The organism is Polynucleobacter paneuropaeus, from assembly GCF_003261235.1.
In the GTDB taxonomy this organism is placed as follows: Bacteria; Pseudomonadota; Gammaproteobacteria; order Burkholderiales; family Burkholderiaceae; genus Polynucleobacter; species Polynucleobacter paneuropaeus.
In genome coordinates this window covers 1,510,061-1,739,169 of the sequence record NZ_CP030085.1, presented here as the reverse complement: position 1 = coordinate 1,739,169, position 229,109 = coordinate 1,510,061, and the positions used below count along the sequence as shown (strand labels likewise).

The following is a 229,109-nucleotide window of genomic DNA, read 5'->3' as shown; positions in this document are numbered from 1 at the left end:
ACCTCGTACCTTCATCAATGCCATTACGGGATATATCGTTGAAGCCTTGGGTTGGTTTAATTTCTTTATGTTGTGTTTTGCTTTAGCGATTCCAGGAATGCTTTTGTTAATAAAGATTGCACCATGGAATCACACCACACAAGTGCATCCTTCGTACGAACCCTAGATCGACCAATCGTAATCTATGATTAGAGGTGCATGATCTGAAAAGCGTTCGCTTTTATACACCGAAGCTTTCTTAGCGCTAGCTGCAATTGCTGGCGTAGCAATTTGATAGTCAATTCGCCACCCAACATTCTTTGCATAGGCTTGCCCGCGCTGGCTCCACCAGGTATAGCACTCATCACTTGTCTTGGGTTCAAGTCGACGATAGATATCAACATAGCCAACCTTGTCGAATAAGTTCGTGAGCCAGGCTCGCTCCTCGGGTAAGAAGCCTGAGTTCTTGAGGTTGCCTTTCCAGTTCTTGAGATCAATTTCTTGATGGGCAATATTGACATCGCCACACAGCACAATTTCACGGCCAGATTTTTTCAGTTTGACCAGATGAGGTAAAAAAGCCTCAAGATAGCGAAACTTGGCTTCCTGTCTTTCTTCTGAGCTCGAGCCGGATGGCATATAGACGGAGATTACAGACAGTTTTTTAAAGCGAGCCTCAACGTAGCGACCTTCAGCATCAAACTCAGCATTACCAAAGCCATAGAGCACATCATCGGGTTGGTGAGGGGTATAAATTCCACACCCGCTGTAACCCTTTTTTTCGGCATGATGAAAGTAGCCTTTAAGTCCAGTGGGATTGAGAATATCTTCCTCTAGATCGTCCCGCTGGGCTTTGAGCTCTTGCATGCAGATGAAGTCTGCCTTTTGAGCAATTGCCCATGGCAGAAAGCCTTTTTTGGCTGCCGAACGAATACCGTTGAGGTTAGCGGAAATGATGCGTAACATGGAGGCCTATGAGCTCAGAAAATTCTAATCAAGATAACTTTATTCGTTTTGCCTTAGAGGCAAAGGTTTTGTCCTTTGGCGAGTTTAAAACTAAAGCAGGACGACTATCTCCTTATTTTTTTAATGCCGGCGGCTTTAATGATGGCAAGAGATTAAGTAGCCTTGGCCGTTACTACGCCCAAGCCTTAAGCAACTCTCAAATTCAATTTGATATGTTGTATGGTCCAGCCTATAAAGGAATCACCTTGGTGGCATCTACAGCAATTGCTCTGGCTGATCAAGGACGCAATGTACCTTACGCATATAACCGTAAGGAAGCCAAAGATCATGGCGAGGGCGGTTCTTTGGTAGGCGCCCCAGTCCAAGGCAAGGTAGTCATTGTGGATGATGTCATTTCAGCAGGAACGTCCGTCCGTGAATCTGTTGATTTGATTCGGTCTGCAGGAGCTGAGCCAGTTGCGGTATTAATTGCCCTAGATCGAATGGAAAAATCAGGGACTGCTACTGAAATAGGAAAGCAGTCTGCGGTGCAGGCTGTTGAGCAAGAGTTTGGTTTGCCAGTAATTGCCATTGCAAACTTGGCAGATCTGATGAGTTTCTTGGCTGCTTCCAGTAATGCTGAGCTCGCCAACTACCTGCCTGCCGTAAAAGCCTATCGTGATCAGTACGGTTTGTAGCGCTTAATTAAGCTCTATTTCGCCTTCAAAGACAGTAGCAGCAGGCCCTGTCATGATGACGGGCTGAGTAATGCCATCCACAATGCCCCTCCAAGAGATTTGGAGATCACCGCCGTGGGTATGGACTTTGACTGGGGAGTCTAATAGGGCGCGACGAATACCTGATACCACTGCTGCGCATGCACCAGTGCCACAGGCCAGTGTTTCTCCGGCACCACGCTCAAATACCCGTAATTTAATTTCATGGCGATTCAGAATCTGCATATAGCCTGCATTCACTCTCTTAGGAAAAGCAGGGTGGATTTCAATCGAAGGCCCCTCAATGCGAACTGGAGCGCTGTCAACATCCAGCACAATTTGTACTGCGTGGGGATTGCCCATAGATAAAACAGCAATCCAATCATCGTGAGCACCCGGATTTTTTCCAATGGGTAGTGCATAGAGCATTTCATGAAACTCTTGCTTACTAGCAATGCCCTCAGGATTAAATGGAACTAGGGCAGGCTCAAAAATAGGGGCGCCCATATTAACCTCTACGTCCCCATTCTCGAGAGCTCTGAGACTAATAACGGTGTGAGCCACTTCAACTTGCAGTGGATTTTTTTTCGAGAGACCCTGCTCATGAACATAACGTACAAAACAGCGGGAGCCATTGCCACATTGCTCTACTTCGCCACCATCTGCATTAAAAATACGATACCTAAAATCCGCATCAGAGCGAGTGGGCTTTTCAATCAATAAAATTTGGTCAGCACCAACTCCGAATTGACGATTAGATAAAGCACGCCATTGATCCTGGGTGATCTTACTCAAGTCTTGATCAATACCATTCACGACAATGAAATCATTACCAGCACCATGCATTTTGGTGAAGCGCAGTTTGCGTGATGGGGTGTTCAAAATACAAAGTCCTTCAACTAAGAGTAGAGGTTTGGTTCGCCTGGCGGCCGATGTTTAAACCGCTTATGAACCCAATAGTACTCTGCCGGCCTTTCTCTCACAAGCTCTTCGATGTAACGATTTAAGCGTGCGGTATCTTTTTCCACATCATCAGATGGGAAGTTAGGTAAGGCCGCGCCGATATGGCAAGTGTAGCCATTGCGATCAGGGTTAAGGGTGGTTGTCATTAGGCAGACTTCAGCACCACTTAATTTCGCTAATCGAGAAACAGAAGTGATCGTATTGGTTGGAATGCCAAAGAAGGGAACAAATACTGAATCCTTGGGACCAAGATCAATATCAGGCGCAATAAAAATGAAATTCCCTGTTTGAATCTCCCGAATGAGATCGCGTAGACGACTTTGTCGCTCAATCGACTTGCCCCCAAAGCGATTACGCCACTCAATCATTTTTTGGTTGAAGAAGGGGTTCTTCATATTTTGGTACAGGCCAGCACCTCTGGGCCAGTCGTGCTTACTCGCTAGAGCCGACAAGGCCATGAAGCCTCCCTCTAAACCAAGAAAGTGAGGGTTAATCAACAGGCGAGGCTTACGATCGCCCAATGTAATTTCAGACTCAATCGAAACGATGTCAGTAATTTGCTTATCACTTCCAAGCCAAATTCGACTGCGCTCCAGCACACTGCGACCAAATAATTTCCAATGCTCGAGAGCCATTGCATCAATTTCAGACTCACTCAAGCTAGGAAAACATAAACGCAAATTGGTTTTCACAACTTTTGCACGCTCATTCGGAATATGCGCTGCGAGCCAGCCGAGACCATAACCAATCCGAATCGTCAGTTGATAAGGTAAGAACGCAAATAAGCGCAAAAGATTGAGCGCTAAAAAATTGAATAAGTTCTGGAGCCAAATCATTGTCGTTAGCGACCTCTGTTATTGGCTTGGAGGCAGCTCTGCACCAGCTGGATGCTTGTAGCGGTTATATGCCCAGATAAACTGTTCTGGTGCTTTAAGGATCGCATGTTCAATAGCCTGATTCATTTCAGTGGCAGCTAGATTTGCATTTTCTGAAAAAGGGGCTAGACGCGTTGCCTGCATTAACCAGCCTTGCCCTAGATTTTTGCGCTTAGCAGTAAACATGATGACTGGAGTCTTGTTGCGATTGGCAAGGCGCGCTGGCAAGGGTGAGGTGTAGGCGGGACGACCAAAGAAAGGTACCCAAACACCATCGCCCCCACTGGGAACTTGATCAGGCAGAATGCCAATGGCTTCGCCTTTACTTAAGGCGCGAGTCATTTGCCTGACGCCATTTAAATTGGTCGGCACAAAATGCATATTGGGATAAGCGCGGCCTTCTTCAACAATACTATTGAGCCAATTCTGTCTTGATGGTCGATATAAGATGGTGGCAGGGAAGTGCTGAGCAAGGACGCGTGGAATGATTTCAAAGCCACCTAGGTGAGGTGTCAACATCACAAGCCCATGTCCTTCGTTAATAGCAGCCTCGACCAACTCCCAATTTTGAATTTCTACTAGGCCAAGCGCTTGTTTGGGATTGCGCCAAATCCATAAACTGTCTGAGAAGAGTTGACCTGATGCCATGACAGCACTCCATAGTCGAGATTGAAGTCGATGGCTTGTAATAACTGCATCGTATTGGGAACGAAAGAGTTCACGATAGCTACTCGATCCGATATAAGCTAAAAGACCCAAACAGGCGCCAATGATTTGCACAATGCATAAGGGCAGCGCAGCAATCAAAACAAGAATGGGCTTTATTAGGAGTTTTTGCACCTATCAATGATATTCAATCATTGGCATAGGACCAAATTTCTCGGTGTTATTGAAATATTTCTTATTTTTGGGATAAAATAAACCCATCGCCGAGTTAAGACAACTTGCAGGGCGATTCACAAAATCTGCTAAAGCGTCGCCGTTGTAGTTCCTGGCACGTCGAGTTGTCCTAATGATCGTGTTAATTTTTAAAGGAATATGCAATGGCTAACGATTACTTCTTTACCTCAGAATCCGTTTCTGAAGGTCACCCCGATAAAGTCTCTGATCAGATCTCTGATGCCATCCTAGATGCCATCCTGACTCAAGATCCAACTGCACGTGTTGCAGCTGAAACACTTTGTAATACTGGATTAGTGGTACTGGCTGGTGAAATCACCACTAACGCCAATGTGGATTACATTCAGGTAGCCCGCAATACCTTGCGTGAAATCGGTTATGACAATACGGCTTATGGCATTGATTACAAAGGCTGTGCAGTCTTGGTAGCCTATGACAAGCAAAGCCCGGATATTGCTCAAGGCGTTGATAAGGCCCATGATGATGGTCTCGATCAAGGCGCTGGTGACCAAGGCTTGATGTTCGGATACGCTTGTGATGAAACTGCCGAGTTAATGCCTTTGCCCATTCATTTATCGCATCGTTTAGTAGAGCGTCAATCTCAATTACGTCGTGACGGCCGTTTGAATTGGTTGCGTCCAGATGCCAAATCCCAAGTGACTCTGCGCTATGTCGATGGCAAACCCGACTCTATTGATACTGTCGTACTTTCTACTCAACATGCTGAAGACATCTCTCTAGAGAAATTGCGTGAAGCCGTGATTGAAGAAATCATTAAACCCGTATTGCCAAAGCACTTAGTAAAAGGTGCCATTAAGTATCTCGTGAATCCCACTGGCCGCTTTGTTATTGGTGGCCCACAGGGCGACTGTGGCTTGACTGGGCGCAAAATTATTGTGGATACCTACGGTGGCGCAGCGCCTCACGGTGGCGGCGCTTTCTCTGGCAAAGATCCCTCTAAGGTTGACCGTTCGGCTGCTTATGCAGGTCGATATGTTGCTAAGAACGTCGTTGCTGCTGGATTGGCTACCAAATGCTTGATTCAGATCTCTTATGCGATTGGTGTGGCTAAGCCTACTTCAGTGATGGTGAGCACCTTTGGAACTGGCAAAATCTCGGATGAGAAGATTGCACAGCTTGTTTCTGAGCACTTTGATTTGCGTCCCAAGGGCATTGTGAAGATGCTCAATCTATTGCGTCCGATCTATCGCAAAACAGCTGCTTACGGCCATTTTGGTCGTGAAGAGCCTGAATTTACTTGGGAGCAATGTGACAAAGCCCCCGCATTAAAGGCTGCAGCAGGTTTATAAGCAGTACTGAGTCAAAAGTGGGGAAATTGATTACAATTTCCCCATACCTTCAAGGAGCGTTGCAAGGATTGCTGTGAACCAGTCAATCCCCAGGCTTGGAGGGTGTAAATTTTGCTATCCCGAATTTACTAATTGCAACCGCGCTCGCTAACCCATAATCCAATGGCTAGCGAGTATCTACTCCAGCATTGGGTTGTATTTAGCTGGAGCATTCATGAATACTGTTTCTGATTTCAATCTACAAGATTTCGTAGCCACTCGTTGCGCTATTGCCGATATCTCTTTATCTGACTTTGGTCGTAAAGAAATTGCGATTGCTGAGACCGAGATGCCTGGACTCATCGCAATTCGTGATGAATTTGCTACCCAACAACCTTTGCGTGGCGCTCGCATTACTGGCTCTTTACATATGACGATTCAAACAGCCGTGCTGATCGAGACTCTCGAAGCACTCGGCGCAGAAGTGCAGTGGGCCTCTTGTAATATTTTCTCGACCCAAGATCATGCTGCTGCAGCGATTGCTGCCAATGGCACTCCGGTCTTTGCAATTAAGGGCGAGACACTTGAGCAATATTGGGATTTCACGCACCGCATCTTTGAGTGGGCTGATGGTGGATTCACCAATATGATTTTGGATGACGGCGGTGATGCTACCTTGCTCTTACATTTGGGCGCACGTGCTGAAAAAGATCAAGCTTGCATTAGTCATCCTACTGGCGAAGAAGAAACTATTCTGTTCGCTGCTATTAAAAAGAAATTGGCCATCGATCCAACCTGGTACTCAACCCGCTTGGAGAAAGTCAAAGGCGTTACAGAAGAAACAACAACAGGCGTACACCGTCTCTATCAAATGTTTGCTAAAGGCGAACTTAAGTTCCCCGCAATCAACGTAAACGACTCAGTAACTAAGAGTAAGTTCGATAATCTTTATGGTTGCCGAGAATCTTTAGTGGACGCGATTAAGCGTGCAACGGATGTGATGATTGCCGGCAAGGTTGCTGTGGTTTGTGGTTATGGCGACGTGGGTAAAGGTTCTGCACAAGCCCTGCGCGCCTTGTCTGCTCAAGTTTGGGTGACTGAGGTAGACCCCATTTGTGCTTTGCAAGCTGCCATGGAAGGTTATCGTGTTGTCACGATGGACTACGCTGCTGATAAAGCAGACATCTTTGTTTCTGCAACAGGCAACTACCATGTCATCACTCATGACCATATGGTCAAGATGAAAGATCAAGCGATCGTTTGTAATATCGGCCACTTCGATAATGAGATCGATGTTGCTGGAATTGAAAAATACCGTTGGGAAGAAATTAAGCCCCAGGTTGATCATGTGATTTTCCCTGCTACTAACGGCATGCCCGAGAAGCGCATCATCATTTTGGCTAAAGGCCGTTTGGTAAATCTGGGTTGCGGTACTGGCCATCCTTCCTATGTCATGAGCTCTTCATTTGCAAATCAAGTCATTGCACAAATTGAGTTATGGAATGCTGTTGGTACAGACAAGTACCCTGTTGGTGTTTATACCTTGCCTAAGCATCTTGATGAGAAGGTGGCACGCCTACAGTTGAAGAAGCTCAATGCACAGTTAACCGAGTTAAGTGATCAGCAAGCTTCTTATATCGGCGTCACTAAGCAAGGGCCTTATAAGCCTGATCACTATCGTTATTAATTAAACCGTTTAATACAAGGTCAAAGCAATGGAACTGAGCGTTGAATTCTTTCCTCCTAAAACACCAGAAGGTGAGAACAAATTACGCCTTGTACGCGAGCGCTTGAGTGAAGTACTCAAGCCCGCGTTTTATTCCGTTACCTTTGGCGCTGGTGGTTCTACGCAATCTGGCACCTTGAAAGTGGTGAGCGAGATTCATGCCGCCGGTGCAATGGTTGCTCCGCACTTATCTTGTGTAGGTAGTTCACGTGAGAGTGTGTGTCAAATGCTTAAGCAGTATCAATCCTTAGGCATTAAGCGCATCGTTGCTCTGCGCGGAGATCTTCCCTCTGGCATGGGCCAATACGGCGAGTTTCATCATGCTAATGAGTTGGTGGAATTTATTCGTTCTGAGACGGGTGACTGGTTTCATATCGATGTCGCCGCTTATCCAGAGACTCATCCTCAAGCGAAATCACCAGCCAGTGACATTGACTTTTTTGTTCAGAAAATGAAGGCAGGCGCGAATTCAGCTGTCACTCAGTATTTTTACAATACCGATGCCTACTTTCGTTTTGTAGATGAAGCTTACGAAATGGGCGTTACTCAGCCAGTGATTGCCGGAATTATGCCGATCACTAACAGTACTCAACTACTGCGTTTTTCTGATGCTTGTGGTGCTGAGATTCCACGCTGGATTCGTTTGCGCTTGCAGTCTTATGGAGATGACGTCGCCTCGATTCGGGCCTTTGGTGAAGAGGTTGTCACTGATCTGTGTGATCAGCTGTTAACAGCTGGTGCTCCTGGCCTACATTTCTATTCCTTAAATCAAGCAGACGCCGTTTTGGCTATTGCCGATAACCTCAGTCTAGGGTCTTAAGCCCGACTCAGTCAGCATGTAGGTCAAGGCTTCGTCATGGGGCTGCGCAGACCACTTGGCACCATCTAGTTTTTGCCACTCAAAGCCAATACCAATGCATATAGGTTGGTGCCCAAGCTTTTTTAGGAGAGCTAAGGTTCTATCAAAATAACCGCCACCATAGCCCAGTCTCCAGTACCGCTTCTTGTTCTCCGACTCCGACCATCCAACACAGGGCAGAAAAATACAGTCAGGCAGTATTTTGGGTCTCTGAAGGTTGCTAGGGGTCGGCTCTGGAACACCATGCTTGCTGGGACTTAAAACGTCACCCTCTTGCCAAAGATAAAAATCTAAATGCTTATCTTCTTTTGCAAAAGGCAGCGCTAGCTGTCGATGGGTTTGGCCTTTAGCCCAGTCTAATAGGGTGGGTCGTAAATCAATTTCATTTTGAATAGGGCAATACAAGGCGATTGTATTAAGGGCTTGGCCTTGATTGATCAAAAATTGATTCAATACCTCAATAAGCCTCTCCTCGGTTTGAGCATAGTCTGGCGATGCCATAAACTCACTGCGTTGCTTGAGCAAGTCTTGGCGAAGAGATTTTGTTGAATTACCGTGCATATCAAGCATTATCGGGTGAAAATTAAGAAATATAGTAAACAAGGTTACATAGTGAGAAAGCCGTTCCAGAATCCCCTATCAATATTGAAAATCCTCTTTGGGTTGCTAATCCTATCAGCAGCTCTGCTGAGCCCCGGTGCTTTTGCAGATAAGCCAAAGAAAGTCAATTTGCCCAAGTCCTATGAAAGCAAGTTAGCCCCAGAAGAAATCACCGACGCTGACCGTACTTTTATCGAGTTACGTGAAGCTGCTAAGAAGAATGATGTATTTAGGTCTCAGCAATTGGCTGCAGCTTTAGCAAATTATCCTTACGACGATTACGTTGCTTACTTTCGAATTAAGCCCCAATTATTTGATAGTGGAGGCGGAGCCCGCGCAGATACCGGTGCAGATACTCAAGTCAACACTTTTTTGAATCAGTATCAAGGGAGTGCGATTGCAGATCGAATGCGTAATGACTGGTTGCTCGTATTGGGCAAACGAAAAGATTGGAGCAATTTTGATGCCGAGTACGCGAAGTTTATTGTCGATGACGACACAACAGTGAAATGTTACGTACTGCAATCACATTTGGCTCAGGGCGAGAATGCAAGCAAGGTTGCCTTTGATGCGCGCAGCATTTTGATCGACCCTCGTTACTTTGGCCAATCTTGCCAAGAATTGGTGCCGCTCTTAGTTCAGGCTGGAGGAATGACTACTAGCGAGGGAAGGGCGATTGGGCGTGCTGCTAATGAAATGGGCTTTGATACGATGTCGCGTCGCTTGGGTGGTGAAGATCCTATTGCTGATGTAGTGAAGATGGCTAAAACAGACCCTGTAAGAGCCTATAAAGATTTTCAGCAAATTGGTAACCGTTACAGTAAAGAAAATCAGGCAGTGGCTTGGGGGGTGATTGGCCAATTTTTGGCTAAGAAACTGGACCCTAATGCCGATGATGCGTATCGACTTCAGCAGTCCTTGGGCTATAACGAACTTCTTTCTACCGAGAGCCAAGAATGGAAAGTGCGTGCCGGCCTTAGAGCGAAGGATTGGCTTTTAGTAAAGCAAGCCATCGAGGGTATGAATCCAACGGTACGTAGTCGCGATCCGGCTTGGACCTATTGGTATGGTCGGGCGCTTAAGGCAGAAGGTCAAGATGCTAAAGCCCGCGAATCCTTTGAGCTAATTCAGGATCAATTTAATTTTTACGGACAACTTGCCCGCGAAGAGTTAGGAAAATCAAATCATGCGCCAGCCCGGACAAAAGTGTCTGAGCAAGAAATTGATGTGATGGCAAATCGTAATGGTTTTATTCGTGCACAACATCTTTATGCAATGAACCTGCGATTTGAGGGCAACCGAGAGTGGAATTGGGAGTTGCGCAATATGTCTGATAAGCAGCTATTGGCAGCTGCTGAGTATGGGAAACGCGTGAATTTATATGATCGCGTTGTGAATACCGCTGATCGAACCAAGCAAGAACATGATTTCACCTTGCGCTACCCAACTCCCTTTAAAGATGATTTAGCACCGATTGCTAAACAGATTGATTTGAATTTGGCTTGGGCATACGGACTCATTCGTCAAGAATCTCGTTTCATTATGAATGCTTCATCGAATGTCGGCGCCTCTGGCCTGATGCAAGTGATGCCAAATACTGCTAAGTATGTTGCCAAGAAGATCGGGATGACTTCATATACCAGCCAACAGCTCCAAGATAGAAATACTAACTTAACGCTTGGTAGCAATTACCTCAATATGGTTCTCAATGATTTGGATGGTTCGTGGGTTCTGGCCTCAGCTGCCTATAATGCCGGGCCCGGCCGCTCCAAGCAGTGGCGTGAGAAATTGGATGGACCGGTTGAGGGCGCCATCTTTGCTGAGACCATTCCTTTTAATGAGACGCGCACCTATGTCAAGAATGTGCTATCTAATTCCAGTTATTACGCATCTGTCATGCAAGGACAGTCACAATCCTTAAAACAGCGTTTGGGCATTATTGCTCCGAAAGCTGCAACGCAAAGCGATTTACCTTAAAGAGATAATCATTCTTATGAAATACGACATCTTACTCATCGGTGGCAATGGATTTGTAGGCCGCGTTTTGGCTGCTAAATTACAAAACGCAGGCTACTCAGTATTGCTGCCCACTCGACACCTGACTGCAGCACGTGAACTTAGAATGTTGCCCAAGATTCATCTGGAGGATGCCGATATTCATGATTTTGATGAGTTGCAAAACTTATGTGGCCGGATTCAGTCTCATGGAGCTGTCATCAATTTGGTTGGTGTTCTGCACGATAAGCCTGCCAAACCCTATGGGAAAGTATTTAAGGCAGCGCATGTCGAACTGCCTAAAAACATTATTACCGCAATGCAATTACATGGTTTGAAACGCTATCTCCACATGAGTGCTTTAGGCGCTGATGAACATGGCCCCTCCATGTATCAGCGTAGCAAAGGTGCTGGCGAGGCTGCAGTGAAAGCTAGCAATCTTGATTGGACAATTTTTAGACCCTCTGTCATTTTTGGCGCAGCTGATCAGTTTATTAATTTATTCTCTAAGCTAACTACATTATTTCCAGCTTTACCTTTGGCCCATTGTGATGCAAAGTTCCAGCCCGTTAGTGTGGATGATGTGACTAGTGCTTTTGTGCAATCCCTCACCATGCCCCAGACAATTCGCCAATCCTATGATTTTGTTGGACCAGATGTATTGACTATGAAAGCCATCGTGGAGTTTGCGATTCATAAAGCAAAGACATCCTGTTTGATTATTCCTGTGCCCAATATAGTGGGATATCTACAAGCGCTCGCATTTGAATATTTACCAGGACCGACTCTGATGTCTCGGGATAATATTGCCTCGATGAGTTTGCCCAACACTTTGCCAGTGAATGGCCAAGACGCCTTAGTCGATGTTTTTGGAATTAGTCGCCATACGCTTGAAGGAATGGGCTAGTTCGTGAAGACCTATGCGGTCGGCGGCGCGATACGCGATACTCTCATGGGTATTCCTGCGCACGATATCGATTATGTAGTTGTAGGCGCTACTGTAGAAGAGATGGTGGCAGAAGGTTTTCGCCCAGTAGGCAAAGACTTCCCCGTTTTTTTGCATCCTGCAACTCAAGCCGAATATGCTTTGGCCAGAACAGAGCGTAAAACAGGTGCTGGCTATAAAGGATTTGTATTTCATGCAGATCCTTCCGTCACCTTAGAGCAGGATCTTGAGCGTCGTGATCTCACTATCAATGCGATGGCGCAGGAGCTCTCAGAAAATGGCGAGTGGGTTGGCCCCATCATTGATCCATTTAATGGACAAGAAGATTTAGCCAAAAAGATTTTGCGCCATGTTTCAGATGCCTTTGCTGAAGACCCTCTGCGTTTGCTTCGGGTTGCTCGCTTTGCAGCACGCTTCCCTGAATTTATCGTAGCGGACGAAACTCTTTTAGCAATCAAGGCGATCGTTCGCTCTGGAGAGCTGGCAGCCCTTTCGTCTGAAAGAATTTGGCAAGAGCTTGCGAGAGGTCTAACGGCGACAAAGCCGATGCGGATGTTTCAGGTCTTGTTGGATGCAGGCGCAGCAAAACTACTGTTACCAAGCGGCTTGAATGCGCAACTCATTGATGAGCAACAGCGAGAGACTCTCAGAAAGTATTTACGTATTACACCTCCAGTTTTAGAGGAGCGCTGTGCAGTAGTGCTCATGAATTTATCTGCTACTGAAATCCGCGCATGGTCAGAAGCAGTCAAGATGCCAAATGAAGTTCGTGACTTCAGTGAAATTTTCAGCGAACTCAAGCGCTTACTTAAACACAGAGGTGAGAAGAAAAGCTCTGCTTCAGAGATTCTGGCTTGGTTTAATCGTGCTGATGTATGGCGCAAACCTGAGCGAGCCATGATGGTCTTAACCCTAGCTAAGCAAATTGGTTTTGAGGTGAACGATTTAATTCAGGCTTTACAAAAGGCGCAAGCTTTAGAGTTGGCGCAATGTATAGCTGATCTAGACTCTGCCGACAGAAACAATGGTGAGAAAATTCGTTTGGTAGTTGAAAAAGCGCGTTTAGCCGCAATTGCTGCAGCGCTATAACTAGAGACGATTCCGACCTCGCAAACCTGGCAGGTCTTGTAGATGTTGGCCTGCAGTGATCCCGCTTAAATTCTTTGAGAATGCGAATACTTTAAATAGCTCGCCCATCTCAGCTTCAGAGAGTAGTTTTTGTAAGGCATTAGAGATAGGTAAAAATGTCTCAGCATCTTTTGGGTTGGCTAATTCGAGAGCAAGTTCACCAATGCCTGCATCAAGAAGATAGGCCGCTTGATTGCTGAGAAATACATCATCTACTTTCTCTGCGAGAGCAATGCGAGCAAGTTGTACCCATTCTACGTGCGTAGTTAAATCACAGAGCCCGGGTAGATGAAATGGATCGGGTATCACGTGATGACGGTGATGAGCAATTAAAGTGCCATCTTGTCTTTGAGCGTGGTAGTACTCTGACTCTGGGAAACCGTAATCCAATGTCAGAAATAATCCAGTGTTTAATTGTTGCGCAACTTCTCGCATCCAGGCTTGAGCTTGGGGGTGTAGCTCAGTGGTATAGCCCTCTGGAAAATTGCCACTGAGTAAGATCTCGGGCAATTCATTTTGGTCAACAGGCTTACCCGTCTTCCATGCAAATTGCGTATTTTCAAAAGTCACTCCCCGCCAATACCAAAAGCCGTTCTCAAAAATAATGACATCACAGGGAATGGCATCGATGACCTCATTAGCAATGATGACCCCATCGTAGTCTTGGGGTAAGGTATCTAACCAGCGACAAGCGGTAGAGCTACCTTGGTCAGTAATCAGATGGCTTAGTCGTAATTGCTGCCTAGATGCCAGGTCCGGAGAGATTTCAATAATTTCGTAAGCATCTAGACTAAAACCGAGCTCATGAAGACGATTTAAAATTGCCTCAGCCAATTTTCCAGTGCCTGCGCCAAACTCTAAGATTTTGCTTACCAAGCCTTTTGACTTGAGGCCTTCTAAAACGGGTAAGAGGGTATTTGCAATAGCAGCCCCGAATAAGGGGCTTAATTCAGGGGCGGTAGTGAAATCACCCCCTGCCCCAAGCTTATGGGCGCCAGCGCTGTAATAACCCATGCCAGGTTCGTATAGGGCCATTTTCATAAAGCGAGAGAAGGGGATCCAGCCGCCTTTGGCGCTGATTTCAGCACTAATTTTGCTACTTAGTAGCTGGCTATGCTCCGCTTCCAGGCTGGTCAAGGTAATATCCATAGCTCGCTAGTCTAAGAGAATTTAATTGCACATGAGTTCTGTGTCCCAATTTACGTCAAATAAAGCCGTTTTAATAACCGGCGCTGCAAAGCGTTTGGGTCGAGAAATCGCTCTAGAGTTTGCTCGTCAGGGCTGGGATATTGCTATTCATTATGGTCGATCTACTGCTGAGGCCAAGCAGACCCTTGCCGACATTGCTGTCCTAGGGGTTAAGGCAAACGGTTTTCAAGCCGACTTGAGTATTGATGCAGAAGTAAAAGGGTTATTTACAGCTGTAGCCAAAGAATTTCCGAACCTAGTCTGCATCATTAATAGCGCCTCAATCTTTGAATACGATAGAGCAAATTCCACTACACCTTTAAATGGTAAAAATTTATTGGCACATATGCAGGTCAACTTGACTGCGCCAATCATGCTTTCGCAAATGTTTTTTGAACATCAGAAACAATATCAGTCACAGGGTGGGTTTATTCCCTCAGTGATCCAGCTACTAGATCAAAAACTGATTAACCCCAATCCAGATTACTTGTCCTATACGCTATCGAAAAGTGCATTGCTCAGCTCGGTAGAAATTTTGGCAGTCGATTTTGCCCCTTTACTTCGCGTAGTTGGACTTGCCCCTGGAATTACACTCCCTTCTGGTGATCAAACGGCAGAAGGATTTGTAAAGGCACATCAAATGACACCGCTCGGCCGCTCTTCTACGGCATTGGATGTGGCTAGAGCAGCTGTATTTTTAGCAGAGTCATCCGCAATTACTGGAACAACACTCTATGTCGATGGCGGGCAGCATTTATTGCCATCAGAGCGAGATGTGATGTTCAAGACACACTAAATTATTTAGGCAAATTAATCCATGCAAGCTATTCTTTCTCATCCAAGTCTGATTGACTGCCGTCGTTTATATCTTCGTGACTATGAGATTTATATCAATATCGGCGTTCATGACTTTGAAAAGAAAGCTGAACAACGTGTAATTCTTAATGTAGATTTATATATTCCACTTGGGCTCAACACTCCAAAGCAAGATCTATTAGGAGAGGTAGTTGACTATGACTTTATCCGTGAAACCATTAAGAATAGGGCCTTACAGGGCCATATCCATTTGCAAGAAACCTTTTGTGATGACATTGTTGCTGCTATGCTGGCGCACCCAAAGGTATTGGCTGTTCGCGTTAGCACTGCTAAGCCAGATGTTTATCCCGACTGCCATTCAGTTGGCGTAGAAGTGTTTCGAATCAAACCAAGCTAACTTTTAAATGCTATGAACGATATTCGTAAAGTCGCCTTCGAAGAAAATAAGCTTGAAAAAAAACTCTGTCGTTTAGTGGGGCAAGCTATTGGTGACTTTGGCATGATTGAGGATGGTGACAAAGTCATGGTTTGTGTATCGGGTGGCAAGGATAGTTTTGCCATGCTGGATATTTTGCTCAAGTTGCGTGAGCGCGCCCCTATTCAGTTTGAGATTGTGGCGGTGAACTTAGATCAGAAACAGCCTAACTTTCCTGCACAGACTTTGCCAAATTACTTGTCTTCTTTAGGGGTATCTTTTCATATTGAAGAGCAAGATACTTACAGTATCGTGAAACGGGTGATCCCAGAAGGTAAAACAACTTGTGGATTATGTTCTCGCTTGCGTCGCGGTATTTTGTATCGTGTAGCTGATGAGTTGGGCGCTACAAAAATTGCACTTGGTCATCATCGTGATGATATTTTGCAAACCTTGCTACTCAATTTATTTCATGCAGGCAAGCTCAAAGGTATGCCACCCAAGCTACGTTCCGACGATGGCAAGCATATTGTGATTCGCCCTTTAGCGTATGTACCAGAGAAGTTATTGGAAGGTTACGCAGCAGATATGAATTTCCCAATTATTCCGTGTGACTTGTGTGGCAGTCAGCCCAATTTACAGCGGCAGGCTATGAAGCAAATGTTGCGCGAATGGGAAAAGCAGCATCCAGGCCGTGTGGAGAATATATTTCGAGCAATGCATCACATCGTGCCATCGCATTTGATGGATGCCGAAGCTTTTGATTTCAAAAACCTGGATATTTCTACGGTCTTATCGGGTATTGCCTCCAGATCGGCTGGAGATAAGGCCATTGATGAGTCTGAGTTAGACGAATTGGCCTGTGGCACCCTGATTCCAGGGACTTATAATCACCTGATATGAATATCGTCATTTTGGCTGCAGGACAGGGTAGGCGGATGAAATCCGCCCTACCCAAGGTTTTGCAAACTCTTGCTGGCAAGCCCCTTTTGCAATATGTGCTGGATACCGCTTTTTCTTTGCAGGGCAAGCAGGCCAAACAAGCCCCTATTGTTGTAGTTGGTCATGGTGCTGCTGAGGTCAAGCGCTTTCTAGCCGAGCATGCCACCTTTAATAAAGTCAGCACTGTTTTACAGGCAGAGCAAAAGGGGACCGGTCACGCACTTTTACAAACTCTGAGTAAATTGGATTCTCAAGAGCCTACTTTAGTTCTTTATGGGGACGTTCCGCTGACGAGTAAGAGAACTCTGAGCATTCTCACTAAGCTAGCTGATGCTGCTCGTGGTCAAGAATCTGCTTTAGCTTTATTGACACAAAACTTGGATGTCCCAACTGGCTATGGCCGCATCTTGAGAGACTCTAATGGCGCCGTCTGTGCCATTGTTGAAGAGAAAGATGCTACGTTTGCACAAAAACAGATTACTGAAATTAATACCGGCATCATGGTATTGCCAACGACCCCACTTAAAAAATGGCTGAAGTCATTAAGTGCCAATAATGCTCAAGGCGAATATTATTTAACTGATGTGATCGCAATGGCAGTTAAAGATGGTGTGCCTATTCGGACGGCGCAAGCTGATCATGAGTTTGAAACCATTGGTGTTAACAGTCGTGAGCAACTGGCTAGCCTAGAGCGGGTATATCAACTGCAATTAGCGCATGACTTAATGGAAGCAGGCGTATCTTTGGCTGATCCTGCGCGCATTGATATTCGTGGCAAGCTCGATTGCGGAAGTGATGTATTCATTGATGTTGGCTGTGTATTTGAAGGCCAGGTTCACTTGGCCGCAGGTGTGAAGATCGGACCTTATTGCGTCGTTCGCGATTGCGACATTGGTAAAGATGTCACGATCCAAGCGTTTAGCCATCTAGATGGTGCCAAAGTCGGCACTAACGCTGTTATTGGGCCTTATGCCCGTTTGCGCCCGGGTGCTGAGCTAGCGAGCGAAGTGCATATCGGCAACTTCGTTGAAGTGAAGAACAGCAAGATTGGAACAAATAGTAAGGCTAATCATTTGTCTTATGTTGGCGATTCTATTGTGGGAGCCCGTGTCAATATTGGCGCCGGAACCATTACTTGCAACTACGACGGGGTCAATAAACATCAAACTATTATTGAGGACGATGTTTTCATTGGTTCCGATACCCAATTGGTTGCTCCGGTTCGAGTGAAACGTGGAGCAACATTGGGCGCTGGTACAACCTTGACCAAGGATGCTCCCGCTAATCAGTTAACGATTTCGCGAGCAAAGCAAATTTCTTTAGAGTGGAAACGACCTACAAAAAAAGTCACTACTAAAGTTGCTACTAAGCAAGCAGTTAAGAAAGTAGCTAAGAAGGCACTGAAGGGTCGAAAGTAATGTGCGGAATCGTGGGTGCCGTATCGAGCAAAAATATTGTAGAAGTATTAATTGAAGGCTTACGTCGTTTAGAGTACCGTGGCTATGATTCTTGCGGGTTTGCTGTCATTAATAGTGCCAACGCTACGCATCCTATCGAGCGCGCAAGAACAACTGCTCGTGTAGCTGAGTTGGCTGAGCAAGGTAAGCAATTTATTGGCACCCTAGGGATTGCACATACACGCTGGGCAACTCATGGCAAGCCCGATACACAAAATGCACATCCCCATATTTCAAATGGATTGATTTCGGTTGTTCATAACGGCATCATCGAGAATTACGAAGCCCTTAGAACAGAGCTGCAGTCTGCCGGCTACGTGTTTAGCTCAGAAACAGATACCGAAGTCATTGCCCATTTAATTCATCAAGCTTATGTAGCTGAAGGCCAAAAAGATCTCGGCTTCGCGGTGAGATCAGTTCTACCCAGATTGCATGGTGCCTATGCAGTCGGCGTCATTGCACAAGATCATCCAGATGTCCTGATAGGAGCTCGCGTGGGCTCACCATTGGTTATTGCTTTGGGTGATGGTGAAAACTTTTTAGCTTCAGACGCGCTTGCCCTAGCCGGCCGCGCTCACTCTATGGTGTATTTAGAAGAAGGCGATGTAGCCGTCATTAAAGCAAGCGCCATTCAGATTTTGGATCAATCAGGAAAAGAGGTAAAGAGAGCCTCTAAGCCTATGCCTGCTCAATCGGAAGCGGTTGATCTGGGCCCATATCAGCATTACATGCAAAAAGAGATTTTTGAGCAACCTCGTGCAATCGGCGATACCCTTGCCAACATAACTCAATTTGGGCCTGAACTTTTTGGAGCGAAGCCAGCGGACTGGAATGCCTTTGATCAGATTCTGATTTTGGCCTGCGGCACGAGTTATTACTCAGCATGCGTTGCGAAGTATTGGTTGGAAGAGATTGCAGGCATTCCCACTCAAGTAGAAATTGCGAGTGAATATCGTTATCGGAAAACCGTATCTCTACCTAATACCCTTGTCATTGTGGTTTCTCAGTCGGGCGAAACAGCCGATACCTTGGCGGCCCTGCGTCATGCTAAGAGCTTGGGTCATCTTTTTACCTTAGCGATTTGCAACGTGGCCTCAAGTGCAATGGTACGAGAGACCGACTGGCATTTTTTAACCAAGGCAGGTACCGAAATTGGTGTTGCCTCCACTAAAGCATTTACGACCCAATTACTCGCGTTGTATATATTGACTCTCTCAATTGCCAAGCGTGCCGGCAAATTAGATCCTGATCAAGAAAAGAAACTCTTAAGAGAGTTACGACATTTGCCCAAAGCACTACATTCTGTTTTGGCCCTCGAGCCCCAAATCATTGCATGGAGCGAAGCCTTTGCTAAATGTGAGAACGCTCTGTTCTTGGGAAGAGGGATGCATTACCCAATCGCCCTAGAGGGCGCTCTCAAGTTAAAAGAAATTTCGTATATTCATGCTGAAGCGTATCCTGCTGGGGAACTTAAACATGGCCCGCTGGCATTGGTGACCGATAAGATGCCAGTTGTCACGATTGCGCCAAAGGATGAATTACTTGAGAAGCTCAAGTCGAATATGCAAGAAGTTAAAGCACGCGGTGGGATGCTCTATGTCTTTGCTGATCATGACACCGATATTGTGAATACTGACGGAATCCATGTGATTCGCTTACCTGAGCACTACGGCAATTTATCCCCTATCCTGCACGTTGTACCTTTGCAGTTGCTGGCGTATCACACTGCCTGCGCACGTGGAACGGATGTCGACAAACCACGCAACCTTGCTAAGAGTGTTACGGTCGAATAAGCTTTTGAGAGCTAATCAAGCTTCACAATATTCAATTGAGTTTCAGTAATATCTGAATAATGTGTTTGGGTTTCTAGGCGTTTGAGCCATTGATTAATATTGTCTAGGCTTGCTTTGGGACCAGTTTGTTCTGGAAATGTTTCATGGAGCAAGATCCACCGATTGACACAGAGTGCTAGAGCAATGTCACCCAGGTTGAATTGCCCTCCTGAGCAAAAGGGTTGTTTGCTGAGAATGGTATCAAGCATGGCAAGGTGAACATTAGTATCTTGGTAACCCTTCTTAATTGCTACGTAATTACGCTCGGCTTCACGCGTTCGAGTTAGACCTAAAAAAGTACCCCGTAAAGGCGGCCACATCGTACTTAATTGCCAATCTAACCACTTATTCGATTGAGATTGCGCGAGGAGACTATTGGGAAAGCGCTGCTTGGTATCGAACTTGCCAGCGAGGTAACGCATGATGCTATTGGATTCCCAGAGCACAACATCACCATCTTCTAAGGTTGGCACTAGACCGTTAGGATTTTTATGTAAATATTCAGGGCTATGGTTGATCCCAAACTCAAGCCCAGCATCAATCCGCTCAAAGTCTTTTCCTGATTTGTAGCCCAACTCAGCAAGGCACCATAAAACTTTTTGAACATTGATTGAGCTTTGTCTACCCCATAAGCGCAACATAAACTTCCTTGGATTCAAAGAGTGCTTTGAGCGAAATCAAGGCCAACAAATTTGCTCTTGGCAAAAATGAGAGGCTCACGCTCCTGATGATTTTGGAGCTGAAGTACCTTAGCAACAATAATATTGTGATCGCCCCCGGCATATACGGAGATGGTCTCGCACTCATAATAGGCAACACAATCCTCAATTTGTGTCAGTCCATTTGCAGTGACACGGTGGGCTACACCATCAAACTGATTTTCCTTGACGGTAGCAAAATGCATTGCTAGTGATTCTTGCTCTCTTGTAAGAACATGAATTAATTGTCGATGCCCAACTTCAAAGAATGGCATTAAGTGTGAATGTTTTTTTAAGCTCCACAAAATTAGTGGCGGCTCGAGAGAGACCGTATTGAAGGAGCTGATGGTGATGCCATGGGCTTGTTGGCTGTCATCTATGCAGGTGATGACCGTGACCCCGGTTGCAAAAGAAGAAAACCCCTTGCGAAGATCTTGCGAGGTAAAGGGGCTCACTTCGCTCCAGCAGTATTTTCTGGATTGATGCTAGTGCCAGGGATAGGAATCAAAACCTCATTTTCTTCAGCTTTTACACACTTGAAGCGATATTCTTTGCCGGCTTTAGATAAGAAGCTAGCGCCTTCATAGAAATCATTCTTACAAGTTTTCATAGCAAAGTTTTCAGTATCTTGTGGAGCTGCGCTGGAGGTAATCAGGCGCATATTGCCCAAGGACATATCTACTGAAGTTGAGTAGCATCCAGTAAGAATGAAGCTTGAAACAGTACTTAAGAGTAGAATTTTTTTCATGGGAATTTCCATCGTCAATAATGCTTGCTAGGATAAACCTTTTAAGCAGTTTGTTTATCGTAAAACGCGATTTTATATAAGGATAGGATATGTTTAAGGCCATTTTAGTAAATAAGGATGATCAGGGTTATCGGGCTGAATTGGCTCAGGTTGATGAATCCAGCCTTCCCGAGGGGGATGTCAGGGTAAAAGTGCTGTATTCCACCCTAAATTACAAAGATGGCCTAGCAATCACTGGCAAAGGCCCAGTAGTTCGTAGTTTTCCGATGGTGCCCGGCATTGATTTTGCTGGCGAGGTATTGGAGAGCAGCAGTCCTGACTTTAAGGTTGGCGACATGGTGCTTCTCAATGGTTGGGGCGTAGGCGAGGGCCATTGGGGTGGTTTGGCACAACAAGCCCAAGTGAAGGCAGATTGGCTTATTCCATTACCAAAGGGCTTAACTGCCAAGCAAGCGCTTGCTATCGGTACTGCTGGCTATACTGCAATGTTGTGTGTCATGGCGCTAGAAAAGCATGGAACTAAACCGAGTGATGGCGAGGTCTTGGTGACGGGCGCAGCCGGTGGTGTTGGGAGTATTGCGATTGCTTTGCTGAGTAAATTGGGTTTTAAGGTGGTGGCGAGTACGGGACGAATGGCAGAAGCAGAGTATTTAAAAAAATTGGGCGCCGCTGAAGTGATTGACCGCGCAAGTTTATCTGCACCAGGCAAGCCGCTTGCCAAAGAGCGTTGGGCTGCGGTTGTTGATAGTGTGGGTAGCCATACTCTTGCGAATGCTTGTGCGCAGACTAAGAGTGATGGCGCCGTAGCAGCCTGCGGTCTTGCGCAAGGAATGGACTTTCCCTCAACGGTTGCACCATTTATTTTGCGTGGTGTCACTTTGTACGGTATCAATAGCGTTACTGTGCCACGTGGTAAACGGATTGCTGCCTATGAGCAACTCAGCAAATTGCTGGATCTGAAAACGCTGGATGAGATCTCACACGAAATTAGTTTGGCAGACTCAATTGAGTATGCACAAAAGCTGATGGCAGGAAATGTGCGTGGACGTTTGATTGTCGACGTTAATCGTTAAAGCGTATTTTATTGAGGTCTACGTTCAGAAAGGTGAGCGTAGACCGCAAGTTTTTCCGCATCAGTCATTACGGACCAGCTTGTAATTTCTGTAAGCGTACGGTAACAACCACGGCAATATCCATTTTGAGGATCAATTTCGCAGAAGTTATTACAAGGCGATGGAACAGTTGTCAAAGCAAGACCAATCAATATGAATACACAAAGCCAAATCAAAGTCGATCAAGAACGCTCCGTTCATTATCCCTTAGCTGATCAACTGCCGCAGAATGGCCAATGCATTGAGCTTGCTAAAGGCGTGTATTGGCTCAGAATGCGACTGCCATTTGCTTTGGATCATATTAACTTGTGGCTTTTGCAAGACGAAATGGATGGTGTTTCTGGTTGGACAATTGTGGATTGTGGCATTGCTAATGAAGAGACTAAGGCGGCATGGGGGCAGATTTTTGCAACCCAGTTGAAAGGCCTGCCAATATTACGCGTGATCGTTACGCACATGCATCCCGATCATATTGGTTTGTCGCAGTGGTTATGCGAGCGTTGGAATGTTCGTTTGTGGATATCAATGACCGATTATTTAACGGCGCAGTGGTTAAGTCACAAAGAGGGTGGGGCTGCGATTGGTAGTAAAGCAGGTAGCGGAGGTTCAGCCGATCATTTTCAGAAACATGGTTTAACTGCTCCTGAGGATCTAGAAAAAATTCGGGGACGGTCAAATTATTTCAGCAATATGGTTCCAGGAGTGCCAAGACAATATCGTCGAATTATTGATGGCGAGCAAATTGCTATTGGGGGACATGATTGGCAAGTCATCATGGGGTTTGGACATGCGCCTGAACACGCCTCTCTTTTTTGTAAAGACTTGGGCGTTTTAATCTCAGGAGATATGTTGTTACCTCGGATCTCTACTAATGTCAGTGTGTATGACGCTGACCCTGATGCAGATCCATTGGGTTTGTATTTAGATTCTTTGGAGCGATTTTTACCATTGCCCGATGACACTTTGGTATTGCCGTCTCATGGCAAACCTTTTCAAGGCATGAAAGCCAGAGTTGCTCAGCTAAAGCTGCATCACGATGAACGTCTGGCAGAAACCATGGCAGCTTGCCAAAAGCCTGTTCATGCGAGAGAGATAGTGCCAGTCTTATTTAGACGAGAACTGGATATTCACCAAATGACTTTTGCTATGGGTGAGGCTATTGCTCATCTGAATTACCTACTGCGTCGAGGAAAGTTGCGTCGCCAGCTTTGCGACGACGGGGTTTTGCGGTTTTCCGTGGTTTAGTCGCCGCCTTAGGCGCAGTGCTCTTTTGGCTGAGATCATTTGCTGAGGCTGAAACAGCATCCCCAAAAGACTTCAAGGCCATCATGGTCGCATGTTGGACTTCAAGTCCCTGAATGGTTGATTTCAAGATATTGAGGTTGAGATTAAGCCAGTTTTCGACGCTCTTTAAGTCCTTGATCCGCTTTTCTAGTTCATCTACATCTAGACCCGGAAAGGCTCCAGAAAAACCGTTGCCAGCCTTGCTGGAATCGGCAGTAAAGGGAAATTGCCCTGGCATCTGACCAGCAGGATTTTGGCCCCACATGGTTTTAAACATTTCAAGGCTTTGATTAAATTCAGGGATAGTTCCGAACATATATGCTCCGATTCAGATAAAAGTGGCTAAAGCCGATAGAATAAGGGATTCTAGAGATTAATCTTGGTTTGGTAACAATGCAATCTAAAGCTCATTTTCCATCTTATACGCGAGGTCAGAGGCTACCTGAGCTATTGAAGCAGCGCATTCTGATTCTGGATGGGGCAATGGGCACCATGATCCAACAGTACAAGTTATCTGAGGCAGATTATCGGGGTCTACCCGGTAATACCCGCTTCGAGAAGCATCCGGGCGACCTCAAGGGAAATAATGAATTGTTGGTCCTCACTCAGCCCCAGATTATTCAGAAGATTCATGAGGAGTATTTAGAGGCCGGCGCCGATATTATTGAGACCAATACTTTTGGCGCAACTTCAGTGGCGCAAGAAGATTACAAAATGCCAGACTTGGCTCGTGAGATGAATGAAGTCTCAGCCAAATTAGCGCGCTTAGCCTGTGACAAATACAGCACAGTAGATAAGCCCCGTTTTGTTGCGGGCGCGATTGGACCTACGCCGAAGACAGCGAGTATTTCTCCAGACGTAAATGATCCAGGCGCTCGTAATGTGAGCTTTGATACCTTACGCGCTTCTTACCGCGAACAGATAGAGGGATTATTTGCTGGTGGCGTGGACTTGTTCTTAGTCGAAACAATTTTTGATACCTTAAATGCAAAAGCAGCCTTGTTTGCTTTAGATGAATTTTTTGAAGAAACCGGCGAGTGTTTGCCAGTCATGATCTCGGGCACGGTAACAGATGCTTCAGGCCGAATTCTTTCAGGACAGACTGTTGAGGCTTTCTGGAATAGCCTGCGCCATATTCAACCTTTGACCTTTGGTTTGAATTGCGCTTTAGGCGCTGCTTTAATGCGACCTTATATTGCAGAGCTTGCAAAAATCTGTAATACCGCAGTCTCTTGCTATCCCAATGCAGGCTTGCCTAACCCGATGAGCGATACCGGCTTTGATGAAACGCCGGACATCACTTCGAGTTTGGTGGATGGCTTTGCTAAAGATGGATTGGTTAACCTTGTAGGCGGATGCTGTGGCACTACCCCCGAACATATTCGGGCAATTGCTCAAGCAGTTTCCAAAAGAAAGCCTAGGGCGTTTTATCGCGAAGCTGTTGAGGTGGATGAATGACGATGAAGCTCTCTGGTCTTGAGGCCTTCAATCTCTCAGCAGACTTACGCTTTGTCAATATTGGCGAGCGTACCAACGTTACAGGTTCAAAAGCTTTTGCCCGCATGATTTTGAATAATCAATTTGATGAGGCTTTAACAGTTGCTCGACAGCAAGTTGAGAACGGTGCTCAGATCATTGATATCAATATGGATGAAGCGATGTTGGATTCTGAGGCGGCGATGACGCGCTTCCTTAATCTCATTGCTTCAGAACCCGATATTGCTCGTGTTCCCATCATGATCGACTCCTCTAAATGGAGTGTAATTGAGGCGGGCTTGAAATGTATTCAGGGTAAGCCAATCGTCAATTCGATTTCTTTAAAAGAAGGCGAGGAGTCTTTTAGAGCGCAAGCCAAATTGATTCGTCGCTATGGCGCTGCAACTGTAGTTATGGCCTTTGATGAACAAGGTCAAGCAGACACCTTTGAACGCAAGACCGAGATCTGCAAACGTTGCTATCAAATTCTGGTGAATGAAGTTGGCTTTCCAGCAGAAGATATTATTTTTGACCCTAATATTTTTGCGATCGCTACGGGTATTGAAGAGCATGATAACTATGCAGTCGATTTCATTAATGCCACATGTTGGATAAAGGAAAATTTACCCGGAGCCAAGATTAGTGGTGGCGTCTCGAATGTGAGTTTCTCATTTAGAGGTAATGAACGTGTTCGTGAGGCGATCCATACCGTCTTCCTGTATCACGCCGTTAAGGCGGGCATGGACATGGGCATTGTGAATGCGGGCCAGCTGGGGGTTTATGAAGACCTCGATCCCGAGTTGAAAGAACGGGTTGAGGACGTAGTCCTCAATCGCTTTAAAGAAAAAGATGGTCAAACGCCAACAGAAAGATTGTTAGCCATCGCCGATGAATTTAAAGGTGGCGGCATAAAGCAGGTTGAGAATCTAGTTTGGCGAGAAGACCCAGTACGGGGTCGTTTAACGCATGCTTTAGTCAATGGCATTACTAGCTTTATTGAAGAAGATACAGAAGAGCTGCGGGCAGAGATTATGGGCGGTGGTGGTAGGCCGATTGAGGTAATCGAAGGCCCCTTAATGGATGGTATGAATGTCGTAGGCGACTTGTTTGGTGCCGGCAAAATGTTCTTACCCCAAGTGGTGAAGAGCGCGCGTGTGATGAAACAAGCAGTTGCTTTGCTGGTTCCCTACATTGAAGAAGAGAAGCGTCAGCATGTTGCTGCAGGTGGCGAAGCTAAAGCCAAGGGCAAAATTGTGATGGCCACTGTCAAGGGTGATGTACATGATATTGGTAAGAATATTGTGACTGTAGTTTTGCAATGTAATAACTTTGAAGTAGCCAATATGGGCGTGATGGTGCCCTGCGCACAAATTTTGCAGAAGGCTAAAGATGAGAATGCAGACATCGTAGGCTTATCAGGCTTAATCACGCCATCTTTAGAAGAGATGACCTATGTCGCTCAAGAGATGCAGCGCGATGCGTATTTCCGGGAGAAGCAGATTCCGCTGATGATTGGCGGGGCCACAACTTCACGCGTACATACTGCGGTCAAGATTGCCCCTCACTATGACGGCCCAGTGGTCTACGTTCCTGATGCATCGCGCTCGGTCTCCGTTGCATCGAGTTTGTTATCAGACGAGAGTGCGAAGAAGTTTATTCAAGATTTACGAGACGACTATGAGCGTATTCGTAAGCAGCACGCGAATCGAAAGGCTACCCCAACAATTTCACTTGAAGCGGCCCGTAAAAATCGTGAGCTGATTGATTGGGCAAACTACACACCTGAGAAGCCCAAATTCATTGGGCGTAGAGTCTTCAAGAACTTTGCTCTTGGTGAGATTGCTAAATATATCGATTGGACCCCATTCTTTCAAACCTGGGACCTAGCGGGTAAATTCCCTGCGATTTTGGATGATGAGGTAGTAGGCGTTGAGGCCCGCAAAGTATTTGAAGATGCCCAAGCCTTATTGAAAAAACTCATTCAGGGTCAGTGGTTACAAGCTGATGCTGTAGTGGCGTTTTATCCAGCCAACACCATTGGTGACGATATTGTTTTGTATGGCGATGAGTCGCGCGAGCATCCTTTGTTTGTTTGGCATAACCTACGTCAACAATCTGAGCGCCCGATTATCGATGGAGTGCGCCGACCCAATCGCTGCCTTGCAGATTACGTAGCTCCTAAAGATTCTGGCGTTGCCGATTATCTTGGGTGCTTTGCTGTCACTACTGGTCACGGCGTTGAAAAGAAAGTAGCTGAATTTCAGGCTAAGCATGATGACTACAGTGCGATTATGTTGAAGGCTTTGGCTGATCGATTAGCTGAAGCTTTTGCAGAGTTAATGCATCACCGGGTACGTACAGATTTATGGGGCTATGCCACCGATGAGATTTTGACTAATGATCAAATGATTGATGAGGAGTATCGCGGTATTCGTCCAGCCCCAGGTTATCCTGCTTGTCCTGCACATGAAGTAAAAGAAGACTTATTACGCGTTTTGGGTTCTGAGGATATTGGAATGAGCTTGACTGAGTCTATGGCTATGAATCCGGCTTCGAGTGTGAGCGGTTTTTATCTTGCCCATCCCGATTCTCGTTACTTCAATGTAGGCAAGATTTCTGAAGATCAGTTGGCCGACCTAGCTAAACGGCGGGGCGAAACAATCGACGATGTTCGCCGTCAATTATCTAGTTCGCTTGATTGAGCCAAGTTCGCTTAAATACCCCACATCACCGGCTCTTCTTTGGCGCTGGATTCTTTTAGGAGCTCTAAAAAAGGATAGGCGCGCTGCCCTAGACGATCTCCTTTTTGTGAACTTTCACTTTCTTTGCGCTCGTCTAGGTCTTTGAGAATAGCGGTTTCTAGGGCAGTGATTAGCCCGGGAAGATGCTCGACGGTAAAGATTCCCCGAGCTTCGAGCGGGCGTCCCAGAATTACAAATATGCGCTCAGTCAAATCGCTGAGCATAATCACGTCGGGGCCTGCTTTAGAACGAAATTGGTAGATCATTCTGATAGCTTACCACCTGATAAACTCACCTTTCTATGTTGCTAACCAATAAAAATCGTCTAGTTGCGATGTTAAGCGCGGCTTTAAATAGCCTGGCCCAAGAACATGGTCAAGCGGAGCCGCCTGCACCACGCCTAGAGCGGCCTAAAGCGGTTGATCATGGTGATGTGGCTTGCAATATTGCATTGCAAATTGCTAAAGCATGGCAAATGAATCCCCGCGAGTTAGCGCAAGCTTTAGTCGAGCGTCTGAAGACACAAGCCGGTTATGGGGCTTTGATTGATTCTTGTGAGATTGCAGGCCCAGGATTTATTAACTTTCGTTTGAGTAATGCGGCTAAGACCACTGTGATTCAAGAGGTGCTGACCGCAGGCGAAGCATTTGGCATAGTGTCGGCAACTGCCAATTCTCCTAAGGCAATGATTGAGTTTGTTTCCGCCAATCCAACCGGTCCTTTACATGTTGGACATGGAAGACAGGCCGCACTAGGTGATGCGCTCGCTAATTTATTGGCAACCCAGGGCATTCGTGTACACCGGGAGTTTTATTACAACGATGCTGGTGTGCAAATCGCTAACCTTGCGTTATCAGTTCAGGCGCGTTTGGATGGTCTCAAGCCGGGCGATCCTCATTGGCCAGAGCAAGCATATAACGGTGAATATATTGCTGATATTGCGCAGGCATTTAAGGGATCGCCAGCGGATGTATCAAGCGCTTTCGCAGTAGATCGCTTGGAGACAATTCGTCAGTTTGCAGTTGCCTATTTGCGCAATGAGCAAGACATCGATCTCAAAATCTTTGGCGTCCAATTTGATTGCTATTACCTAGAATCTTCTTTGTATACCGATGGTAGCGTTACGCAGATTGTGCAAGACTTGAATCAAGTTGGTAAGACCTATGAGTCTGAGGGTGCTCTATGGCTCAATACAACAGTTGATGGAGATGATAAGGATCGGGTAATGCGGAAGTCCGATGGTAGCTTTACTTACTTTGTCCCTGATGTCGCCTATCACACGAGTAAATGGCAACGTGGCTTTGAGAAGGTTATTAATGTCCAGGGCAGCGATCACCACGGCACGATTGCTCGAGTTCGTTCCGGCTTACAAGGCGTGGCACAAAAGCGGGGCTGGACTATTCCTAAAACCTATCCTGACTATGTTTTACACAAGATGGTGACGGTGATGCGTAATGGCGAGGAAGTGAAAATTTCTAAGCGTGCAGGATCTTATGTCACTGTGCGAGATCTGGTTGAGTGGTCTGGTGGTGTAACTGATGAGATGAATGAAGCGGAACGAGCACTTGCTTTGCAGCGCGGCCGGGATGCAGTGCGTTTCTTCTTGATTTCGCGTAAAGCCGATACTGAATTCGTCTTTGATATTGATTTAGCTTTGCAACAAAATGATGAGAACCCTGTTTTTTATGTGCAATATGCGCATGCGCGGATTTGCTCCATCTTGCAGCAGTGGGGTGGTCAGGCTAGCGAACTAATGGCAGCGGATTTAAGCCTGCTAGACAGTAAAGCAGCAGATCATCTTTTAAGGCGTTTAGCTGAATATCCTGAGATGCTAGCAACTGCAGCGACAGAGTTGGCTCCCCACGCCCTTGCTTTTTATCTGAGGGACTTGGCGGGAGATTTTCATACTTTCTATAACGCCGATCGAGTCTTGGTGGATGATCCAGCCTTAAAATTAGCGCGTTTAGCTTTACTTTCTGCTACACGGCAGGTGTTGCAAAATGGCCTCAAATTATTGGGGGTTTCGGCACCCGCTAAGATGTGAGCAAGACTTGAAGTGAAAATGTAAGATGAGGACATGATGAAAAAACCGACCCCATTGCCGCGCTTCACAAATCCAGAGCATCCTGAATATGGCGGAACTCTCATTGGGTTTGTGGTTGGGCTCGCTGTAGGCCTTGGTGTAGCTCTGCTGATTGCGTTTTACTTATCCAAAAATACGCCACAGGAAAGACCTGGTGTGCGGGCTCCCAACTTGCCATTAAATATTAAGTCTGCTCCGAGTGGAGAAGGTCAGGATGCAACTTCCCAAGCCCCGCTAGATTTAAATAAACCATTACAAGGTAAAACGGCCGCACCTACTTCAGATCCGATTGGGGATTTAGTTAGCGGAAAGAAAACAGTAGATCCTACTCCTGCTGCAAAGCCGGATGATATATTTTTCTTGCAAGTCGGTGCATTTAATAAGCAAGCAGATGCTGATGCTCAGAAAGCAAACTTAGCGATTCAGGGAGTGCAATCGCAGCTTAGTGAAATTACAACCGATGGGAATACGGTGTGGCGCGTTCGAGTGGGCCCATTCAATTCGGCCGATGACAGTAAAGCGAGCAGCGATAAGTTAAGCAAAATGGGCATTAAAACCACTCTGATTAAATCAAATAAATCATGACCACACTCACTAAAAGAGCAATCCTTTTTATTTCCTGCCTACTGTTAGCTGGGGTTGTGAACGCTCAGGGTAGTACGCCGAGTGGAAAAATTGAAGAAGGTTTTGAATATCGAGTATTGCCCACAGCTCAGCCAGTGGAAACTAAAGGCAAGGTTGAAGTTATCGAATTCTTTTGGTACGGATGCCCGCACTGTTATGACTTTGAGCCAGATTTAAGCGCATGGGTTAAGAGCCAGCCAAAAGATGTTGCTTTCCGAAGGGTGCCAGTTGCCTTTAGGGATGATTTCTTGCCTCACAGCCAGCTTTACTATGCGCTATTGGCAATGGGTAAAGCGGATGCGCTAAATGACAAAGTGTTCTACGCAATTCATAAAGAAAATAAACGGCTTTTAACTGAAAATGATATTGCGGATTGGGTCGCATCACAGGGGGTGGATCGCAATGCATTTTTAACGACCTACCGTTCATTTGCCGTGATTTCAAAAGCTAGAGCAGCCAACCAATTGGTTATGCAATATCACATTGATGGTGTACCAACGATTGTGATGCAAGGTCGCTACCTTACTTCACCTTCTATTGCTGGCTCTAAAGCGAAGGCGATTGAGGTAATGACTTTCTTGGAAGACAAGATTCGTAAGGACCGCTACAAATGAGATATCTCTTGGTAGGGATAGTATTAAATCTTAACGAAGCGTCTGACGATCCAGAAGTAAATTGGGTAGGGAAGAATTCTTAAAAACTTCAAAAACCCTGAGAATTGCTTTGGGAAGTGAATATCAAACTCCCCTTTTTGAATACCAGACAAGATTTCTTGTGCAGCTTTTTCAGCAGTGATGAGCGCAGGCATTTCAAAATCATTTTGAGCAGTTGCCTCAGTGGCAACAAATCCCGGAGAAATCATATGCACGCTCACTCCCTCAGGAAGCAAGTCGTAATAGAGGGTCTCGCAGAAATTAATGATGCCTGCTTTGCTTGGGCCATAGGCTAGAGCTTTAGGTAAGCCACTGTAGCCAGCCACGCTCCCTACTATTGCGATATGTCCAGCATGGGCTTTGAGCATTGCTGGTAAGACAATCGATACTGCTCTCATTGGACCCAGCAAATTAGCATCAATGGTTTTCTCAGCAGCCTCGAGATCAAATTGATCTGCCCTCAGAGGAATGTATAGGCCTGAGACAAAGAGTAATAAATCAAGACCGCCCCATTGATTCAGAATGGTTTGATAAGCATCTTGCATTTGCTCTGCATGAGTAACATCGAGAGGGAGAACTAATGACTCAGATTGAGAATATTCAGCCGCAATCGTATCGAGCCGCTCAACACGGCGGCTCGATAGCGCGACTCTGGCATATTGTGAAAGTAGGGCTTTAGCGCAGGCTTCACCGATCCCGCTAGAGGCTCCGATGACCCAGACTCTTTTGCCTGAAAACTGCTCAATCCCTTTTTGCTTCATGAATGAAGTCCCTTGCGAGAGCCTGCTCCGATTTGATGACTCAGTGTGAATTGAATGACATCAATATTGCCCTGAGCAAATCCAGCTGCACAGTACATTAAGTAGAAGTTCCATAGGCGAATGAAAGCCTCATCAAATCCAAGACGTCTTACCTCTTGTAGCTTGTTATTGAAACTATCGCGCCAGATACAAAGGGTTTTTGCATAGTCCAAGCCAAATGCGAATTCAGATTCAATTTTCAGGCCTGCTTTTTCAGCATATGATTTAAATACCGATCGGGATGGCAGCATGCCACCTGGGAAAACATATTGTTGAATAAAGTCCGTACTATTTCGATAACGAGCAAAGAGTTCGTCTGCAATCACGATCGTTTGAATACATGCCTTACCGCCTGTCTTGAGGCAATGTGCGATGGTCTGAAAATATTCAGACCAGTAATTTTCGCCAACCGCTTCGAACATTTCAATCGAGGCGATACCATCAAATTGATCTTTGCAGTCACGATAGTCTTGAAGGCGGATTTCAAAAGCATTATTAGAGGCCAGATCTTTCAAGCGCTCTTCTGCAAATCGCTTTTGTTCTGTCGAGAGTGTGAGTCCAGTGACATTCATACCGGCATGAATAGCTTCTTCCATAAAGCCACCCCAGCCACAGCCAATTTCTAAGATCTGACTATTGGGTTTCATATCGATAGATTGGAGGATTTGTCGGATCTTGGCTCTTTGAGCGCTTGCTAAGGTCTGTTTATCGTCATTTGCAAACCATGCACTCGAATAGCTCATGGTTGGATCAAGCCAAAGCGTATAGAAGGCATTTCCTAGATCGTAATGAGCATGTATATTTTTTCGACTACCTGATTTGGTGTTATTTCGAAGAAAATGTTTGATGCGATAAAACAATGAACCATACCAGCTGCCATAAATGAGCTTGTCTAATAAGGTACGATTGCAAACGGCTAAATCCAATACTGCTTTTAAATCTGGAGTATCCCAGTAGCCTTTGATATAGCTCTCAGCAAATCCAATATCACCATGAGATAGTGTTGCTTTGAATACAGACCAATCCAAAATCTGAATTTCAGCATGCAAGGAATCAGTAGGGGACCCAAATTGACGAGTGCTGCCATCAGGCAGGCGCATAACCAAAAAGCCAGTTTGTAGTTTTTCTAATAGCTTCAGTAATGAAGTGGCGGCAAAGCCACCCTGATGAGCCTTAGTATTTTTGCCCTCAGGACGAGAGAAGCTGAGGCGAGAGAGAAGAGATTGACCAGGACGATTCATCTGCTGACTTCAAATTCCGGGGGTTTGGGTTTCGAATGAAAAGGTACACCTTTGAGCCATAATTTCAATGCTTGCCAGTGGATTCTAAAAATGACACCTAAGCTCATTAAAGGATAACGCAAGAATGCTACATAAAGCATTTTTCTACTCAGCTCGCGAGCCTCGCCGCTGATGCTGGTATTAATCAACGGCTGCCCATCCTCATGAAGTTCAATACGGTAGAGGGAGTGTTGCTTACTTTCACTATGGCCGGGAAATAAAAAACGGAAATGGTATTCCCCGCTCACCGAACAGAATGGAGAGACATGAAATACCTTCTGAGACTGCATAGTCTCTCCGGAGCGTAGAGGCTCGCCTGAGTCTTTAAAAAGGAGGTAACAATGTCGCTCGCCAAAAGTATTATTTACCTCCGCTAGAACTGCTTGGACCTGACCATTGGCACGAGTGCATAGCCAAAAGCTGACAGGATTAAAAACATAGCCCAATATTCTGGGGAAGGTTTGTAGCCAGATCTCGCCATCAATATGGGGAATATGGTTTTCTTCAAGAATCTTTTCGATCCATTCCAGGGAGCAATTTCCTCCTAAGCCATGATCTCGATCATGAAAAGAAAATAAGCCAGCTTGGTTATCGCTAACCCCATGTTTGCTTAAGAGTAGTGGCGTTTGTTTTCTGGAGCGCATCGGAATCGATAGCGTAAAAACACCATAAGAAAACGCATTTTGGGCAGGTCTAAAACGACGATGTTGGACCAGTCCAAAATTAATCTTTGCTTGATTCATTTATTGGGCGTCTTGAGTCCGGCGAGATTGCGAAGGCGAGTGAATGCTTTCAAGTAAGTCCTCTGCAACTAACTCACCGGAACGTAGGCCATCTTCATGAAAACCAAAGCCTGTCCAAGCACCACAATACCAAATCCCATTATTTCCTTGAATCAAGGGCAATTGCTTTTGTGCCTGAATCGCTGCCATGTCAAAGACGGGGTGCGAGTATTCAATCTCTGCATGAACTAACTTAGGGTCTGGCTCAGTCAAAGGGTTAAGACTCACAATAATGGGAACAGTTTTTAGTGCATCTGGCAAGGGCTGTAGCCGGTTGATCAAGTAATTCACACTAACGTGTTTCTTGGAAGAAGGTGCTGCACCTGATTTGGCGGTGTAATTCCAGGCTGCCCAACAGCGATGTGTTTTAGGCAAGAAATTTTGGTCGGTATGCAAAAAAGCACGATTCTTTTGATAAGGAATCGCTGCTAAAATATTTTTTGCAGCCTGTTCGATACCATGAATGAGTTGCAAACTCTGGTCACTATGACAGGCCATGACAACTTCATCAAACAGCGTGCTACCAGTTGCACTGATTACTTCTACTGGTGACTCACCATTTTGGCTTGCATTGACTTTAATAATTGCTTCTAGTTTAATCGTTACCTGATGATGTTCGAGTGTAGATACGATACGCTGCACATATTCTCTTGATCCGCCCTGGACTGTAAGCCACTGAGGGCGATTCTGGATTTGCAGCAGTCCATGGTTATGGCAAAAGCGCACCATGGTCTGTATTGGAAACTCTAGCATTTGCTCCACTGAGCAAGACCAGATCGCCCCAATCATGGGAAGAAAATAATTTTCTCTAAAACTTTGACTAAAGCTATTGCGATCTAAAAAATCGGCGATGCGCTCATCAGGCTCTGCATATTCGTGCCCTCCATGAATTTGTTTCTGGGCCAGCTTCGTTGCGAGACGATTAAAGCGCAGGATATCGTATGCCATCGTCCAGAAGGATCTAGAAAATAAGTTTGCTCTTTGTCCGAAAAAAGAGTTGAGATCATTTCCGGCCCACTCAATCTTACGGTCGCCATGATGTTGGTCATCAGGAGAGATTGAAACTGAAAAAGACATTTCAGAATTGGCAATCGGCGCTTTGATTTCTTCAAATAAGCGGAGTAAGCGTGGATAGGTTTTACGATTAAAAACCAAGAAGCCAGTATCAATACCATACTGAATTTTGCCGCTCGGCGTATCTAAGGAAAAATCTACAGTATTGCTGTGGCCACCAATGTGATCGCCACCTTCATAAACCGTAATTTCAAGTTCAGGACATTGTCTTAATGCATAGGCGCAGCCGAGACCAGAAATGCCTGCGCCAATAATGGCAATCCTTTTTTTACTCACTGAAGCTTTTCTCCTAATAACTTCTGGATTTCATCAACGACACTGCTGCTCGTTGGCTTAGTCATACTTCCAAAAGAATCGACGACATTGCCATTGCGATCAATTAGGTATTTATAAAAATTCCATTTTGGCGTCGTGCCAGTTTTGGCAATGAGCATTTTGAATAAGGGGTTGGCAGTAGAGCCACTGACAGAGCTCTTGGCAAACATTGGAAACTTGACGTCGTAGGTATTTTTACAAAAGTCAGCAATCTCTTTATTGCTGCCGGGTTCTTGCTGCCCAAAATCATTAGAAGGGAATCCTAAAACTACAAAACCCTGATCTTTATATTTGGCATAGATCTTTTCTAAGTCATCGTATTGACCAGTAAAGCCACAATAGCTTGCAGTATTCACAACCAACAATACTTTGCCCTGGTATTGGCAAAGATTCTGAGGCGCCTCATCCTGCAGGCGAGGAAAGGTATGGGAAAGTAGGGGGCTACAACTTGCTGGAGCTGCTTTTACAGAGTTCATGCCCAATCCTAGCAAAAAAGGAGCCATACTCAGAAATGCGATTATTTTACTAAATGGGGACATGGTGTGCCTTTAAATAAGGTGTCTAGGTGTGCAAGTCTAAGACATTCTTGGGAATGTCGTTTGACAGTATCAAAAGCCATTAATATTGAGTCATGACTTCGCTTTCATTGCCATCTTTTGAGGACAAAATCTGCTTGCCTGAGCATTTACGCGAGCGGATTGCGCAATTACCAAGACCCCTGGTTTTTACTAATGGAGTTTTCGATATTCTTCATCGCGGTCATGCAAGCTATCTTGCGCAAGCAAAATCTTTAGGCGCTAGCTTGGTAGTGGGAGTTAACTCAGATGTATCAGTAAAAATGTTGGGAAAGGGCGATGATCGGCCCATTAATAATGAGGCAGACCGCTTAGCACTCTTAGCGGCATTAGAGAGTGTAGATCTTGCAGTGATATTTACTGAGAAGACGCCTGTGAAACTCATCGAGCAGATTCGTCCAGATATTTATGTCAAGGGCGGTGATTATGAAATTGATACGCTCGATGAGACAAAATTAGTGAAGACTTGGGGTGGCAAAGCCATTGCAATCCCCTTCGTATATCAGCGCTCTACGACTACCTTATTAGGGCGTATTCGGTCCTAAGACTTTTCAGATTGTATTAGCCAGGACCACAAACCGCGCAATACTAAACCATCAATACATTCAGCGAGACCTAAGTTAGACGTCAACCCTTTTTGAATTGCTTGATGCAAAATTTTGGCACTGCCTCCATCTAAATAAATTCGTTCAATTGGGTGATTCATCTCTTTTGCGATTTGCGCAGCATACTCAATTGCACCGAGTTGAGCAGCATCACAGCCGGCAATGATTGCATCATTCGTATTCAGTCCAAAGCCGGATTGCTCTGCTGAGCGATGAGCTTGAGGTAGTTGAGCAGTATTTGTTTGGAGACTAGATTGCATCAGGTCTAGACCTGGAAGAATCCAGCCGCCATAATGAATGCCGTTAGCACCCAGTAAGTCAATTGTTGTTGCTGTTCCACTATTTACGACCAGAGTATTAGTACTTGAAAGTGCTCGAGCACCAATGAGTCCTGCCCAGCGGTCTGCACCTAGCTTGTTGGGGTCTTGGTAGAGCGTGCGTACTCCATTGAATGGAGTATTGCCCGTAAACTCTTTCCACGTTAGATCACTCCACTGTGGAAAAAGACTTTGCAGATTCTTTGCGGCCTGATTTCCTGCAACACATGCAAAAGCAATTGCATCAGGTTTAGGAAGGGTTTTGGCTATATAGTCAGCAAGCTCTGTCCGATGTTCTGCAGACTCTAATGATTTACTGCTGACTGAACCAGAATATGCCCATAATTTTTTCTGGCGATCAGAGGGGTTTTGAGTAGATTCAACCGCAGCCCATTTCATGCGAGTGTTACCAATATCAAATAATAAATAGAGACTCATTTTGAAGTCCTTAAAGAAACGTCCCCTGCATGAATGCTGATCATTTTTTCTCCAGATGCTAATAAAAGGGCGCCCGAAATATCCACTCCTTTTGCAACACCTTCGATCACTTCTTGGCCTGCACCAGTAATACGGACAGCAGTATTTTGGAATGCATCCCAATCCATCCACAGTTTTTGGTATTGAGCAAAGCCTGTTTGATCGAAGTTAGATAATGTAGCTTCAAGTTCTTCAACTATTTTTAACCAAATCCAATCTGGATCGGGTAGCACTTCTCCAGTAGTAAGTAGTTGGTCTAAAGCGGCTACTTTTTGTTCATGACGCAAAGCTTGATCAAAAGCATTGACGTTTTGTAGATTAATACCAATACCAATAATCATCCAGCTTGGATCACCCAATTTGGTTTGGCCGCCTTCTATCAAAATACCACCCAACTTTCCTTGATTGAGTAGTAAATCATTGGGCCATTTGAGGCGTAACCCCTTTTGATGAAGCTCTTGTTTGGAATGATTGAGTGCCAGCGATATGCCTGAGATGACCGCCAAACCAACCAGTAGGCTCAAGCCAGAAAGATCAGCTGGTTTTCGCTGAAATGGATAGGCCAAAGAAAAGCATAGCGAATCCTGCGGCCTAGCTAACCAAGCTCTTCCTGCTCTGCCTTTGCCAGCAGTTTGCTTTTGGGCCAGGCGTGCAATGGGATCAATTAACTCGCCAGCGCGCCAGCGCGCCATGAGGTCGTCATTGGTGGATTCGGTCTCTGCGACGCGTTCTAGGATGCAATGGCTACTCATCAGGCTATTGTAGAAAGGTCTAGCCTAGAATTGGGGGAATGCATGCTCAAGATCAGAGACCTCGTAAATTTGTTTGGCCAGTTCAGGCCATGCCTATGGCGAGGGTATTGAGCTTTGCTTATGCACTGTTAATCCTTTATATCAGTCTTAATCCCTTCGATTTCGACTTTGAAACCAGCCTAGCCCCCTGGGCTTGGTTAGATGCCCCATTACCTCGATTTATTACTCTATTTGATGTTTTGGTCAATATCTTGGCCTATATTCCTCTTGGCTTTCTGCTGGTTTTCGCCGCATTCCCTCGCTGGCGAAATTTCCTTGCTTTGGGTCTGGCACTTCTGGCTAGTGCTGGTTTGGCTCTCCTTGTGGAGTCTCTCCAAACTTGGCTACCGACCCGCATTCCGAGTCAGATGGATTGGTGGGCAAACATCCTTGGCGGCGTCTTGGGTGGCCTGCTAGCCATCCCTTTGGGTCCAGAATGGCTTTCAGGAAGCGTCATCAGAAGGTGTTTTGATCAATGGTTTGGTCTCAATTGGGTTGCCTGCGCTTTGCTTCTCCTTTTTCCTTGGGCCCAGATTTATCCTCAAAGTTCTTGGTTGGGCACTGGAGTTTGGGGTCAAGCCATTTTTGGTTCCATTGACTGGGGTACCACGGTAGTCAATCATTTTCTACAGGAGACCATGATTACTGCGATCTGCTGGCTAGGGACTGCTTTATTACTCTCCTTAGGAATGCGACCGAAGGCTCCTCAATGGCCCATCCTCAATGGCCTGCTATTTTTGACTGTGCTCATTAAGACACTCTTTACTGCTTTACAGTTTGGCGCTGAGTTCAGCTTACTTTGGTTGACCGATGGCGCTATTTGGGGAATGCTGATTGCTAGTGTGGTTTTGAAATGGGCATTGCAGCTACCTAAAGTTGTCAAAACTTGGCTGGCTTTGGTTAGCTTACTCGGCGGCACTTTGATCATTCATACTCTGCCAGATAATCCTTATTTCATATTGACCCTGCGCCATTGGTACCAAGGACGACTTTTGCACTTCAATGATTTAATGCAGTGGGTCTCTATCGCATGGTTGCCATTAGCATTAATTTGGCTATCGTGGGATAAATTTAGTAATCGTCTTAAATATTGATCGATATAATTTCTTATGAGCTTCACACATCATTTATTTTTCTGCCTTAATGAGCGCAGCAATGGCGATAACTGTTGCGCACAACACAATGCGTTCGCATTGTTTGAGTATGCAAAAAACCGAGTAAAAGAATTGGGCTTGGCTGGACCAGGCAAGATCCGAGTCAATAAGGCCGGATGTTTAGATCGTTGCAATGATGGTCCTGTGATGGTGATCTATCCAGAAGGGGTTTGGTACACCTTCGTTGATACAGAAGATGTTGAAGAGGTCATTCAGTCTCATTTAATTCAAGGACGCGTAGTCGAGCGTTTGCAATTAATTTAAAGAATGTTTATATGAATAGCCGCACCCAAGTAATGACGATTGCCGGTTTAGTTGGCCCAATTCAAATTTCGATTGATTTACCAGATGGGCTAAAAGTTGACCCCACATTTTCTATTAGAGGCTTAGCTTTAGTCGCCCACCCACATCCATTATTGGGCGGCACGATGGATAACAAGGTTGCTCAAACAATGGCGCGCGCCTTCAATCAACTCGGTTACGTTAGCGTTCGCCCAAACTTTAGGGGCGTTGGCGAAACTGCAGGCGTGCACGATGATGGTCGAGGCGAGTTAGAAGATTTATTGCATATTAGTGATTGGATGCGTACCCCATCCTCGTGGTCGAATCTTACTGTCACACAAAGCCAAGCCTGGGTGCAAGCTGTAAACGATTTGCCTTTCGTAGTCTCAGGATTTTCCTTTGGGAGCTTTGTAGGCAGCCATTTAGTCCAGAGACTCATTGACTTGGGGCGGCCGGCCGAGCGTTTAGTGATGGTAGGTAGTGCTGCAGGCAAATGGGAACTGGCTCCGGTACCAGCAGATACGATTTTGATTCATGGTGAGTTGGATGAGACTATTCCCCTAATCGATGTTTTAGACTGGGCGCGCCCACAAGAGCTAATCGTCCAAGTAGTGCCTGGCGCAGATCATTTTTTTCATCGGCGTCTACACTTAATTCGTAACATCATTACAGGCGCTTGGTTAGGCATGCCTGATCACCGGAGTAAATAATGGCTGAAGAAAAATCCCTCATTGAGTACCCATCAATATTTCCGATTAAGGTGATGGGCAAATCATCCCCCGAATACTTGCCCGCAATTATTCACATCGCTAGACAATTTGACCCTATTTTTGATGAGAGCAAGGTTGAGCAACGACCTTCTAAAGACGGTAATTATCTCGGTATCACTTTGCCGATTAATGCAACGAGTCGAGAGCAGCTTGATGAGTTATACAGAACGCTATCAACCCATCCGCTCGTGAGCATGGTGCTCTAAATTCATTACAAATAGCCAAGTCAATTCATGGGAATTCTGGTAAAGCAATTGGGTTTGGTGGACTACGTCCCAACCTATGAGGCGATGCGGAAATTTACTCAGCAGAGAAACTCAGATACTCCAGATGAAATTTGGGTACTTGAGCACCAGCCTGTTTTTACTTTAGGCCTTGCAGGTGACCCCCAAAACTTACATTCACCAAGTGCTGATATTCCCTTAGTAGAAGTCGATCGCGGCGGTGAGATTACCTATCATGGGCCTGGTCAGATCGTGATTTATTTACTGCTAGATCTCAAGCGCCTTAGGATATTTGTGAAAGAGCTGGTCTCGAGAATTGAACAAGCACTCATCGATACCCTTTCTGAATATGGCCTACAAGCTGAGCGGCAGCTAGGTGCCCCGGGTATTTATATTGCTGCGCAAGAGGGGATCCCTAAAGAATGGATGGGTGCGAAGATTGCTGCCTTGGGTCTGAAAGTCTCTAAAAGCCATTCTTATCATGGCCTTGCCTTGAACGTATCGACTGATTTGGCAGCTTTTGCTCGTATCCACCCTTGTGGGTATGCGGGTTTGAAGACAGTAGACATGCAAACCCTAGGGATCAAGGACAATATACAGAATGTGTCTCATAAGTTAGTGGAGAATTTAAAGCGGCACCTACAGCAGTAATTACACCAATGACGATGAATAAAAATGACCCTCAAGTTGAGGAACGCAAAGATCTGAGCTATGACGCTTCTCGCAAGCAAAAGTCGAGCGAGAAGACGGCGCGCATTCCAATCAAGATCGTCCCGCTCGAGGAGATGTTAAAGAAGCCAGATTGGATTCGGGTTAAGGCAGCCTCTGGTAACTCTCGTTTTTCAGAAATCAAAAAGATTTTGCGTGAGAACGAATTAGTCACAGTTTGTGAAGAAGCTAGCTGCCCCAATATTGGTGAGTGCTTCGGTAAAGGCACTGCGACTTTTATGATCATGGGAGATAAGTGCACCCGTCGTTGCCCATTTTGCGATGTCGGTCATGGAAGACCCGATCCCCTTGATCAAAAAGAGCCCCACAATTTAGCTCGAACCATTGCCGCACTCAAGTTAAATTATGTCGTGATCACCAGCGTTGATCGTGATGACTTACGTGATGGTGGTGCGATGCATTATGTCGACTGCATTACTCAAAGTAGAGCCCTCTCTCCTAAAACACGCATTGAGGTCTTAGTGCCAGATTTTCGTGGTCGTTTAGATAAAGCTTTGGATATTTTTTCAGAGCATGTACCCAACGGTTTACCTGATGTGATGAATCACAATCTAGAAACCGTTCCCCGTTTATACAAGCAAGCGCGTCCCGGTGCAGACTACATGCACTCCTTAAAGTTGTTGAAAGACTTTAAAGAGCGCTTTCCTCATATTCCAACCAAGAGCGGCTTAATGGTAGGCCTTGGTGAAACCGATGAAGAGATATTAGAGGTAATGCGCGATATGCGTGAGCACAATATCGATATGCTGACGATTGGTCAGTATCTTGCCCCTTCAGGCCATCATCTTCCAGTGCAGCGATATGTTCATCCCGATGTCTTTAAGCAGTTTGAAGCAGAGGCTTACAAGATGGGCTTCTCCCATGCGGCTGTTGGCGCCATGGTGCGCTCGAGTTACCATGCCGACCAACAAGCGCATGAGGCAGGGATTGTTTAGAGCAAAATTTGCTCAAGCGCTATGCTTGATTGCATTAGCGCTTGGAGTCGTGGCTTGTAGTCCAAGTTTAAATTGGCGCACTGTTCAAGCCCCTGAAGAAGGGTATTCGACTTTATTTCCTGCGAAGCCCGACAAGCTGGAAAGAAATCTTCCCTTTCAGGATCAAGAAATTCATCAAGTGCTACAAGCTGCAAAGATCGATGATGATATTTATTCAGTGAGCAGCATTCATTTAGTTGGTAAGCAAGTGGAGTTCTTGCCAAAGATTTTGGAGCAGCTACAAACTAATGTATTGAGTCGAGCTGGAGTTAATCTTCAGAATGCGTTGACTCAAGAGACCTTCTACCGTAATGCTAATCAGCAGCGCATGGTAGCTAAAAATTATTTTTTAGAGATTTCGGTAAGCGAAAAAAATAATTCAGCACATCAGCTCATGCGGGTGATGTGGGTTGCCAGCACTGTTGAAAATGATGGAGTGTGGATTTATCAACTAACGGTATTAAGAACTCGCGCTAGCAATGAGGATGCAAAAACGATTCTGACTAATGAAACGTTCTCGCCTTTTTTTGAAGAGTTCAAGCTCGATTAAGACTTTTCGAGAGCAGCAACTTTAGCTTCCAGCGCTTCTAATTTCTCGCGGGTTTTTGCAAGTACCTTAGATTGCAATTCAAACTCTTCACGAGTAACCAGGTCCATTTTCTGAAAACCTTGATTCATCATTGCACGTACATTCTTTTCAATCTCTTGCGCTGGTGAGTTCTTGATCGCTTCGCTTACCTTGTTTTGCATATCGCCTGCGATACGCTGAATTTGCTCGAGGATTTCACCGGGTTTTTGCATGATTTAAGGGGTCCAGATTAGTTAATGTTGCTTAAAAAGCACAGAACTCATTTTAGTTTGGATGCGAATTTAAGGTGAAAAACCCTAAAAAGACCCGAAAATTGGCCAAAATGCGGGTTTGCAGGATATTTTATGTACCATTTTGGTGCATATGCATTGATTTGGTGAATTCCAAAGTTTCAGTCTCATGACAAACCTTGATGATTGCACCATGCATTGTGCATTAACCCCTTTTTTATTTACAACCAGTAGGAGGAATTTTATGAAATCTTTACAAAAGAAAGCAATCTCTGCAGTAGCTGTAGGCTTGTTGACTGGCTTGGCGTGTGCGTCGGCATTCGCGGAAGACGCACCAGCAGCTGATGCGCCTGAAGCTAGCCCAGTTACAGCTAACGTAACAGTTGCTAGCAGCTATATCTATCGTGGTATTACTCAGTCAAACAATAAGCCAGCAATTCAAGGTGGTTTTGACTACGCGCATGAGAGTGGCTTCTATGTAGGTAACTGGAACAGCTCTATTAGCTGGATCAGTGATTCATACAATGCAGTTTCAACCCCAGTTAAATCTGCACCATCAACTTCTGCGCCAATCGAAATGGATTTCTACGCTGGTTTCAAGAAGGAGTTGATAGGCGAAGGTTTTGCTAGTGATTTCGGTGTGCTCCAGTACTACTACCCAACTACTGGCCTAGGTGGCATCCAGTCTAAGGCATGGGTAACTGCAAATCCTTCACTGCGTCAAACATCTGGTGTTAATCCAAGCACAACAGAATTGTATGCAGCACAAAACTTTACCTTTGGCGCAGTTACTGGTTTCGGTAAGTTCTCATATGCTGTCAGCAACTTGTTTGGCCTTCAAAACTCCGCAGGCTCTTTCTATCCAGATTTGACTGCTAATTACGATACTGGCATGTATGGCATTACTGTAAATGCGCACGTAGGCTATCAATATGTGCCAAACAATGTTGTTACAACTGTAGCGCTAGCAGGTGCCGGCAATGGCGGAACTTGGAACGCGTCTTACGCAGATTGGAAGTTGGGTTTGACTAAAGACTTTGGCGGCGGCTTATCTGGCAGTGCTTACTACACAGGTACAAGCGCTCAAAAAGTTGGTAGCACATATGTGTACGCAACACCTAACGGCGGCAATGCTGGACGCGGTAACGCTGTAGTTGCACTCACCAAAACTTTCTAATCCATTTTCCTGAACGGAGAAACGTATGAAATTAATCACCGCAATCATCAAGCCTTTCAAGCTTGACGAAGTGCGCGAAGCTCTCTCGGAAGTGGGAGTTTCGGGCATCACCGTTACTGAAGTTAAAGGTTTCGGTCGTCAAAAGGGCCACACTGAGTTGTACCGTGGCGCTGAGTATGTTGTCGACTTTTTGCCTAAGGTAAAGATCGAAGCCGCTGTAGATGACGGCATCTTAGAAAAAGCTATTGAGGCGATTGAGAAGTCCGCCAAAACTGGCAAGATTGGCGACGGCAAGATTTTCGTCTCCCCTGTTGAACACGTCATTCGCATTCGTACCGGTGAAACCGGCGCGTCAGCACTTTAAAGAGAGGTTGAAAATGTTAACTTGGATGAAACGACTTATTGCTGGAAGCGCGATGGCCATGGCTATCGGTGCAACTGGTGTAATGGTAAGCGCGCCAGTATTTGCTGACTCAGCGAAGCCTGCTGTTTCTGCACCTGCTGCCGCTCCAGCTGCTGCGGCTCCTGCCGACACAGTAAACAAAGGCGATACCGCTTGGATGTTGATGTCAACCGCACTCGTGTTGTTGATGACACTTCCTGGTTTGGCTTTGTTCTATGGCGGTCTGACACGTAGCAAAAACGTACTGTCTATTTGTATGCAGTGCTTCATGATCTTCTCTGTGATAACGGTGCTCTGGTCTCTCTACGGGTACAGTTTTGCCTTCACGGAAGGCGGGGCATTCATCGGTGGAACAGATCGACTCTTTTTGGCTGGCTTGACACCAGACTCTATCGCAGCAACCTTCTCTAAGGGTGTTGGCATTCCTGAGTATGTGTTTATGGCTTTCCAAGCAGTGTTCGCGACAATTACTTGCTGCTTGATCATTGGTTCATTCGCTGAGCGCGCTAAGTTCTCTGCAATTTTAGTTTTCATGATCCTCTGGTTCACATTTAGCTATATTCCAATCGCACACATGGTTTGGTTCTGGCCTGGTCCCGATGACATTAAAGATGCTGCATCACTCGAAGCGATTACAGCTCGTGCTGGTTGGTTGTGGCAGAAGGGTATTCTAGACTTCGCTGGTGGTACCGTTGTACACATCAATGCTGCTATCGCTGGTCTAGTTGGCTCCTTCGTAATCGGCAAGCGTTTAGGTTACGGCAAAGAATCAATGAAGCCACATAACCTCGTGTATGTCATGTCTGGCGCTGCACTCTTGTGGTTCGGTTGGTTTGGCTTTAATGCTGGTTCAGCTCTTGAGGCTAACGGTAGTGCTGCATTGGCTTTCGTTAACACCTATTTAGCGACTGCTGCGGCTGTTATCGGCTGGTCATGCGCTGAGTGGATTCTCAAAGGTAAGCCATCGATGTTAGGTGGCGCATCTGGTTGCGTAGCAGGTTTAGTTGCTATTACTCCAGCTGCTGGTTTTGTAGGCCCAATGGGTGCTCTCGCTATCGGTGTTGCTGCAGGTGTAGTTTGCTTGTGGGGTGTTACAGGACTCAAGAAAATCTTGGGCTCTGATGACAGCTTAGATGTATTCGGTGTACACGGCGTTGGGGGTATCTTGGGCGCTTTGTTAACCGGTGTATTTGCTGACCCAGCATTGGGTGGCACAGGTATTTGGGATTACGTTGCTAACGCAACTGCCCCCGACTACTCAATTGCTAGCCAATTGTGGATCCAAGCTCAAGGTGTGATTACTACCTTGATCTGGTCTGGCGTAGTTTCTTTCATTGCCTTTAAGTTGATCGATATGGTTATTGGTCTGCGTGTTAAGGAAGAAGAAGAGCGCGAAGGCTTGGATATTGCTTCCCACGAAGAAACAGCTTACGGTTCTTAATTAGTTCATTACCCCTCAATCAGGCGGCCTAAGACGGCTGCCTGGTTTTTAAGCGCGGAATCCCTGGATTCCGCGTCTTTCTTTTAATAATCTTACAATGATGAAATGGTTCCACATCTCATCACAGCCCTTAGCGGCCCTTTACTCGAACTCGAGTCTAAGGCTCTAGAAGCAACCCCAACGATTGAGCGCTGGTTTAGGCTGGAGTGGCAAGAGCACACACCGCCGTTTTACTGCTCAGTTGATCTCCGAAATTCAGGCTTTAAGCTTGCCCCGGTCGACACCAATCTATTCCCTGGTGGATTTAATAACTTATCGCCTCAGATGTTGCCCCTTGCCGTTCAGGCTGCGATGGCTGCGATTGAGAAGATTTGTCCTGAAGCCAAGAATCTGTTGCTGATTCCAGAGCGTCATACCCGCAATACTTTTTATCTACAAAATATTGCACGCTTATCTTCGATCTTGCGCCAAGCAGGTTTAAACGTTCGCCTAGGTACTCTTTCAGATGAGATTAAGAAACCCACTTGGATTGAATTGCCCGATGGCAATCGTTTATTGATGGAGCCATTAGCGCGCTTAGGTCTGAAGAAGCAACGTCTCGGCCTAAAAGATTTTGATCCTTGCTCTATTTTGCTCAACAATGATTTATCTGCAGGCATTCCTCCTATCTTAGAAAATGTTTACGAGCAGTATTTATTGCCTGGTTTGCACGCAGGTTGGCAGACCCGTCGTAAATCGAATCACTTTGCAGCTTATGAAGAAGTTGCAAAAAAGTTTTCTAAGGTCGTCGACATTGATCCTTGGATGATTAGCCCATTTTTCACAAGCTGCAAGAATGTGAACTTTCATGAGCGTAAAGGTGAAGACGAGCTGCAGGCAGCAGTTGAACAAATTCTGAAAAAGACTGCAAAGAAATATCGCGAGTACGGCATCAAAGAGAAGCCTTATGTCGTAGTGAAGGCCGATGCCGGAACCTATGGCATGGGAGTGATGGTGGTACATGATCCTGCAGAATTGAAGGATCTCAACCGTAAAGATCGTAATAAGATGAGTGTGGTCAAGGAAGGCCTTGAGGTCAGCGATGTATTGGTCCAAGAGGGTGTCTACACCTTTGAAAAAGTCAACGAGGCTGTTGCCGAGCCAGTGGTCTACATGATTGATCGCTATGTGATTGGTGGTTTCTACCGCGTTCACACTGATCGTGGGCCAGATGAAAATCTCAATGCACCAGGCATGCATTTTGTGCCACTGGCTTTTGAGCAAAACTCGATGCCTGATCTTCAGGCCAAGCCGGGTAGTGCAGCCCCTAATCGTTTTTATCTCTATGGCGTAGTTGCTCGCCTTGCCTTGCTAGCCGCATCCTTAGAGTTAGAGCGGACCGATCCTGATGCAGAAGCTGCTTAATATTGATACATTGCATATAGCAAGCCAAAGGTAGATCAATGGATTTTTTATTTATTACAGATCCACTTGAGAGTTTTAAGGTCTCGAAAGACTCGACTCTAGCCATGATGCGTGCTGCTCAATCTGCGGGACATCATTTATGGTTTGCACAAAACCGCAATATTCTTTGGAGAGATGAAACTGTAGTTGCTGATTGCCAAGCATTAGCAATTAAACCTAGTGGAAATTCTTGGTTTGACTTAGGAAAAACAGAGTCACGCACCCTAAAGGATTTTTCTGCAGTGCTAATGCGCACCGATCCTCCATTTGATATTGAGTACCTCAATACCACCTGGCTTTTGTCTGCCGCTGTTCGTCAAGGCGCGAAGGTGTTCAATGATCCAAGCGCCATTCGGGATCATTCAGAAAAGCTATCCATTACTGAATTTCCTGATTTGATCCCCCCTACTTTAGTGACTCGTGAACTCTCAGCGGTAATGGAGTTTCATAAAGAACATCGCGATATCGTGATTAAGCCCTTGGATGGTATGGGTGGTATGGGCGTATTTCGCGTCGGACCCGATGGCCTAAACTTAGCAAGTATTGTTGAGACTCTGGGAGAGGGCGGCTCCAGAACCTTGATGATTCAGCGTTTCCTGCCAGAGATTGTTCAGGGTGATAAGCGGGTCCTTTTAATTGGTGGTGAGGTCGTGCCTTTTGCATTGGCTCGTATTCCGCAAGGTAGCGAGATTCGGGGCAACTTGGCTGCTGGGGGCATGGGAGTTGCAATGCCACTAAGCACTCAAGAATTGGGGATTGCACAAAAATTGGCTCTATTACTTAATCAACGCGGTTTATTTTTAGTAGGATTAGATTTAATCGGTGGATTTTTGACGGAAATTAATGTCACAAGCCCGACTTGTTTTGTTGAAATAACTGAGCAAAGCGGTTTTCATGTAGCTCAGTTTTGGCTAGACGCTTTAGAGAAAGCATTGAAATAAAAATGGCTGGAATTATTATCGTTGCGCATACCCCGGTAGCAAGCGCTATGTATGGATTTGCCGAGCATATTTTTGGCAAATCACCAGATCGAGTTCGCGCAATTGATATTCCGCCTCATGAAGATACCAAGACCAGTTTTGAACGTGTATTACAAGCTGCCAATGAAGTAGATGGTGGTAATGGAGTGCTGGTACTCACGGACGTCATGGGAGCCACACCCGCTAATGTGGCAACTAAATTAGAAATGAGTGGCGCGGTATCCGGGCTACACCCCAGAGTGATTGTTTTAACAGGCTTAAATCTTCCGATGTTGATGCGCTGCATTTCGCATCGGGAAGATGACTTAGAGACCTTAGCGCTTAAAGCACTGCAAGGTGGTCAGAACGGCATCTTGCGCTTGGGCAATAAAGTCACCACAGAAAAAACGCAGGAGCAAACTTAAATGCCAGTTGCTGATATTCAGATTGTGAATAAGTTAGGACTGCATGCCAGGGCTTCTGCCAAGCTCTCTCAATTAGCAGCGGAATTTCCTTGTGAAATATTGCTGTCTCGTAATGGCCGACAAATTAATGCCAAGAGCATTATGGGTGTCATGATGTTGGCCGCCGGAATTGGCAGTACCGTTACGCTTGAAACGATTGGCGATAGGGCGGATGAAGCAATGCAGGCATTAACAGCGCTTATTAATAACCGTTTTGGCGAGGCTGACTAAATATGACATTTGCCTTGCATGGTATTCCGGTATCTAAGGGTATTGCAATTGGCAAGGCCGTATTAATATCGCGCGCAGCATTAGAGGTTAGTCATCATGTGATTGAGCCCGGCAAAGAAGAGGCAGAAGCCCAAAAATTATTAGATGCCTTTGAACAAGTCCGTTTAGAGCTTGAGCAATTACGTAAGGGTTTGCCAAAAGACGCGCCTCAAGAAATGGCTGCGTTCTTAGATGTTCACGGGATGATTTTGACCGATCCTGCACTTGCTGAAAAACCCCTGAAGCTCATTCGGACTGAGCGTTTAAATGCAGCGTGGGCTTTAACGACCGAGTTAAATGATTTGTTAGAGCAGTTTGCTGAAATTGAAGATGCCTATCTTAAAGAGCGAGCCCATGATATTCGTCAGGTAGCGGAGCGTGTTTTAAAGGCCCTCAGTAATCAGCAATCGGATTCTTTACAAGCACCAGATGCTCTACCATCAAGCGAGCTTGGAGTCGATGCCATTATTGTTGCGCACGACATCGCTCCACACGATATGTTACGTTTTAAAGAGCATGCTTTCACAGGCTTTGTCACTGACCTGGGAGGCAAGACCTCTCATACGGCCATTGTTGCGCGCAGTATGGAAATACCCGCGGTGGTTGGTGTGCGTCATGCGAGTGAGATGATCCGCCATGGCGATTGGCTGATTTTGGACGGCGAGCATGGGGTGGTCGTAGTTGCCCCTGACGAACAATTATTGGCTGAGTATCGTGCCCTTCAAGTCAAGGCAATCGAAGAGACTAGCAAACTACAGAATCTGAAGCATTCAAGAACCCGCACAGTGGATGGCGTAGCTATTGAATTATTTGCCAATATTGAACTTCCTGAGGATGCGATACAGGCGGTTGAGTTGGGTGCAGTTGGTGTTGGTTTGTTCCGTTCTGAATTCTTATTTATGGATCGTAATCAAGCGCTACCTGATGAGGATCAACAATACGAAGAGTATCGGCGCGTTATCGACTTGATGCATGGCTTACCTGTCAATATCAGAACGATCGATGTTGGCGCAGACAAAGCCTTGGGAGCGGGTAGTGATTTATCGCAAACAGGGACTTCGCCATTAGGTTTACGAGCTATTCGTTGGTCGCTGACTGAACCAGAGATTTTCTTGACGCAGTTAAGAGCGATTTTGCGTGCATCTGCTCATGGACAGGCGCGGATTATGATTCCCATGCTTGCTCACGCAAAAGAAATTAATGAAACCTTCCGCTTAATCAAAAAAGCCAAACAGCAGTTGCATCAGCGAGGTCAATCGTTTAATCCTAATATCCAGGTTGGGGCCATGATTGAAATTCCTGCAGCCGCTTTGACGCTTCCGCTGTTTATTCACCATTTTGATTTTTTATCAATCGGCACAAATGATTTAATTCAATATACCCTCGCGATTGACCGAGCCGACCATGCAGTAGCGCATTTGTACGATCCTTTGCACCCAGCGATTTTGAGTTTGCTCTACACCATCATTACTCAGGCAAATGCAGCAAAGACGCCGATTGCAATTTGTGGAGAGATGGCTGGCGACCCCACATTGACCAAGCTCTTGTTGGCAATGGGTTTAACTGACTTCTCAATGCACTTCAGTCAACTACTGTTGGTTAAACGAGAAATTCTCAAAGCGAATGTGAGTGAGCTCAAAACCTACCTTCCCGATGTTCTTAAAGCAGTTGAGCCAGAAGCTCAGGCGAGTGCGCTTGAACGCTTATTAGCCTAGTAAAAAGGCTCAGTGGCGCTTGCCACAAATCAAGCATTGGGGATTGCGTATTAATCGAATTTCATCGATTTGAGTAGTCAGCGCATTCCACATCAGCATCCTACCTAGCAATGAGTCGCCAAAGCCGATCAGGAGCTGTAAAGCTTGGGATGCTTGAATGCTCCCAATAATGCCCACCAAGGGGGAAAAGACCCCCATGCTTGCACAATTGGTTTCTTCAAATTGCTCTTCTGGAGAGAAGATACAAGCGTAACAAGGCGAGTTTGGGTTGCGAACATCAAAAACATTTACCTGGCCATCAAAGCGAATCGCTGCGCCTGAAATCAAGGGCAGTCGATGTTGGACACACGCTTCATTGATGAGTTGTCTCGTTAAGTAGTTATCAGTGCAATCTAAGACAATGTTCGCGCTCGGTAAAACTTGATTTAACAGTTCAGTGTTTGCACGTTCTTGGATAGCAATAATCTCAACCGAATTGTTAAGCTGCTCTAGAAAATGTTTTCCAGACAGCGCTTTATTTTGTCCAATAGTTTGATGGGAGTGCATCACTTGCCGCTGAAGATTAGTTAGATCGACTTGATCATCATCAATCAAGGTGAGCTTGCCAACGCCAGCTGCCGAAAGATAAGGCGCTGCGGCACTGCCAAGTCCGCCAGCACCAATAATTACTGCATGTGAAGTTAGTAGTTTCTCTTGGCCAGCAACGTCAATGGCTTCGAGCAATAGATGTCTTGAATAGCGTAAGAGCTGCTCATCATTCATTATGAGTCTCGAACCTTGCTTGCTAATCTATTCGAGCTTGGAAGCAGAGCGCTTGACAGGGCCGCCATTTAAATACGAAACGGCTTGCTCGAGCATAAAGTCATTGGGACTACCTAGTTCAACAGGCTTTTTAGCTTTTGCTTTGTCAGCTTCTTTTTCTTGATCAGTCTTCTTTGCATTTTTTTCTTCAATGCGCTGTAATTCTTCAAGGCGACGCTTCTCACGATCTGCTATCAGTTTTTCTTCAGAGGCTTGTTTATTGCGTAGGTGTTTCTCGCTATCAACCTCGCGAGTGATGAGGACATCGTCTGGATCACCATCTTTGTTTTGATCTACTGCAATATCAGGCTTAATACCAAATGCCTGAATTGATCTACCGTTCGGAGTGTAGTAGTAGGCAGTGGTGATTTTGAGAGCGCTGTCATTGGTGAGGGGGCGGACTGTTTGTACCGAGCCCTTACCAAAAGTTGTCTTGCCAATAATCGTTGCACGTTTGTAATCCTGCAAAGCACCAGCCACAATCTCAGAAGCTGAAGCAGAGTAGGCATTTACCAAAACCACCATGGGGAGTTTCTTAAAGATTTCTGGGACGCCAGCAAGTGGATCGCCAGGCTCGTTCAGGCGATACATCGCAGGAGTGGCATTAAATATTTGTTTAGAGTCTTGCGTTTGCCCTTTAGTCGACACAATCACCGCATCATTTGGCAAGAAGGCTGCAGCAACCCCAACCGCGCCCTGTAATAGGCCGCCACCATTATTGCGAAGATCCAAAATGATCCCTTTTAGCTTGGGATCTTGTGCTGCTAAGTCGGTAAGTTTCTTGGCAAGATCGGGAACAGTCCGCTCTTGAAAGCTGGTGATGCGAACCCAAGCAATGTCATTGTCCAAAATCTTGGCTTTGACCGATTGGACTTTAATTTCTGCGCGAGTAATCGTCACTGGAAAAGTACGCTCTTCACTCTTACGATAAATGGTTAAAGTAATCTTGGTGCCGGGTGTGCCGCGCATTGTGCGAACTGCTTTATCGAGAGACATGCCGCGAACAGGTTTGTCATCTAGGCGCGTAATCAGATCGCCAGCTTGAAGTCCAGCACGCTCTGCGGGGCTACCTTCAATAGGATTCATGACTTTAACTAAGCCATCCTCAGAGGTGATTTCAATTCCAAGGCCAGCAAACTTACCCGTAGTTTGCTCTTGCATTTCTTCAAAATCTTTTTTATCTAAAAATGTGGAATGAGGATCCAAGCTGCTAACCATGCCCTTTACTGCATCTGTCAGTAACTGTTTATCTTCAATTGGTTCAACGTATTCACGTTTGATTTGAGCAAAGACATTCGACAGTGTGCGTAATTCATCCAGTGGCAATGTCGTATTTTGTTGAGCTGTTGCCGACAATTGAATGGTGGCCGTTACTCCTGCAATTAAGCCAATCGCAATGAGGGCAAAGTTTTTAAAAAATTGGCGCATATTTTTCTTCATTAATCTAAATAGTAATGGCGGATAGGCTTGAGGTTGTCATCCAGCTCGTATATCAGGGGGATTCCATTAGGAACATTTACTTCCATAATGGCCTCGTCAGAAAGTTGATCTAAGTATTTGATGAGTGCCCGAATGCTATTGCCGTGTGCCACTAGGACAATGCGCTTGCCTGCTTTAAGGGCTGGCGCGATTGACTCGTTCCATAGGGGTAGCACTCGCTCTACATTGTCTTCAAGACATTCACCCAGCGGCACTTCAGAGGACTGCAGTTTTTCATAGCGTCGATCTTTTTGTGGATTGCGCTCATCATGCGCTTCTAAAAGAGGGGGACGAACGTTATACGATCTTCTCCAAATATGAACTTGCTCGTCACCATATTTCGATGCCGTCTCTGCTTTGTTTAAACCAGTCAAGGCGCCATAGTGACGCTCATTTAAACGCCAACTATGAACTACCGGAATCCACATGAGATCCATGGCATCTTGTACGCCCCATAGGGTTCTGATCGCACGTTTGAGAACAGAGGTGTAGGCAATATCAAATACATAGCCTGCTTTGAGGAGTTTTTCGCCAGCGGTATGCGCTTGTTTTGCCCCATTTGGGGTCAAATCTACGTCGGCCCAGCCGGTGAAGCGATTTTCAAGATTCCAAGCGGATTCGCCGTGACGAATAAGAACAAGTTGTTTCATAGAGCCATTCTATAATCTGGTGATGAACTTTTTCACTCAAATTGACAATTTAGCGCTAATTGCCTTACTGCTGGTTTCAGGCATCGCACTCTTCCTACCCACATTATCTACGCTTATTAGTGGAAAGGGCCTGTCTCCAACCGAGGCGACAATTTGGATCAATCGTCGTAAGGCCTATGTTTTCGACATACGCGCTGAAGATGCCTTTAAAGCAGGCCATTTGCCAGGAGCGAAATTTGCTCCGGCTACTGCCTTGGAGGCCGAGATCGGTAAGCTAAAGCTGGATCGTAAGCATCCTGTAGTCTTGATTTGTGAGAATGGCAATGATTCCCGTAAGGCGGTAGCCGCGGTTAAAACACTGGGATTTGCCGAGGTAGCTGCTTTGGACGGCGGCATCGTAGCTTGGAAGGCAGCCGCTTTGCCCTTGGTAAAGTAGAAAAATATGCCACAGGTAATGATGTATAGCACTCAAGTTTGCCCATACTGTGTGATGGCTGAAAAGCTTTTACAAAAAAAAGGCGTTAGTAATTTAGAGAAGGTCTTGATCGATAAGGACCCAGCCCAGCGCGAAATCATGATGACAAAAACAGGTCGCAGAACAGTTCCGCAAATCTATATTGGCGATACTCATGTCGGCGGATACGACGACCTCGTTGCATTAGATCGTGCTGGACAGTTAGATCTTCTTTTGGCGTAAATATTCAATAGAGAGAATTTTCATGAACGATAAAACGACTTCAACTCAAGACAGCTCGAATGACGACAAAGCACCAGGCTTTCGAATTCAGCGCGTTTATCTCAAAGATCTTTCTTTAGAGCAGCCTAATGCCCCTGAAATTTTATTGATTGCCAAAGAGCCACAGGTGCAAGTGGAGGCCGATGTTTCGGTAACACGTTTGTCTGAAGAGCTATTTGAAGTTTGTGTCATGGCTACCGTGACAGCGCGCATCGACAGCAAAGTGCTATTTTTGATTGAAGCCAATCAAGCTGGTATTTTTGAGTTCACCAATATCCCTCCAGAGCAGATTGATCCAATGTTAGGCATTGCTTGCCCAACCATTTTGTATCCTTATTTGCGTTCCAATATTGCGGACACTATTAGTCGTGCCGGATTCCAGCCAATTCATTTAAACGAAATGAATTTCCATGGAATGTATGAGCATCGCTTGATGCAGGCTCAAAAGGCTGGTGCGGACTCAGAGAATAGCTCCGCTGAAGAAAGCAAAATCATTCTTCCCAACTAAGCAGATTCCATAGGCCAACAGATCATGAAAGTGACGCTGCTTGGAGCTGGAGCATGGGGAACGGCAATGGCTGTTCAGGCTGCCCGATCTCTTGAGCATGACAGAGTCTGTTTATGGTCGCGCTCTTTAGAGCAGATTGAGCACATTCAGAAGCAGGGTGAGAACAGTACCTACTTACCAGGCTTCACACTCCCCAAGGGTCTTCGTCTTGAAGCCAGTTTCTCTGAGGCAATTCATCGACTGGACTCGCAGGATCTATTGGTGATTGCAACACCGATGGCTGGTTTAGCGCAGACACTGGCTCAAGTATTGCAAGTAGCAAAGCATTCTTTAAATATCGTTTGGCTCTGTAAAGGCTTGGAGCCCAGCTCAGCCCTTTTGCCCCATCAAGTAGTCGAGCGAGAAGATCGCTTACATAACAAAGGCATTAAACATGTCTATGGTGTTTTGTCTGGCCCAAGTTTTGCTAAAGAGGTAGCCAATGGAATGCCTTGCGCTTTAACAGTGGCAAGTCAATCAGACGAACTTTGTTCAATTGTGCAAACTGCTTTTCATCACGGCAATATGCGAATCTACGCAAGCGATGATTTGATTGGAGTCGAGTTAGGCGGTGCAATTAAAAATGTACTGGCTATCGTGGCAGGCATTAGTGATGGCTTAAATCTAGGCTTGAATGCGCGTGCAGCAGTTTTGACGCGGGGCTTAGCAGAAATGATGCGTTTAGTAAAAGCCGCTGGCGGGCGTTCTGAAACCTGCATGGGATTGACGGGTGTTGGCGATTTGATCTTGACGGCAACGGGTGATCTCTCACGGAACCGGCAAGTTGGCTTAGCGCTTGCCGCAGGTCAACCATTGCAAAAAATATTGGATGGACTTGGGCATGTGGCCGAAGGTGTTTTATGTGCTGCTGCAGTGAGTAATCTAGCGGCGCGCTTGGGGGTACAAATGCCTATTACCAACGCCATGACTGAGGTTTTATCTGGTCACGTTGGTGCGCAAGAGGCTTTGCAGAAATTAATGGGCCGCGACCCTACAACAGAAGCCTGATTCAGCTAATTTTTTAACTGCCACCTTGCAGGCCATTCTGTCGCCAGGCCTCATAGACAATTATTGCAACTGTATTCGAAAGATTGAGGCTGCGACTACTCTCCTGCATTGCCAAACGCATCCGGTTTTGAGTTGGAATGGAGTCCCTCACTTCGTCAGTAATGCCTTTGGTCTCAGAGCCAAAGACAAAGTAATCATTGGGCTGATATTGACCTGCATGAAATTTCCCTGAACCTTTGGTCGTTAAAGCAAAAACCCGATCCATATTAGGCTGTTCGGTCCTCAAAAAAGCTTGCCAGTTTTGATGTACTTTGACGCTGGCAAACTCGTGATAATCCAAGCCTGCTCTGCGAAGCTTTGCATCTTCCATCGGAAAACCCAGAGGTTCGATTAAATGAAGCGAGGTTCCAGTATTTGCGCACAAGCGGATGATGTTTCCAGTATTGGGCGGGATTTCTGGTTCGAATAAAACAATATTAAACATGCTGTAATCTTTTGATCTTGTATCTTGGGGTTCTCAGTAATACCCAATTCGTAATGCGTGAAGCTCCATTGTCCTTCAGAACGTAAGCAATTTCATTCAATGTTGCCTTACTTGTCATTACATCATCAAAAATCACGACATTACGCCCTTCAATCAGCCTCTGATAGCGAGGATTGACATAAAACATTCCTTTGATCATTTGTGTGCGAGAGCTGCTACCAATTCTTACAAGGTCCTGTGATGCGTGATGTCTTTGTAGTGCAAACGCTAGTTTTTGCATGGTGCTTGGTATTTGTATGCGACGTAAAATTTCCCAGCTTTGATTAAATCCTCTCTCGCATAATTTGGTTTGGCTCAGTGGTACAGGAAGCGCAAAGTCAATCTCAAGATAATTTAATCTAGAAGATAGAATGTCATTCCACACCCTCGCTAAACCATGCGCAACACTAATCCTTTTCGTATACTTCAAATCATGTAGTGCTTTCTGTAAACAGCTGTCGTAGGAAGCAAGACAGTAACTTTCATCAAAGTATGGAGGCTCTGCTCGACATTCATCACAGCACCCTGCCTGCAGTTCGTCTGCAGTTAAGCAAATCCCGCATTGTCTACAACACTCATAATTCCAAAGCGCCTCGTTAGACAGCTTTTTCAAGCAAGCTAGGCAAACCAGATCATCCTGAAAAGACTCGCAAATAATGCAGGCGCTAGGCAATAGTTTTGCTAATGAAAACATGGGCCGCTGAGTATACTGAGCAAATGACCCGACCCTTAAGATGGCTTCAATCCGAAATTGCAAATCGGATGATACAAAAGCTAGAGATCGTTAAGTTAGATGTAAACGAGATGCTAGTGATTCCGGATTTTCCGGGCAAGCATGCCGCTCTTTTGAGCAAACGATTCCCAGGCGTGAAAATGAATAGCGCCTCAGAGTCGACTATGAGCGCATGGGCTTTGCGATGCTTTCAGCTATCACGAAAATTACGCGCAGTAGTGCATGGCGGCAGGGAGTTTTCCTTAGACAGTTATCGCCAGACTGGACGCATCGAACTTCCAAATGATTCAGTAGATTTAGTGTTCAGTGACTTGTTGCTTCAAGACCTTCCTGACCCTAAACATTTTTTACAGGAATGTTGGCGCATCCTTCGAGAAGGAGGGCTTCTCACTTTTGCCTATTTAGGCCCAGATACCGGTAAAGAGTTTATTGGCGTTCCAGAGTTGGAAGGCAGTCTGAAAAAATTAGCGAGCCCATGGGATATGCACGATATGGGCGATGCAGTTCTGTCGGAGGGTTTTTCGGAGCCGGTCATGGACATGGAATATCTCTATTTGGAATACGAATCGGATGCCCTTTTGATCGCAGATTCAATTGCTTTGCAATTAATGAATGAAGACACTCGTATAGAAGGGGTTGTTCAACATTTGCCATCAAAAATGACCCTTGAAGTGGTCTACGGGCATGCCTGGGCAATTGGTAAACATCTCACCAGAGCCAAGGATCAGCTCGCCTATATCGATCCAGGACAAATTCAGCGCAAGACAAGACATGATTCTAATTAAATGTAAGTACTTACTATCATTACAACCCATTAAGAATGCTTTTGTACTCCAAAGGATCAAAATGTCAAAGCGGATTATTCGCCCTATAATTGCGGCTGGATGTATTGGCTAGATACCGCTTTTTGAGCATCCCAAGCGAGATTGTTCAATTTGCTCGGGACAATAAACAGAGAATAAGATGAATTTATTTGGAAAAGTCACTAAGGCTTCGCTAACACTTTTAGCAAGTTTGGGCATAACGCTAGCAAACGCTACTGAAAACATGCCAGGCGGCCCAGCCGTAAATCAAATCAATTTTGCTGCACCAGCAACAAAAATCATGGAACAAATTCATGGTTTGCACATCATGATGCTGATCATTTGTGCGGTGATATTTATCGGCGTATTCGGGGTGATGTTTTATGCCATTCTTAAGCACCGTAAATCACTTGGCCACAAATCAGCTTCCTTCCATGAGAGTACTACTGTTGAAATCATCTGGACTGTTGTCCCGCTGTTAATTGTGATTGGTATGGCTTTGCCTGCAACCAAAACAGTAGTAGCGATGAAAGACACCACCAATTCAGATATCACTATTAAGGTAACTGGCTATCAATGGAAATGGGGCTACGACTACATTAAAGGTGAGGGTGAAGGTATCAACTTCCTATCCACACTATCTACTTCACGCGAAGCAATTAACAATCTCGCTCCAAAATCAAATACCTATTTGATGGAAGTCGACAATGAGATGGTGGTACCGGTTGGTAAAAAGATTCGTCTGATTACGACTGCAAACGACGTTATCCATTCTTGGACCATTCCTGCATTCGGTGTGAAACAAGATGCGATCCCTGGATTTGTGCGAGATACCTGGTTCCGTGCCGACCGGATCGGCACCTTCCGCGGTCAGTGTTCCGAGTTGTGTGGTGCTGAACATGCATTCATGCCGATCGTAGTCAAGGTAGTTTCTCCAGAGGATTACTCAGCGTGGGTTGCTGATAAGCAAAAAGCAATGACTGCTGGTGGCGAAGATCCTGCAAAGGTTTATACCTTGGAAGAGCAAAAAGCCCGCGGTGAAAAAGTCTACGCAGCTAATTGCGCAGCGTGTCATCAGCCCAACGGTAAAGGCGCTGGCGCCTTCCCCGCTCTCGATGGAGACAAAGTTGTTAATGGACCCAAAGCAGCTCAGTTCTACATCCTGCTCAATGGTAAGAATGCGATGCCGAAGTGGGGCGGTGTTTTATCAGATGCTGATATTGCTGCTGTGATTACCTACACTAGAAATGCATGGGGTAACCACACTGGTGAAGTAATCCAGACTCAAGAAATTATTACGGCACACAGTGGCAAGTAATTTATTTACTAATACAGAAAAGACGAAACCGGAGTAAACATGAATACAGTTACTAGCTCTCTAGATCACGCACATGATCATGCGCATGATGATCACACGCCGCATGGCTGGCGTCGTTGGTTGTTCGCTACTAACCATAAAGATATCGGTACGATGTACCTGATTTTCTCTTTCGTCAGCTTGTTGGCTGGCGGAACCATGGCTATGGGTATTCGTTTGGAATTATTCCAGCCAGGTCTGCAATTCTTCCGTCCTGAGTTCTTCAATCAGTTAACTACGATGCACGGATTGGTGATGGTGTTCGGCGCCATCATGCCTGCCTTTGTGGGCTTTGCTAACTGGATGGTGCCTTTGCAAATTGGCGCCTCTGATATGGCCTTCGCGCGGATGAATAACTTTAGTTTCTGGATTCTGCCAGTAGCCGCTACTTTGTTATTGAGCTCCTTTTTAGCGCCTGGTGGTGCTCCTGCTGGTGGTTGGACTATCTATGCTCCTTTGACTTCACAAATGGGTCCTGGTATGGATATGGCGATTTTTGCGCTCCACTTGTTGGGCGCGTCTTCCATCATGGGCTCGATCAACATCATCGTTACGATTCTGAATATGCGCGCTCCTGGCATGACTTTGATGAAGATGCCAATGTTCTGCTGGACTTGGTTGATTACCGCATATTTGTTGATTGCTGTGATGCCTGTGTTGGCCGGCGCAATTACGATGGTGTTAACCGATCGTCACTTCGGTACTTCATTTTTCTCCGCAGTAGGTGGTGGTGATCCTGTTATGTTCCAGCATATTTTCTGGTTCTTTGGTCATCCAGAGGTTTACATCATGATTCTTCCAGCATTCGGAATCATTAGTGAAATCGTTCCCGCTTTCTCCAGAAAAACCTTGTTTGGCTATAGCTCGATGGTTTATGCAACTTCATCGATCGCGATTTTGTCCTTCATCGTTTGGGCACACCACATGTTTGCAACAGGTATGCCAGTCACTGGTCAGCTCTTCTTCATGTATGCCACGATGTTGATCGCTGTTCCAACTGGCGTAAAAATTTTCAACTGGGTTGCAACGATGTGGAAAGGTTCCATGACCTTTGAAACTCCGATGTTGTGGGCAGTTGGCTTTATTTTCGTCTTTACCATGGGCGGCTTTACAGGTCTGATCCTCGCTATGGCGCCAATTGATATTGGTTTACAAGATACCTATTACGTAGTCGCCCACTTCCACTATGTGTTGGTAGCAGGTTCCTTATTTGCAATGTTTGCTGGCTTCTACTACTGGTGTCCAAAGTGGACCGGCATGATGGCTAACGAAACTCGTGGCAAGATTCATTTCTGGTCTTCTATGATCTTCTTTAATATCACCTTCTTCCCAATGCATTTCTTGGGTTTAGCGGGCATGCCACGTCGTTACGCTGACTATCCAACCCAATTTGCTGATTTCAACTTGATCGCTTCTATTGGCGCGCTTGGATTTGGTTTGTCTCAGGTTTACTTCTTATTCTTTGTAGCATTGCCTGCTTATCGTGGCGAAGGCCAAAAAGCGCCAATGAGACCATGGGATGGAGCTAAGGGTTTGGAGTGGACAGTGCCTTCACCAGCACCTCATCATACTTTTGAGACCCCACCAAACGCTGAACAGATTCATGAAGCCGGAACTTACACGTCCTGAAAAACAAACCTCAGCCGCCAATAACAGGCGTTTGGGGTTTGTACTTTTAAGCATTGCAATTGTTTTCTTCATTGGCATTCTGCTTAAGCATAGCCTCTTGAATTAAGTTTCGATCGATTAATGTCCCTATCTCAAAACCTCAACCGTCAAATTCTGCTGAAGCTCTTAATTGCTTCTGTATTGATGTTTGGTTTTGGATATGCCTTAGTGCCTTTGTATAAGGCTTTGTGCCAGGTGACGGGCATTAACGTAGTGACTAGCAAAAATGATTATGGCGTTAGAGCCTATAGCCCCAATAAAGTGGGCAATACTCAGATAGATTATTCCCGCAAGGTCACAGTAGAGTTTGACTCTAATAGTCGTGGTCCATTTAACTTTCATCCAGCGAAAAACTTTTTGGAAGTTCATCCTGGCGAAATGACTGAAATTGTGTATGAGGTCTCCAATAAATTAGACCGACCAGTTCAAGCGCAAGCAATACCCAGTTATGCGCCTAAAAGCGCCACCGAGTTTTTTACGAAGCTAGAGTGTTTCTGTTTTCAGCAGCAGACTTTAGCGGCCTATGAAACACGAAAAATGCCGGTTGTCTTTGTAATTGATGCTGGTTTGCCAGATGATGTTAAGACGATTACTTTGTCCTATACCTTCTTTGAGGTTGGAGTACCTCCTGCAGCGCCTGGAGCGACAACACCGAAATCAAAGGCGCTGATATGAAAAAGAGCAGTTTTTTGAAGTCCATGAAAGCGGTCTTGTGGGCTTTTTTAGGAGTTCGCAAAAAAGCGGGTCTTCAAGACGATGTTGCTTCACTCAGTTTTGTTCACATTATCATTGCAGGTGTATTTGGTGCTTTAGTATTTATGGCTATCCTCCTGTTAATTGTGAGAGCAGTGGTATCCCATTAATAATTTTTTGATTGAATAGAGAGAATCAGATGTCATCCAATTCAACCCCTTATTACTATGTCCCCCCCTTGTCTAGGCATCCAGTCATGGCTGCGATCGGCTTGATTGCGTTTGGTTTTGGCATGGTCGGCTGGGTCAATCACACATCATGGGGTGGATCCATGGCGATTGCTGGCGTTATCTGGGTACTCTATGTTCTCTATCACTGGTTTGGGGATACGATTGCAGAGTCCAACGCGGGTAAAAATGGCGTTAACGTAGACGTCTCTTATCGTTGGTCAATGGCATGGTTCATCTTTTCTGAAATCATGTTCTTTGCCGCTTTCTTTTCTGCACTGTTCTACGCTAGAAACATCGCAATGCCTTGGATGGGTGATGTAGAAAGTAAATTGATTTGGCCAAATTTCTCTGCAGTCTGGCCTAATGATGGTCCTGCTGGTTTGGTTGCTCCTTTTGAAACCATGGGTCCATGGCCGATTCCTACGATCAACACTTTGTTGTTGTTGAGCTCTGGTGTCACAATCACGTTTGCTCACCATGCCTTAGTCAAGAATCACATGAAGCAAGCCATCATTGGTTTGGCTGCCACAGTTGCACTCGGCTTTGTCTTCTTATGCTTTCAAGCATTCGAGTACTACCATGCTTATCATGAGCTCAACCTCAAATTGACCTCAGGTATTTATGGCTCAACCTTTTTCATGTTGACGGGCTTTCATGGTTTCCACGTATTCTTGGGCGGCACGATGCTGGCAATCGTATTACGTCGCTTGATTCGTGGTGACTTTACCGCCGAGCACCATTTTGCGTTTGAAGGTGCCGCTTGGTATTGGCACTTCGTTGACGTCGTATGGCTCGGTTTATATATCTGCGTCTACTGGATGTAATTTCAATAACAATCGGGGCTTAAGAGCCCCGATTTGTTTTGCTGAAGTATTTTTGCTTAGTTTGTGCCGACTCGGATCCCGGTGGGCTGAATGAGACCAAAGTAATACGCAAGCAAAATTCCTAAAAATAGAACTAGCGATAGACCGATGCGGAACATTAAGGAATACACCATTTTTGGGCCAGAGCCTTTGCCCTTCATCATGTAATACAGGGCTGAGCCCAAGCTTCCAACGATCATTAGCAGTACGATGGGAATAATCCACTTCATTTCTACATCCTCAATTGAATATTTTTTCTAGTCTCGTTACCAAACGCATAGTTGCTACTTTAGCAGCCCTAATCACGATCATCATTTGCAGCAGCGCTGGTTTTTGGCAGTTACGCAGAGCCCATGAAAAGATTATGCTCGCTGCCAATTTAGTTACAAAGCAACAAATGCCCATTCTGAATGCAAATGCTCAGAACTGGACTTTGGAAGAGGTCAATCAGCGCCGTATGCGGGCGCAGGGGGCTTTTCTTTCTGAAGAGGTAGTTTGGTTAGATAACCGCCCGCGGCCCGTTAACAAAGACGGCGAAGCAGCTCCAGCAGGCTTTTATGTGATGATGCCGCTCAGATTGGAGAGTGGTCAGATTCTTTGGGTAAACCGAGGTTGGGCTCCCCGCAATGGCTTAGACAGGGTCGCACTGCCAGCCATCAATACGCCCAAAGGTGTTGTATCGATTGAGGGGACTGTTTTTGCCACTCCTGGCAAAGTCTATGAGTTTGGTAATAGCAATCAAGGGCCTGGCAGTAAGCCCCGTATTCAACAAAATCTGGCTCTTGAGCAAGAGGCTAAGAACCACGGCTGGACCCAAAGCCCTTATATATTGCGTGAGGTGCAAACTGGTCAGGCTGATGGCTTGGTTCGAGAATGGGCCCCACTGACAACAGGGGTAGATCGCCATTATGCTTATGCCTTTCAGTGGTTTGCTTTAGCTGCTTGTGCATTTTTGTTTTGGTTAGTTACAGGCCTTAGGCAATATCGAAAGTTATCTGGGAGTATTAGTGAGTAAAGAAGAGTTATTGATTCCTTCAGCACAGTCAGAGGGTGCTGCAATTGATGCACGGACCCGTCGCGGGCGCTTACAGATGTTGTTCTTATTGCTTGCCTGTGCCGCACCAGTGATTGCATCGTATTTGGCGTATTACGTTATTAAGCCTGAAGGTGGCAAAACAAACTTTGGTACTTTAGTGCAGCCAGTACAAGATACTAATCCCGCTTGGTTTGATGTACCGTTGAGTGGGAAGTGGACCTTGTTAATCGCTCGTCCTGCCGCCGAGTGCACAACGCAAAATCCATCCTGCGTTGAGGGCCTATATTTAATGCGACAGTTGCGAGTTGGCGTAGGTCGAGAAGGGGGTCGAGTGCAATTGCTATGGGTAAATACAGATGGCAAATCAATTGATCCTGAGATTGCGAAAGCCTACGATCACGAGGTAGCCGGCTTTAGTGTGGTGAATTTACCAGCCGATCCGAAGTTGCGAGCTCAGTTTAATGATTGGCTCAATGCCCAGGGCGCAGGTCAAGCAATTCAGTTGATTGATCCTAGTGCTCAAAAGATGATGTACTTTCCAGTTAGTAACTCACCAAAAGAATTTAGCAGTATGAAAAAAGATCTAGAGAAGTTACTGCGACTCAATCACAAGGGCGAGAGACTGTAATGCCCAATTTGGCTTTGTTCGCTGAACTTGCAGTCATTGCCCTCATTTTTGCTGGCATTCCTTTGGCTTATCTTTGGAGAAGACCTGGCTATTCTTTTTTTCAAAAACTCAATTGGTTCTTAGTCTTTATGACTTTTGATTTAATTGTTTTTGGTGCCTTCACTCGTTTGAGTGATTCTGGTTTAGGCTGTCCCGACTGGCCAGGGTGCTACGGAAACTCTAATCCCTGGCATGCAATCGGAGATATTCAATTGGCCGAGAACGCCATGCCATCAGGGCCGGTTACTCTGCTCAAAGCCTGGATTGAAATGATTCATCGTTATCTGGCAATGACAGTTGGCACTTTAATTATTGTGCAAGTGATCATAGCTTGGACTAAAGTCAAATCTTTGGGCAAGGAGCCGTTAATTGCTAGCTTAGGATTGTTGGCGCTAGTTTGTATTCAGGGGGCTTTTGGGGCTTGGACTGTAACTTTGAAACTCCAGCCGATCATTGTCAGTACGCATTTAATACTGGCCTTGTGTCTGCTTGCCTGCCTCACGCTTTATGCACAACAAACCTGGTCAATTCCATCTTCAGTGATTGTGTCTTTGAGACAAAAGCCACTCTCAGCATGGCTTGTGAGTCTGGCCCTAGTAGTTTTAGGAATCCAAATCTTTTTGGGCGCGTGGGTGAGTACCAATTACGCAGTACTAGCCTGCCCAGATTTTCCGAGTTGCAACGGAGCATGGTGGCCTGATACCAACTGGCATGAAGGCTTCACACTCTGGAGAGAGTTAGGCAAGAATGCAGCAGGAGATTACATTACTCCTAACGCACTACAAACCATTCATTGGGCGCACCGTCTATTTGCTATTGCAGCGTTTCTTACTCTAGTTACTCTGGGCCTCAGTGCGCGCAGCGTTAGTCGGACAGCACAACCCGATCTGTATCGGCTAGGCGGCTTACTCATTGGTCTTTTACTACTGCAGCTGCTAACAGGGATATCGAATGTGGTCTTTCAGTGGCCTTTATTAGCAGCTCTACTCCATACCGCTGGAGCAGCTGCACTCGTTTATTGTCTCGTCAGAATGAGTAACTGGGCTTCATGGAAAACGGCAATTCAGATTAAGATGCCAAAGCGATTATGAATACTCCACAGTCCAATACTGTCGTGCACTTACCTCGTTGGCGCCAATTTTGGGTACTAACAAAACCACGCGTGACGCAGTTAGCTGTCTTTTGTGCTGTGATTGGAATGTTCTTGGCTACACCTGGTATGGTACCGACCTCAATTTTGATTGGTGGTGTGGTGGGTATCTGGTTACTGGCCGGCGCTGCATTTGCGATGAATTGCTTGATTGAGCAAGCAGTTGATGCCAAGATGAAACGGACTGCTTGGCGCCCATCCGCTACTGGAGAAATTTCTCCCTTTCACATTACAATTTTTTCTATTGTGCTGGGCTCAATCGGGATGTTTATTTTGTGGAACTTCACGAACCCACTAACTATGTGGCTCACTGTGGCCACCTTTGTAGGCTATGCGGTGATCTATACCTGGTTACTCAAGCCAGCTACGCCACAGAACATCGTCATTGGCGGCCTCTCTGGTGCAATGCCACCTGCTTTGGGATGGGCTGCAGTGACCAATTCAGTGCCAGCGGAGGCATGGTTGTTGGTGTTGATTATCTTCGTTTGGACGCCGCCACACTTTTGGGCCTTGGCTCTGTACCGTCGCGACGACTATGTCCAATCAGGATTGCCGATGCTCCCAGTCACACATGGTGAGCGCTTTACATTACTCAATATCCTGTTGTATACCTTGATATTGATTGCAGCCACTCTATTACCTTATATCTATGGGATGAGTGGCTTGGTATATTTAATCTCAGCATTAGTCTTAGGGTTTATTTTCTTGGCTTATGTAGTTGCTTTATTTATTTCTTATAGCGATACCTTAGCGAAGAAAACCTTCCGTTTTTCGATTACTTATTTATCGCTCTTGTTCGCTGCCTTATTAATTGATCATTACTTTATTTAAGATGAAGCGCTTCTCTATCTCCACCCTCGTAATGGCCTTGATGACTCTGGCACTCTTAGCATGTAGTCCTAAGCCTGAGTTTAAGAATATTGACATTACGGGTGCTAGTGGCTTCGGCGGTGATTTTAGTTTGCTCGATGTAGATGGAAAAACCAGAACTCTTACTGATTTCAAAGGCAAAGTCGTCGTGATGTTCTTTGGCTACACCCAATGCCCTGATGTTTGTCCAACTACCTTAACTGAAATGCAGCAAGCCATGACGCTGCTTGGCCCTCAAGCTGATAAGGTGCAGGTATTGTTCGTGACAGTTGATCCAGCGCGCGATACGGCAGCGATCTTAAAACAGTATGTGCCTTCGTTTGATCCCCGCTTTATGGGGCTCCGCCCTGCCGATGAAGCTGCTCTTGAAAAAGTCACGAGAGATTTTAAGATTTACTACAAGAAGGTGCCCGGCTTATCCCCAGGGTCTTACACTATCGATCACACTGCTGGAAGTTATGTCTTTGATCCAGAGGGGCACTTGCGTCTCTACATTAAACATGCGCAAGGCCCCGAGACCTTAGCGCATGATTTGAAAGAACTGCTGAAGTAAGCGGTCGGGTTTAAGCGGCTTGTGCTTGAAGTAGGGCACGCATCTTTTTGAGAGCAGACGTTTCAATCTGTCTCACGCGCTCAGCAGAAATTCCATACTCTGCCGCAAGGTCATGTAGCGTTTTAGTACCATGGCCATCAGCATCCATTGCCAACCAACGAGATTGCACAATATTCCGACTACGCTCATCTAAGGACATCAACGCTTGATCTAATTGCGGACCCTGAAGATGATCAGCATCCACCGCAGCCAGCATGGCGGTGGGTTCTTGGTTTGAATCGGACAGCCACTGAATAGGCGCATAAGCAGCGTCTTCATCGCTATCATCGCCCTCAAGGGTGATATCACCACCGGCGAGTCGCATTTCCATTTCCCTAACATCTTCACCACGTACATCTAGTGCTTTTGCTAGAGCGTCAACTTCACTCGGTCTGAGCGTCGCTAGTGTCGGTTTATTGCTGCGCAAGTTAAAGAACAATTTGCGTTGCGCTTTAGTTGTTGCTACTTTAACTAAGCGCCAATTCTTGAGAATGTACTCATGAATCTCAGCTTTAATCCAATGAATTGCATAAGACACTAAACGTGCACCTTGGCTAGGGTCGTAGCGTTTGACCGCTTTCATGAGACCCACATTACCTTCTTGGATGAGGTCAGCATGTGGAATGCCATAGCCTAAGTATTGGCGAGCAACCGATACAACTAAGCGTAAATGTGAGAGCACCAAGGTTCTCGCTGCATCTACATTTTCAGTACGACGAAACTCTTGTGCAAGATGCAATTCTTCCGCAGCGCTTAACATCGGCACGCGATTAACGTAGGCAATGTAAGCATCTAAAGTGCCAACACCAAGGGAAGGCATCGTAGGAAAGGCCATGGCGCCCCCAGACTGTGATGCCGGCAATACGGCAGACGCAGCGCGAGCAACTGGCTTAAAGGCTTTCTTTTCAACCATTTTGATTTAATTAATTAACTATCTGATTAGGTCTATTTTAGCACTCTTGTCAAGTGAGTGCTAATGTATTTTTAGGCGTGTAAGATACTGATTTAATTAAATAATTCGGCGCAATATTCAGAAGCATTGAAGGGGATTAGATCCCCGATTCCTTCGCCTTTGCCAAGCGCTAAAACTGCAGGTTTGGGGCCGTCTTGAAAGGTGTTGGCAAGAGCGCAAATAACCCCGCCTTTGGCAGTCCCATCGAGTTTGGTAACGATCAGACCAGTGAGTCCCAGCGCTTCGTGGAAGGCCTTTACTTGGTTTAAACCATTCTGGCCCGTATTGCCATCCAAAATCAATAGCGTGTGGTGAGGCGCCCCTGGAAGGACCTTGGCGATGACGCGTTGGACCTTTTTCAGTTCTTCCATCAAATGGTCTTGTGTGGCCAGTCTGCCTGCAGTGTCAATAATCAATATGTCCGTCTTACGAGAAATCGCAGCATGAATAGCATCGTGTGCCACGGCTGCAGCATCGCCACTTTCTTGGGCAATCACATCGACTTGATTGCGTTGCCCCCACTCTAAGAGTTGATTACGTGCGGCGGCACGGAAAGTGTCTCCAGCAGCCAGAAGAATGGACTTTCTTTGTGACTGGAATTGTTTGCAGAGCTTACCAATTGTGGTGGTCTTGCCAGCGCCATTGACACCAACAATGAGCCAGATTTCTGGATGATGACTACTTTGATGTTCAAAGATGGGATTTGGGTGAGCCTCTAATGCTTGTAATAGCCTTGTGAGCTCTTGAATCAATAATGCTTGTAGGGTTTCTGAGTCTTGTACTTTTTCTGATTTAGCAGCTTGACGTAAGCTAGCCATTAATTGCATGCACGTCGGCATACCTACATCACTCTGAATCAGGGAGTCTTCGAGAGTATCAAACCAGGCCTCATCAATCCGGCTTGATTTGAAAAGCGATCCGAGGGTTTTACGTAGGCCAAGCATTATCGATACAATCCAAAACTTGCATCTTATCAATTTAATCTGAGAACAAGGCAAACCCAGATGCGGTACTCTCTTCAACTTCTTTTCTTTGGATTCTGGCTCATCAGCCAACTGGCCTGGGGCGCTTCTGCCCAGTCGACGGAGGACACTCATGAGTATTTGCTGAGCAACGGCCTAAAGTTAATTATTAAAGAAGACCATCGGGCGCCCACCGTAGCGCATATGGTTTGGTACAGAGCAGGTTCTATCGATGAATTTAATGGCAGAACAGGAGTTGCTCACGTCTTGGAGCACATGATGTTTAAGGGTACGGATAAGGTCAAGCCCGGAGAATTTTCTCGTCTCGTTGCTGCAGAAGGGGGTCGTGAAAACGCTTTTACCTCCCGTGACTACACCGCTTTTTTCCAACAGGTTGAAAAATCTAAATTGAGTAAGGTAATGCAACTTGAGGCCGACCGTATGGTCAATTTGAATTTCGATGACGCTGATTTTGCAAAAGAGATTCAGGTGGTGATGGAAGAGCGTCGTTTACGGACGGAAGACAATCCAGACAGCTTATTAAATGAATCTTTAATGGCGACTGCATTCATGAGTTCACCTTATCGTCACCCCATCATAGGTTGGATGAATGACTTAGTGAATATGAAAGCAAGTGATGCACGCCAGTGGTATCAAAATTGGTATGCACCCAATAATGCGACTGTTATTGTTACCGGCGATATCGATCCCGATAAAACTTATCAGCTTGTTGAAAAATATTATGGTGGTATTCGGGCACATGAATTACCAGTTCGTAAGCCACAGCTTGAGCCTGAACAAAAAGGAGTTAAGCAAGTTCATGTCAAAGCTCCGGCCGATAGTGCGCAATTAGTTATGGCGTGGAAGGTTCCGCGCTTACAGCCTGACAACATCAACAATGATGAGCCATACGCCTTAGAGTTATTGGCAGCGGTGCTAGATGGTTATGACAATGCTCGATTGAATCGCACTTTAGTAAAGCAAGCACGTTTGGCAGACAACGTAGATGCTCAATACGACATGATTTCTCGTGGACCTGCTTTGTTTATAGTTGGCGTTGATTTAGCAAAAGGGAAAACCATTGCTCAAGCTGAGGCAGGTATCCGTAAGGTGCTAGCAGAAGTTACGGATAAAGGGGTATTAGATTCAGAGTTAAAGAGAATTCAAACTCGCTTGCTAGCGAATCAAGTCTATAAAAGAGATTCTATCTTTGGCCAGGCTATGGAAATTGGTGGCTTCGAGATGGCAGGATTTTCTTGGAAAGATTTAGATACTGTGCAAGATCGTATGCAACAAATTACGTCAGCTCAAGTGCAAGCTGTAGCTAAGAAATACCTCATTGACTCTACGCTAACCATCGCCATTCTGGATCCCCAGGCCCGTCAATCAGCAAAAGTGGGGGTACAGAAATGAAATATTATTGCCAGTCTCTCGTCTTGGGTGCTGTGATGAGCATCGGTCTGCTTACTAGTGTGCAGGCAGCATTACCGATTCAGCAGTTAGATTCTTATAAAGGCGCTAAAGCCTATTTAGTTCAAACACAATCTTTACCAATGCTCGATATTGAAATCAGTATCGACGCAGGGACTCGTTACGATCCCGCTTCAAAGACTGGCTTGGCGATTATGACGGCCGAATTATTGGATAACGGCATACGATCTGCTGGTCGTAACCTAACAGAAGCTCAGATTGCTGATGAAATCGCTGATCTTGGTGCAGATATCAGTGTGGGGGTGACAGGTGAACGGGCCTTGATTCGAATTCGCTGTTTAAGCAGACCTGATATTCGGGATCGTGCAATACAACTGGCTAGACTGATCTTAAGTTCTCCAACTTACGATTCTGTAATAGTCAATCGCGAGAAACAACGCATTAGTGCAGGTTTACTTGAAGCAGAGACAAAGCCTGATTTTGTTTTAGATCGACGCTTTAGAAAAGCCGTATACGGTGATTACCCCTTGGGAAATGCTGTGACAGTCAAAAGTATCGCTGGCTTGAGCGCATCTGACTTGAAGCAATTTCACCAGCAGTTTTATCGAAGCGATCGTGTGATTGTCAGCATGGTTGGGGATGTGAATAAAAGCGAAGCTCAAGAGATTATGCAAACCCTAGTCAAGGATTTGCCGCAGACAGGATCTTCAATACCGCCGCTCCCAGAATTGGCTCGCTCACCTGTACAGAATCTATCTGAGCGTGAAATTACCATTCCGTTTGATTCTCAGCAAGCACATATTGCGATGGGTATGACTGCTATTTCTCGAAATAATCCAGACTATTTTCCCTTAATCGTGGGGAACTATGCTTTGGGTGGAGGCGGATTTGTTTCCCGCCTAATGAACGAAGTTCGTGAGAAGCGAGGCCTTGCTTATAGTGTTTTTAGTTATTTCGCACCTGGTCAAGAGACCGGTATTTTTCAAGCGGGCCTACAAACCAAAAATGATCAGGCCACTATGGCTCTCGATGTCATGACGGAAACGATTTCTCAATTTATTGCAAAAGGACCCACTCAATCTGAGCTCGATGCAGCTAAAGCGAATTTGATTAATGGATTTCCTCTGCGAATCGATAACAATCGCAAATTACTCGATAACGTCTCATCGATTGCTTGGAATGGCTTACCCCTCAATACTTTAGATACTTGGACAGAGCAGGTGAATGCTGTAACAAGAGAGCAGGTTGAAAGTGCTTTCCAAAAATATCTCGCAATGGACCGCATGAAAATTGTGGTGTTGGGGGCCAAGCAATAAACATGTCTAGGCAACAAACTGAACTCCCAAAAAAGGTTCGTATTATCGGCGGAGTTTGGCGTAGTCGTTTGCTCGATGTGATTGACTTGCCTGATCTCAGGCCAACAACGGATCGTATTCGAGAAACACTTTTTAACTGGCTGGGACAAGATCTTGCAAGATTGCGTTGTCTCGATCTGTTTGCAGGAACAGGTGTTCTAGGATTTGAGGCGGCTTCTCGGGGTGCGGGAAGCGTTCAGCTTGTAGAGAAAAATAAAAAAGCGTATTTGGGTTTAACTCATAACTTTGCTGCCCTCCAATCTTCACCGGTAACTGGAGTAGTTCAGATCGCCCAGCAAGATGGCCTTGAGTTTTTAAAACGCCAATCTGCGAAGTCCTTTGATCTCATCTTTATCGATCCCCCTTTTCAGGATCAGGCTTTATTGAATCAGGCTCTGAGCGAGTCCTCTCGGGTCTGCGATCCATCGTCCGGGGGCTGTATTTATGTAGAATTTCCCTCAAGCCGATCTCTTGATGAAATCAAAAGCCTACTACCGGCTTGGGATTGTGGAAAGTACTTAGAGGCTGGACAGGTAAAAGCCTGTCTATTTGTGGGCAGAAGCGACTAAACTCACTATAGATTCATTAAGCCTTAGGAGAGTAAATGACTGTCGCTGTATATCCAGGAACCTTCGACCCCTTCACTCGTGGTCATGAAGATTTGGTAAGACGTGCCTCAAGTATTTTTTCAGAAGTGATTGTGGGCGTTGCTGATAGTCGAAGCAAGCATCCCTTTTTCACCTTAGATGAGCGTATTGAGATCGCCAAAGAGGTGCTAGGCCATTACACCAATGTCAAAATTGTTGGCTTTACCGGTTTATTAAAAGACTTTGCGCGCGAACATCATGCTCGCGTAATCGTGCGTGGTCTTCGGGCTGTCTCTGACTTTGAATATGAATTTCAGATGGCCGGTATGAATCGCTATTTACTCCCTGATGTGGAAACTCTGTTCTTAACCCCCTCAGATCAATACCAATTTATTTCAGGCACTTTTGTTAGAGAGATTGCCCTGATGGGTGGTGATGTGAGTAAGTTCGTTTTTCCTTCAGTAGAAAAATGGCTGACCCAAAAAACTGCAGCTAATAAATTGAAATAAGCAGAGGCATTCTGAATCATGGCTTTAATGATTACGGACGAATGCATCAATTGTGATGTGTGCGAACCTGAATGTCCTAACGATGCCATTTATATGGGCATTGAAATTTATGAGATCAATCCGAATAAATGTACTGAGTGTGTCGGGCATTTTGATGCACCTCAATGTCGACAGGTATGTCCTGTTGACTGCATCCCACTCCATCCAGACCATGTGGAATCACGAGAGCAGCTACTGGTTAAATACCAGAAGCTGATTGCACCCAAAGCAGACGTGGCCTAATCCTTAGAATGCAAGTTCAGCATTGCTGCTTGAGGGTCGCCCTTCAAAAATAATGGCAAGCAATCTAAACTATTCTGGATACTGGTTTCAATCAATTTTTGTTCGGCCAATAAAGGCTTTCTTAAAACATAATCCGCTACATCTATGGCTCGACCATCGCCAGCGAGATCACGAGGATGGCCAATGCCTATACGGAGTCTCCAGTAGTTAGGGGTGCCTAGATGCGCTTGAATATCTTTGAGCCCATTGTGACCCCCAGTGCCACCCCCCAGCTTGAGCCGAGCGCTGCCAGGCTTTAGATCTAACTCATCTTGAACAACGAGAAGATCTTCGGGGCTAATCTTATGAAAGCGACATAAAGCGCCTACAGCTTGTCCACTCAGATTCATATAGGTATCGGGCTTGAGTAGCCAAAGATCTTCTGATTCCCATCTCGCTTTTGCAGCTTTTCCCTGAAATCGTTTTTCAGTTTCGAAGCGAGTCCCCAATTGTTTTGCCAGTGCATCAACAAACCAAAAGCCAGCATTATGGCGATCGTGTTCATGTTCACTGCCTGGGTTGCCTAGGCCAACGATTAATTTAGTCATAGTGTGAGCATAAAAGCATTTCTGCAAAAAAGAAAACCCGCGGGCAAGCGGGTCTTCTGTAATGCAAGATGTGTTGCTTTAAGGTATTAAGCCTTATCCTTTTCCTTGGGAGCATCTGCAGGAGCAGCGGCACCAGCGGCTGGGGCAGCAGCGGCAGCAGGAGCGGCCTCTTCTGTATCAGCAGCCTTAACAGTTGGGATACGAGCGTTAACCAAAACAGGATTTTCTTGCTCAACATGCAATACCAAGGAAACACCTTTTGGTAGTGCGACATCTTTAGCATGAATAGAGTGACCTACTTCAATATTAGCCAAGTTCACTTCAATGAATTCTGGCAAATCTGCTGGTAAGCAAGAAATTTCCAAATCATTGGCAATGTGGCTAATGATCGCGCCTTGCAATTTCACGGCTGTAGATTCATCAGCATGGGTAAAGTGCAATGGAATGCGCATGTGGATCTTCTCAGTAGCAGAAACGCGCTGAAAGTCGATATGTAAAACCAGAGGCTTAAATGGATGCATCTGGTAATCACGTAGCAAGACTTTTTGTGCTTTGCCACCGATCTCGAGATCGAGAATAGATGAGTGAAATGCTTCCTTACGGAGCGCATGGAAAAGGGCATTGTGATCCAGCTCAATAACTACGGCTGGGTCTTTACTGCCATAAATGATTCCCGGAGTTTTACCGGAGTTGCGCAGGCGGCGGCTCGCACCCGTTCCCTGTACGCTTCTTTCAAAAGCGACTACTTTCATATTTGAACTCCCAAATTAAGGTTAATTTCCGTTCGCGACCAAACAGAAAAGCCTTCGATTATATCGTGGGAATGGGGATTTTGACTATAAAACGACCAAAAAACCTCAAAAAGGGAGGCTAAACCCCATTTTTAGGATTATTCAGCAAATAAGGACATTACGGAATCACCCTTGCTAATGCGAGATAGGGTCTCCGCGAGGATGGGGGCAACGCTTAATTGGCGAATTTTGCCCACTTTTAAGGCTTCTGCGCTCAATGGAATGGTATCGGTCACCACGAGCTCATCGAGCTCAGAGGCAGCAATTCTGGCAACTGCGCCACCGGATAGCACTGCATGGGTACAGTAAGCCGTTACACCCTTAGCACCGCGGTCTTTAAGCGCTTCTGCAGCCTTACATAGGGTGCCACCAGTATCAATAATGTCATCCATAATGACGCAATGACGGCCCTCTACTTCGCCGATTAAGTGCATCACTTCTGACACATTAGCCTTAGGGCGGCGTTTATCGATAATCGCTAAATCTGTACCCAATTGCTTGGCCATCGCGCGGGCGCGGACGACACCGCCAATATCGGGAGAGACAATAATTAATTCTTTTTGGGTCTTTTGGGCTTGCAAGTCAGCAAGCAAAACAGGAGAGGCATAAATGTTATCGACAGGAATATCGAAGAAACCCTGGATTTGGTCTGCGTGAAGATCCATGGTCAAAACGCGCTCGATCCCGGCTACTGACTGCAGCATATTGGCGACGATTCTGGCAGAAATTGCCACCCGTGCCGAGCGTGGTCGACGATCTTGTCTAGCGTAACCGAAGTAAGGGATCACTGCGGTTATACGCCCTGCAGATGCTCGCTTCAGAGCATCAATCATGATCATTAGCTCCATCAAATTATCGTTGGTGGGAGCACAAGTTGATTGTATTACGACAACGTTTTTACCTCGAACGTTCTCTTGAATTTCTACCTGAATTTCGCCATCAGAAAACCGTCCAACAAAGGCTTTTCCCATTGCCAGGTTGAGCTCTTTGGCAACCGCATGCGCCAAAATGGGATTCGCATTACCGGTAAAAAGGGTTAGATGGTCAGCATTCATATGGGGGGATATGGGCTATTAGTTAAGGGTTCAGAATCCAGGGATATCTTTATATTTCTACAGAATTTGGCAGGGGAAGAAGGATTCGAACCTTCGCATGCTGGAATCAAAATCCAGTGCCTTAACCAGCTTGGCGATTCCCCTACAGTTACTCCGAAGAAATCAAATTGTAAGCGGGATTTTTATTTAAGCCCCCAACAATTCGACCCACCCATCCTGATGGAAGATTTTGCAACTTTCTTTCTAGGGCAGCGGGCGTCTGATCTTGGTCTAAGACAGTAAACACGCTACTTCCAGAGCCAGACATCCGCGGCGCCGAGCCCGGCAAATTCGCTTCAATCCAAGCTAAAGCTTGCTTCACTTCAGGACAAATTTGCATCGCTACAGATTCACAGTCATTGCCGAATTGGCTGCTGGTATAGCTTGGTGGCGATACAAATAAGCCATCGATTGTAATCGGAGCGTGGTTTCTGGTCAATTGAGGGTCTTGGAATATACGTGCAGTGGTAATGCTCTGCCCAGGAAAAATCACCAAAAAGCGCTGAGATTTAAGCTCAATTAGCTGAAGTTTTTCACCAATCCCTTCGACAAAAGCATTGTTGCCAAAGAGAAAAAAAGGAACATCAGCACCCAATTGCAATCCAATTTTGCAGAGCGTAGCAAGATCGAGCTTGAGTTGCCAGAGATGATTCAGGCCGATTAAAACAGTTGCGGCATTAGATGAGCCACCGCCTAGTCCAGCACCCATGGGTATCTGTTTATCAAGTGTGATTTCTACGCCCTGTTTAACTTGATAGGTATCTTTAAGAACTTGGGCTGCGCGAACCACCAGATCTTGTTCGGGGGGAACGCTGGGCAAAGGATTAATGCGACGAATAGTATTTTCTGCAATCAATTTCAGTGCAATCGTGTCGCACCAATCAATAAGCTGAAATACCGATTGCAGTAAATGATAGCCATCACTGCGACGACCAATGATGTGTAAAAAGAGATTGAGCTTAGCGGGTGACTGAAGCTCTAAGAAATCACTCATTGGGTTTATCGAAAACAAGACGAATATCAATCGAGCCGATGTTAGAGTTACGACTCAAATTCAGTTTTTCTAAGACATTCGATTTAGACCAGGTGTAGTTCAGGTTCCAGCCATCTTGAATAATTTGACTGACTTGACCACTGCTATTTCGCTCAACACTAGCAGTACTTCCAGGACGCACTTCCCCTCTAAGCCAATTAGATAGGCCTCTAGCAGGTAGTGGGAGGCCTAAAGTATTTTGCACTAGTGTGTCGGCATCTACTGCGGTAACTATTTTTCCGTTACTTTCTAGGCTCGCTTCACCAGGGGTAATAGTGATTTTTGCAATCGATCCACCAACGGGATTACGAATTTCTAAAATATCTTTTTGTGCATCTTGCGTTAAGGTAAAACCGCCAGATCCACCCTGGTTTTGGCTATTAGTAATACCAATAATTTTGACTGCAAATCGGCCATCCCATGACCCTTGTGAAGATGAAGCACTTAAAGACCAATCTGGCTGTAAGCGTTTGATTGTTTCTTTGAGAGTTGCATTATTAGCATCGAGCTTTTGTCCTTCTGCCCAAATTGCTTCAGCTTCCGAGTGACGATTCATGGCCCAGAGGACCTCACCAATATGAGCGGCGATATCGGCTTCAGGTTTCATACCAAACGCTTGCTTGAGCTCTTCTAATGCGAGAGCATTCTTTCCAAGTCGAAAATTGACCCAACCTAAGCTATCTAAAATAAAGGGATCATCCGGAGCCAGGCGATGGGCTTTTGAAATGAGTTTGAACGCCTCATTTAATTGCTGGTTTCGGTCAGCCAAAGAATAACCAAGGGCATTGAGCGTATTGGCATCATTGGGATTTTTAACCAGAATCTGCCGTAATACCTTTTCCATGATTTCGGTATGGCCAGTATTTTCGGCAGCCATTGCATAGGTATACAGAATTCCAGGATTTTTTGGGGCTGGCTTGAGTTCGGAAACAATTTCGTAGAAGGCACGAAGTGCATCAGATTCATTGCTGGCTTTGCTGAGCAATGATTGGATCTGAAGCAAGGTATTTTCACGTTCCGCCAAGGATTCTTGATTTAGCAGTGCGATAGTCGGCTGAACCGCTTCGGACCAGCGTTGATTCAGAATCAATAGGGTAACGAGCACTTCTTTAGGCTTAGTCTGTGCGGGCGCCAAGCTCTGCCAGGTTTGCGCGGCTTGGAGGGCTAAATCTGAAGCCCCTGCATTAATCGCAATTTCCATTGCTCTTTGAGCTAATCGTGGGTCTTGGTAGCGGCGTGCTAACTCTAAATAGGTGTTGTAAGCGAGACCAGCCTCCCCCCGCTGAAGCGCAATTTCAGAGGCCAATATCTCAAATACCGCCTCTCCGTTACCAGCATTCTCGGATTGGGCAAGAGCATTTGAGCCCAGGAAACTCATGGCGCTGAGAAGGCAGACAAGGCAAATAGACTGAAAAGCAGATTTACAGAATAGGTTCATAAGCACATTCTAATCCGCGAATCTACAATCGATTCATGCCAGAACTTCCAGAAGTAGAAGTCACTAGACTCGGAATCCAGCCCTATCTTGAGGGCCGTAAAGTCACGGCAGTCAAAATCATTGATGGTCGTTTGCGTTGGCCTGTCCCAAAACATCTACCCAAAACGCTTCTTGGACAAAAACTACAAGCCATTACTCGTAGAGGTAAATACTTATTATTAGAAATGGATACGGGCTATTTACTGGTTCATCTGGGAATGACGGGAACTTTGCGAGTTTTACCATTGCATGAAAACTTAAAGTTGCATGATCGGGTAACCATCGACTTTGGGAAGTTGAGTTTGCGCTTGCACGATCCCAGAAAATTCGGCGCAGTCCTTTGGCATCCTAAAACCAATGGACCCATTGAAAAATATCCTTTATTGCAAAAACTCGGAGTAGAGCCCTTCTCAGAAGGATTTATTGGAGAGGTGGGAGCGCAACTCCTATTCCAGAAATCTCGTAAACGTACTATTGCAGTAAAGCAATTTTTATTGGCGGGCGAGGCTGTTGTAGGGGTCGGTAATATTTATTGTTCTGAAAGTTTGTTTGAGGCTGGCATTCATCCTGCAAAGGCGACTGGTAAATTGACTCGCCCACAATGCACTCGTCTTGCCGCCGCAGTGAAATTGATTCTAAAAAAAGCAATTGAGGCTGGCGGTAGCTCGCTTAAAGATTTTGTTAACACCGATGGTGACCCTGGTCATTTCATGGTGCAAACTAAAGTGTATGACCGCAAAGGCTTGCCTTGCAAGGTTTGCAAAACTCCAATCAAGCAAATTGTTCAAAGTCAGCGTTCAACGTATTTCTGTTCCCAATGCCAAAAGCGCTAAGAGATAGTCTGCGGTGAGTAAATCGTTTCTTGATCAATTTGCTGAGCGCTTGATTACCTGGCATGAGGCCGAAGGCCGCCATGGCCTGCCTTGGCAGGGTAAGCACGATGCTTATGCAGTGTGGGTTTCTGAAATCATGCTCCAACAAACTCAAGTTACTACCGTGCTGGAACGTTACCCCCGCTTCATGAAGCGCTTCCCTAACGTTAAAAAACTCGCTGCGGCAAATATAGACGAGGTCTTAGCGGAGTGGGCTGGGCTAGGATATTACTCGCGAGCCAGAAATTTACATGCTTGCGCTAAGCAGGTGGTTGAAGATTTTGATGGGCATTTTCCAAAAGATCCTCTTCTGCTAGAGCAGCTCAAAGGCATTGGTAGATCGACTGCTGGCGCCATCGCTGCTTTTGCCTTTGAGGAACGAGCGCCCATCTTAGACGCCAATGTGAAGCGAATTCTGGCGCGCCTATTTGCAATAGAGCAACCTTTGCAAGAAAAGGCGGTAACAGATGAGCTCTGGGCCATAGCAGAGCGTTTGCTGCCAAAGTCTTCGCAGAGCATGCCAACTTACACTCAAGCCTTAATGGATTTTGGAGCGACGTGGTGCACAGCTCGTAGACCGGTGTGCATTGGTGGCCAACAAAAATGCCCGTTTGAAAAAAATTGCCAGGCCAACTTAAGCGATCAGGTTTTACTGCTACCTAAAAAAATCAGTAAGGCAAAGTCACCAGAATTTATCTGCAGTATGGTCTTACTTCGCCAAGGCGATTTCGTCTTACTACAGAAGCGTCCGCCAAAAGCCATCTGGGGAGGTTTATGGTCCTTGCCTGAATCTGATTGGATATCTCGTACCCCAGTCAATCAAAAAATTTCCCAGAATTCTTCTCAGGTAGGAGCGTCCGATCTCTTGAAGACAGTCTTCAGAGGTCAGGATGTGAGACTGTTGGTAAAAAGATGTTCATCCTTAAGTCATCAACAAGAGATTAAACATGTGTTTACACATCGCCGTTTGTGGATGCGGATTTGGGAGGCGAAGCTACAGGAGCAATATTGTTTTAGCGATCCCACTTATCAATGGGTAGATCTGCATAAGCTAGGTCAGTATGGCCTACCGCAGCCAATTAAGCTGCTTTTACAGGGATTGAGTCTAGCTCGCGATGTCGGGACAAAAAGCTAATCTGTAAATCACTCAAGGCTTTTTGATTCTGGAAATGTTTCATGAGACGAGTCACCAAATAGACTGAGCGGTGTTGCCCGCCAGTGCAGCCTATAGCTACCGTAAGGTAACTACGACCGTCAGCAATATAGTGGGGAAGCCATTTTTCAATAAATTGAATAATGTCTTTTTCCATGCTCACCACTTCCGGAATATGCTCTAAGAACTCTTTGACTGCTTGATCATGGCCTGTCAATGGTTTCAGGATTTTGTCGTAGTGAGGATTAGGCAAGCAGCGTACATCGAAAACTAGATCGGCCTCACTTGGCACACCTTTTTTAAATCCAAACGATTGAAAGACGACATTTAGGCCAAGTGATTTATCTTTTACGAGGTCATATATCCATGAGCGTAAGGCATGCGCTGGTATGTTGCTGGTATCAATGCAATGGGCCTGGCTACGCAAGGGCTCCAAAAGCGCACGCTCTCGATCAATTGCCTCAATCAAAGTAGCGGAATCAAAGGCTTTGCTACTGCCTGATAGAGGGTGACGTCGACGGGTTTCCGAGAAGCGTTGCACTAAAGAGTTTGTATCAGCGCTGAGGAAGATCACTCTGAGCTCATGCTGGCTTCGTAAGTTCTCTAAAATTTTGGGGAGTTCGGAGATGGATTCGCCACGTCGAGCATCAATGGCAACAGCCAGTTGTTTGCTTCCTTCCTTTTCCAGATTGCCTACTAAGCTTTCTAATAGTGAAACTGGCAGATTATCAACACAATCAAAACCTGCATCCTCAAAGGCCCGGAGAGCCACTGATTTACCTGAGCCAGAGATTCCGGTGATCAGATTAATTTGCATTAGAGTAAGCGCCCTTGGATTTTTGCGCTATCAGGCTCGGCATTCATTTGCTGGCGTTGTCGCTCAATGAAGTCCTTTAGGGTATCAATACCACGCAATTGCAAGATCGTGTTGCGGACCGCTGCCTCTACTAATACTGCTAAGTTTCTACCGGCAGCCACTTGAATCTTCACTGTCCGAATCGGAATTCCTAAAACATCTAGATGTTGGGCTTCAATGGGTAGGCGTTCAAATTCTCCATCAGTCCGGCGAACGAGTTGGACAATCAGGCGTAACTTGAGTTTGCGGCGGACTGCAGTTTCTCCAAAGATCGTGCGAATATCTAATAAACCTAGACCTCTTACTTCTAGTAAGTCGCGGAGAATCACTGGACAGCGACCTTCAATGTAATCTGGTCCCAGGCGCGCAAAATCCACTGCATCGTCAGCAACCAAGCCATGGCCACGAGAAATCAACTCTAGCCCCAATTCGCTTTTACCAAGACCAGACTCACCAGTGAGCAAAACACCCAAACCTAAAATATCCATGAATACGCCGTGCATCGTAATCTGAGGCGCGCCAATTTTCGACAAATAGGTGCGCAAATGATCAATGACAGATGCTGCTGAGATACTGGTAGTAAAGAGCGGGGTAGATGATCGTTGGCAAAAGAGTTGAAGATCGGGGTCTGCAGTCTTTCCATCCGCAACAATCACGCAGGGTGGAGTCTTGGAAATCAATGAAGCAATTTGTTCTTGTCGCTGTTGTTGATTGAGCACAGCGTGATACTCCACCTCTTGTTCGCCGAAGATTTGAATTCGACTGGGGTGAATGAGATTTAAATGCCCAACTAAGTCAGAGCTTGCAGCTGCTGCTTTTACAGCCTCAGCAGGAAAGGTGCGATCAGCCCCTTCTAATCCACCAATCCAAGAGAGCCTGAGTTCAGCAACGTTATCGTCAAATATTTGCTGAGCTGTAACGCCTTCAAGTAAGAGGGGTTGGGTCATTTGCTACTACCCCAGTTTTGGATGAGTTGACAGATTTTTCCAGAATCAGACTCAGCAGACAAAATCTTGCGAGCATCTGCGTCTGACAAGAGTTGAGCAATTGAAGAAAGAATTTCTAAATGCTCTTGCGTTGCTTTCTCCGGAACCAGTAAGAAAATTAACATCGAAACCGCTTCACCATCAGGTGCGGCAAAGTCAATTGGATTTTTTAGTCTGATAAAAGCGGCAATAGGTTGTTTTAAACCTTTAACCCGGCCGTGGGGAATGGCAACGCCAGCGCCAAGAGCGGTAGAGCCAAGCGCTTCGCGCGCATTGAGAAACTCCACTACCTGATCAGCGCTGATGCCAATTTGATTGGCAAAAAGCTTGCCAGCATCAACAAATACTTCAGCCCTATTTTTAGAGGGGCTATCTAGGGTGATGCAGTCGAGGGCAAAAAGATCATTCAGGGCATTCATATCAAATGATTATAGGTGTCCTGAGGGTAAACACTAGTCTAAATGTTTTTCGTGATGGTGATCTTGGATTTTTTCTTTATGTTTAACGACTTGGCGCTCTAATTTATCAACCACCGCATCCATTGCGTGGTAAAGGTCAGAGTGATGGGCTTGGGCAAAGAGCTCCTTGCCTTTGAGATGAATGGTGATTTCAGCAGTCTGACGCAAATCCTTTTCTTTGGCTTTATCGACAATCAAAAAGGCCGATGCATCAATTACATGATCAAAATGCTTACGAATCTTGGCAAAACCCGCCTCAAGGTGTTCCCGCATTCCTGGTGTGACCTCAACATGACGGCTATTAATCTTCAAATTCATCATCAGCTCCCATTAACAACGCTGTCTACGCATAGCAATAGCAAGGGTGCGTAGCATGCCCCTTGATTTACGGATTTATATCTATGGATTGGAATTCATGAACCTTTAGCGTATCAGTGATTTCACTGAAAACCAAGAGGGAGTTACGATATTTGATCAAAAAAGATCAAAAAAATCGCAAATTACATGCGGAAATTTTCACCTAGATAGACTCTTCGTACAGCATCATTCTCGATAATTTCATCGGGCTTGCCTGCAGCCAGGACCGAGCCTTCACTAATAATGTAGGCGTGGTCACAAATACCCAGAGTTTCGCGGACGTTGTGATCGGTGATTAATACTCCAATCTGGCGATCACGCAAGAAGCGGACAATTCGCTGGATTTCACCAACAGCAATAGGGTCAACGCCGGCAAAGGGTTCATCTAGCAAAATAAATTTAGGTTGGGATGCAAGCGCACGCGCAATTTCTACACGCCGTCTTTCGCCACCCGATAATGAAAGTGCAGGGTTATCACGTAAATGGCTAATTTGAAGTTCGCTTAACAACTCATCAAGCCGATCTTGAATTTCAGCTTTGCTTAGCGGTGTTCCACCCTGTGCTTGCAACTCTAATACCGCTTGAATATTTTCAGCCACATTCAGTTTTCTAAAAACGGAGGCCTCTTGAGGTAAATAGGAGAGACCCATACGAGCACGTTCGTGAATTGGTAGATGGGTGATGTCGGTTCCGTCAAGAATAATTCTGCCATCATCAAGCGGAACCAAGCCAACAATCATATAAAAGGAGGTGGTCTTACCGGCCCCGTTCGGACCTAGTAGCCCAACTACCTCTCCGCATTTCACTTCCAAAGAGACATCTCGGACTACTGTACGAGAGCCGTAGTGTTTTTGTAAATGATGTGCGCTAAGGGTTGCAGCAGAACTTGAATTTGAATCGACAGTCATTTTTCTAAAGTAGCTTTTTGTCTAGGTGAAAGCATTGCTCTTGCTAGTGGCAAATCACTTTCTTTGGCATCCGGTGGCGGGAATACTCGATAGTACTGCTTTACGTCATCGTACTCAATTTTCCAGCCATTGAGTTGGTCGAGCATTTGCATGTTCAGAAGTCGCTTCATACTGGCATCGCCCGTGATGGTGAGTACTTCTGTTTTAGCGTCGTACACTACATTTTTACCATTGGCTTGTATAAATTCATTGGCAGGACCTTCGCGTCGTTGCCTGAAGCTTGCAGTCGTATCTTGGTCACTTTCCATGGTGACAAATTCATAACCCTCTGGGTCAACTTTGATATTTCCTTGCTCGCCAGTAACAAGAATGCTGCCCTTAATCAGCAGAATATTGCCTTGTAGCTCATACGCTTGCTGAACATCATTCACTGACACCTTATCCGCCTCCAAAATCAGTGGTTTCTTTTGGTCAGCTTTTTCTGCGTAAGCTGCTCCCATTACAACCATCATTAGGCTAATCAGGGAAAGGAAGCGAGACGAGGGTATCAGTAGGTGCATCAGTTCTTTTCTTGGCTGTGCTCAATGCGCCCTTTGACTTGTCCCAGCAAGGTCATGCTTTGTTGCACATTATTAAACTTACCGCCTTCGGTAGAGTGCATTATGGAGATGCCTTGCTCCAGAGTAATGGGTCGATTCGTTTCGATAATGTCATCATTAATGAGTACTTTGAAATAAGATGACTGGGCTAGCATGCGAAAGCTTGCTGGAGTAGTAGCTGTAGCCACCTGAGCAGGTTTGAAAATCTCTGCGTTATCGATCAAGTCTAGAATTGTTAAATCACCATCAAGGTGACCCTTATCCGACTTAACGGTTACTGGCGTTTTATCGGCTTGGAATAAACGCATGCGTGGGGTATCGATATCAATCGATGCATCATCATCGTAGTGCGTTACCTTTTTGCCGAGTACCCGATATTTTGTTTGACCTAGCTCATTGAGAGCGGATAGTGCCCCATTCTTAATCGTGTAGTCTGGCTCATGCAGTCGAACACGGGCAATAGCTGGACCTTCGGGCGCACTAGTCTTCTTAACAAGCCAAAAGGTCATCAACACCAATAGCCCCATGATGATCAGAGGCAGTAGACGTAAAAAGAGACGCCATACTCCGACCTTAATTTGTGCTGGATTGAGTTCCATTACTTAACTCAAGGCCTGTCGCAACAATTCCTCATATCGATTTTGTGCTTTGAGGATAAGATCAGAAACTTCGCGTACGGCACCATTGCCACCCTTCATAGAGCATACATAGTGCGCAACATCTTTTAAAGCTTGGTGACCTTGTGCAGGAGAAACTTTGAGCCCTGCTTTTGCCATCATGGCGAGATCAGGCCAGTCATCACCCATGACTGCGCAGTCTTTATGACGCAGATTCATTTTTTTGAGCACTTCATTGAGCGCCTGGACTTTGTTATTGACACCCATATGAACATGGGCGATGCCTAATTCTTCACAACGCGCTAAGACCATCTTTGAGCTACGCCCAGTGATGACAGCAGTAGGTATGTCGCATTGAGACAAATGCTTGATGCCCAAGCCATCCTGAATATCAAACGCCTTGAGTGATTCTTTACCATCCGCCCCAATCCAGACTTGCCCGTTGGTCATAACGCCATCGACATCTAATACAAGGAGCTTTATTTTGCTGGCGCGGTCCCAAGCCTGTGGAAACTGACTTAGAGGATTGGTATTGTGGGTTCCGAATGCAGTTGGCATGAATTAAATTACCTTAGCTGCAAACAGATCATGCAAGTTGAGAGCCCCTAGTAATATGCCATTGGCATCGCTAACAACCAAATGATTGATGCGATGTTTTTCCATCATCTCAATTGCTTCTTCAGCAAGTAGTTCTGGTGGAATCGTGCGCGGCGCACTAGTAATAGCGTCTTTAAGTGCAATACTTGCTAGGTCTACATTCTTTTCTAGGAGGCGTCGTAAATCACCATCCGTCAGTATGCCGATGACTTTTTGGTTCTGATCTATCGTGACAACCATGCCCATGCGCTTGGCAGTCATTTCGAGTAAAGCCGCTTTGAATGAAGCATCAATCTGAATTTTTGGTGTGTCTTCAAAGCTGCGCATGACTTCACTAACGTGTGCCAGGAGCTTGCGACCCAATCTACCGCCTGGATGGGAGCGTAAAAAATCTTCTGCCTGAAAGCCGCGTGCATCTAATAAGGCAACTGCGAGCGCATCACCCATTGCGAGTGATGCGGTAGTACTGGAGGTGGGTGCAAGATTGAGAGGGCAAGCTTCTTTCTCAACACTGGTATCTAAATGAGCATCAGCAAGTTTAGCGAGAGCCGACTCAGGAGCACCAGTGAGCGCAATCAGTTTTGCGCCAGTCCGTTTAACAATAGGAACAATTGTTAACAGCTCTTCAGTCTCACCGGAATTTGATAGGGCCACAAAGACATCATCCCGGGTAACCATACCCAAATCACCATGGCTTGCTTCAGCAGGGTGAACAAAAAAAGCAGGGGATCCAGTAGAAGCAAAAGTAGCGGCAATCTTACGGGCAATATGACCTGATTTGCCGATACCTGAAACTACAATACGACCCTTACAGGCGTGAAGTAATTCAACGGCATGAACCAGGGCATCAGCATTTGCACCCTCTAATCGGTCACGCATATTCTGCAACGCAGCAGCCTCAATAGTGAGGGTGTCGCGAGCAAGCTTTAGGGTTCTTTCACGAGTCTTAGCTATCATGGGGTGAGTATATGCCGTCAGTTCTTCAATTAACTCTCATCTTGTTGGCCTTTGGGGTGGCCGGGGTTCTTATTTTCCGCTATTTTGGCCTACCCCCCATTTTGGGGTATCTGGCGATAGGGGTGCTGATTGGTCCCAACGCCCTGGCCTTAGCCAACGATTCAGCCACAGTGAAGTATTTAGGCGAGTTCGGGGTGGTTTTCTTGATGTTCTCGCTGGGTCTGGAATTTAACCTCCATAGGCTGCGCTCGATGCGCAGGATCGTATTTGGCTTGGGTGCGAGCCAGGTCATTCTGACGATGCTTTTAGCGGTACCAGCAAGCCTATTTATGAATTGGATTTACCCCATTTCTTGGCAGGCAGCGATTGCGCTGGGGGGTGCTTTAGCTATGTCCTCCACAGCGATTGTGACTAAGCTCATTGCCGATCGATCTGAACTTGAGAGTCAGCATGGACGTAATGTGATTGGCATCTTATTGTTCCAAGATTTAGCAGTGGTCTTCCTGCTCATCTTGCTGCCTTCTCTCGGTAAGAATCCAAAAGACCTACTCTTTGCTTTATCGACTGCAGGTATCAAGATTGCGATTGCTTTGGTCCTCATTTTTTATATTGGCCAAACAGTCATGAGTCGTTGGTTCAGATTGGTTGTCAAACTGAGATCACAAGAGTTATTTATGTTGAATCTCTTGTTGATTGTATTGGGAATGGCAGCGTTAACTGAGCACTTTGGTTTGTCATTAGCGCTCGGAGCATTTCTAGCGGGAATGTTAATTTCAGAAACACCATTTAGGCATCAGGTGGAAGAAGATATCAAGCCTTTCCGTGATGTGCTGCTCGGACTATTTTTTATTACGATCGGCATGCTGCTTGATTTCAAGGTCATCCAAGCGCAGTGGGCTCTAGTTTTACTTTTGCTAATTGGACCTTTGATATTTAAGTTTGGTTTGATTGCATTACTCTCTCGTGCTTTTGGTTCAAGCCCCGGCATCTCCATTCGCACGGGATTATGTCTGGCACAAGCAGGTGAGTTTGGTTTTGTGTTGCTCAATCAAATTGATGGCCTGGATTTAATTGATCCAGCCTTAAGTCAAGCTGTTTTAGCAGCTATGTTGCTCTCGATGTTTGGAGCCCCATTCTTAATTCAATATAGTGATCGCATTGCGATGCGCTTCTCTAGCAATGAGTGGCTTTTGCAATCCTTAGCCTTAACTCAGCTTGCAGCCAAGAGCGTCCGCACAACGAACCACGTATTAATTTGTGGTTTTGGTCGTTCCGGACAAAGCTTGGCAAGAATGCTCGATCAGCAAAAAATTCCATATCTTGCTTTAGATATGGACCCCGATCGAGTGAAGGAAGCTGCTGCTGCAGGAGATAACGTCGTTTATGGCGATGCGAGTCGAGAGAACTACCTCACTGCAGCTGGCTTATCTAAAGCCAAAGCGGTAGTGATTACTTATGCCGATACTCCAGCTACGCTCAAAGTTTTGCATCAGGTTGAGCGCCTTCGTCCCGGCATGATTGTCTTGGTGCGCACTAAAGATGATGCAGATTTAGGGAAATTACAAGCCGCTGGGGCCACTGAGGTGGTGCCTGAACTCATTGAGGGCAGCTTGATGATGGCGTCTCATGTGTTGTTGATGATGGGCGTACCTTTGCGCAAGGTGGTTCGACAAATCACGAGTGCCCGCGAGGCGCGTTATAGTTTGTTGAGAGGATATTTCAGGGGCTCAGTAGAAACCGAATCGGAGCCTAATGAATCTTGGCGTTTGCAGTCCATCACCTTGTTGCCAGAGTCTGCCAGCATTGGTAAGACTCTAGAGGAGCTTCATCTCGAGAACGAGGGAGTGAGTGTTCAGGCAGTCAGGCGCAAGGTAGGCGGCATGGATTACATCAAGCTCGAATTAAGCCCAGAGCTTCGCTTGCAGGCCAATGACATCTTGGTCCTCTCAGGGAATCCAGAGGCAACTGATTTAGCCCAAGCTAAATTAATTTAACAAACTACAGTCTCGAAGACTGATTATTTCTTTTTAGCAGGCGGATTTTTGCGCTTCAGTAGTGGCGCTAAATAGTGCCCTGTAAAACTAGCAGTATTTTTAGCAACATCTTCAGGGGTTCCGGTGGCAATAATTTGTCCACCACCAGCACCACCCTTTGGCCCTAAATCGATAATCCAGTCTGCTGTTTTAATGACGTCCAGATTATGCTCAATGATCACAATCGTATTGCCTTGTTTCTTGAGTGTCTGAATGACTGTCAGCAAAAGTTGAATGTCATGGAAATGTAGGCCTGTAGTTGGCTCATCCAAAATATAGAGCGTTCGCCCAGTATCCCGTTTTGATAACTCTAAAGAAAGTTTCACGCGTTGCGCTTCACCACCAGATAGGGTAGTGGCGCTTTGTCCTAACTTGACGTAACCCAAGCCAACATCAAGTAAGGTCTTGAGCTTACGTTTTACTACGGGTACAGCTTCAAAAAAGTCATGCGCCTGCTCGATCGTCATCGAGAGTACTTCATGAATATTTTTTCCTTTGTAACGAATATCTAGGGTTTCTCGGTTATAGCGTTTGCCATGACAAACATCACAAGGGACATAGACATCTGGCAAGAAGTGCATCTCCACCTTCAGAACGCCATCACCCTCGCAGGCATCACAACGACCACCTTTGACGTTGAACGAGAAGCGACCAGCTTCGTAGCCACGTTCACGGGCAGCAGGGACCCCAGCAAAGAGTTCGCGAATTGGCGTAAATAGGCCGGTATAGGTCGCTGGATTGGAGCGCGGTGTTCTGCCAATGGGGGACTGATCAACACTAATGACTTTGTCGAAGTGTTCAAGTCCTTTAATCGAATCATGTGCTGCAGGTTCTGCGGTCGAGCCATACAAGTGTTGTGCCACTGCATGATGCAGAGTGTCATTAATTAGAGTAGATTTCCCTGAGCCTGACACGCCAGTCACACAGGTCAAAAGACTTACTGGAATCTTCGCGTGTACGGACTGTAAATTATTGCCTCGTGCGCCCAAGATTTCGAGGTAGCGATCATCCGGAGGAATGCGTTTTTCTGGAACGGCAATAGCCTCTCTTCCAGAGAGATAGGCGCCAGTGAGTGACTTGGGATCCGCCTCAACTTGAGCGGGCGTGCCTTGTGAAACGATTTCACCGCCATGAACTCCAGCGCCTGGGCCAATATCGATCACGTAATCTGAAGCGCGAATCATATCTTCGTCATGCTCAACAACCAACACGCTATTACCTAAATCGCGTAAGTGTTTGAGAGTACCAATTAAGCGATCGTTATCGCGTTGGTGCAAACCAATCGAGGGTTCATCTAGAACGTACATCACGCCAGTCAGGCCAGAGCCAATCTGTGAGGCAAGTCGAATGCGTTGTGCTTCGCCGCCAGAGAGGGTATCTGCGCTACGCTCTAAGGAAAGGTAATCTAAGCCCACATCATTTAAAAAGCGTAAGCGTGAGCCAATCTCTTTGACAATCTTATCGGCGATTTCTCGCTTAGCACCTTTGAGGGTGAGCTCTTCAAAATATTCTTTCGCTTCTTTTAAAGGTAGAGCGCTGATTTCATAAATCGCGCGGGACTGTTTGCCATCGCCGACTTTAACGAAGCGGGCCTCTTTGCGTAAACGGCTACCATCACACTCCGGGCATGAGCGAACATTCTGATAGCGCGCGAGTTCTTCACGCACTGTCATTGAATCAGTTTCGCGATAACGTCTTTCAAAATTCGCTACGATCCCTTCGAAGGCATGCTCCCGAATACTTGGCTTGCCACGTTCATTGATATATTCAAATGGAATCTTATCTTCGGCGGAGCCCATGAGGATCAGGTCTTGTGCTTTCTTGCTTAACTTTTCAAAAGGCTTTTCAAGATCAAATCCACCATGTTTAGCAAGCGTTTGTAAAAGTTTGAAGTAAAACTGATTGCGACGATCCCAGCCCTTAATTGCACCTGAGGCTAAAGATAATTCAGGGTGCGCAACAATCCGCTTCGGATCAAAAAAAGAGATATGACCAAGGCCATCGCACGATGGGCAAGCACCCATCGGGTTATTAAATGAAAACAGGCGTGGTTCAAGTTCTTGCAAAGAGTAGGAGCAGATTGGGCATGCAAACTTACTCGAGAAGATCATCTCTTTGCCAGTGTCCATATCAACAACCATGGCCTTACCTTCAGCTAAGCGCAGGGCAGTCTCAAAAGATTCTGCGACACGTTGCTGAATATCTGGACGTACTTTGATGCGATCTACTACAACTTCGATCGAGTGCTTATCATTCTTCTTGAGTGCAGGCAGTTGATCTACTTCAAAGATTTCGGCTTTGGCAGTATTTGTTGTGCCACCACCAGATCGAACGCGAAAGCGCACAAATCCTTGAGCTTGCAGATCTTGAAACAAGTCAACAAATTCCCCTTTTCGTTCACTGACTACCGGAGCCAAGATCATTAACTTTGTATCTTCAGGCATCGACAATACGGTGTCGACCATTTGTGAGACGCTTTGGGCTTCTAAGGCAAGATTGTGTTCAGGGCAATGCGGTGTGCCTGCTCTAGCAAATAGCAAGCGCAAGTAATCATGAATTTCTGTAACGGTGCCCACTGTTGAGCGAGGATTGTGGCTAGTCGCTTTTTGTTCAATCGAGATTGCTGGAGAGAGGCCTTCGATAACATCGACATCAGGCTTTTCCATCAGTTGCAGAAATTGACGGGCGTATGCCGAAAGAGATTCGACATAGCGACGTTGACCCTCGGCGTACAAGGTGTCAAAAGCGAGGGAGCTTTTGCCAGAACCCGATAGACCAGTGAGAACCACTAGCTTTTCTCTTGGGATATCCAGATTGATATTTTTAAGGTTGTGCGTGCGTGCGCCGCGGATTTTAATTTCGTTATTCATAATTTTTTTGGTAACTTGTTAATATAGCCTTTTCTTATGAATCCTTCTGAACTTCGCTCTACTTTGGCCTTAGCGGGCATCTATGGTCTTCGGATACTGGGCCTTTTTCTGCTTTTGCCAGTATTTAGTGTCTATGCCCATGGGCTCCCTGGCGGTGAGCGGGCGCTTTGGGTTGGCTTAGCACTCGGAATCTTCAATATTGTTCAGGCTTGCCTTTACATTCCTTTGGGACGCCTCTCCGATCGGATCGGTCGTAAACCCGTCGTTTTCTGGGGCTTGTCTTTATTTATTGCTGGTGCCCTAATCTGTTCTGCACGGGATGATTTACTGTGGATTGCGATTGGGCGGGGAGTGATGGGCGCTGGTGCCATCTCCGCCGCGATCTCAGCTTGGGTTGCCGATTTGACTCGTGAGCAGGTCCGCACACGGGCTATGGCACTAGTAGGGGGTAGTATTGCTTTGTCTTTTGCCCTCTCATTAGTGATTGCCGCACCGCTTTATCGCCTCATTTCTATGCGTGGAATTTTTATTGTTTTGGCTTGCTTGGGGGCGATAGCGATGCTAGTCACTCACTTTATCTTGCCCAACTCAAAACCTGAACCCAAGGTAGAGTCTGCATCTTTGCGAGAAATCTTTTTTCGTCCGGAGTTGATGCGCTTAAATATTGGTGTCTTCGTACTGCATGCAACCCAAGTTGCCATGTTCTTAGTAATACCTCGTCTGTTGGTTGATGCTGGCCTACCGCTTGCCTCGCATTGGAAAATTTACCTACCAGTAGTGCTACTTTCCTTTGTCATCATGGCGCCTATTTTAATTTTGGGAGAAAAGAAACATCGCCTGCGCACTGTCCTGTTAGTCGCGATTGTTTTATTAGTGATTGCTGAAAGTATCTTTACGAGTGCAAGCTCTATTTCAGTAATTGCTACTACTTTGGTGATTTACTTTGTAGGCTTCAATTTATTAGAGGCATTGCAGCCGTCACTCGTTTCGCGTTTTGCCAAAGAAGCCAAGGGGGCTGCATTAGGGATATTCAACACCACCCAATCCATTGGTCTCTTTAGTGGAGCTGTGCTGGGAGGCTATTTAATGGATAGCCTTGGTGCTTTCTCAGTCTTTTTCGCTGGCACAGGCCTCTTAATTTGCTGGCTTATAATTGCTTGGTCAATGCAGGAGTTGCCCGCCAGATCCGCTGACAAGGCATAAGCCGCTGAGACATCACCTAAGCTTCATCATTTTTTAACAGTAGTATTTTTCTTCGGGAGACAACATGGCTTCGGTAAATAAAGTCATCATTGTGGGTAATGTAGGACGTGACCCAGAAACGCGTTATATGCCTAGTGGCGACGCAGTAACCAATATCTCAGTAGCGACTTCAGATCGTTACAAAGACAAGCAAACTGGTGAAATGAAAGAGACCACTGAATGGCATCGTGTTGCATTCTTTGGCAAGCTTGCAGAGATTGCAGGCCAGTATTTGAAAAAAGGTTCACAAGTCTATGTTGAGGGTCGCTTACGCACTCGCAAGTGGACTGATGCGAGTGGTCAAGAAAAATACTCTACAGAGATCGTTTCTGAAACCATGCAAATGTTGGGTGGTAAGCCAGTAGGTGGTAGCGAAGGTGGCGAGAGCTACAGTCGCTCGAAGTCTGCTGAATCATCTGCACCAGCAGCGTCCTCTAATGCTGCTTCCTTAGGCGCAATGGACGACGATATTCCGTTCTAAATTGAATTACTGTCTGGCGTGGCGCGTGTTGTCAGGCCAGACAGCGTTGTAATCCGTACGAAAGGGGTTGATATCTAAACCCCCTCTGCGTGTATATCGGGCATAAACAGATAACTTTTCTGGCTTACATTGCTGCTTGATGTCACAAAAGATTGTTTCTACACAATGCTCATGAAATTCTCCGAGCTGTCTAAAGCCAATTAAGTAGCGCAACAAACCTTCTTCCAAAATAGGTCTTCCCTGATACCGAATTTGTACGCTTGCCCAATCCGGTTGACCTGTAACAGGACAGTTAGATTTCAGTAGATGAGAGACTAAGCATTGCTCAACAGGGCTAAAGGACTCATTAACGCCCAATAGGCTGGGGTCGGCGCCAGCTGCGCAGTCTACTTCAATATCCAGTCGGTCCAATAAGACCCCTCCCATTTCTTCCATGCCTTGTTTAGCAATGGCATCAGTTGGGTTGATCCGAGTAGTAATTTGGCTACCTGCAACTTTAGATAAATCAGCAATGAGACGTTGACGCAACTCGTCCTCATTCTCAAAGCGGCTGTTATTAAGGCTATTGAGATAGAGCTTGAAAGATTTCGACTCAATCATATTGGGCGAGTCTGCAGGGATCTGAAACTCTGCTAAAGCAATTTGTGGTTTACCTTTAGCGTTGAGCCAACTTAATTCGTATGCATTCCAAATATCAATTCCCATGAAAGGGAGTGGGGCATGTTCTTTGATTCCGAGTTTGGCACGATTGACCGAACGTTGAATTGGGAATAATAAGTTTGGATCGTACTGATCTGGGTAGGGCGTGCTTTTGCCGAGCTGTAAAGAATTCATATAACTACGCTTTTGGTCGATTCGAAACACCAGAGACCACATGCCCAGTAGGCGCAACTGTAGCGGCTGATTGGCAATGACCCGTCTGATCATCAAAGAAGAAGTCGGGCTCAAACTCTCTGAGAAATTCACTCTTCGTAAGACCACCTAAAAACATAGCCTCATCAACATCGATGCCCCACGCCATCAGAGTTCGAATCGCACGTTCATGGGCTGGTGCAGAGCGCGCTGTGACTAATGCCGTCCGAATCCGCATACCCTTTTCACTAGTAGAGCGTTGCAAGCGATGCAGTGCTTCGAGAAGAGGTTTGAAGGGGCCGGGTGGTAAGGGGATATCCGCTTTCTTACTTTCGTGATCGACAAAAGCTTCAAGACCTTTTTTCTGGAAGACTTGTTCTGCTTCATCAGAGAAGAGAACGGCATCACCGTCAAATGCAATACGGATTTCATTAGGATGCGACTCAGCAGTTTTACTCGATTCTGGATATACCCGTGCTGCTGGAAAGCCAGCATCAATGGTTGCTCTGACATCATCTTCATTGGCAGAAAGAAAAAGATTAGCCTTTAAAGAACGTAGGTAATGGTATGGAGGTCTGCCCCTGGTAAATACCCCCCGCTCAAGATGTAAGCCATGATGTTCTGCAGAGCGAAAGACCCGCAGGCCACTCACGGGATCATTGCGCGAAAGAATCACCACCTCGACTCTTTGCTCACCTTCTTCATTGAAGGCTAAAAGTTTCTTGACTAGCGGGAATGCCACCCCAGTTTGTGCGGCCTTGGAGAGACGTTCCAGCTGGAGCTTCATATAGGCGCTGTCATCAGTGGATTCGAAGATACGATTTTCTTCCTCAAAGTCAAAGAGGGCGCGCGATGAAATCGCGACGACCAGTTTTCCGGTGAGTGAGAAAGACATCTTATTTTAGAAAGAGACGATAAGCAGGGTTATTAGTTTCATTCCAATGTGGATAGCCTAGCTTTGCCACGAATGCTTGGAATTTCTTCTGCTCATTTTTAGGCACTTGAATACCTACTAAAATACGTCCGTAGTCAGCACCATGATTTCGATAATGGAACAGGCTGATGTTCCAATTGGGCGCCATGCTCGTTAAGAACTTCATCAGCGCACCTGGGCGCTCAGGAAACTCAAAGCGATAGAGCTGTTCATCCTGAGCAAGCGCAGAGTGACCGCCAACCATATGTCGCAAGTGCGATTTAGCAAGCTCATCATGAGTCAAATCGATCGTAGCAAACTTCGCTTTACGGAAGTGTTTGGCGATGGCCTCGCTATCGCCAGCTTTTTGGGTGCCAATACCAACAAAGATATGGGCTTGTCTTTGATCGGCGATACGATAGTTAAATTCAGTCACATTCCGTTTACCTGGTAGCTCACAGAAGCGTTTGAATGAACCACGCTCTTCTGGAATCGTGACTGCAAAGACGGCTTCTTTAAACTCACCGACATCAGCGCGTTCTGCAACAAAGCGTAGACGGCTAAAGTTCATATTGGCACCGCAGGCTACTGCCACTAAAGTTTTCTTCTTGCTGTGGTGTTGTTCAACATATTTCTTGAGGCCTGCGATTGCGAGTGCTCCAGCAGGTTCCAAAATGCTACGGGTATCGGTAAAGACATCATTGATGGCCGCACAGATTTCATCGGTATCGACAGTAATGATTTCATCAACTACTTTTTTACAGATGCGGAAAGTTTCTTTGCCAACGAGTTTGACGGCAGTGCCATCTGAAAAAAGTCCAACGTCTTTCATCTCGATGCGACGATTCGCTTTCAAGGAACGCTTCATAGCATCTGAATCTACTGACTGGACTCCGATGACTTGGGTTTTGGGGCTCACTGCTTTGACGTACTCCCCAATCCCTGCGATGAGTCCACCACCACCGATAGCAACAAAAATTGCATCGATGGGTTTCTCGTGCTGCTGGAAAATCTCCATGGCAATCGTGCCTTGTCCGGCGATGACATCAGGGTCATCAAAGGGATGAACGAAGGTCAAACCCCGTTTTTTTTCTAAGACTTGAGAATAGGTAAAAGCATCGCTGTAGGACTCCCCATGCAAAATGACTTCGACCCAAGAGCCACCGCGGGCTTTGACAGCATCAATTTTGAGACTGGGGGTAGTGACAGGCATCACGATCACCGCTTTGGTCTTCATTTTGGCTGCGGCCAGAGCTACCCCTTGGGCATGATTTCCAGCTGATGCCGCGATCACTCCTCGTTTTAATGCTGCGGGAGATAGGTGCGCCATTTTGTTATACGCACCACGTAATTTGAAGGAGAAAACGGGCTGGTTATCTTCCCGTTTGAGTAAAACTTGGTTGCCCAAGCGCTTGCTCAGTTCAGGCGCTAGCTCAAGCTCAGTCTCCCTGGCTACGTCGTAGACCCGGGCCGCTAATATTTTCTTTAAGTAGTTGGTTGCCATCTGATGAGCGTACCACGGATGGACGCTAAGCCCTTAGTTTTGCTGGGGTTTATAGACTTCTCCAACATCTTTTTGGGTTTCCTGCCAATATCGGGGATGCTCAATTAAAATGCTTCTTTAACGAATATCACACCATGAATGCTCCATTAGCATTAAACCAGTTGTTTGAAGCCGGCGAGGGCTCACCCCGTCTGCGCGAAATTCCTTACAACTACACCTCTTTTTCCGATCGGGAAATTGTCATCCGTATTCTGGGTGAGGGGTCTTGGCAGACCCTCAATGAGCTACGTGGTGTCAGAAAAACCGGCCGTTCCGCACGCATGTTGTTTGAGGTCCTGGGCGATATTTGGGTAGTCCAGCGCAACCCCTTCTTACAGGATGACTTATTAGATAACGCTAATCGTCGCCAAATGCTGATTGATGCCCTTTGGCATCGTCTTGGTGAAGTGAAGAAACGTGCTAGCGGAGAATCTGCCCCACAAGTACAACTCTTATTGAATGCTGCGCATCGTGCCGTTGAAAATTTTGAAAACGGTTTTAAAGACGTGGAGCGGATTCGTAAACAGGCACGAAAAGTACTGGGCCGTTTTACTGCTTCCGATAATATTTGTTTTGATGGGGTTTCCCGTGCAGCTCACGTAACAGATGCTACCGATTGGCGCGTTGAGTTTCCATTGGTGGTTCTAAAGCCTGACTATGAGTCCGAGATTCCCGGTTTAGTCAAAAGTTGTATTGAGCTTGGCTTAACCATTATTCCTCGTGGAGGCGGTACTGGTTACACCGGCGGTGCAATTCCTCTGTATGCATTGTCTGCAGTCATTAATACTGAGAAGCTTGAGCAGATTGATGGCGTTAAGAGCAAACATTTACCCGGTGTTTCAAAAGAAGTGCCAACGATATTTACTGGTGCTGGTGTAGTGACGCGTCGTGTCGCAGATGCTGCAGAACATGCCGGTTTGGTTTTTGCAGTAGATCCCACCTCTGCTGATGCGAGTTGTATCGGCGGCAACATTGCGATGAATGCCGGCGGTAAGAAAGCCGTACTTTGGGGCACAGCCTTAGATAACTTGGCCAGCTGGCGTATGGTTGATCCAGAGGGCAATTGGTTGGATGTAGAACGCTTAGATCATAATCTTGGCAAGATTCATGAAGCAGCACTAGTCCGCTTTCAGTTGACCTGGTCTGATGGCTTGAGTGAGCCTGGAGAACGCATTCTCAAAACTGAAATTATTGAGTCCGAAGGTAAGCGTTTTCGTAAAGAAGGTTTAGGCAAAGATGTGACCGATAAGTTTTTATCGGGATTGCCTGGCGTTCAAAAAGAAGGTTGCGATGGCCTCATTACCAGCGCCACTTGGATCTTGCATCGCATGCCGAAATACATGCGCACCGTTTGCTTAGAGTTTTTTGGTCAAGCGCGTGAAGCGATTCCTAGTATTGTCGAAATCAAAGCCTACTTGGATGGTCTGAGTAAGCAGGGCGGACCGATCTTAGCTGGTCTTGAGCATCTCGATGATCGCTATTTGAAAGCAGTAGGCTATTCCACTAAATCTAAACGCAACAGCTTACCCAAAATGGTTTTGCTGGGCGATATTGCTGGTGACGATGAAGAGGCAGTAGCTGCAGCCACCAGTGAAGTAGTACGAATGGCGAACCTTCGAGTTGGTGAAGGCTTTGTTGCTGTAAGCCCAGAAGCACGCAAGAAGTTCTGGTTAGATCGAGCTCGCACTGCAGCGATCGCTCGTCATACCAATGCCTTCAAGATTAATGAGGACGTAGTCATTCCATTGCCGCGAATGGGGGAGTACACCGACGGTATTGAGCGTATCAATATTGAATTGTCTTTAAAGAATAAATTACAGGTCTTAGATGGTTTAGAGCACTTCTTAAGAAAAAGTGCTCTACCGCTTGGTAAATCAACTGAAGATGATGAAATTCCTAGTGCAGAAATCTTGGGTGATCGTGTCCAGCAAGCCCTTGATCTGATTGCAGGAGTGCGTGCACGCTGGTCAGAGTGGCTCACTAAGATGGATGATTATTTTCCTCAGCTGCAAGACTATAGTTTGCGCGCTTCTTGGAAAGCTGAGGTTCGTGCTGAGCTGAGAATTATGTTTGGCGGTTTGGCTTTTGAGCCCATCTTGAATGAACTAGAAGCCATTCATAAACAGATTTTGCGTAAGCGCGTGTTTGTTGCGCTACATATGCATGCAGGTGATGGCAACGTTCATACCAATTTGCCAGTGAATTCAGATGACTACGAGATGTTGCAAGACGCACATCACGCCGTCGATCGCATCATGAAATTGGCTCGCTCGCTCGATGGCGTCATCTCTGGTGAGCACGGTATTGGTATTACAAAGTTAGAGTATTTAACTGAAGCAGAGTTAAAAGATTTTCGCGCTTATAAAAATCGGGTTGATCCAGAGGGCCGATTCAATAAAGGTAAATTGATGCCTCATGCTGATCTTGGCATGGCGTATACCCCAAGCTTCGGATTGATGGGTCATGAGTCCATCATCATGCAGCAAAGTGATATTGGCGCAATTGCCGATAGCATCAAAGATTGCTTGCGTTGCGGTAAATGTAAGCCAGTTTGTGCAACCCACGTACCACGAGCTAATTTGCTCTACAGCCCTCGTGACAAAATCTTAGCAACTTCTTTGTTAATAGAAGCCTTTTTATATGAAGAGCAAACGCGCCGGGGTGTTTCAATTAAGCATTGGGAGATGTTTGATGATGTCGCAGCCCATTGCACAGTCTGTCATAAGTGCTTGACACCATGTCCAGTCAAAATTGACTTTGGTGATGTGAGTATGAATATGCGTAATTTATTGCGCAAGATGGGGCAGCAGCGTTTTAATCCTGGTACTGCTGCATCAATGCTGTTCTTGAATGCAACAAATCCTGACACGATTAATCTTGTTCGTAAGACTATGATCGGCTGGGGTTACAAAGCTCAAAGATTAGGCAATGATCTATTCCGAAGGCTGGCTCGCAAGCAAACTGCACACCCACCTGCAACGGTAGGTAAGCCGAGCGTTAAAGAGCAGGTGATTTTCTTTGTGAATAAGAAAATGCCAGGCAACTTGCCTAAGAAGACCGCACGTGCGCTCCTAGATATTGAGGATGCCAATTACGTTCCAATCATTCGGGATCCAAAAACCACTTCCGCAGATACTGAAGCTGTCTTTTATTTTCCAGGCTGTGGTTCAGAGCGCTTGTTCTCCCAAGTAGGCTTAGCTACTCAGGCGATGCTTTGGAATGTCGGCGTACAAACTGTCCTGCCACCGGGTTATCTCTGTTGTGGCTATCCTCAACGCGGTAATGGCGACTTTGATAAAGCCGAGAAAATGATTACCGATAATAGGGTACTCTTTCACCGCGTTGCCAATACCCTTAACTATTTAGATATCAAGACTGTCGTAGTGTCTTGTGGCACTTGCTACGATCAATTGGCTGGTTATCAGTTTGAGCAAATCTTCCCTGGTTGCCGCATTATTGATATTCATGAGTATTTGCTCGAGAAGGGCGTGAAACTTTCTGGCGTGACTGGCGTGAAATACATGTATCACGATCCTTGTCATTCACCTATGAAGTTGCAAGACCCCCTCAAGACTGTCAATGAACTGATTGAGCAGGAAGATGGTAAAGCGATCCCTAAAAATGATCGCTGCTGCGGCGAGTCTGGAACACTCGCAATTACTCGTCCAGATATTTCAACGCAAGTCCGCTTCCGCAAAGAAATTGAAATGGAAAAAGGCGCTAATGCCCTTCGGAAAGATGATCCAGCAGTTGATGTGAAGGTGCTGACGAGCTGCCCATCGTGTTTGCAAGGGCTGACCCGCTTTGATGCAGATAGTTCAACTACGGCTGATTACATCGTGGTTGAGATGGCCCAAAAAATCTTGGGCGCGGACTGGATGCAAGAATACGTTGCCAAAGCCAATCAGGGCGGTATTGAAAGGGTCTTGGTTTGATGATTCCTAATCAAATCGTTGCCCACCAGCAATCCAAAGTCTTAGAGTTAGGCTATGAAGATGGCAGAAGCTTTCATCTGCCTTTTGAGTTTCTGAGAGTGTACTCACCCTCCGCAGAAGTTCAAGGACACGGCCCAGGACAAGAAACTTTGCAAACGGGTAAGCGCGACGTAGTGATCATGCAAATTGAGCCTGTTGGCCATTATGCGATTAAGCCTAGCTTTTCTGATGGACATGATTCGGGTTTATTTACTTGGGAATACTTGCTGCATTTAGCAGAGAACCAAAAACAGTTATGGGCTGAGTATTTGCTTAAGCTCAATGCTCATGGAGTTGAGCGCGATGCTGTAATGGGCTCCAGTAAAGATTCCCACTCTTGTGGCAGTCACTAATTTTCTAGAGAGTCTGTATGAGTAAAACCCATTTTGGTTATCAGAGTGTTGAGGAAACAGAAAAGGCTGGAAAGGTAGCTGAGGTATTTCATTCAGTTGCCAACAAATATGATGTTATGAATGATCTCATGTCATTTGGCTTACATCGCCTATGGAAGAAAGTGACGATTGCGCGCGCCCAAGTTCGCCCTGGTCAAAAAGTGTTAGATATCGCTGGCGGCACTGGTGACTTAGCAAAAGCGTTTGCGCAAGCAGCCCAGTGGGGTATCAATGGAGATGCCCAAGTTTGGCTGAGCGATATTAATGCCTCAATGTTGCGCGTTGGTCGAGATCGCTTGCTAGATGATGGCTTGGCCTTACCCTGCGTTCAGTTTGATGCTGAAAAGATTCCCTTTCCACCAAATTATTTTGATGCAGTAACTGTCGCATTTGGTCTACGCAATATGACACATAAGGATGTAGCCCTAACTGAGATGTTGCGTGTCATTAAACCCGGAGGCCGCGTTCTAGTCCTGGAGTTCTCAAAGCCTGATGAGTTCTTGCAACCTATTTATGACGCATATTCTTTTAAAATTCTGCCTTGGTTGGGTCAGAAGATTGCGCAAGATGCAGAAAGTTATCGTTACCTAGCAGAATCTATTCGAATGCATCCAGATGCACAGACTCTCAAAGACATGATGTTGAAAGTGGGCTTTGATGAAGTGGATACCCATCGCATGACAGGGGGTATTGTGGCCCTCCATATCGGCATCAAATATTAAAATGCAATTGCGGTGGTAGTCTACGGATTACTTATTTTATTTAGGGGGTTCAGAATGAATAAGCACTTTTTCAAAGCAGCATTGTTAAGTTGTACTCTGTTATTTGCCGCAGTAGCCGATGCTGATGCAGCGCGTTTAGGTGGCGGTAGAAGCATTGGTCGAGCTCCAAGTGCCCCAATCCAAAGACAAGCTATTCCTCCCCAAAGACCAGTTCAGCAGGCGCAGCCTGCCGCCCCTGCTGCCGCTCCAGCGCAACCAGCAGCTCCAAGTCGCTTTGGTGGAATAGGCGGAATGTTGGGTGGTTTAGCGGCAGGCCTAGGTATCGCTTACCTCTTCTCTCACTTTGGCCTAGGCGAAGGAATGGCCTCAATGTTTTCTGGTTTGCTGATAGCGCTGCTAGTTGGCTTTGCAATCATGTTTGTGATTAGACGGCTATTACCATCGTTCTCGGGTGCTCAAGGCATGCAACGGACTAGCGAGCCTCTTGCTAAACAAGAGCCCGCTTTTCAGCCCGTGAGCAGCTCAGCAAGTGCTGTCACCCCAAGTCTTGAAAAGTTTGAATCCACTATGCCTCCGGGCTTTGAGGAGTACTCTTTTTTAGAGAACGCCAAACAATTCTTTGTCCGCCTTCAAAAAGCTTGGGATCTGGGAGATTTAGTTTCTCTAAAGGAATACACCACTCCTGAGATGTTCATCACTATTGAGCAAGATTTGGCAGGCAGATTCGACGCCTCCAATCAAACTGAAGTAGTTAGCATGCAGGCCAGTTTGCTAGGCATCGAAACCGCTGATGGTAATTATTACTGCAGCGTTCAATTTACCGGCATGATTCGAGAGCAAGTCTCTGCTCCAGCAAGTAACTTCTCGGAAATCTGGAATCTCAGTAAGCCAGTGAATGGCCCCGGAGGTTGGGTACTAGCAGGTATTCAGCAGTTGGTTTAAGCTTAGATACTTTCCTAAGGAAACCCGCATTCGTGCGGGTTTTTTGCACCCATGAATAGCTTGACCTCCTCAACCCATTACCTTGCTGCCGGCGCACTATGTCGCGGGGTGAATCATGTATTAGCCAGTGAACCATGGGCAATGGCAGAGTTGTCACCTCATGTAGGCAAAAGTATTTCCTTAAATTTACCAATGGGGCAGATGGCTGTAGAGATCACCCCACAGGGAAAAATTGCCGCTCTTGATAGTACTGATCAAGCAAGTCTGCTTTTAGAGGTCTCGGCGCAAGCACTTTCTGGTTTGCTTGCAAGCTCTGGCAATTTACGCGATCAAGCTTTCAAAGCAGTGAAGATTAGTGGTGATGCTGATTTGGCTCAATTAATCGGTCGACTAGTTTCTCAGGTGCGCTGGGAGTATGAAGAAGACCTCGCTAAATGGGTTGGTGACGCCCCTGCTAACTTTGCAGTACGACAAGCTAAGACGATGGTGAAGGCTGGTCAAGCTGCTACGAAAGACTTTCTACAGAATGTTGTGGAGTACGTCAGCGAAGAAAGAAAAATACTTCTGAATAAACGGGACTTCATGATTCGTAAGAATGAACTCAATGAGTTACGCGATTCAGTAGATCGAATTGAAAAACGTATTGCGCTACTTGAGCAAAAGACAAAATAATCATGCGCCGAATTAGTCGTCTCTTTTTCATTTTCTTTACCGCTTGGCGTTATGGCTTGTTGCCTTTATTGCGTGACAATCTCAAACCTGGATTGCGCCGTGGTCTATTGTCAATTCTGTGTTGGATTTCTCCGGGCGCTAACTTGCCGAGAGGCGAACGGATTCGCTTAACGCTAGAAGAGCTGGGTCCAATTTTTGTGAAGTTTGGTCAAGTTCTCTCTACGCGTCGAGATCTCTTACCTGAGGATATTGCTAATGAGTTAGCTAAGCTGCAAGATCAGGTGCCACCATTTTCAAATGCTGAGTCACGGAATTTGATTGAAGCGGCATTGGGGGCGCCTATTGAAACGGTCTTTGAAAGTTTTGATGCCACCCCTATAGCCAGTGCCTCAGTGGCTCAGGTGCACTTCGGGGTATTGCGTGGAACGGATAAGCATCCAGAGTGGCAGGGCCGGTCGGTGGCCATCAAGGTACTTCGCCCAGGCATTCTGCCGGTGATTGAGGGTGACTTGGCGTTGATGAGAGACCTGGCCAAAATTATTGAGAAAGCATCAGAAGATGGTCGGCGCTTAAAGCCTCGTGAAGTAGTTGCTGAGTTTGATATTTATTTGCATGATGAACTCGACCTGATGCGCGAGGCTGCTAATGCAAGTCAGTTGCGCCGTTACTTTATTGACTCCAAGAAACTCATGATCCCCGAAATGTATTGGGATCTTTGTCGAACCAACGTGATCGTCATGGAGAGAATGGATGGCATCTCGATTGGTCGTACTGCAGAGTTACGCGCTGCAGGAGTAGATTTTAAGAAGCTTGCAGCAGATGGCGTTGAGATCTTTTTTACTCAAGTGTTTGAGTATGGTTTCTTTCATGCGGACATGCATCCTGGAAACATTTCCATCAGCTTAGAGCCTGAAACTTTTGGTCGCTTTATATCTTTTGACTTCGGCATTGTTGGCACACTAAGTGAAATCGATAAAAATTATTTGGCTCAAAACTTTTTAGCTTTTTTTAATCGTGACTACCGCAGAGTGGCTGAGTTACATATCGAGTCTGGTTGGGTGCCATCGAATACCAGAGTCGAGGAATTGGAGGGGGCAGTACGTTCCGTTTGCGAGCCATACTTTGATCGCCCCTTAAAAGAGATTTCTTTAGGTATTGTGCTGATGCGTCTATTCCAAACTTCTCGACGCTTCAAGGTGGAGATTCAGCCTCAGTTAACACTCTTGCAAAAAACTTTATTAAATGTAGAAGGCTTAGCCCGCGAACTGGACCCTGATTTGGATCTGTGGAAAACAGCTAAGCCAATTTTAGAGAGGTGGGTGGATAAGCAGCTGGGCTGGCGGGGCTTTATTGATGGCCTGAAGACAGAGGCGCCTGCTTGGGCAAAAATTTTGCCAACCCTTCCAAGGTTGATTGCAGATAGTTTGACCCAAAATCAGCAACAAAATCAAAACGCTGAATTGGAGGTTTTGAGGGCAGTTTTATTCGAAGAGCGCCGCACTCACCGTTTAATCGTAGGGGCACTCCTCTTTTCGGGTGGATTTTTAGCTGGGATCGTCTTGATCAGCCTCGGTATTTACTAGGCTCTCGCCCAAAGGGCATCTAACCCGTTAAAATACGAGGTTAGGCAGAAAACATGAAAAAATACTTTATCGCTGGAATTCTCGTTTGGGCCCCGATGGCCGTCACCATTTGGGTGATCACGTGGGGCTTGGGCTTGCTCGACGGTGTTTTTGGCTCCGTCATGAGCGCCATTATTGCGGTTTTTCCAGAGCAGTTCTCATCTGATTTACAGCATTTCCGTAACCTTCCAGGCGTCGGAATCTTAATCGTCGTTCTTGTAATCATCTTCACAGGTTTGTTAGCCATTCATTTTGCTGGACAGTGGTGGATGAGAATTTGGGACAGATTTGTTAATCGGATTCCTATCGTTCGCTCTATTTATTCGAGTGTTCAGCAGGTATCTACGACTTTATTATCTGGTAACGGTAATGCTTTTAGTAAGGCCTTATTGATTCGCTATCCCCATGCCGATTCTTGGGCAATTGCTTTTCAAACAGGATTACCTGCAAAAGAAATTAGTACTAAGTTAGGTGCAGACTATGTAAATGTCTTTTTGCCAACTACCCCCAATCCTACTTCAGGCTTCTTCATGATCGTGCCACGTGAGCAAACGATTGCACTGGATATGAGTGTTGAAGAGGCACTTAAACATATTGTTTCAATGGGATCTGTCCCACCCCATAGTTCTATTGGTAAGACTGCATTAGAGTCTCCAAAACCTCTTTGATTTATAGGAAATTGTTATGTCGATGCGAAGTCACACCTGCGGCCAGGTAAGCGATTCACTGATTGGTAAAGAAGTCACCCTCGCAGGTTGGGTGAACCGTCGTCGTGATCATGGCGGCGTGATTTTTATTGACTTACGCGATCGTGAGGGTTTTGTCCAAATTGTTTGTGATCCTGACCGTCCAGAGATGTTTGCACTTGCTGAGCAAGTACGTAATGAGTTTTGTATTCAGATTACGGGCTTAGTGCGGGCACGTCCTGCTGGTACTGAAAATACCGATTTAGTGAGTGGTAAGGTTGAAATTCTTTGTCATCAATTGGTGATTCTGAATGCATCGGTAACGCCACCATTCCAGTTAGACGATGAGAATTTATCAGAGACGACTCGTTTGACCCATCGTGTTCTCGACTTGCGTCGTCCACAAATGCAAAAGAATCTGCGTTTACGTTACAACGTTGCAATGGAATGCCGTCGTTATTTAGATGCTGCGGGCTTTATTGATATTGAAACGCCGATGCTCACCAAGAGCACTCCTGAGGGCGCTCGCGATTATCTGGTTCCTTCCCGTGTGCATGATGGACAATTTTTTGCTTTGCCACAGTCTCCACAGTTATTTAAGCAATTATTGATGGTGGCCGGCTTTGATCGTTACTATCAAATTACCAAGTGCTTTCGTGATGAAGACTTACGTGCTGATCGTCAGCCTGAATTTACTCAGATTGACTGTGAGACTGCATTCTTAGATGAGATCGAGATTCGTAACTTATTTGAAAACATGATTCGTCATATTTTCAAGACCACCATGAGTGTTGAGTTGCCCAATCCTTTCCCAACTATGCCGTATTCCGAGGGTATGGCGCGCTATGGCTCAGATAAGCCTGACTTGAGGGTTGCAATGGAATTTACCGAGTTGACTGATCTGATGAAAGATGTGGATTTCAAGGTCTTCTCTGGAGCCGCTAATCAAGCGGGTGGTCGAGTAGTAGGCTTGTGTGTTCCTGGTGGCGCAGAGATCAGTCGTAGCGAAATCGATGATTACACGCAATTTGTTTCGATCTATGGCGCAAAAGGCTTGGCTTGGATCAAAGTGAATTCTGTCACTGAAGGACGCAACGGTTTGCAATCTCCAATCGTCAAGAATCTCCACGATGGAGCAATTGACGGTATCCTAAAGCGAACTGGTGCAAAAGATGGCGACATTATTTTCTTTGGTGCCGATAAAGAAAAAGTAGTCAATGATGCAATCGGTAACTTACGCTTACGGATTGGCCATTCTACTTGGGGTAAAGAGCATGGCTTATTCACAGAAGGCTGGAAGCCTTTGTGGGTTGTTGACTTCCCTATGTTTGATTACGATGATGCTGAAGCACGATGGGTTGCTTGTCATCACCCATTCACCAGCCCTAAAGATGAACATATGAAATACCTCGAGACCGATCCAGGCAAATGCTTGGCAAAGGCCTACGACATGGTATTAAATGGTAGCGAAATTGGTGGCGGCTCTGTACGTATTCATCAAGAGGCGGTTCAAAGCCAAGTATTTCGTGCGCTAAAGATTGGTCCAGAAGAGGCGCAAGCTAAATTTGGATTCTTGTTAGATGCCCTACAGTATGGTGCTCCTCCCCATGGCGGTATCGCTTTTGGTTTGGATCGTATCGTCACCATGATGACTGGTGCCGAGTCGATTCGTGATGTAATTGCCTTCCCCAAAACACAACGGGCACAATGTTTGTTGACTCAAGCACCTAGCCCAGTAGATGAGCGTCAATTACGTGAATTACACATCCGTCTTCGCCAAGCAGCACCCACTGTATAAGCTAGCTGAATCTTGAAAATCCCTGTCTCGGTTTTAGTTGTCATTTATAAATCGAATGGGGAAGTTTTATTGATTGAGCGAGCTGATCGAGAAGGCTTCTGGCAATCCGTAACAGGTAGTATTGATTTTATCGGTGAGGATCTAGCTCAAGCTGCTATCCGGGAAGTGTTTGAAGAAACCGGTATCGATGCCAAGACCTTACCTGCAGATGCCTTACAAAACATGCAGCATCAAATTGAATACGAAATTTATCCACAATGGCGCTTTAGATATGAAGCCGGTGTGTTTAAAAATACTGAACATTGGTTCTCATTGAGGGTGCCTGATGAGGTCGCCATTAGACTCTCACCCCGAGAGCATATTGCTTATGAGTGGCTTCCTTTTGCAGCTGCTGCTGCTAAATGTTTTTCCCCAAGTAATGGCCAGGCTATTCTGCAGTTATTTTCTTCAAGGGCACTATGAGACATTTAGCAGGCCCAAAATCAAGTGAGCCTTCCTTAATGATTGCACAGCGAAGTGATTGGCGTGTCATTCGTGATTTACTCCCTTACTTGTTGGAGTACCGCTTAAGAGTATTGCTCGCTTTGCTATGTTTGGTCGCTGCCAAAGTCGCCAATCTCGGTATTCCTGTTTTGATGAAGCGTTTGATTGATACCTTGAATATCAAGGTGGATTCTGGCCAAGCCTTATTAGCCATTCCAGCCGCTCTGATTGTGGCTTACGGTCTTTTGAGAATCTCCGCTTCATTGTTTAACGAATTGCGTGAGGCTTTATTTGCCAAGGTGACGCAAAACGCCGTTCGTAAGGTTGCTCTACAAGTATTTGAGCATCTTCATGCACTCTCCTTGAGCTTTCATTTGGCGCGTCAGACCGGAGGGGTTAGTCGAGATATTGAGCGGGGAACTAGAGGGATTCAGTCCCTAATTCAGTATTCCCTGTACAGCATTTTGCCAACTCTGATTGAATTTATCCTAGTACTAGGTTACTTAGCCTATACCTACGATATTTGGTTTGCACTCATTACGCTTGTAGCGCTAGTTCTCTATATCGCCTTTACCGTAGTTGTTACTGAATGGCGCACCCATTTCCGTCGCACCATGAATGATATGGATTCGAGAGCAAATCAAAAAGCGATTGATTCTTTGTTAAATTTTGAGACGGTGAAGTATTTTGGCAATGAAGCTTTTGAATCGCGTCGCTATGATGAAAATCTAGCGCGTTACCAAGTGGCAGCAGTCAAGTCACAAAAATCCTTAGCTGTACTGAATTTAGGTCAGCAAACCATTATTGCGATCGGTTTGATTTTGATTCTATGGCGCGCTACCTCAGGCGTTATGAATGGCACAATGACTTTGGGTGATTTGGTTTTAGTCAATACCTTGATGATTCAACTCTATATCCCCCTCAATTTTTTAGGTGTGATTTATCGAGAGATCAAGCAGTCCCTGACGGATATGGATCGCATGTTCTCTTTGCTTAATACTGATAAAGAAATTGCTGACTCACCCAATGCTCAGCCCTTAGTTATTCAGAACTATACGATTGGACCCGATATCCACTTTGAGCACGTCTCTTTTCATTACGACGCTAAGCGTGAGATTTTGCGTAATGTGAGTTTTAATATCCCCGCTGGAACAATTACTGCTGTAGTTGGTCAGAGTGGAGCAGGTAAAAGTACTTTAGCTCGTTTGCTATTTCGTTTCTATGATGTGCAGTCCGGCAAGATTTTGATCGATGGGCAAAATATTCAAGATGTGCAGCAGGCAAGCTTGCGCAAGGTTATTGGTATTGTTCCTCAAGACACCGTTTTATTCAACGATACGATTGGTTACAACATTGCTTATGGAAATCCTGGGGCGACCCCGGAGGCAGTTCAAGAAGCGGCACGAGCAGCACAAATCGATGGTTTTATCGAGCGACTACCTGATGGCTATAACACCCAAGTCGGTGAGCGAGGCCTAAAGCTATCTGGCGGAGAGAAACAAAGGGTTGCGATTGCTCGTACTTTATTAAAAAGCCCTGCAATGCTGATATTCGATGAGGCAACTTCAGCCCTAGACTCCAAAACAGAGAGGGCCTTTCAGGAGGAACTACTGAGTCTGGCTAAAAATCGTACCACCCTCATCATTGCCCATCGACTTTCAACGATTGTCCATGCTGACCAGATACTGGTGATGGAGCACGGCCAAATTGTGGAGCGGGGCACTCATATTGAGTTGCTGGCACACCAAGGCCGCTATGCAGAAATGTGGCAAATGCAAGAGCGAGCCACGCTTGATTAGAATACTCTGATGAGTAACCAAAAAAACATTCTCCAAAATGCTTTTGCTGCCGCATTGGCTGTGGCCGATCCTCAGAAAATCGTGCCTGAATACTTGGCAAAGATTTTTGCTAATAGCCCACCACAAAAAAAATGTCTCATCGTTGGAGCAGGTAAAGCTAGTGCTTCAATGGCTAGCGCACTAGAGCGCTTTGCCAAACAATATTGGCCTAATACGGAGCTTGAGGGCATAGTATTAACTCGCTATGGTCATGGATCTCCAACTGAGTACATTGAAATTATTGAAGCAGGCCATCCTGTTCCAGATCAGGCCGGTATGGATGGGGCAAAAGCGATTTTGCATTCAGTTAATCAACTCAATCTAGGAGATGTATTGATTGTGTTGGTATCCGGCGGGGGTTCAAGTTTATTGACCTTGCCACAAGCGGGTATCAGTATGGAAGATATGCGTACGACAACACAAGCTTTGTTGAGATGCGGCGCTCCGATTGAGGAGATGAATATCGTTCGTAAGCATTTGTCAGCAATCTTAGGCGGCAATCTGGCTAGAGCGGGGATACAACGCGGTGCCCGAATTGAAGCGCTATTGATTTCTGATGTGACGGGAGATCAGCCTGCGGATATTGGTAGTGGCCCTTGTGCAGCAGATTATTCCAGCTATCAGGATGCCCTAGCAATCTTGACCAAACATCAACTAGATGAGATATCGATACCTGCGTCCGTTCTCAATCATCTACAAAAAGGTTTGGCTGGGCTCATACCGGAAACTTTAAAAGAGCATGATTTGCAAAATGCTCCAGTCAGAAACCATGTCATCGCAACTGCTTATAAAAGTCTAGAGGCCGCAGCTGACTATGTCCGCTCTGAGGGCTATGAGCCAATCATTCTGGGTGACACTATTACTGGTGAGGCTAAAGAGGTTGGTGCTGATCAGGCGAAACTCGCCAAGGAACTCATTGATAAGCACGATGGTAGCAAACCCCTAGCTCTGATTTCTGGTGGTGAATGTACAGTTACTTTGCCTGCCGGTATTAAAGGTCGAGGCGGTCGCTGTAGCGAGTTTTTGCTCTCTCTGTTTGTGGAAACTGGGCATATTCGTCAATTGGCTGCCTTGGCTGCAGATACGGATGGAATTGACGGTAGCGAAAAAAATGCAGGCGCTTGGTTTACTCCAGAACTACGTGAAGCCAGTAAAAGTAAGGGTATTAACCCAAACGAATTTTTGGGGGTGCACGATTGTTATGGATTTTTTGCAGAATTGGACGCTTTAGTAGAAACTGGACCCACCCTTACTAATGTGAATGATTTCCGTATCATCTTGCTTAATTAATCTTAAAGTCATCACCATGTCGACCAACCCTCAACAGATTCAAATCACTCAGCCAGATGATTGGCATTTGCATATTCGTGATGGTGATGTTATGGCTAGCGTATTGGCTGATACTGCAAGACAATTTGCGCGTGCCGTCATCATGCCAAATTTAAAGCCACCAGTGACTACGGTGGAATTAGCTAAAGCTTATCGATCCAGAATTGAGAGTAAGTTGGTGTCGCTACAGATTAAAAACTTTACGCCTTTAATGACTTTGTATTTGACAGACAACACTAGTGCCGAAGAAGTGCGCAAGGCAAAGGCGGATGGAATTATTGGCTTCAAGTTGTATCCTGCTGGCGCCACTACCAATAGTGATGCTGGTGTAAGTGATATTCATCAGTGTTATGCAGCTTTGGAAGCTATGCAAGCAGTGGGTATGCCGCTCTTAGTTCACGGTGAAGTGACGAATTCTGAAATTGATATCTTTGATCGTGAAGCCGTGTTTATCGATCGTGTGCTGGAGCCTTTGCGCAGAGATTTACCAGAGCTCAAGATTGTCTTTGAACACATCACTACCTTGCAAGCTGCTCACTATGTGCGAGATACAGTTACTAGCGAGAAGCGTCTCATTGGCGCAACCATTACGCCACAACATTTACTGATGAATCGTAATGCTATCTTTTCTGGTGGTATTCGTCCGCACCACTATTGTTTACCAGTACTTAAGCGTGAAGAGCATCGACTTGCTTTATTGGAAGTAGCTACGAGTGGTAATCCACGGTTTTTCTTGGGCACTGATAGTGCACCACACTCCAAGGGGGCAAAAGAGAGTGCTTGCGGCTGTGCAGGTTGCTATAGCGCATTCAATGCAATGGGACTTTACGCCGAGGCTTTTGACAGTGTTGGTAAGCTCGATCGCCTAGAGGGCTTTGCCAGTTTCTTTGGGCCAGATTTTTATTCCTTGCCACGCAATACCCAAAAAATTACTTTAGCAAAACAGGCTCAGAGCATTCCGCAAGAGCTGCCATTTGGTGGTGAGACCATCATTCCGTTGCGAGCTGGCGAGAACGTTGCCTGGTCTCTCATTTCAGCTTAATTCCAAACATTTTTTCCTGACTGCGTTAGACTGCAGGCGCAGAGTCAATTAGGCAATCGCCGCCTCTTTATTGAGGGGGAGGAAAGTCCGGACTCCATAGGGAAGGGTGATGGCTAACGGCCATCCACGGCGACGTGCGGAATAGGGCCACAGAGACGAGCGTATTTAGTTACGGTGAAACGCGGTAACCTCCACCCGGAGCAATCCCAAGTAAGCAGGCGATGAGGCGTCCCGCTGAGTCTGCGGGTAGGGAGCTTGAGCCGTTAGGTAACTGACGGCCTAGAGGAATGATTGCCCCTAGATGCAAGTCTAGGCGACAGAATCCGGCTTATCGATTGGCTCTGCACTTATTCCGAACGGACTTCGATGCTGTAAGTCAGTTCTGCAGTTTTTGAGAGCATTGCTGTAGCAGAGCAATACTTATCGTGAGAGAGTTTGACTGCGCGATCAACCTTGGCTTGGTCCAAGTCTTTTCCGGTAACCGTGAAATGCAAATCAATTTTTGTGAAGACTTTGGGGTCTTCGCTAGCTCTCTCGGCCTTCACCTTCACTTCGCAGCCTGAGACGGCTTGGCGGGCCTTTTGTAGGATTAAAACCACATCAAAGGCAGAGCAGCCACCCGCTCCTGCCAAGAGCAGCTCCATGGGTCGTGGGGCAAGGTTTCTACCACCAGCCTCGGGGGCTCCGTCCATATTTAGGAGGTGCCCACTCCCTGTTTCGGCAGAAAAAGCCATTCCAGTATTGCCCAACCAAGATACTGTGCAATCCATATTAGTGATCCCTAACTTCTAAATTAATCAATATTATCAATGATTTAGACATTATAAGGGGATTATTCATCGGTAGCGAATATGGCAAAAAATTGACTTAGGTCAATTTTCTTGCATTGCACCATAAATTATGGTTAAATACCCATATTGGTGATCAGTCTTATATAAGAGATTGATTTGCCTCCCAGTGTCTCCTCCACCCAAACATCGGTGGATTCCAGCCCAGGACTCGTTCCTGGGCTTTTTTTGGGTTACAATTCAAGGCTTTACTGAATTACCGACTTGTCAGCGGTAATTGTTTTACCGATTGAATTTCTGAATCTGCGAGCCTGCAAACATAAGCAGGGCCAAAGTGGACGTAGTTTGATTGGAGTATTTTTTGACAATAACAATTTGAGAAATCATGAAAACTTTTTCCGCAAAATCCCATGAGGTAACGCGTGAATGGTTCGTGATTGACGCTACGGACAAAGTCCTCGGTCGTGTCGCCAGTGAAGTGGCACACCGTCTACGCGGCAAGCACAAGCCTGAATTCACTCCACACGTTGATACTGGCGACTTTATTGTCGTAATCAACTCATCCAAGCTGCGTGTCACTGGCACCAAGGGCTTGAACAAACTCTATCACCGTCACAGCGGATACCCAGGCGGTATCAGTACGACCAACTTCGACAAGATGCAAGACCGTTTTCCTGGTCGCGCCTTAGAGAAGGCTGTGAAAGGTATGTTGCCAAAAGGCCCACTCGGCTATGCCATGATCAAGAAATTAAAAGTCTATGGCGACGCTAATCATCCGCACACGGCTCAACAGCCCAAAGCGTTAGAGATTTAAGGAACCCAAATGGCTATTAATTACGGAAATTGGAATTACGGTACAGGTCGTCGCAAGAGCTCTGTAGCCCGTGTATTTATTAAATCGGGTAAAGGTGAGATTACTGTTAACGGTAAACCTATCGATGCCTATTTCGCACGCGAGACATCGCGCATGATCGCTCGTCAGCCTTTAGCTCTGACTGCCCACTTAACAACCTTTGATATCAAAGTGAACGTTACTGGTGGCGGTGAGACTGGCCAAGCTGGCGCAGTTCGTCACGGTGTTACTCGTGCTTTGATCGACTATGACAATGCTTTGAAGCCTACCCTGTCTAAAGCAGGTTTGGTAACTCGCGATGCTCGTGAAGTTGAGCGTAAGAAGGTTGGTCTGCACGGCGCGCGTCGTCGTAAGCAGTTCAGCAAGCGCTAATTTCTTTCAGTCGCTATGTTTTGATGAAAGGGTCGCGCAAGCGGCCCTTTTTGTTTCTAAAATAAAGGTAATTGTCAGATTCACGCGGTAAGCTATAGCTTATTGAAATTGGAGAACAGCATGATCAAGGTTGGTATCGTAGGTGGAACTGGATATACCGGAGTGGAATTACTTCGTTTATTGACACAGCATCCTGAAGTCAAAATTCAGGCGATTACTTCGCGTACTGAAGCAGGTATGTCTGTGGCAGATATGTTCCCCTCCTTACGTGGTCGAGTGGATTTGAAATTCACTACGCCTGAGGATGCCAAGCTAACTGAGTGTGATGCTGTATTTTTTGCTACACCGCATGGTGTTGCGATGTCGCAAGCAAAGGAGCTATTAGCAGCAGGCGTCAAGGTTTTGGATTTGGCCGCTGATTTTCGTTTGAAAGATATTGCCGAGTTTCAAAAATGGTATGGCATGGAGCATAGCTGTCCCGATATCTTGGCAGAAGCAGTGTATGGCTTACCAGAAATTAATCGGGATGCAATTCAGAAAGCACGGGTAGTTGGGCTGGCAGGTTGCTATCCAACCTCTGTGCAATTAGGTCTCGCGCCATTGCTTTCTCCAAAAGCAACTGGTGGTAAGCAGCTAATTGATGGTGAACATATTATTTCGGATTCCAAGTCTGGCACTTCAGGTGCGGGACGTAAAGCCGAGATCGGCACCTTGATGGCTGAGGCGAGCGATAACTTTAAGGCTTATGGTGTTAAAGGCCATCGCCACTTACCTGAGATTGTTCAAGGACTCAAAGCAATTGCTGGGCATGAGCAGATTGGCCTGACATTTGTGCCGCATCTCACGCCGATGATTAGAGGGATTCATTCGACTTTGTATGTGCGTTTAACCGAGGCAGGTAAAGCGGTCGATTACCAAAAGCTATACGAGAATTTCTATAAAGACGAGCCCTTTGTTGATGTGATGCCAGCCGGAAGTCACCCAGAGACTCGCTCGGTTAGAGGAAGTAATGGCCTTCGAATTGCGATTCATCGGCCTGGGAATGGCGATACTTTGGTCATTTTGGTGGTTGAGGACAACCTGGTTAAAGGTGCCTCCGGACAGGGTGTACAGTGTTTGAATCTGATGTTTGGCTTGCCCGAAACCATGGGCTTGACCCAGATTGCCTTATTGCCCTAAAGACCTTTCCAGCAGACTGGGGATTTAAAGCCTAAAATGAATTATTGCCTTTCGAATTAGGAGTTCATCATGACTGAAGTTGCTACCCAAGTTGCACAAGATCTTGCAGAGCCACCAACACCATTGGTGTTTACGGATAGCGCTGCCGCAAAAGTGGCTGATCTGATTGCTGAAGAGGGAAATCCTAGCCTCAAGTTAAGGGTATTTGTTCAAGGTGGCGGTTGCTCTGGATTTCAGTATGGTTTTACCTTCGATGATGCTGTCAATGAAGACGATACTGAGTTTCAGAAGAATGGTGTAACGCTTCTTGTCGATTCAATGAGTTTCCAATATTTAGTTGGTGCAGAAATTGATTACAAAGAAGATATTCATGGATCACAGTTTGTGATTAAGAATCCTAACGCAACTACTACATGTGGTTGCGGTTCTTCTTTCTCAGCCTAAACCCACTAGTAATTAGGCTGGATAACAAGCGCCCAAGATTCTTAGTCCTTTAGCACCCGTTACGGCCGGCAGATTTGCTGGCCGTTTTTCTTTATGAGCCCAAGCTAGCCAAGCAAAGGCAAGGGCCTCTACTAGTTGTGCATCTACTCCAACAAAGTCACTAGAAATAATTTCTAACTGAGGGGCTTTTGTTCTCATTAAGTTCATCAGCGCTATATTTTTTGCTCCACCCCCACAAACAATTAACTTTTGGGTTTGAGGGGCATGCAGCATCACCGCTTCTAAGGTAGACAGTACAGTCAAGTGAAGCAGGCTCATTTGGACATCCACTGCTTCGATAACTTCTTGGGTAATATGCTTTTCAAGCCACGCTAAATGGAAATCATCACGCCCCGTACTTTTTGGAGGGGCTTTCTTAAAAAACGGATCTGACAACATTCTTGCGAGTAGCTCCTCATGCAACCGACCTTGTGTCGCCCAAGCCCCATCTTTGTCAAAAGACTTTTGCTGATGGTGCTCTATCCAAGCATCCATCAACATATTGCCAGGACCACAATCAAATCCTTTTACTTCACCTGTTTTAGGTAAGAGGGTGAGATTGGCAATGCCACCAAGGTTGAGAATCGCAACATCTACATCAGATTGAAACTGCTGAGCATGAAAGGCTGGTACGAGAGGTGCGCCATGTCCTCCGGCAGCAAGATCACGACTCCGAAAATCAGCCACCACATCAATGCCTGTGATTTCTGCTAGAAGAGCGGGATTAAGAGTTTGGTGGGTATAGCCAAATTGGGGTTGATGGCGAATGGTCTGACCATGGGCTCCAATTGCGGTGATATCGGAAGCTTTTTTTCTAGCATGATTGAGCAAAGCCTTCACAAGTCCACCATAGGCCTGGGCAAGTGCGTTAGCAGCCTCGTTTTCTCGGTGAATTTCATCTGGGCCACTGCTTTGCAGATCAAAGAGGGCTTTGCGAAGACCTTCTGAGAAGGGTGCGCTTTGGGCGGCTTCTATTGCCGCCTCACCATCAGACCCAATGCTTGCAAGAACGGCATCGATCCCATCTAGGCTGGTGCCAGACATGATGCCAATAAAGAGAGGGCGGGGCTGATTCATGTGGTCTGTAGGCTTTATGCTGAGGAATGCGACAATTATGCTTTAGTAAATATCAGCTCTAATTTAACCGACTTAATTTATAGATTCACCATGACGGCTAAACCCGAACCACAATACCCCCTAACGCCAGAAGTCATGGCTGCCCTTGAAGTCACTAAACGGGGCTGCGATGAGCTTTTGGTGGAAGCGGATTGGTTAAAAAAGCTAGCTCGTAGTCAGGCTACAGGACTTCCTCTCCGAATTAAGCTGGGTCTCGATCCTACTGCCCCCGATATTCATCTGGGGCATACCGTAGTGTTAAATAAATTACGGCAGATGCAAGATCTAGGCCATACCGTGATTTTCTTGATCGGTGATTTCACGAGCATGATTGGTGATCCATCAGGTCGTAATGCGACCCGTCCGCCTTTGACTCCCGAAGAAATTAAAGTCAACGCAGAAACTTACTATCGCCAAGCTAGCTTGGTGCTCGATCCTAAAAAAACAGAAGTACGCTACAACAGCGAGTGGTGCGATCCATTGGGTGCGCGCGGCATGATTCAGCTGGCGGCAAAATATACGGTCGCCCAAATGTTAGAGCGCGATGATTTTACGAAACGTTACCGTGTCGGTATACCTATTTCCGTTCATGAATTTTTATACCCCTTAATGCAAGGTTATGACTCCGTTGCCTTGAAAAGTGATTTAGAGCTTGGCGGGACGGATCAAAAGTTCAATCTCTTAGTGGGTCGTGAACTCCAGAGGGAATACGGACAAGAGCCGCAATGTATTCTGACCATGCCACTATTGGTGGGTTTAGATGGTATAGAAAAAATGAGCAAGTCCAAGGGCAACTACATTGGTATTAGTGAGCCTGCTAGTGAGATGTTCGGCAAACTCATGAGTATCTCGGATGATTTAATGTGGGATTACTTTACTTTGCTTTCTTTCCGCCCTATGGCAGAAATTGATCTGATGAAACAAGAAGTCGCTGCAGGCCGCAATCCACGCGATTGCAAGGTGCTGCTGGGACAAGAAATCGTGACGCGTTTTCATTCAGAGGCAGCTGCAGAAAAAGCTTTAGAAGGCTTTAATCATCGCGCTAAGGGCGGCATTCCTGATGATATTCCCGAGATCACTTTATCGGGTTCCCCCATGGGTGTTGCTAACTTCTTAAAAGCTGCAGGCCTTGTACCATCGACCTCTGAGGCCAACCGCAATATCGAGCAAAGCGGAGTACGCATTGATGGTTCTGTGATTAGTGACAAAGCACTAAAGCTTGAGGCAGGAAAGTATCTAGTTCAGGTTGGCAAGCGGCGCTTTGCCAAAGTGACGCTAAGCTAGTTTTAATCTAGCAAGTCTAGATTGGCTGAGCGACTTGGAGGCGTTAAGCCAAAATGCTCGTAGGCTTGGCGTGTAGCTACTCTGCCACGCGAAGTTCTTTGAAGATATCCTTGTTGAATGAGATAGGGTTCTAAGACATCTTCAATCGTATCCCGCTCCTCCCCAATCGCTGCAGCAAGATTATCAATTCCAACAGGACCACCATCAAACTTGTGCAAGATGGCCTCGAGTAATTTGCGATCCATTAAATCAAAGCCGCTAGGGTCTACATCCAGCATTTTCAGAGCGGCATCAGCAATCGCTTTTGTGATTACTCCCGTTCCCTTCACTTCGGCATAGTCACGGACACGGCGGAGCAAGCGATTAGCAATACGAGGTGTGCCACGCGCACGTTTTGCAATTTCAATCGAGCCTGCAGGATCAATTTTGGCCTTGAGAAGATTGGCTGAGCGCTCGATGATCTTAGTTAATTCTTCTGTAGAGTAAAACTCTAGTCTGGCAACAATACCAAAGCGGTCGCGCAGTGGATTGGTGAGCATGCCTGCGCGTGTAGTTGCCCCAATCAGGGTAAATGGCTTGAGATCAATCTTTACACTCCGCGCTGCAGGGCCTTCACCAATCATGATGTCCAGACTGTAATCTTCAAGAGCTGGATAGAGAATCTCCTCCACTACGGGGGATAGGCGATGAATCTCATCAATGAATAAGACATCATTGGTTTCTAAATTGGTGAGAAGTGCCGCTAGATCACCTGGGCGGTCTAATACAGGCCCGCTAGTTTGGCGCAGGTTAACACCTAGCTCTCTGGCGATGATGTGGGCTAAGGTTGTTTTGCCAAGACCAGGAGGGCCAAATAGTAGAACGTGATCAAGCGCCTCTTGACGGGCGCGTGTTGCGCTAATAAAGATCTCTAGCTGGGCACGCGCTTTAGTTTGGCCGACATACTCATCTAACTGCTTAGGGCGCAGGGCTTTTTCAAAAACTGCCTCGGCATTGCCGGCTGCTGCACTAATAATGCGGTCGGCAGCATTTTCAGGTAAATCGTCTGGAATGGAGCTGAGGTCGTCGGTATGAATAGCCATAAGCTTAGTTTAGTGGGTTTAGCTAAACCGCTTGATTAGGTTTTAGAGAGATATTTGAGACCCAGACGAATGCCATCAGAGACATTACTGTCTGATGGGATCTGTGTGATTGCCAAAAGCGCTTCTTTTTCAGAATAGCCCAATGCCAATAAGGCTTGCAAAATTTCACTACTGGCTTCTCTCGCTTGAGGTTTACCTGCTACCAAACCTAAATCAGGGGCAAGCTTACCTTTCAGTTCAAGCAAAAGACGCTCAGCTGTTTTTTTGCCGATACCAGGCACTTGAGTTAGGCGGGCTGATTCTTGGAGAGCGATTGCTTGGGCTAATTCATTCACACTCATCCCAGATAGCACAGCTAGAGCAGTACGCGAACCTACCCCACTAATTTTGATGAGGGCTCTAAATGCTTCACGCTCAGTCTCAGTCCCAAAACCGAAGAGTTGTTGCGCATCTTCTCTCACTTGAAAATGAGTGAGTAAAGTAATTTTTTGATTCACTTCGGGTAGTTGATACAAGGTACTCATTGGCACATCAATTTCGTAACCAACGCCTTGGCAATCTACCAGTAGGCGAGGCGGGTGAACTGAGACGAGGGTTCCTTGAATACGACCAATCATATGAAGATCTTAACCTGTTTAAGCTTTTGACTTCGAGGGTTTCTTGGCTGCAAGTGCAGCCGTGATTGCCTTTGGCATCTGAGCATGATGTGCTGCGCAAATAGCCACACCCAATGCATCAGAGGCGTCAGAGCCGGGTGCACGACTGAGTCGAAGTAAACGCTTCACCATTTCTTGGACCTGGGGCTTAGCAGCACGTCCTGTACCAACGATGGCTTGCTTCACTCTCAGGGCGCTGTACTCAGCTACAGGGAGTTTTTTCGAGACGAGGGCAGCGATGACGGCGCCACGTGCTTGACCTAGCATCAGTGTTGAGCGTGGATTGACATTTAAAAAGACTTCTTCAATTGCAGCAGATTCTGGATGATAGGTCTCTAATACTTCGATTAACCCAGCATATAAAGAACCCAAGCGTTCAGGTAGACCTTTGGCAGGGTCTCCGCTTTCAATCGTGCCCGAGGCAATATAAGTCAATTTTTGCCCAATTACATCAATCACGCCAAAGCCGGTCGTCCGTAAACCAGGATCGATTCCTATCCAGCGCATTGTGTTATCTCTTGCTCAATGGCGGAAGTGGCGTGTGCCAGTGAAGATCATGGCGATGCCATGTTCGTTTGCCGCTGCGATGATTTCCTCGTCACGCATACTGCCACCCGGCTGAATAGCACAACTTGCACCAGCGCTGACTACGACATCTAAACCATCGCGGAAGGGGAAGAAAGCATCACTCGCAACAGCGGATCCTTTGAGGCTCAGTCCTGCATTTTCAGCTTTGATGCTTGCCATTCTGGCAGAGTCAACGCGACTCATCTGGCCAGCGCCAATACCAAGGGTCATACCGTCCGCGCAATACACAATCGCATTTGATTTGACAAACTTGGCAACGCGCCAAGCAAACATCATGTCATTGAGTTCTTTTGGAGTGGGCTGTCTTTGACTAACTACTTGGATCTCATTTTGTAAAACATTCTTCGCATCAGGAGACTGCACTAATAAGCCACCCCCTACCCGTTTGAAATCAAAGGTATTAAATGCATTACCGAGGGAAATTTCTAGTAAACGTACATTTTGCTTTGCTGCAAAGATGGCTAAGGCTTCTTTGCTGAAGCTGGGAGCAATCAAGACCTCTACAAATTGCTTGGAGATGGCTTCTGCTGCAGTACCATCGCAAGGCACATTCAAGGCAATGATTCCGCCAAATGCAGAACTTGGATCGGTCTTAAAGGCTTTTTGATAAGCCTCCAGAGCAGAGCTAGCAACTGCAACGCCACAAGGATTGGCGTGTTTGATGATGACGCAGGCGGGAGTGTTATTGCCGTTACTAGTAGAGAAGCTCTTCACGCATTCCCAGGCAGCATCTGCGTCCGCAATGTTGTTATAGGAAAGCTCTTTACCTTGTAATTGGCGATAGTTTGCTAGAGCTCCATCTACTGTTTGGAGATCTTTGTAGAACGCAGCAGATTGATGTGGATTCTCACCATAGCGCATCTCTTGGACCTTCTCAAACGCTATGTGAAGGGTCTCTGGGTATGGAGAACGTTGCTGATGGTTCAAGTCATCGCCTAAGGAAGATAGGTAGTTTGCAATTGCACCATCGTATTGGGCGGTATGAGCAAACACTTTCTTGGCCAAGGCTAAATTGGTTTTATAAGAAACATTATTTTGATTCGACTTCATCTCTGAGAGTACTGCTGCGTAGTCGTCTGGTGAGATTAATACAGTGACGTCTTGATGATTTTTCGCCGCAGCCCGCAGCATTGCTGGGCCGCCAATATCAATATTCTCAACTGCTTCTTCAAAAGAGCATTCCGCTTTTGCTACTGTTTGATTGAAGGGGTAAAGATTAATTACGAGCATATCAATCGTGCCAATGTCGTGCTCCCTTAAAGCGGCCATATGCTCTTTTGAGTCTCTGCGCGCTAACAGTCCTCCGTGCACCATAGGGTGGAGAGTTTTGACGCGACCATCGAGCATTTCTGGGAAATGGGTTAAAGCAGAGACCTCGGTGACTGGCAAACCATTTTCAGCAAGTAACTTGGCCGTTCCTCCTGTAGAAATGAGTTGGACGCCAAGAGCATGAAGTGCTTTAGCAAAGTCGACGATGCCGTGTTTATCTGAAACAGAAAGGAGTGCAGTATGAATCATGTGTTTTATTTAGAGAGATGATTATTTAATGAGTTTGTGCTCAACTAGCTTTTTATGCAAAGTATTGCGATTAATACCGAGATATTGTGCAGCTAGAGATTGATTATCTTTTGCATGACGCATGACAATCTCGAGCATGGGCTTTTCAACTACCTCCAAGACCATTTGATAAACGTCAGATGGGGCTGTGCCTTTGAGATCATCAAGGTAATGCTGAAGGTGGGTTTGAACGCATTCAGTAATAGGGTGTTTATTAGTCATGAATCAATTACAAATTTAAGCAGCTTCTAAAAAAAGGAGACGATCAGAGTGGGATTTCATTTCATCAAAAAAATCATTGACCATTTGTAACTGAGTCTTGCAATCATCGGCGGTATTCATTCTCTGTCTAAAGTGATGAGAATTGCGTAAACCTTTGCAATACCAGCCAATATGCTTTCGTGCAGTGCGAAGACCAGTGTATTCGCCATAAAAAGCGTAATGATCGAGTAAGTGTTCGTTCATAATATTTTGAATCTCGTCAATCTCGGGTGTTGGCAAAGTGTCGCCAGTAGCAAGATAATGTGCAATCTCTCTAAAAATCCAAGGGCGACCTTGAGCAGCACGACCAATCATGATGGCATCGGCACCAGTTAGTTTTAAAACTTGAGCGGCTTTTTCTGGAGTGGTGATATCACCATTGGCTACCACCGGAATTCGTACGCTACTTTTCACAGCTTGAATCGTTTCGTATTCAGCGGCGCCGTGATACAAATCCGCGCGTGTACGCCCATGAACTGTCAACATCGAAATACCAGATTGTTCCGCCAGTTTTGCAACGGCCAACGCATTTTTATTTTCACGATCCCAGCCTGTCCGAATTTTCAGGGTGACTGGAACTGCATTAGGGCCAATACCAACAGCCTGAACAACGGCTTCAATAATTTGTTGGACTAAAGGCTCGTCTCGTAATAAGGCAGAACCAGCGGCAACATTACAGACTTTCTTCGCTGGGCAGCCCATATTAATGTCAATGATTTGTGCGCCATTGTCCACATTGAGTTTGGCAGCATCAGCCATCATGGCTGGGTCTGCGCCTGCAATCTGGACTGCGATTGGCTTAAATTCACCTTGATGATTTGCACGACGCTGGGTCTTTTCACTTTTCCATAAGAGCGCATTCGAGGCGATCATTTCAGATACGGCATAGCCAGCACCTAGTTTTTTACAAAGCTGACGAAAAGGGCGATCTGTTACGCCAGCCATTGGGGCAACGAAGAGCTGATTAGCAAGTTGATATGGACCAATTTTCATTTATTTGAAAGGGGCTAAAAAGATATTCGTGCTGACGGGAAAGGGTGTTACTTTAGCACAAGAGCCTCTAAATTTGCCTAAATTTTAGGCAAATTTGTCCTCTTTTTGAATGACAGCGAGATTGCTTTTAAGGCCTCTAGCGTCGCCCAAACATCATTTGACGGGCTAAGGCTGTTTTGATCGGCGGAAGCCATTGTAGGGCCGATAAAGCCAAGCCTCGGGCAAACACAACTGGGATTAAGTTGGAGGTAAAGACTCTAGCCATCATGTCGGTCAGACCAATAGTCGTCTTGCGATCAATTTGTCGACTTTGAGCGTATTCAGAAAGCGCTTTCTCAATTCCTGTTGTTGTTATAGCGGTTGCAGTCCTAGCAAATACGCTACTGAGTTTTTCTGAAAGAAGATAAGCGTCTCGTAGACCTAAGTTCAAACCCTGACCAGCGACAGGGTGCAGTGTTTGTGCTGCATTGCCGATCCAAACAGCATTACCTTGATGAATCTCTTTGCGGTAATTGAGGCCTAAATCATAAAATCGGCGATCTTGGATTTTGAGAAAGCGCCCAATCCGTGTACCAAATTCATTTTGTAGTGCAGACAAAAATTCAACATCACTCAAAGCAAGTCGAATCTGGGTTGACTCCGGAGAGCCACACCAAACCAGATTCAAAATATTTGTACCAAAGTGACTTGGAAGAACTGCTAAAGGACCTTCCGCAGTGAATCGCTCCCACGCCATATGTGGAACAGCTGCCTCTACCTCTACCAAGCCCACTAAGGCTGCTTGACCATAGTCTCGACCAGATTCAACCCAATCTTGGGTTTTGAATAAGCCACCTTCGGCATGAACTATACATTGGGCATCAATATCAAGAGGGGCGCTATTGGCATCAATGTGTTGCCAAATAAAGTGAGGACTATTTTTTTGCAAGTTGCGAAGCGCATTGCGTAATGCCAGATGAATATCGCGGTAGCGAACAATATGACCAAGTGCATCTTGTTTAAGTTCTTCTCGCGTCATCAGAGCGCGACCAAAGCGTCCAGCTTGAGACACATGTACTTGATGAATGGGTGCGCTCTCGTTAGGCCAAGCACCAATCGTATCGAGGAGAAGTTTGCTGCCGTGAGAGAGTGCGATACCTCGAGTATCAGAAGAGCCCAGAGCGCTATCTTCAACGGGGTTACGATCAATTAGAGTGAGTTGGATATTTGGATATTTTTGTAGAGTCCAGGCGGCACAGGCCAGTCCAACAGGGCCACCACCTAAAACCAGAATATCGCCAGAAGGACTTGTCATTGGGCTGCGATTATTTGCGCATAAGGGCTTCGATTTCTTCGGCCTTTACAGGCACTCCACGAGAAATCAATTCGCAGCCGGATGCAGTGACAAGCGCATCATCTTCAATCCGGATGCCAATATTCCAGAAGGATTCAGGAATATCTTCAGCCGGCCTGACGTAGAGACCGGGCTCAATAGTAAGAGCCATATTAGGCTGAAGAATCCGCCAAGGTTTATCAGTTTGAGTACTGGCCTCCCTATAGGAGCCCACATCATGGACATCCATGCCCAACCAATGGGAAGTGCGGTGCATATAAAAGCGACGATAGGCGCCGGTTTCGATGGCATTTTCTAGAGAGCCTAATTCAGCGAGCTTGAGCAGTTTTTCATCAAGCAATCCTTGCGTTAATACTTTGACAGCAGCCTCATGTGGCTGAATAAAAGTATTGCCAGGACGGGTATGCACAATCGCTGCTTCTTGTGCCTGCAAGGTGATGTCATACAGGGCACGTTGTGGGCCGGTAAATTTTCCGTTTACAGGGAAAGTGCGGGTAATGTCAGAAGCATAGCTATCGAGTTCACAGCCTGCGTCAATCAAACATAAATCACCGTCTTGTAATACCGAATTACCAGCGCGGTAATGCAGAATGCAGGCATTCGGACCAGTAGCTACGATGCTGTTGTATGCCACGCTTTGCGAGCCGTGATAACGAAATTCGTGCAGTAATTCTGCTTCAAGTTGATATTCGTGCATGCCAGGTCTACAGGCTTGCATTGCGCGAATATGGGCGCGTGCAGAAATTGCTGCTGCCCGTTTCATGATATCAATCTCATGCACATCTTTGAATAAACGCATTTCATGAATCAAGGCATCAACATCATGAAACTGGGTCGGTGGATTAATGCCTGAGCGACTTTGCTTGCGTACTTGCTCCATCCAATTTCTCAGACGGCGATCATCTTCAGTGCTTTGGGCTAGGCGAAGATACACAGCGTCATTTTGACTTAATAGTTCACCAAGTTTTGTATCTAACTCCAGATTACTGTAGGCAAAATCGACACCCAGGAATGCTGGTGCCGCATCAGGCCCCAGTCGAATACCATCCCAAATTTCGCGTTCAATATCTTTTGGGCGACAAAACAGGTGCGACTGGAATGACTTGCCTTCCGCTACGAGAACCAATGTTGCACCAGGCTCTTCAAAGCCAGTGAGATAAAAGAAATCACTGTCATGACGATAAGGGAATTCACTATCCCGATTGCGAGCTACTTCTGGTGCAGTTGAAATGATTGCGATACCGCCACCCGTTTTAGATCGGATCTGCTCTGAGAGTTTTAATCTACGAGATTGATAAATTTCAGGTTGATGCATATGTCACATTAAGCTCTTGTAAACGTTGAGGTGTACCGACATCGTGCCACGGTCCGAGATATTTTTCACCGAGCACCTGTTTTTTATACATAGCCTCCTTCAAGAGTGGGGCTAATTTAGCCGATGCCCCGCTTTTGAGATGGGCAAACAGACCCTGATGGTAGATGCCGATGCCAGAAAAGGTGAGTTTTTCAGCTTTGGGCGAAGAGATATCTTGAACTGACCCCTCGAGTAAATAAAAGTCTCCATTGGGATGCTGAGTGGGGTTGGGCACCATCACCAGATAAGCCAGGGGCTTTGCAGGATTGGCCCGGAGTTTCGGTATTTGCTCCAACAGAGACGCAATTGGGAAGTTGGGGCAGAAAACATCTCCATTGATGACGAGTACATAGTCGGTTGGCTTGAGAAGATCCAGTGCTTTATGAATACCCCCCGCCGTCTCTAATGCGGTACCTTCCCGAGAATAATCAATCTGAAGATTAAATTGGCTGCCATCACCCAGGGCATCTTCAATCTTTTCACCAAGCCAGGCGTGATTGATTACCACTTTCTTGATGCTAGCCTGACTAAGTGAAATGAGATGTCTCTCTAATAAAGATTGATTACCAATTTTGAGAAGGGGCTTAGGCAGCTCATCTGTGAGGGGGCGCATACGCTCACCTCTGCCTGCGGCAAGTAAAAGACAGGGCAGCGAAGAAGAATTGCTCATCTGCGAGTAGATTCCAAAAGGCGGGCTAATGGCTTTAGCTCGATGTAGCGATTGGCGGTTGCAATGGCATATTCCAAAACAAGGGGAATATCTTTTAAATAACCCTCTTTACCATCGCGATGAAATAGTCTGGCAAAGATACCCAGTATTTTGAGATGGCGTTGTAGACCCATCCATTCAAAATCACGATAAAACTCACCGAAATCTTCTGGCATAGGAAGCCCGGCCTTTTTTCCATCCTCCCAAAAGCGGATCACCCAGTCCAACACTTGCTCTTCAGGCCATGCAATATAGGCATCACGCCAAAGTGATGCAGCATCATAGGTAATCGGACCATATACTGCGTCCTGAAAATCGATGACGCCAGGATTATTGTGTTCGGTAAGCATTAGATTACGTGAATGGAAATCACGATGTACGTAGACTTTTGCTTGGGCTAAATTATTATGAATGATGCAGTCAAAAGCATCTTTGATGAGCTGCTCTTGTTTTGTATCTAATTGAATACTTAGATGCTTGTTCAAATACCATTCTGGAAAGAGTTGGAGTTCACGAAGCAAAAGTGCCGCATCATAATTCGGAAGAACACCTGGCTTACTAGCCAATTGCATTTTAATTAGCGCCTGAGTTGCATCTTGATAAAGCCAATTTGCTGTTTCAGAATTGAGTTCAGCTAGATAGGTTTTAGTACCTAAATCATTGAGCAAAAGAAAGCCCTCAGCAATATTCTTTTCTAATATTTTGGGGACATTCAGACCGGCATTTTCTAGCAACAAATCCACTTTAATAAAGTCGTCTAAGGGCTCATGTTGAGGCGGGGCGTCCATGACGATTAAGGTCTCAAAATGGGGGGTTTTGGACCCAATCCGGAAATACCTCCGAAAACTGGCATCAGCCGAAGCGGGCGCCAAGCTGGCAAGATCTAATTGCCAGTTAGGCTCTAGGCCTTTTAGCCATTTGCGCAGGGTGTCTAAGCGTGTGTCGGTCATGTCGATTCGTATAATAAGGCGGGTCAAGATCCATGAGTCATTATCGCCGTCGCGCCGGCCTTTGCGCCCCTCTTTTTTGTGAGCTAACCCTGCGCGTTTTGATGGGGCTAGCTTTACTTGGATTGGCCGCTCAATCGAGCGCTCAAGCCCCCCCTCCATTACCCCTCACTTCACAGTCTTCCGTTGGCTCCATTTTAATTCCCGATCGGGGTGATGTCACCGTTCTGAAGTTAGACGATCAATTGAGAGTAGGGCAAGCTATTGCAGACGGTAAGGCGCTCACATTTACATCGAGTGATGAGATTGATGGTGTAGTTGAGCGAGATATGCACTTGATTGGTCGCGCACAAATGCGTCGTAACGGCGCAGTCATGAAAGCGGATGAAATTACTTATGACCCAGATAGTGATGTGGCAACTTTAAATGGCCATGCAGAAGTAATTAAAGGGAATACTTCCTTCAAGGGACCCAATGCACGTTTTAATGTGGATGCACGCGAAGGCGAAATGGAGTTACCCAATTACGAGTTACGAGACACTCGTGCCAATGGTAAGGCTAAAAAATTAACGGTACAAAGTGCCGATGTATTCGTTTTTGATAACGCAACCTATACAACCTGTAACCCAGAAAATCTTGATTGGTATTTCACGGCTAGCAAAATTGAAATCGATAACGAACAGAAAGAAATGACTGGCACCAATGGGGTGATGCATTTCTTTGATGTACCAATTGCTTACATTCCTTACTTTACTGTCCCCACTTCAGGCCAACGACGCTCTGGTTTGCTTGCTCCTGTTGCGGGCTACAACTCAAATAATGGTTTTGATGTCACACAGCCGTATTATGTCAATATCGCGCCCAATCGAGATCTTCTATTGCTGCCGAGGGTAATGGGGCAGCGTGGAACCCAATTAGGCGCTCAATATCGTTTTTTAGATAAGGATTACTCAGGCACTTTGGGCGGAGACTATCTGCCATACGATCGGAAAACAGGGACAGATCGTTGGCGTTATGACTGGCAACAGAGGGAAAACTTTAGTGGCGCCTTGGGCCCAAATGGTATGCCTTTACCTGGAGCTTGGACAGGTTACGCCAACGTGGCACGAGTTTCGGATAATTTATACCCAACCGATTTTTCACAAAGTCTTGCAGGGGCAGTTACTAGCCAGTTTCGTCAAGAAGTTGGTACCAATAAACAGCTCACTGATAGCTTGAGTAATTGGAATGTCTCTGCGCGCGCTTTGACTTTCCAGACGCTCCAACCAGACCCAACGAATATTGTGCAGTCTCCCTACAATATTTTGCCTAATGTAACGGCTACATATAGCAATCGCTTAACGCCCACTGCAACAGATGTGAGTGGTAAATACCTTACCTTGCCAAGTGGTCCTGCTACTACTTTTTCTACGGATTACACTCGCTTTGCATATAACATCGGCGCAAATTTAGCAGCCACTGCGCCTGGTGTTTACAGCCAAGCAGACCGAACGATCATCAAGGGTGCCATGGCTTTGCCGCAGGTGACACCGGGTTACTACATCACACCGAAAGTCAGTTTTCAATCTAACACCTATAACGCAACTGCTTTTAACAACAGCACTGTAGCGCCTGCTCAAGGGTTTGTATTACCCACTTTTAGTTTGGACTCGGGTGTGGCTTACGAACGCGATGCGGCAGAGCTGAAAAGTTTTTTTGGCAGAGATATGCTGTTAACTATGGAGCCCCGCGCATTCTACGTATACACGCCTTATCAGGATCAAACTAATACGCCCCTGTTCGATACTGCAGATGGTGGCTTCGGCCTCATTCAGATTTTTAGTGAAAATAACTTTATCGGTAACGACCGTATTGCAGACAATAATAAATTGACTGGGGGTGTGACGAGCCGCATGATTGAAGCCAATACAGGTGCCGAAAGAGCCTCAGTAACGCTCGCCCAACGTCAGCAATTCACTGCACAACGGGTGGGCTTGAACGGCACAATTGCCAATACTTCAACATACCAAGATACCTTAGGGTCTGCATCTGTTCGATTGCTGGGTAATTTGAGTGTTGATGCATTTGGAGACTATAACGCCCAGCTCAATCAGTTTGTGCAAACTACTGCGGGGACTAGTTGGCGCCCTACGCCAGGAAGAAGTTTAAATATTGGCTACCGTAATGTGTACACACCTCCTGTCCAGGCTTCCGCGCAAAATAATCAGGCATACACACCCGGTGCGACAACTACTAATCAATATAATATTTCTGGACAATGGCCGCTCACGCGGGAGCTCTCGGTTTTAGGGCGTTGGGGTTACGATGCTTTGGCAGGAAAAACCCTCAATTCCTTAGCTGCTCTAGAATGGACTCGGGATTGCTGGACCTTCCGTGGCGCTTATTCTCAGGTAGTCAATACATCCCAAATTATGACAACTCAGGTGCTCTTTCAGGTTGAATTTAGGGGCTTTGCCAGCGCAGGTAGCAACCCAGTTGATATCATGAAGCTAAACGTACCTGGATATATGCCAACTTCAAAGCCTATACCACCTTCAATATATGAGAATTATCAATGACGCATCACAGAATTAAACCCAAGCATGTCCTCTTTGCGACAATTTTTTCGGGATTCGCTTTGCTATCAATTGCTTCGGATGCTCAAACTACTGGCACATCTAAAAAAGGTGCTGGCAATGTTGAAAGCCCTAGTAGTGTTAGTTCTGATAGCAAGGTTCGAGATATTGATGGCGTTGCTGCGGTTGTGAATACTGGATTTATTACCCGCAAAGAAATCGATGATCGTATTTTGACCTTACAAAAACAGGGTGCAAAATTACCTTCAGATGTAGTTGCTTTGAGAAAAGCAATTTTAGAGCGTCTCATTATTGAAAAAGTACAGCTTCAAGAAGCTGAGCAAGATGGGATAACAGTAAGCGAAAAAGAGCTTACGAGAATTGTTGATGACATTGTCACAAGAAATAAAACGACTCTTGCAGAATTCAAGGCTAAGGTTATCGCATCTGGTATGAGTTATGAGCGTTATAAGGACATGTTACGCAACGACATTATGATGAGTCGTTATCGCGAGCGTGAAGTTGAATCAAAGATTAAAATTTCTGAAGCAGAGATTGATAACTTTATTACTGAGCAATCAAGAGCCAGGGGTGGCGCTGTCAGGCCGACAGCAAATACTTCTTCAGCAGTTGGTGGTGTGGAAGAAATCGATATTGCTCAAATTTTTATCCCAGTAGACGCCAACGCAGGGGCTGGTGCTCAGGCTGAGGCCAAGAAAAAAGCAGAAAGCTTATTAAAAGATGCGCGTGGTGATGTAGATTTTCTTCAGCTTGGTGAAATGGCTGCCAAAGAGAATCCTAAAATTAAGTTTCAAGAGTTAGGTTATCGGACCCCAGATCGCCTGCCCCAACTTTTCTACGAGGCTGTTAGAAATATTGGCGGCGGTCAAGTTGCTAACAATGTGGTCAAAAGCCCTGCGGGATTCCATGTTTTGAAAGTACTCGATCGTCGGTCTGGAGGCAGCCCTCAACCACAGCAAGCTTCTACTCAAGCTCCAGCCCAAGAAGCAACAACTTCAGGAGCCCCCCAAAATATTGCAATCACCCAAACTTTATCTCGACATATCTTGCTGAAGAATCGCGCAGGCTTAAGTGATCAGGATGCTGAAAGACGTTTAGCTGGTTATCGCGCACAAGTTGTTGCTAAAACAGCTGACTTTGGTGAGCTTGCAAAAAAATACTCTGAGGATGGATCTGCAGCAAATGGTGGCAATCTGGGTTGGATGGGTCCTGGAGAATTGGTGCCTGAGTTTGAACAGGCTATGAACCGTTTACAGATTGGCGAAGTCAGCCCACCGGTTAAAACAGAATTTGGTTGGCACTTGATTCAGGCCCTTGAGCGACGCCAGGCTGAACTAACTACTGAGAAACAGCGTGAGTTTGCAAAAGCTGCGATTCGTCAGAAAAAATTCGAGCAGGCATATCAGGATTGGCTCCGTCAATTACGTGATTCTGCGACTGTAAAGATTTTGAACGTCGAAGATGCAGCTACCGGCAATCGTTAAGTTAGTCATTACAACGGGGGAGCCCTCTGGCATCGGTCCTGAGGTTTCCTTGGCTGCTGCAGCTCGCCTGCTTAAAGAGCAAGTCAATCTGGAAGTCACTCTCGTAGGGTGTAGCGACCTTTTAACAGTATCAGATACACTCGATCCCACCATACGCGATCGCCTGCATGTCCATCATGTTTCACTGGCTGAACCCGTTCGCTCTGGTGAATTAAATCCAGCAAATGCTTCCTACGTTTTAAATACATTAGATTTTGCAATCGATGGTTGTTTGGAGGGACGATTTGATGCGATGGTCACTGCACCTCTCCAAAAGAGCATTATTAATCTGGCGGGAACTCCTTTTACTGGACATACGGAATATCTAGCGGAGCGCTGTGGAGTAAAGCGCGTCGTGATGATGTTATGTGCTGAGCTTCCTGCCGGAACCTTGGGCATGGACAATACTCAGCAGTTCAGAGTTGCTTTAGCAACGACCCACTTACCATTACAAGCGGTTTCATCTGCTTTAAGCTGTAATGACCTTTTTGAAACGATTCAAATTATTGATCATGATTTACGTTCCAAATTTGGCATTGCACAACCTCAGATTCGGGTTGCAGGCTTAAATCCCCATGCGGGAGAGGCTGGCTACCTTGGTAGAGAAGAGCTAGATCAAATAATCCCTGCGATTAATCTGGCGCGTGACTCAGGGATTGCAGTATCAGGCCCTTATCCTGGAGATACGATGTTTGATGTTCGTGTGCTTGATAAAACAGATGTCTTTTTAGCGATGTACCATGATCAGGGTTTAGCCCCATTCAAGTTTGTCAGTTTTGCTAGTGGTGTCAATGTCACTCTAGGCTTACCGATTATTCGCACTTCAGTAGATCATGGCACAGCCCTAGATATTGCTGGCAAAGGTCTAGCCGATCATCGCAGCATGTTAGAGGCATTACGCTTGGCCTATGCACTTGCATCGCATCACAACAGTTTGGTATAGATGCATCGCGCCCGTAAACGATTTGGCCAAAACTTTTTGCATGATAACGGCATCATTTACGCAATCGTTGCCCTGATTAATCCCGCAGCAGACATGCATATTATTGAAATTGGACCAGGTTTAGGTGCCTTAACACGTCCCTTATTGGCAAATTTGGAGTATCTAGATCTGCTAGAAATTGATCGCGACTTAGTCGCCTATTGGCAGCAGCAAAATCTACAGGGACTCAATGTCATTGAGGGGGATGCACTTCAGTTTGATTTTTCTGAATGGGCCAAGCAGCGAGCCTCACATCAGGGTCAATGCAAGGTCGTTGGAAACCTACCTTACAACATCTCTTCCCCACTCTTATTTCATTTGGTATCAGCAGCGAGGCAAATTGATGAGCAAGTATTTATGTTGCAAGCAGAAGTGGTGGAGAGAATGGTTGCTCCAGCGGGTAGCTCAGACTTTAGTCGCCTATCTGTCATGCTGCAGGCTCGTTACCATATGGAGCAAGTCCTAGAAGTTCCCCCTGAAGCTTTTGAACCGCAGCCCAAGGTGAATTCTGCGGTAGTCAGAATGATTCCGCGTGCAGACTTTGATTTAAGTGCGCAAGAGTGGAGCGCTTTAGAGACAATAGTCGCTTCAGCCTTTGCGCAGAGGCGCAAAATGCTGCGTACCAATTTACAGACTTATGCTAATTGTTTAAGTCTGAGCGAGGAAGAGCTCAAGTCTAGAGCGCAAGACATTACGGTAGATCGCTATATTTCTTGGGCTAAATTATTAGCTAATGCAAGCTCGGCTTAGTAAGCGCTCGGATCTATTTTTCTCATCTCGGCTTCAATCCAGCCCTCGACCTCTTGATGCAGTTGGTCACCAGACTTTCCAGCTGAAGCAATGGCAGGGCCAATCGAGAAAATCACAGTGCCGGGGTATTTCATGAAGCTATTACGTGGCCAAAACCGCCCAGCATTGTGGGCAATAGGAATGACAGTTGCCCCTGTAGCGCTTGCAAGGCGAGCCCCGCCTTTGCGGTAGGGCTTATGGGAACCAACTGGCGTTCTAGTCCCCTCAGGGAACATTAAAATCCATTTACCTTCACTTAAGCGTTTACGGCCTTGGCTTGCCACAGAGAGTGCTGCCGTTTCTTTACTTGCGCGATTAATATGAATCATTTTGAGAAGTGCTAAAGCCCAACCAAAAAATGGAATCCACAAGAGCTCACGCTTGAAGACAAAGCAAAGTTGTTTGGGTAATAAGGCAATATAAGCAATTGTCTCGTACGCGGATTGGTGCTTGCTTAACACCACTACTGGTTGATCTAGGGCAGCTTGCATGTTCTCCATGCCACGAATCTCAAAATGAATGCCACACAGATGCTTGAGAACTTGAATGACTACTTTGTTCCAAAAACCGATGAAGCGATAACGATTCTCTGGATTAAGAAAAGGAAAAACCAGTATGCAAAGCACGGACCAAATCGGTGTAAAGACCAATAAGAAAAGAGTGAATAGAGTTGAGCGTATAAAAGTCATCATCTTTACGCCATGCCATTAAGAAAGCTATTGGCAAAAGCAAGTAGGTCTTGGTGAATTTCTGTTCCTTCAGGTAGATCTCCTGAGGCTAAGGTCTTTTGGCCCTTACCGGTCAGAACCAGATGGGGTGAGGCACCCAAGGCCACACCAGCTTGTAGGTCACGCAGGGAGTCGCCCACTACGGGCACACCCTCTAATGGTTTTTGATGCTGGTTTCTGTGATATCGCAGAGCAATTTCTTTCATCATTCCAGGGGCAGGTTTGCGACAGTCACAGGCATGCGCATCGGTATGAGGGCAAAAGAAAATACTGTCAATGTGACCACCCAAAGGTTTGAGTAGATTAGCCATTTTGCTATGCATGCCGTGTAAATCATTAATACTAAAAAATCCACGCGCTAAGCCAGACTGATTGGTTGCAATCGCAATTTGATAACCTGCTTGATTAAGGAGGGCGATAGCTTCTAAGCTGCCTGGTAGGGGAGCCCATTCTTCAATAGATTTAACGTAATCATCACGATCTTCGTTTATTACGCCATCGCGGTCGAGAATAATCAGTTTAGAAGAGCTAGTGCTCATGCTAATTTGCCGAGATCCGCAACTAAATTCATTTTCTGGTGAAGTTCTTGCAAAAGGGCAAGGCGGTTATCGCGTAACTTCGGATCAGGATCCATCACCATCACGTCAGCGAAGAACTGGTCGATCGGCTCACTCAAAGCAACTAATGCTTTTAATAGCCCAACAAATTCATATTTTGCATAAGCCGAGTCTAGAGTGGGTTTAAGCATCTCCAGAGCTTGATATAAGGCAATCTCTGCAGGGACCTGCAAAAGGTTTACTGAGCAGGCTTTAGGAATAGCAGTAGTGGTCTTTTTCAGAATATTGCTAATACGCTTGTTGGCAGCGGCTAGCTGGCTTGCTTGAGATAGTTCATTGAACTCTCGTAGGGCAGAGAGGCGTGCAATGATGTCATTGATTTGCTCAGGCGCCTGGCTTAAGACGGCCTCAATTTCTGGGCTGGTAAAGGGTTTTCCGGAAAGCGCTTGATCGCGAAGATAAGCACGCAATCGATCCAGTATGAATTCATTGATTGCGGCAACTTGAGCCTTTTCTTGAACTTCTTTTTGGGGAAACTGTCGGCGCGCTAATTCAATCAAAGCTGGCAGACTCAGTGGCAGATTTTTTTCTAGAAGCAAGCGGCAAATACCGAGGGCATTGCGGCGTAAGGCATAAGGGTCTTTATCGCCTGTTGGCGCGAGCCCTACACCCCATATCCCGACTAAGGTTTCTAGCTTGTCAGCAATAGCCAGGATAGTTCCAGTTTGAGTGTTAGGCAAAGTATCACCAGCAAAGCGTGGCATATAGTGTTCACTGCAAGCTGCTGCTACTTCATCATTTTCTTTGTCTAAAGTTGCATAGTAGCGACCCATGATGCCCTGCAGTTCTGGGAATTCACCCACCATATCGGTCAGTAAATCGGTTTTAGCAATCTCAGCTGCTCTAGAAGCAAATATTTCGTTCCAGCCGAGTAATTTAGCTATACCTAGTGAAATTGCTTGAACCCGCTTGCTGCGATCGAGTTGATTGCCTAATTGATTGTGATACACCACTCTGGCAAGATCATTTACTCGCGAGACTAAGGAGCGCTTTTGATCTTGCTGAAAAAAGAAGCGTGCATCAGATAAGCGAGGACGCACCACGCGCTCATTGCCTGAAATGATCGCTTCAGGCTGATCAGTTTGAATATTGGAAACAATTAAGAAGCGGTTTCTGAGCTTGCCTTGTTTGTCAGTTAATGCAAAATATTTTTGATTGGTTTGCATCGTCAGAATCAAACATTCTTGTGGAACTTCTAAGAACTCTGCATCAAAGTGGCACTCGTAAATTGCTGGCCACTCAACTAAGGCTGTCACTTCATCAAGAAGGCTTTCTGGCATCAGAACGAGATCATTACCTGCGGCCTTAAGAAGCCCAGCCTCAATTTGTTGGCGACGTTTTGTAAAGCTCGGAACAATTTTGCCTTCACTCTCCAGGGCAGATTCGTATTGATCTGCGCTTTCAATCTGCAAGACTCCGGGCGCTAAAAAGCGGTGACCTTGGGTTTGTTTACCTGAATCTATGCCGAGGGCGCTGATATGCAGTGGAGTATTGCCATATAAAGCCACAATGCGATGCACTGGGCGGGCAAATTGAACATCGACTAATTCACCATTAGCGCGTGTGACTTGGTAATGCATCATCTTAGCGACTGGCAATTTGTTCAAGCTTTGCTCAACTACTTGTTGAACGGTTGGCTCAAGAGCGGCGCCTTTTGCAACTACATTTAAATAGAGTGCCTCATTTTTCCCTTCACCAGACTTTTCTAGGTTTGCAAGATCAATATCGGCATATCCTAGGCTAGCCAGTTTCTTCAGTAGGGGGGCAGTGGCTTGACCTTGCGTATCGTAGGCAATTGAGCTGGGAAGTAATTTTTCCCGCACTGGATAGTCAGGTGCATGATTAAGTACTTCAGTGATGTGGACTGCTAAACGTCGTGGAGTTGCAAAGCCAGTAACTGTAGATTGTTCACTCAATAGGTTTGCAGCTTTTAGGGAGTTCGCAACACCTTCGCTAAAAGCTTCACCTAAGCGGCGCAAAGATTTAGGAGGCAACTCTTCTGTAAATACCTCTAGCAAGAGGCTGGCTGAAGTCGAGTCAGTATTGAGTGTACTCATGATTTAGCCAAGCTATGTTGACACATTGGGAAACCTAATTGCTCACGTGAGTCGTAATAGGCCTGAGCTACTGCGCGAGATAGATTCCGAATTCGACCGATATAGGCTGCCCGCTCAGTAACCGAGATGGCTCCGCGTGCGTCCAGCAAATTAAAAGTATGGGCCGCTTTGAGCACCATCTCATAAGCGGGTAAGGCTAAAGGTACTTCCATTAAGCGTTTTGCTTCACTCTCGAAATTGCTGAAGTTTGCAAAAAGTAAATCGGTATTGGAGTGTTCAAAGTTGTAACAGGACTGCTCGACTTCATTTTGGTGATACACATCACCATAAGAAATACCGTCCGCCCAAACAAGATCAAAAACATTAGAGCAATTCTGAATGTACATTGCCAGACGCTCAATACCGTAAGTAATTTCTCCAAGAACAGGTTTGCAATCTAAGCCACCTACTTGCTGGAAGTAAGTAAATTGTGTGACTTCCATACCGTTTAGCCATACTTCCCAACCAAGACCCCAAGCGCCGAGGGTTGGATTTTCCCAATCATCCTCTACGAAGCGCACATCATTTTCTTTGAGGTCTAAACCGAGTGCAGCTAGTGAGCCTAAATAGAGCTCCAGGATGTTGGCTGGTGCTGGCTTGAGAACCACTTGATACTGGTAATAGTGTTGCAAGCGATTGGGGTTCTCTCCATAGCGTCCATCTTTAGGGCGGCGGGAGGGTTGAACATACGCAGCTTTCCAAGGCTCAGGACCAATTGCTCTTAGGAAGGTGGCTGTGTGCGATGTGCCTGCACCAACTTCAAGGTCGATAGGCTGCAAAAGGGCGCAACCTTGTTGGTCCCAATACTCTTGAAGTTTAAGAATGATTTGCTGAAATGTAAGCATGTTTAACCTAGCTAAGCCATTGATTTTACATGGCGAAGCTGGGTAATTGCTAAAACCGTCTTTGACGAATGATACCCATCAACAGGAACAGGAAAGAGATGGTCAAAATTGGAGCATTACCCAGAATGACATAAGGCGTTTTACCGGCGTAGGGCTGAACCGAGCCAATTAAAGAGGTTTGCGTAAATTTAGGCAATTGCTCAATCACTTGCCCATCCGGTCCAAGAATTGCAGTAATCCCAGTATTCGTAGCGCGTAGGGCAGGCAGACCTGCTTCTAGGGAGCGCAGTTGCGAAAGTCTGAGTTGTTGACCGGGGGCTTGTGAATCACCAAACCATGCCAGATTGGTGATATTAATTAAGAGATTGGTTGGTTCGTCACTATGCCGAAGACGCTTAGCGAGTTCACCACCAAATACATCCTCGTAGCAAATGGTAATCGCCGCAAACAAAGGGCCCTTTCCTTCTCTCACAATCATGAAGGGTGGCTGACTCATGGAGCCACGGGAGAAATCACTTAAGGGAACATTAAAAGCGTTTACAAACCAATGAAATCCAGGAGGAATAAATTCACCGAAGGGAACGAGATGAGATTTATCGTATTGATAAGGCAGGGCATTGCTATTCAGTCCAAGTGCACGATTCGAGAACTCTCTACCATCTTCAGGATTAATGCGTCGACCGATGATGCCAAAAAGCAAGGTGTTGTGATGTTGGTTGACACTTTCCTGTAAAGACTCGAGTGTGCCGCTAGGTAAATTGATATCAGGCCAGGAGAGCGCAGTTTCAGGAGCAATGACTAATTCTGCGGAAGAGCGCTTCATCACATTCGAGTAATAGTCAATTTGTTGCATGACGCCTTCAGGTCTAAAGATAAGACTCTGTGAAAAATTGCCTTGTACAAGTTCAATACTTAAGGGTGATCCAGTGGGCTTGGTAAAACTCCATAAGCCCATGATTTGTACAAAAATTATTACGAGTGCAACGGGGGCAATACTCCGCACAATGTGTTTACGTACATGCAAGAGTTGCCACGAGCTCCACACCGCCAAGAAGGTGCAGGCGAGACCGCCGAGGTAAGGCGCTATTAGCCCAAACGGACCATTGACTTGGGCCTCTGCCAAGCCTAGCCAAGGAAAGCCGGTGAGAAAAAAACCACGCAGACATTCAATCAAGACCCAACTGGCTGCCAGGAAGCATCCAGTGTAAAAAGAATCTTTCTTAAAGAAATGCAGTGGCAGGCTAGCTAAAGCAAAAAAGACTGCGGTGTATGTGGAAAGTAAAACTACTGCGGTACACGAGAGCAAAAAATTCATTTTTCCAACATCGTGGAGGCTGATGTAGATCCAAGAGAGACCTACTACAAAGTAGCCTAAACCAAACATTAAGCCAGCCAGCAAAAAATGCTTGAGCGATGCGTGCTTAAACTGAAGTAGGCCCCACCAAACTAAAGTGAGAATGGGAATTTGAATCCATCCGCCATAAGGTAGCTCAGCTGAGTAGGCGAGTATTGCGCCAAATAAGACGAGCGTTAGAAATCGGGTTGGATTTTTCAAAGCAGAATGCAAGCTCAATCAGATGTGGATTGCTTATTAATTTGTCTTGCTAACAAAATATGAATCTGTCTTGGGTCGGCGCGCTGAATCTCAAATTCTATATTCCCGAGTTTGATTAACTCACCAATTTTTGGAACGCGACCTAGGTGTTGAATGACTAGCCCAGCAACCGTATCAATATCTTCTTCAGCAAAATGGCTTCCTACAGCTTCATTAAATTGTTCAAGCTCAGTAATACCTTTGACTCGGATATCACCATTATCTAAGGCGATGATGTTGTCAGCCTCTTCGTCTATGTCATGCTCATCTTCGATGTCACCCACAATTTGCTCGAGTACGTCCTCAATCGTGATGATGCCAGCTACACCACTGTATTCATCCACTACGATCGCTAAGTGATTTCGATTATCTTTAAAATCTCGTAGCAAAACACTCAGTCGTTTTGACTCGGGAATAAACACAGCAGGCCTTAGCCAATCGCGTACCTGAAAATCTTTTTCACTCGCATTGCGGAGCAGGTCTTTGGCAAGTAAGGTGCCAATGATATTGTCTCGGCTACCCTCAAATACGGGGAAGCGGGAATGGGCCGCAGTAATGACGTTCTGAATAATTTCTGCCAAAGGAAGATTGATATCAATCCAATCAATTTGGGCACGAGGAACCAAAATATCGCGCGCACAGAGTTGCCCTACCTGGAAAACGCCTTCAATCATCGATAAGGCATCAGCATCGATCAAGCCCTCAGACTGCGCTTCTCGTAGCGTAAGGATTAATTCTTGACGACGCTCTGTGCTGCTGGTGGGCGCGGGGCTAAGAAAGGCAGTTAAGCGTTCCAGTAATGATTTATTGGGGTCGGGCATGGTGCAAGAATAGCTCAGAAATAGATGAAATCGGTGACGAGGGATTACTGTGGGGTGTAAGGGTTGGCAAAACCAAGCTCTTTGAGGAGTTTGATCTCAAGCGCTTCCATTTTTTCGGCTTGCTTGGGAATGCCATGATCATGGCCTTGGGCATGTAAGCAGCCGTGAATGATGAGGTGGGCAAGATGTGACTTCATGTCCTTACCTTGCTCTTTAGCTTCTTTTTGAATGACGGGGACACACAAGATGATATCGGCATTCAGGCTGGCTTTATCTAAAGCATAGGGAAAGGTGAGGACATTGGTCGGCTTATCTTTTTTTCGATAAGCTGCATTCATCTTTTTAGCTTCAGCTGCATTCACAAAGCGAATTGTAATGAGGCCTACTTTATTAGTAGTCGCCTTGATCCATTTTTTTATAAGGCTATTGGATGCGATCTGATTAATTGCTGATTCGATTGCTGGACTTGCGAATTGAAGATCGATTTGAAGTTTAGTGGACATAGGATTCAATCAATTCACCGCGCAAGGTGTAATTCAATACTTCGGTAATTTTGACATCGATCATTTTTCCAATCCAGTTATCACTATTTTGATCTGGTACTTCAAGATGAATGATGCGATTATTTGCAGAACGCCCTTGAAGATTAACGCCATCTTTAGCAAGCCCCTCAACCAAAATGGTTTCGGTATTACCAAGCATGGCCTGACTAATTTTTTCGCCCTGTGAGTCAATTAGAGCCAACAGAGTTTGTAAGCGTCTTAGTTTGATCTCATAGGGCGTGTCATCAGTCAAATTGGCAGCAGGCGTGCCAGGTCGAGGGCTGAAGATAAAGCAGAAACTATTATCAAATTGGAGTTCTTCAACCATTTTGAGTAGCTTATTAAAGTCCTCATCGGTTTCACCTGGGAATCCAACGATGAAGTCGCTGGAGAGCGTTAGGTCAGGTCTGACAGCCCGCATTTTACGAATGATGCTTTTGTATTCTAAGGCGGTATAGCCGCGCTTCATGGCAGACAGAACAGAATCAGAAGCATGCTGAACGGGCAAATGCAAATGGCTTACTAGCTTAGGTACTTTTGCATAGACATCAATTAAGCGTTGCGTAAATTCTTTTGGATGGCTCGTTGTAAAGCGAATCCGCTCAACCCCCGGAATTTCAGCAACATATTCAATCAGTAAAGCAAAGTCAGCTAACTCACCACTTTCACTCATTTTGCCAAGATAGGCATTCACATTTTGTCCCAGTAAAACAATTTCTTTAATACCTTGTGCCGCTAAACCTGCTACTTCGGTCAAAACATCATCAAGCGGGCGCGAGACTTCTTCACCTCGGGTATAGGGCACTACGCAATAACTGCAATACTTTGAGCAACCCTCCATGATCGATACATATGCAGAGCCGCGTGTTTTTCGTGAGGTCGGCAAGTGATCAAATTTTTCAATTTCTGGAAAAGAAATATCGACTTGAGGCCTACCCGTTTGATGGCGCTGCGCAATCAGATCGGGGAGACGATGCAGTGTTTGAGGGCCAAAGACAACATCCACATAGGGTGCCCGATTGATAATTTGTTGGCCTTCTTGACTCGCAACACAACCACCTACTCCAATCAGTAAATTGGGTTTACGTTTTTTGAGTTCTCGTAATCGGCCGAGGTCAGAGAATACCTTGTCTTCTGCTTTTTCACGAATCGAGCAGGTGTTCAAAAGTACAACATCTGCGTCTTCGGGTGTGTCGGTGATCGTCATGCCCTCATCAGCATGGAGGATGTCAGCCATCTTGTCAGAGTCGTACTCATTCATTTGACAGCCAAAGGTTTTGATATAGAGCTTCTTCATATGCCGTTCTCAGGTTTATAACTGGGGGCGAAGCACTAATTTTACGGGATTGTGCAGATCAGAGGAATCGATAAGCCAGGATCGTTACTAGGGTTGGCGGAATGGCCGCCAAGAGCAGCATGCCAGCAGAAACGGCGGCATTCGGAAAATAGGGCCGCAAAATGGCTAATCCAGCGGGGTTGGGGGCATTCGCGATAACGGTGAGGCCGCCACCAGCAACTGCACCGCCGACTAAGGCTAGCTTAAATTCTAGGGAAGTGCCTGTAACTAGAGAGCCTAAATAGGTCAGAGCAGCATTGTCGGTCAAAGCAGTCAGCCCCAAGGCACCATAAAAGACTGCGGTTGGACTCATATTCTGCAAAATTGGTTGTAGCCACCATTCTTGTAGTCCACCTAGAACAATTAAGCCGGCCAAGAAGAAGCCTACCAATAAGGCCTCTCTCAGAATGAGGGGGCTTTGGTGCTTGGGGTATGCGGTGGTGTAGCCAATGAAAAATAATAACAACCACATAAAGATCACTGGATCATGTGCAAAAACGACAACACCTACTAAAAATAAAAGATGAACCAAGGTCACTGTGAGTGGTGTTTTATCAGGACGTGTTTCTGATTGTGGCTCAACAAATTCTTTTCTTAACAAGAGAGTGATGAGCAATGCGTTAATCAAAATCGCAATGCAAGATTCGATACCAAAATGACTCATCATGAAGGCGCTATCCCAATTCCAGGTTGAAGCCACCATGAGTACGGGGGGCGCAGCAAAGTTTGTCAGGGTGCCGCCAATTGAGATATTCACAAACAATACCCCCAGAGTTCCAAAGAGCATGAGCTTGGAACAAGAGTGGCGATACACCAGATCTCTCAATAAAAAAGCCGCCAAGGTCATTGCAGCAGCTTCTGTAATAAATGAACCGAGTACAGGTGTAATGCTCAGAGTTAAAAAATATAAAGTGGGCGTCGACTTAGTTCTCAAAACAGTTTGGAGAATTTTGCCAATAGCATGCAAGATGTGAGTCACAAAGTTGAGGATGGGCTTACTGCCGGCAACAACCATGATGGCAAAAACGAAGAGAGCTTCGGTGAAGTTTCTGGAGCTAGCGTAATGTCTGGCTATCTCTAAATTATCAACCAGGGCCAGAAAAACAATGAGGATGGCAGCCCAGAAACCAAAGACGATTTCAACTTCGCCTAGCAGGTGCCAAAGGCCTGCATGCCTTCGGTGACTCTTGGCTAAAGCCTCAAAATAAGAGGTGCTAAAAGTATGCAATACTGCAAGCGCAAAAATAGTACTAGCGCCGATTTCGGTCAGAGTGAAGTTCATACCGGCATAGTATCAGTAGATGTTTATCGGTAAATAACCTTCAGAATTAGTCGAAATTAAATAAAGAGAATGTCATGATCAGAAATGCACAGTCCCAGTTCGGAGTAGGCCCTTTTCAACAAAAGATTACGGTTGGAAATTTTCAATTGTTGGCTGATATCGAGGAGGCTTCAGGCGGAGCTAATACCGGACCTTCCCCGCATGAGTACTTGGCTGCTGCTTTGGCTTCTTGCACGAGCATGACCCTCAAAATGTATGCCGGTCGTAAGGCTATGAACTTAACTAATGCAATCGTCACTGTGCATATTGAGCGCGAGGATGATATTGAAAAATTTAACCGCGACATTCAATTATTTGGCGAGTTAAAGGAAGAGGAAAAACAGCGTCTCTTGGAGATTGCTAATAAATGCCCAATTCATAAAGCACTTACAGGTGAGATCCAAATAAAAACCCAGCTGGTCAATTAAACCAAGCTGGGTTTGGAGGCAAACTGATTCAGTTTGGAGCGGTAGATGTTGAGCCGCTCTTACCAGCTTTGTAGCCAGCGTTGTATTCTGAAGCCTGTTCTTTCTTATAGGCGTCATAGACATAGCCTGAAGCAGCGCCAACCGCAGCACCACCAACAGCACCCCAAATCGGATTGCCATGAAGTAATGCTGTTCCAGCGGCGCCTGCTGCCGCACCAATTCCTGCTCCAGACAAGGTGCGTTGTTCCGTATTACTCATATTGGAGCAAGCTGTAATAGCGAATGCAGTAACAAGGAGGGCGATCATTTTTTTCATATAACTACTCCTAAGATTGAATAGATTTATTGTTTAGCACAAGGAAAGCGTACTGCCAAAAAGCCCAGAACGGTTCCGGCGGCAGGCTTGTCTGCAGATTGAGGGTTGGCTTCGACCCACTTCACAAAATCCCCAATGACCTCGTCACGTTTTGGGGCAGGTTGTTTAACACAAATAAACGGTTTAGCTTTTTGAGGATGTCGTGTAGCTAAATAAGTGTCATAAATCGCTGTGGTGTAGCCGATACAGAAACTACGAGATTCTGGGCTAGCAGGTAATTTACATGCGGTAACTAATTCTTGAGTGCTTAGAACTGGAACTTTTTCATCGGCGTATGCATTGCCAACCAAGCTGACTAGGATACTGAGAGCCATTAATATTTTTTTCATATAACTCCTTTGGACATTGATAGATAAGTATCAGTATATGATTCTTATAGTAAAAATAGCGACGCACTAGGGTAATCCTATAATGGCTTATGGCTATATTTGAACTGGATGGCATTGCTCCCGCATTAGCGAAGGGCGTATGGGTTGCCGAGAGCGCCGAGGTCATCGGTCGCGTAGAGCTTCATGAAAACGTGAGCATTTGGCCTCAGGTAGTCATTCGAGGTGATAACGATCTGATTCAAATTGGTGAAGGTAGCAATGTTCAGGACTCTTCGGTATTGCATACCGATCCTGGCTTTGAACTCTTGATTGGTAAGCATGTCACTGTAGGTCATAAGGTGATGTTGCATGGTTGCCAGATTGGCGATGGCAGCCTAATTGGTATTGGTGCCGTAATTTTGAATGGCGCCAAGATTGGTAAGCATTGCTTAGTTGGTGCAGGCGCTCTCGTCACCGAAGGGAAAGAGTTTCCAGATGGTTCAATGATTTTAGGCTCACCTGCCAAAGTTGTGAAAATGCTCGATGCTGAGCAAATGCAAAAGATCGAAGAAATTGCTGGACGGTATGTCAGCAATGCGCAGCGTTACCTTAAGACTCTCAAGCCTATTACCTAATTAGGTGTTGTCATGGAAGATATTCAATTTTGGATCAGCATCATTGCGACAATCGCTTTCGCAGTGACCGGAGTTTTGGCGATTGCTGATCGAGGCGTTGATCTTTTTGGAGTGCTAGTGCTGGGCGTGATCACTGCGATTGGCGGCGGGACTATTCGAGATATCATTCTCGGTGTCCCCAGTTTTTGGTCACAAGCACCACTTTATGTGTGGCTTGCCTTGGCCGCTAGCATGGCCACCTTTATCGCTGAATCATTTTTTACTCAACCCCAAATTTACCGCTCCATGCTTTACTTAGATGGTTTAGGCGCAGCCTTATTTGGGATCCAGGGGGCATTCAAGGCATGGCAGCTAGATTTTGGTTTACCAGTTGCACCCGTCATTTTGGGAGTGGTCACCGCGATTGGCGGCGGCTTATTGCGCGATGTTTTAGCGGGTAGAAAAACCTTACTCATGTCGCATGAGTTGTATGCAATCCCAGTTACCTTGGGTTGCTGTCTTTATATTTTGGCGCTCAACTTTTTGCCGGAATACCGTCTCGAATCCGCAGTGCTGTGCATGCTCGCCATCTTTGGCTTGCGTGCAGCAGCAATTCACTGGAATTTGAGTGTGCCTAAAGCTTTCATCACTAAAACGCGCTAACTGCTCCATCGCTGCGGGGATCCCAGCCGCCTCTGAGAGTGCCAGAGGCTTCACGGATGATGCATCCGGCATGTCCTACGGTTTCATCAAAGGCATCGAGCATCTCAATTTCATGACCCATTGCGTGAAGTTCTTTTGCGACCCATGGACTAAAGCGGGATTCGAGTTTGAGGCTATCGCTGGTTTGCCCCCAGGTTCGCCCCAGTAACCAGCGAGGACGGCTGATAGCATCTTGTGGGTCAAGACCGTATGTCGCAGTGCGAGTAAAGACTGCACATTGTGTTTGGGGTTGTCCATCGCCGCCCATCGTTCCGTACACCATCGTCTTGCCATCTTTAAATAAAGCTAATGCTGGATTCAGTGTATGGAATGGCTTGCGATAGGGCTCAAGATGATTGAGTGTTTTGGGGTCTAGAGAAAAACTGCAACCACGGTTCTGCCAATTGACGCCTGAACTTGGCAATACAATGCCGGCACCGAACTCGTGATAAATACTTTGAATGAAGGAAACACTATTACCCTGTTTATCAACAACACCCATCCAAATGGTATCGGCAGGACCTTTACCTTGGCCCCAAGGTAAAGCTTTTTCAGAGTCAATATTTTTCGCTAGCTTCTTTAGAAAAGCAGGGGTTAAAAAAGATTGCGCATGTTTTTTCATATACGCAGGATCAGTGACAAATTGATCGCGCACTTTAAAGGCTTGCTTAGTGGCTTCAACACAGTGGTGTACATATTCAGCGCTATCAACTTTGAAGCGCTTCAGGTTCAGTTGATCCAAGATACCTAAAATCATTAAAGAGACTACACCTTGGGTTGGGGGGGTCATGTTGTAAACATGACCCAAGCTATGTTTTAGTTCTAGAGGATCAATGAGCTTAGCTTGGTGACGATGCAAATCATTTAGACGCAGTGGGCTTCCTAATTCCGCAAGTTCTTTCGCGAGTAATTCAGCCAGATCACCGCGGTAATAATCTTCCGTTCCCTTTCTAGCAATTTGTCGCAAGGTTTTTGCCAAACGCTCTTGTTTAAAGATGCTACCGACTGCAGGGGCGCGGCCATTAACGAGAAAAGTTTCTGCAAAACCAGGAATGGGATTCAGCTCTTCCCGTTTCTTGGCAGTCAGACTGGATTGACTGAAAGTCACTGGCACGCCAGCTTCTGCATAATGAATTGCGTCTGCTAATAATCGTGAGAGTGGGATCTTGCCTCTCAACGCTTGCTGAGAAAGTTGTTGTGCAGCCCCCCAGCCTGAAATCGTTCCTGCAACGGTATTTGCAGCTACTGCACCCCTGAAAGGGATTGACTTAGTGATGCCTCGTTCTGCGTACCATTTTTTACTAGCTAAGCCTGCAGCAGCGCCGCAAGCATCAATGCCGCCCATCGCTTTGCCGGGAGAGTGAATGACCCAAAAAGAGTCACCGCCAATCGAGTTCATATGGGGGTAGACCACGGCAATGGTTGCAGCAGCAGCAATCATTGCCTCCAGTGCGTTACCACCTTCTCGCAGAACAGCCACTGCTGATTCTGATGCTAGGGAATGCGGTGCAACCGCCATCCCCTGAATACCCCATTTTTGTTGCATATATCGTCTTAGCCTTATTGAATACTCGATTGTAGATCGCGGGAAAACCCCAATCCGTTTTGATGAGGAATTACCCTAAGTAATGGATTTATCTCAAATTTTTCACAGCATAATTGCTTCGTTGTTTAATTCCATAAAAATATTTAGGAGCTACTGATGTCAACATCAATCAAAGCAGCCCCAATGACTGCCGCAGAACGCAAAGTGATTTTTGCTTCTTCACTCGGAACAGTCTTTGAGTGGTACGACTTTTATCTATACGGTTCATTGGCTGCAGTTATCGCCAAGCAATTCTTCTCAGGCTTAGATGCAGGCTCTGCTTTCATTTTCGCCTTATTGGCTTTTGCTGCCGGCTTTATTGTTCGCCCTTTTGGTGCCTTGGTATTCGGTCGCTTAGGTGATTTGATCGGTCGCAAGTACACCTTCTTGGTGACTATTGTGATTATGGGTGGATCCACTTTTGTGGTCGGTATTTTGCCGAACTATGCAACGATTGGCGTAGCTGCTCCAGTGCTTCTGATTGCCCTGCGTTTATTGCAAGGTTTGGCATTGGGTGGTGAGTATGGCGGCGCTGCAACTTATGTAGCTGAGCATGCTCCAAATGGTAAGCGCGGTGCATATACTGCCTGGATTCAGACCACAGCAACAATGGGTCTTTTCCTTTCCTTATTAGTGATTTTGTTCACTCGTGAATTTACCGGGCCTGATTTTGAAGTTTGGGGCTGGCGCGTTCCTTTCATCGTCTCGATTGCACTCTTAGGTGTTTCAGTTTGGATTCGTATGTCAATGAACGAATCCCCTGCATTTAAGAAGATGAAGGAAGACGGTAAGCTATCTAAGTCACCTTTGGGCGAATCTTTCGGCCAGTGGAAGAACTTGAAGATTGTGATCTTGGCTCTCTTTGGTTTGGTAGCTGGACAGGCTGTAGTTTGGTACACCGGTCAGTTCTACGCTTTGTTCTACCTCACTCAAGTGTTGAAAGTGGATGCTAAGACCGCTAACCTCCTGATCGCTGCTTCCTTATTGGTTGCGACACCATTCTTCGTTGTATTTGGTAGCTTGTCCGACAGAATTGGCCGCAAAGTCATCATCATGGGCGGTTTATTGTTGGCTGTGATTACTTACATTCCAAATACACCAGTCTCTGTGTTTAATGGCTTAACCCACTTTGCTAATCCAGCCTTGGAAAATGCAATGGCTACATCGCCAGCAACGATTACTGCCGATCTGTCTGAATGTACTTTCCAGTTCAACCCAACTGGAACAGCTAAGTTCACCAGCTCTTGCGATATTGCTAAACAAGTGATGGCTTCTAACTCAGCAAGCTATACCACCATTGCTGGCCCAGCTGGTAGCGTTGCTAAAGTGAAGATTGGTGAAACCGAGATTGAAGGCTATTCAGCAAAAGGTCTCGATCCTGCTGAAGCAAAAGCAAAAGATACTGCGTTTAAGAAAGCCATTCGTGACGGCTTGACAGCTGCTGGCTACCCAGTCAAAGCTGATCCAGCTGCCATCAATTACTTTGCAGTCTTCTTGCTCTTAACTTTCCTGGTCTTGTTGGTAACGATGGTTTACGGTCCAATCGCTGCGATGTTGGTAGAGATGTTCCCAACCCGTATTCGTTATACCTCAATGTCCTTGCCGTACCATATCGGTAACGGTTGGTTTGGCGGCTTATTGCCAACTATCTCCTTTGCCTTGGTAGCGCAGAACGGTAATATTTACTATGGCCTCTGGTATCCAATCATCATTGCTGCAATGACCCTGGTTATCGGTACCTTATTCGTTCGTGAAACCAAAGATGTGGATATTTACGCACGTGACTAAGTAGTTGAATAAAGAGTTACTGAGCTTTAATAAGAACCCGACCTCATGGTCGGGTTTTTTATTCCCACAAATCGGCTTGTTTACTGCGCTTGAGTAATCCCGCATTTTGGTCGGCGATAGACGTTTGACGACTACCGGGTATAAGTTCAATGCTAGATCCAGCAGCAAGTGATCCGACTCGATTAACTCTGAGATACCAGCCGCAAAATCCGGATTGGATCATGGCTTTAACAGCGCCTTTGTAACCCATTTTGGCGTTGAACTTAAAGCAGGGCTCACGCAGTTTGACTACGGTGAACTCAAGATCGCCAATGATGAGAATGTCACCGACATACACATTAGTCTCGAGCAAGCCTTCGATAGTGAAGTTTTCTCCAAGGGATCCTGGCGCCAAATTGACGGGCTGTTTTGTTTCTCGGGTGAGGAGTTCATTCCAAAAAGCGTAATGTTCAGCAGGGTAGGCATAGATGGCCATATCAATCCCGCCGTGCACTGCAAGGTCAGCTTGCTCGTCGCCCTGAACACCTAGCCCTGTAATTTCTACTGACAGAGGATTATCCAGATTGCTAATCGATTGCTTATGAATGGCAGACATCACTTTGGATGGCTCGTTAGCATTTTGAGTAAATAGTCGACCTACTTTTCCAATAGAGATGGACAGGAGTTTTCCGGAGCGGGCATGAGTCATATTGAGCTTACCTTCAGATGGGCTTTAAAATAGGAGCTATGAGTTACTTTTATGAATACGTGCTGCCATTGCTTTACCGCGTCAGCATCTACTTTGCTAATTCGCTTCTAGACGATCCAGCAATGCTGGCTTTTGCCTTTTGTTAAGGATCTATAAAGATACCCCAATTTGATGGCTTCTGCTAATGGCTTATCCCAATAGGGGTAGTCATAAAGTGTGGTTAGTATTGATTTGTTAACTCACCCATTTATTCAGCAAGGTATTTAAATGATTAAGAAAATATTCACCATAGCGCTAGCAGGAACTTTTGCACTAGGCCCGTTGGCAGGTAATGCCTGCACCAGTTTTTTATTAAAGGGTAATGATGGTGGTTTTGTGTATGGCCGTACGATGGAATTCGGCTTACCTCTCAAATCCCAGCTCACAGTGATTCCTCGGAATTTTCAAGCGCAAGGTGTTGGCGTAGACAGCAAACCCGGCACTGGCTTGAACTGGACCACTAAGTATGCTGCTGTAGGTATGAATGGCTTAGGCTTGCCAGTCCTGGTTGATGGCATGAATGAAAAAGGTTTGGTAGGGGGGTTACTCAATGCGCCCAATACTGCCGAGTATCAAAAGGTAAGCCCTGCAGATTCTGCTAATAGCATCGCCTCTGTGCAAATACTGATGTATGCCTTAACCAATTTTGCGACTGTAGGCGAAGTGAAGCTTGGCTTTGAGAAGATCAAGGTGAACCGCTCGATCATTCCCGCATTTCATAATCAATCAGCGCCCGTACGCATGACCTTGCATGATGCGACAGGTAAAAGTATTGTGATTGAGTACCTTAAGGGCGAGTTAGTGATTACGGATAATCCAGTGACCGTGATGACCAATGATCCCGCTTTCAGAGATCAGCTCAATAATATTGGCAGCTACGCCAACTTAACGCCTGTTGAAAAAGATCCGATGGTGATTAATGGGGCGACATATGTTCCCCCTAGTTCAGGTAGCGGTTTGCATGGCTTACCCGGTGATTACCTGAGTCCAAGCCGCTTTATTCGTGCACTCTTTCTATCAAAGTCTGCACCAACGAATGTGAGCACTGACCAGCAAACCCATACTGCTTGGCATATCTTGGGAAGCTTTGATATTCCACCTGGTGCGATTAGTTTGCCAGCATCCAATGCTTACGGCGGTGGCGCTGGTGGAATTGAGATTACCGAGTGGACTGTTGTAGCTGATAATAAAAACATGATGTACTACGTCAAAATGTTTGAGACTACAAACGTGCAGTCATTTGATATGAAGAAAATAGATTTCAATGCTAAAGATGTGAAGTATTACGATCTGAATAAACCTCAGCGCTATATCTCAATTAATTAAAACGCATGGTCCAGATGTATTCCTATGAACCCAAGAATGGACATGGCTTACCCCATGATCCATTTGGTGCGATTGTTGGGCCCAGACCGATCGGATGGATTTCAACGCAAAGTAAGGCGGGTATAGCCAATCTTGCCCCTTATAGTTTCTTTAATGCGTTTAACTATGTCCCACCCATCATTGGTTTTTCTAGCGTGGGTTACAAAGATACCGTCAGAAACATTGAAGAGACGGGTGAGTTTGTTTGGAATTTAGTTACTCAAGATTTGGCTGAGGTGATGAACCAATCTTCCGCTGCTTACCCCCCTGAAACAAGTGAGTTTGATGCTGTCAATCTTGAGAAGGCTTCATCCAAATTAGTAACTCCTCCAAGAGTAGCAAAGGCTAAAGTTGCATTTGAATGCAAATGTACCGAGATCATTCAACTTAAAGGGGTCTCCGGAGAAAAGGTGGAGACTTGGTTGGTTTTAGGTGAGGTAGTCAAGATTCATATCGATCAGTCTTTATTAAAAGATGGTATCTACGACACTGCTAAAGCAGGCCATATCCTCAGAGCCGGCGGCCGGGGTGATTACTTCACAATTGGGCAAGAACAGCTCTTTGAGTTATTGAGACCTCGCTAAGAGTTCTTTTTGACCTTATAATCACACCTTCGGCGAATTAGCTCAGCTGGTTAGAGCGACGGAATCATAATCCGCAGGTCCGGGGTTCAAATCCCTGATTCGCCACCAAATTGAAGGCCATTGCGTTTCGCAGTGGCCTTTTTCATATCTAGGGTTTAATGAATAATGGCTAAAGTTTGGAACTTTATTTTCTTTCAGATGGGTTGGTTTGCTTGCGTCTTGGGCGCCGCAAATGGACAAGCATTCTGGGCAGTTCTGGGGACGCTCCTCTATGTCTTATTCCATGTATGGCAATCCGAGGATAAAAGGGCAGAGGGTATTCTATTATTCAAGGCCCTTATATACGGAGTAAGTGCTGACTCACTTATTATGAATATGGGCTTTTTAGGCTTTAATGATGTCTGGCCTAGCCAATACTTGTCACCCGCCTGGATGTGGGCCCTTTGGGTACTGGTGGCCAGCACGATTAACGGATCTTTATATTGGCTAAAGGGAAAACCCATTTTGGGAATGGTCTTGGGCGCTATCGCTGGACCCTTGTCGTATGAGGCGGGAATGAAGCTAGGGGCTGGAAATTGGGGTATGGGAAGTAAATGGCCAGGTATTGTGCTGATTGCTGTGGTTTGGGCTATTGCGATCCCCCTCTTTTTCTATTGGAATAAAACAACAAGCGACAGGGCCTTAGAGAAAAATCTGTAAATTCCTTGGGGTGAGGGCTTGCAAGAACTACTGTTTTTATATACAGTAACTTCTAAGTTGTTAAGTAGCCAGTAAATCTACGGGAAATAGCCCTAAACATAGCGAAAAAGGAATCGAAATGGCCTTGGATGATAAGAAAAAATCAGCCTCTTCAGAGTTTGAAGGGATGAGCGGAGACAAGCAAAAGGCGCTATCAGCAGCCTTAGCGCAAATTGAAAAGCAGTTCGGCAAAGGCTCCATCATGCGATTGGGCGATGCTGAAATTAGCCAAGATATTCAGGTGGTATCTAGCGGTTCACTGGGCCTAGACATTGCGCTCGGAGTTGGTGGTCTAGCACGCGGCCGTGTCATTGAGATCTACGGTCCAGAATCCTCCGGCAAAACAACTTTGACCTTGCATGCGATTGCAGAAATGCAAAAGTTGGGTGGAACCTGCGCCTTCATCGATGCGGAGCATGCGCTTGATGTGCAATACGCATCACGTTTAGGTGTTGACGTAAACAATCTCTTGATCTCGCAGCCTGATACTGGTGAACAAGCGTTAGAAATCGCTGACGCATTGGTACGCTCAGGTTCAATTGATCTCATCGTCATTGACTCTGTTGCGGCCCTAGTACCAAGAGCAGAGATTGAAGGCGATATGGGCGATTCCTTGCCAGGTTTACAAGCGCGTTTGATGAGTCAAGCATTACGCAAATTAACAGGCGCTATTAAGCGTACTAATACAACAGTCATTTTCATTAACCAAATTCGTATGAAGATTGGTGTTATGTTTGGTTCCCCAGAAACTACTACTGGCGGTAACGCACTGAAGTTCTATGCATCGATGCGTTTAGATATTCGCCGTATCGGCAGCATCAAAAAGGGCGACGAAGTTGTTGGTAACGAAACCCGCGTCAAGGTGGTTAAGAATAAGGTTTCACCCCCATTCCGCGAAGCTATTTTCGACATCATGTATGGCGCTGGTATTTCTAGAGAAGGTGAGATTATCGACATGGGTGTAGAAGCAGATCTCGTTGAAAAATCTGGATCCTGGTATAGCTACAACGGTGAGCGCATTGGTCAAGGCAAAGACAATGTCCGCGATTTCTTGAAAGAGAATCCAGAAATTGCTAAAGACATTGAAGGCAAAATACGTGAGAAGTTAGGTGTCAAAGCCGGTACAGCAGTGGTAGCAGATGTGATAGGCGAAGAAGAGGAAGTCGAATAATTCGATGTCTGAATTAAGTAGTAAAGCCAAACAAGGCCCGAGTCTAAAAGCTCGGGCTTTGCGCCTTTTATCTTCTAGAGAATATAGTCGTAAGGGCTTGGCCAGTAAGCTGGAAGAGTCGATGGCCCGATCGATGAAAAAAGATCCATTGGCAAATGATGCTGAGCCCAAACTGGACGTAACTGAAATATCTAAACAGATAGAGGCGGTTCTCGATGATTTTGAGGCATGCGGTTGGCTCTCTGATGAGCGCTTTGCTGAAGCCCTAGTGAGGCGTCGTAGCGAGCGCTATGGGGCCCGCAAAATTCAAGATGAACTCCTCAAAGCAGGAGTAGACGGTGTAAAAACTGCAGGCCTATTACAGGGCTTAAGGGAAACTGAGCGAGAGCGGGCCCAAGAGCTCTGGCAGAGAAAGTTTGGAGTTCTGGCTCATGATCAAAAAGAGCGTGCTAGGCAGTATCGCTTTCTGGCTTCCAAGGGCTTTAGTGCTGACGTTGTAAGTAAGATTGTTGGCGGCCGACCCCAAGACTAGGGCAATTACGGATAGATTAGAGTCAGTTGCGGCGTTGCAGCATGATAGACTTGAGAGGTCGATAAAACCTGACAGATTTATTCAATTTGCTTGTCATAAGCATGGGTGAAAATCTCTGACTAGAGGGTGAAGTTGGCCTTACTAATCCATACCACTTGCATCAAAAGATACCGCTTCCGGAGTCATTATGAAAATTCACGAGTACCAAGGCAAAGAACTTTTGCGCCAATTTAATGTGCCAGTACCTAATGGCATCCCTGCATTTAGTGTTGATGAGGCTATGGCAGCAGCTCAAAAATTGGGTGGACCAGTTTGGGTAGTGAAGGCTCAAATTCATGCGGGTGGTCGTGGCAAGGGTGGTGGCGTCAAGCTAGCCAAGAGCATGGATGAAGTGAAAAAATACAGCTCAGAGATTTTGGGCATGCAATTAAAGACACATCAAACTGGCCCAGAGGGTCAGAAGGTAAATCGTCTCTTGATTGAAGATGGTGCAGATATTAAGAAAGAGTATTACTTCAGCATCGTGACTGACCGTGGCACACAAAAGAATGTGATCATGGCATCGAGCGAAGGCGGCATGGATATTGAAGAGGTTGCTGCAACCCATCCTGAAAAAATTATTAAGGTATTTGTTGATCCATTGGTTGGCTTAACTGATGCTCAGTGCGACACGGTAGCTAAGGGAATTGGTATTCCTGATGCCTCGGTTCCGATGGCGCGTGATGTCTTTAAGAATCTCTACAAAACTTACTGGGATACCGACGCCTCCTTGGTGGAAATCAATCCATTGATTTTGGAAGGCAACGGCAAGATTAAAGCTTTGGATGCTAAATTCAACTTCGATCCTAATGCCTTATATCGTCATCCAGAAATCGTTGCATACCGCGATATCGATGAGGAAGATGCTGCTGAGATTGAGGCTTCAAAGTTTGACCTAGCCTACATTTCTTTGGATGGCAACATTGGCTGCTTAGTTAATGGCGCTGGTCTGGCAATGGCAACTATGGATACGATTAAGTTATTCGGAGGCGAGCCTGCTAACTTCTTGGATGTTGGCGGTGGTGCTACGGCCGAGAAAGTAACCGAAGCTTTTAAGATCATGTTGAAGAACAAACATGTTCAAGCAATCTTGGTCAATATTTTCGGTGGCATTATGCGCTGTGACGTGATTGCTGAGGGCGTAGTAACAGCCTGTAAGGCAGTTAACCTGACAGTACCTTTAGTAGTGCGCATGAAGGGTACTAATGAAGATTTGGGCAAGAAGATTCTGGCTGACTCAGGTTTGCCAATCATCAGCGCTGACTCTATGGCTGAAGCTGCAACTAAAGTTGTTGCCGCTGTGGCTAAAAACAAATAATCAGGGAATTCTGAAATGTCTATATTAGTTAATAAAAATACTAAAGTTATTACACAAGGAATTACTGGCAAGACCGGTCAATTTCATACAGAAAAATGTCAGGAATACGCTAACGGTAAAAACTGTTTTGTAGCTGGTGTAAATCCTAAAAAAGCAGGCGAGTCGATTTTCAATATTCCGATTTTTGGAACAGTCAAAGAAGCGGCTCAGCAAACAGGCGCTACGACCTCTGTCATTTATGTACCTCCCCCAGGTGCAGCAGCAGCGATTTGGGAGGCGGTTGAGGCAGACCTCGATTTTGTGATCTGTATTACTGAAGGTATTCCGGTTAGGGATATGTTGGAAGTTCGCAATAAGATGAAGGCTAAAGAGGCGGCTGGCGGTAAGAAGACCTTATTACTTGGACCTAACTGCCCTGGCATCATCACTCCCGATGAAATCAAGATCGGCATCATGCCAGGACACATTCATAAAAAAGGCCGTATTGGTGTTGTAAGTCGCTCTGGAACCTTGACCTATGAAGCAGTGGGTCAGCTCACAGCGATTGGCTTAGGTCAATCCACGGCGGTTGGTATTGGTGGCGATCCAATCAATGGCCTAAAACATATCGACATCATGAGAATGTTTAACGACGATCCAGATACTGATGCAGTGATTATGATTGGTGAGATTGGCGGGCCAGACGAAGCGGAAGCAGCGCGTTGGTGTAAAGATCATATGAAAAAGCCAGTTGTCGGCTTCATTGCTGGTGTAACAGCGCCTCCCGGAAAACGAATGGGCCACGCAGGTGCTTTGATTTCTGGTGGAGCCGATACGGCAGATGCCAAATTAGCAGTGATGGAAGAGTGCGGCTTTAAGGTTACTAAGAATCCATCTGAGATGGCAGCTTTATTAAAAGCAATGCTGTAGTGCGTAAATAAAAATAATGTAGGAGGCACTATGGACTTTGTATTTTTATCAGAAGCGCCTTTCTGGACGGCTCTACTTTCTATTGTTGTGGCAAATATTCTGCTATCTGGGGATAACGCAGTAGTGATTGCAATGGCTTCTCGCAATCTTGCCCATAATCAACAAAAGCGGGCGATCTTCTGGGGGAGTGCCGCAGCAATTATTTTGCGCGTGATTCTCACTATCACAGCTGTCCAGTTATTGGCACTTCCATATTTAAAAATCATTGGCGCAGTGCTGTTGGTCTATATCGGTGTTCAGCTTTTGGCTGATAGCGGTGAGGAAGACGAGCTACATGGGCATTCAAATATTTGGGCTGCAATTCGGACAATCTTAGTTGCTGATTTAGTGATGAGCTTGGATAACGTGATTGCTGTAGCGGCTGCTGCCCAAAAAGGCCCCGAAGAAACTCGCCTCATTTTGTTGATAGTCGGATTAGGACTTTCAATTCCTTTGATCATTTTTGGTAGTACTTTGTTACTTAAAGTCATGGATCGTTTTCCGATCATCATTACTGTTGGTGCTGGCCTCTTAGGCTTGCTTGCTGGTGGAATGTTCGTTGAGGATCCCGCAATTAAAGACTCGCTACAAGCTGCAATAGCAGATGCCCATATGATTTTTGAGGGGATTGGTATCGCTATTGTGATCCTTCTTGGGAATTATCTTAAGAAGAAAGAGGCGAGTAAGAACACGGCTTAGTGACCTTCATCTAGCGCTCATCATTTTCAGAAAAGCCAGCCCTAAATGCTGGCTTTTCTGACTTTAGCAAGGATGGTAATTTCTCAGCGTAGAGTAGAAGATCTTGCTTTTCACCCCAGGAGTGTTTGATATGCAAAAAATAGTTCCATTAGAAGAGCAATTAGATCAAGAGCAAGAAAAAGGATTTACCTTAATTGAAGTGATGGTGGTTGTTGCCATCATCGGTATCTTAGTTGCGATAGCAGTCCCGCAGTATCAAGACTATATTGCGCGTAGTCGCGTCGTTGAGGGTATGAATTTAGCCTCGAGTGCGAAACTGGCGGTGACAGAAGCTTTTGCAAGTCGCGGTACTGTCTCGATGGATGAGGCAACGCAGGGTTCATTCTCATTTAACCCAACTAGAAGCGTTAAAGAGATTGAAATCACTCGCTCTGGTGCGATTGCCATTGACTACCAAGTCAGCGTGGCTCCTGATGGGAAAAATACTTTGCACTTAGTGCCAACCAATGATCCTGATACAAACATACCCAAGCCCGTTGATTTATCTAAGCCTGAAGGGGCAACATGGGCTGGTGGCTGGACCTGCAGATCGACCGAGACGAATCTATTACCTCAGTTATTACCTTCCGAGTGCAGAACTACTAAATAAGTCGTGAGGTCGCTAGATGCGACCTCAATTTACTTATTGGCTTCCCATGTACCAGACTTGCCACCACGCTTCTCAAGTAACTTGATATCACCCATCACCATGCCTCTATCAACGGCTTTGACCATGTCATAAATTGTGAGGAGGGCGACTTGGACTGCGGTAAGAGCTTCCATTTCTACTCCAGTGGGCCCAGTGGTTTCTGTTCTGACTGTACAGCAGATGCTATTTGCATTTAAGTCTGTGTCAAATTCAAGGCTCACATGTGTTAAAGCCAGGGGGTGACAAAGCGGGATCAGGTCTGAGGTTTTTTTAGATGCTTGTATACCTGCAATTCTGGCGATTCCTAAAACATCCCCTTTCTTATGACTGCCGGCAAGGATCATTTCTAGGGTTTGCGCTTGCATTGAGATTTGGCCAGATGCAATAGCAATACGATGGGTATTGGTCTTATTACCAATATTCACCATATGGGCTTGGCCACTCTCATCAAAATGGGTAAGTTTGTTCATAGAATAGTTTTACCATATAGGAATGGATGATATAAAAATTTCGCATTTCGCATCCCGTGCTCGACGGTATTTGAGCTATTTTCTAGTCATGATCATGACGATGTCGAGTAATGCGCAATTGGCGTGGTCGGCCAGCTCTGCCTCTACAGCGCCTTCTGGAGATGTTTCTGTAGAAGGTAATTCTGCGGCAATTCAGAACATTGGGCGCGCGATGCAATCGCCGGATGCCCGCTCAGCTAATTTACCAACCCGTTCAGTAGCGCCAACCCAGCCAAATATTATTCTTCCAGACATGGGCGACCCGGGTGGAGATGCGTTAAGTCGGGTTGATGAACGTAAGTATGGCGAAATGATCATGCGAGAAATTCGACCTGATCCAGATTATTCTAATGATTTACCGCTCTACGATTATTTGAATGAGATGGAAAGACGTCTGTTGCAGTCTGCTAAACGTTTGCAATTAGGTGGAGCCAATGAACAAGGTAGTGGCGCCTATCAATACGAAATCTTTGCTGTCAAAGATAGCTCTATTAATGCTTTTGCCTTACCAGGTGGATTCATTGGATTTCATACGGGCTTAATTGTGAGTGCCGAAAGTGATTCTGAAGTGGCCTCAGTGATGGGACACGAAACTGGCCACGTTCTACAGCGTCATATGGCTCGTCAGCTAGACAAGCAATCAACCAATACGATGATTGCGCTTGCAGGTATGGTATTAGGTGCTCTTGCAGCTTCACGAAACCCAAGTGCTGCTGCCGGATTGATGCAGGGGGGTCAAGCTATTGCTGTCAATAATCAACTATCGTATTCTCGCGACGCAGAGCGTGAGGCAGATCGGGTTGGCTTTCAGATTCTGAGCGGCAGTGGTTATGACGTTCATGGTGCGCCAGATTTCTTTCAGCGACTACAAAAGTCGACAGGCATCATGGATAGTGGTGTACCGGCCTATGTTCGAACCCACCCCCTAACAACAGAGCGAATTGCAGATATGCAAGATCGTGTTCGATCAATGCCAAACCGAACCGTCCCAACTGCTATTGAGTTTTACTTTATTAAAGCCCGCGCTCGACTAGAGCAGTCTGGAACCACCAGTGGACTTTATGATTTGAAAAATACTTTTGATAGTCTCAGTAAGCAGTCTCAGCCAGGAAAGCAAATGGAGGGGCTTTATGGTCTCGCCTTGATTGCGCAACGACAGGGCAAAACTGATCAGGCCGAGGCCTACCTTCAAGATGCTCGTAAAGTTGCCCATGCAGAAATTGCACCGAACTCTACTCTTCAAAGACAAAGTCTATCTTTAGACATTACTACTTCTGAGTTGGCGCTTGCAAAAGGAAAAAATGAAGAAGCGCTGCAGATTGCTCAGGCTACCTTAAAGGCATACCCCATGTCTTATGCTGCAGGCGCGGCAATCATCAATGCCGAGCTTAAAATGGGCCGGACCAATGAGGCAATTGCATGGTTGAAGGCAAGAACTAAAGCGCAGCCAAATGAAATTCTGTGGTGGGGGCTTTTGTCTCAAGCTTATGACCAAGCAAAAAATGATCCAATGCGTCATTATGCTTTGGGAGAAAAATATGCCTTGGAGGGATCTTGGAATGCGGCGATTGAACAACTCAAAATTGCTCGATCGCTAGGTGGCTCCGATTTCTACCAAGCGTCTACGATTGATGCACGCTTAAGAGATATGCAAAGACGCTTTCAGGAAGAGCAAAAAGATCTAGGTAGAACTTCTAATAAAAGCTAATAGAGCAATTAGTGCAGGCCATGCAGGGTGCTTGGAGCCTCAAAAGTATCTTCAGTCGAATGGCTAGCATGTAGATGGGCAATTCGCCAGCCTTGACTATCCTGGAGCAATACCAAAGTAATATTCAGAAAGAAAGCCGCTTCAATTTGATCTGCTTTCAAGTGAACGGCTTCAGTAGTGTCATAAATTGCTGCGCCCAAAATAGTGTGGCTAATACAGGCGATAGGCTCTAGGAATAGGGGCTGCTTAGATAGTAATCTCTCAAGTCCATTTCGAATTTCTGCATGACCCGTTAGACGCTGACCTTCAGGTAGAACGCAGGTGATCGAGTCGTCATCCAACCAAATATCGAGAGCAGTTTGTACATCACGATTTCTGAGGGCTTCGCGCCAAGCATCCACCACATCATCTGCATTATGAAAAAGTCTGGCAAGTTTAGACATGGATACTTTCTGACTGAGTGCTTAGGCGGTAAGGCTATTAAACACCTGTTCTGGTGAAATTTCTTTGAGACATTTTAGATGCCCCAAAGGACATTCTCTATGATGGCAAGGACTACAGGGCAAATTGAGCCAAATGACTTTGGCCTTATCTGATAGAGGTGGAGTGTGCTGAGGATCGCTAGACCCAAAGATAGCAATTTGTGGCTTTCTCAGTGCTGCTGCGATGTGCATTAAACCGGAATCATTGCTAACAATCGTTTTACATAAACTAATGATTGCCATTGCCTCATCTAGCGAAGTCTGTCCGCACCAGTTATGAATTCTTTTGCCATCTTGGCCGGTAATCATTTGACCGAGGTGGTGATCATTTTGGCTGCCCAATAAAATAATTTGAGCCTGTGTATTTTGGGCTAGTACTTTTTTGGCAAGCTCTGCGAAAGACTCTGCTGGCCAGCGCTTGGTTACGCCATACTCCGCACCAGGACAGAATACATATAGTGAGTCTTGATTAATATTCGTTCTCTTTAACTTATCTTGCATAGAGCAAACAATTTCGAGAGAGATTTGTAGACTGGGAGCTTGAGCATGTCCACTATCCTCTAGCTCCTCATGATTGAGAAGGTTAGCTAAAGCTAAATAGTGCTCAACCATCGGAGGCCGCTCTGTTTTGCTTGGATTGGTGAGTGCAAAATTAATGAGACCAAAGCGCGCTTCACCACGATAACCAAGACGAAATGGAATGTTTGCCAGCCATGGAATGAGTGCAGATTTAAAACTATTTGGCAAGACAAAGCATGCCTGATAAGACTTTGCTTTTAAGCGTTGCGCTAATTGCTTGCGCAATGACCACTGCAATTTTTTATGCTCGAGAGGGGCTTCAATTACCTCATGAATTTGTTCGCATGCTCGATATATTGGTGCGACCCAAGGTGTTGCGAGAACATCAATTTGTGCTTTAGGGTAATTGAGCTGGAGTCTCACCAAAAAAGGTTGAGACATAACAGCGTCGCCAATCCAGTTTGGGGCAATGATCAGAATACGGTGCATAAGAGGGTATCCCGATGGCGCATCTCAATATTTCTTGAGATGCGAATGGATTTAATGCCCGTGGGGCGCTGTTCCAGGAATGAGTTTGTAATCAGTGCCGCAGTAGGGACACTTAGCCTCACCCGTATCCGTGATATCTAAAAAAACCCGTGGATGAGAGTTCCAGCTAGGTGTTTTATTGGTTGGGCAGTGCAAAGGCAGATCCTTGCCGTTAACCATCACCACATTGACTTCGCTCATATGCTTTCCTAATTACTGAATGATTACTTTACGTAAGTAAGCCAAGATTGAAAACGCTCATTCTTTCCATAAACAGCCGAGAAGTAGGTTTCTTGAATTTTGGCAGTGATAGGACCCCTTTTGCCGTCGCCGATAGTACGATCATCAAGTTCTCTAATTGGGGTTACTTCAGCAGCAGTACCAGTGAAGAATGCTTCATCAGCCGAGTAGACTTCATCACGTGTAATGCGCTTTTCACGTAACTCAAGACCCAGGTCTTTAACGATTTCAATGATCGAGTCTCGAGTAATGCCGTCCAAACATGAGGCTAGGTCAGGCGTGTAGACGATGCCATCGCTAACGATAAAGATATTTTCTCCGGCGCCTTCTGAAACATACCCTTCGGTATCGAGCAACAAAGCCTCGTCATAGCCATTTGCAGTGACTTCTTGATTGGCCAAAATGGAGTTGATGTAGTAACCAGAAGCCTTAGCACGTACCAAGGAAGAATTGACAAAGTGGCGTGTAAATGAAGAGGTTTTGACGCGAATGCCTTTGTTGAGACCATCCTCGCCTAAGTAGGCGCCCCATTCCCAAGCGGCAATAGAGGTGTGGATCGTATTTCCCTTGGGGGAGATGCCCAGTTTTTCTGAGCCAATAAAGATGATGGGGCGAATGTAGCAGGACTCGAGTTTGTTGCTCTTTACTACCTCAACAATTGCCTTGCTGATCTCATCTTGAGAAAAGCGCATCGCCATCTGAAAAATTTTTGTACCGTTAAATAGGCGTTTGACGTGCTCTGGAAGTCTAAAAATAGCGGTGCCTTGGGGGGTTTTATAGGCCCGAATCCCTTCAAAAATGCCCATGCCATAGTGCAGGCTATGGGTTAGCACATGAATATTAGCTTCGCGCCAAGGGATTAGCTTCCCATCGGACCAAATAAAGCCATCGCGGTCAGACATCGACATGTTTTCTACCTTTTATTCCAGATCAGTCTAGGTTAAGTGGAAGGCGCGCTAAATGGGTTAATGCCCGGATTTGGAATGCCCTCGAGACCTTATTGTAGAGCAGGTAGGCCAAATCTCTGGGTGGGTATGAACTTGGAGGATTTAGAATGGAGAACTACCCATAAACCCCTTAAATACAGCCTTTATTTTCTATGTCAGATACCCTTTTTAAAGTGAAACGCTTAAGTGACTTGGCCGCAGCCGGTTTGCTAAAGGGAAAACGGGTCCTGATTCGCTCCGATCTGAACGTTCCCCAGGACGAGGCTGGCAATATTACTGAGGACACTCGGATCAGGGCATCGATGCCTGCAGTCCAGATTTGTTTGGATGCCGGGGCTGCTGTGATGGTGACTTCGCATCTTGGGCGTCCAACTGAAGGTGAATTTAAACCTGAAGATAGTTTGGCTCCTGTAGCCCATCGCATTGCTGAATTATTGAACCGAAAAGTGCCTTTAATTAGCGATTGGGTTGATGGTGGTTTTGAGCTGGCACCTGGTGATTTGGTATTACTAGAAAACTGTCGTTTGAATGTGGGTGAAAAGAAAAATACCGATGCGCTATCCAAAAAGATTGCGGCACTGTGTGATGTCTATGTAAATGATGCGTTTGGAACTGCGCACCGAGCTGAAGCTACAACTTATGGCGTTGCTAAATTTGCACCCGTTGCTTGTGCAGGTCCGCTGATGGCGGCAGAATTAGATGCACTCAGTCGCGCCTTAGCTGATCCAAAGCGTCCATTAGTTGCGATTGTTGCTGGTTCAAAAGTCTCTTCTAAGTTGACCATTCTCAAAGCCTTATCTGTAAAAGTTGATGAGCTTATCGTGGGTGGCGGAATTGCGAATACCTTTATGTTGGCAAAAGGGTTGCCGATAGGTAAATCATTAGCTGAGCCAGACTTAGTTAATGAAGCTAAAGAAATCATGGATCTAATGGAAAAGCGCGGCGCGCATGTGCCCATTCCTGAAGATGTTGTTGTTGCTAATGAGCTCTCTCCTTTAGCTCGGGCTAATCGAGTGCCCGCTGATCAGGTTGCTGAAGATGACATGATTTTAGATATTGGACCCAAGACTGCAGCAAGACTTTCTACTATGTTGGCGCATGCAGGCACGATTGTTTGGAATGGGCCACTCGGCGTGTTTGAGATTGATCAATTTGGCGGGGGCACAAAAATGTTAGCTGCAGCGATTGCGCACTCTCCGGCTTTTTCAATCGCAGGCGGAGGCGATACTCTGGCTGCGATTGCAAAGTACGGCATTGAGAATCAAGTTGACTATATTTCTACTGGAGGCGGAGCTTTCTTGGAATTCCTGGAAGGTAAAACTTTGCCAGCCTTTGAGGTTTTAGCTGAAAGAGCGAAAGGGTAACCATGTTAAGAGCAACCAAAATCATCGCCACACTAGGTCCGGCTTCTGAAAAGCCAGAAGTCCTGAAAGAGATGATTATTGCTGGCGTAGATGTTGTGAGAATGAATTTCTCACACGGCACAATTGCTGATCACAAAGCACGTCACGATTTAGTGCGCAGTATCTCAGCTGAGCTTGGTAAAGAGGTCGGCATCATGGCGGACCTGCAGGGCCCTAAGATCCGGGTTGGTAAGTTTGCAGAAAACAAAATTCAACTCAAAGAGGGCGCTGACTTTATTTTGGATGTCAATTGTCAGTTGGGTAACCAAGAGCGTGTTGGCCTTGATTACAAGGAATTGCCTAGCGATGTGCAGCCCAATGATCGACTGTTATTAAACGATGGCTTAGTTGTATTGCGGGTGCAAAGCGTAAAGGGTGGCGAGATTCTCACCCGCGTTGAGCAAGGCGGCCCCTTATCAAACAACAAAGGCATTAACCGTGCTGGTGGTGGCCTTACTGCTCCTGCATTGACTGAAAAAGACATTGTTGATTTAGATGCAGCTATCGCGATGGGTGTAGATTTTCTGGCAATTAGCTTTCCAAAAGATGGCACTGATATGGCATACGCTCGCAAACTAGCAGACGCTGCTAGTGCCAAGCATAAAGTCGGTAGAGTCAAAACGATTGCCAAGGTAGAGCGCGCCGAAGCGATTGAGACTGACGCATTACTAAGTATTATCCGGGAGAGCGATGGGATTATGGTTGCTCGGGGGGATTTAGCCATTGAGGTTGGTAATCCTGCGGTACCAGCATTACAAAAACGCATGATCACATTGGCGCTTGAGGCAGATAAGTTCACGATTACCGCAACTCAAATGATGGAGTCGATGATTAATGCTCCCGTTCCAACGCGTGCAGAGGTGAGCGATGTAGCTAATGCTGTCTTAGACGGAACTGACGCTGTCATGCTATCTGCAGAATCTGCAGCGGGAATGTATCCGGTTCAAACAATTAAAGCAATGGCGGAGATTTGTGTGGAGGCGGAGAAATCAGACAATGTGAAGTTGGATACTGACTTTTTAGATCAAACCTTTACTCGTATTGATCAGACTATTGCGCTTGGAGCCTTATTCACTGCACATCACCTCAATGCAAAAGCCATCGCTGCCTTAACTGATTCGGGATCTACTCCGATCTGGATGAGTCGTCACAATATTCATGTGCCCATTTATGCGCTTACTTCAAAGATTTCGACTCAACGTGCTCTAAGCACTTACCGTAATGTTATTCCACTCAGCCTCAATTACAGTAAGGATCGTGAAACTGCTTTGAAAGAAGTGGAATCTTGCTTAAAGAAAATGGGAGCTGTTAAGGAGGGTGATACTGTAGTGCTCACTTCTGGTGAGCCGATGGGAGAGCCTGGTGGCACTAACACCCTCAAAATTATTCACGTAAAGTAAGCTATTTAACAAACCCTTAACCTCAGATTAAGAGAAAACTATGTCTTTAGTATCAATGCGCCAACTCTTGGATCACGCTGCAGAAAATGGCTATGGCCTACCAGCTTTTAACGTGAACAATCTTGAGCAAGTTCAAGCCATTATGGAGGCAGCCAATGAAGTTGGCTCGCCAGTCATCATGCAAGCTTCAGCTGGTGCCAGAAAGTATGCCGGTGAAGCATTTTTACGCCACCTCATCTCGGCTGCAGTCGAGGCCTATCCGCATATCCCAGTTGTCATGCACCAAGATCATGGCCAAAGTCCTGCGGTCTGTATGGCTGCCATTGAGAGTGGCTTTACTAGTGTGATGATGGACGGCTCTCTCGAGGCAGATGGCAAGTCTGTTGCTAGCTATGAGTACAACGTTAATGTCTCAAAAGAAGTGGTGAAGCTTTCCCATGCAATTGGTATCACGGTAGAGGCGGAATTGGGCGTATTGGGTTCTTTGGAGACCATGAAGGGTGATAAAGAGGACGGCCATGGTGCAGACGGGATGATGACTCGCGAGCAGTTACTGACCGATGTTGAGCAAGCCGCTGATTTTGTCAAAGCAACACAATGTGATGCCCTAGCAATCGCGATTGGAACCAGTCATGGAGCTTATAAATTTACCAAGAAGCCAACTGGGGATATTTTGGCAATTGAGCGCATTAAAGAAATTCATACTCGTATTCCGAATACGCACTTAGTGATGCATGGCTCCTCTAGTGTTCCTCAAGAGCTACTAGCTGAGATTCGGGAGTTTGGCGGTGATATGAAAGAAACCTATGGCGTTCCAGTTGAGGAAATCCAAGAGGGCATCAAGAATGGCGTGCGTAAAATTAATATCGATACCGATATTCGTTTGGCGATGACTGGTGCAATTCGTCGTTACTTGTTTGAAAATCCCAGTAAGTTTGACCCACGTGATTACTTGAAGCCTGCTCGTGAGGCAGCTAAGAAAGTCTGTATCGCCCGTTTTGAAGCCTTCGGCTCTGCTGGGCAGGCGGCAAAGATCAAACCCATTTCACTAGAGAAGATGGCTGAGCGCTATCGTAGCGGTGAATTAGCCCAAATTGTGAAGTGAAAATCTAATGCCTGCTCTGTATTCCACTTCAATTCAATCTTTACCTCTACTCTCAAAGGGGAAGGTACGTGATGTTTATGCAGTCGGCGATGACAAGTTGCTCATGATTACCACTGATCGTTTATCAGCATTTGATGTGGTGATGGGTCAGCCCATTCCTGAAAAGGGCATCGTATTGAATCAAATGGCTAATTTTTGGTTTGCTAAGTTAGCAGCAGTCATTCCTAATCATCTGACTGGTATCGATCCAGCTTCGGTTGTGACTTCCGATGAGCTTGAACAAGTTCAAGGTCGTGCAGTTGTAGCTAAGCGCCTTAAACCAATTTTGGTGGAAGCGGTAGTACGCGGCTATTTGGCTGGCAGTGGCTGGAAGGACTATCAAGAGACAGGCAAGGTTTGCGGTATTGCTTTGCCTGAAGGTTTGGAGAATGCACAAAAGCTTCCTGAGCCTATTTTTACTCCAGCTGCAAAGGCTGAGCTGGGCGAGCATGATGAAAATATTTCCTTTGAACAAGTCATTGCACTGATTGGCGAGAAGCTTGCTAAGCAAATTCGCGAGGTTAGTATTCGTTTATATCAAGAAGCATCTGAATATGCTGCAAGTCGCGGCATCATCATTGCAGATACCAAGTTTGAGTTTGGACTTGATGTAGATGGTCAACTGGTCCTGATGGATGAAATTCTGACTGCTGATTCTTCTCGGTTCTGGCCTGCTGAAACCTATCATGTAGGCTCAAATCCCCCTTCCTATGACAAGCAGTTTGTCCGGGATTGGCTCGAGACTGTTCGGGTTGATGGCAAACCTTGGTCCAAGAGCCCTCCAGCCCCTGAATTGCCCGTAGCAGTGATTGAGCAAACAGCCCTTAAATATCGTGAGGCTCTAGCGCGCCTGACTCAGGCAGGCTAAGCTCACCTAGCAAAATCGACTAAAAGGCTGGGATAATAGAGCCTTATTCGAGAAATTAGCTGCGGAGAAGTAAATGAGCGAGAAGTCGGGCAAAAAGCCAGTAGTCGGAATCGTAATGGGATCCAATTCAGATTGGGACACCATGCAACACGCTGCTCAAATATTAGATTCATTCGGTATCGCTCACGAAGCCAAAGTCTTATCTGCGCATCGCATGCCCGATGATATGTTCCAGTATGCAGAGCAGGCTCGTAAGAACGGCTTACAAGCCATTATTGCTGGTGCTGGCGGAGCGGCTCATTTACCAGGCATGTTGGCTTCTAAAACGATTGTTCCTGTTTATGGTGTTCCAGTAGCTAGTAAATATCTCCGCGGTGAAGATTCTCTTTTCTCGATAGTACAGATGCCAAAAGGTATTCCTGTCGCCACTTTTGCAATTGGTGAGGCTGGAGCTGCCAACGCTGCTTTACATGTCATTGCGAATCTAGCAATTTCGGATCCAGTCCTAGCAGATCAGTTAGAAGCCTTTCGTACTAAACAATCTGAAACTGCACGTTCAATGAATCTTCCTGGGTATTAATAAAGATGGCCCTGCATTTAGAGCCTGTATTACCAGGCTCCTTTCTAGGAATTTTAGGTGGCGGTCAACTCGGCCGAATGTTTACCCAAGCCGCTCAAGCGATGGGATACAAAGTCTGTGTATTGGATCCAGATGCTGATAGTCCTGCTGGATCGATTGCAGAAAAATTTATTAATGCTGACTATGAAGATGTAAAAGCGCTAAAAGAAATGGCTTCACTTTGCGCCTCTGTTAGCACCGAGTTTGAGAATGTACCTGCTCAAGCTTTAGACCAACTTGAATCGCTTGGAGCCTTTGTTGCACCTAGAAGTGGATGTGTATCTTTGGCACAAAACCGCATTGCTGAGAAAAAATTCTTAGCGACCTGGAAATCTGAGACCAATATTGGCCCAGCACCACACTTTGTGATTGAACATGATGCTGATATCGCGCATGTGCCTGAAGATTTATTACCAGGCATTTTGAAAACGGCTCGGATGGGTTATGACGGCAAAGGTCAGATCACGGTTCAAAACAGGGAAGAGCTTAGCGCGGCTTGGAATCAGTTTGCACGCGTCCCCTGTGTATTAGAGAAGCGTATGGATTTAGACTTTGAGGTTTCTGCTCTTGCTGTGCGCGCTTACGACGATACTGTCGTTGTATATCCCGTTTCGCAAAATATTCATCGCGACGGTATTTTGCATACCTCTACAGTCCCAGCCCCATCTCTGCAGCCCGAGCAGGAAATGAAAATTATTGAGGCTGCCAAAGCGCTAATCCGAAAAATTGATTACGTTGGGGTGTTGTGCATAGAGTTCTTCGTATTGAAGAGTGGTGAAATCATCGCTAATGAAATTGCACCTCGCCCACATAATTCCGGGCACTATACGATGGATGCCTGCATTAGTAGTCAATTCGAACAGCAGGTCCGAGCAATGGCTCGCCTTCCATTGGGCGATACTCGATTGCTAGCGCCTGTTTCTATGCTTAATTTGCTGGGCGACCTTTGGTTTGAAGATAGTGGCAATCAGGCAAAAGAGCCAGCGTGGAACAAGGTATTAGCTCACTCTGATGCTAAATTGCATCTGTATGGCAAGGCGGTTCCTCGTATTGGTAGAAAAATGGGACACGTCAATTGTTTGGGCGAGACCTTGGATGCCGCTAGGGCAACATGCGCTGCGGTTGCTTCAGAATTGGGAATTGAGCCATAGGCAATGCCTAACAATATCCCCTCATTGCAATCTTCAGCGGTTATTAGTGAAGCAGCACAAACTCTGCGAGATGGTGGTCTAGTCGCTTTCCCAACTGAGACGGTCTATGGTTTGGGCGCTGATGCGAAGAATCCCGAGGCAGTAAAGAAAATCTTTTCTACTAAAGGGCGCCCATCTAACCACCCTTTAATTGTTCATGTGGCAGCCCCAGACCGATTTGATCAAGCTGAGGTTGATTGGAGTGCGGTATTAAGTCCATGGGTTAGGGATTTATCAGAACAAGCCTTAGTGCTCATTCATGCTTTTTGGCCGGGACCTCTAACTCTGGTTTTCAAGAAAGATAAAAGTGTTTTATCTGAAGTCACTGGGGGTCAAGATACGGTTGCGATTCGAGCGCCGGCTCATCCCATTGCGCAAGCTTTATTAAGAAAATTCAAGGGCGGAGTGGTTGCGCCTTCTGCAAATCGTTTTGGCAAAATCTCGCCGACTAATGCAGCCGATGTCCGAAGTGAATTTGAGGGCGCTCTTGATTTGATGATTTTGGATGGAGGGGACTGCGAGGTCGGAATTGAGTCTACTATTCTGGATTTATCTTCAGGGGGTGCACCAGCCCTCTTGAGGCCTGGTGCTATAACGCCTTCTGAAATTCTTGCCAAGACAGGTATTGAGGTCTTCAGGCCGGGAGAGCAAAATACGATTGATCAGAAGTCTTTGCCCCGAGTATCGGGCAGCCTACGTGCTCACTACGCACCTAATACTCCCCTAAGAATGTATGCCTTGGGACAAGTGCTTGATGCGCTCACAGAATTTCCTGATATTAAATCTCGAGTTGCAGTTGCTGTTTGGGATTCAGAGTCTTCGCTAGGCTTAGAAGATCATCCTTCGATTGATGTCGAAGAAATTTCAATCTCGAGCAACCCACGTCATTTCGCTAATCGTTTATACAGAACTTTAAGAGATCTGGATGAGCAGGGCTGGGATCTGATCCTCGTGCCAGAACCACCCCCAGGTGAGGAGTGGGACGGAGTTAGGGATCGACTTCAGCGCGCTTGCTTTGGCTCCGGACCATCCTCTAGTAGCCAAGATAACAGCTGATCTTGTGCCTCAATGCCTCTATTGGCATTTGGATGGTTGATAAAGGAAGTCACTGCATACATTCTTCCAGATTTGCTAATCACGTATCCCGAAATCGAGCGCACATCAGAAAGTGAGCCTGTCTTGATACGAGCCTCTGGTTTTTTCTGAAGATGCAGAAACTTACGCAATTGACCTAGTAGACGATTTTTCATAGTGCCATCTACCCCTGCAATCGGCAGGCTGTTATATAAAATATCCCCCGTCGGAAGGTTGCGTGCAAGCACTAAGAGTTGATTCATATGTTCAGGGGAAATGGCTTCATTCCTCGATAGTCCAGCACCATTTTCAATCACCAACTCCGGAAACTGTAGGCCCATCTTTTTTAGCCAGCTCCGAATTACTACATCACCGTTCTCTACACTGGCGGGCTTACCCATTTTTTCTAAGGCGAGGGTCAGCAAGACTTGTCTGGCCATCACGTTATTCGAAAACTTATTGATGTCCTGAACATCATCAGCAAGCTTAATTCCCTCAAATTGAAGTAATGGCCTAGCAGTGAGTGGGACTATGCCATCTTGCCCATTCGGTGCCCGTGCCCATTTGCCGCCGGCAAGTTCCCATGCGGCTGAAAATCCTTTAGTTAAAAAGGTATTAGCATCGATGGCAACAATGTTATAGCCAGCATTGTTGCAGCCAGAGGGAAAGTTGCCGCTAAAGCTGGCTAGTAGCGCTGTATCACCAATATTCTCTTGATGGTTATTACTCAAATCAAAAGAAATTTCTTTTTTCCAATTATCACAATATTGATTTACTACTCTAAGTTGATTGTTGATCGTGAATTGAGATAGTGCCGGTGTGTAGGTAATATCAATAAAATCGGCAGTGCGAGATTTGCTTAGATTAAATGACAGAGTCCGAAAGGAGTAGAGCAGGGGATCTGGCGAGACGTTGTAAGCACGAAATTCTTCACCATCAATTGACGATTGCTCCATAACACTTTTAGCATAAGCACTTCGATCAAATATGAGATTGCCATCAATCTTTTGGATGCCCAGATTCTGGAGTGCCTGCATCATCTTAGCCAGTTCTTCCGGGATGAGTTTTGGATCACCTCTACCTTGTAGGTAGACATTCCCTTTTAGAATGCCCTGATGAATTACTCCATCTGTGAAGACATTGGTACCCCAACGATAGTCAGGCCCTAATACTTCCAGGCTAGTTAAGGTGGTTAGGAGCTTCATAGTAGAGGCTGGATTCATGGGCTTACTGGCATTCCAATCCAAGACTATCCTCGCCTCAGGCTTTCCAGTCCCTGATTGCAGAATCTCCACAACTGAGACACCCATTGCATCGGGAGAAATTTGGTTCTTTTCTAGGCTAGATAAAATAGCATTCGGTAGCTGATAGGACCGACTATCTGACGCAGCTTGAACAAGCTGACACATGAAACATAAAGCAAGCATGCGAAGCAGAGTAAGTAAAGACATTCCTAAATCCTGAGCGTAATTTAGGATCCATTAAAACATTAATTTTTAGGATCTAACGCAAATTTATTTTTATATCTCTCGATGAGTAAATTCTGCTCTTGTAGCAAGTCAATTAAACATGAAATTTTTATCTCTAAAGGAGCCTCTGCTTCTAATTCAACGCAATCGGCGATAAATTGACCTGCATTTAAAAGCAATGCACCACCCTTGATTTTATGCAGTAACTGATCAAAGTTTTTCTTCGAAAGACGATCACTCTCCGACGCACACAACAGGGTCTCCAGGGACTCATCGTGCACTTTTTTGATCTCCTCAAGAATAAGGATAATTTTACTAGGATCATTTTTTACTAGTGACCCGAATGCATCAAAAGAGTAGCTATCAATTAAATTATCCGAGCATTCTTCAGAGAAATAAAAATACTGTTTGAGCTCTTTCTCAAGCGTCTTTAGGCTAATCGGCTTAATTAAGACGCTATTCATGCCAGCACTCATAAATACGCTACGGGATTCTAGGGCATAGATATCAGCAGTAATGCCGATGATGATTAAGTTTGCATTACCCAGGCTTCTAATTTTTCTGGACAACTCAGAGCCCTGCATCCCAGGAATGGACTGATCAGTCAGCAATAAGTCGAAGTGATAGTCTTGAATGAGCTCAAGCGCCTTATCTCCAGACTCACAAACAATGACTCTGAATCCAAGGGCCTCTAGTTGGAGCGATAGTATTTGCCGGCTAGCAGCATGATCTTCGACCACTAAAGCGGATATATCCTGACCCCCTATTTTTTGCCGAGTCGGAATGCTTTGAGTAACGTAAGTGCGGCTAGTCGTATGGCTAGAGTAGCTTGTTGCCGCATCCCCTGTTCTGGCAAGGGCAACTGAAAAATGGACATTTGTTCCAAATCCAGGCGCGCTTTCAAAATAAAGGCGACTGTCCATTGATTCAAGTAGTCGTTTGGTAATCGCCAAGCCTAATCCAGTACCCTGAATGACAGCATCTCGATTTTCTCTGGCTGATCCTGAAAGTTGCTCAAATTCTTGGAGAGCCAATTCAATCTCATTCGATTGCATACCAATACCTGTATCAATCACTCTAAATTCAAGAAGCTGACCAGCATGGTCGTCTGCTAGAACGCTAACTGAGAAAAAGATTTCACCTTTCTTGGTAAATTTAATGGCGTTGCTGATCAAATTTTGCAGAATTTGCCTAAAACGTAAGCTATCAACCATCAGCACTTGCGCCAGCCGTGCATCTATTGTTGTATGAAGAATTAGATTACCTTTTTTTGCAATTGGTGAAAAAGAAGCATGAATGTCATCAATTAAAGTCCTTAGATCACAAGAAGCAGGGTTAAGTGTTAGCTTGCCTGCTTCGATTTTTGATAGATCTAATACCTGATTCAATATTCCCAGTAGAGATTGGGCAGAGTTATGAGCACTCTTGAGCAATGGTTTCTCATGAGAAGGAATCATCGGATTATTCAGTAATAGTTCTTGAATACCCAGTATGGCGTTCATTGGTGTTCGGATTTCATGGCTCATAGTTGCCAAGAAAGAGGACTTGGCTGCGTTAGCTTGCTCTGCTAAATTTTTAGCCTTCAATAATGCTCGGCTAAGTAAAGTTTGGGCGGCTTGTTTCTTTTGAAGATCCCAAATAATAGCCCCTCCAATGCATAGAAAAATCAGTGTAACGAGCCACGGACCATAGCTAGCCTCTCTATTCGGCGTTATCGGTGAAAGATTAGGTAAACCAAAGTCATTTGCTAATTCAATAGGATCTTGGTTGTTTAAAAAGGTTTGAATAATACGATTCAATGGTGCATGATTTACTGCTATCAGAAGACGATAGGCAAAAGGTTCATGACCATACTGCCCAACAATACCTATCTCGGAATGATCCCATTGCTTGATCAGCCGAGCAGCCAGTCTGGCAGGCATGACTAGAGCCTCAACCTCTCTTTCTATGAGAGAGTTACTTAAGTGCTCTAAATCAGAGCTAAAACTACTTGAGATTAAATCTTGATTTGGAAGCTTGGAATAGCCGCGATCAAAATAGCGGACTTTGCTAATACCTGACTGTGCCTCTGAGGGATCCCGCTTATGGCCCACGAGAACATCTTGCCCCCAAAATACAGGATCGGAAAGCAATAAAGCAGGATGCTGCTGTTGATTAAATTCAGGCGGGTCAATCACAAAATGGATCTGACCTGTAGTGAGCTGATGAAATATTTCGGTATCAGAATCTCGCCAAATCGGTTGAAATTCTTGTTGAGTTGACTTACTTAAATGATTGAGCAGCGTTCTAAATATCCCTTCGCCTTCCTTGTCTCCAGTAGATTCAAGGAAAGGGCGATATTTCTCATGGATACTAAATCGGACAATGGGATTTGCATCAATCCACTTTTGCTCTTCTGAAGACAAAGAAAATGAGTACGCAAAATGACTTGCTGTTACACAAACGAATACTGTGGTCAGAAAAATGAATCGATGCATTACCAAATCAACTTTCGATAATGCGATTGTTACGGCAAAATAGAATCAAGTCGGCGATATTATTTATTCCTAATTTATCGAAGACACGCGTTTTGTAAGTAGCAACTGTTTTATTACTAATATGGAGCATGTCAGAAATTTGCTGATTGGTATTACCTTTGCCAAGGTATTTCATGACTTGTAATTCACGATCAGAAATAAGTGCTAACTTATCGTTGTCTGTTAAAGAGCTATTGCCATTTCGACCATGTGCAAAGAAGTTATAACCTTGAGAAATAGCGAGACAGGCAGAGAGAATAATGTCGGCACCAGCAGTTTTATTGACGAAGCCGTGCGCACCCAATGAGCGGACTCGGCCTCCATAAACGGACTCATCCAGGCTAGATAGAACCAGAATACGGATATCTGGATACATCAGGCCTATTCTTCGAATCACGTCAAAGCCATCGGTTTTCGGCATATCTAAATCGAGAATGATCAAATTGGGATTCATTTCTTTGATCGAGCGTAAGCATTCTTCGCCATTTTGAGCTTGACCGACGACTTCAAATAGCAATTGGTCTTGCAACATACTTTTGAGGGCCATCAGCATAGCGGGATGGTCATCTACTAACATCACTTGTTTTCTCATTATTTGTCTCCATTTTGGTTGAGGTTGTTATGTGAGTGCAGCGAAAAAATGGCTTTAGCAATACGGCTATCGTTAATGTGAAAAATTTGATTGCGACTCACGGGGGACATCATTAATCCTCCGTAGCAGTAATCCACTTGTAAACGTTTAGCATTCTCAAGATCGTTAACTAAGGTTAAGTCGCTGGCGTATATTTCAGTGCCAGCACTTTTAATTTGGGAGATAAGGGCGACGGGTAAGTCTTGATTGCGAAATTGGGGTAATGCGATATGAATACCCTCAAGCTTAAATTTCTCAAGCAGATTTATTTCCGGTAAAGTTCTGGCGAAATCTAAAAGATGAAGGCCAACGCCAAGTCGACGTATACGAGAGAGTCCATCCTCAGAATCAGGCATGAGCTTCGTTTTAGAAAGCTGCTGTATACCTAAACTGACTGATCCCACGGGTAGTCGAGAATTGAGAATCAGCTCGATTAATGCGTCTACACAGTTTTTAGAAGAAAGCGCATGAAGCGAAATTGGTAAAACTCCAGAGATCGACCGACCGCTGCGATGCCAAAAAGTAATTGTGTCTAAGCCTTCCATAAATAGTCGCAAAAGCTGGGCATCCTTAGCTTCTAAAAGGGGCCTATATAAAGAACCTGTCAGTTTTGTGCCTTTCAGATTAAAAATGGGTTCGTGGCTAATTTCTTGTCGCTTTGACCAGGATTGTTGTTCGGCGATTTCTTCAGGGCTTAGGCTTAACCAAGACTCCGAGCAAGCATCGCGCGCCTCCTGGAAGGGTTTGTTCTTCCATGCTTTTACAAGGGTGTACAGCCGGGATTTCGGGCTCATCAGCATTCTCCAATCTGTGACCTTCCAGTCTATGCAGGACGGATTGGAGCCGAAAGGGCTTAAAGCTGATTTATCCGTAGGAAACTTCCTACCCCAGCTCTATTGAGTATAGGAAAGCCTAAATCCTTAAAGAATTTATGGATTCAAGATCTTGAAATGCCTGAACTTGGACCTATATAATCAGCACTCCCAACACGCGAGTGCTAAAACGGGGTGTAAAACCCTATTTTTGTTAAGTATTCGTGTGTAGAGATTACAAATCATTGATTTATATAGTTTTTATTTAGTTAACAATCACTAACTTAGGAGAAGGAATGAATCTGCGTCCTTTACATGATCGCGTAATCATTAAGCGTTTAGATCAAGAATCAAAGACTGCCTCAGGAATCATCATCCCTGATGCTGCTGCTGAAAAACCAGACCAAGGCGAAGTTTTAGCAGTTGGCCCAGGTAAGCGTGATGACAGTGGAAAACTCAATGCACCTGATGTCAAAGTGGGCGATCGGGTCCTATTTGGCAAGTATGCGGGTCAGACAGTCAAAGTCGATGGCGATGAACTTCTCGTGATGCGCGAAGAAGACATCATGGCTGTTGTACAGAAGTAATTCGGTATTTAAGAAAGGAATTCAATCATGGCAGCAAAAGACGTTGTATTTGGAGATAGCGCCCGGACCAAGATGGTCGAGGGTGTCAATATTCTCGCAAACGCAGTTAAAACTACTCTAGGCCCTAAGGGTCGCAATGTAGTGATGGAGCGCTCCTTTGGTGGTCCAACCATTACTAAGGACGGTGTATCTGTCGCAAAAGAAATCGAACTCAAAGATAAGCTCCAGAACATGGGCGCGCAGATGGTTAAAGAAGTTGCTTCTAAAACTGCTGATATCGCGGGCGACGGAACAACTACTGCTACTGTTTTGGCTCAATCGATTGTGCGTGAAGGCATGAAGTATGTAGTATCAGGCCACAACCCAATGGATTTGAAGCGCGGTATTGATAAAGCAGTAACTGCAGCTCTTGAAGAACTCAAGAAAATTAGCAAGCCTTGTACAACTACCAAAGAAATTGCTCAAGTCGGCTCAATCTCTGCTAACAGCGATACTAGTATTGGCCAGCGTATTGCTGAAGCGATGGAAAAGGTTGGTAAAGAAGGTGTGATTACTGTTGAAGATGGTAAGTCTTTAGAGGACGAGCTTGAAGTAGTTGAGGGTATGCAGTTTGATCGTGGTTACCTTTCACCTTATTTCATTAATCAACCTGAGAAACAAGTCGCTGTTTTAGAAAGTCCTTATGTTCTCTTGTTTGACAAGAAAATTGCTAACATTCGTGATTTGCTCCCAGTACTTGAGCAGGTAGCTAAGTCTGGCCGCCCATTGTTGATCATTGCTGAAGATGTTGAAGGCGAAGCCTTGGCAACTTTAGTGGTTAACAATATCCGCGGCATTATCAAGACCTGCGCTGTTAAGGCCCCAGGCTTTGGCGATCGTCGTAAAGCCATGCTCGAAGATATCGCTGTATTGACTGGCGGTACTGTGATTGCCGAAGAAATTGGTTTAACACTCGAGAAAACTACTCTTGAGCATTTAGGCCAAGCGAAGCGCATTGAAGTTGGTAAAGAAAACACCATCATCATTGATGGCGCTGGTGATGCTAAGGCGATCGAAGCGCGCGTGAAGAACATTCGTGTACAGATCGAAGAAGCGACTAGCGACTACGATAAAGAAAAATTGCAAGAGCGCGTTGCTAAGTTGGCAGGCGGTGTTGCAGTAATTCGGGTTGGTGCTGCTACTGAAGTCGAAATGAAAGAGAAGAAAGCTCGCGTCGATGATGCATTGCATGCAACCCGTGCAGCTGTCGAAGAGGGCATTGTTCCTGGCGGTGGCGTGGCTTTGATTCGTGCAATGCAAGGTATCAAGGGTCTGAAAGGCGATAACGCTGATCAAGACGCTGGCATCAGCATCGTTTTGCGCGCCATGGAAGAGCCGCTCCGGATCATCGTTTCTAACGCTGGTGATGAAGCAAGCGTTGTTGTGAACGCAGTATTGGCCAGTAAAGGCAATAACGGTTACAACGCAGCTACCGGTGAGTACGGTGATCTCGTAGCCCAAGGCGTCATTGATCCAACCAAGGTAACTAAAACTGCATTAGTGAATGCAGCTTCTGTTGCAGCCTTGTTATTGACTACCGATTGCGCCATCTGTGAAGCGCCTAAGGATGAGTCTGCTGGCGGCGGTATGCCTGATATGGGTGGTATGGGTGGTATGGGTGGTATGGGCGGAATGATGTAATTTCTCCCAGCAGCTTTTTAATGCTGAAATTCAAAATGCCTGGTTCAAAAGACCAGGCATTTTGCTTTAGTGCCTAGAGTATTCAATAAGCACCATCATGGGGCAAGTATCCGTGTTTACCCGCAATAAATCACTAAGATGAGAGTATCAACTTTGAGCTTGGTCTACAAATGGGAGATAAGAAATGAGTACAGCAGAAATCGCTAGCAATCCATTGAAATCGAAATGGGTTCAGTTGGCATTGGGCGTCATTTGCATGATGTCGATTTCAAGTCCGCAATATGTATGGGCATTATTTACTAAGCCCATCATGGGTCAACTCGGAGTGAGCTTGACTGAGTTGCAAGTGACATTCTCCATCTTGATAGTGCTGCAAACCTTTTTCTCTCCATTTCAGGGTTTCTTAGTCGAAAAGTTTGGTCCACGCCTTCTATTGTCAGTGGGTACCGTATTGACTGGACTCAGCTGGGTACTTTCAGCTAATCTCACTACAGTTTCTAATCTCTACATTACCTATGGAGTATTGGGCGGCCTAGGAACCGGCATTGTTTACATTGGAGTAGTCGGCTTAATGGTCCGTTGGTTCCCTAATAATCGCGGCTTTGCTGTAGGTATGGTTGCTGCAGGTTACGGTATCGGGGCATTGCTAACGACCTTTCCGATTGCGGACAGCCTGGCATCGTCTGGCTTACAGGGCACACTAACTTTCTTTGGCTATGTGATTGGCGCAATTGGGCTATTGGCTGCACAGGGTATTCGAGTGCCTCATGCTGATCGAGTTCAAACTACTAGCCAAGTACAGGCGGCCGCATCTGGTATTGCTCCTAAAACGATGCTCAAGACACCCGTTTTTTGGCTCATGTTTTTGATGATGTCCATGATGTCAACTTCTGGTTTGATGGTGATCTCACAGATGGGCGCTTTTGCTAAAGACTTTGGTATTACAGGAACTATGGTGTTTGGTATGGCAGCCTTACCTTTAGCTTTAACTATTGATCGTGTAACGAACGGATTTACCCGCCCATTCTTTGGATGGATCTCCGACAAAATTGGTCGTGAATATACGATGACGATTGCCTTTGGTCTTGAGGCGGTTGCCATGTTCGTATGGGTAATGACCCGCTCAGACCCCGTCCTTTTCGTAGTAATGTCTGGTGTCGTGTTCTTTGGATGGGGCGAAATTTTCTCTCTCTTCCCATCTACTTTGACAGATACTTTTGGCCAAAAACACGCCACAACGAATTATGGCTTTCTCTATATGGCCCAGGGCGTTGGATCAATTATCGGTGGACCAATTGCAGCATATATTCATGGCGCTACTGAAAGTTGGATGCCAGTATTTGCCATCATGATCGCCCTAGATGCAACTGCTGCAATATTGGCATTCTTTGTATTGCGGCCAATGCGAGCAAAATATATCCAGAGCGCTGTTTATTCTTAGATTTCGTTAGACATCAAATAAAAGGCTGCCTAGGCAGCCTTTTTTAATGGGCTGAATTCAAGGCTAAGGACTAAATTCGTTTAGCATTACGCTATGAATCCGCAGATCGCCTATTTACTCAATTTATCAATCCAGCAAATTCAGTCAGGTAGATTGGACGATGCTGAGAGATCTTTAAAGCAAGTATTAAAAATACAGACGAAAAATGCCGATGCACTCTGTTTTTTAAGTGTTGTTGCTGCTTACAAAACTGAATGGAATGTGGCTCTAGAATTAATTAATAAGTCAATTCAGTCAGCCCCCAATAATAGTTCAGCGTATTGTAATAAAGGCAATATTTTGAAGGAAATCGGTCGGTATGACGATGCTTTAAAATGTTACGATCGGGCAATACAACTAAATTCTAGATACTACGAAGCTTATAACAATAAGGGCAATACTTATCTTGAGTTAGGCGATTATTACAAATCAATAGATGCTTACAATAAAGCTATTTTATTGGAGCCCAACTATGCAGAGGCATACAGTAATTTAGGAATTGCGCTCCATAAAACTGGAAATTTAATAGAAGCTGTTCAAATGCATGAAAAAGCCATTGAAATTAAAGGTGACTATATTAATGCGTGGCTTAACAGAGCCTTTAGTTTGAGTAGCTTAAAGCAGTGGGGTGAGGCGCTCAAAAGCTGTGATGTTGCTATTTCACTGAACCCCAATAATGCTAGATCTTGGACAGATAAAGGAGCAATCCTTAGGGAGCTTGGTTTATATGACAAGGCAATTGCACATTTTGATAAAGCTATCTGCCTAGATGAAAATCTTCCAGAGACTTGGGCCGATAGAGGGTCGACCTTAGCGGATTTAAAAAAATATAATGATGCAATAATATCGTTATGCAATGCTCATAGAAAAAAAAATGATCTACCCTATATTCTTGGAGATATCTCTGCCTTAAAGCTTCAAATTGGTGACTGGGAATCCTTAGATGAAGATTTGGAAAAAATTAATCAGGCTATAGAAAAAAAACAAAAAGTTGTAAATCCATTTAAATACTTATCTATGAATGACTCAATTAAAGAGGGATTAGACGTAGCAAAAATATGGGTCGAGGATAGATTCCCTGAAAAAAATATTCTTCCCAAAATAGAATTTAAGCCCCATAAAAAAATCCGTATTGGATATTTTTCTGCAGATTTTAGAAATCATCCTGTTTCCATCTTAACGGTTGAGCTTTTTGAGATGCATAATCGCGAAAAGTTTGAAACTTATGCATTTTCTGTAAAATGTGCCGAAGAGGATGATGAGTTAAGGCTTAGATTACAGGGGGCTTTTGATTACTTTATAGATGTTGAGAGCAAGAGCGATATCGAAGTGGCGCAGCTGGCAAGGGATTTAGAAATTCATATTGCGATAGATTTAGGTGGGCATACTCAATCTGCGCCCACAGGGATTATGTCTCATCGCGCAGCTCCGATTCAAGTTAATTATTTGGGCTATCCAGGTACTATGGGAGCCAAATATATGGATTATCTTATTGCGGATAAGATTGTGATCCCGGAAGAAAGCAAAAGTTTCTATACCGAAAAAATTGCCTATCTACCTGACTGTTATATAGTAGATGATTCAAAACGAATTCCGTCCAATAAAGTTTTCACTAAGGAAGACTGTGGTTTACCAGAAAATAGATTTATATTTTGCTGCTTTAATAATAGCTATAAATTTAATAAAAAAATCCTTAAAAGTTGGTCAACTATATTAAAAGCAGCTCCCACTAGTGTAGTGTGGATCTCAGAAAACAATGAAAGCTTTAGGAAGAACTTGATCGCAGAGTTTGTAAGTCTTGGTATCGATGATAAAAGAATTATCTTTGCCCAAAGAGTTAATTTAATGGCAGATCATCTTGCCAGATATCAATTAGCAGATTTATTTTTGGATACTCATCCGTATAATGCACATACAACTGCAGTGGATGCGTTAAAGGCTGGGGTGCCATTAATCACTTGCATTGGTAATGCTTTTGCTGGCAGAGTCGCAGCTAGCTTACTAAATGCCGTTGGATTGAAAGAGCTAGTAACTACCTCTCTACAGGATTACGAAAGGATTGCAATTGACCTAGCGAGCCACCCAGAAAAAATAAAAGCTTTAAAAGCAAGACTGGCCATAAATAAGGAAAAAAAAGCGTTATTTGATACAAACAGTTATGTTCACAATATAGAATTAATTTATCTTGAAATGTACAAAAGATATGAAAAAAGACTTCCATTTGAACATATTAATTTATCTCCAGAAATAAAAATGTTAAACGAGAAATCTTAAATGGAGTTCAGTTTCTTTTTCCCAACAAAAGATCGTGGTGGCTCACATATTGTGGGTTGCTTAATGCAGGGTTTACAACTTCTTGGCCACAAAATATATTCTAATGCTCCAATGACCGAGTTTAAGTCGCACGGTATATTCCCGCCGTTTTCTAGACTAATGTCAGAAGATATTCAAATTACATCAGACTTAAGTCGAGGACATTTAATTGTTGATGCTTTCAATGGGCTCGGTGATTTTGAAAAATCTTTAAAAAATTCAGCCCGAAACAATAAGATCGTTTTATTAGATATGAATGACGGATGTAATTTAAGGGATTATGATGATAATTTTTTAGTATTTATTACCCACTTTAATAAGTTAGCCTTGAGAGGTGGAAAAATTTTCCCTATTGGATTTGGTTTATCAGAAGAGGCGATTCAGCTTGCGGGGCAGCATATTTTTTCTGAAAGAAAAAAAGACATATTAAGAAACTTTAGACCATCGAATAATCAGTCCGTCAGAAACGGCTTAGATTTAAGTTTACTTCCACTTTTACGTGATCATTTTATGATTACAGAAAGTTTTTCAGATCCAGATCAATATATTAGAGATTTATTAACCCACAAAGCTGTTTTAGCGTACGGCGGTGATTTATATAAAGACTTGCGTCAGAATGAGTATTTTGCTAGCTTCAAAGATCTTGTATTTAAAGAGATAGCAAGTGAACCTGTCGTCCTTAGATTTGATAGCTGGAGATTCTATGAGGCAGCACTTTTTGGATGTTGCCCAATTTCTTTAGATTTTGACAGGTATGGGCTGGAAACCTCGGCAAATCCAATGCCTTGGAGTGAGTATATCCCAATTGATTTCAGTCGAATTGAAACTACTACTTCACGCATAGTTGAAGAAGTCAGTAAAGACTCATTTTTTTTAGAAAAAATCGGATTGAATGCAAGGAAGTGGGTAATCAATAATCATTCTCCAAGGGCGACAGCTATGCGTGTGTTGGAGACAATGACGCAGCATCAATTCTTGTGAGTCTAACTTTTTTACTTAATAAATGATTTATGAATTTTTGCGGTTAAGTTCAATTGAGCACGCACTAATTTCGCTCAGCTGAGAATATAGATGGACCCAAATACGAATCAATTTCAAACAAATTTTTATAGAAGCCATTTTTGAACTTATTTTTTAGATAATTTATATGCGTGGTATTGGGTAAAAAATCTGCTTCTGAGATTGAGTAACTTTTTCCACCTCCAAACCAAAATCCATTGCGAATCCGTTGAGCGCAATTCCTTCGAAAGTGGTGCAAATGAAATAATGGCACCGTTGTGATCCCGAATTTTACATCACTAGTAAAATTATAATTTCCATCAAAATTTATTTCTCTTGTAACTTTGAGAGCATCGCCCCATAAGATACCACGGTTACCATGCCAAATTGGACCAGTCACGATATATTTCCATTCAGGAAGTATCTCAACATTAATATCAAATCTGACCTGCTGTAGTCCTTGAGACTTGCACAGCAAAATGAAATCAAGTAGAGGTTTTAAATGCTCAGGATCAATGCACTCATCAGAGTCTGTAAACCAAATATGATCACACTTGATTCTCTTTTGCTGAATATAGTCCAAAGCTAAATTATATTGCTCACCATTAAATGCAAACTTATTCATTCTTAAGTAATGCCACCCTCTTTTTCTAGCAATAGATTCTACGTCATCAATATTAAATGTTGGTTCAACTAGATTACTTGTTTGTGCAAAGTTTATATCGCCATTTGGATAATCATATTGAGGCCATAAGCCATAAACAACAATAATGGTAGCTCCTAAACTTTCGGGAACTCTTGCGCACTCCTCAATTGTTTCTTGACCACCAGCACCGCAGATAATTTGAACTAAGTTTTCCAATTGATGCTCTCCCTATAAAAAATAGAGTTAGAAAGATTTAAGATATTTAATCGCATTAGCTAAAGCATCCTCTTCGGTTGTAACACAGTAAAAGCGTGTATCTTCAATCAAATCAAAATACGTTAATCTCTCAATTGCCTCTAGTGAATTGAATTGAGGCTTATGGTTCGATCGATACTTTTTGTAACAGATTGTTTGGGGGTTGCCATAGTTATCACTAATAGTTTGCATAGTAATATTGGGGTAAAAATCATGGATAAAAGCGATGACTTTGTACACGTCACCGTGCCATCTTCCATCTCTACTTTCCGGATGAAAATGAGATCTCAGGGAGTAGCAATAATCGCTGTCAAGATTTTTGCCAACTAATGAGCTATAGATATCATTTGGATAAACATCATCGATGATAATGATAGTTTTTTCATGAGAAAATTCAAGGGCATTAATAAAATCTCTAAGTGTTTGCTTAAATTCATGTAGGCCGTCTAAAAAAATGATATCAAATTTTATTTCATTAGTTTGAAAAAAAATATCTGAGGTGGTCTCGAAAAACTTAACATTTTCGGATTCATATTTTTTATATTCGAGTCTAAAAACAGGATCAACGGCAACCTTATAGGGTATCTTGTGTATTTTGTTAAAAGTAATGCCCTCTTGGACACCTATTTCAAGGTATGACTGCAGGCTAATTTTAGAGGCTATTTCGTTAATTCTTTCTGCTGTATTCATAAGTTTAAATTCCTAAATGATAAATTTTTTTTAGGTTAGATGAGTCTAGCTATTCATGAGCAAAAACTATTAATTCTCTTACCTCAAGATCATTGATAGTGATGTCAATCTAAAAAAATGAATAAATTAGTATTCTCTGGATTTCATGAAAATTGGATTTCAGTTAAAAGTACATACCGCAGTGAGCTAAAATCAAATGATAATGTAGACGTGCAACAACGCGAGCTTCGTATTTATCTCAATAATGTCACTCCAGTTATTCTTGAGTCTCAGTTCAATGGACATCATCTTCTGCCTGTTATCGTTGCAACGAATATTAATCGTTATGAATCTTTAAAAATCGTAGATTTTGGTGAGGGCACCGGAAAATAATTCACTAAAATCGTCAAGAGCTGATATATCAAAAAAGTCAATAAATAAAAATTTAAAAGAATAGGTGTTTGGCATCATTGGATCTCACGATTAAATCTTTTGTTGATACAGATTCACAAGATTAATTTAGTCCTCGTATTTGTTTTTAGAAAACTCTATTTGTATTCTTTATGGACCTATATGAGTTCTAACTAACAGTCTTAACCATCTCTTCAACTACCTTCTTCGCATCACCGAAGACCATCATGGTTTTATCCATGTAGAAGAGTTCGTTATCTAGGCCCGCATAACCAGCAGCCATCGAGCGCTTATTGACGATGATCGTCTTAGCTTTGAACGCTTCCAAGATAGGCATGCCAAAGATTGGACTACCAGGGGTTCTTGCTGCAGGATTTACAACGTCGTTCGCGCCAAGAACCAGGACAACGTCAGCTTGACCAAAGTCGCTATTGATATCTTCCATCTCAAATACCTGGTCATAAGGCACTTCGGCCTCAGCTAGGAGAACGTTCATATGACCAGGCATACGGCCAGCAACTGGATGAATTGCATATTTCACGGTAACACCATGATGGGTAAGTTTCTCAGTTAGTTCTTTCAGAGCATGCTGTGCTCGTGCCACCGCTAATCCATAGCCGGGAACAATAATGACGGTATCAGCATTTTCCATAAGGAAAGCTGCATCTTCTGGCGAGCCTGTTTTGTAATTCTTCGGACTACCATCATCGCCACCTCCAGCACCAGCTTCAGCACCAAAACCACCAAGCAATACAGCAAGGATTGAGCGATTCATAGCCTTACACATAATGTAAGAAAGAATTGCACCAGAAGAGCCTACGCAAGCGCCAGCAATAATCAATACAGGATTGTTGAGCGTAAAACCAATCCCTGCTGCAGCCCATCCGGAGTAGCTATTGAGCATTGAGACTACTACTGGCATATCCGCACCACCAATTGGAATGATTAAGGTCACACCAAGAACTAGTGCAATTGCGCACATTGCCATAAAGGCAGCGTGGCTATCAGCCATGTAATATGCGACTCCACTTCCAATCATGGCAAGTGCCAGAATCAAGTTCAGTAAGTGCTGGCCAGAAAAGCTAACGGGCTTGCCACTGACTTTTCCAGACAATTTGCCGAAAGCAATAATAGATGCCGTGAAAGTAATCGCTCCAATGAAGGCGCCAATAAATAGCTCAATCTTTTGTGCGCCAGTATGCTCATGCGCTGGATTAAATACAGCCGCTACTGCAATCAAGACGGCTGAGAGTCCAACAAAAGAGTGCATGAGAGCAACTAGCTCTGGCATCTTGGTCATCTGAACGCGTTTAGCAGCTAAAGTGCCAATGATGGCGCCAGCAACAATTGCACCAGCAATCAATGAGAAGGCTGGCTTAAAATCAGCCACAAAGAAGGTGGTAATCACTGCAAGCAACATTCCAATCATGCCGAAGGTGTTGCCCTGGCGCGATGTGGTCGGTGAAGATAGACCTCTTAGTGCCAGAATAAATAGCACTGATGAAATGAGGTAGGAGATAGCGGTAAGGTTTGACATGAGTATGGTCTCTATGGAATCTTTTTTCTGTTTTTCTTTTACTTGCTGGTGGCTGCTTCAGCTTTGGGTGCTTTTTTCTTGAACATTTCAAGCATGCGACGGGTCACCATGAAGCCGCCAAAAATATTGATCGAGGCCAAGAAAACAGCTACTGCACCAATCACGCTAGTAAAGGTAATAGCTTCGCCGTTAATGACTTCAGTTTGAAGCAGTGCACCAACAATAATAATTCCGGAGATCGCATTGGTTACGGCCATTAAAGGAGTATGCAATGCTGGAGTGACGTTCCAAACCACGTGATAGCCCACAAAAATCGCGAGCACAAAAACGGTGATGTTCTGAACAGTCAGGATGCTTTGAATGGCAGCGTAATCCATCTTATTTCCTTTGCAATATTTTTTATTATGAGTTTTTACGAATAGCCTGACCATCGCGACACATGAGGCAGGCGGCAACAATGTCATCATCAGTAGGTATAACCAGTTTGGCTTCTTTATCAATGATGAGTTTTAAGAAGTCCAGCAAGTTGCGGGCATAGAGCGCTGAGGCATCAGCGCCAACCATACTGGCTAAATCGGTGTAACCCACGATCTTGACGCCATTCACATCAATAATTTTGTCTGCCTGAGTGAGCGGACAGTTACCAGATCCGTTATCACCCTTGCCAGCTGCAAGATCGATTACTACTGAGCCGGCTTTCATATTGGCGACAGTATCGCTATTAAGCAGGACTGGAGGTTTACGACCAGGAATCAGAGCAGTTGTGATGACGATATCGGCTTGTTGTGCGCGCTCTGCTACTAAGGCAGCTTGGCGCTTCATCCAGCTTTCAGGCATTGGGCGAGCGTAGCCACCTACGCCCTTAGCAATTTCCCGCTCTTCATCAGTTTCAAAAGGAACATCAACAAACTTGGCGCCAAGGGATTCAATTTGCTCTTTAGCAGCTGGGCGCACATCCGAAGCTTCAATAACAGCGCCGAGACGCTTGGCAGTAGCAATTGCTTGCAAGCCAGCAACACCAGCACCCAAAATGAGTACTCGCGCAGCCTTTACCGTACCTGCAGCCGTCATCAACATTGGCATAAAGCGTTGATATTCATTAGCGGCAATCATCACTGCTTTATATCCAGCAATGTTTGCTTGCGAAGACAGTACGTCCATGCTTTGTGCACGCGTAGTTCTTGGGGCGGCTTCGAGTGAGAAGGCAGTAATACCTTGAGCTGCCATCGCAGCAATATTGTTGTTATCAAACGGCTCCAGCATACCAATCAAGACGCTGCCAGATTTGATCTGTGACAGTTCGCTGGCTTGCGGAGCGCGGACCTTTAAGACAAGCTCAGAAGCAAAGGCATCCGCTGCGCTTCCAATGGTTGCTCCAACGGCTACATAAGCAGAATCGGGTTGACTTGCTTGCAGGCCAGCATCTTTTTGAATGAGGACTTGATGACCTTGTCCAATGAGTTTTTTAACTGTTTCTGGTGTGGCGGCAACTCTTGTTTCACCAGCCTTCGTTTCCAGCGGGACCCCTATGCGCATTACTTGTCTCCAAAAAGCGTATTTTCAAAACTTCTATTTTAATTAAATAGGCCAAATTGCACCTATTTACGATTTCTTGCTCAGAATGCGCAGTTTTGAGCCATTTTCGGTGAAAGCAGCCTAAGACTTTTACAATACAAGCAGAAAGCATTTATTGAATTTTCGCATTTTTCATGAGTTAACCCCATTCTTCTGTGATCTCTCCTATCAAAACCTCTAAAACTCCATTTAAGCCCTCAAAAGTCGTGATTGGGATGTCTGGAGGCGTTGATTCCTCAGTGGCTGCCTGGATGCTCAAGCAGCAGGGCTATGAGGTTATTGGCCTATTTATGAAGAACTGGGAGGACGATGACAGCGATGAGTATTGCTCGGCCCGCCAGGATTGGTTGGACGTAGTCTCGGTTGCAGACCTCATCGGGATTGATGTCGAGGCGGTCAATTTTGCTGCTGAGTACCGTGAGCGGGTTTTTGCTGATTTTTTACGAGAATACGCCGCTGGTAGAACGCCAAATCCAGACGTGCTCTGCAATGCGGAGATCAAATTTAAGGCTTTCCTTGATCATGCAATGAGTTTAGGTGCGGATGCCATTGCAACTGGGCATTACGCGCGCGTTCGCCGAGAAGAAGGTGGGGTGCAGTTGCTCAAAGCAATTGATGTAAGTAAAGATCAAAGTTATTTCTTGCATCGACTCACGCAATCACAATTAGAGAAAGTACTTTTTCCTCTCGGGGAAATTGAGAAAACAGAAGTGCGCAAAATTGCACAAGAGATTGGTTTGCATAACGCGCGTAAGAAAGATTCGACAGGTATCTGCTTTATTGGTGAGCGACCCTTCCGCGAATTTCTGAATCGTTACCTGCCTCGCACACCGGGCCCTATCAAAACAGTTGAAGGAAAAACGGTTGGAGAGCACATGGGTTTAGCTTTCTTTACCCTCGGCCAGCGCAAGGGAATTGGGCTGGGAGGCAGTCAGGACGGTACTGGTGACGCTTGGTATGTGGCACGTAAAGACGTTATAAACAATACTTTGTATGTTGCTCAAGGCCATGAACATCCCTGGTTATTAACAAATGCACTATCGGCAATGGATGCAAGTTGGATTGCAGGCTCTGCGCCCTTGGCAGGAAATTTTTCCGCTAAGACGCGCTATCGTCAAACTGACTCAGCTTGTGAAATACAGACTGGTCAAAATGGCGATCAGAGTTTTCAGTTGCAATTTCCTGAGCCGCAATGGGCAGTTACGCCGGGACAATCAGCTGTGTTGTATGACGGTGAGATTTGTCTAGGCGGCGGAATTATTACCACCTAGTATCCAAGATTACTCAGAGAACTAAGCCGCTGGTGGTGTTGTTTCAATGAAGGATGAACGCAGCATCAGTTTTTGATACAAGCCATCGAGATTGGCATATTTTGTTTGCCACTCCAGCTTGGGAAAGCGGAGTAAGAGCCAAGCTAGTGCGCAGCCTACCGCGATATCCGCCAAAGTCATTTGATTGCCATGGCACCAGGCGTTTTCACCTAACTCTTGTGACATCTGGGAGAGGGCGGCATCTACCTTGCCCATTTGACGTTCAATCCAGGCCTGACTTTGCTGTTCTGCAGGCCGCCAGGTCGCCTCTAAGCGAGCCAGAATGCCAGCATCCATGATGCCGTCTGCTAGGGCTTCCCAGGTTTTGACGGTAGCCCGCTCTCGGCTTTCTGTGGGGATGAGCTTGCCTACGGGGCTTAAGGTATCGACGTATTCAACAATGACTCGGGAGTCATAAATGGCCTCGCCATCATCCAAAATCAGGCAAGGAACCTTGCCCAGAGGGTTCAACGAGCCTATTTTGGTCTTGGCATCCCAGACATTTTCAAGTTCTAGGGCTGCTTCGAGCTTTTTCTCTAAAAAAACGATGCGTACCTTGCGTACATAGGGGCTGGTGAGTGATCCGATAATTTTCATAGGTTCCAAGTATAGCTAGATAGTAGTGGCTGGGGCAGAGTCAAGAACGCATTAAAATTAGACTTTGTTGACCTATTTCTTAAAAAGGCAATATTCGTGAGCCAGCCGCTTTCAACTCTCAATGCGCTTTCCCCTTTAGATGGGCGTTACGCCGGAAAACTCGATGCTTTACGCCCCTGGCTTTCTGAGTCAGCCTTTATGCGTCAGCGTGTCTTTGTTGAAATTCATTGGCTATTAGCGCTTGCATCCGCTGGCTTGCCAGACGTTCCTAAAATCAGTGCAGCCGATTCTGAATTCTTGCTCTCCCTTCCAAAGAATTTCTCTGACGCAGATGCGCAGCGGATTAAAGAGATCGAAGCCGTTACCAATCATGATGTCAAAGCGGTTGAGTACTTCCTGAAAGAGAAAGTTGCAGGCCATCCTGATTTATTGAAAGCCAGTGAATTTATTCACTTTGCTTGTACTTCTGAAGATATCAACAACACATCACATGGTTTGATGTTGCGCGGTGCACGTGATGAAGTGCTGTTGCCACAACTCAAAAAAATACTTTCCGTGTTAACTGATTTGGCAATCGAGCATGCCAAAGTGCCTTTACTCTCCCGCACTCATGGCCAGCCAGCTTCGCCAAGCACTTTGGGTAAAGAGCTTGCGAATATTGCAAAGCGTTTAGAGCGTGCGATTGCTAATATTGCTGAAGTCCCTTTGATGGGCAAGATGAACGGTGCAGTGGGTAATTACAACGCACATCTTTCTGCTTACCCTGATTTCGATTGGGAAGACTTCTCGCGCAATGTGGTTGAAAAGCGTTTGGGTTTGACCTTCAACCCCTACACAATTCAAATTGAGCCACACGATGGTATGGCTGAGCTCTTTGATGCTATTGCGCGCGCGAATACGATTTTACTGGATATGGATCGCGATTTCTGGGCATATATTTCTGTTGGATATTTCAAACAACGTACTAAAGCAGGCGAGATTGGTTCGTCAACCATGCCGCATAAAGTCAACCCAATTGACTTTGAAAACTCAGAAGGTAATTTAGGGGTTGCTAATGCACTATTGCGCCATCTTGCAGAAAAGTTACCCATCTCTCGTTGGCAGCGTGATCTGACAGACTCTACTGTTTTACGTAATCTAGGGCCGGCTTTTGGCCATAGTCTTTTGGCATACGACAGTGCTTTGCGAGGTCTGAGTAAGCTTGAAGTCAATCATGCCGCCATCGCGGCTGATTTGGATGCTTGCTGGGAAGTACTTGCTGAACCAGTCCAAACAGTGATGCGCCGTTACGGTATTGAAAACCCTTATGAGCAGTTAAAAGAACTGACTCGTGGCAAAGGGATCAATCAAGCTGATCTGCAGGCTTTCATCAAAGGATTGAAGATTCCTGAAGATGCAAAAGCACGCTTATTAGAAATGACTCCGGCATCCTATTTGGGTAAGGCAGTCGAATTGACTGAACGTCTTAAAAAGTGAGTGTTCAGAAGTCGGGCAGGCCAATCGTATGGTTTGCGGTTTATCAGCTTCTATGGCATTTACTGCTACCTTTGGCCTTTATCCGTCTGGCGTGGCGTGCTCGCCATTCGATTCAATATCTAGGACATTTATCTGAACGTTTAGGGTTTGGTTACACAAAACCGATTATCCAAAATGCGATTTGGATTCATGCAGTCTCTGTTGGTGAGACTCGTGCTGCACAGCCACTAATAGAGGCTTACCTAGCTCGAGGTGAAAAAATCCTACTGACTCATATGACTTTAAATGGTCGTCGTACTGGTAAAAAATTATTTTCATCCGCAATTGCCGCTGGTCAGATTCGTCAAGTGTATCTTCCTTATGACCTTTGTGGACCGGTAGAGCACTTTCTAAAAACCTTCAAACCTAAGTTAGGTTTGTTTATGGAAACCGAAGCCTGGCCAACAGTTGTATTTCGTTGTGCTGAAATCGGCCTACCTTTATTCCTGGTGAATGCCCGCTTATCGCAGCGAAGCGCAAAACGAGTTCAGAGTTTTGGTAAAGCAGGGCAGGCACTATTTCAGGCCTTTGCTGGAGTTTTGGCGCAGACTGCATTTGATGCTGAACGCTACCAGCAGTTGGGTGTACGCAATATTGAGGTGGTTGGTAATCTCAAGTTTGATGTGCCATTAGATCCCGCGCAATTAGAAAAAGGCTGTCAGTGGCGAACCAAGCTCGAAAGCTCCAATCGACTGATGGTTTGTGCTGCTAGTACGCGTGATGGCGAGGAAGCCATCATCCTGAAAGCTTGGCAAGCGCTATTGCTGAGTAATACATTTACCGTTTCTCCGCTGCTATGTTTAATTCCAAGGCATCCTGAACGTTTTGCAGACGTAGCTAATTTGATCACCAATATGGGACTCACATTCCGCAAGCGGAGTGAGTGGCTTGATACTCCAGATGCTTGCAATGGCGTTAAGGTCTTATTGGGCGACTCGATGGGGGAGATGGCACTGTATTACAGTGCAGCAAGTTTGACTGTAATGGGCGGAACGCTGTTGCCTTTTGGGGGCCAGAATTTGATAGAAGCCTGTGCAGCAGGCTGTCCAGTTTTGTTAGGCAAACACACTTATAACTTTCAGCAGGCAGCGATTGATGCGATTGACTGTGGAGCTGCAAAGCAAATTGAGGGTGAGACACTCTTGAATGAGTCGCTTGCGCTCGTTGAGGCTCTCAAATCCTGTCTTCAGAACGCGGAGCAACTTGAGCAGATGGCTAGGGCAGCTAAGCAATATGCAGTAGACCACCAAGGTGCTACGCAAAAAATTCTGACGATCTTAGATCGCCAGAATCATATTTTTAATTAAACTCTCGCACCAAAGTTAGGATCATCGTTACGAGCTGCATCATCAGGCTTGCGATCCCCTTTGATTAAGTCTTCACGCTTGACCCCAAGCCACATTGCTAGAGCAGCGGCCACGAAGACCGAAGAATAAATACCAAACAAAATACCAATAGTTAAGGCCAGCGCAAAGTAAAACAGTGTTGGTCCACCAAAGATCAGCATAGCTAAGACCATCATCTCCGTGCTACCGTGAGTAATCATGGTGCGGCTAATGGTGCTAGTAATCGCATTGTCAATAATTTCGCGGGTATTCATCTTGCGATACTTGCGGAAGTTTTCCCGAATTCGGTCAAAGATCACCACAGACTCGTTCACGGAATAACCGAGAACAGCCAAGACTGCAGCTAATACTGATAGCGAGAACTCCCAATGGAAGCAGGCAAAGAAGCCCAAAATAATAACCACGTCGTGCAAGTTCGCAATGATGCCGGCAAGGGCAAACTTCCACTCAAAGCGAAATGATAGGTAAAGCACGATACCAATGATCACAAAGATCAATGCTTTCAGACCATCAAGAGCGAGTTCTTGACCTACTTGAGGTCCAACAAACTCCACCCGTTGCAATTTGGCTCCAGAACTCGCTGGATCCAGGGCTTTCATAACGGCGGTACTTTGATCAGCGGAAGCAATTACTTTGCCCTCAGCATCCTTTTGAATCGGCAGACGAATCATGACATCACGCGAGCTGCCAAAGTTTTGGATTTGGGTGTCGTTGTAACCCAGCTTTTGAACACTATCTCTAATTGAATCTAATGGAGCCGTTTGTGGATAACTCACCTCCATTACCGTGCCGCCAGTAAATTCGATAGAGAGGTGTAGGCCGTTATGCCACAAGAAAAAAACTGCTGCTAAAAAAGTGATTAAAGAAATAATATTCAGCACCAAAGCATGGCGCATGAAAGGAATATCTTTTTTGATCCGGAAAAATTCCATGGCTTATTTCTCCTTTGGATGCCAAACTTGGCCGATGGCGAGTTTCTGAACCTTTTTATTTCTACCGTACCAAAGGTTAACAATCCCACGTGAGAAGAAAACCGCAGAGAACATCGAGGTCAAAATACCCAAGCAATGCACAATCGCAAAACCTTTGATGGGGCCTGAGCCAAAAGCCAGTAGGGCGAGACCAGCAATTAAAGTAGTGACGTTAGAGTCCAAAATCGTTGCCCAGGCCTTATCAAATCCTAAGGCGATCGCAGTTTGAGGTGCGGTGCCATTGCGTAACTCTTCACGGATACGTTCATTGATCAATACGTTTGAGTCAATCGCCATACCCAAAGCCAGTGCCATAGCGGCAATGCCAGGTAGGGTGAGGGTTGCTTGCAGCATCGACAGTACAGAAATGAGGAGCAGTAGGTTAACCCCCAATGCCAGTACTGAGAAAGTGCCGAACAGTAAGTAGTAAGCCATCATAAAAATAGCAATGGCAGTAAATCCAATGAGTAGGGATTTAAAACCCTTCTCAATATTTTCAGCACCAAGGCTAGGTCCAATCGTGCGCTCTTCAATGATTTCCATTGGAGCGGCTAAGGAACCAGCACGAAGCAAGAGCGCTAAATCATTTGCACTAGCAGTAGTGGGTTGCCCCGTAATCTGAAACTTGGAGCCAAACTCCCCTTGAATTGTGGCGATGGTAAGTACCTCACCTTTACCTTTTTCAAACAAAATCATGCCCATTGGCTTGCCAATATTTTCTCGGGTCACTTCTTGCATGACTCGACCGCCAGTAGCATCCAGTGAGATATTGACAGCTGGACGTTGATTTTGATCAAAGCCTGCACTCGCATCGGTAATACTTTCGCCACTAAAGATGACAGACTTCTTAAATACACCATAACGATTTTCGCCAAAGCGGAAGACATCCATACCTGGGGGAGCTGCTTCACCTAGACTAATGGAAGGTGTAATAGGATCGGCCAAGCGAGATTCTAAGGTTGCGGTACGACCTATGATGTCCTTGGCTCTCGCAGTATCTTGCACACCAGGGAGTTGAACCACAATGCGCTCGGCACCCTGTTGTTGAATGAGGGGCTCTTTTACGGCTAATTCGTTTACTCGCTTATTGAGGGTAATGATGTTCTGTTTTACCGCATTATCTTGGACGGCTTTTAATGCACTGGGCTTGAACTCACCAAGTAATTGAGCGCCACCGCCAACAGCTTTAATTTGCCAATCTAGCTCAGGCTCAGTGCTTAATAAAAGAGAGCGAGCTGCGTCTGCATCATCTCGGTTGCTAAAGTTAATCGTGACTGATTCAGGCCCACGATCAATACCTTGATGGCGAATATTCTTATCGCGCAATTGACCCCGAATATCACCTGCTAATGAAGTAATTTTCTTTTGTACTGCACCCTTCATATCCACTTGCAATAGAAAGTAGACGCCACCCCGTAAATCTAGACCCAGTGGCATTGGTAGGGCATTGATGGCATTTAACCAATCTGGAGTATTAGATAAAAGATTTAAAGCAACAGTGAAACTAGGATCATTTTGATCGCTATTGAGTTTTTGTTGCAGTAGGTCGCGAGCGCGTAATTGGGTATCAGTATCTGCAAAACGAATTTTGATTGACCCAACGTTATTGGCATTCTCGAAGAAGATGCCGGTGCTATTAATACTTGCATTACTCAGAATATTTTCAACTCTAGACTCTGTTGCTAAATCTACCTTGATAGTGGGTTTAGCTGATGAGACTTGAACCGCTGGAGCCTCCCCGAAAAAATTCGGTATTGAATATAGCGCGCCGATGAGTAATGCAGCGACGATGACAATATATTTCCAGAGAGGATAGCGATTCATAGTGAGGCAGTATTAAGCAGACTTGAGTGTGCCTTTTGGCAAGACGGTAGTGATTGCACCTTTTTGCATTTGGACTTCAGTCCCAGTGGCAATTTCAACACTGATAAATTGATCTTTCAGTGCTGTTACTTTACCTACGATGCCACCAACGGTAACTACTTCATCGCCAACAGCCAAAGCTTCAAGCATCGCTTTGGTTTCTTTTTGACGCTTCATTTGAGGGCGGATCATGATGAAGTACAAAACAACAAACATCAAAATCAAGGGAAGGAAGCTCATTAAGCCACCAGATTCAGAACCCCCAGCTGCAGCTTGGGCATAAGCATTGCTAATCCACATAAAACCTCCGTAAAAGACGAAATAAAAACTGATGCTTTTTGGGCTTTTTAACTAAAGCCGTAAACCCGCAATTCTAAACTGTAAGGGTGCTCTGGGGCAGATAAAACCCTGATATGAGGGGGAAAGGGGGGCTCGGAGTAGGGCTAGTCTTGTCCTGGCTCTACACCGCGCTGGCGATTACGGTGAAATTCTTCACGATAGGCCTGGAAACGAGCTTGGCTAATGGCTTCGCGCACTTCGGTCATGAGCTGCAGGTAGTAAGACAGGTTGTGGATCGTATTGAGCTGTGAGCCAAGAATTTCATTGGCTTTTTGGAGGTGATTCAAATAGGAGCGGGTGAAATGCTTGCAGGTATAACAAGCACAGCTTGGATCTAGAGGACGATCATCATCCTTATAGCCAGAGTTACGTAACTTCAGATCGCCAAAGCGGGTAAATAGCCAGCCGTTGCGCGCATTGCGCGTTGGCATCACACAATCAAACATGTCGATACCTAAACTAACGGCCAATATGAGATCCTCTGGTGTGCCTACTCCCATCAGGTAGTGGGGAAGGTGGGCGGGTAGCTTAGGCGCAGTGAAGTTGAGAATGCGCTCAAATTCAGGTTTAGGCTCTCCAACCGATAGGCCGCCAATGGCAATACCATCAAAACCTTGCTCACTCACCCCTGCTAGGGAAAGTTCTCGCAGGTTTTCAAACATGCCGCCTTGAACAATGCCGAATAAGCCATTACCCGTTTCCAGCTCTCTAAAGCGTTGAATGGAGCGCTCACCCCAACGTAAGGAGAGTTCAAGTGATTGCTGCGCTGTTTTCTCAGTAGTGGCTTTGCCATGGCTTTCGTAGGGCGTGCACTCATCGAACTGCATCGCAATATCGCTATTGAGAACTGCTTGTATCTCCATTGAAACTTCCGGAGACATAAATAATTTATCGCCATTAATAGGTGAAGCAAAAGTAACACCTTCTTCAGAGATTTTTCTCAACGCACCTAAACTGAAAACCTGAAAACCTCCCGAATCGGTCAAGATCGGCTTATCCCAAGCCATAAAGCGATGCAAGCCACCATGTTTTTTAACAACCTCTAAACCGGGTCTGAGCCACAGGTGAAAAGTGTTGCCTAAAATAATTTGCGCATGCGCTTCTTCAAGATCGCGTGGGGTCATCGCTTTGACAGTGCCATAAGTACCTACCGGCATGAAGATGGGTGTTTGCACGCTACCATGGGGTAGGTCAAGTTGACCTACTCGGGCTAAGCTGGAAGAGTCATGCGCTGATATATTGAATTGAATGGATTTTGTCATGTCTGCGTAATTTTAAAGCCGCGTGAGAAACATCGCGTCGCCATAGCTAAAGAAGCGATATTCCTGAGCAATGGCATGTTGGTAAGCTTGGCGGATGTTCTCCATACCAGCAAAGGCACTGACCAGCATGAGTAGGGTTGATTTAGGTAGATGAAAGTTGGTGATGAGGCAATCCACTATTTTGAATGTGAAGCCTGGAGTGATAAATAAATTGGTATCACCAGAGCGTTGTTGATTGATTGCAAAACTCTCAAGTGTACGTAAGCTGGTGGTACCAACAGCAATGATCCGTCCACCGGCATGTCGGGTTTTTTCAATCGCAGCAAGAGAAGTCTCGGGGATCGAGTACCACTCTGAATGCATTTTGTGCAAACTTAAATCCTCTTCTCGCACGGGGGAGAAGGTGCCGGCACCCACATGTAAAGTAATACTAGTGTGTTCGATACCCATGGCTCGGAGTTCAGTAAGAATGGCCTCATCAAAGTGCAGTCCTGCAGTAGGCGCAGCTACAGCGCCGGGATTCTTGGCAAGCACGGTCTGATAGCGATTGGCATCGACTTGGTTGGGTTGATGCTCAATATAAGGAGGTAGTGGGAGTTCGCCAAATTTCTCTAATAAATCGAGAATGGCTTCGGGGAACTCGATTTCAAAGAAACGACCATCGTAAGCGACGACCTTAGCTTCGAAGCTCTCCCCATTGCGATTGTGGATTTGAACAATCGAGTCAAGCTTAGGCACTTTGGAGGCTCGTATTTGGACCCATGCCCGCTGATTGCTAGTGATACGTTCAATCAGAAGCTCTATGGCTCCGCCAGTGGATTTTTTACCATGCAGTCTGGCAGGAATAACTTTGGTGTCATTCATGATCAGTAAATCGCCAGGTTTTAGAAGGCTCAAAATCTCTTTGAATTGCCGGTCGACTAGACTGCCAGCCTGTACTTCAAGAAGGCGGCTTGCGGTCCGTTCGGCCAAGGGATTTTGGGCGATTAGGCGGGCAGGGAGTTCGTAATTGAAGTCGGAGAGTTGCATAGCATTACCATCAGAGCTTGGATTCTAACCATCATGACTAAGACTGTACCTCCAGCACTCCAAAAAATGGGTTTAGATAGCCCTATGGCACTCGTTTTACATCTTCCGATGCGCTATGAGGATGAAACTGAGCTTTTGAGCATTGCAGAAGCTCTAGACCTAGGCCGCTTTCGTTCAGTGCAAACCCAAGGTGTTGTGATCCGTAATCAGGTCTTGTTTAGACCAAGAAGGCAGTTGGTGGTCTCGATTGAAGATGCGGGGGAGGTTTTACAACTTCGCTTCCTCAATTTTTATCCAAGCCAGCAAAAGCAAATGGCGGTCGGAGCCCATGTTCGAGTGCGAGGCGAAATCCGTGAGGGATTTCAGGGGCCAGAGATGGTACATCCCACCGTTCGAGCGCTTGCGCCCGATGCCCCGCTACCCAAGAGTTTGACCCCAGTGTATCCGGCCAGTGCCGGCGTGACGCAGACAGTCCTACGCAAGGCAATTTCTTCTGCGCTTAAGGATCCCAATATTCACGATTTACTTGTAGAGTTTTTGCCAAGCAAATTATTAGCTGAGTTATTGCCCAGTCATCAGTGGCCTAACTTAGAAGCTGCGATTACCTTATTGCATCAACCACCAGCTGATGCAGATACGCAAACCTTGTTAGACCGAACCCACTTGGCTTGGCGTCGTGTGCAATTTGAGGAATTACTTGCTCAGCAGATCTCATTAAAGCGAGCGCATTCGATACGGCAAAAAAGGCGAGCCCCAGAAATTGTTAAAGCAACGGAATCGGGTTCTAAAAAGAGCATTGAATCAGGCTTACTGAAGGTTTTGCCTTTTAAGCTCACCTCAGCACAAGATCGAGTTTGGGATGAAATTGGACATGACCTCTCTCGAGGTTTCCCGATGAATCGATTGCTACAGGGTGATGTGGGGAGTGGTAAGACTGTGATTGCAGCACTAGCAGCTGCAAGAGCAATAGACAATGGCTACCAAGCTGCAATTATGGCCCCGACCGAAATCTTAGCAGAACAACATTTTCTGAAAATGCAAGAATGGTTTGAGCCACTCGGTGTCAAAGTGGTTTGGTTATCCGGTAGCCTCAAAGCAAAAGAAAAAAGATTGGCACAAGATCTAGTCGAAAGCAGTGAGGCGCAACTGATCGTTGGTACTCATGCCTTAATTCAAGAGTCAGTCCATTTTGCAAAGCTAGGCCTTGCAGTAATTGATGAGCAGCATCGTTTTGGGGTGAGGCAGCGGATGGAAATTCAGCAACGGATCGGCTCAGAATTACTCTATTGCCATCAGATGATGATGTCTGCAACGCCGATTCCGCGTACGCTTGCCATGACCTATTATGCTGATCTCGATGTTTCAGTGATTGACGAACTTCTCCCTGGTCGTAAACCGATTACAACAAAAGTTCTTAAGGCAAGTCGCCGCAATGAAGTCATTGATGGTGTCAAGGAATGGCTTGCTAAGGGCTTACAGGCCTATTGGGTATGTCCTTTGATTGAAGAGTCTGAAGCTTTGCAGTTACAAACTGCAATCGAGAGCGCAGAGCAACTTACTCTCGCTTTACCAAACTTTAAAGTTGGTTTAGTGCATGGTCGTATGAAGAGTGATGAAAAGGCAGCCGTCATGGCCGCCTTTAAAGCCAATGAAATTCAGCTCTTGGTCGCCACTACTGTGATTGAGGTTGGGGTAGATGTCCCTAATGCTGCTTTGATGGTAATTGAACACGCAGAGCGTTTTGGTTATGCTCAAATTCATCAACTGCGAGGGCGAGTGGGAAGGGGCTCAGCGGACTCAGTTTGCATTCTGATGTATGCAGAGCCGCTGTCTCAGGCGGCTAAAGAGCGTCTACAAACTTTACGAGAAGTATCTGATGGGTTTGTCATTGCCGAGCGAGATTTATCATTGCGAGGGCCTGGTGAATTGCTGGGCGCCAGGCAATCTGGAGATGCAATGTTGCGCTTTGTGGATCTACAAAGAGATGCCTGGTTGATAGAATTGGCTCAGCAAGCAGCGGAGCGTTTACTGGCAGAGTATCCAGATTTAGTGGAAATACAATTGGCAAGATGGCTCGGTTCACGCGCCGAATTTTTAAAGGCCTGATAATTACCTTATGACACTAACTGAACTTCGTTATATCGTAGCCGTCGCTCGTGAGCGCCATTTTGGGCGCGCAGCTGAGGCTTGCTTTGTTTCTCAGCCTACGCTCTCTGTCGCTATCAAGAAGCTAGAGGAAGAGCTCAATATTCAAATTTTTGAGAGAACCAGCTCTGAGGTGTCGATGACTGCTTTAGGCGCCTTGGTCGTAGAGCAGGCTCAGCGTGTTTTAGAAGAAGCAAATACTTTGAAGCATTTAGCAAAGCATGGCCAAGATCCTTTATCGGGCCCGCTAAGATTAGGAACGATTTATACCATCGCACCTTACTTACTTCCTAGCCTAGTGAGAGAAGCCAGAGAGTCTTTACCAAATGCCCCTTTATTTCTAGAAGAAAACTTCACGGCCCGTTTGTTAGAAATGTTGCGACAAGGAGAGCTAGATTGTGCTGTGCTGGCGCATCCTTTCCCGAGCTCAGGTCTGGAGATCATTGATTTATATGATGAGCCATTCTTGGTTGCTGTACCCAAAGGACATGCTTGGGAAAGTCGTCAATCCATTGCCCATCAAGAATTAAAAGCTCAGAATACCTTGCTACTTGGCGCAGGACATTGCTTTCGAGACCATGTGCTTGGAGTGTGTCCGGAGCTCAATCGTTTAGGGAGTGGCTCAACCATTGGTGAGCAGCACAGCTTCGAAGGCTCATCTCTAGAAACCATTCGACAAATGGTTGCTGGCGGAATCGGCATCAGCGTTTTACCAAGGACTTCAGTGGATGATCCCAAAACCGAAGAAGGTTTGATTCGTTACATTCCACTGGAGGAGCCAACACCCACCAGACGGGTTTGCTTGGTTTGGCGGAAAAGTTATACCCGTGCTCCTGTGATGCAAGAGCTTGCAAAAACAATTCGTCGTTGCGATCTTTCAGGAGTGAGTTTTATTGATGCCTGAACGCTTACGAGCCTATGCACGCCTCATTAGGCTGGATAAACCCATTGGTACTCTTCTGCTCCTATGGCCTACCTGGTGGGCTTTGTGGCTGGCAAGTGGTGGTTTACCGAATCTACAGATTTTGATCATTTTCACGATCGGTACTTTCCTCATGCGTAGCGCAGGTTGTGCAGTTAATGATTATGCAGACCAAGATTTTGATCGAGATGTTCTCAGAACCCAGCATCGTCCTGTCACGAGTGGACGGATCTCAGGCAAAGAAGCGGTTTGGGTTTCAATAATCTTAGCCCTACTAGCCTTTGCTTTAATTCAGCCACTCAATTTTCTGACTAAAGAGCTGTCCGTTCTTGCAGTGCTGATCGCTGCAGTCTATCCATTTACAAAACGTTTTTTCGCCATTCCGCAAGCTGTGCTTGGAGTTGCGTTTGGTTTTGGTATTCCGATGGCTTATGCAGCTATCTTAGGGTTCATTCCACTAGAGGCCTGGATTTTATTTGTCGGTAATATTTTTTGGGCGATTGCATACGATACCGCTTATGCCATGGTAGACCGCGAGGATGATATTCGGATTGGTATAAAGACCTCAGCGATTACTTTCGGCCGTTTTGATGTGGTCGCTATTACTTTTTGTTACGGAGTACTTCTACTGAGCCAAATCATTGTTGCGCGACTTGTCCATCTGAGTCTTTACTTTTGGCTGGGCTGGGGAGCTGCATTGTTATGTGCTTTGTATCACGTCAAACTGGTTTCCACTCGTTCACGTGAGAACTGCTTCAAAGCATTTCTACACAATAATTGGTTGGGCGGATTTCTATTCCTAGGAATAGTGTTGGGTCTATTCCTGACCTAATTCGTCACCCATGGCTTTACTGCGCTCTGCAGCAGCAGCCAAGGCCCTCTCCAGGGCGGCCTGCCACTCCAAATCTTTGAGAACTGCTAGGGCAGCGGCAGTGGTGCCACCTTTTGAAGTGACCTTCTCACGCAGGGTGCTCGCATTCTCTGCAGAATGGTTGGCAAGCTGTGAGGCGCCTTCAAGCGTTGCATAAGCTAGCTTACGAGCCGTTACAGAATCTAAGCCGAGTCTTTCCCCGCCTGCTTGCAATGCTTCTAAGAAGGCGAACACATAAGCAGGACCGCTACCAGATAAAGCAGTAACCGCATCCAAGAGTTGCTCTTGGTCCACCCAAACCGTCTGTCCAAGCGCGTTACAAATCACTTCCGCTAAGTTACGGTCAGCATCACTCACTGAAGTTTCTGCAAAAAGACCAGTAATACCCTTGCCAATTAATGCTGGGGTGTTGGGCATTGCTCGAACACAGCGAGTCTGCCCTAGCCAGCGACTCATATCGCCAGTTCGAATGCCTGCAGCAATGCTCACTATCAAAGGAGCAGCAGATGCTTGCAGTCTGCCGCTCAATGCTTGTGCTGCCGCTTTAAAGTCTTGAGGCTTAACGGCCATGACTACAATATTATTTTTAGATCCGTCTAAAGCCATGGCGTCAATTGAGGCAATAGCGCTGATTGCAAAGTCTTTTTTAAGCTGACTTGCTGTTTCAGGATTCGTTTCAATCACTGAAATTTGCTGAGCTTGCAGACCTACTTTCAGAAGACCGCCAATCAGGGCGCGTCCCATATTGCCACCGCCCAGAAAGGTAATGTGAATATCGCTATTGAATATATTTTTGCTCGTCATGCGCTTATCTTATCTCGCTTGCCAAATATTGCAGTTCCTACGCGAACAATCGTACTCCCATGGGCAATTGCCGCTTCCATATCGTCTGACATTCCCATCGAGAGGGTGTCGAATTCTTGAAACCCAGCCTCTTTAGAGTATTTCGCCTGAATTCTTTTAAAGCAATCTTCTACCGCTCCAAAGGCTTTTGCTTGACTCATTGGATCTGAAGTAGGTTCAGGAATAGCCATCAAACCTCTCAGAGTAAGGTGAGGCAATTGAGCGATGGCGTTACAGAGTGTTTCAGCTTCATCCAAAGGAGTACCGCTTTTGGAGTCTTCATTACTAACATTGACCTGTACACAAAGTTGCAGCTTCTTCGAAATAGAAAGTGCTCCTCGTTGGCTAGAGAGTCTCTCGGCAATTTTAATGCGGTCAATGCTATGAACCCAGTCAAAATGAGCTGCTACATCTTTGGTTTTATTACTTTGGAGTGGGCCAATAAAGTGCCACTCAAGTTCAGATCGATAAGCTGCCAAGGTTTGTATTTTCTCAATTGCTTCCTGCACATAATTTTCACCAAATACCTTCTGACCTGCTGCAATCGCTTGCTCAATATCTTTGGCAGGAAAGGTTTTGCTGACTGCCATCAGGGTAACGCTGCTGGCATTGCGCTTTGCGGCTAAGGCAGCATCTTGAACCCGTCTTCGAACTTGTTCAAGATGGATCGCAATTGGCGTCATTTCTTCTCTGCTTGTTGACTAAGAAGTTGATCGACTAATTCAATCCAGTGAACGACAGGAGTTTGATCTTGTTGAAGGTGGGCAATACAGCCAATATTTCCCGAGACGATCATTTGAGCATCTGATTCTTCGCAGGCAGTTTGTAAGTGTATTAATTTTTGTTTACGAAGTTGCTCCGAAAGTTCAGGCTGCGTAATCGAATAGGTGCCAGCCGAGCCGCAGCATAAATGGCTATCTGCACACAATCGTACTCCCACACCTAAACTCGTCAGCAATTTTTCAACTTGCCCACGAATTTGTTGTCCATGTTGCAAAGTACAGGGTGGGTGATAAACCACGCCAGGTTTTTGTTCGCTACCAATTAAGTCCAATAATTCATTTTGGAGTGTGGGTAGGATTTCAGAAATATCTTTCGTTAACTCAGAAACCCTTTTTGCTTTAGCTGCATACATCGGGTCATGAGCTAAGAGGTGTCCATAGTCTTTGACCATCACACCACAGCCAGAGGCAGTCATCACAATTGCCTCGACCCCGGATTCAATTAAAGGCCACCAAGCATCAATATTTTGCTTTGCATCGTCTAAGCCACCCGCCTGATCATTGAGGTGATACCGCAGAGCGCCGCAGCACGTTGCCTTAGGTGCGCTAATCAGTTGAATATGCAGTGCATGCAATACCCGAGCAGTTGCAGAATTCACATTCGGCAGCATGTCAGGCTGGACGCAACCTTCTAGCAAAAGCATTTTGCGAGCATGCTCTGTCTGAGGTCTTTGGTGGGGATTGGTACCGGGGTGAAGTGCCTTATTTTTCAGATGCGGAATTTTACGCTTCATGCTATGCGGCAAAATAGGGCGCACCAGACGACCCAATTTTATTGCCGTCTTCATTAAGGTGGGGCTGGTTAAACCCTCTTTGAGGGCCCAGCGGGTGAGGCGATCTTTAAGAGGGCGTGAAGCGGTATTGTCTTCAGCCCATTGACGACCAATATCAATCAGCTTGCCGTATTGAACACCGCTAGGACAGGTGCTCTCACAGTTACGACAGGTTAGGCAACGATCAAGATGTAAGCGAGTTTTCTCAGTTGGGGCCTGCCCTTCAGCCATTTGTTTAATGAGATAGATACGACCTCGCGGACCATCTAACTCATCACCTAGGAGTTGATACGTAGGACAGGTGGCTGTACAAAATCCACAGTGCACACACTTACCTAAGATACGCGCAGCCTCTATACCTTCAGCTGTATTTTGAAATTGGGGGGCGAGTTCAGTTTGCATGGATTACTTAGGGAAGGCGATTCGTAGCAAAAACACCGGAAGGATCAAAGCTGGCTCTTAACCTCGCCTGAATTGGTTCAAGCGCTTGAGAATGGGTTTGTTCACTCAGTAGAGTAAAGCGTTGATTGGCTGGATTGACTTTAGCGCCCTGCCGAAAACGCATTGCATGTCCACCATGAGCATTGGCCAGTTGTTTGAGCGCCGCAAAAGTAGCATCATCACTAGGGCCTTTAATCCAACGCTCTTGACCATGCCACTCTAAAATGATTTCAGAAGATATGTTGCCCACATTAACTAAGTCAAGCGGACCGCAAGCTGCAGGTAGAGCAAGGCGATAGAGTGTTTCATCTGCTTGTAGATTTATAAATGCTGGCAACTGTTGCTCGCGCAACTGGGTCCAGAATGTTTCGGCTTCTTGAGAATCTAATTCTTTTGCATTCAGGCTTGAGCAGAGAGACACTTTTGCGGCATAAACTGCTGCTTCTGCTCCTGCCATTCGAATAGTTAGCTCTCCAAAACTATCGGCTTGGTTCGCACCAATCCAGCAACTTGCAGAGAGGGGTAAGGGTTGACCGGCAGATTTGTTTAGGCTTTGCAAAGCAGCAGCCTGGGTAATTTGGCAACGAATGCTCGTGCTGGCAGCTGGCTTTGGCAAGACTTTTACAGAGGCCTCCAAGATGAGAGCAAGAGTGCCCAGGGACCCTGGCATGAGGCGAGATACATCATAGCCTGCAACGTTCTTCATCACTTTACCGCCAAAAGATAAATCTTGACCTTTGCCATCCATGATGCGAGCACCCAATACAAAGTCACGCAAATTACCCACGCTAATTCGTGCTGGACCAGCCAAGCCTGCAGCAATTGCACCACCGAGAGTGGCTTGCTCGCCAAAATGGGGGGGTTCAAAAGCGAGCATCTGATTTTTTTCAGCTAGCACTTGCTCAATCTCGCGAAGTGGTGTGCCTGCGCAAGCAGTGATCACCAGTTCTTCTGGTTGATAGTCGAGGATACCGCTATAGTTTTTAGTACTCAGTTTGGCGAACTGGTTATTGTTGCCATACCAAGTTTTAGTACCGCCACCTTCGATGGATAAAGGCGTTTTAGTTTTTGCCGCTTCTAGGATCTGTTTACGAAAAGAATCAATCTGCTGCTGAGAATCTGATGAGCCCATTAAAAGCGCTCCAACTCAGGATGAGGCAAGATACCTTTACTCACTCGCATACGGCCATACTCAGCACAGCGATTAAGGGTAGGGATAGCTTTATCAGGATTAAGCAGTTTATCTGGATCAAATGCGCTTTTCACACCCCAAAAGGATTCGCGCTCACCTTCGCCAAACTGGATACACATCGTATTGATCTTCTCAATACCTACGCCGTGTTCGCCTGTAATCGTACCGCCTAATTCAACACAGGCTTCTAAAATTTCAGAGCCAAAGTCTTCGGCTCGATGCCATTCATCTTGATCGGCCCCATTAAATAAAATGAGGGGATGCATATTGCCATCGCCAGCATGAAATACATTCAAACAACCAAGACCATATTTCTTTTCCATTCCCTGAATACGCTTAAGTAGGGTGGCGATATGGCGGCGAGGAATTGTGCCATCCATACAGTAATAATCTGCTGCCAGACGCCCTGCTGCAGGGAAGGCATTTTTTCTACCACTCCAAAACTTTAGCCGTTCTGATTCATCACGTGATATTTGAATTCCACTGGCCCCGGATTTTTTTAGGACCTCTGTCATGCGCTCAATTTCTTCAGCGACTTCTTCAGGTGTTCCGTCTGATTCGCAAAGCAAGATGGCTTCTGCATCGAGGTCGTATCCCGCATGAACAAATTCTTCTACGGCACGCGTAGTAGCCTTATCCATCATCTCTAAACCCGCGGGAATAATCCCGGCGGCAATGATGGCTGCAACAGCATTACCACCCTTCTCAATGTCGTCAAAACTTGCCATGATGACTCTTGCGAGTTTAGGTTTAGGTACGAGCTTGACGGTCACTTCAGTAACAACAGCGAGCATGCCTTCGCTACCAATCATCACTGACATTAAATCTAGGCCAGGCGCATCTGGAGCTAAGCCACCAAACTCTACGATCTCGCCATTCATGAGCACTGCGCGAACACGCAATACGTTTTGTAAAGTCAGGCCATACTTAAGACAGTGCACCCCTCCTGAGTTTTCATTTACATTGCCGCCAATCGAGCAGGCAATTTGGGACGAAGGGTCGGGCGCGTAATACAAATCCAAATGTGCAACCGCTTCAGAGATCGCGAGATTACGAACTCCCGGTTGGACAACTGCAGTACGAGTAAAGGGATCAATACTCACAATCTTTTTGAGCTTCGCTAGCGAGAGGACCAGACCTTGGGCGATGGGCATCGCCCCACCAGAAAGGCCGGTACCAGACCCCCTTGGAACAACAGGGATGGTCATAGCATGGCAAATTTTCAATATTTCAGAAACTTGGGCCTCAGTTTCTGGAAGAGCAACCGCCAAAGGCATCCTGCGATAGGCTGCTAAGCCATCACATTCGTAGGGAATCGTATCTTCAGGCTCCCAAAGAAGGCCATCTTCAGGCAAGATGGGGCGCAAAGCATTAACCAGCTTGGTCTGTAAAGCGCTAATGATTGCGAGATCTGGGGGTGGGGCGACCATATTCATAGCTACCATTTTAGCCATTTACCTATAATGAGTTCATGGGGAACCGACTTTCAAAAATTGCGACTAGAACCGGTGATGCCGGGATGACTGGCTTAGGCGACGGTAGCCGGGTCGAAAAGGACCATTTACGGATCTGCGCGATGGGTGATGTGGACGAGCTGAACTCCGAAATTGGGGTTTTGCTAGCCACCCCTGTGCCAGATAGCGCCTCGCAAGCCCTCCAGGATCTTTTGTTACAGGTACAGCATGATTTATTTGACTTGGGTGGTGAGCTTTGTATCCCAAACTACACCTTACTCAAGTCTGAGCAAGTTGCCCGTTTAGATGACTGGCTAACCCAATATAACGCTACCCTAGCGCCTCTTTCAGAATTCATTCTTCCTGGCGGAACCATGGCGGCTGCGCAGGCCCATATTTGTCGGACGGTATGTCGTCGAGCAGAACGCTCGGTCGTTCGTTTGGGTTGGGATGTTGAAATTAATGATGCCCCACGCCAGTATCTCAATCGCCTCTCTGACCTCCTATTTGTGCTCGCCCGGGTTTTGAATCAGGCGGCGGGTGGTAAAGACGTATTGTGGAAGCACGAAAAAAAAGAGACTAAGTAAATTAGTCTCTTTCGTAAGCCACGATATTTTTTATTTCTTTAGCTTGCGACGATTCTTCACTGCAAGCGCTAATCTTTGTAAAACATTCACTGAATCTTCCCAGTTAATACAGGCATCCGTAATGCTCTTGCCATACTCCAGTTGATTGGGATCATCTTTACCTGGTGTAAATTTCTGAGCACCATCTTTAATGTGACTCTCAATCATTACTCCAAAAATTTGGTTTGAACCAGACTCAATTTGTTCAGCCACATTTTCTGCAACAACAATTTGACGCTCGTGTTTCTTGCTAGAGTTTGCATGAGATAGGTCCACCATCAAACTGGCTGGAAGCTTTGCTGCTTCAAGTTCCGCACAGGCTGCTTCCACATATTTTGCTTCGTAGTTAGGCTCTTTACCTCCACGCAAAATAACATGACAGTCCTTATTGCCCTTAGTCTCAACAATTGATACTTGACCGTTTTTGTGGACTGACAGGAAGTGGTGTGGACGACTTGCCGCCTGAATGGCATCGGTCGCAATTTTGATATTGCCATCAGTACCATTCTTAAATCCAATTGGAGCGGATAGACCAGAGGCGAGTTCGCGATGAACTTGGCTTTCCGTTGTGCGTGCACCGATTGCGCCCCAAGAAATCAAATCAGCAATGTATTGAGGTGAGATCACATCGAGGAACTCGCTACCGGCTGGCATACCAAGACGATTAATCTCCATCAGTACCTGACGTGCAATGCGCAAGCCTTCTTCAATACGATAGCTCTCATCGAGATAGGGGTCGTTGATTAATCCTTTCCAACCAACCGTAGTGCGAGGTTTTTCAAAATAGACGCGCATGACGATTTCAAGTTCGCCAGCAAAACGCTCACGTTCAGCTAAAAGACGTTGGCAGTATTCCAATGCGGCCCTGGGATCGTGAATCGAGCAGGGCCCAATAATGACAAGAAGGCGATCGTCTTTGCCATGAATGATGTTCCGAATCTTGACGCGGGTTTTGCTGATTAAAGCTTCAGTAGGCGTGCCTGAGATTGGAAAAAAACGAATTAAGTGTTCTGGTGGTGGCAGAACCGTGATGTTATGAATACGTTGATCGTCAGTATCCGACGTTTTATCAACGGCGGCATACCAATTGGCGGGGTTGGTGTTTTGTTGGCTCATACGGCTATTTTAAGCCGTATTAAGCCGTACCACCGACAGTCATGCCATCGATGCGTAAAGTGGGTTGACCAACCCCAACCGGAACGCTTTGGCCTTCCTTGCCACAAACCCCAATACCACCATCCAGTTTTAGGTCATTTCCGATCATGGAAACCTGTTTTAGGGATTCTGGCCCGTTTCCAATAATGGTGGCGCCTTTGACGGGGTATTGGATTTTGCCGTTTTCGACCCAATAGGCTTCTGAGATCGAGAAGACAAACTTACCGCTTGTAATATCAACCTGACCGCCACCAAAATTGACAGCATAAAGACCGCGTTTAATGCTGGACACGATTTCTTGCGGATCATCTTTTCCCGCCAGCATATAAGTATTTGTCATGCGGGGCATCGGTAAGGATGCGAAGCTCTCGCGCCGACCATTGCCTGTTAAGGGCATATTCATCAGACGAGCATTCAAACTATCCTGAATGTATCCCTTTAATACCCCATCTTCAATGAGCGTAGTGCATTGTGTTGGAGTGCCTTCATCATCAATATTGAGAGAGCCTCTGCGACCCGAGAGCGTTCCATCATCAACGACAGTGACTCCCTTGGCAGCAACGCGCTCACCGATGCGTCCAGCAAAAGCAGATGATCCTTTCCGATTGAAGTCGCCTTCAAGACCATGACCTACAGCTTCATGCAACAAGACGCCAGGCCATCCTGGTCCCATCACAACTGTCATTTGACCTGCAGGGGCGGGTCTAGAATCGAGATTGACTAAGGCACTATCAACTGCTTCATCGACATATTGATTCACCAGCTCAGAATTAAAATAAGAGTAATCATGGCGCGCTCCTCCACCAGAAGAGCCAGATTCACGCCGGCCATTTTGTTCAGCAATGACATGAACCGAAACTCGGACAAGCGGCCTAATGTCTGCAGCTAGAAGGCCATCAGAGCGGACCACTAAGATCACATCAAATTCACCAGCAAGACTGGCCATTACTTGGATGATGCGAGGATCACGGGCTTTTGCTCTGCGCTCAATACTTTCAAGAAGCGCAATTTTTTCTTTTGGCTGTAATGAGTCTAAGGGGTTGAGATCAGAGTAGAGCTCATTAGAAGTTGGAATAAAAATTTTACTGCCGAGTGCTTGTTTGCCACCATGTGGCCCAATGACTCGGGTCGCTTTTGCTGCTTTATTTAAAGCCTCAAGATTCATTTCATCAGAGTATGCAAAAGCCGTTTTGTCGCCATAAATTGCACGCACACCAACACCTTGATCAATGCTGAAACTTCCGGACTTTACGATCCCTTCTTCAAGACTCCAGCTTTCATTACGAGTATGCTGAAAATAAAGATCAGCATCATCAAGGCGATGCGTAAACATATTGCCGAAGGTGCGATGTAGATCTTGCTCAGTCAAACCGGTGGGCTCAAGCAAAATCGATTTTGCTAACTTAAGTAGCTCAGGCTGTTTCTTGGCTTGGGTCCAGCTGCTTGGGAATAGTGCTTCAGGTGCGTTCATGTATTTAAAGCTTGCGGTGTTTCAGGGCGGGTAACTTGGAGCGTACCTCGTTTAGCTTATCTTTGCTGAGTATCCCAGAAATAAAGCCTTCCCCCTCAGGGAGGTAGGTTAGAACAGTCCCCCAGGGATCAATTAACATGCTGTTCCCCCAAGTGCGCCGACTATTTTGGTGTTGACCGCCTTGGGCTGAGGCAAGAACATAGCATTGGTTTTCAATTGCACGTGCCCGTAATAAGATTTCCCAATGGTCTTTTCCTGTGGTGTAAGTGAAAGCCGCGGGAATAATATGGCAGTCAACTGGACCTATCGAGCGATATAACTCAGGAAAACGGAGGTCATAGCAAATGCTCAGTCCAAAACGCCAATTTATCCCATTGATGTTCAAATCGAGAATGCCTGGCTGGTTTCCAGATTCGATCGTTTCTGCTTCGGCATATCTTTCTGTCTCAGTCTCGAATCCAAATAAATGGATTTTGTCGTAACGCCCAATTTGCTCTCCGGCTGGATTAAATACAAGAGTCGTGTTTAAAACTTTATTGTCAATACTGGCTTGAAGTGGAATCGTTCCTGCGACTAGATAAATTGAATTCGCTTTAGCAATCGAACGCAGAGCTTCTTGAATAGGTCCTTTACCCAGCTCTTCACTGGTCTGTAGCTTATCGGTATCTTTTAGACCCATTAGGCAAAAATACTCGGGTAGCACTGCTATCTGGGCGCCTGCTTCTGCAGCGGCTTTAATGAGTCGACTTGCAGTCTCTAAATTTTCTTCGGGTACCGGTGTTGATACCATCTGAATTGCTGCAATCTGGATTTCGGATGAATTCATATCGTTTGATAGACAATCATTCGCTAGGACTTGCTGCAGCTGGCACAGGGGCTGGAGCGGTATTGCCTGAAGAGTTTGGCTTGCTTTGCTCTGTCAGTAAACCCTTTTTGCGAATAGTATCCAGGGTGTTCTTATCCAAGGGTTGTCCTTGTTGATTTAGCGGAACAACCTCGGGATCAACCCATGAGCCTTGAATCAGATAGTCAGATTGCATTGAGCGATTAATTTGATTGGTTACTAAGTATTGACCAACTAGAGCGCTCAGACCAACAATCGGATTAATCGCAAAGAGCGCGAGCGAGCCTGCAGTAGCGTCGATCGTTGGGAAAATGGTGACCCGTAAATCTTGCGTTTGTTTGGGAACGTCAATTTGCCCATTCATTGCAACGCGGGCTTGATCCAGAATCATCACAAATTGATCCGTCTTGGCAATACCATTCTGAATATTGAAAGTAGTGTTAATAGTATTAAATGCTGTACCCTTGCTCACCAAGTTACCAACACTACCTTGTAGGTCTAGCGTGGCGAATTTAAATAAACTTTGAAGGCTCAATACGTTCAAGATCTGGGCGGCGCTTGAGTTGACTTCAAGTAAGCGACCCTTTTCAAGTTTTAGATTCAGCTGCCCGCTCAGAGTTTGAAAATCGGGAGAGAAAGGGGTGTTCATCCACTCTAGCTTGCCATCTAGTTGACCATGGCCGCCCTCGACGGATTTGGTTGGAGTCCAGTGTGCAATGATTTGACCCGCATCCTTAATTTGGAGATCTGGAATAAGGGATGTCTTTTGCTTACCTGTCTGAGGGTCGATGCTCCATTGGCCAGTAATAGTTGCATTATCTTGGGGATTGATAATTTGTAGCTTCTCTATGTTTAAGAGGTTCTTGGTTGTTTGGCTCTTAATTTTGACAAGACCAAGTTGAGCCCGCTCCCAGGAAAAATTATCCACTGTTAGATCAAGAGTGGGTATGGCATTTGGCGTGAGTTTGTTGCTCGATGTACTTGTCTTTTTGCTGCTGGGTAAGACTTTAGGATTCTGGTCGTCAGAAAATTTCAGCAGAGCAAGGCGACCCGTAACCATACCACTAGGTTGCGAGATCGAGGGCTCGCTGTAAACGACTTGACCAGTAATTTTGGGTGAGTTGACATTGAGTTGCCAATCATTATTTTTGAGTATTGCACTCAGATTGAGGTTGGGCCAGACATAGTCAGCAGCCGTTAATGATTTGATTTGGGCATTGACTTGTATGCCAGTTGCTAAGCCGGCTCCATTTTTACTGCCTGGTACTTTGGCTTGATTACTTGTAAGGAATGTACGCCATGTATCGAAATTGAGTTCATTAGCTTGAATACCTAAATTTAAGCCTTGTGTGGGCATTGTTGCAGGCGAGCCAATCCCAATGGCATAACGCAATTCATTATTTGTATTCACGGCACCCTGAGTAAAGTACTGACTGCCTAAGCTACCGGACCAATTGAGGCGATCTGAGCCGGTTTTTTTAGAGAAGCTTTGCAAGAGTAGTTCACCTTCTAATGGGGTACCACTTTGTTTTTTGAGCGGCACGGGTACATTGCTGGCCCAATTACTCAAATCAAATTTCAGCTTGGTTTCACTACCAGCCTTGCCAAAGCTAATAAGGCCATTGTATTTTGCAGAGCCACTCATGCCATTGAGAAGCGTCGCGAGTGATTCAGAAACTTCCGAGAAATATTTTCTTAGAAAATCAGCGCTCAGGTCACCAGCAATCGTAAAATTTTGTTTATCTCCAGATGATGGCGCACTTGCCACTCTGATTGAGCCTCCCAAAAATTGGGCGCTCACATCTTCAAATTCAGGATTCGTTTCTGTAATGCGAACCTTGCCCTTCAAGTTTTCTAAGGGTGGAATACTTGCCCACTGTGCTGAGTTATTAGCAAGGTTTAAGTGTGCATCTATCTTCGTGTCGTCACTGTTGTAGAGAGGTACTTGTAACTTGAGGTTGAGGTCTAGTGGGCCAGATACCTTCAGATTTTTTTCAAGCTCGGGACGTTTTTTTCCAAAAGGAGATGCAAAGAGATAGTTCAGCATCTGGGGAGCTTGCCCCTGTGCATTGCCATTTACAGCAAGAACGAGTTGATTGGCGCTCACATTGGGAATTTGTGCATTGATATTACTCAGGCTGATCTCTTGATGATTGGCCTGCGAAATATTCACATTCAAAGCGGACTGTTTCATGCTGATAGTTCCAGCAACATTTGCAAAGTCTCCCCATACACCTTGATCACTACTAATCAGCGGTGCTGGCTTAAAGGTGACTTCGCTAATTGGAAAATTCAATGAAAACTCTCCAGTTGTCCCAGGTGGGAATGGGGCATTATTCGGGTCCCCGTTGATATGCAAGCTGCCGTTTAGCACTTTACCTGCCGCAAAGGCTTTACTTAAGTAGAGTTTAGTGTCAGTGGACATCGTCACTGGTAGATATCGATAGGCCTGCATTAGATTGGCTTGCTGAAAATCAATATCCAACTTGAGATCATCTGGTTGCTTGGCCCCAGTCATGAGATAAGCAACGTTCACTTTGGCCGTGAGATCTCTATTTTCAAAAGCAAGACCTTTCGAGCTGATTAACCAGCCTCCACTTTGTTTATTCCAATGAATTTGCCCTTGAGCTTGATCCAGTTTGATGATGGGATCAAGTAAGAAGTCTTGAACTTCGATTATGAGATTCGGCGAATTCAGAGTCAGTAGACCTTGCTTTTGATCTCCCGCTATTTGTCCAGTGAGGTGAGATACGCTAGGAATATCTTTATTAACACCAGTAAAGCTGAGATCGACCATGCGGGCGTTGATGCTGAAATCGAGCTTATTTAAGTTAAACCATGAGCCTGCAATCGGTAAGCTAGCGAGTGCCGATGGTTTTTCTGACCAATGCATATCGAGATCTTGCAACTCGCCATCTGCGCTTGCAATTTCGATCCACCGATGTACCTTTTTAGAAAGAGGAAGATTTAGTGCAAAGCGAGTGACATCCTTGACCAAAATTTTAGGAGAGCTAAAACCAAACTCTTTAATTTCTCCACCTTGCTCTGGAGGGCGCCACCGAAATGTCATCGGACTTAAGAGCTCGAGTGGGGTATTGCTTGACTTAGTGATATCGCGCCATGCAAAGTTTTGAGCCGTCACTGATAGAAATTTGCCATCACTTTCTTGAGTCAGTTCAGTTTCAAGTCTGCCAAATTCAATGGCTGCGTCTTCTTTTGATAGTTGCAAGCGGAATTGATCAGCAATAAAAGTCATTTGGCCACCGTCTGGTCTGCCGCCATCCAAACTCATATGGCCTTTTGAGCTGATGTTACCGCTCAAAAGATTGAGGGGAATATCAAAATCATGACTGACTTTCTGAAACTGTAGGTCAGAGAAATTCCATGCAAACTCGCCAGCCCAATCGCGCCAATTTCCAGCTTGTCCGCCGAAGCGATGGATGAAGTGAGCATTCAGCTCTAGCGGACCATCATTCCAAGGAGTTTTGGCTTGAATCAGAGCGTCATGTTTACGTACACCATTTGTTAAATGGAATTCTGTTAACTCAAGCTCGGCATTTAATAATTTACCTTGAAGATCTTGCAGATTGATTTGTGTATTAATAATGTGAATATCATCTTGTGCAAATAGCCAATTGCCCGTTGAAAAATCATCTGAGTTATCTTTGATGAGTATTCCAGCAATACGGATTGCCCCATCCGCAGAGCGCTTTACTTGAATCTGAGCATCTTCAATTTGGAGTTTATAAAAATAAGGCTCAAGGTAATAAAAGCTAACTAGGCTTAATTCCCCATGAATTTTTTTGATCTGTAATGGAGCAGGGGCTTTAGTGTCGCTATTAAAGCGCAGGCCCTCCATAGAAAATTGGGGGCGTAAGCCATCCCAAGAGACCTGAAGAGAATCGATGCTGACATTGCTACCTAGACGCTTGCTGAGTAATTGTTCAATTGCAGGTTTTGATTTTTCGATACGGGGCCAAACAAGATATCGAACCCCGGCATGCGCTAAGGTCAAGAAAACGATCAAAGCAATGACTAAGATCAATAGACGTTTACGCCATAGATTTTTAGAGCCCTGCCAATATTTCTGAAAGACGTTTAGCAGGCCAAGCGGAAGCAAATTTCGAAGCATGGGGCTTATTATCCTTCAGCCCATTAGAGATGACCAGCCTTTACGGGTTTAGAGGAATGAAGCGATTAAGATGGGGGAATGCGTGATTTTCCTGTCCAATTGGATTTTTTAAAACAGCACTCGACCTTTACTAGGCGTTGGCTGAGTGCCCATCCTGATTGGGAGCAGTGGCTTAGTGAAGTCTGCGCAATCCAGGTGGATCAGGGCAAGATTTTTGCCTTGCTCGAGCCCTGCCAGGAGCTCTTGCAAAAAGCTCAGATCGATGAGGCGCAATTCATGAGCGAGTTGCGTTTGGCTAGGCAGCGCCTCATTATTTGGCTCGGTTTTCGGGATCTCAATGGTCTGGCTGATTTAGAAGAGGTAATGCATAGCCTTAGCCTTTTTGCTGAGTCAGCTATCAATCTCAGTATTGCATTCATACGCGCGGATTTGAACGAGCGTTTTGGCTTGCCTTGGAATGTCGAACTCAATCTAGAAATGCCTTTGATGGTGGTGGGTATGGGCAAACTGGGTGGGCGTGAGCTAAATCTGTCATCGGATATTGATTTAATTTTTCTGTACGAACACGAGGGAGAGACGCAGGGCGGACCCAAAAGTCTCTCTCACCATGAGTGGTTTACTCGTATGGGGAAACGCTTAATTAAGTTGCTGGCAGAGCATGATACGAATGGCTTTGTATTTAGAGTAGATATGCGTTTGCGTCCTAATGGCGACTCTGGTCCTCTAGTCTGCAGTTTAGATATGCTCGAGGAGTATTTGCTGGTGCAGGGTCGCGAGTGGGAGCGCTATGCTTGGATCAAGGGTAGATTGCTTGCCCCATTATCAACATCAAATGCGTTTATGCATTGTGAAAAAAAATTAGAGCAACTGATTCGACCATTTGTGTATCGACGGCATTTGGACTATGGCGTTATCTCTGCGATTCGGGAGCTTCATAGACAAATTCAGCAAGAGGCTGAGCGCCGTTCACTAAAGCACGAGGGGCGGTCCCGAGATATCAAGCTGGGCCGCGGCGGTATTCGTGAAATTGAATTCCTAGCACAAATGTTTCAGTTGATGCGCGGTGGTACTGATCCACAACTCCGAACTCGGGCGACTTTAGAGGTACTGACTTTATTGGCGCAAAAAGGAATCTTGCCAAGGCAAGAGGTAGGCCAATTGAGCGAGGCCTATATCTATCTGCGTCGCTTGGAGCATCGGCTTCAGATTTGGGAGGATCAGCAGACCCATTACTTACCAGATGATCCAAGCTCCAGAATGCGTTTGGCGAAGAGTATGGATCTCACAACAGCTCCCGAAAATGAACATACTTTCATGGCTGGTGTAGATGGGCACCAAAGTGCGGTAGCTCGATACTTTGAAAAAGCCTTTGTCTTAGATGCGAGCGCCAGTCTCGAGCAAGAGCCTATCGAGGTGGATTGGCAGCTTCAATCCTCATGCTTCCCATCATCCTCAAAGCGTTGGCAGATATGGATAGAAAGTCATAAGCAAAAACTGCTACCAGAAAAAAGTCAAGCAATTGTCAGAAAGTTGGTGCGTAAGGCAGCAGATTTTCTGGAGGCAGGCAAGGGATCATCACCTGACGCCGATAAAGTGCTCTTACGATTTTTTGATCTCTTGGAAGCAGTGGCCGGACGTACCGCCTATCTAGCGATATTAGCCGAGTACCCACAAGCCCTCCAGAATGTTTTGCGTTTATTAACCGCTTCCCAGTGGGGAGCTCAATATCTGACGCGGCATCCTCATCTTCTGGATCACTTATTAAATCCACGCGCTGAAGTTGCGCTGACTAAAGAGCCTATCGAATATTGGAAAGAAGTTCAGGCGAATCTCAATTTACGTTTAGATGACGTTTTAACTCATGTCGATGGCGCTGAGCAGGCAATGGATGTTTTACGAGTCACCCACCACACTGAAACTTTTATTACACTCCTGGCCGATTTAGGTATTGGGGTAGAAAAAGCATTAACCGTAGAAAAGGTCAGCGATCATTTATCTACCTTAGCTGACCTCATTGTGCAAACCACGTTAGAGCGGGTGTGGCCTGGTGTTGCCAAGAAGTTTGACCAGTCTGTAGCGCTGCCTCCTTTCGCTGTGATTGCCTATGGGAAATTGGGTGGTAAGGAATTAGGTTATGCCTCTGATTTAGACCTGGTCTTTTTATTTGAAGCGCAGGAACAGAACTATGCAGCCCAAGAGATGTATGGACTACTTGCTAAACGAATGATTAATTGGTTAACAGCCTACACCTCTGCAGGTAGCCTTTTTGAAATTGATACGCGACTACGCCCCAATGGCTCTGCTGGATTCTTGGTCACTAATGCAGAAGCTTTCAAAAAATATCAATTGCGGGAAGGTGACAACAGCGCTTGGGTTTGGGAGCATCAGGCTTTAACGAGGGCTCGCTCTTGCGCCGGAAGTGAGCAAGTTGGCAGCTTCTTTGATGACGTTCGTGCTGAGGTCCTGAGTCAAGTGCGCGATATTGATCTCTTGCGCCGAGAAATTTCAGAGATGCGTCAGAAAGTCCACGCAGGACACCCCAATACTTCTGACAAGTTTGATTTAAAGCACGACGCAGGTGGGATGGTCGATATTGAATTTACTGTTCAGTTTCTAATCTTAGCCTATGCTTCTCAGTATCCCCGGCTGATTCAGAATCTCGGAAATATCGCTTTACTGGGTATTGCAGCAGAGGTGGGCTTAATCGATAAAGATCTAGCTCAAGCAGTTTCGAACGCCTACCGTCTGTTTAGGTCTCGGCAGCACCGATTACGTTTAGATGGCCATGAAAAAACACGAATTGAGATTGCTTTAGAGCCGGAATGTATTGAAGCGAGATCTGCTGTATTGAGGCTTTGGGAAAATGTTTTTAAGAGCTCAGCTCTGCTCTAGTAATTCTCGTGCATGTCGACGAGTGGTATCGGTAATCGTTGCACCACCAAGCATGCGCGCAATTTCTTCAACCCTTTCATTTCTACTTAAGACATTTAGCTGAGACAGTGTCTTATCACCCGATTGGGATTTGCTGACTTTGAAGTGCTGATTCCCTTGGGCGGCTACTTGTGGCAAGTGCGTGACACATAAGATTTGATGCGATTCACCAAGTTGCCTGAGCAGTTTTCCAACGGTTTCCGCGACAGCGCCGCCAATACCAGCATCGACTTCGTCAAATATCAGCGTTGGTGTGAAGGAAGCTTTGCTGGTGATTACGCTAATCGCCAAGCTAATACGTGCCAGCTCTCCACCAGAGGCAACCTTAGCCAGAGGGCGCGGGGTACTACCTGCATGACCAGCAACTAAGAACTCGGCTTGTTCGAGTCCAAATGAAGCACCTTCATCTAAAGGCTTGAGGGCAATTTCTAGTTGTCCGCCAGCCATAGATAAATTTTGCATTGCCGCCGTCACGAGCTGACTTAATTCAGTGGCAGCTTTACTTCTTTTCTGAGAAAGGAGTTTTGCCGCTTTGAGATAGATGCCTTCTTGCTCTTTTACTTTACTGCGTAGAGCTTCAATATTTTGTGAAGCGCTGAGTGCATCCAATCTTTCAGAGGCTTCAATCAAGAGCTGAGGCAATTGATTGGTATCTGTACGATATTTTCTGGCAGCAGCATGTAGCGCTTGCATGCGCTCCTCTAGTTGATCGAGACGCTCAGGATCTAGATCTATTTTTTGTAGGTAGCGGTTTAAGCCATGTACAGCTTCATCGACCTGAATTTGAGCAGACTCGAGTGCTTGGCTGATTTCACTGAGGGCGGGATCATGCTCTGCGAGATCACTGATACTCAGACTGGCTTTAGACAAAATAGACTCAGCAGAGTTCTCAGATTCACTTAAGCCATCAATCGCTTCTTGGCAACCCGTAATAATTTTTGCTGCATTAGCTAGGCGAGCATGATCTACTTGAATAGAATCCCATTCACCTTCCAGCGGTGAAAGCGCTTTGAGTTCTTCATATTGCCACTCCAAGCGCTCGCGTTCACGCTCAATATCCTGCCCTGCATTTTCTGCTTGGCTTAATAGTTTGCGCGAGTCATGCCATTGTTTATAAAGTTCGCCCAGCTCATTGACCTGAGGTAGAAGACCAGCGTGCCGATCTAGCAGTTCACGCTGCGCTCCGCTTTTTAATAGGAGTTGATGAGCGTGTTGACCATGAATGTCGACCAACTGATCGCCGGCCTCTCTCAGCTGTGCAAGCGTTGCGACGCTACCATTGATAAAGGCGCGGCTACGACCATTAGCCTCAATTGTTCGTTTTAGAAGTAGGGCACGACCTTCATCATCGATGGGAAATCCTTGATCATCGAGCCATTGATTGCAGTGTGCAATTTGCTCATCAGCTATTTCAAAGAGGGCGCTGATCTCTGCCCGTTGAGCGCCTTCACGAATCTGACTGCTATCGGCGCGTTCACCTAAAACCAAACCCAGCGCATCTAAGAGAATCGATTTACCTGCCCCCGTCTCACCAGTCAGAACAGTAAACCCCGAGGCGAGATCGAGCTCTAACTGATCAACAATCACAAAGTCGCGGAGGGCGAGATTTTGAAGCATGGTCTAGCGTACTGATAAATGCGACATCAGAATGTCGAGGGATACTCATTCCAATGCAGCTTCTCACGCAAGGTTTTGTAGTCACTATGACCACGAGGATGCAAGAGGCTGATGGTTTTTTTAGATTGACTCACTTCGATGGTGTCACCAGATTGCAGATTGGTTAGGGACTGCATATCAAAATTGACAATCACTTCATGCCCTTCAACAACCTTAATGCTAATCATGACATCCTCGGGTAAGACTATAGGGCGATTCGATAAGGAGTGCGGTGCAATTGGAACAAGGAGGATGCCGGCAACACGAGGATGCAGGATGGGACCACCTGCAGACAAAGCATAAGCAGTAGAGCCAGTAGGAGTAGAAACAATCAAACCATCAGAGCGTTGGTTATACATAAAGGAACCATTTACGCTCACTGCAAGTTCAACCATCCCAGAGATTCCGGAGCGATTCACTACAACATCGTTGAGCGCAAGGGCGCGGTTAATTTCTTTTTGATTGCGGAGTACAACTGCATCCAAGAGTGTTCTGGTATCTGCTTCATAATCGCCCGCAATGATTTTGGGTAATACGGTTGCAACATCTTGAATGGGAATATCGGTCATGTAACCTAGTCGCCCCATATTGATACCTACTAAGGGAACATTGCTGCCAGCTAATTGTCGACCAATCGCCAGCATGGTACCGTCGCCTCCAAGGACCACGGTTAAATCAATCGATCCGGAAAATTCAGCGACCTGTTTGCTCTGAAAGTCCTTAAGCCCCAAGTGGCTTGCAGTCCCGGCTTCGATGAAGACCTCGCAGCCAAGGCTTTTAATCAGCTTTGCCAAGTCTTGCAGATGGGCCAGGATCCCTTCGGCCTGGTATTTGCCAACCAAGGCAATCCGCTTGAAGGCCTTTTTGGGAGAATTTGCAGATGGGCTTAACATATAACGATTAAACCATAGGCACCCAATCCCTTCCACCATGGATGACCGTTCTCGCACCCTCCTTAAAACCCTCATCGAGCGCTATATCGAAGAGGGACAGCCGATTGGCTCCCGGACGCTTTCCCGGTTCTCGGGCTTAGACCTTTCTGCTGCCACCATTCGTAATGTGATGGCTGATTTAGAGGATTTGGGTTTGGTTACCAGCCCCCATACCTCAGCTGGGCGAATACCGACCCCAAGAGGTTATCGGCTCTTTGTGGACACCATGGTTACCGTCAGGCCTTTGGAAGAGATTGCAGCTCGTGAGATGGAAAAAGGGCTTTTGCCAGACTCTCCCCAGCGGGTGATGAATTCAGCGGCACAAATTTTGTCTAATTTGACTCATTTTGCCGGGGTAGTCATGACACCCAAAAGAGCGCAGGTCTTCAAACATATTGAATTCTTGCGTTTGGGCGAAGGCAAGATTTTGTTGATCGTAGTTACTCCTGAAGGTGATGTGCAAAATCGGATTCTGCCAACGACCCAGGACTACACCCCAAGTCAACTCATTGAGGCCAGCAATTACATTAACAGTCAGTTTGCCGGCAAGAGTTTTATTGAAGTCAGAAATCACCTCAAATCTGATCTTGATAATTTACGGAGTGACATTTCTGGTTTAATGGCCCTCGCTCTTCAAAGCGGTGTTACCGATTACGGTATGGGACAAAGTGATGTAGTCATGTCTGGAGAGCGCCGCTTACTCAATGTCGGTGATCTCAGTTCTAATTTAGATAAGCTACGTAAGATGTTTGATTTGCTAGAGCAGAAGTCTGTTTTGCTACAACTCTTAGATGTCTCTAGCCACGCTGACGGTATTCAGATTTTCATTGGCGGTGAGAGCGATCTCTTGCCCTATGAAGATCTCGCGGTGATCAGTGCCCCCTATAGTGTGGATGGCCAGATCGTTGGTACCTTAGGTGTCATAGGTCCGACCCGCATGGCTTATGACAGAGTGATTCCGATTGTCGACATCACTTCTAAATTATTATCTGGGGCACTAAGCTCCTAATGACACTCTTTTGATGAGATAAAGCCTTGAATACTAATCCCCATTTACGTGCTTCTAAGACTGCAGTGTTATTGCTCAACTTAGGCACACCCAGCGCCCCCACAGCAAAAGCTGTAAGAGCGTATCTCAAAGAATTTTTATCTGATCCTCGGGTTGTGGAAATTCCCCGCGTGATTTGGTGGTTCATTTTGAATGGCATTATTCTGCCGATTCGCAGCGGAGCCTCTGCAAAAAAATATGCTTCGATTTGGTTGCCCAAGCTAGGCTCCCCTTTGATGCACTATTCGCGACTGCAGGCAAAAGAGTTAGCAGAAGTATTCGCTGATCAAGGGCATACGGTGTTGGTAGATCTAGCTATGCGTTATGGCGAGCCTTCTACAGAGCAAGCCCTCGTGAGTCTAAAAGAGCAAGGTATGGAGCGCCTGTTATTGCTGCCTCTCTACCCACAGTATTCGGCTACGACTAGTGCATCGAGTTTTGACGAGGTATTTCGGGTATTGAAAACCTGGCGAGATCAGCCTGAACTGCGCTTAGTCAAGCACTATCACGATCATCCAGCCTATATTCAAGCTCTGCGTAATCAAGTCCTCAGCGCTTGGGAAAAAGATGGCCGCCCTGATTTTGCTGCAGGCGATCGTTTTGTCATGTCCTTTCATGGCCTGCCTAAACGTAACCTCATGAAGGGCGATCCCTATCATTGCGAATGTTTAAAAACAGGTCGTCTTTTGGGTGAATCGCTGGGTTTAGAGCCTGGTGAATATCTAGTTACCTTCCAATCGCGTTTTGGTAGAGCAGAGTGGTTAAAGCCTTACACGGCACCAACGATTGAGAAATTAGCTAAAGAGGGATGTAAGAGGATTGATATTTTTTGCCCTGGCTTTCCTGCCGACTGTCTTGAAACGTTAGAGGAGATTGCAATGGAAGCGCGAGAAATTTTCCTAGAGCACGGTGGCAGAGACTATCGCTATATTCCTTGTCTAAATAGCAATCCAGAATGGATTGATGCGCTTGCCGATATTGCTGAACAGCACCTCCTGGGTTGGTCTTTGGGAACGGAATCTGCTGATGAGCTTACATTGCGTAATCAGCGTGCGGAGGCAGCCAAAATCCATGCTGTTTAAACGCATCCTTGAAATGGGCAAACTTGCCCCCATATTGCTTTAATGGCACCGATTTAATCAAACAATCACCCACTATGACAACTGAAAATCCAAATCCTTCTACTGAATCTGATCAACCAGCACAGACTCCAAGCGAGCCAGAAATTGCTGTGCAGACTCCCGAGCAAATCATCGAGGAGCTCAATCAAAAATTGCTTGAAGCACAAGATCATTTTTTGAGAGCTAAGGCCGAAGGTGAAAACATTCGCCGTCGTGCAGTAGAAGATATTGCTAAAGCCCACAAGTTTGCGATAGAGAACTTTGCAGAGCATCTGGTTCCTGTAACCGATAGCCTCTATGCCGCTCTCAGTGCTGAAGCGGTTGATGCCAAGGCATTTAAAGAGGGTCTAGAAATTACCTTGAAGCAGCTTTTGAGCGCCTTTGAAAAGGGTAAGATGAGCGAGATCAATCCTGCTGTGGGGGATAAATTTGACCCCCACCACCACCAGGCAATTGCTTCAGTGCCATCAGAGCAGGAAGCCAATACCGTGGTTTCCGTATTGCAACGTGGATATTCGATTGCCGACCGGGTTTTGCGACCTGCTTTAGTGACGGTCAGCGCCCCAAAATAGCGGTTTTTCACTCGAAATACCCAGAAAAAGGCAGATTTCTGCCTTTTTTGCATTTTTGCCCCTTGAATTCCTGTCTTTGGACCCCATTTAATCGATATCAATTTATCGCAAGTAGTAATTAAGACAAATTACCTAACCATTTCATTATTGGAGCAATTATGGGAAAGATTATCGGAATCGACTTAGGAACCACGAACTCGTGCGTTTCTGTTGTAGAAAACAATGCACCTAAAGTGATCGAGAATGCAGAAGGTGCTCGAACCACTCCTTCAATCATCGCCTACCTTGAGGATGGCGAAGTATTGGTCGGCGCTCCTGCAAAACGTCAGTCAGTTACTAACCCTAAGAACACTGTTTACGCTGTCAAGCGTCTGATGGGTCGTAAGTTTGAGGATGCTGAAGTTCAAAAAGACATCGGCTTGATGCCTTACGCCATTATCAAAGCGGAAAACGGAGATGCCTGGGTATCTGCTCGCGATAAAAAAATGGCGCCACAACAAGTCTCCGCAGAGATTCTGCGTAAGATGAAAAAGACTGCTGAAGATTATCTCGGCGAGGAAGTCACTGAAGCAGTGATTACGGTTCCCGCTTACTTCAATGACAGTCAACGTCAAGCAACGAAAGATGCTGGTCGTATCGCTGGCTTAGATGTCAAGCGCATTATTAATGAGCCAACTGCAGCTGCTTTGGCATTCGGCTTAGACAAGCAAGATAAAGTGGATCGTAAGATCGCTGTGTATGACTTAGGCGGCGGTACCTTTGACGTCTCCATTATTGAGATTGCTAACGTCGATGGCGAGAAGCAATTTGAGGTGATGTCCACTAATGGTGATACCTTCTTAGGTGGTGAAGACTTTGACCAGCGCATTATTGATTGGATCATTGCCGAGTTCAAAAAAGAGCAGGGTGTTGATTTAAGTAAAGACGTATTGGCATTACAACGCTTGAAAGATGCCGCTGAAAAAGCCAAGATCGAATTGTCATCAGCCCAGCAAACCGAAATCAATTTGCCTTATGTCACTGCAGATGCGGGTGGCCCAAAGCATTTGAACTTGAAGTTAACCCGCGCTAAGCTCGAATCCTTAGTTGAAGAGCTTATCAACCGTACTGCAGGCCCTTGCTTAACAGCAATCAAGGACGCTGGTGTCAACGTAAGCGACATTGATGACGTCATCTTGGTTGGCGGTCAAACCCGTATGCCAGCAGTTCAAGACAAAGTGAAATCCATCTTTGGTAAAGAGCCACGTAAAGACGTCAACCCCGATGAAGCAGTAGCAGTTGGTGCAGCGATTCAGGGTTCCGTATTGTCCGGCGATCGCAAAGACGTGTTGCTGCTTGACGTTACCCCATTGTCTTTAGGTATCGAAACCTTGGGCGGCGTAATGACCAAGATGATTCCAAAGAACACCACGATTCCTACCAAGCATTCACAGGTTTACTCCACTGCTGAAGATAATCAGCCAGCGGTAACCATTAAGTGCTTCCAGGGTGAGCGTGAAATGGCAGCCGCCAATAAGCTCTTAGGTGAATTTAATCTCGAAGGTATTGGCGCTGCACCTCGTGGTCAGCCTCAAATTGAAGTAACCTTTGATATCGATGCCAATGGTATTTTGCATGTCACTGCAAAAGACAAAAATACTGGTAAAGAAAATAAGATCACGATCAAGGCGAATTCTGGTTTAACCGAAGAAGAAATTCAGCGCATGGTGAAGGATGCTGAGGCCAATGCTGAGGAAGATAAGAAAGCCTTGGAATTAGTCACCGTTCGAAATACTGCTGACGCTTTGGCTCACAGTACCAAGAAAGCTTTAGAGGAGCATGGTGCTGGTCTAGAAGCTGCTGAAAAAGAAGCCATTGAGGCTGCTTTAAAAGAGCTTGATGAAGCAATTAAAGGTAGTGATAAAGCAATCATTGAAGCCAAGACAGAAGCATTAGGCAAGGCTAGCCAGAAGCTAGGCGAAAAGGTGATGGCCGCAGAACAAGCTAAAGCTAGCGGCGCTGCTCCTGGAGCAAACCCTGGTGCACAAGCGACAGCTCCTGATGCTGATGTGGTCGACGCTGACTTTAAAGAGGTTGATGACAAAAAGTAATAGAAAATTGCTAAGTCATTTTGTAGTGAAATAACACCAAGTCGGCCTCGTGCCGACTTGTGTCTTTCGGCTTGTTAAAGGGAATGGTTTGTGTCTAAAAGTAAACGTGATTATTACGAAGTTCTTGGGGTCTCCAGAAGCGCTACGGATGAAGAGTTAAAAAAAGCTTATCGCAAGTTAGCGATGAAGCATCATCCCGATCGCAATCCCGATAGCAAGAGTGCTGAAGCTGACTTCAAAGAAGTGAAAGAAGCTTATGAGACTTTGAGTGACTCTAATAAACGCGCTGCTTATGATCAATATGGCCATGCTGGAGTTGACCCCTCGATGGGTGGTTTTGGTGGTGGCTTTGGCGGAGGTGGATTTGCTGATGCCTTTGGAGACATCTTTGGCGACATCTTTGGACAGGCTGGCGGTCGTCATGCCGGCCCTCAAGTCTATAAGGGCGCTGACTTGCGCTACAACATGGATATCACTCTTGAGCAGGCTGCTGAGGGCTACACCACACAAATTCGGGTGCCTAGCTGGAGTAATTGCAAGACTTGTCATGGCAGTGGCGCAGAGCCCGGTAGTAAGCCAGAAAAATGCCCTACTTGTGATGGCCATGGTCAAGTCCGCATTCAGCAGGGCTTTTTCTCAATGCAGCAAACATGCCCTAAGTGTCGCGGTACTGGTGAATATATTCCGAAGCCTTGCAAGACCTGCCATGGTAGCGGCAAGTTAAAAGAACAAAAGACTTTAGAAATCAAAATTCCAGCAGGAATTGATGATGGTATGCGCGTGCGCTCGGTTGGTAATGGTGAGCCTGGTATTAACGGTGGCCCATCGGGTGATTTATATGTGGAAGTACGCGTTAGATCGCATCCAGTCTTTGAACGAGATGGTAGTGATCTGCATGTGCAGATGCCAATCTCCTTTGCGACTGCCACGATGGGCGGAGAAATTGAAGTGCCAACTTTATCTGGCCGAGTAGAGTTTCCAATTCCAGAAGGCACGCAGACTGGCAAAACTTTCCGACTACGTCACAAAGGCATGAAGGGTCTGCGTTCTTCATTGATCGGCGATCTTTTTGTTCACGTTGTTGTAGAAACTCCCGTGAAGCTCTCTGAGGAGCAAAAGAAATTACTCCAAAAATTTGACGACAGCCTCAAGTCAGGCGGTGATAAACATAACCCGAACCAAAAAGGTTGGTTCGAGAGCGTGAAAAGCTTTTTTAACTGATGGGCTTTAGCCGGAGTAGCCGTGCTCAGGGCCAGGAAACTTGCCTGATTTCACTTCTCTGACGTAGGTTTTGATCGCAGCTTCGATTGAAGGGTGGCCTTCAACAAAGTTTTTCACAAACTTCGGTTGGTGTCCTGTGCTAATACCCAGCATATCCTGAAGGACCAATACCTGGCCAGAGCAGTCTGGGCCTGCGCCAATCCCAATCGTAGGAATCGATACTGAGTCAGTGATTTGCCTGCCAAGCGAAGAAGGAATGGCTTCAAGCACAACCATCTGCGCCCCAACTTGTTCACAAGCCAGAGCTTGTTCATGCATCACTTGTGCTGCTGTCTTGGTTTTACCTTGTACTTTAAATGAGCCAAGTAGATGAATCGATTGTGGCAATAACCCAAGATGTGCACAAACGGGTACGCTGCGTTCAACCAAGTATTGAATGATTTCGAGTTGCCAATCGCCGCCGCCTTCGAGTTTGACCATATCGGCACCAGCACGCATGAGTTGCGCAGCAGAATCTAGTGCTTGAATGGGATCGCCATAGCTTGCAAAAGGAAGATCGGCAATCAGAAAAGCATGCGTATTGGCGCGAACGACACACTGGGTGTGATAGACCATCTGCTCTACAGTGACTGGAGTAGTAGAACTTTGACCTTGAATCACATTGCCTAAAGAGTCGCCAATCAAAATACTTTCGACACCGCAGCGATTGAGAAGTGCTGACATGGTGGAGTCGTATGCCGTCAGCATAGCGATTTTTTCTCGCTCGGCATGCATCGAGAGAAGCCTAGAGATATTGATTGGCTTGTCGCCCTGTAAGTAACCCATGGCGAGAGTTTAATGAATTACTGCACTGATTGGCTATAAACCGTGTTTTCGCCACAATTACAGTTGCGGCAGGAGAGTTTTTCGATCCGTTGGTGAGCAACTTTGGGTAAATGGGCCTTCAGTTCTCCAAATTGGGGGTCAAAGAAATCAGGGGCAATTTCTAAGAGGGGAAGCAAAACAAAGGAACGTTCAATAATTCGTGGGTGGGGCAGGATTAGGTTGGTCTCATTTTGAGTAACACCCTCAAAAAAGAGAATATCCAGATCTAGAGTCCGAGGAGCATTAGCATAGGGGCGCTCACGACCAAACTGTTGCTCTATCGCTTGGCAGACATGCAGCAATCCATAAGGACTCAGTTCAGTATCAATTTCTACAACGGCATTAATGTAGTCACCGCCCAAGGCATCTACAGGTGCGCTTTGATAAAAGCAGCTCTTGGCAGTGATCGTAAGCTCACAGCGTAAGGCCAAGCAAACGATGGCATCAGTGATGATCTGACGTGTATCACCGACATTCCCACCAAATCCGATAAAAGCTTGAGCCATGTTAGTTCCAAATTTGCAATGAAACTACTTTACTGAAGTTTTTATATTT

At 45.7% G+C, this 229,109-nt stretch carries 229 protein-coding genes, 2 tRNA genes, 1 other RNA gene and 1 riboswitch (2 of these 233 running past the window's edge); of the genes, 126 read left to right on the top strand and 106 right to left on the bottom strand.

Annotation, left to right across the window (positions count from 1 at the left end; all coding sequences use genetic code 11):
- A protein-coding gene (locus tag Pas1_RS09000) for an AmpG family muropeptide MFS transporter (RefSeq protein WP_215273587.1) crosses the window boundary here: on the top strand, positions 1-166 show its end. Its footprint begins 1,100 nt before the window's first position; only the last 166 of its 1,266 coding nucleotides appear in the window; the start codon falls outside the window, past its left edge; it ends in the stop codon at positions 164-166.
- On the opposite strand, the gene Pas1_RS08995 is transcribed toward Pas1_RS09000, so the two are convergent.
- A complete protein-coding gene (locus tag Pas1_RS08995) occupies positions 163-945 on the bottom strand; it encodes an exodeoxyribonuclease III (RefSeq protein WP_112236825.1) in 783 nt (260 codons plus the stop codon). The genes Pas1_RS09000 and Pas1_RS08995 overlap by 4 nt on opposite strands.
- A gap of 8 nt (positions 946-953) precedes the next feature.
- Here Pas1_RS08995 and pyrE point away from each other — a divergent pair, with 8 nt between their 5' ends.
- Positions 954-1,622 (top strand): orotate phosphoribosyltransferase, encoded by a 669-nt coding sequence (gene pyrE, locus Pas1_RS08990; protein ID WP_112295064.1) that lies wholly within the window; start codon positions 954-956, stop codon positions 1,620-1,622.
- A gap of 3 nt (positions 1,623-1,625) precedes the next feature.
- Here pyrE and dapF read toward each other — a convergent pair whose 3' ends face one another.
- Genes dapF through Pas1_RS08975 form a run of 3 tightly spaced genes read right to left on the bottom strand, consistent with a single transcriptional unit; the run spans position 1,626 to position 4,318 of the window.
- On the bottom strand, positions 1,626-2,486 hold the full coding sequence (gene dapF, locus Pas1_RS08985) for a diaminopimelate epimerase (RefSeq protein WP_112209373.1): 861 nt from the start codon (positions 2,484-2,486) through the stop codon (positions 1,626-1,628).
- A 53-nt stretch (positions 2,487-2,539) separates the two neighbouring features.
- A complete protein-coding gene (locus Pas1_RS08980) occupies positions 2,540-3,439 on the bottom strand; it encodes an LpxL/LpxP family acyltransferase (protein WP_112295063.1) in 900 nt (299 codons plus the stop codon).
- An 18-nt stretch (positions 3,440-3,457) separates the two neighbouring features.
- Positions 3,458-4,318, bottom strand: a complete 861-nt coding sequence (locus tag Pas1_RS08975) for a lysophospholipid acyltransferase family protein (RefSeq protein ID WP_112205597.1) — start codon at positions 4,316-4,318, stop codon at positions 3,458-3,460.
- A gap of 203 nt (positions 4,319-4,521) precedes the next feature.
- On the opposite strand from Pas1_RS08975, the gene metK reads away from it, so the two are divergent.
- The 3 genes from metK to metF all read left to right on the top strand — a co-directional run bounded on the left by metK (position 4,522) and on the right by metF (position 8,213).
- A complete protein-coding gene (metK, locus tag Pas1_RS08970; protein WP_112205595.1) occupies positions 4,522-5,688 on the top strand; it encodes a methionine adenosyltransferase in 1,167 nt (388 codons plus the stop codon).
- Between the two features lie 45 nt (positions 5,689-5,733).
- A riboswitch (S-adenosyl-L-homocysteine riboswitch) is annotated at positions 5,734-5,841 on the top strand.
- Positions 5,842-5,902: 61 nt separating this feature from the next.
- Entirely contained in the window at positions 5,903-7,354 is a 1,452-nt protein-coding gene (ahcY, locus tag Pas1_RS08965; protein WP_112295062.1) for an adenosylhomocysteinase, read from the top strand.
- A gap of 28 nt (positions 7,355-7,382) precedes the next feature.
- Positions 7,383-8,213 (top strand): methylenetetrahydrofolate reductase [NAD(P)H], encoded by an 831-nt coding sequence (metF, locus tag Pas1_RS08960; RefSeq protein WP_112236816.1) that lies wholly within the window; start codon positions 7,383-7,385, stop codon positions 8,211-8,213.
- Here the strand turns inward: metF and Pas1_RS08955 are convergent.
- Complete coding sequence (locus Pas1_RS08955; protein WP_112295061.1) at positions 8,202-8,822, bottom strand: 5-formyltetrahydrofolate cyclo-ligase; 621 nt, start codon at positions 8,820-8,822, stop codon at positions 8,202-8,204. The two genes, metF and Pas1_RS08955, sit on opposite strands and share 12 nt — an antisense overlap.
- A 42-nt stretch (positions 8,823-8,864) precedes the next feature.
- Between Pas1_RS08955 and Pas1_RS08950 the strand changes: the two genes are divergently transcribed.
- The 3 genes from Pas1_RS08950 to Pas1_RS09850 are packed head-to-tail and all read left to right on the top strand — an operon-like array spanning position 8,865 to position 12,882.
- Positions 8,865-10,829 (top strand): lytic transglycosylase domain-containing protein, encoded by a 1,965-nt coding sequence (locus Pas1_RS08950; protein WP_225971612.1) that lies wholly within the window; start codon positions 8,865-8,867, stop codon positions 10,827-10,829.
- Positions 10,830-10,845: 16 nt separating this feature from the next.
- On the top strand, positions 10,846-11,754 hold the full coding sequence (locus Pas1_RS08945; protein WP_112295060.1) for a complex I NDUFA9 subunit family protein: 909 nt from the start codon (positions 10,846-10,848) through the stop codon (positions 11,752-11,754).
- Positions 11,755-11,757: 3 nt separating this feature from the next.
- Positions 11,758-12,882, top strand: a complete 1,125-nt coding sequence (locus tag Pas1_RS09850; protein ID WP_112295059.1) for a polynucleotide adenylyltransferase — start codon at positions 11,758-11,760, stop codon at positions 12,880-12,882.
- Here the strand turns inward: Pas1_RS09850 and Pas1_RS08935 are convergent, their stop codons facing one another.
- The gene (locus tag Pas1_RS08935; protein ID WP_112295058.1) at positions 12,883-14,070 is read right to left on the bottom strand and encodes a class I SAM-dependent methyltransferase; all 1,188 of its coding nucleotides are present in this window, start codon (positions 14,068-14,070) and stop codon (positions 12,883-12,885) included.
- Positions 14,071-14,101: 31 nt separating this feature from the next.
- Here Pas1_RS08935 and Pas1_RS08930 point away from each other — a divergent pair, with 31 nt between their 5' ends.
- Genes Pas1_RS08930 through glmS form a run of 5 tightly spaced genes read left to right on the top strand, consistent with a single transcriptional unit; the run spans position 14,102 to position 19,532 of the window.
- A complete protein-coding gene (locus Pas1_RS08930) occupies positions 14,102-14,905 on the top strand; it encodes an SDR family oxidoreductase (protein WP_112295057.1) in 804 nt (267 codons plus the stop codon).
- A gap of 21 nt (positions 14,906-14,926) precedes the next feature.
- On the top strand, positions 14,927-15,322 hold the full coding sequence (locus Pas1_RS08925; protein WP_112205579.1) for a dihydroneopterin aldolase: 396 nt from the start codon (positions 14,927-14,929) through the stop codon (positions 15,320-15,322).
- A gap of 12 nt (positions 15,323-15,334) precedes the next feature.
- Positions 15,335-16,243 (top strand): tRNA 2-thiocytidine(32) synthetase TtcA, encoded by a 909-nt coding sequence (gene ttcA / locus Pas1_RS08920; protein ID WP_112295056.1) that lies wholly within the window; start codon positions 15,335-15,337, stop codon positions 16,241-16,243.
- Positions 16,240-17,700 (top strand): bifunctional UDP-N-acetylglucosamine diphosphorylase/glucosamine-1-phosphate N-acetyltransferase GlmU, encoded by a 1,461-nt coding sequence (glmU, locus tag Pas1_RS08915; RefSeq protein WP_112295055.1) that lies wholly within the window; start codon positions 16,240-16,242, stop codon positions 17,698-17,700. The genes ttcA and glmU overlap by 4 nt, the downstream gene beginning before the upstream one ends.
- Positions 17,700-19,532, top strand: coding sequence for a glutamine--fructose-6-phosphate transaminase (isomerizing) (gene glmS / locus Pas1_RS08910; protein ID WP_112295054.1), 1,833 nt, complete (start codon positions 17,700-17,702; stop codon positions 19,530-19,532). The genes glmU and glmS overlap by 1 nt, the downstream gene beginning before the upstream one ends.
- A gap of 11 nt (positions 19,533-19,543) precedes the next feature.
- On the opposite strand, the gene Pas1_RS08905 is transcribed toward glmS, so the two are convergent.
- The 3 genes from Pas1_RS08905 to Pas1_RS08895 are packed head-to-tail and all read right to left on the bottom strand — an operon-like array spanning position 19,544 to position 21,017.
- On the bottom strand, positions 19,544-20,212 hold the full coding sequence (locus tag Pas1_RS08905) for a glutathione S-transferase family protein (protein WP_112295053.1): 669 nt from the start codon (positions 20,210-20,212) through the stop codon (positions 19,544-19,546).
- A gap of 14 nt (positions 20,213-20,226) precedes the next feature.
- Entirely contained in the window at positions 20,227-20,724 is a 498-nt protein-coding gene (locus Pas1_RS08900; RefSeq protein WP_112205569.1) for a flavin reductase family protein, read from the bottom strand.
- Positions 20,721-21,017, bottom strand: coding sequence for a hypothetical protein (locus Pas1_RS08895; protein ID WP_112208613.1), 297 nt, complete (start codon positions 21,015-21,017; stop codon positions 20,721-20,723). Before Pas1_RS08895 ends, Pas1_RS08900 begins: the two co-directional genes overlap by 4 nt.
- A gap of 89 nt (positions 21,018-21,106) precedes the next feature.
- On the opposite strand from Pas1_RS08895, the gene acuI reads away from it, so the two are divergent.
- Positions 21,107-22,090 carry an acrylyl-CoA reductase (NADPH) gene (gene acuI, locus Pas1_RS08890; RefSeq protein WP_112205567.1) on the top strand — a complete coding sequence of 328 codons (984 nt, stop codon included), beginning with the start codon at positions 21,107-21,109 and terminating at the stop codon, positions 22,088-22,090.
- An 8-nt stretch (positions 22,091-22,098) separates the two neighbouring features.
- Here the strand turns inward: acuI and Pas1_RS08885 are convergent, their stop codons facing one another.
- Positions 22,099-22,266, bottom strand: a complete 168-nt coding sequence (locus Pas1_RS08885; RefSeq protein WP_112209371.1) for a DUF1289 domain-containing protein — start codon at positions 22,264-22,266, stop codon at positions 22,099-22,101.
- Between the two features lie 16 nt (positions 22,267-22,282).
- Here Pas1_RS08885 and Pas1_RS08880 point away from each other — a divergent pair, with 16 nt between their 5' ends.
- Entirely contained in the window at positions 22,283-23,374 is a 1,092-nt protein-coding gene (locus Pas1_RS08880; protein ID WP_112295052.1) for an MBL fold metallo-hydrolase, read from the top strand.
- Here Pas1_RS08880 and Pas1_RS08875 read toward each other — a convergent pair.
- The gene (locus Pas1_RS08875) at positions 23,286-23,729 is read right to left on the bottom strand and encodes a PhaM family polyhydroxyalkanoate granule multifunctional regulatory protein (RefSeq protein WP_112205563.1); all 444 of its coding nucleotides are present in this window, start codon (positions 23,727-23,729) and stop codon (positions 23,286-23,288) included. The two genes, Pas1_RS08880 and Pas1_RS08875, sit on opposite strands and share 89 nt — an antisense overlap.
- A gap of 77 nt (positions 23,730-23,806) precedes the next feature.
- Between Pas1_RS08875 and Pas1_RS08870 the strand changes: the two genes are divergently transcribed.
- The gene (locus tag Pas1_RS08870; protein ID WP_112205561.1) at positions 23,807-24,871 is read left to right on the top strand and encodes a homocysteine S-methyltransferase family protein; all 1,065 of its coding nucleotides are present in this window, start codon (positions 23,807-23,809) and stop codon (positions 24,869-24,871) included.
- Entirely contained in the window at positions 24,868-27,591 is a 2,724-nt protein-coding gene (metH, locus tag Pas1_RS08865; protein ID WP_112295051.1) for a methionine synthase, read from the top strand. Before Pas1_RS08870 ends, metH begins: the two co-directional genes overlap by 4 nt.
- 11 nt (positions 27,592-27,602) lie before the next feature.
- Here the strand turns inward: metH and Pas1_RS08860 are convergent, their stop codons facing one another.
- Complete coding sequence (locus tag Pas1_RS08860; RefSeq protein ID WP_112208609.1) at positions 27,603-27,896, bottom strand: DUF1840 domain-containing protein; 294 nt, start codon at positions 27,894-27,896, stop codon at positions 27,603-27,605.
- A gap of 35 nt (positions 27,897-27,931) precedes the next feature.
- Here Pas1_RS08860 and argS point away from each other — a divergent pair, with 35 nt between their 5' ends.
- From argS to Pas1_RS08845, 3 genes are read left to right on the top strand one after another with little or no spacing between them, the layout of a single operon-like run.
- Positions 27,932-29,674: an arginine--tRNA ligase gene (gene argS, locus Pas1_RS08855; protein WP_112295050.1), complete on the top strand. Its 1,743-nt coding sequence runs from the start codon at positions 27,932-27,934 to the stop codon at positions 29,672-29,674.
- 33 nt (positions 29,675-29,707) lie between these two features.
- Positions 29,708-30,298, top strand: coding sequence for an SPOR domain-containing protein (locus Pas1_RS08850; protein WP_112295049.1), 591 nt, complete (start codon positions 29,708-29,710; stop codon positions 30,296-30,298).
- Positions 30,295-30,951 carry a thiol:disulfide interchange protein DsbA/DsbL gene (locus Pas1_RS08845; RefSeq protein WP_112236782.1) on the top strand — a complete coding sequence of 219 codons (657 nt, stop codon included), beginning with the start codon at positions 30,295-30,297 and terminating at the stop codon, positions 30,949-30,951. Before Pas1_RS08850 ends, Pas1_RS08845 begins: the two co-directional genes overlap by 4 nt.
- Before the next feature lie 23 nt (positions 30,952-30,974).
- Here Pas1_RS08845 and Pas1_RS08840 read toward each other — a convergent pair whose 3' ends face one another.
- Genes Pas1_RS08840 through Pas1_RS08820 form a run of 5 tightly spaced genes read right to left on the bottom strand, consistent with a single transcriptional unit; the run spans position 30,975 to position 35,717 of the window.
- Positions 30,975-31,751: an SDR family NAD(P)-dependent oxidoreductase gene (locus Pas1_RS08840; protein WP_112295048.1), complete on the bottom strand. Its 777-nt coding sequence runs from the start codon at positions 31,749-31,751 to the stop codon at positions 30,975-30,977.
- The gene (locus tag Pas1_RS08835) at positions 31,748-33,031 is read right to left on the bottom strand and encodes an SAM-dependent methyltransferase (protein WP_112295047.1); all 1,284 of its coding nucleotides are present in this window, start codon (positions 33,029-33,031) and stop codon (positions 31,748-31,750) included. Before Pas1_RS08835 ends, Pas1_RS08840 begins: the two co-directional genes overlap by 4 nt.
- Positions 33,028-33,813: a DUF1365 domain-containing protein gene (locus tag Pas1_RS08830; RefSeq protein ID WP_112205545.1), complete on the bottom strand. Its 786-nt coding sequence runs from the start codon at positions 33,811-33,813 to the stop codon at positions 33,028-33,030. The genes Pas1_RS08835 and Pas1_RS08830 overlap by 4 nt, the downstream gene beginning before the upstream one ends.
- Positions 33,814-35,202 (bottom strand): NAD(P)/FAD-dependent oxidoreductase, encoded by a 1,389-nt coding sequence (locus Pas1_RS08825; RefSeq protein ID WP_112295046.1) that lies wholly within the window; start codon positions 35,200-35,202, stop codon positions 33,814-33,816.
- Positions 35,199-35,717 carry a glutathione peroxidase gene (locus tag Pas1_RS08820; RefSeq protein WP_215385442.1) on the bottom strand — a complete coding sequence of 173 codons (519 nt, stop codon included), beginning with the start codon at positions 35,715-35,717 and terminating at the stop codon, positions 35,199-35,201. Before Pas1_RS08820 ends, Pas1_RS08825 begins: the two co-directional genes overlap by 4 nt.
- Positions 35,718-35,872: 155 nt before the next feature.
- Between Pas1_RS08820 and rfaE2 the strand changes: the two genes are divergently transcribed.
- Entirely contained in the window at positions 35,873-36,361 is a 489-nt protein-coding gene (rfaE2, locus tag Pas1_RS08815; protein WP_112205541.1) for a D-glycero-beta-D-manno-heptose 1-phosphate adenylyltransferase, read from the top strand.
- Here the strand turns inward: rfaE2 and Pas1_RS08810 are convergent.
- The gene (locus Pas1_RS08810; protein WP_112295044.1) at positions 36,358-37,176 is read right to left on the bottom strand and encodes a type III pantothenate kinase; all 819 of its coding nucleotides are present in this window, start codon (positions 37,174-37,176) and stop codon (positions 36,358-36,360) included. The genes rfaE2 and Pas1_RS08810 overlap by 4 nt on opposite strands.
- Positions 37,173-37,967 (bottom strand): biotin--[acetyl-CoA-carboxylase] ligase, encoded by a 795-nt coding sequence (locus tag Pas1_RS08805; protein ID WP_112295043.1) that lies wholly within the window; start codon positions 37,965-37,967, stop codon positions 37,173-37,175. Before Pas1_RS08805 ends, Pas1_RS08810 begins: the two co-directional genes overlap by 4 nt.
- A gap of 38 nt (positions 37,968-38,005) precedes the next feature.
- On the opposite strand from Pas1_RS08805, the gene Pas1_RS08800 reads away from it, so the two are divergent.
- Genes Pas1_RS08800 through Pas1_RS08770 form a run of 7 tightly spaced genes read left to right on the top strand, consistent with a single transcriptional unit; the run spans position 38,006 to position 42,689 of the window.
- Complete coding sequence (locus Pas1_RS08800) at positions 38,006-39,100, top strand: VanZ family protein (protein WP_112205535.1); 1,095 nt, start codon at positions 38,006-38,008, stop codon at positions 39,098-39,100.
- Positions 39,101-39,115: 15 nt separating this feature from the next.
- Entirely contained in the window at positions 39,116-39,424 is a 309-nt protein-coding gene (locus tag Pas1_RS08795; protein ID WP_112205533.1) for a (2Fe-2S) ferredoxin domain-containing protein, read from the top strand.
- An 11-nt stretch (positions 39,425-39,435) separates the two neighbouring features.
- The gene (locus Pas1_RS08790) at positions 39,436-40,152 is read left to right on the top strand and encodes an alpha/beta hydrolase (protein ID WP_112295042.1); all 717 of its coding nucleotides are present in this window, start codon (positions 39,436-39,438) and stop codon (positions 40,150-40,152) included.
- On the top strand, positions 40,152-40,418 hold the full coding sequence (locus Pas1_RS08785) for a YbeD family protein (protein WP_112295041.1): 267 nt from the start codon (positions 40,152-40,154) through the stop codon (positions 40,416-40,418). Before Pas1_RS08790 ends, Pas1_RS08785 begins: the two co-directional genes overlap by 1 nt.
- Positions 40,419-40,445: 27 nt before the next feature.
- Complete coding sequence (gene lipB / locus Pas1_RS08780) at positions 40,446-41,087, top strand: lipoyl(octanoyl) transferase LipB (protein WP_192874754.1); 642 nt, start codon at positions 40,446-40,448, stop codon at positions 41,085-41,087.
- Between the two features lie 8 nt (positions 41,088-41,095).
- Entirely contained in the window at positions 41,096-42,100 is a 1,005-nt protein-coding gene (lipA, locus tag Pas1_RS08775; RefSeq protein ID WP_112295040.1) for a lipoyl synthase, read from the top strand.
- Complete coding sequence (locus tag Pas1_RS08770; protein ID WP_215315195.1) at positions 42,093-42,689, top strand: hypothetical protein; 597 nt, start codon at positions 42,093-42,095, stop codon at positions 42,687-42,689. The genes lipA and Pas1_RS08770 overlap by 8 nt, the downstream gene beginning before the upstream one ends.
- Here Pas1_RS08770 and Pas1_RS08765 read toward each other — a convergent pair.
- Positions 42,686-42,940 (bottom strand): accessory factor UbiK family protein, encoded by a 255-nt coding sequence (locus Pas1_RS08765; RefSeq protein WP_112205523.1) that lies wholly within the window; start codon positions 42,938-42,940, stop codon positions 42,686-42,688. The two genes, Pas1_RS08770 and Pas1_RS08765, sit on opposite strands and share 4 nt — an antisense overlap.
- Positions 42,941-43,202: 262 nt before the next feature.
- Between Pas1_RS08765 and Pas1_RS08760 the strand changes: the two genes are divergently transcribed.
- From Pas1_RS08760 to ptsP, 8 genes are all read left to right on the top strand, one after another.
- Positions 43,203-44,135: a TorF family putative porin gene (locus Pas1_RS08760; RefSeq protein WP_112295038.1), complete on the top strand. Its 933-nt coding sequence runs from the start codon at positions 43,203-43,205 to the stop codon at positions 44,133-44,135.
- Positions 44,136-44,160: 25 nt separating this feature from the next.
- Complete coding sequence (locus tag Pas1_RS08755) at positions 44,161-44,499, top strand: P-II family nitrogen regulator (protein ID WP_112208596.1); 339 nt, start codon at positions 44,161-44,163, stop codon at positions 44,497-44,499.
- Positions 44,500-44,512: 13 nt separating this feature from the next.
- Positions 44,513-45,979 carry an ammonium transporter gene (locus tag Pas1_RS08750; protein ID WP_112208595.1) on the top strand — a complete coding sequence of 489 codons (1,467 nt, stop codon included), beginning with the start codon at positions 44,513-44,515 and terminating at the stop codon, positions 45,977-45,979.
- A gap of 105 nt (positions 45,980-46,084) precedes the next feature.
- Positions 46,085-47,383, top strand: coding sequence for a glutamate--cysteine ligase (gshA, locus tag Pas1_RS08745; RefSeq protein WP_112295037.1), 1,299 nt, complete (start codon positions 46,085-46,087; stop codon positions 47,381-47,383).
- Positions 47,384-47,421: 38 nt separating this feature from the next.
- Positions 47,422-48,363 carry a glutathione synthase gene (gene gshB, locus Pas1_RS08740; protein ID WP_112295036.1) on the top strand — a complete coding sequence of 314 codons (942 nt, stop codon included), beginning with the start codon at positions 47,422-47,424 and terminating at the stop codon, positions 48,361-48,363.
- A gap of 2 nt (positions 48,364-48,365) precedes the next feature.
- The gene (locus tag Pas1_RS08735; RefSeq protein WP_112205511.1) at positions 48,366-48,806 is read left to right on the top strand and encodes a PTS sugar transporter subunit IIA; all 441 of its coding nucleotides are present in this window, start codon (positions 48,366-48,368) and stop codon (positions 48,804-48,806) included.
- Positions 48,807-49,076: an HPr family phosphocarrier protein gene (locus tag Pas1_RS08730; protein ID WP_112205509.1), complete on the top strand. Its 270-nt coding sequence runs from the start codon at positions 48,807-48,809 to the stop codon at positions 49,074-49,076.
- 2 nt (positions 49,077-49,078) lie between these two features.
- Positions 49,079-50,830 carry a phosphoenolpyruvate--protein phosphotransferase gene (ptsP, locus tag Pas1_RS08725; RefSeq protein WP_112236758.1) on the top strand — a complete coding sequence of 584 codons (1,752 nt, stop codon included), beginning with the start codon at positions 49,079-49,081 and terminating at the stop codon, positions 50,828-50,830.
- 9 nt (positions 50,831-50,839) lie between these two features.
- Here ptsP and Pas1_RS08720 read toward each other — a convergent pair whose 3' ends face one another.
- From Pas1_RS08720 to gpmA, 3 genes are read right to left on the bottom strand one after another with little or no spacing between them, the layout of a single operon-like run.
- The gene (locus Pas1_RS08720; protein ID WP_112295035.1) at positions 50,840-51,592 is read right to left on the bottom strand and encodes a HesA/MoeB/ThiF family protein; all 753 of its coding nucleotides are present in this window, start codon (positions 51,590-51,592) and stop codon (positions 50,840-50,842) included.
- Between the two features lie 27 nt (positions 51,593-51,619).
- Complete coding sequence (locus tag Pas1_RS08715; protein ID WP_112295207.1) at positions 51,620-53,059, bottom strand: S41 family peptidase; 1,440 nt, start codon at positions 53,057-53,059, stop codon at positions 51,620-51,622.
- An 11-nt stretch (positions 53,060-53,070) separates the two neighbouring features.
- A complete protein-coding gene (gene gpmA / locus Pas1_RS08710; RefSeq protein WP_112205503.1) occupies positions 53,071-53,760 on the bottom strand; it encodes a 2,3-diphosphoglycerate-dependent phosphoglycerate mutase in 690 nt (229 codons plus the stop codon).
- Positions 53,761-53,782: 22 nt separating this feature from the next.
- On the opposite strand from gpmA, the gene Pas1_RS08705 reads away from it, so the two are divergent.
- The 4 genes from Pas1_RS08705 to Pas1_RS08690 are packed head-to-tail and all read left to right on the top strand — an operon-like array spanning position 53,783 to position 56,051.
- On the top strand, positions 53,783-54,196 hold the full coding sequence (locus Pas1_RS08705) for a rhodanese-like domain-containing protein (RefSeq protein WP_112205501.1): 414 nt from the start codon (positions 53,783-53,785) through the stop codon (positions 54,194-54,196).
- 6 nt (positions 54,197-54,202) lie between these two features.
- Positions 54,203-54,457: a glutaredoxin 3 gene (grxC, locus tag Pas1_RS08700; RefSeq protein WP_112208590.1), complete on the top strand. Its 255-nt coding sequence runs from the start codon at positions 54,203-54,205 to the stop codon at positions 54,455-54,457.
- Positions 54,458-54,479: 22 nt separating this feature from the next.
- Positions 54,480-55,004, top strand: a complete 525-nt coding sequence (gene secB, locus Pas1_RS08695; protein ID WP_112295034.1) for a protein-export chaperone SecB — start codon at positions 54,480-54,482, stop codon at positions 55,002-55,004.
- 24 nt (positions 55,005-55,028) lie between these two features.
- On the top strand, positions 55,029-56,051 hold the full coding sequence (locus Pas1_RS08690; RefSeq protein WP_112295033.1) for an NAD(P)H-dependent glycerol-3-phosphate dehydrogenase: 1,023 nt from the start codon (positions 55,029-55,031) through the stop codon (positions 56,049-56,051).
- A gap of 13 nt (positions 56,052-56,064) precedes the next feature.
- On the opposite strand, the gene trmL is transcribed toward Pas1_RS08690, so the two are convergent.
- Together trmL and Pas1_RS09795 are read right to left on the bottom strand one after the other, a co-directional pair.
- Positions 56,065-56,535: a tRNA (uridine(34)/cytosine(34)/5-carboxymethylaminomethyluridine(34)-2'-O)-methyltransferase TrmL gene (gene trmL / locus Pas1_RS08685; protein WP_112205493.1), complete on the bottom strand. Its 471-nt coding sequence runs from the start codon at positions 56,533-56,535 to the stop codon at positions 56,065-56,067.
- On the bottom strand, positions 56,528-56,815 hold the full coding sequence (locus Pas1_RS09795; RefSeq protein ID WP_204881656.1) for a ComF family protein: 288 nt from the start codon (positions 56,813-56,815) through the stop codon (positions 56,528-56,530). Before Pas1_RS09795 ends, trmL begins: the two co-directional genes overlap by 8 nt.
- 197 nt (positions 56,816-57,012) lie before the next feature.
- Between Pas1_RS09795 and Pas1_RS09790 the strand changes: the two genes are divergently transcribed.
- The 8 genes from Pas1_RS09790 to Pas1_RS08650 all read left to right on the top strand — a co-directional run bounded on the left by Pas1_RS09790 (position 57,013) and on the right by Pas1_RS08650 (position 62,882).
- Positions 57,013-57,174 carry a hypothetical protein gene (locus tag Pas1_RS09790; protein ID WP_215307186.1) on the top strand — a complete coding sequence of 54 codons (162 nt, stop codon included), beginning with the start codon at positions 57,013-57,015 and terminating at the stop codon, positions 57,172-57,174.
- Positions 57,175-57,336: 162 nt separating this feature from the next.
- Complete coding sequence (locus Pas1_RS08675) at positions 57,337-58,092, top strand: methyltransferase domain-containing protein (RefSeq protein ID WP_112295206.1); 756 nt, start codon at positions 57,337-57,339, stop codon at positions 58,090-58,092.
- Between the two features lie 178 nt (positions 58,093-58,270).
- On the top strand, positions 58,271-59,428 hold the full coding sequence (gene coxB, locus Pas1_RS08670) for a cytochrome c oxidase subunit II (RefSeq protein ID WP_112208586.1): 1,158 nt from the start codon (positions 58,271-58,273) through the stop codon (positions 59,426-59,428).
- A 39-nt stretch (positions 59,429-59,467) separates the two neighbouring features.
- Positions 59,468-61,096: a cytochrome c oxidase subunit I gene (gene ctaD, locus Pas1_RS08665; RefSeq protein WP_112295031.1), complete on the top strand. Its 1,629-nt coding sequence runs from the start codon at positions 59,468-59,470 to the stop codon at positions 61,094-61,096.
- A complete protein-coding gene (locus Pas1_RS09785) occupies positions 61,071-61,202 on the top strand; it encodes a cytochrome oxidase small assembly protein (protein ID WP_215271904.1) in 132 nt (43 codons plus the stop codon). The genes ctaD and Pas1_RS09785 overlap by 26 nt, the downstream gene beginning before the upstream one ends.
- 14 nt (positions 61,203-61,216) lie before the next feature.
- Positions 61,217-61,810 carry a cytochrome c oxidase assembly protein gene (locus Pas1_RS08660; protein WP_112205485.1) on the top strand — a complete coding sequence of 198 codons (594 nt, stop codon included), beginning with the start codon at positions 61,217-61,219 and terminating at the stop codon, positions 61,808-61,810.
- Positions 61,807-61,998, top strand: coding sequence for a DUF2970 domain-containing protein (locus Pas1_RS08655; protein WP_112205483.1), 192 nt, complete (start codon positions 61,807-61,809; stop codon positions 61,996-61,998). Before Pas1_RS08660 ends, Pas1_RS08655 begins: the two co-directional genes overlap by 4 nt.
- A 29-nt stretch (positions 61,999-62,027) precedes the next feature.
- Positions 62,028-62,882: a cytochrome c oxidase subunit 3 gene (locus Pas1_RS08650; protein WP_112208585.1), complete on the top strand. Its 855-nt coding sequence runs from the start codon at positions 62,028-62,030 to the stop codon at positions 62,880-62,882.
- Between the two features lie 56 nt (positions 62,883-62,938).
- Here Pas1_RS08650 and Pas1_RS08645 read toward each other — a convergent pair whose 3' ends face one another.
- Entirely contained in the window at positions 62,939-63,151 is a 213-nt protein-coding gene (locus tag Pas1_RS08645) for a twin transmembrane helix small protein (protein ID WP_112205479.1), read from the bottom strand.
- 14 nt (positions 63,152-63,165) lie between these two features.
- On the opposite strand from Pas1_RS08645, the gene Pas1_RS08640 reads away from it, so the two are divergent.
- Genes Pas1_RS08640 through Pas1_RS08620 form a run of 5 tightly spaced genes read left to right on the top strand, consistent with a single transcriptional unit; the run spans position 63,166 to position 67,197 of the window.
- The gene (locus Pas1_RS08640) at positions 63,166-63,936 is read left to right on the top strand and encodes an SURF1 family protein (protein ID WP_112295030.1); all 771 of its coding nucleotides are present in this window, start codon (positions 63,166-63,168) and stop codon (positions 63,934-63,936) included.
- The gene (locus Pas1_RS08635) at positions 63,929-64,585 is read left to right on the top strand and encodes a hypothetical protein (RefSeq protein ID WP_112208583.1); all 657 of its coding nucleotides are present in this window, start codon (positions 63,929-63,931) and stop codon (positions 64,583-64,585) included. The genes Pas1_RS08640 and Pas1_RS08635 overlap by 8 nt, the downstream gene beginning before the upstream one ends.
- Positions 64,585-65,715 carry a COX15/CtaA family protein gene (locus Pas1_RS08630; RefSeq protein WP_112295029.1) on the top strand — a complete coding sequence of 377 codons (1,131 nt, stop codon included), beginning with the start codon at positions 64,585-64,587 and terminating at the stop codon, positions 65,713-65,715. The genes Pas1_RS08635 and Pas1_RS08630 overlap by 1 nt, the downstream gene beginning before the upstream one ends.
- Positions 65,712-66,605, top strand: coding sequence for a heme o synthase (gene cyoE, locus Pas1_RS08625; RefSeq protein ID WP_112295028.1), 894 nt, complete (start codon positions 65,712-65,714; stop codon positions 66,603-66,605). The genes Pas1_RS08630 and cyoE overlap by 4 nt, the downstream gene beginning before the upstream one ends.
- A 1-nt stretch (position 66,606) precedes the next feature.
- Positions 66,607-67,197 (top strand): SCO family protein, encoded by a 591-nt coding sequence (locus Pas1_RS08620; RefSeq protein WP_112237267.1) that lies wholly within the window; start codon positions 66,607-66,609, stop codon positions 67,195-67,197.
- 10 nt (positions 67,198-67,207) lie between these two features.
- On the opposite strand, the gene rpoH is transcribed toward Pas1_RS08620, so the two are convergent.
- Both rpoH and ftsY read right to left on the bottom strand, forming a co-directional pair.
- Positions 67,208-68,149 (bottom strand): RNA polymerase sigma factor RpoH, encoded by a 942-nt coding sequence (gene rpoH / locus Pas1_RS08615; protein ID WP_112295027.1) that lies wholly within the window; start codon positions 68,147-68,149, stop codon positions 67,208-67,210.
- 92 nt (positions 68,150-68,241) lie between these two features.
- On the bottom strand, positions 68,242-69,132 hold the full coding sequence (gene ftsY / locus Pas1_RS08610) for a signal recognition particle-docking protein FtsY (protein WP_112295026.1): 891 nt from the start codon (positions 69,130-69,132) through the stop codon (positions 68,242-68,244).
- A gap of 60 nt (positions 69,133-69,192) precedes the next feature.
- On the opposite strand from ftsY, the gene Pas1_RS08605 reads away from it, so the two are divergent.
- From Pas1_RS08605 to Pas1_RS08585, 5 genes are read left to right on the top strand one after another with little or no spacing between them, the layout of a single operon-like run.
- A complete protein-coding gene (locus Pas1_RS08605) occupies positions 69,193-70,563 on the top strand; it encodes a M16 family metallopeptidase (RefSeq protein WP_112295025.1) in 1,371 nt (456 codons plus the stop codon).
- On the top strand, positions 70,560-71,897 hold the full coding sequence (locus Pas1_RS08600) for a M16 family metallopeptidase (protein WP_112208577.1): 1,338 nt from the start codon (positions 70,560-70,562) through the stop codon (positions 71,895-71,897). The genes Pas1_RS08605 and Pas1_RS08600 overlap by 4 nt, the downstream gene beginning before the upstream one ends.
- Positions 71,898-71,899: 2 nt before the next feature.
- Positions 71,900-72,505 (top strand): 16S rRNA (guanine(966)-N(2))-methyltransferase RsmD, encoded by a 606-nt coding sequence (gene rsmD, locus Pas1_RS08595; protein WP_112205460.1) that lies wholly within the window; start codon positions 71,900-71,902, stop codon positions 72,503-72,505.
- Positions 72,506-72,540: 35 nt separating this feature from the next.
- Positions 72,541-73,032, top strand: a complete 492-nt coding sequence (gene coaD, locus Pas1_RS08590) for a pantetheine-phosphate adenylyltransferase (protein WP_112205458.1) — start codon at positions 72,541-72,543, stop codon at positions 73,030-73,032.
- 18 nt (positions 73,033-73,050) lie between these two features.
- Positions 73,051-73,314, top strand: coding sequence for a YfhL family 4Fe-4S dicluster ferredoxin (locus tag Pas1_RS08585; protein WP_112205456.1), 264 nt, complete (start codon positions 73,051-73,053; stop codon positions 73,312-73,314).
- Here the strand turns inward: Pas1_RS08585 and pth are convergent.
- From pth to Pas1_RS08555, 6 genes are all read right to left on the bottom strand, one after another.
- Positions 73,311-73,901, bottom strand: coding sequence for an aminoacyl-tRNA hydrolase (pth, locus tag Pas1_RS08580; RefSeq protein ID WP_112205454.1), 591 nt, complete (start codon positions 73,899-73,901; stop codon positions 73,311-73,313). The genes Pas1_RS08585 and pth overlap by 4 nt on opposite strands.
- An 86-nt stretch (positions 73,902-73,987) precedes the next feature.
- Positions 73,988-74,653: a 50S ribosomal protein L25/general stress protein Ctc gene (locus Pas1_RS08575; RefSeq protein WP_112205452.1), complete on the bottom strand. Its 666-nt coding sequence runs from the start codon at positions 74,651-74,653 to the stop codon at positions 73,988-73,990.
- Positions 74,654-74,790: 137 nt separating this feature from the next.
- Positions 74,791-75,747 (bottom strand): ribose-phosphate pyrophosphokinase, encoded by a 957-nt coding sequence (locus Pas1_RS08570; RefSeq protein WP_112205450.1) that lies wholly within the window; start codon positions 75,745-75,747, stop codon positions 74,791-74,793.
- A gap of 67 nt (positions 75,748-75,814) precedes the next feature.
- A tRNA-Gln gene (locus tag Pas1_RS08565) sits at positions 75,815-75,891 on the bottom strand.
- A 4-nt stretch (positions 75,892-75,895) separates the two neighbouring features.
- The gene (gene ispE / locus Pas1_RS08560) at positions 75,896-76,780 is read right to left on the bottom strand and encodes a 4-(cytidine 5'-diphospho)-2-C-methyl-D-erythritol kinase (RefSeq protein ID WP_112295024.1); all 885 of its coding nucleotides are present in this window, start codon (positions 76,778-76,780) and stop codon (positions 75,896-75,898) included.
- Positions 76,773-78,197 (bottom strand): outer membrane lipoprotein LolB, encoded by a 1,425-nt coding sequence (locus Pas1_RS08555; protein WP_225971611.1) that lies wholly within the window; start codon positions 78,195-78,197, stop codon positions 76,773-76,775. The genes ispE and Pas1_RS08555 overlap by 8 nt, the downstream gene beginning before the upstream one ends.
- Positions 78,198-78,292: 95 nt before the next feature.
- On the opposite strand from Pas1_RS08555, the gene mutM reads away from it, so the two are divergent.
- Both mutM and mutY read left to right on the top strand, forming a co-directional pair.
- Positions 78,293-79,129 (top strand): bifunctional DNA-formamidopyrimidine glycosylase/DNA-(apurinic or apyrimidinic site) lyase, encoded by an 837-nt coding sequence (mutM, locus tag Pas1_RS08550; RefSeq protein ID WP_112295022.1) that lies wholly within the window; start codon positions 78,293-78,295, stop codon positions 79,127-79,129.
- Positions 79,130-79,142: 13 nt separating this feature from the next.
- On the top strand, positions 79,143-80,303 hold the full coding sequence (mutY, locus tag Pas1_RS08545; RefSeq protein ID WP_112295021.1) for an A/G-specific adenine glycosylase: 1,161 nt from the start codon (positions 79,143-79,145) through the stop codon (positions 80,301-80,303).
- Here the strand turns inward: mutY and rapZ are convergent.
- The 9 genes from rapZ to Pas1_RS08500 all read right to left on the bottom strand — a co-directional run bounded on the left by rapZ (position 80,248) and on the right by Pas1_RS08500 (position 86,656).
- Positions 80,248-81,138, bottom strand: coding sequence for an RNase adapter RapZ (gene rapZ, locus Pas1_RS08540; protein WP_112208570.1), 891 nt, complete (start codon positions 81,136-81,138; stop codon positions 80,248-80,250). The two genes, mutY and rapZ, sit on opposite strands and share 56 nt — an antisense overlap.
- The gene (gene hprK, locus Pas1_RS08535) at positions 81,138-82,124 is read right to left on the bottom strand and encodes an HPr(Ser) kinase/phosphatase (RefSeq protein ID WP_112205438.1); all 987 of its coding nucleotides are present in this window, start codon (positions 82,122-82,124) and stop codon (positions 81,138-81,140) included. The genes rapZ and hprK overlap by 1 nt, the downstream gene beginning before the upstream one ends.
- The gene (locus Pas1_RS08530) at positions 82,121-82,582 is read right to left on the bottom strand and encodes a PTS sugar transporter subunit IIA (protein WP_112208569.1); all 462 of its coding nucleotides are present in this window, start codon (positions 82,580-82,582) and stop codon (positions 82,121-82,123) included. Before Pas1_RS08530 ends, hprK begins: the two co-directional genes overlap by 4 nt.
- 33 nt (positions 82,583-82,615) lie before the next feature.
- Positions 82,616-82,939, bottom strand: coding sequence for a ribosome hibernation-promoting factor, HPF/YfiA family (gene hpf / locus Pas1_RS08525; RefSeq protein ID WP_112209368.1), 324 nt, complete (start codon positions 82,937-82,939; stop codon positions 82,616-82,618).
- Positions 82,940-83,121: 182 nt separating this feature from the next.
- Positions 83,122-83,886: an LPS export ABC transporter ATP-binding protein gene (lptB, locus tag Pas1_RS08520; RefSeq protein WP_112295020.1), complete on the bottom strand. Its 765-nt coding sequence runs from the start codon at positions 83,884-83,886 to the stop codon at positions 83,122-83,124.
- Positions 83,883-84,446 carry an LptA/OstA family protein gene (locus Pas1_RS08515; RefSeq protein ID WP_112208568.1) on the bottom strand — a complete coding sequence of 188 codons (564 nt, stop codon included), beginning with the start codon at positions 84,444-84,446 and terminating at the stop codon, positions 83,883-83,885. The genes lptB and Pas1_RS08515 overlap by 4 nt, the downstream gene beginning before the upstream one ends.
- A complete protein-coding gene (lptC, locus tag Pas1_RS08510; RefSeq protein ID WP_112295019.1) occupies positions 84,446-85,084 on the bottom strand; it encodes an LPS export ABC transporter periplasmic protein LptC in 639 nt (212 codons plus the stop codon). The genes Pas1_RS08515 and lptC overlap by 1 nt, the downstream gene beginning before the upstream one ends.
- Before the next feature lie 3 nt (positions 85,085-85,087).
- On the bottom strand, positions 85,088-85,660 hold the full coding sequence (locus Pas1_RS08505) for a KdsC family phosphatase (RefSeq protein ID WP_112295018.1): 573 nt from the start codon (positions 85,658-85,660) through the stop codon (positions 85,088-85,090).
- Positions 85,661-85,663: 3 nt separating this feature from the next.
- Positions 85,664-86,656, bottom strand: coding sequence for a KpsF/GutQ family sugar-phosphate isomerase (locus Pas1_RS08500; RefSeq protein WP_112205426.1), 993 nt, complete (start codon positions 86,654-86,656; stop codon positions 85,664-85,666).
- Positions 86,657-86,667: 11 nt separating this feature from the next.
- Here Pas1_RS08500 and Pas1_RS08495 point away from each other — a divergent pair, with 11 nt between their 5' ends.
- Positions 86,668-88,650, top strand: coding sequence for a monovalent cation:proton antiporter family protein (locus Pas1_RS08495; RefSeq protein WP_112208565.1), 1,983 nt, complete (start codon positions 86,668-86,670; stop codon positions 88,648-88,650).
- A 23-nt stretch (positions 88,651-88,673) separates the two neighbouring features.
- On the opposite strand, the gene uvrA is transcribed toward Pas1_RS08495, so the two are convergent.
- Complete coding sequence (gene uvrA, locus Pas1_RS08490; protein WP_112295017.1) at positions 88,674-91,559, bottom strand: excinuclease ABC subunit UvrA; 2,886 nt, start codon at positions 91,557-91,559, stop codon at positions 88,674-88,676.
- Positions 91,560-91,595: 36 nt separating this feature from the next.
- Here uvrA and Pas1_RS08485 point away from each other — a divergent pair, with 36 nt between their 5' ends.
- Positions 91,596-92,762, top strand: coding sequence for an MFS transporter (locus Pas1_RS08485; protein ID WP_112295016.1), 1,167 nt, complete (start codon positions 91,596-91,598; stop codon positions 92,760-92,762).
- Positions 92,763-92,826: 64 nt separating this feature from the next.
- A complete protein-coding gene (gene ssb, locus Pas1_RS08480) occupies positions 92,827-93,282 on the top strand; it encodes a single-stranded DNA-binding protein (RefSeq protein ID WP_112205419.1) in 456 nt (151 codons plus the stop codon).
- A 6-nt stretch (positions 93,283-93,288) separates the two neighbouring features.
- On the opposite strand, the gene queF is transcribed toward ssb, so the two are convergent.
- From queF to ilvA, 3 genes are read right to left on the bottom strand one after another with little or no spacing between them, the layout of a single operon-like run.
- Complete coding sequence (gene queF / locus Pas1_RS08475; protein WP_112205417.1) at positions 93,289-94,116, bottom strand: NADPH-dependent 7-cyano-7-deazaguanine reductase QueF; 828 nt, start codon at positions 94,114-94,116, stop codon at positions 93,289-93,291.
- A gap of 4 nt (positions 94,117-94,120) precedes the next feature.
- A complete protein-coding gene (locus Pas1_RS08470) occupies positions 94,121-95,029 on the bottom strand; it encodes a 5'-nucleotidase (protein WP_112205415.1) in 909 nt (302 codons plus the stop codon).
- A gap of 1 nt (position 95,030) precedes the next feature.
- Positions 95,031-96,551 carry a threonine ammonia-lyase, biosynthetic gene (gene ilvA, locus Pas1_RS08465; RefSeq protein ID WP_112295015.1) on the bottom strand — a complete coding sequence of 507 codons (1,521 nt, stop codon included), beginning with the start codon at positions 96,549-96,551 and terminating at the stop codon, positions 95,031-95,033.
- 134 nt (positions 96,552-96,685) lie between these two features.
- On the opposite strand from ilvA, the gene Pas1_RS08460 reads away from it, so the two are divergent.
- From Pas1_RS08460 to rnpB, 13 genes are all read left to right on the top strand, one after another.
- Positions 96,686-100,525: a DUF3683 domain-containing protein gene (locus tag Pas1_RS08460; protein ID WP_112208563.1), complete on the top strand. Its 3,840-nt coding sequence runs from the start codon at positions 96,686-96,688 to the stop codon at positions 100,523-100,525.
- A complete protein-coding gene (locus tag Pas1_RS08455; protein WP_112205409.1) occupies positions 100,525-100,917 on the top strand; it encodes a gamma-butyrobetaine hydroxylase-like domain-containing protein in 393 nt (130 codons plus the stop codon). The genes Pas1_RS08460 and Pas1_RS08455 overlap by 1 nt, the downstream gene beginning before the upstream one ends.
- A 17-nt stretch (positions 100,918-100,934) precedes the next feature.
- Entirely contained in the window at positions 100,935-101,678 is a 744-nt protein-coding gene (gene ubiE, locus Pas1_RS08450; protein ID WP_112208562.1) for a bifunctional demethylmenaquinone methyltransferase/2-methoxy-6-polyprenyl-1,4-benzoquinol methylase UbiE, read from the top strand.
- A 54-nt stretch (positions 101,679-101,732) separates the two neighbouring features.
- On the top strand, positions 101,733-102,620 hold the full coding sequence (locus Pas1_RS08445) for a Tim44 domain-containing protein (protein WP_112295014.1): 888 nt from the start codon (positions 101,733-101,735) through the stop codon (positions 102,618-102,620).
- Positions 102,621-102,671: 51 nt separating this feature from the next.
- Positions 102,672-103,292 (top strand): ubiquinone biosynthesis accessory factor UbiJ, encoded by a 621-nt coding sequence (locus Pas1_RS08440; protein WP_112208560.1) that lies wholly within the window; start codon positions 102,672-102,674, stop codon positions 103,290-103,292.
- 2 nt (positions 103,293-103,294) lie between these two features.
- Positions 103,295-104,875: a ubiquinone biosynthesis regulatory protein kinase UbiB gene (gene ubiB, locus Pas1_RS08435; protein ID WP_112295013.1), complete on the top strand. Its 1,581-nt coding sequence runs from the start codon at positions 103,295-103,297 to the stop codon at positions 104,873-104,875.
- A 53-nt stretch (positions 104,876-104,928) separates the two neighbouring features.
- Positions 104,929-105,582, top strand: coding sequence for a DUF502 domain-containing protein (locus Pas1_RS08430; protein ID WP_112205399.1), 654 nt, complete (start codon positions 104,929-104,931; stop codon positions 105,580-105,582).
- A gap of 16 nt (positions 105,583-105,598) precedes the next feature.
- Positions 105,599-107,398, top strand: a complete 1,800-nt coding sequence (gene aspS, locus Pas1_RS08425; protein ID WP_112208558.1) for an aspartate--tRNA ligase — start codon at positions 105,599-105,601, stop codon at positions 107,396-107,398.
- 12 nt (positions 107,399-107,410) lie between these two features.
- Entirely contained in the window at positions 107,411-107,860 is a 450-nt protein-coding gene (nudB, locus tag Pas1_RS08420) for a dihydroneopterin triphosphate diphosphatase (RefSeq protein ID WP_112208557.1), read from the top strand.
- Positions 107,857-109,680: an ABCB family ABC transporter ATP-binding protein/permease gene (locus Pas1_RS08415; RefSeq protein ID WP_112295012.1), complete on the top strand. Its 1,824-nt coding sequence runs from the start codon at positions 107,857-107,859 to the stop codon at positions 109,678-109,680. Before nudB ends, Pas1_RS08415 begins: the two co-directional genes overlap by 4 nt.
- 9 nt (positions 109,681-109,689) lie before the next feature.
- Positions 109,690-111,009 (top strand): glycerate kinase type-2 family protein, encoded by a 1,320-nt coding sequence (locus tag Pas1_RS08410; protein WP_112295011.1) that lies wholly within the window; start codon positions 109,690-109,692, stop codon positions 111,007-111,009.
- 16 nt (positions 111,010-111,025) lie between these two features.
- Positions 111,026-112,090 carry a dihydroorotase gene (gene pyrC, locus Pas1_RS08405; RefSeq protein ID WP_112295205.1) on the top strand — a complete coding sequence of 355 codons (1,065 nt, stop codon included), beginning with the start codon at positions 111,026-111,028 and terminating at the stop codon, positions 112,088-112,090.
- 40 nt (positions 112,091-112,130) lie between these two features.
- Positions 112,131-112,437: RNase P RNA component class A (gene rnpB, locus Pas1_RS08400), an RNA gene on the top strand.
- On the opposite strand, the gene Pas1_RS08395 is transcribed toward rnpB, so the two are convergent.
- Positions 112,438-112,860, bottom strand: a complete 423-nt coding sequence (locus Pas1_RS08395) for an OsmC family protein (protein ID WP_112205388.1) — start codon at positions 112,858-112,860, stop codon at positions 112,438-112,440.
- 403 nt (positions 112,861-113,263) lie between these two features.
- Between Pas1_RS08395 and rplM the strand changes: the two genes are divergently transcribed.
- From rplM to erpA, 4 genes are all read left to right on the top strand, one after another.
- Positions 113,264-113,692: a 50S ribosomal protein L13 gene (rplM, locus tag Pas1_RS08390; protein ID WP_112205386.1), complete on the top strand. Its 429-nt coding sequence runs from the start codon at positions 113,264-113,266 to the stop codon at positions 113,690-113,692.
- 9 nt (positions 113,693-113,701) lie between these two features.
- On the top strand, positions 113,702-114,103 hold the full coding sequence (rpsI, locus tag Pas1_RS08385; RefSeq protein ID WP_062310144.1) for a 30S ribosomal protein S9: 402 nt from the start codon (positions 113,702-113,704) through the stop codon (positions 114,101-114,103).
- 120 nt (positions 114,104-114,223) lie between these two features.
- Positions 114,224-115,282: an N-acetyl-gamma-glutamyl-phosphate reductase gene (gene argC, locus Pas1_RS08380; protein WP_112205384.1), complete on the top strand. Its 1,059-nt coding sequence runs from the start codon at positions 114,224-114,226 to the stop codon at positions 115,280-115,282.
- Between the two features lie 69 nt (positions 115,283-115,351).
- Positions 115,352-115,726, top strand: a complete 375-nt coding sequence (gene erpA / locus Pas1_RS08375; protein WP_112205382.1) for an iron-sulfur cluster insertion protein ErpA — start codon at positions 115,352-115,354, stop codon at positions 115,724-115,726.
- A gap of 12 nt (positions 115,727-115,738) precedes the next feature.
- Here erpA and Pas1_RS08370 read toward each other — a convergent pair whose 3' ends face one another.
- A complete protein-coding gene (locus tag Pas1_RS08370) occupies positions 115,739-116,842 on the bottom strand; it encodes an anhydro-N-acetylmuramic acid kinase (RefSeq protein WP_112295010.1) in 1,104 nt (367 codons plus the stop codon).
- Between the two features lie 90 nt (positions 116,843-116,932).
- Between Pas1_RS08370 and tyrS the strand changes: the two genes are divergently transcribed.
- Positions 116,933-118,165, top strand: coding sequence for a tyrosine--tRNA ligase (tyrS, locus tag Pas1_RS08365; RefSeq protein ID WP_112295009.1), 1,233 nt, complete (start codon positions 116,933-116,935; stop codon positions 118,163-118,165).
- A gap of 2 nt (positions 118,166-118,167) precedes the next feature.
- Here tyrS and ruvB read toward each other — a convergent pair whose 3' ends face one another.
- The 10 genes from ruvB to Pas1_RS08315 form a co-directional block, all read right to left on the bottom strand.
- A complete protein-coding gene (gene ruvB, locus Pas1_RS08360) occupies positions 118,168-119,247 on the bottom strand; it encodes a Holliday junction branch migration DNA helicase RuvB (protein ID WP_112208553.1) in 1,080 nt (359 codons plus the stop codon).
- A gap of 35 nt (positions 119,248-119,282) precedes the next feature.
- A complete protein-coding gene (ruvA, locus tag Pas1_RS08355; protein WP_112205373.1) occupies positions 119,283-119,864 on the bottom strand; it encodes a Holliday junction branch migration protein RuvA in 582 nt (193 codons plus the stop codon).
- A gap of 18 nt (positions 119,865-119,882) precedes the next feature.
- Positions 119,883-120,410: a crossover junction endodeoxyribonuclease RuvC gene (gene ruvC / locus Pas1_RS08350; protein WP_112205371.1), complete on the bottom strand. Its 528-nt coding sequence runs from the start codon at positions 120,408-120,410 to the stop codon at positions 119,883-119,885.
- 15 nt (positions 120,411-120,425) lie between these two features.
- Complete coding sequence (gene purH / locus Pas1_RS08345) at positions 120,426-122,009, bottom strand: bifunctional phosphoribosylaminoimidazolecarboxamide formyltransferase/IMP cyclohydrolase (RefSeq protein ID WP_112295008.1); 1,584 nt, start codon at positions 122,007-122,009, stop codon at positions 120,426-120,428.
- 21 nt (positions 122,010-122,030) lie between these two features.
- Positions 122,031-122,270: a helix-turn-helix domain-containing protein gene (locus tag Pas1_RS08340; protein WP_112205367.1), complete on the bottom strand. Its 240-nt coding sequence runs from the start codon at positions 122,268-122,270 to the stop codon at positions 122,031-122,033.
- Between the two features lie 15 nt (positions 122,271-122,285).
- Complete coding sequence (dusB, locus tag Pas1_RS08335; protein WP_112205365.1) at positions 122,286-123,302, bottom strand: tRNA dihydrouridine synthase DusB; 1,017 nt, start codon at positions 123,300-123,302, stop codon at positions 122,286-122,288.
- A 136-nt stretch (positions 123,303-123,438) separates the two neighbouring features.
- Positions 123,439-124,596, bottom strand: a complete 1,158-nt coding sequence (locus tag Pas1_RS08330) for an FAD-dependent monooxygenase (protein ID WP_112295007.1) — start codon at positions 124,594-124,596, stop codon at positions 123,439-123,441.
- 10 nt (positions 124,597-124,606) lie between these two features.
- A complete protein-coding gene (pepP, locus tag Pas1_RS08325) occupies positions 124,607-125,950 on the bottom strand; it encodes a Xaa-Pro aminopeptidase (RefSeq protein WP_112295006.1) in 1,344 nt (447 codons plus the stop codon).
- On the bottom strand, positions 125,937-126,659 hold the full coding sequence (gene murU, locus Pas1_RS08320; RefSeq protein ID WP_112295005.1) for an N-acetylmuramate alpha-1-phosphate uridylyltransferase MurU: 723 nt from the start codon (positions 126,657-126,659) through the stop codon (positions 125,937-125,939). The genes pepP and murU overlap by 14 nt, the downstream gene beginning before the upstream one ends.
- Positions 126,656-127,648, bottom strand: coding sequence for an aminoglycoside phosphotransferase family protein (locus Pas1_RS08315; RefSeq protein ID WP_112295004.1), 993 nt, complete (start codon positions 127,646-127,648; stop codon positions 126,656-126,658). The genes murU and Pas1_RS08315 overlap by 4 nt, the downstream gene beginning before the upstream one ends.
- Positions 127,649-127,680: 32 nt before the next feature.
- Here Pas1_RS08315 and Pas1_RS08310 point away from each other — a divergent pair, with 32 nt between their 5' ends.
- From Pas1_RS08310 to rsmA, 4 genes are read left to right on the top strand one after another with little or no spacing between them, the layout of a single operon-like run.
- Entirely contained in the window at positions 127,681-130,203 is a 2,523-nt protein-coding gene (locus Pas1_RS08310) for an LPS-assembly protein LptD (protein ID WP_112295003.1), read from the top strand.
- Entirely contained in the window at positions 130,200-131,705 is a 1,506-nt protein-coding gene (locus Pas1_RS08305; protein ID WP_112295002.1) for a peptidylprolyl isomerase, read from the top strand. Before Pas1_RS08310 ends, Pas1_RS08305 begins: the two co-directional genes overlap by 4 nt.
- Positions 131,683-132,687, top strand: coding sequence for a 4-hydroxythreonine-4-phosphate dehydrogenase PdxA (gene pdxA / locus Pas1_RS08300; RefSeq protein WP_112295001.1), 1,005 nt, complete (start codon positions 131,683-131,685; stop codon positions 132,685-132,687). Before Pas1_RS08305 ends, pdxA begins: the two co-directional genes overlap by 23 nt.
- Entirely contained in the window at positions 132,688-133,476 is a 789-nt protein-coding gene (rsmA, locus tag Pas1_RS08295) for a 16S rRNA (adenine(1518)-N(6)/adenine(1519)-N(6))-dimethyltransferase RsmA (protein WP_112295000.1), read from the top strand. It abuts the gene before it with no gap.
- Here rsmA and Pas1_RS08290 read toward each other — a convergent pair.
- From Pas1_RS08290 to Pas1_RS08250, 9 genes are read right to left on the bottom strand one after another with little or no spacing between them, the layout of a single operon-like run.
- On the bottom strand, positions 133,473-134,204 hold the full coding sequence (locus Pas1_RS08290) for a lysophospholipid acyltransferase family protein (RefSeq protein ID WP_112205882.1): 732 nt from the start codon (positions 134,202-134,204) through the stop codon (positions 133,473-133,475). The two genes, rsmA and Pas1_RS08290, sit on opposite strands and share 4 nt — an antisense overlap.
- Positions 134,205-134,209: 5 nt before the next feature.
- Entirely contained in the window at positions 134,210-134,782 is a 573-nt protein-coding gene (gene gmhB / locus Pas1_RS08285; RefSeq protein WP_112205346.1) for a D-glycero-beta-D-manno-heptose 1,7-bisphosphate 7-phosphatase, read from the bottom strand.
- On the bottom strand, positions 134,779-136,917 hold the full coding sequence (glyS, locus tag Pas1_RS08280) for a glycine--tRNA ligase subunit beta (protein ID WP_112294999.1): 2,139 nt from the start codon (positions 136,915-136,917) through the stop codon (positions 134,779-134,781). Before glyS ends, gmhB begins: the two co-directional genes overlap by 4 nt.
- Positions 136,914-137,801, bottom strand: coding sequence for a glycine--tRNA ligase subunit alpha (gene glyQ / locus Pas1_RS08275; RefSeq protein WP_112205342.1), 888 nt, complete (start codon positions 137,799-137,801; stop codon positions 136,914-136,916). The genes glyS and glyQ overlap by 4 nt, the downstream gene beginning before the upstream one ends.
- Before the next feature lie 49 nt (positions 137,802-137,850).
- Positions 137,851-139,374, bottom strand: coding sequence for an apolipoprotein N-acyltransferase (lnt, locus tag Pas1_RS08270; RefSeq protein ID WP_225971610.1), 1,524 nt, complete (start codon positions 139,372-139,374; stop codon positions 137,851-137,853).
- Positions 139,371-140,216 carry an HlyC/CorC family transporter gene (locus Pas1_RS08265; protein WP_112205340.1) on the bottom strand — a complete coding sequence of 282 codons (846 nt, stop codon included), beginning with the start codon at positions 140,214-140,216 and terminating at the stop codon, positions 139,371-139,373. Before Pas1_RS08265 ends, lnt begins: the two co-directional genes overlap by 4 nt.
- Positions 140,217-140,260: 44 nt before the next feature.
- Positions 140,261-140,719 carry an rRNA maturation RNase YbeY gene (gene ybeY / locus Pas1_RS08260; protein ID WP_112205338.1) on the bottom strand — a complete coding sequence of 153 codons (459 nt, stop codon included), beginning with the start codon at positions 140,717-140,719 and terminating at the stop codon, positions 140,261-140,263.
- Positions 140,709-142,055: a tRNA (N6-isopentenyl adenosine(37)-C2)-methylthiotransferase MiaB gene (miaB, locus tag Pas1_RS08255; protein ID WP_112205336.1), complete on the bottom strand. Its 1,347-nt coding sequence runs from the start codon at positions 142,053-142,055 to the stop codon at positions 140,709-140,711. Before miaB ends, ybeY begins: the two co-directional genes overlap by 11 nt.
- Before the next feature lie 58 nt (positions 142,056-142,113).
- Positions 142,114-143,376 carry a putative Na+/H+ antiporter gene (locus Pas1_RS08250; RefSeq protein WP_112294998.1) on the bottom strand — a complete coding sequence of 421 codons (1,263 nt, stop codon included), beginning with the start codon at positions 143,374-143,376 and terminating at the stop codon, positions 142,114-142,116.
- Positions 143,377-143,450: 74 nt separating this feature from the next.
- On the opposite strand from Pas1_RS08250, the gene Pas1_RS08245 reads away from it, so the two are divergent.
- Positions 143,451-143,843, top strand: coding sequence for an OsmC family protein (locus Pas1_RS08245; protein ID WP_225971609.1), 393 nt, complete (start codon positions 143,451-143,453; stop codon positions 143,841-143,843).
- A gap of 28 nt (positions 143,844-143,871) precedes the next feature.
- Here the strand turns inward: Pas1_RS08245 and Pas1_RS08240 are convergent, their stop codons facing one another.
- Both Pas1_RS08240 and Pas1_RS08235 read right to left on the bottom strand, forming a co-directional pair.
- On the bottom strand, positions 143,872-144,159 hold the full coding sequence (locus Pas1_RS08240; RefSeq protein WP_112205332.1) for a glycine zipper domain-containing protein: 288 nt from the start codon (positions 144,157-144,159) through the stop codon (positions 143,872-143,874).
- A 26-nt stretch (positions 144,160-144,185) separates the two neighbouring features.
- On the bottom strand, positions 144,186-144,548 hold the full coding sequence (locus Pas1_RS08235; protein WP_112294997.1) for a Rap1a/Tai family immunity protein: 363 nt from the start codon (positions 144,546-144,548) through the stop codon (positions 144,186-144,188).
- Positions 144,549-144,637: 89 nt separating this feature from the next.
- On the opposite strand from Pas1_RS08235, the gene Pas1_RS08230 reads away from it, so the two are divergent.
- Together Pas1_RS08230 and Pas1_RS08225 are read left to right on the top strand one after the other, a co-directional pair.
- A complete protein-coding gene (locus tag Pas1_RS08230; protein WP_112205328.1) occupies positions 144,638-145,162 on the top strand; it encodes a gamma carbonic anhydrase family protein in 525 nt (174 codons plus the stop codon).
- Between the two features lie 12 nt (positions 145,163-145,174).
- The gene (locus tag Pas1_RS08225) at positions 145,175-145,804 is read left to right on the top strand and encodes a trimeric intracellular cation channel family protein (RefSeq protein ID WP_112208540.1); all 630 of its coding nucleotides are present in this window, start codon (positions 145,175-145,177) and stop codon (positions 145,802-145,804) included.
- On the opposite strand, the gene ggt is transcribed toward Pas1_RS08225, so the two are convergent.
- Positions 145,791-147,389, bottom strand: coding sequence for a gamma-glutamyltransferase (ggt, locus tag Pas1_RS08220; protein WP_112294996.1), 1,599 nt, complete (start codon positions 147,387-147,389; stop codon positions 145,791-145,793). The genes Pas1_RS08225 and ggt overlap by 14 nt on opposite strands.
- A 156-nt stretch (positions 147,390-147,545) precedes the next feature.
- Here ggt and Pas1_RS08215 point away from each other — a divergent pair, with 156 nt between their 5' ends.
- On the top strand, positions 147,546-149,216 hold the full coding sequence (locus Pas1_RS08215) for an MFS transporter (protein ID WP_112294995.1): 1,671 nt from the start codon (positions 147,546-147,548) through the stop codon (positions 149,214-149,216).
- A 58-nt stretch (positions 149,217-149,274) separates the two neighbouring features.
- Here Pas1_RS08215 and Pas1_RS08210 read toward each other — a convergent pair whose 3' ends face one another.
- The gene (locus tag Pas1_RS08210) at positions 149,275-149,904 is read right to left on the bottom strand and encodes an MOSC domain-containing protein (protein WP_112205320.1); all 630 of its coding nucleotides are present in this window, start codon (positions 149,902-149,904) and stop codon (positions 149,275-149,277) included.
- Between the two features lie 267 nt (positions 149,905-150,171).
- Between Pas1_RS08210 and Pas1_RS08205 the strand changes: the two genes are divergently transcribed.
- The 10 genes from Pas1_RS08205 to Pas1_RS08160 all read left to right on the top strand — a co-directional run bounded on the left by Pas1_RS08205 (position 150,172) and on the right by Pas1_RS08160 (position 157,986).
- Positions 150,172-151,269 carry a linear amide C-N hydrolase gene (locus tag Pas1_RS08205; protein ID WP_112294994.1) on the top strand — a complete coding sequence of 366 codons (1,098 nt, stop codon included), beginning with the start codon at positions 150,172-150,174 and terminating at the stop codon, positions 151,267-151,269.
- A 5-nt stretch (positions 151,270-151,274) separates the two neighbouring features.
- Entirely contained in the window at positions 151,275-151,892 is a 618-nt protein-coding gene (locus Pas1_RS08200) for a flavin reductase family protein (RefSeq protein WP_112294993.1), read from the top strand.
- 31 nt (positions 151,893-151,923) lie between these two features.
- Positions 151,924-152,000: transfer RNA gene (locus Pas1_RS08195), tRNA-Met, on the top strand.
- Positions 152,001-152,057: 57 nt separating this feature from the next.
- A complete protein-coding gene (locus Pas1_RS08190) occupies positions 152,058-152,591 on the top strand; it encodes a DUF2878 domain-containing protein (protein ID WP_112294992.1) in 534 nt (177 codons plus the stop codon).
- Between the two features lie 124 nt (positions 152,592-152,715).
- Positions 152,716-153,801, top strand: coding sequence for a recombinase RecA (gene recA / locus Pas1_RS08185; protein WP_133256455.1), 1,086 nt, complete (start codon positions 152,716-152,718; stop codon positions 153,799-153,801).
- Positions 153,802-153,805: 4 nt separating this feature from the next.
- The gene (gene recX / locus Pas1_RS08180; RefSeq protein WP_112294991.1) at positions 153,806-154,333 is read left to right on the top strand and encodes a recombination regulator RecX; all 528 of its coding nucleotides are present in this window, start codon (positions 153,806-153,808) and stop codon (positions 154,331-154,333) included.
- A gap of 187 nt (positions 154,334-154,520) precedes the next feature.
- The gene (gene sucC / locus Pas1_RS08175; RefSeq protein ID WP_112205255.1) at positions 154,521-155,690 is read left to right on the top strand and encodes an ADP-forming succinate--CoA ligase subunit beta; all 1,170 of its coding nucleotides are present in this window, start codon (positions 154,521-154,523) and stop codon (positions 155,688-155,690) included.
- Between the two features lie 15 nt (positions 155,691-155,705).
- Entirely contained in the window at positions 155,706-156,599 is an 894-nt protein-coding gene (sucD, locus tag Pas1_RS08170; protein WP_112205253.1) for a succinate--CoA ligase subunit alpha, read from the top strand.
- Positions 156,600-156,629: 30 nt separating this feature from the next.
- Entirely contained in the window at positions 156,630-157,337 is a 708-nt protein-coding gene (locus Pas1_RS08165; protein ID WP_112294990.1) for a TerC family protein, read from the top strand.
- Between the two features lie 130 nt (positions 157,338-157,467).
- Positions 157,468-157,986, top strand: a complete 519-nt coding sequence (locus Pas1_RS08160; protein WP_112208528.1) for a pilin — start codon at positions 157,468-157,470, stop codon at positions 157,984-157,986.
- A gap of 29 nt (positions 157,987-158,015) precedes the next feature.
- Here the strand turns inward: Pas1_RS08160 and moaC are convergent, their stop codons facing one another.
- Positions 158,016-158,495: a cyclic pyranopterin monophosphate synthase MoaC gene (gene moaC / locus Pas1_RS08155; RefSeq protein ID WP_112294989.1), complete on the bottom strand. Its 480-nt coding sequence runs from the start codon at positions 158,493-158,495 to the stop codon at positions 158,016-158,018.
- Positions 158,496-158,583: 88 nt separating this feature from the next.
- Here moaC and Pas1_RS08150 point away from each other — a divergent pair, with 88 nt between their 5' ends.
- Positions 158,584-160,242 carry a M48 family metalloprotease gene (locus tag Pas1_RS08150; protein WP_112294988.1) on the top strand — a complete coding sequence of 553 codons (1,659 nt, stop codon included), beginning with the start codon at positions 158,584-158,586 and terminating at the stop codon, positions 160,240-160,242.
- 8 nt (positions 160,243-160,250) lie between these two features.
- Here Pas1_RS08150 and Pas1_RS08145 read toward each other — a convergent pair whose 3' ends face one another.
- The 4 genes from Pas1_RS08145 to Pas1_RS08130 are packed head-to-tail and all read right to left on the bottom strand — an operon-like array spanning position 160,251 to position 162,919.
- Positions 160,251-160,685 carry a nuclear transport factor 2 family protein gene (locus Pas1_RS08145; RefSeq protein ID WP_112205238.1) on the bottom strand — a complete coding sequence of 145 codons (435 nt, stop codon included), beginning with the start codon at positions 160,683-160,685 and terminating at the stop codon, positions 160,251-160,253.
- A gap of 21 nt (positions 160,686-160,706) precedes the next feature.
- Complete coding sequence (waaF, locus tag Pas1_RS08140) at positions 160,707-161,732, bottom strand: lipopolysaccharide heptosyltransferase II (protein ID WP_112294987.1); 1,026 nt, start codon at positions 161,730-161,732, stop codon at positions 160,707-160,709.
- Positions 161,733-161,783: 51 nt separating this feature from the next.
- Positions 161,784-161,972 carry a zinc-finger domain-containing protein gene (locus Pas1_RS08135; RefSeq protein WP_112205234.1) on the bottom strand — a complete coding sequence of 63 codons (189 nt, stop codon included), beginning with the start codon at positions 161,970-161,972 and terminating at the stop codon, positions 161,784-161,786.
- 23 nt (positions 161,973-161,995) lie between these two features.
- A complete protein-coding gene (locus Pas1_RS08130; RefSeq protein ID WP_112294986.1) occupies positions 161,996-162,919 on the bottom strand; it encodes a branched-chain amino acid transaminase in 924 nt (307 codons plus the stop codon).
- 191 nt (positions 162,920-163,110) lie between these two features.
- Here Pas1_RS08130 and Pas1_RS08125 point away from each other — a divergent pair, with 191 nt between their 5' ends.
- The 7 genes from Pas1_RS08125 (at position 163,111) to Pas1_RS08095 (ending at position 170,638) form a co-directional block, all read left to right on the top strand.
- Positions 163,111-164,322, top strand: coding sequence for a phosphoglycerate kinase (locus Pas1_RS08125; RefSeq protein ID WP_112205230.1), 1,212 nt, complete (start codon positions 163,111-163,113; stop codon positions 164,320-164,322).
- A 2-nt stretch (positions 164,323-164,324) separates the two neighbouring features.
- Positions 164,325-165,761, top strand: a complete 1,437-nt coding sequence (pyk, locus tag Pas1_RS08120) for a pyruvate kinase (protein WP_112294985.1) — start codon at positions 164,325-164,327, stop codon at positions 165,759-165,761.
- 40 nt (positions 165,762-165,801) lie between these two features.
- Positions 165,802-166,866, top strand: coding sequence for a class II fructose-bisphosphate aldolase (fba, locus tag Pas1_RS08115; RefSeq protein WP_112208523.1), 1,065 nt, complete (start codon positions 165,802-165,804; stop codon positions 166,864-166,866).
- Between the two features lie 7 nt (positions 166,867-166,873).
- Entirely contained in the window at positions 166,874-167,773 is a 900-nt protein-coding gene (locus tag Pas1_RS08110; protein ID WP_112205224.1) for a phosphoribosylaminoimidazolesuccinocarboxamide synthase, read from the top strand.
- 73 nt (positions 167,774-167,846) lie between these two features.
- On the top strand, positions 167,847-168,353 hold the full coding sequence (gene purE, locus Pas1_RS08105; RefSeq protein WP_112205222.1) for a 5-(carboxyamino)imidazole ribonucleotide mutase: 507 nt from the start codon (positions 167,847-167,849) through the stop codon (positions 168,351-168,353).
- 5 nt (positions 168,354-168,358) lie between these two features.
- Positions 168,359-169,543: a 5-(carboxyamino)imidazole ribonucleotide synthase gene (locus tag Pas1_RS08100; RefSeq protein WP_112238566.1), complete on the top strand. Its 1,185-nt coding sequence runs from the start codon at positions 168,359-168,361 to the stop codon at positions 169,541-169,543.
- A 3-nt stretch (positions 169,544-169,546) separates the two neighbouring features.
- A complete protein-coding gene (locus tag Pas1_RS08095; protein ID WP_112294984.1) occupies positions 169,547-170,638 on the top strand; it encodes an L-threonylcarbamoyladenylate synthase in 1,092 nt (363 codons plus the stop codon).
- On the opposite strand, the gene Pas1_RS08090 is transcribed toward Pas1_RS08095, so the two are convergent.
- Genes Pas1_RS08090 through Pas1_RS08075 form a run of 4 tightly spaced genes read right to left on the bottom strand, consistent with a single transcriptional unit; the run spans position 170,584 to position 176,066 of the window.
- Positions 170,584-172,107, bottom strand: coding sequence for a D-alanyl-D-alanine carboxypeptidase/D-alanyl-D-alanine-endopeptidase (locus tag Pas1_RS08090; protein WP_225971608.1), 1,524 nt, complete (start codon positions 172,105-172,107; stop codon positions 170,584-170,586). The genes Pas1_RS08095 and Pas1_RS08090 overlap by 55 nt on opposite strands.
- A gap of 38 nt (positions 172,108-172,145) precedes the next feature.
- A complete protein-coding gene (locus Pas1_RS08085) occupies positions 172,146-174,602 on the bottom strand; it encodes an ATP-binding protein (RefSeq protein WP_112294983.1) in 2,457 nt (818 codons plus the stop codon).
- Positions 174,603-174,609: 7 nt separating this feature from the next.
- On the bottom strand, positions 174,610-175,233 hold the full coding sequence (locus Pas1_RS08080; RefSeq protein WP_112205214.1) for a response regulator transcription factor: 624 nt from the start codon (positions 175,231-175,233) through the stop codon (positions 174,610-174,612).
- Positions 175,233-176,066, bottom strand: coding sequence for an EAL domain-containing protein (locus tag Pas1_RS08075; RefSeq protein WP_112294982.1), 834 nt, complete (start codon positions 176,064-176,066; stop codon positions 175,233-175,235). Before Pas1_RS08075 ends, Pas1_RS08080 begins: the two co-directional genes overlap by 1 nt.
- Positions 176,067-176,380: 314 nt before the next feature.
- Here Pas1_RS08075 and Pas1_RS08070 point away from each other — a divergent pair, with 314 nt between their 5' ends.
- From Pas1_RS08070 to Pas1_RS08050, 5 genes are all read left to right on the top strand, one after another.
- A complete protein-coding gene (locus Pas1_RS08070) occupies positions 176,381-176,671 on the top strand; it encodes a co-chaperone GroES (RefSeq protein ID WP_087909492.1) in 291 nt (96 codons plus the stop codon).
- A gap of 27 nt (positions 176,672-176,698) precedes the next feature.
- Complete coding sequence (gene groL, locus Pas1_RS08065) at positions 176,699-178,351, top strand: chaperonin GroEL (RefSeq protein ID WP_112205210.1); 1,653 nt, start codon at positions 176,699-176,701, stop codon at positions 178,349-178,351.
- Positions 178,352-178,535: 184 nt separating this feature from the next.
- The gene (gene oxlT, locus Pas1_RS08060) at positions 178,536-179,792 is read left to right on the top strand and encodes an oxalate/formate MFS antiporter (RefSeq protein WP_112294981.1); all 1,257 of its coding nucleotides are present in this window, start codon (positions 178,536-178,538) and stop codon (positions 179,790-179,792) included.
- A gap of 93 nt (positions 179,793-179,885) precedes the next feature.
- Complete coding sequence (locus tag Pas1_RS08055; protein WP_112294980.1) at positions 179,886-182,105, top strand: O-linked N-acetylglucosamine transferase, SPINDLY family protein; 2,220 nt, start codon at positions 179,886-179,888, stop codon at positions 182,103-182,105.
- The gene (locus Pas1_RS08050) at positions 182,106-183,125 is read left to right on the top strand and encodes a hypothetical protein (protein ID WP_136625611.1); all 1,020 of its coding nucleotides are present in this window, start codon (positions 182,106-182,108) and stop codon (positions 183,123-183,125) included.
- Between the two features lie 64 nt (positions 183,126-183,189).
- Here the strand turns inward: Pas1_RS08050 and Pas1_RS08045 are convergent, their stop codons facing one another.
- Together Pas1_RS08045 and Pas1_RS08040 are read right to left on the bottom strand one after the other, a co-directional pair.
- A complete protein-coding gene (locus Pas1_RS08045) occupies positions 183,190-184,005 on the bottom strand; it encodes a hypothetical protein (RefSeq protein ID WP_112294978.1) in 816 nt (271 codons plus the stop codon).
- Positions 184,006-184,032: 27 nt separating this feature from the next.
- Positions 184,033-184,734, bottom strand: coding sequence for a class I SAM-dependent methyltransferase (locus tag Pas1_RS08040; protein WP_112294977.1), 702 nt, complete (start codon positions 184,732-184,734; stop codon positions 184,033-184,035).
- Between the two features lie 210 nt (positions 184,735-184,944).
- Between Pas1_RS08040 and Pas1_RS09665 the strand changes: the two genes are divergently transcribed.
- Entirely contained in the window at positions 184,945-185,106 is a 162-nt protein-coding gene (locus Pas1_RS09665; RefSeq protein ID WP_158525999.1) for a hypothetical protein, read from the top strand.
- Positions 185,107-185,293: 187 nt separating this feature from the next.
- Here Pas1_RS09665 and Pas1_RS08030 read toward each other — a convergent pair whose 3' ends face one another.
- The 3 genes from Pas1_RS08030 to Pas1_RS08020 are packed head-to-tail and all read right to left on the bottom strand — an operon-like array spanning position 185,294 to position 188,197.
- Entirely contained in the window at positions 185,294-186,661 is a 1,368-nt protein-coding gene (locus Pas1_RS08030) for an NAD(P)(+) transhydrogenase (Re/Si-specific) subunit beta (RefSeq protein ID WP_112294975.1), read from the bottom strand.
- A gap of 38 nt (positions 186,662-186,699) precedes the next feature.
- Positions 186,700-187,038 (bottom strand): proton-translocating transhydrogenase family protein, encoded by a 339-nt coding sequence (locus tag Pas1_RS08025; RefSeq protein ID WP_112205204.1) that lies wholly within the window; start codon positions 187,036-187,038, stop codon positions 186,700-186,702.
- A gap of 25 nt (positions 187,039-187,063) precedes the next feature.
- On the bottom strand, positions 187,064-188,197 hold the full coding sequence (locus tag Pas1_RS08020) for a Re/Si-specific NAD(P)(+) transhydrogenase subunit alpha (RefSeq protein ID WP_112205202.1): 1,134 nt from the start codon (positions 188,195-188,197) through the stop codon (positions 187,064-187,066).
- 197 nt (positions 188,198-188,394) lie between these two features.
- On the opposite strand from Pas1_RS08020, the gene mnmA reads away from it, so the two are divergent.
- Complete coding sequence (gene mnmA / locus Pas1_RS08015) at positions 188,395-189,507, top strand: tRNA 2-thiouridine(34) synthase MnmA (protein ID WP_112295202.1); 1,113 nt, start codon at positions 188,395-188,397, stop codon at positions 189,505-189,507.
- 21 nt (positions 189,508-189,528) lie between these two features.
- On the opposite strand, the gene Pas1_RS08010 is transcribed toward mnmA, so the two are convergent.
- Positions 189,529-190,143: a glutathione S-transferase N-terminal domain-containing protein gene (locus tag Pas1_RS08010; RefSeq protein WP_112294974.1), complete on the bottom strand. Its 615-nt coding sequence runs from the start codon at positions 190,141-190,143 to the stop codon at positions 189,529-189,531.
- Between the two features lie 96 nt (positions 190,144-190,239).
- Here Pas1_RS08010 and purB point away from each other — a divergent pair, with 96 nt between their 5' ends.
- Both purB and Pas1_RS08000 read left to right on the top strand, forming a co-directional pair.
- The gene (gene purB, locus Pas1_RS08005; protein WP_112294973.1) at positions 190,240-191,619 is read left to right on the top strand and encodes an adenylosuccinate lyase; all 1,380 of its coding nucleotides are present in this window, start codon (positions 190,240-190,242) and stop codon (positions 191,617-191,619) included.
- A complete protein-coding gene (locus Pas1_RS08000) occupies positions 191,616-192,965 on the top strand; it encodes a 3-deoxy-D-manno-octulosonic acid transferase (RefSeq protein WP_112294972.1) in 1,350 nt (449 codons plus the stop codon). Before purB ends, Pas1_RS08000 begins: the two co-directional genes overlap by 4 nt.
- On the opposite strand, the gene secF is transcribed toward Pas1_RS08000, so the two are convergent.
- The 5 genes from secF to queA all read right to left on the bottom strand — a co-directional run bounded on the left by secF (position 192,962) and on the right by queA (position 198,468).
- Complete coding sequence (gene secF, locus Pas1_RS07995) at positions 192,962-193,936, bottom strand: protein translocase subunit SecF (RefSeq protein ID WP_112205192.1); 975 nt, start codon at positions 193,934-193,936, stop codon at positions 192,962-192,964. The genes Pas1_RS08000 and secF overlap by 4 nt on opposite strands.
- A gap of 3 nt (positions 193,937-193,939) precedes the next feature.
- Positions 193,940-195,799 carry a protein translocase subunit SecD gene (secD, locus tag Pas1_RS07990; protein ID WP_112294971.1) on the bottom strand — a complete coding sequence of 620 codons (1,860 nt, stop codon included), beginning with the start codon at positions 195,797-195,799 and terminating at the stop codon, positions 193,940-193,942.
- Positions 195,800-195,811: 12 nt separating this feature from the next.
- On the bottom strand, positions 195,812-196,138 hold the full coding sequence (gene yajC / locus Pas1_RS07985; RefSeq protein WP_112205188.1) for a preprotein translocase subunit YajC: 327 nt from the start codon (positions 196,136-196,138) through the stop codon (positions 195,812-195,814).
- A 143-nt stretch (positions 196,139-196,281) separates the two neighbouring features.
- Positions 196,282-197,439, bottom strand: coding sequence for a tRNA guanosine(34) transglycosylase Tgt (gene tgt / locus Pas1_RS07980; protein ID WP_112238722.1), 1,158 nt, complete (start codon positions 197,437-197,439; stop codon positions 196,282-196,284).
- A gap of 12 nt (positions 197,440-197,451) precedes the next feature.
- Positions 197,452-198,468: a tRNA preQ1(34) S-adenosylmethionine ribosyltransferase-isomerase QueA gene (gene queA, locus Pas1_RS07975; RefSeq protein ID WP_112205184.1), complete on the bottom strand. Its 1,017-nt coding sequence runs from the start codon at positions 198,466-198,468 to the stop codon at positions 197,452-197,454.
- Between the two features lie 33 nt (positions 198,469-198,501).
- On the opposite strand from queA, the gene recG reads away from it, so the two are divergent.
- Genes recG through ubiA form a run of 3 tightly spaced genes read left to right on the top strand, consistent with a single transcriptional unit; the run spans position 198,502 to position 202,367 of the window.
- Positions 198,502-200,574, top strand: coding sequence for an ATP-dependent DNA helicase RecG (gene recG, locus Pas1_RS07970; RefSeq protein ID WP_112295201.1), 2,073 nt, complete (start codon positions 198,502-198,504; stop codon positions 200,572-200,574).
- Between the two features lie 10 nt (positions 200,575-200,584).
- Complete coding sequence (locus tag Pas1_RS07965; protein WP_112205182.1) at positions 200,585-201,517, top strand: LysR substrate-binding domain-containing protein; 933 nt, start codon at positions 200,585-200,587, stop codon at positions 201,515-201,517.
- Positions 201,510-202,367, top strand: coding sequence for a 4-hydroxybenzoate octaprenyltransferase (ubiA, locus tag Pas1_RS07960; RefSeq protein ID WP_112294970.1), 858 nt, complete (start codon positions 201,510-201,512; stop codon positions 202,365-202,367). The genes Pas1_RS07965 and ubiA overlap by 8 nt, the downstream gene beginning before the upstream one ends.
- On the opposite strand, the gene proC is transcribed toward ubiA, so the two are convergent.
- Genes proC through Pas1_RS07935 form a run of 5 tightly spaced genes read right to left on the bottom strand, consistent with a single transcriptional unit; the run spans position 202,353 to position 207,882 of the window.
- Positions 202,353-203,180, bottom strand: coding sequence for a pyrroline-5-carboxylate reductase (gene proC / locus Pas1_RS07955; protein ID WP_112295200.1), 828 nt, complete (start codon positions 203,178-203,180; stop codon positions 202,353-202,355). The two genes, ubiA and proC, sit on opposite strands and share 15 nt — an antisense overlap.
- A gap of 26 nt (positions 203,181-203,206) precedes the next feature.
- Complete coding sequence (locus tag Pas1_RS07950) at positions 203,207-203,932, bottom strand: YggS family pyridoxal phosphate-dependent enzyme (RefSeq protein WP_112294969.1); 726 nt, start codon at positions 203,930-203,932, stop codon at positions 203,207-203,209.
- Positions 203,929-205,206 carry a glycolate oxidase subunit GlcF gene (gene glcF / locus Pas1_RS07945; protein ID WP_112294968.1) on the bottom strand — a complete coding sequence of 426 codons (1,278 nt, stop codon included), beginning with the start codon at positions 205,204-205,206 and terminating at the stop codon, positions 203,929-203,931. Before glcF ends, Pas1_RS07950 begins: the two co-directional genes overlap by 4 nt.
- 7 nt (positions 205,207-205,213) lie before the next feature.
- On the bottom strand, positions 205,214-206,377 hold the full coding sequence (gene glcE, locus Pas1_RS07940) for a glycolate oxidase subunit GlcE (protein WP_112208506.1): 1,164 nt from the start codon (positions 206,375-206,377) through the stop codon (positions 205,214-205,216).
- Complete coding sequence (locus tag Pas1_RS07935) at positions 206,377-207,882, bottom strand: FAD-linked oxidase C-terminal domain-containing protein (protein ID WP_192874771.1); 1,506 nt, start codon at positions 207,880-207,882, stop codon at positions 206,377-206,379. Before Pas1_RS07935 ends, glcE begins: the two co-directional genes overlap by 1 nt.
- 26 nt (positions 207,883-207,908) lie before the next feature.
- Here Pas1_RS07935 and Pas1_RS07930 point away from each other — a divergent pair, with 26 nt between their 5' ends.
- A complete protein-coding gene (locus tag Pas1_RS07930) occupies positions 207,909-208,478 on the top strand; it encodes a cob(I)yrinic acid a,c-diamide adenosyltransferase (protein ID WP_112294967.1) in 570 nt (189 codons plus the stop codon).
- 30 nt (positions 208,479-208,508) lie between these two features.
- On the opposite strand, the gene Pas1_RS07925 is transcribed toward Pas1_RS07930, so the two are convergent.
- The 4 genes from Pas1_RS07925 to Pas1_RS07910 are packed head-to-tail and all read right to left on the bottom strand — an operon-like array spanning position 208,509 to position 216,119.
- Positions 208,509-209,633, bottom strand: coding sequence for a 3-deoxy-7-phosphoheptulonate synthase (locus Pas1_RS07925; protein WP_112205170.1), 1,125 nt, complete (start codon positions 209,631-209,633; stop codon positions 208,509-208,511).
- 19 nt (positions 209,634-209,652) lie between these two features.
- Positions 209,653-211,143: a metalloprotease TldD gene (gene tldD, locus Pas1_RS07920; RefSeq protein ID WP_112205168.1), complete on the bottom strand. Its 1,491-nt coding sequence runs from the start codon at positions 211,141-211,143 to the stop codon at positions 209,653-209,655.
- Positions 211,144-211,147: 4 nt separating this feature from the next.
- Positions 211,148-211,969: a carbon-nitrogen hydrolase family protein gene (locus tag Pas1_RS07915; protein WP_112205166.1), complete on the bottom strand. Its 822-nt coding sequence runs from the start codon at positions 211,967-211,969 to the stop codon at positions 211,148-211,150.
- Between the two features lie 16 nt (positions 211,970-211,985).
- Positions 211,986-216,119: a YhdP family protein gene (locus Pas1_RS07910; RefSeq protein ID WP_225971607.1), complete on the bottom strand. Its 4,134-nt coding sequence runs from the start codon at positions 216,117-216,119 to the stop codon at positions 211,986-211,988.
- Positions 216,120-216,197: 78 nt separating this feature from the next.
- Here Pas1_RS07910 and glnE point away from each other — a divergent pair, with 78 nt between their 5' ends.
- On the top strand, positions 216,198-219,011 hold the full coding sequence (glnE, locus tag Pas1_RS07905) for a bifunctional [glutamate--ammonia ligase]-adenylyl-L-tyrosine phosphorylase/[glutamate--ammonia-ligase] adenylyltransferase (RefSeq protein WP_112294966.1): 2,814 nt from the start codon (positions 216,198-216,200) through the stop codon (positions 219,009-219,011).
- Here glnE and recN read toward each other — a convergent pair.
- Positions 218,997-220,667 (bottom strand): DNA repair protein RecN, encoded by a 1,671-nt coding sequence (gene recN, locus Pas1_RS07900; protein ID WP_112294965.1) that lies wholly within the window; start codon positions 220,665-220,667, stop codon positions 218,997-218,999. The two genes, glnE and recN, sit on opposite strands and share 15 nt — an antisense overlap.
- A gap of 26 nt (positions 220,668-220,693) precedes the next feature.
- Positions 220,694-221,599, bottom strand: coding sequence for an NAD kinase (locus tag Pas1_RS07895; RefSeq protein WP_112205874.1), 906 nt, complete (start codon positions 221,597-221,599; stop codon positions 220,694-220,696).
- Between the two features lie 37 nt (positions 221,600-221,636).
- Here Pas1_RS07895 and hrcA point away from each other — a divergent pair, with 37 nt between their 5' ends.
- The 5 genes from hrcA (at position 221,637) to dnaJ (ending at position 227,690) form a co-directional block, all read left to right on the top strand.
- Positions 221,637-222,647: a heat-inducible transcriptional repressor HrcA gene (gene hrcA / locus Pas1_RS07890; RefSeq protein ID WP_112205160.1), complete on the top strand. Its 1,011-nt coding sequence runs from the start codon at positions 221,637-221,639 to the stop codon at positions 222,645-222,647.
- Positions 222,648-222,673: 26 nt separating this feature from the next.
- A complete protein-coding gene (gene hemH, locus Pas1_RS07885; protein WP_112294964.1) occupies positions 222,674-223,768 on the top strand; it encodes a ferrochelatase in 1,095 nt (364 codons plus the stop codon).
- A gap of 74 nt (positions 223,769-223,842) precedes the next feature.
- Complete coding sequence (gene grpE, locus Pas1_RS07880; RefSeq protein ID WP_112205873.1) at positions 223,843-224,379, top strand: nucleotide exchange factor GrpE; 537 nt, start codon at positions 223,843-223,845, stop codon at positions 224,377-224,379.
- Positions 224,380-224,537: 158 nt separating this feature from the next.
- Complete coding sequence (gene dnaK / locus Pas1_RS07875; RefSeq protein ID WP_112294963.1) at positions 224,538-226,469, top strand: molecular chaperone DnaK; 1,932 nt, start codon at positions 224,538-224,540, stop codon at positions 226,467-226,469.
- A 90-nt stretch (positions 226,470-226,559) separates the two neighbouring features.
- Positions 226,560-227,690, top strand: coding sequence for a molecular chaperone DnaJ (dnaJ, locus tag Pas1_RS07870; RefSeq protein ID WP_112294962.1), 1,131 nt, complete (start codon positions 226,560-226,562; stop codon positions 227,688-227,690).
- A gap of 6 nt (positions 227,691-227,696) precedes the next feature.
- Here the strand turns inward: dnaJ and panB are convergent, their stop codons facing one another.
- The 3 genes in view from panB to pcnB are tightly spaced (at most 41 nt apart) and all read right to left on the bottom strand, a layout consistent with a single transcriptional unit that may run on beyond the window.
- On the bottom strand, positions 227,697-228,515 hold the full coding sequence (gene panB, locus Pas1_RS07865; protein ID WP_112294961.1) for a 3-methyl-2-oxobutanoate hydroxymethyltransferase: 819 nt from the start codon (positions 228,513-228,515) through the stop codon (positions 227,697-227,699).
- A 17-nt stretch (positions 228,516-228,532) separates the two neighbouring features.
- Positions 228,533-229,060 (bottom strand): 2-amino-4-hydroxy-6-hydroxymethyldihydropteridine diphosphokinase, encoded by a 528-nt coding sequence (folK, locus tag Pas1_RS07860; protein ID WP_112205151.1) that lies wholly within the window; start codon positions 229,058-229,060, stop codon positions 228,533-228,535.
- 41 nt (positions 229,061-229,101) lie between these two features.
- Positions 229,102-229,109, bottom strand: the 3' end of a protein-coding gene (pcnB, locus tag Pas1_RS07855) for a polynucleotide adenylyltransferase PcnB (protein WP_112294960.1). 1,414 nt of this gene lie beyond the right edge of the window; 8 of the gene's 1,422 nt are visible here — the last part of the coding sequence; its start codon lies off the right edge, out of view; it ends in the stop codon at positions 229,102-229,104.

Bases quoted from the DNA above. Each gene is read 5' to 3' on its own strand.
- Pas1_RS08750 (WP_112208595.1), top strand. From the start codon at position 44,513: ATGTTAACTTGGATGAAACGACTTATTGCTGGAAGCGCGATGGCCATG.
- rsmA (WP_112295000.1), top strand. From the start codon at position 132,688: ATGCATCGCGCCCGTAAACGATTTGGCCAAAACTTTTTGCATGATAAC.
- Pas1_RS08110 (WP_112205224.1), top strand. From the start codon at position 166,874: ATGCCTGCTCTGTATTCCACTTCAATTCAATCTTTACCTCTACTCTCA.
- Pas1_RS08470 (WP_112205415.1), bottom strand. From the start codon at position 95,029: ATGTCTTTCTCACTCACCGGAAAACTGGTCGTCGCGATTTCATCGCGC.
- Pas1_RS08150 (WP_112294988.1), top strand. From the start codon at position 158,584: ATGATCATGACGATGTCGAGTAATGCGCAATTGGCGTGGTCGGCCAGC.
- Pas1_RS08055 (WP_112294980.1), top strand. From the start codon at position 179,886: ATGAATCCGCAGATCGCCTATTTACTCAATTTATCAATCCAGCAAATT.
- Pas1_RS08235 (WP_112294997.1), bottom strand. From the start codon at position 144,548: ATGAAAAAAATATTAATGGCTCTCAGTATCCTAGTCAGCTTGGTTGGC.
- ggt (WP_112294996.1), bottom strand. From the start codon at position 147,389: ATGCAACAAAAATGGGGTATTCAGGGGATGGCGGTTGCACCGCATTCC.
- Pas1_RS08845 (WP_112236782.1), top strand. From the start codon at position 30,295: ATGACCACACTCACTAAAAGAGCAATCCTTTTTATTTCCTGCCTACTG.
- Pas1_RS08925 (WP_112205579.1), top strand. From the start codon at position 14,927: ATGCAAGCTATTCTTTCTCATCCAAGTCTGATTGACTGCCGTCGTTTA.
- Pas1_RS08870 (WP_112205561.1), top strand. From the start codon at position 23,807: ATGCAATCTAAAGCTCATTTTCCATCTTATACGCGAGGTCAGAGGCTA.
- Pas1_RS08655 (WP_112205483.1), top strand. From the start codon at position 61,807: ATGAAAAAGAGCAGTTTTTTGAAGTCCATGAAAGCGGTCTTGTGGGCT.
- Pas1_RS08705 (WP_112205501.1), top strand. From the start codon at position 53,783: ATGAACTTTTTCACTCAAATTGACAATTTAGCGCTAATTGCCTTACTG.
- purE (WP_112205222.1), top strand. From the start codon at position 167,847: ATGAGCGAGAAGTCGGGCAAAAAGCCAGTAGTCGGAATCGTAATGGGA.
- Pas1_RS08570 (WP_112205450.1), bottom strand. From the start codon at position 75,747: ATGAATGCTGACCATCTAACCCTTTTTACCGGTAATGCGAATCCCATT.
- Pas1_RS08395 (WP_112205388.1), bottom strand. From the start codon at position 112,860: ATGGATTGCACAGTATCTTGGTTGGGCAATACTGGAATGGCTTTTTCT.
- yajC (WP_112205188.1), bottom strand. From the start codon at position 196,138: ATGTGGATTAGCAATGCTTATGCCCAAGCTGCAGCTGGGGGTTCTGAA.
- cyoE (WP_112295028.1), top strand. From the start codon at position 65,712: ATGAATACTCCACAGTCCAATACTGTCGTGCACTTACCTCGTTGGCGC.
- Pas1_RS08790 (WP_112295042.1), top strand. From the start codon at position 39,436: ATGAATAGCCGCACCCAAGTAATGACGATTGCCGGTTTAGTTGGCCCA.
- ispE (WP_112295024.1), bottom strand. From the start codon at position 76,780: ATGAGTGATTTCTTAGAGCTTCAGTCACCCGCTAAGCTCAATCTCTTT.
- rfaE2 (WP_112205541.1), top strand. From the start codon at position 35,873: ATGACTTCGCTTTCATTGCCATCTTTTGAGGACAAAATCTGCTTGCCT.
- ruvA (WP_112205373.1), bottom strand. From the start codon at position 119,864: ATGATTGGTCGTATTCAAGGAACCCTCGTCTCAGTTCACCCGCCTCGC.
- Pas1_RS08250 (WP_112294998.1), bottom strand. From the start codon at position 143,376: ATGAACTTCACTCTGACCGAAATCGGCGCTAGTACTATTTTTGCGCTT.
- Pas1_RS08690 (WP_112295033.1), top strand. From the start codon at position 55,029: ATGAAAGTGACGCTGCTTGGAGCTGGAGCATGGGGAACGGCAATGGCT.
- Pas1_RS08305 (WP_112295002.1), top strand. From the start codon at position 130,200: ATGACGCATCACAGAATTAAACCCAAGCATGTCCTCTTTGCGACAATT.
- argC (WP_112205384.1), top strand. From the start codon at position 114,224: ATGATCAAGGTTGGTATCGTAGGTGGAACTGGATATACCGGAGTGGAA.
- Pas1_RS08290 (WP_112205882.1), bottom strand. From the start codon at position 134,204: ATGACTTTTATACGCTCAACTCTATTCACTCTTTTCTTATTGGTCTTT.
- Pas1_RS08430 (WP_112205399.1), top strand. From the start codon at position 104,929: ATGAAAAAATACTTTATCGCTGGAATTCTCGTTTGGGCCCCGATGGCC.
- pyrC (WP_112295205.1), top strand. From the start codon at position 111,026: ATGTCGACCAACCCTCAACAGATTCAAATCACTCAGCCAGATGATTGG.
- ahcY (WP_112295062.1), top strand. From the start codon at position 5,903: ATGAATACTGTTTCTGATTTCAATCTACAAGATTTCGTAGCCACTCGT.
- hprK (WP_112205438.1), bottom strand. From the start codon at position 82,124: ATGACCCAACCCCTCTTACTTGAAGGCGTTACAGCTCAGCAAATATTT.
- lipB (WP_192874754.1), top strand. From the start codon at position 40,446: ATGGGAATTCTGGTAAAGCAATTGGGTTTGGTGGACTACGTCCCAACC.
- Pas1_RS08630 (WP_112295029.1), top strand. From the start codon at position 64,585: ATGCCCAATTTGGCTTTGTTCGCTGAACTTGCAGTCATTGCCCTCATT.
- ruvB (WP_112208553.1), bottom strand. From the start codon at position 119,247: ATGGCTATTCATACCGACGACCTCAGCTCCATTCCAGACGATTTACCT.
- Pas1_RS08795 (WP_112205533.1), top strand. From the start codon at position 39,116: ATGAGCTTCACACATCATTTATTTTTCTGCCTTAATGAGCGCAGCAAT.
- Pas1_RS08130 (WP_112294986.1), bottom strand. From the start codon at position 162,919: ATGTCGATGTCTGACCGCGATGGCTTTATTTGGTCCGATGGGAAGCTA.
- glcE (WP_112208506.1), bottom strand. From the start codon at position 206,377: ATGGGCTCATCAGATTCTCAGCAGCAGATTGATTCTTTTCGTAAACAG.
- ilvA (WP_112295015.1), bottom strand. From the start codon at position 96,551: ATGGCAACCAACTACTTAAAGAAAATATTAGCGGCCCGGGTCTACGAC.
- Pas1_RS08245 (WP_225971609.1), top strand. From the start codon at position 143,451: ATGATCAGAAATGCACAGTCCCAGTTCGGAGTAGGCCCTTTTCAACAA.
- aspS (WP_112208558.1), top strand. From the start codon at position 105,599: ATGTCGATGCGAAGTCACACCTGCGGCCAGGTAAGCGATTCACTGATT.
- gshB (WP_112295036.1), top strand. From the start codon at position 47,422: ATGGATTTTTTATTTATTACAGATCCACTTGAGAGTTTTAAGGTCTCG.
- Pas1_RS08340 (WP_112205367.1), bottom strand. From the start codon at position 122,270: ATGACTAATAAACACCCTATTACTGAATGCGTTCAAACCCACCTTCAG.
- Pas1_RS08755 (WP_112208596.1), top strand. From the start codon at position 44,161: ATGAAATTAATCACCGCAATCATCAAGCCTTTCAAGCTTGACGAAGTG.
- murU (WP_112295005.1), bottom strand. From the start codon at position 126,659: ATGAGCAATTCTTCTTCGCTGCCCTGTCTTTTACTTGCCGCAGGCAGA.
- gshA (WP_112295037.1), top strand. From the start codon at position 46,085: ATGGTTCCACATCTCATCACAGCCCTTAGCGGCCCTTTACTCGAACTC.
- secD (WP_112294971.1), bottom strand. From the start codon at position 195,799: ATGAATCGCTATCCTCTCTGGAAATATATTGTCATCGTCGCTGCATTA.
- rsmD (WP_112205460.1), top strand. From the start codon at position 71,900: ATGTCTAGGCAACAAACTGAACTCCCAAAAAAGGTTCGTATTATCGGC.
- Pas1_RS08735 (WP_112205511.1), top strand. From the start codon at position 48,366: ATGGCTGGAATTATTATCGTTGCGCATACCCCGGTAGCAAGCGCTATG.
- glcF (WP_112294968.1), bottom strand. From the start codon at position 205,206: ATGCAAACTGAACTCGCCCCCCAATTTCAAAATACAGCTGAAGGTATA.
- pdxA (WP_112295001.1), top strand. From the start codon at position 131,683: ATGCAGCTACCGGCAATCGTTAAGTTAGTCATTACAACGGGGGAGCCC.
- Pas1_RS08370 (WP_112295010.1), bottom strand. From the start codon at position 116,842: ATGAATCAGCCCCGCCCTCTCTTTATTGGCATCATGTCTGGCACCAGC.
- Pas1_RS08810 (WP_112295044.1), bottom strand. From the start codon at position 37,176: ATGAGTCTCTATTTATTATTTGATATTGGTAACACTCGCATGAAATGG.
- Pas1_RS08010 (WP_112294974.1), bottom strand. From the start codon at position 190,143: ATGAAAATTATCGGATCACTCACCAGCCCCTATGTACGCAAGGTACGC.
- rapZ (WP_112208570.1), bottom strand. From the start codon at position 81,138: ATGCAAATTAATCTGATCACCGGAATCTCTGGCTCAGGTAAATCAGTG.
- sucD (WP_112205253.1), top strand. From the start codon at position 155,706: ATGTCTATATTAGTTAATAAAAATACTAAAGTTATTACACAAGGAATT.
- Pas1_RS08505 (WP_112295018.1), bottom strand. From the start codon at position 85,660: ATGCCAACTGCATTCGGAACCCACAATACCAATCCTCTAAGTCAGTTT.
- Pas1_RS08265 (WP_112205340.1), bottom strand. From the start codon at position 140,216: ATGCCCGACCCCAATAAATCATTACTGGAACGCTTAACTGCCTTTCTT.
- Pas1_RS08020 (WP_112205202.1), bottom strand. From the start codon at position 188,197: ATGCGCATAGGGGTCCCGCTGGAAACGAAGGCTGGTGAAACAAGAGTT.
- Pas1_RS08575 (WP_112205452.1), bottom strand. From the start codon at position 74,653: ATGAAAGTAGTCGCTTTTGAAAGAAGCGTACAGGGAACGGGTGCGAGC.
- Pas1_RS08225 (WP_112208540.1), top strand. From the start codon at position 145,175: ATGGAAGATATTCAATTTTGGATCAGCATCATTGCGACAATCGCTTTC.
- Pas1_RS08215 (WP_112294995.1), top strand. From the start codon at position 147,546: ATGTCAACATCAATCAAAGCAGCCCCAATGACTGCCGCAGAACGCAAA.
- Pas1_RS08860 (WP_112208609.1), bottom strand. From the start codon at position 27,896: ATGATCTACCAATTTCGTTCTAAAGCAGGCCCCGACGTGATTATGCTC.
- Pas1_RS08145 (WP_112205238.1), bottom strand. From the start codon at position 160,685: ATGTCTAAACTTGCCAGACTTTTTCATAATGCAGATGATGTGGTGGAT.
- acuI (WP_112205567.1), top strand. From the start codon at position 21,107: ATGTTTAAGGCCATTTTAGTAAATAAGGATGATCAGGGTTATCGGGCT.
- Pas1_RS07935 (WP_192874771.1), bottom strand. From the start codon at position 207,882: ATGGTAGCTATGAATATGGTCGCCCCACCCCCAGATCTCGCAATCATT.
- ftsY (WP_112295026.1), bottom strand. From the start codon at position 69,132: ATGCTTGGCCTACGTAAAACCCTCGGATCGCTTTTCAAATCAAGCCGG.
- Pas1_RS08785 (WP_112295041.1), top strand. From the start codon at position 40,152: ATGGCTGAAGAAAAATCCCTCATTGAGTACCCATCAATATTTCCGATT.
- pth (WP_112205454.1), bottom strand. From the start codon at position 73,901: ATGACTAAATTAATCGTTGGCCTAGGCAACCCAGGCAGTGAACATGAA.
- Pas1_RS08850 (WP_112295049.1), top strand. From the start codon at position 29,708: ATGATGAAAAAACCGACCCCATTGCCGCGCTTCACAAATCCAGAGCAT.
- Pas1_RS08650 (WP_112208585.1), top strand. From the start codon at position 62,028: ATGTCATCCAATTCAACCCCTTATTACTATGTCCCCCCCTTGTCTAGG.
- Pas1_RS08645 (WP_112205479.1), bottom strand. From the start codon at position 63,151: ATGAAGTGGATTATTCCCATCGTACTGCTAATGATCGTTGGAAGCTTG.
- Pas1_RS09795 (WP_204881656.1), bottom strand. From the start codon at position 56,815: ATGCAAAAACTAGCGTTTGCACTACAAAGACATCACGCATCACAGGAC.
- Pas1_RS08880 (WP_112295052.1), top strand. From the start codon at position 22,283: ATGAATACACAAAGCCAAATCAAAGTCGATCAAGAACGCTCCGTTCAT.
- tldD (WP_112205168.1), bottom strand. From the start codon at position 211,143: ATGAACGCACCTGAAGCACTATTCCCAAGCAGCTGGACCCAAGCCAAG.
- Pas1_RS08715 (WP_112295207.1), bottom strand. From the start codon at position 53,059: ATGCGCCAATTTTTTAAAAACTTTGCCCTCATTGCGATTGGCTTAATT.
- Pas1_RS08240 (WP_112205332.1), bottom strand. From the start codon at position 144,159: ATGAAAAAAATGATCGCCCTCCTTGTTACTGCATTCGCTATTACAGCT.
- ctaD (WP_112295031.1), top strand. From the start codon at position 59,468: ATGAATACAGTTACTAGCTCTCTAGATCACGCACATGATCATGCGCAT.
- gpmA (WP_112205503.1), bottom strand. From the start codon at position 53,760: ATGAAACAACTTGTTCTTATTCGTCACGGCGAATCCGCTTGGAATCTT.
- Pas1_RS08485 (WP_112295016.1), top strand. From the start codon at position 91,596: ATGAATCCTTCTGAACTTCGCTCTACTTTGGCCTTAGCGGGCATCTAT.
- Pas1_RS08805 (WP_112295043.1), bottom strand. From the start codon at position 37,967: ATGAGTAGCCATTGCATCCTAGAACGCGTCGCAGAGACCGAATCCACC.
- Pas1_RS08835 (WP_112295047.1), bottom strand. From the start codon at position 33,031: ATGAATCGTCCTGGTCAATCTCTTCTCTCTCGCCTCAGCTTCTCTCGT.
- Pas1_RS08165 (WP_112294990.1), top strand. From the start codon at position 156,630: ATGGACTTTGTATTTTTATCAGAAGCGCCTTTCTGGACGGCTCTACTT.
- queF (WP_112205417.1), bottom strand. From the start codon at position 94,116: ATGAATTCTTTACAGCTCGGCAAAAGCACGCCCTACCCAGATCAGTAC.
- secB (WP_112295034.1), top strand. From the start codon at position 54,480: ATGAACGATAAAACGACTTCAACTCAAGACAGCTCGAATGACGACAAA.
- Pas1_RS08090 (WP_225971608.1), bottom strand. From the start codon at position 172,107: ATGTCTTTACTTACTCTGCTTCGCATGCTTGCTTTATGTTTCATGTGT.
- Pas1_RS08315 (WP_112295004.1), bottom strand. From the start codon at position 127,648: ATGACCGACACACGCTTAGACACCCTGCGCAAATGGCTAAAAGGCCTA.
- purH (WP_112295008.1), bottom strand. From the start codon at position 122,009: ATGATTCATACTGCACTCCTTTCTGTTTCAGATAAACACGGCATCGTC.
- Pas1_RS08210 (WP_112205320.1), bottom strand. From the start codon at position 149,904: ATGACTCATGCCCGCTCCGGAAAACTCCTGTCCATCTCTATTGGAAAA.
- Pas1_RS08500 (WP_112205426.1), bottom strand. From the start codon at position 86,656: ATGATAGCTAAGACTCGTGAAAGAACCCTAAAGCTTGCTCGCGACACC.
- Pas1_RS08945 (WP_112295060.1), top strand. From the start codon at position 10,846: ATGAAATACGACATCTTACTCATCGGTGGCAATGGATTTGTAGGCCGC.
- Pas1_RS08160 (WP_112208528.1), top strand. From the start codon at position 157,468: ATGCAAAAAATAGTTCCATTAGAAGAGCAATTAGATCAAGAGCAAGAA.
- pyrE (WP_112295064.1), top strand. From the start codon at position 954: ATGAGCTCAGAAAATTCTAATCAAGATAACTTTATTCGTTTTGCCTTA.
- secF (WP_112205192.1), bottom strand. From the start codon at position 193,936: ATGGAATTTTTCCGGATCAAAAAAGATATTCCTTTCATGCGCCATGCT.
- ubiE (WP_112208562.1), top strand. From the start codon at position 100,935: ATGAGTAAAACCCATTTTGGTTATCAGAGTGTTGAGGAAACAGAAAAG.
- grpE (WP_112205873.1), top strand. From the start codon at position 223,843: ATGACAACTGAAAATCCAAATCCTTCTACTGAATCTGATCAACCAGCA.
- Pas1_RS08605 (WP_112295025.1), top strand. From the start codon at position 69,193: ATGCGGTACTCTCTTCAACTTCTTTTCTTTGGATTCTGGCTCATCAGC.
- erpA (WP_112205382.1), top strand. From the start codon at position 115,352: ATGACTGAAGTTGCTACCCAAGTTGCACAAGATCTTGCAGAGCCACCA.
- argS (WP_112295050.1), top strand. From the start codon at position 27,932: ATGTTGCTAACCAATAAAAATCGTCTAGTTGCGATGTTAAGCGCGGCT.
- Pas1_RS08460 (WP_112208563.1), top strand. From the start codon at position 96,686: ATGAATGCTCCATTAGCATTAAACCAGTTGTTTGAAGCCGGCGAGGGC.
- grxC (WP_112208590.1), top strand. From the start codon at position 54,203: ATGCCACAGGTAATGATGTATAGCACTCAAGTTTGCCCATACTGTGTG.
- Pas1_RS08440 (WP_112208560.1), top strand. From the start codon at position 102,672: ATGAATAGCTTGACCTCCTCAACCCATTACCTTGCTGCCGGCGCACTA.
- Pas1_RS08800 (WP_112205535.1), top strand. From the start codon at position 38,006: ATGCATGCTCAAGATCAGAGACCTCGTAAATTTGTTTGGCCAGTTCAG.
- Pas1_RS08030 (WP_112294975.1), bottom strand. From the start codon at position 186,661: ATGTCAAACCTTACCGCTATCTCCTACCTCATTTCATCAGTGCTATTT.
- Pas1_RS08070 (WP_087909492.1), top strand. From the start codon at position 176,381: ATGAATCTGCGTCCTTTACATGATCGCGTAATCATTAAGCGTTTAGAT.
- miaB (WP_112205336.1), bottom strand. From the start codon at position 142,055: ATGAAGAAGCTCTATATCAAAACCTTTGGCTGTCAAATGAATGAGTAC.
- rpsI (WP_062310144.1), top strand. From the start codon at position 113,702: ATGGCTATTAATTACGGAAATTGGAATTACGGTACAGGTCGTCGCAAG.
- Pas1_RS08310 (WP_112295003.1), top strand. From the start codon at position 127,681: ATGAGTCATTATCGCCGTCGCGCCGGCCTTTGCGCCCCTCTTTTTTGT.
- queA (WP_112205184.1), bottom strand. From the start codon at position 198,468: ATGCAACTCTCCGACTTCAATTACGAACTCCCTGCCCGCCTAATCGCC.
- Pas1_RS08205 (WP_112294994.1), top strand. From the start codon at position 150,172: ATGATTAAGAAAATATTCACCATAGCGCTAGCAGGAACTTTTGCACTA.
- dapF (WP_112209373.1), bottom strand. From the start codon at position 2,486: ATGCATGGTGCTGGTAATGATTTCATTGTCGTGAATGGTATTGATCAA.
- Pas1_RS08050 (WP_136625611.1), top strand. From the start codon at position 182,106: ATGGAGTTCAGTTTCTTTTTCCCAACAAAAGATCGTGGTGGCTCACAT.
- Pas1_RS08830 (WP_112205545.1), bottom strand. From the start codon at position 33,813: ATGAATCAAGCAAAGATTAATTTTGGACTGGTCCAACATCGTCGTTTT.
- Pas1_RS08875 (WP_112205563.1), bottom strand. From the start codon at position 23,729: ATGTTCGGAACTATCCCTGAATTTAATCAAAGCCTTGAAATGTTTAAA.
- Pas1_RS08840 (WP_112295048.1), bottom strand. From the start codon at position 31,751: ATGAAGCAAAAAGGGATTGAGCAGTTTTCAGGCAAAAGAGTCTGGGTC.
- ybeY (WP_112205338.1), bottom strand. From the start codon at position 140,719: ATGTCCACTAAACTTCAAATCGATCTTCAATTCGCAAGTCCAGCAATC.
- oxlT (WP_112294981.1), top strand. From the start codon at position 178,536: ATGAGTACAGCAGAAATCGCTAGCAATCCATTGAAATCGAAATGGGTT.
- glmU (WP_112295055.1), top strand. From the start codon at position 16,240: ATGAATATCGTCATTTTGGCTGCAGGACAGGGTAGGCGGATGAAATCC.
- Pas1_RS08765 (WP_112205523.1), bottom strand. From the start codon at position 42,940: ATGCAAAAACCCGGTGAAATCCTCGAGCAAATTCAGCGTATCGCAGGC.
- uvrA (WP_112295017.1), bottom strand. From the start codon at position 91,559: ATGAATAACGAAATTAAAATCCGCGGCGCACGCACGCACAACCTTAAA.
- Pas1_RS08905 (WP_112295053.1), bottom strand. From the start codon at position 20,212: ATGTTGCGCTTATGGGGTAGACAAAGCTCAATCAATGTTCAAAAAGTT.
- Pas1_RS08415 (WP_112295012.1), top strand. From the start codon at position 107,857: ATGAGACATTTAGCAGGCCCAAAATCAAGTGAGCCTTCCTTAATGATT.
- Pas1_RS07950 (WP_112294969.1), bottom strand. From the start codon at position 203,932: ATGACGCCAATTGCGATCCATCTTGAACAAGTTCGAAGACGGGTTCAA.
- Pas1_RS07925 (WP_112205170.1), bottom strand. From the start codon at position 209,633: ATGAGCCAACAAAACACCAACCCCGCCAATTGGTATGCCGCCGTTGAT.
- Pas1_RS08930 (WP_112295057.1), top strand. From the start codon at position 14,102: ATGAGTTCTGTGTCCCAATTTACGTCAAATAAAGCCGTTTTAATAACC.
- Pas1_RS08075 (WP_112294982.1), bottom strand. From the start codon at position 176,066: ATGAGCCCGAAATCCCGGCTGTACACCCTTGTAAAAGCATGGAAGAAC.
- Pas1_RS08730 (WP_112205509.1), top strand. From the start codon at position 48,807: ATGCCAGTTGCTGATATTCAGATTGTGAATAAGTTAGGACTGCATGCC.
- Pas1_RS07910 (WP_225971607.1), bottom strand. From the start codon at position 216,119: ATGCTTCGAAATTTGCTTCCGCTTGGCCTGCTAAACGTCTTTCAGAAA.
- glyQ (WP_112205342.1), bottom strand. From the start codon at position 137,801: ATGCTTACATTTCAGCAAATCATTCTTAAACTTCAAGAGTATTGGGAC.
- Pas1_RS08995 (WP_112236825.1), bottom strand. From the start codon at position 945: ATGTTACGCATCATTTCCGCTAACCTCAACGGTATTCGTTCGGCAGCC.
- pepP (WP_112295006.1), bottom strand. From the start codon at position 125,950: ATGCATCAACCTGAAATTTATCAATCTCGTAGATTAAAACTCTCAGAG.
- rplM (WP_112205386.1), top strand. From the start codon at position 113,264: ATGAAAACTTTTTCCGCAAAATCCCATGAGGTAACGCGTGAATGGTTC.
- Pas1_RS07895 (WP_112205874.1), bottom strand. From the start codon at position 221,599: ATGTTAAGCCCATCTGCAAATTCTCCCAAAAAGGCCTTCAAGCGGATT.
- Pas1_RS08895 (WP_112208613.1), bottom strand. From the start codon at position 21,017: ATGAAAAAAATTCTACTCTTAAGTACTGTTTCAAGCTTCATTCTTACT.
- Pas1_RS08445 (WP_112295014.1), top strand. From the start codon at position 101,733: ATGAATAAGCACTTTTTCAAAGCAGCATTGTTAAGTTGTACTCTGTTA.
- Pas1_RS08040 (WP_112294977.1), bottom strand. From the start codon at position 184,734: ATGAATACAGCAGAAAGAATTAACGAAATAGCCTCTAAAATTAGCCTG.
- Pas1_RS08515 (WP_112208568.1), bottom strand. From the start codon at position 84,446: ATGCACCTACTGATACCCTCGTCTCGCTTCCTTTCCCTGATTAGCCTA.
- Pas1_RS07915 (WP_112205166.1), bottom strand. From the start codon at position 211,969: ATGAATTCATCCGAAATCCAGATTGCAGCAATTCAGATGGTATCAACA.
- Pas1_RS08600 (WP_112208577.1), top strand. From the start codon at position 70,560: ATGAAATATTATTGCCAGTCTCTCGTCTTGGGTGCTGTGATGAGCATC.
- Pas1_RS08200 (WP_112294993.1), top strand. From the start codon at position 151,275: ATGGTCCAGATGTATTCCTATGAACCCAAGAATGGACATGGCTTACCC.
- Pas1_RS08660 (WP_112205485.1), top strand. From the start codon at position 61,217: ATGTCCCTATCTCAAAACCTCAACCGTCAAATTCTGCTGAAGCTCTTA.
- folK (WP_112205151.1), bottom strand. From the start codon at position 229,060: ATGGCTCAAGCTTTTATCGGATTTGGTGGGAATGTCGGTGATACACGT.
- dnaK (WP_112294963.1), top strand. From the start codon at position 224,538: ATGGGAAAGATTATCGGAATCGACTTAGGAACCACGAACTCGTGCGTT.
- Pas1_RS08585 (WP_112205456.1), top strand. From the start codon at position 73,051: ATGGCTTTAATGATTACGGACGAATGCATCAATTGTGATGTGTGCGAA.
- Pas1_RS08955 (WP_112295061.1), bottom strand. From the start codon at position 8,822: ATGCTTGATATGCACGGTAATTCAACAAAATCTCTTCGCCAAGACTTG.
- Pas1_RS08720 (WP_112295035.1), bottom strand. From the start codon at position 51,592: ATGAATGATGAGCAGCTCTTACGCTATTCAAGACATCTATTGCTCGAA.
- moaC (WP_112294989.1), bottom strand. From the start codon at position 158,495: ATGAACAAACTTACCCATTTTGATGAGAGTGGCCAAGCCCATATGGTG.
- Pas1_RS08095 (WP_112294984.1), top strand. From the start codon at position 169,547: ATGCCTAACAATATCCCCTCATTGCAATCTTCAGCGGTTATTAGTGAA.
- ubiB (WP_112295013.1), top strand. From the start codon at position 103,295: ATGCGCCGAATTAGTCGTCTCTTTTTCATTTTCTTTACCGCTTGGCGT.
- Pas1_RS09785 (WP_215271904.1), top strand. From the start codon at position 61,071: ATGAAGCCGGAACTTACACGTCCTGAAAAACAAACCTCAGCCGCCAAT.
- Pas1_RS08025 (WP_112205204.1), bottom strand. From the start codon at position 187,038: ATGGATTACGCTGCCATTCAAAGCATCCTGACTGTTCAGAACATCACC.
- panB (WP_112294961.1), bottom strand. From the start codon at position 228,515: ATGGGTTACTTACAGGGCGACAAGCCAATCAATATCTCTAGGCTTCTC.
- recG (WP_112295201.1), top strand. From the start codon at position 198,502: ATGACTAAGACTGTACCTCCAGCACTCCAAAAAATGGGTTTAGATAGC.
- glnE (WP_112294966.1), top strand. From the start codon at position 216,198: ATGCGTGATTTTCCTGTCCAATTGGATTTTTTAAAACAGCACTCGACC.
- rpoH (WP_112295027.1), bottom strand. From the start codon at position 68,149: ATGGTTGAAAAGAAAGCCTTTAAGCCAGTTGCTCGCGCTGCGTCTGCC.
- waaF (WP_112294987.1), bottom strand. From the start codon at position 161,732: ATGCACCGTATTCTGATCATTGCCCCAAACTGGATTGGCGACGCTGTT.
- glyS (WP_112294999.1), bottom strand. From the start codon at position 136,917: ATGAGTACACTCAATACTGACTCGACTTCAGCCAGCCTCTTGCTAGAG.
- Pas1_RS08820 (WP_215385442.1), bottom strand. From the start codon at position 35,717: ATGAACTCTGTAAAAGCAGCTCCAGCAAGTTGTAGCCCCCTACTTTCC.
- recN (WP_112294965.1), bottom strand. From the start codon at position 220,667: ATGCTTCAAAATCTCGCCCTCCGCGACTTTGTGATTGTTGATCAGTTA.
- glmS (WP_112295054.1), top strand. From the start codon at position 17,700: ATGTGCGGAATCGTGGGTGCCGTATCGAGCAAAAATATTGTAGAAGTA.
- gmhB (WP_112205346.1), bottom strand. From the start codon at position 134,782: ATGAGCACTAGCTCTTCTAAACTGATTATTCTCGACCGCGATGGCGTA.
- Pas1_RS08125 (WP_112205230.1), top strand. From the start codon at position 163,111: ATGTCAGATACCCTTTTTAAAGTGAAACGCTTAAGTGACTTGGCCGCA.
- Pas1_RS08410 (WP_112295011.1), top strand. From the start codon at position 109,690: ATGAGTAACCAAAAAAACATTCTCCAAAATGCTTTTGCTGCCGCATTG.
- Pas1_RS08555 (WP_225971611.1), bottom strand. From the start codon at position 78,197: ATGAGTTTCCTGGGCTCAAATGCTCTTGCCCAATCCGAGAATGCTGGT.
- metH (WP_112295051.1), top strand. From the start codon at position 24,868: ATGACGATGAAGCTCTCTGGTCTTGAGGCCTTCAATCTCTCAGCAGAC.
- Pas1_RS08760 (WP_112295038.1), top strand. From the start codon at position 43,203: ATGAAATCTTTACAAAAGAAAGCAATCTCTGCAGTAGCTGTAGGCTTG.
- hpf (WP_112209368.1), bottom strand. From the start codon at position 82,939: ATGAATTTGAAGATTAATAGCCGTCATGTTGAGGTCACACCAGGAATG.
- Pas1_RS08675 (WP_112295206.1), top strand. From the start codon at position 57,337: ATGATACAAAAGCTAGAGATCGTTAAGTTAGATGTAAACGAGATGCTA.
- sucC (WP_112205255.1), top strand. From the start codon at position 154,521: ATGAAAATTCACGAGTACCAAGGCAAAGAACTTTTGCGCCAATTTAAT.
- Pas1_RS07965 (WP_112205182.1), top strand. From the start codon at position 200,585: ATGACACTAACTGAACTTCGTTATATCGTAGCCGTCGCTCGTGAGCGC.
- Pas1_RS08085 (WP_112294983.1), bottom strand. From the start codon at position 174,602: ATGCATCGATTCATTTTTCTGACCACAGTATTCGTTTGTGTAACAGCA.
- Pas1_RS08190 (WP_112294992.1), top strand. From the start codon at position 152,058: ATGGCTAAAGTTTGGAACTTTATTTTCTTTCAGATGGGTTGGTTTGCT.
- metK (WP_112205595.1), top strand. From the start codon at position 4,522: ATGGCTAACGATTACTTCTTTACCTCAGAATCCGTTTCTGAAGGTCAC.
- Pas1_RS08455 (WP_112205409.1), top strand. From the start codon at position 100,525: ATGATTCCTAATCAAATCGTTGCCCACCAGCAATCCAAAGTCTTAGAG.
- Pas1_RS08330 (WP_112295007.1), bottom strand. From the start codon at position 124,596: ATGACAAGTCCTTCTGGCGATATTCTGGTTTTAGGTGGTGGCCCTGTT.
- Pas1_RS08620 (WP_112237267.1), top strand. From the start codon at position 66,607: ATGAAGCGCTTCTCTATCTCCACCCTCGTAATGGCCTTGATGACTCTG.
- metF (WP_112236816.1), top strand. From the start codon at position 7,383: ATGGAACTGAGCGTTGAATTCTTTCCTCCTAAAACACCAGAAGGTGAG.
- Pas1_RS08135 (WP_112205234.1), bottom strand. From the start codon at position 161,972: ATGAGCGAAGTCAATGTGGTGATGGTTAACGGCAAGGATCTGCCTTTG.
- fba (WP_112208523.1), top strand. From the start codon at position 165,802: ATGTCTTTAGTATCAATGCGCCAACTCTTGGATCACGCTGCAGAAAAT.
- Pas1_RS08980 (WP_112295063.1), bottom strand. From the start codon at position 3,439: ATGATTTGGCTCCAGAACTTATTCAATTTTTTAGCGCTCAATCTTTTG.
- lptB (WP_112295020.1), bottom strand. From the start codon at position 83,886: ATGACTGTCGATTCAAATTCAAGTTCTGCTGCAACCCTTAGCGCACAT.
- coxB (WP_112208586.1), top strand. From the start codon at position 58,271: ATGAATTTATTTGGAAAAGTCACTAAGGCTTCGCTAACACTTTTAGCA.
- ttcA (WP_112295056.1), top strand. From the start codon at position 15,335: ATGAACGATATTCGTAAAGTCGCCTTCGAAGAAAATAAGCTTGAAAAA.
- ruvC (WP_112205371.1), bottom strand. From the start codon at position 120,410: ATGCGCTGGATAGGAATCGATCCTGGTTTACGGACGACCGGCTTTGGC.
- Pas1_RS08230 (WP_112205328.1), top strand. From the start codon at position 144,638: ATGGCTATATTTGAACTGGATGGCATTGCTCCCGCATTAGCGAAGGGC.
- mutM (WP_112295022.1), top strand. From the start codon at position 78,293: ATGCCAGAACTTCCAGAAGTAGAAGTCACTAGACTCGGAATCCAGCCC.
- ssb (WP_112205419.1), top strand. From the start codon at position 92,827: ATGGCTTCGGTAAATAAAGTCATCATTGTGGGTAATGTAGGACGTGAC.
- trmL (WP_112205493.1), bottom strand. From the start codon at position 56,535: ATGTTTAATATTGTTTTATTCGAACCAGAAATCCCGCCCAATACTGGA.
- ptsP (WP_112236758.1), top strand. From the start codon at position 49,079: ATGACATTTGCCTTGCATGGTATTCCGGTATCTAAGGGTATTGCAATT.
- Pas1_RS07930 (WP_112294967.1), top strand. From the start codon at position 207,909: ATGGGGAACCGACTTTCAAAAATTGCGACTAGAACCGGTGATGCCGGG.
- dusB (WP_112205365.1), bottom strand. From the start codon at position 123,302: ATGAAAATTGGTCCATATCAACTTGCTAATCAGCTCTTCGTTGCCCCA.
- lipA (WP_112295040.1), top strand. From the start codon at position 41,096: ATGACGATGAATAAAAATGACCCTCAAGTTGAGGAACGCAAAGATCTG.
- Pas1_RS08530 (WP_112208569.1), bottom strand. From the start codon at position 82,582: ATGAATGCCCTGAATGATCTTTTTGCCCTCGACTGCATCACCCTAGAT.
- hrcA (WP_112205160.1), top strand. From the start codon at position 221,637: ATGGATGACCGTTCTCGCACCCTCCTTAAAACCCTCATCGAGCGCTAT.
- lptC (WP_112295019.1), bottom strand. From the start codon at position 85,084: ATGGAACTCAATCCAGCACAAATTAAGGTCGGAGTATGGCGTCTCTTT.
- Pas1_RS08080 (WP_112205214.1), bottom strand. From the start codon at position 175,233: ATGAGAAAACAAGTGATGTTAGTAGATGACCATCCCGCTATGCTGATG.
- coaD (WP_112205458.1), top strand. From the start codon at position 72,541: ATGACTGTCGCTGTATATCCAGGAACCTTCGACCCCTTCACTCGTGGT.
- Pas1_RS08495 (WP_112208565.1), top strand. From the start codon at position 86,668: ATGCCGTCAGTTCTTCAATTAACTCTCATCTTGTTGGCCTTTGGGGTG.
- Pas1_RS08935 (WP_112295058.1), bottom strand. From the start codon at position 14,070: ATGGATATTACCTTGACCAGCCTGGAAGCGGAGCATAGCCAGCTACTA.
- recX (WP_112294991.1), top strand. From the start codon at position 153,806: ATGTCTGAATTAAGTAGTAAAGCCAAACAAGGCCCGAGTCTAAAAGCT.
- tgt (WP_112238722.1), bottom strand. From the start codon at position 197,439: ATGACAAAATCCATTCAATTCAATATATCAGCGCATGACTCTTCCAGC.
- Pas1_RS08100 (WP_112238566.1), top strand. From the start codon at position 168,359: ATGGCCCTGCATTTAGAGCCTGTATTACCAGGCTCCTTTCTAGGAATT.
- tyrS (WP_112295009.1), top strand. From the start codon at position 116,933: ATGACGGCTAAACCCGAACCACAATACCCCCTAACGCCAGAAGTCATG.
- ubiA (WP_112294970.1), top strand. From the start codon at position 201,510: ATGCCTGAACGCTTACGAGCCTATGCACGCCTCATTAGGCTGGATAAA.
- groL (WP_112205210.1), top strand. From the start codon at position 176,699: ATGGCAGCAAAAGACGTTGTATTTGGAGATAGCGCCCGGACCAAGATG.
- pyk (WP_112294985.1), top strand. From the start codon at position 164,325: ATGTTAAGAGCAACCAAAATCATCGCCACACTAGGTCCGGCTTCTGAA.